General features: G+C 70.1%; 148 protein-coding genes and 3 tRNA genes. 57 read left to right on the top strand and 94 right to left on the bottom strand.

What is annotated here, in order from left to right:
* Window positions 1–49 precede the first annotated feature (49 nt).
* The 7 genes from B2K11_RS01400 to B2K11_RS01430 are packed head-to-tail and all read right to left on the bottom strand — an operon-like array spanning window position 50 to window position 6,682.
* Window positions 50–1,477: a hypothetical protein gene (locus B2K11_RS01400; RefSeq protein WP_163616119.1), complete on the bottom strand. Its 1,428-nt coding sequence runs from the start codon at window positions 1,475–1,477 to the stop codon at window positions 50–52.
* Entirely contained in the window at window positions 1,467–2,354 is an 888-nt protein-coding gene (locus B2K11_RS01405) for a TIGR03943 family protein (RefSeq protein WP_239525577.1), read from the bottom strand. Before B2K11_RS01405 ends, B2K11_RS01400 begins: the two co-directional genes overlap by 11 nt.
* A 10-nt stretch (window positions 2,355–2,364) precedes the next feature.
* Window positions 2,365–3,375, bottom strand: coding sequence for a permease (locus B2K11_RS01410; protein WP_163616369.1), 1,011 nt, complete (start codon window positions 3,373–3,375; stop codon window positions 2,365–2,367).
* Window positions 3,376–3,418: 43 nt separating this feature from the next.
* A complete protein-coding gene (locus tag B2K11_RS01415; RefSeq protein ID WP_163616121.1) occupies window positions 3,419–3,844 on the bottom strand; it encodes a transcriptional repressor in 426 nt (141 codons plus the stop codon).
* Between the two features lie 51 nt (window positions 3,845–3,895).
* Window positions 3,896–4,759 (bottom strand): metal ABC transporter permease, encoded by an 864-nt coding sequence (locus B2K11_RS01420; protein WP_163616123.1) that lies wholly within the window; start codon window positions 4,757–4,759, stop codon window positions 3,896–3,898.
* Between the two features lie 13 nt (window positions 4,760–4,772).
* Complete coding sequence (locus B2K11_RS01425; RefSeq protein WP_163616125.1) at window positions 4,773–5,594, bottom strand: metal ABC transporter ATP-binding protein; 822 nt, start codon at window positions 5,592–5,594, stop codon at window positions 4,773–4,775.
* A 47-nt stretch (window positions 5,595–5,641) separates the two neighbouring features.
* Window positions 5,642–6,682 carry a zinc ABC transporter substrate-binding protein gene (locus B2K11_RS01430; protein WP_204259973.1) on the bottom strand — a complete coding sequence of 347 codons (1,041 nt, stop codon included), beginning with the start codon at window positions 6,680–6,682 and terminating at the stop codon, window positions 5,642–5,644.
* Window positions 6,683–6,786: 104 nt separating this feature from the next.
* Between B2K11_RS01430 and B2K11_RS01435 the strand changes: the two genes are divergently transcribed.
* On the top strand, window positions 6,787–7,416 hold the full coding sequence (locus tag B2K11_RS01435; RefSeq protein ID WP_163616127.1) for a hypothetical protein: 630 nt from the start codon (window positions 6,787–6,789) through the stop codon (window positions 7,414–7,416).
* Window positions 7,417–7,527: 111 nt separating this feature from the next.
* Window positions 7,528–9,039, top strand: coding sequence for a glycosyltransferase (locus tag B2K11_RS01440; RefSeq protein ID WP_163616129.1), 1,512 nt, complete (start codon window positions 7,528–7,530; stop codon window positions 9,037–9,039).
* Here the strand turns inward: B2K11_RS01440 and B2K11_RS01445 are convergent.
* The 4 genes from B2K11_RS01445 to B2K11_RS01460 form a co-directional block, all read right to left on the bottom strand.
* Window positions 8,987–10,369, bottom strand: a complete 1,383-nt coding sequence (locus B2K11_RS01445) for a dihydrolipoamide acetyltransferase family protein (protein ID WP_163616130.1) — start codon at window positions 10,367–10,369, stop codon at window positions 8,987–8,989. The genes B2K11_RS01440 and B2K11_RS01445 overlap by 53 nt on opposite strands.
* A gap of 124 nt (window positions 10,370–10,493) precedes the next feature.
* Window positions 10,494–11,459: a transketolase C-terminal domain-containing protein gene (locus B2K11_RS01450; RefSeq protein WP_163616375.1), complete on the bottom strand. Its 966-nt coding sequence runs from the start codon at window positions 11,457–11,459 to the stop codon at window positions 10,494–10,496.
* A gap of 95 nt (window positions 11,460–11,554) precedes the next feature.
* On the bottom strand, window positions 11,555–12,715 hold the full coding sequence (locus tag B2K11_RS01455; protein WP_163616377.1) for a thiamine pyrophosphate-dependent enzyme: 1,161 nt from the start codon (window positions 12,713–12,715) through the stop codon (window positions 11,555–11,557).
* A 17-nt stretch (window positions 12,716–12,732) separates the two neighbouring features.
* Window positions 12,733–13,854, bottom strand: a complete 1,122-nt coding sequence (locus B2K11_RS01460) for a histidinol-phosphate transaminase (protein ID WP_239525578.1) — start codon at window positions 13,852–13,854, stop codon at window positions 12,733–12,735.
* 81 nt (window positions 13,855–13,935) lie between these two features.
* Here B2K11_RS01460 and B2K11_RS01465 point away from each other — a divergent pair, with 81 nt between their 5' ends.
* From B2K11_RS01465 to B2K11_RS01475, 3 genes are read left to right on the top strand one after another with little or no spacing between them, the layout of a single operon-like run.
* Window positions 13,936–14,142 (top strand): ribbon-helix-helix protein, CopG family, encoded by a 207-nt coding sequence (locus B2K11_RS01465; protein ID WP_163616134.1) that lies wholly within the window; start codon window positions 13,936–13,938, stop codon window positions 14,140–14,142.
* Window positions 14,139–14,504, top strand: coding sequence for a type II toxin-antitoxin system death-on-curing family toxin (locus B2K11_RS01470; RefSeq protein ID WP_239525579.1), 366 nt, complete (start codon window positions 14,139–14,141; stop codon window positions 14,502–14,504). Before B2K11_RS01465 ends, B2K11_RS01470 begins: the two co-directional genes overlap by 4 nt.
* 46 nt (window positions 14,505–14,550) lie before the next feature.
* Window positions 14,551–14,940, top strand: a complete 390-nt coding sequence (locus B2K11_RS01475; protein WP_163616136.1) for a phage holin family protein — start codon at window positions 14,551–14,553, stop codon at window positions 14,938–14,940.
* A gap of 1 nt (window position 14,941) precedes the next feature.
* On the opposite strand, the gene B2K11_RS01480 is transcribed toward B2K11_RS01475, so the two are convergent.
* From B2K11_RS01480 to B2K11_RS01490, 3 genes are all read right to left on the bottom strand, one after another.
* Complete coding sequence (locus B2K11_RS01480) at window positions 14,942–16,519, bottom strand: hypothetical protein (protein ID WP_239525580.1); 1,578 nt, start codon at window positions 16,517–16,519, stop codon at window positions 14,942–14,944.
* The gene (locus B2K11_RS01485) at window positions 16,516–16,818 is read right to left on the bottom strand and encodes a hypothetical protein (RefSeq protein ID WP_163616138.1); all 303 of its coding nucleotides are present in this window, start codon (window positions 16,816–16,818) and stop codon (window positions 16,516–16,518) included. The genes B2K11_RS01480 and B2K11_RS01485 overlap by 4 nt, the downstream gene beginning before the upstream one ends.
* A 179-nt stretch (window positions 16,819–16,997) precedes the next feature.
* Entirely contained in the window at window positions 16,998–20,237 is a 3,240-nt protein-coding gene (locus B2K11_RS01490; protein WP_163616140.1) for an ExeM/NucH family extracellular endonuclease, read from the bottom strand.
* 162 nt (window positions 20,238–20,399) lie between these two features.
* Between B2K11_RS01490 and B2K11_RS01495 the strand changes: the two genes are divergently transcribed.
* Both B2K11_RS01495 and purB read left to right on the top strand, forming a co-directional pair.
* Entirely contained in the window at window positions 20,400–20,906 is a 507-nt protein-coding gene (locus tag B2K11_RS01495; protein ID WP_163616142.1) for a low molecular weight protein-tyrosine-phosphatase, read from the top strand.
* A 78-nt stretch (window positions 20,907–20,984) separates the two neighbouring features.
* Complete coding sequence (purB, locus tag B2K11_RS01500) at window positions 20,985–22,382, top strand: adenylosuccinate lyase (RefSeq protein WP_163616144.1); 1,398 nt, start codon at window positions 20,985–20,987, stop codon at window positions 22,380–22,382.
* A 200-nt stretch (window positions 22,383–22,582) separates the two neighbouring features.
* On the opposite strand, the gene B2K11_RS01505 is transcribed toward purB, so the two are convergent.
* The 3 genes from B2K11_RS01505 to B2K11_RS01515 form a co-directional block, all read right to left on the bottom strand.
* The gene (locus B2K11_RS01505; protein WP_163616146.1) at window positions 22,583–22,927 is read right to left on the bottom strand and encodes an amino acid transporter; all 345 of its coding nucleotides are present in this window, start codon (window positions 22,925–22,927) and stop codon (window positions 22,583–22,585) included.
* Window positions 22,924–23,652: an acyl-CoA synthetase gene (locus B2K11_RS01510; RefSeq protein ID WP_163616147.1), complete on the bottom strand. Its 729-nt coding sequence runs from the start codon at window positions 23,650–23,652 to the stop codon at window positions 22,924–22,926. Before B2K11_RS01510 ends, B2K11_RS01505 begins: the two co-directional genes overlap by 4 nt.
* A gap of 106 nt (window positions 23,653–23,758) precedes the next feature.
* A complete protein-coding gene (locus tag B2K11_RS01515; RefSeq protein ID WP_163616149.1) occupies window positions 23,759–25,141 on the bottom strand; it encodes an aminotransferase class V-fold PLP-dependent enzyme in 1,383 nt (460 codons plus the stop codon).
* Window positions 25,142–25,392: 251 nt separating this feature from the next.
* Between B2K11_RS01515 and B2K11_RS01520 the strand changes: the two genes are divergently transcribed.
* Entirely contained in the window at window positions 25,393–25,839 is a 447-nt protein-coding gene (locus B2K11_RS01520; protein WP_163616151.1) for a hypothetical protein, read from the top strand.
* 3 nt (window positions 25,840–25,842) lie between these two features.
* On the opposite strand, the gene B2K11_RS01525 is transcribed toward B2K11_RS01520, so the two are convergent.
* Together B2K11_RS01525 and B2K11_RS01530 are read right to left on the bottom strand one after the other, a co-directional pair.
* A complete protein-coding gene (locus B2K11_RS01525) occupies window positions 25,843–26,166 on the bottom strand; it encodes a SelT/SelW/SelH family protein (protein WP_163616156.1) in 324 nt (107 codons plus the stop codon).
* Window positions 26,163–26,987 carry an alpha/beta fold hydrolase gene (locus tag B2K11_RS01530; RefSeq protein ID WP_163616158.1) on the bottom strand — a complete coding sequence of 275 codons (825 nt, stop codon included), beginning with the start codon at window positions 26,985–26,987 and terminating at the stop codon, window positions 26,163–26,165. The genes B2K11_RS01525 and B2K11_RS01530 overlap by 4 nt, the downstream gene beginning before the upstream one ends.
* 174 nt (window positions 26,988–27,161) lie before the next feature.
* Between B2K11_RS01530 and B2K11_RS01535 the strand changes: the two genes are divergently transcribed.
* Together B2K11_RS01535 and B2K11_RS01540 are read left to right on the top strand one after the other, a co-directional pair.
* A complete protein-coding gene (locus B2K11_RS01535) occupies window positions 27,162–27,863 on the top strand; it encodes a hypothetical protein (RefSeq protein ID WP_163616161.1) in 702 nt (233 codons plus the stop codon).
* Between the two features lie 38 nt (window positions 27,864–27,901).
* Window positions 27,902–28,081, top strand: a complete 180-nt coding sequence (locus B2K11_RS01540) for a CsbD family protein (RefSeq protein WP_163616163.1) — start codon at window positions 27,902–27,904, stop codon at window positions 28,079–28,081.
* A gap of 76 nt (window positions 28,082–28,157) precedes the next feature.
* Here B2K11_RS01540 and B2K11_RS01545 read toward each other — a convergent pair whose 3' ends face one another.
* A complete protein-coding gene (locus tag B2K11_RS01545) occupies window positions 28,158–29,057 on the bottom strand; it encodes a LysR family transcriptional regulator (RefSeq protein ID WP_163616165.1) in 900 nt (299 codons plus the stop codon).
* A gap of 117 nt (window positions 29,058–29,174) precedes the next feature.
* Here B2K11_RS01545 and B2K11_RS01550 point away from each other — a divergent pair, with 117 nt between their 5' ends.
* Together B2K11_RS01550 and B2K11_RS01555 are read left to right on the top strand one after the other, a co-directional pair.
* The gene (locus B2K11_RS01550) at window positions 29,175–29,858 is read left to right on the top strand and encodes a type 1 glutamine amidotransferase domain-containing protein (RefSeq protein WP_163616167.1); all 684 of its coding nucleotides are present in this window, start codon (window positions 29,175–29,177) and stop codon (window positions 29,856–29,858) included.
* A 179-nt stretch (window positions 29,859–30,037) separates the two neighbouring features.
* The gene (locus tag B2K11_RS01555; RefSeq protein WP_163616168.1) at window positions 30,038–32,323 is read left to right on the top strand and encodes an esterase-like activity of phytase family protein; all 2,286 of its coding nucleotides are present in this window, start codon (window positions 30,038–30,040) and stop codon (window positions 32,321–32,323) included.
* Window positions 32,324–32,589: 266 nt separating this feature from the next.
* Here the strand turns inward: B2K11_RS01555 and B2K11_RS01560 are convergent, their stop codons facing one another.
* From B2K11_RS01560 to B2K11_RS01570, 3 genes are all read right to left on the bottom strand, one after another.
* Entirely contained in the window at window positions 32,590–33,840 is a 1,251-nt protein-coding gene (locus tag B2K11_RS01560) for an alpha/beta fold hydrolase (protein ID WP_163616170.1), read from the bottom strand.
* A 190-nt stretch (window positions 33,841–34,030) separates the two neighbouring features.
* The gene (locus B2K11_RS01565) at window positions 34,031–35,188 is read right to left on the bottom strand and encodes a cation diffusion facilitator family transporter (RefSeq protein WP_239525582.1); all 1,158 of its coding nucleotides are present in this window, start codon (window positions 35,186–35,188) and stop codon (window positions 34,031–34,033) included.
* A complete protein-coding gene (locus B2K11_RS01570; RefSeq protein ID WP_163616172.1) occupies window positions 35,185–35,550 on the bottom strand; it encodes a metalloregulator ArsR/SmtB family transcription factor in 366 nt (121 codons plus the stop codon). Before B2K11_RS01570 ends, B2K11_RS01565 begins: the two co-directional genes overlap by 4 nt.
* An 83-nt stretch (window positions 35,551–35,633) precedes the next feature.
* On the opposite strand from B2K11_RS01570, the gene B2K11_RS01575 reads away from it, so the two are divergent.
* Window positions 35,634–36,212 carry a putative immunity protein gene (locus B2K11_RS01575; RefSeq protein ID WP_163616174.1) on the top strand — a complete coding sequence of 193 codons (579 nt, stop codon included), beginning with the start codon at window positions 35,634–35,636 and terminating at the stop codon, window positions 36,210–36,212.
* Between the two features lie 145 nt (window positions 36,213–36,357).
* Here the strand turns inward: B2K11_RS01575 and B2K11_RS01580 are convergent, their stop codons facing one another.
* Window positions 36,358–37,887 carry an MATE family efflux transporter gene (locus B2K11_RS01580; RefSeq protein WP_163616177.1) on the bottom strand — a complete coding sequence of 510 codons (1,530 nt, stop codon included), beginning with the start codon at window positions 37,885–37,887 and terminating at the stop codon, window positions 36,358–36,360.
* A 100-nt stretch (window positions 37,888–37,987) separates the two neighbouring features.
* On the bottom strand, window positions 37,988–38,908 hold the full coding sequence (locus B2K11_RS01585) for an EamA family transporter (RefSeq protein ID WP_163616180.1): 921 nt from the start codon (window positions 38,906–38,908) through the stop codon (window positions 37,988–37,990).
* 72 nt (window positions 38,909–38,980) lie between these two features.
* On the opposite strand from B2K11_RS01585, the gene B2K11_RS01590 reads away from it, so the two are divergent.
* The gene (locus B2K11_RS01590) at window positions 38,981–39,892 is read left to right on the top strand and encodes a LysR family transcriptional regulator (RefSeq protein ID WP_163616182.1); all 912 of its coding nucleotides are present in this window, start codon (window positions 38,981–38,983) and stop codon (window positions 39,890–39,892) included.
* A 32-nt stretch (window positions 39,893–39,924) separates the two neighbouring features.
* Here the strand turns inward: B2K11_RS01590 and B2K11_RS01595 are convergent, their stop codons facing one another.
* Genes B2K11_RS01595 through B2K11_RS01605 form a run of 3 tightly spaced genes read right to left on the bottom strand, consistent with a single transcriptional unit; the run spans window position 39,925 to window position 43,022 of the window.
* Window positions 39,925–41,172 carry an MFS transporter gene (locus tag B2K11_RS01595; protein ID WP_239525584.1) on the bottom strand — a complete coding sequence of 416 codons (1,248 nt, stop codon included), beginning with the start codon at window positions 41,170–41,172 and terminating at the stop codon, window positions 39,925–39,927.
* A 16-nt stretch (window positions 41,173–41,188) separates the two neighbouring features.
* The gene (locus B2K11_RS01600) at window positions 41,189–42,427 is read right to left on the bottom strand and encodes an amidohydrolase (protein WP_163616186.1); all 1,239 of its coding nucleotides are present in this window, start codon (window positions 42,425–42,427) and stop codon (window positions 41,189–41,191) included.
* A gap of 28 nt (window positions 42,428–42,455) precedes the next feature.
* Entirely contained in the window at window positions 42,456–43,022 is a 567-nt protein-coding gene (locus tag B2K11_RS01605; RefSeq protein WP_163616188.1) for a dihydrofolate reductase family protein, read from the bottom strand.
* Window positions 43,023–43,200: 178 nt separating this feature from the next.
* On the opposite strand from B2K11_RS01605, the gene B2K11_RS01610 reads away from it, so the two are divergent.
* A complete protein-coding gene (locus B2K11_RS01610; RefSeq protein ID WP_163616190.1) occupies window positions 43,201–43,794 on the top strand; it encodes an N-acetyltransferase in 594 nt (197 codons plus the stop codon).
* A 17-nt stretch (window positions 43,795–43,811) separates the two neighbouring features.
* Here B2K11_RS01610 and B2K11_RS01615 read toward each other — a convergent pair whose 3' ends face one another.
* A complete protein-coding gene (locus tag B2K11_RS01615) occupies window positions 43,812–44,603 on the bottom strand; it encodes an SDR family oxidoreductase (protein ID WP_163616192.1) in 792 nt (263 codons plus the stop codon).
* A gap of 117 nt (window positions 44,604–44,720) precedes the next feature.
* On the opposite strand from B2K11_RS01615, the gene B2K11_RS01620 reads away from it, so the two are divergent.
* Both B2K11_RS01620 and B2K11_RS01625 read left to right on the top strand, forming a co-directional pair.
* Complete coding sequence (locus tag B2K11_RS01620) at window positions 44,721–45,224, top strand: MarR family transcriptional regulator (RefSeq protein WP_163616193.1); 504 nt, start codon at window positions 44,721–44,723, stop codon at window positions 45,222–45,224.
* Window positions 45,225–45,454: 230 nt separating this feature from the next.
* Window positions 45,455–46,375, top strand: a complete 921-nt coding sequence (locus B2K11_RS01625; RefSeq protein ID WP_163616195.1) for an arginase family protein — start codon at window positions 45,455–45,457, stop codon at window positions 46,373–46,375.
* A 168-nt stretch (window positions 46,376–46,543) separates the two neighbouring features.
* Here the strand turns inward: B2K11_RS01625 and B2K11_RS01630 are convergent, their stop codons facing one another.
* Genes B2K11_RS01630 through B2K11_RS01640 form a run of 3 tightly spaced genes read right to left on the bottom strand, consistent with a single transcriptional unit; the run spans window position 46,544 to window position 49,433 of the window.
* Complete coding sequence (locus B2K11_RS01630; protein ID WP_163616197.1) at window positions 46,544–47,317, bottom strand: LysM domain-containing protein; 774 nt, start codon at window positions 47,315–47,317, stop codon at window positions 46,544–46,546.
* A 51-nt stretch (window positions 47,318–47,368) separates the two neighbouring features.
* On the bottom strand, window positions 47,369–48,121 hold the full coding sequence (locus B2K11_RS01635) for a GNAT family N-acetyltransferase (RefSeq protein ID WP_163616199.1): 753 nt from the start codon (window positions 48,119–48,121) through the stop codon (window positions 47,369–47,371).
* 58 nt (window positions 48,122–48,179) lie between these two features.
* Window positions 48,180–49,433, bottom strand: coding sequence for an amidohydrolase family protein (locus B2K11_RS01640; RefSeq protein WP_163616201.1), 1,254 nt, complete (start codon window positions 49,431–49,433; stop codon window positions 48,180–48,182).
* Between the two features lie 212 nt (window positions 49,434–49,645).
* Between B2K11_RS01640 and B2K11_RS01645 the strand changes: the two genes are divergently transcribed.
* Window positions 49,646–50,008 (top strand): MarR family transcriptional regulator, encoded by a 363-nt coding sequence (locus tag B2K11_RS01645; RefSeq protein ID WP_163616203.1) that lies wholly within the window; start codon window positions 49,646–49,648, stop codon window positions 50,006–50,008.
* Between the two features lie 21 nt (window positions 50,009–50,029).
* Here the strand turns inward: B2K11_RS01645 and B2K11_RS01650 are convergent, their stop codons facing one another.
* Window positions 50,030–50,614, bottom strand: a complete 585-nt coding sequence (locus tag B2K11_RS01650) for a TetR/AcrR family transcriptional regulator (protein WP_163616205.1) — start codon at window positions 50,612–50,614, stop codon at window positions 50,030–50,032.
* Between the two features lie 23 nt (window positions 50,615–50,637).
* On the opposite strand from B2K11_RS01650, the gene B2K11_RS01655 reads away from it, so the two are divergent.
* On the top strand, window positions 50,638–51,465 hold the full coding sequence (locus tag B2K11_RS01655) for an alpha/beta hydrolase (protein ID WP_163616207.1): 828 nt from the start codon (window positions 50,638–50,640) through the stop codon (window positions 51,463–51,465).
* A 61-nt stretch (window positions 51,466–51,526) separates the two neighbouring features.
* Here B2K11_RS01655 and B2K11_RS20565 read toward each other — a convergent pair whose 3' ends face one another.
* Window positions 51,527–51,751, bottom strand: coding sequence for a hypothetical protein (locus B2K11_RS20565; RefSeq protein ID WP_239525585.1), 225 nt, complete (start codon window positions 51,749–51,751; stop codon window positions 51,527–51,529).
* 93 nt (window positions 51,752–51,844) lie between these two features.
* The gene (locus tag B2K11_RS01665; protein ID WP_163616209.1) at window positions 51,845–52,195 is read right to left on the bottom strand and encodes a hypothetical protein; all 351 of its coding nucleotides are present in this window, start codon (window positions 52,193–52,195) and stop codon (window positions 51,845–51,847) included.
* 192 nt (window positions 52,196–52,387) lie between these two features.
* Between B2K11_RS01665 and B2K11_RS01670 the strand changes: the two genes are divergently transcribed.
* Window positions 52,388–53,542 carry an epoxide hydrolase family protein gene (locus tag B2K11_RS01670; protein WP_163616210.1) on the top strand — a complete coding sequence of 385 codons (1,155 nt, stop codon included), beginning with the start codon at window positions 52,388–52,390 and terminating at the stop codon, window positions 53,540–53,542.
* 216 nt (window positions 53,543–53,758) lie between these two features.
* On the opposite strand, the gene B2K11_RS01675 is transcribed toward B2K11_RS01670, so the two are convergent.
* Together B2K11_RS01675 and dnaB are read right to left on the bottom strand one after the other, a co-directional pair.
* Window positions 53,759–54,223, bottom strand: coding sequence for a nuclear transport factor 2 family protein (locus B2K11_RS01675; RefSeq protein WP_163616212.1), 465 nt, complete (start codon window positions 54,221–54,223; stop codon window positions 53,759–53,761).
* Window positions 54,224–54,347: 124 nt separating this feature from the next.
* A complete protein-coding gene (gene dnaB / locus B2K11_RS01680; protein ID WP_163616214.1) occupies window positions 54,348–55,733 on the bottom strand; it encodes a replicative DNA helicase in 1,386 nt (461 codons plus the stop codon).
* A 609-nt stretch (window positions 55,734–56,342) separates the two neighbouring features.
* On the opposite strand from dnaB, the gene B2K11_RS01685 reads away from it, so the two are divergent.
* The 3 genes from B2K11_RS01685 (at window position 56,343) to B2K11_RS01695 (ending at window position 60,589) form a co-directional block, all read left to right on the top strand.
* Entirely contained in the window at window positions 56,343–57,338 is a 996-nt protein-coding gene (locus tag B2K11_RS01685; RefSeq protein ID WP_239525587.1) for a hypothetical protein, read from the top strand.
* Between the two features lie 134 nt (window positions 57,339–57,472).
* Window positions 57,473–58,975 carry an LPXTG cell wall anchor domain-containing protein gene (locus B2K11_RS01690; protein ID WP_163616215.1) on the top strand — a complete coding sequence of 501 codons (1,503 nt, stop codon included), beginning with the start codon at window positions 57,473–57,475 and terminating at the stop codon, window positions 58,973–58,975.
* A gap of 339 nt (window positions 58,976–59,314) precedes the next feature.
* A complete protein-coding gene (locus B2K11_RS01695) occupies window positions 59,315–60,589 on the top strand; it encodes a GNAT family N-acetyltransferase (RefSeq protein WP_163616218.1) in 1,275 nt (424 codons plus the stop codon).
* A 112-nt stretch (window positions 60,590–60,701) separates the two neighbouring features.
* Here the strand turns inward: B2K11_RS01695 and rplI are convergent, their stop codons facing one another.
* The 5 genes from rplI to B2K11_RS01720 form a co-directional block, all read right to left on the bottom strand.
* Complete coding sequence (gene rplI, locus B2K11_RS01700) at window positions 60,702–61,154, bottom strand: 50S ribosomal protein L9 (RefSeq protein ID WP_163616220.1); 453 nt, start codon at window positions 61,152–61,154, stop codon at window positions 60,702–60,704.
* A gap of 10 nt (window positions 61,155–61,164) precedes the next feature.
* On the bottom strand, window positions 61,165–61,419 hold the full coding sequence (gene rpsR, locus B2K11_RS01705; protein ID WP_045301896.1) for a 30S ribosomal protein S18: 255 nt from the start codon (window positions 61,417–61,419) through the stop codon (window positions 61,165–61,167).
* A 72-nt stretch (window positions 61,420–61,491) separates the two neighbouring features.
* Entirely contained in the window at window positions 61,492–62,028 is a 537-nt protein-coding gene (locus B2K11_RS01710; protein ID WP_163616221.1) for a single-stranded DNA-binding protein, read from the bottom strand.
* Window positions 62,029–62,033: 5 nt separating this feature from the next.
* Entirely contained in the window at window positions 62,034–62,402 is a 369-nt protein-coding gene (rpsF, locus tag B2K11_RS01715) for a 30S ribosomal protein S6 (protein WP_163616223.1), read from the bottom strand.
* Between the two features lie 338 nt (window positions 62,403–62,740).
* Window positions 62,741–63,940: an acyl-CoA dehydrogenase family protein gene (locus B2K11_RS01720; RefSeq protein WP_163616225.1), complete on the bottom strand. Its 1,200-nt coding sequence runs from the start codon at window positions 63,938–63,940 to the stop codon at window positions 62,741–62,743.
* Between the two features lie 439 nt (window positions 63,941–64,379).
* Here B2K11_RS01720 and B2K11_RS01725 point away from each other — a divergent pair, with 439 nt between their 5' ends.
* Window positions 64,380–64,868, top strand: coding sequence for an FBP domain-containing protein (locus B2K11_RS01725; RefSeq protein ID WP_163616227.1), 489 nt, complete (start codon window positions 64,380–64,382; stop codon window positions 64,866–64,868).
* Window positions 64,869–64,885: 17 nt separating this feature from the next.
* Here the strand turns inward: B2K11_RS01725 and B2K11_RS01730 are convergent, their stop codons facing one another.
* From B2K11_RS01730 to B2K11_RS01760, 7 genes are all read right to left on the bottom strand, one after another.
* Window positions 64,886–65,293: a DUF779 domain-containing protein gene (locus B2K11_RS01730; RefSeq protein ID WP_163616229.1), complete on the bottom strand. Its 408-nt coding sequence runs from the start codon at window positions 65,291–65,293 to the stop codon at window positions 64,886–64,888.
* Window positions 65,294–65,486: 193 nt separating this feature from the next.
* Window positions 65,487–67,037, bottom strand: coding sequence for an aldehyde dehydrogenase family protein (locus B2K11_RS01735; protein WP_163616231.1), 1,551 nt, complete (start codon window positions 67,035–67,037; stop codon window positions 65,487–65,489).
* Window positions 67,038–67,265: 228 nt separating this feature from the next.
* Entirely contained in the window at window positions 67,266–67,682 is a 417-nt protein-coding gene (locus B2K11_RS01740; protein WP_163616233.1) for a VOC family protein, read from the bottom strand.
* Between the two features lie 62 nt (window positions 67,683–67,744).
* On the bottom strand, window positions 67,745–69,121 hold the full coding sequence (locus B2K11_RS01745) for a transcriptional regulator (protein ID WP_163616235.1): 1,377 nt from the start codon (window positions 69,119–69,121) through the stop codon (window positions 67,745–67,747).
* A 91-nt stretch (window positions 69,122–69,212) separates the two neighbouring features.
* Window positions 69,213–69,587, bottom strand: coding sequence for a group 1 truncated hemoglobin (locus B2K11_RS01750; RefSeq protein WP_163616237.1), 375 nt, complete (start codon window positions 69,585–69,587; stop codon window positions 69,213–69,215).
* Between the two features lie 52 nt (window positions 69,588–69,639).
* On the bottom strand, window positions 69,640–70,452 hold the full coding sequence (locus tag B2K11_RS01755) for a DivIVA domain-containing protein (protein WP_163616239.1): 813 nt from the start codon (window positions 70,450–70,452) through the stop codon (window positions 69,640–69,642).
* Window positions 70,453–70,466: 14 nt separating this feature from the next.
* Window positions 70,467–71,669: a globin domain-containing protein gene (locus tag B2K11_RS01760; RefSeq protein ID WP_163616241.1), complete on the bottom strand. Its 1,203-nt coding sequence runs from the start codon at window positions 71,667–71,669 to the stop codon at window positions 70,467–70,469.
* A gap of 151 nt (window positions 71,670–71,820) precedes the next feature.
* Between B2K11_RS01760 and B2K11_RS01765 the strand changes: the two genes are divergently transcribed.
* Both B2K11_RS01765 and B2K11_RS01770 read left to right on the top strand, forming a co-directional pair.
* Window positions 71,821–72,261, top strand: coding sequence for a helix-turn-helix domain-containing protein (locus B2K11_RS01765; protein WP_163616243.1), 441 nt, complete (start codon window positions 71,821–71,823; stop codon window positions 72,259–72,261).
* Between the two features lie 23 nt (window positions 72,262–72,284).
* Window positions 72,285–72,821, top strand: coding sequence for a hypothetical protein (locus B2K11_RS01770; RefSeq protein WP_163616245.1), 537 nt, complete (start codon window positions 72,285–72,287; stop codon window positions 72,819–72,821).
* A gap of 33 nt (window positions 72,822–72,854) precedes the next feature.
* Here the strand turns inward: B2K11_RS01770 and B2K11_RS01775 are convergent, their stop codons facing one another.
* Entirely contained in the window at window positions 72,855–74,282 is a 1,428-nt protein-coding gene (locus tag B2K11_RS01775) for a CCA tRNA nucleotidyltransferase (RefSeq protein WP_163616247.1), read from the bottom strand.
* 44 nt (window positions 74,283–74,326) lie between these two features.
* Window positions 74,327–75,907: a methyltransferase gene (locus B2K11_RS01780; protein WP_163616250.1), complete on the bottom strand. Its 1,581-nt coding sequence runs from the start codon at window positions 75,905–75,907 to the stop codon at window positions 74,327–74,329.
* Between the two features lie 161 nt (window positions 75,908–76,068).
* Here B2K11_RS01780 and B2K11_RS01785 point away from each other — a divergent pair, with 161 nt between their 5' ends.
* The 5 genes from B2K11_RS01785 (at window position 76,069) to B2K11_RS01805 (ending at window position 82,313) form a co-directional block, all read left to right on the top strand.
* Window positions 76,069–78,474, top strand: a complete 2,406-nt coding sequence (locus B2K11_RS01785; protein ID WP_163616252.1) for a DUF6049 family protein — start codon at window positions 76,069–76,071, stop codon at window positions 78,472–78,474.
* Window positions 78,471–80,075: a murein biosynthesis integral membrane protein MurJ gene (gene murJ / locus B2K11_RS01790; RefSeq protein ID WP_163616254.1), complete on the top strand. Its 1,605-nt coding sequence runs from the start codon at window positions 78,471–78,473 to the stop codon at window positions 80,073–80,075. The genes B2K11_RS01785 and murJ overlap by 4 nt, the downstream gene beginning before the upstream one ends.
* Before the next feature lie 205 nt (window positions 80,076–80,280).
* The gene (gene trxB, locus B2K11_RS01795) at window positions 80,281–81,267 is read left to right on the top strand and encodes a thioredoxin-disulfide reductase (RefSeq protein ID WP_163616255.1); all 987 of its coding nucleotides are present in this window, start codon (window positions 80,281–80,283) and stop codon (window positions 81,265–81,267) included.
* Window positions 81,264–81,680 carry a thioredoxin gene (gene trxA, locus B2K11_RS01800; RefSeq protein ID WP_275575853.1) on the top strand — a complete coding sequence of 139 codons (417 nt, stop codon included), beginning with the start codon at window positions 81,264–81,266 and terminating at the stop codon, window positions 81,678–81,680. The genes trxB and trxA overlap by 4 nt, the downstream gene beginning before the upstream one ends.
* A 216-nt stretch (window positions 81,681–81,896) precedes the next feature.
* Window positions 81,897–82,313 carry a YciI family protein gene (locus B2K11_RS01805; RefSeq protein ID WP_163616259.1) on the top strand — a complete coding sequence of 139 codons (417 nt, stop codon included), beginning with the start codon at window positions 81,897–81,899 and terminating at the stop codon, window positions 82,311–82,313.
* Window positions 82,314–82,322: 9 nt separating this feature from the next.
* Here the strand turns inward: B2K11_RS01805 and B2K11_RS01810 are convergent, their stop codons facing one another.
* Complete coding sequence (locus B2K11_RS01810; RefSeq protein WP_204259976.1) at window positions 82,323–82,673, bottom strand: tryptophan synthase subunit alpha; 351 nt, start codon at window positions 82,671–82,673, stop codon at window positions 82,323–82,325.
* Window positions 82,674–82,727: 54 nt separating this feature from the next.
* Between B2K11_RS01810 and B2K11_RS01815 the strand changes: the two genes are divergently transcribed.
* The gene (locus B2K11_RS01815) at window positions 82,728–84,056 is read left to right on the top strand and encodes a sigma-70 family RNA polymerase sigma factor (RefSeq protein WP_163616262.1); all 1,329 of its coding nucleotides are present in this window, start codon (window positions 82,728–82,730) and stop codon (window positions 84,054–84,056) included.
* Window positions 84,057–84,240: 184 nt separating this feature from the next.
* On the opposite strand, the gene B2K11_RS01820 is transcribed toward B2K11_RS01815, so the two are convergent.
* The 8 genes from B2K11_RS01820 to rpmH form a co-directional block, all read right to left on the bottom strand.
* Window positions 84,241–85,218: a ParB/RepB/Spo0J family partition protein gene (locus tag B2K11_RS01820; protein WP_163616264.1), complete on the bottom strand. Its 978-nt coding sequence runs from the start codon at window positions 85,216–85,218 to the stop codon at window positions 84,241–84,243.
* Entirely contained in the window at window positions 85,218–86,759 is a 1,542-nt protein-coding gene (locus tag B2K11_RS01825; RefSeq protein WP_163616117.1) for a ParA family protein, read from the bottom strand. Before B2K11_RS01825 ends, B2K11_RS01820 begins: the two co-directional genes overlap by 1 nt.
* A 6,913-nt stretch (window positions 86,760–93,672) precedes the next feature.
* Window positions 93,673–94,296: a 16S rRNA (guanine(527)-N(7))-methyltransferase RsmG gene (gene rsmG / locus B2K11_RS01830; protein ID WP_163616266.1), complete on the bottom strand. Its 624-nt coding sequence runs from the start codon at window positions 94,294–94,296 to the stop codon at window positions 93,673–93,675.
* Between the two features lie 41 nt (window positions 94,297–94,337).
* Window positions 94,338–94,856, bottom strand: a complete 519-nt coding sequence (locus B2K11_RS01835) for a R3H domain-containing nucleic acid-binding protein (RefSeq protein ID WP_163616267.1) — start codon at window positions 94,854–94,856, stop codon at window positions 94,338–94,340.
* 25 nt (window positions 94,857–94,881) lie between these two features.
* Window positions 94,882–96,045: a membrane protein insertase YidC gene (gene yidC / locus B2K11_RS01840; RefSeq protein ID WP_163616269.1), complete on the bottom strand. Its 1,164-nt coding sequence runs from the start codon at window positions 96,043–96,045 to the stop codon at window positions 94,882–94,884.
* Window positions 96,046–96,053: 8 nt separating this feature from the next.
* Entirely contained in the window at window positions 96,054–96,410 is a 357-nt protein-coding gene (gene yidD, locus B2K11_RS01845; RefSeq protein ID WP_163616271.1) for a membrane protein insertion efficiency factor YidD, read from the bottom strand.
* On the bottom strand, window positions 96,407–96,742 hold the full coding sequence (gene rnpA / locus B2K11_RS01850; protein ID WP_163616273.1) for a ribonuclease P protein component: 336 nt from the start codon (window positions 96,740–96,742) through the stop codon (window positions 96,407–96,409). The genes yidD and rnpA overlap by 4 nt, the downstream gene beginning before the upstream one ends.
* A gap of 8 nt (window positions 96,743–96,750) precedes the next feature.
* Window positions 96,751–96,888, bottom strand: coding sequence for a 50S ribosomal protein L34 (gene rpmH, locus B2K11_RS01855; protein ID WP_055952712.1), 138 nt, complete (start codon window positions 96,886–96,888; stop codon window positions 96,751–96,753).
* A gap of 309 nt (window positions 96,889–97,197) precedes the next feature.
* Here rpmH and dnaA point away from each other — a divergent pair, with 309 nt between their 5' ends.
* From dnaA to B2K11_RS01905, 10 genes are all read left to right on the top strand, one after another.
* Window positions 97,198–98,631, top strand: a complete 1,434-nt coding sequence (dnaA, locus tag B2K11_RS01860) for a chromosomal replication initiator protein DnaA (RefSeq protein WP_163616275.1) — start codon at window positions 97,198–97,200, stop codon at window positions 98,629–98,631.
* Between the two features lie 479 nt (window positions 98,632–99,110).
* Window positions 99,111–100,265: a DNA polymerase III subunit beta gene (dnaN, locus tag B2K11_RS01865; RefSeq protein WP_163616277.1), complete on the top strand. Its 1,155-nt coding sequence runs from the start codon at window positions 99,111–99,113 to the stop codon at window positions 100,263–100,265.
* 118 nt (window positions 100,266–100,383) lie between these two features.
* Window positions 100,384–101,592 (top strand): DNA replication/repair protein RecF, encoded by a 1,209-nt coding sequence (recF, locus tag B2K11_RS01870; RefSeq protein ID WP_163616279.1) that lies wholly within the window; start codon window positions 100,384–100,386, stop codon window positions 101,590–101,592.
* A complete protein-coding gene (locus B2K11_RS01875) occupies window positions 101,585–102,121 on the top strand; it encodes a DciA family protein (protein WP_163616281.1) in 537 nt (178 codons plus the stop codon). The genes recF and B2K11_RS01875 overlap by 8 nt, the downstream gene beginning before the upstream one ends.
* A 121-nt stretch (window positions 102,122–102,242) precedes the next feature.
* Window positions 102,243–104,276 (top strand): DNA topoisomerase (ATP-hydrolyzing) subunit B, encoded by a 2,034-nt coding sequence (gene gyrB / locus B2K11_RS01880; protein WP_163616282.1) that lies wholly within the window; start codon window positions 102,243–102,245, stop codon window positions 104,274–104,276.
* Between the two features lie 65 nt (window positions 104,277–104,341).
* A complete protein-coding gene (gene gyrA / locus B2K11_RS01885) occupies window positions 104,342–106,981 on the top strand; it encodes a DNA gyrase subunit A (RefSeq protein WP_163616284.1) in 2,640 nt (879 codons plus the stop codon).
* On the top strand, window positions 106,978–107,382 hold the full coding sequence (locus B2K11_RS01890) for a DUF3566 domain-containing protein (RefSeq protein ID WP_163616286.1): 405 nt from the start codon (window positions 106,978–106,980) through the stop codon (window positions 107,380–107,382). Before gyrA ends, B2K11_RS01890 begins: the two co-directional genes overlap by 4 nt.
* 85 nt (window positions 107,383–107,467) lie before the next feature.
* A tRNA-Ile gene (locus B2K11_RS01895) sits at window positions 107,468–107,541 on the top strand.
* Window positions 107,542–107,552: 11 nt separating this feature from the next.
* Window positions 107,553–107,625 (top strand) — tRNA-Ala (locus B2K11_RS01900).
* 78 nt (window positions 107,626–107,703) lie between these two features.
* Complete coding sequence (locus tag B2K11_RS01905; RefSeq protein ID WP_163616288.1) at window positions 107,704–108,141, top strand: NUDIX hydrolase; 438 nt, start codon at window positions 107,704–107,706, stop codon at window positions 108,139–108,141.
* A 16-nt stretch (window positions 108,142–108,157) separates the two neighbouring features.
* Here B2K11_RS01905 and B2K11_RS01910 read toward each other — a convergent pair whose 3' ends face one another.
* On the bottom strand, window positions 108,158–108,655 hold the full coding sequence (locus tag B2K11_RS01910) for a YbaK/EbsC family protein (protein WP_163616290.1): 498 nt from the start codon (window positions 108,653–108,655) through the stop codon (window positions 108,158–108,160).
* Window positions 108,648–109,214: a DNA helicase gene (locus B2K11_RS01915; protein ID WP_163616292.1), complete on the bottom strand. Its 567-nt coding sequence runs from the start codon at window positions 109,212–109,214 to the stop codon at window positions 108,648–108,650. The genes B2K11_RS01910 and B2K11_RS01915 overlap by 8 nt, the downstream gene beginning before the upstream one ends.
* Window positions 109,215–109,309: 95 nt before the next feature.
* Here B2K11_RS01915 and B2K11_RS01920 point away from each other — a divergent pair, with 95 nt between their 5' ends.
* The gene (locus B2K11_RS01920; protein ID WP_163616294.1) at window positions 109,310–109,882 is read left to right on the top strand and encodes a peptidylprolyl isomerase; all 573 of its coding nucleotides are present in this window, start codon (window positions 109,310–109,312) and stop codon (window positions 109,880–109,882) included.
* Window positions 109,883–110,047: 165 nt separating this feature from the next.
* Entirely contained in the window at window positions 110,048–110,959 is a 912-nt protein-coding gene (locus B2K11_RS01925) for a rhomboid family intramembrane serine protease (protein ID WP_163616296.1), read from the top strand.
* A 205-nt stretch (window positions 110,960–111,164) separates the two neighbouring features.
* Here B2K11_RS01925 and B2K11_RS01930 read toward each other — a convergent pair whose 3' ends face one another.
* Complete coding sequence (locus B2K11_RS01930; RefSeq protein WP_045301992.1) at window positions 111,165–111,404, bottom strand: cell division protein CrgA; 240 nt, start codon at window positions 111,402–111,404, stop codon at window positions 111,165–111,167.
* A gap of 55 nt (window positions 111,405–111,459) precedes the next feature.
* Between B2K11_RS01930 and B2K11_RS01935 the strand changes: the two genes are divergently transcribed.
* Genes B2K11_RS01935 through B2K11_RS01945 form a run of 3 tightly spaced genes read left to right on the top strand, consistent with a single transcriptional unit; the run spans window position 111,460 to window position 113,083 of the window.
* Window positions 111,460–112,251 (top strand): class E sortase, encoded by a 792-nt coding sequence (locus B2K11_RS01935; RefSeq protein ID WP_239525591.1) that lies wholly within the window; start codon window positions 111,460–111,462, stop codon window positions 112,249–112,251.
* Complete coding sequence (locus B2K11_RS01940; RefSeq protein ID WP_163616299.1) at window positions 112,251–112,439, top strand: hypothetical protein; 189 nt, start codon at window positions 112,251–112,253, stop codon at window positions 112,437–112,439. Before B2K11_RS01935 ends, B2K11_RS01940 begins: the two co-directional genes overlap by 1 nt.
* On the top strand, window positions 112,436–113,083 hold the full coding sequence (locus B2K11_RS01945) for a gamma-glutamyl-gamma-aminobutyrate hydrolase family protein (protein WP_163616301.1): 648 nt from the start codon (window positions 112,436–112,438) through the stop codon (window positions 113,081–113,083). Before B2K11_RS01940 ends, B2K11_RS01945 begins: the two co-directional genes overlap by 4 nt.
* A 57-nt stretch (window positions 113,084–113,140) precedes the next feature.
* Here the strand turns inward: B2K11_RS01945 and pknB are convergent, their stop codons facing one another.
* From pknB to B2K11_RS01980, 7 genes are all read right to left on the bottom strand, one after another.
* A complete protein-coding gene (gene pknB, locus B2K11_RS01950; protein WP_163616303.1) occupies window positions 113,141–114,835 on the bottom strand; it encodes a Stk1 family PASTA domain-containing Ser/Thr kinase in 1,695 nt (564 codons plus the stop codon).
* Between the two features lie 94 nt (window positions 114,836–114,929).
* The gene (locus tag B2K11_RS01955; RefSeq protein WP_163616305.1) at window positions 114,930–116,645 is read right to left on the bottom strand and encodes a serine/threonine-protein kinase; all 1,716 of its coding nucleotides are present in this window, start codon (window positions 116,643–116,645) and stop codon (window positions 114,930–114,932) included.
* A complete protein-coding gene (locus B2K11_RS01960) occupies window positions 116,642–118,108 on the bottom strand; it encodes a penicillin-binding transpeptidase domain-containing protein (RefSeq protein WP_163616307.1) in 1,467 nt (488 codons plus the stop codon). The genes B2K11_RS01955 and B2K11_RS01960 overlap by 4 nt, the downstream gene beginning before the upstream one ends.
* Complete coding sequence (locus B2K11_RS01965) at window positions 118,108–119,502, bottom strand: FtsW/RodA/SpoVE family cell cycle protein (protein ID WP_163616309.1); 1,395 nt, start codon at window positions 119,500–119,502, stop codon at window positions 118,108–118,110. The genes B2K11_RS01960 and B2K11_RS01965 overlap by 1 nt, the downstream gene beginning before the upstream one ends.
* The gene (locus B2K11_RS01970) at window positions 119,499–120,737 is read right to left on the bottom strand and encodes a PP2C family serine/threonine-protein phosphatase (protein WP_163616311.1); all 1,239 of its coding nucleotides are present in this window, start codon (window positions 120,735–120,737) and stop codon (window positions 119,499–119,501) included. Before B2K11_RS01970 ends, B2K11_RS01965 begins: the two co-directional genes overlap by 4 nt.
* A gap of 18 nt (window positions 120,738–120,755) precedes the next feature.
* A complete protein-coding gene (locus tag B2K11_RS01975; RefSeq protein ID WP_163616313.1) occupies window positions 120,756–121,298 on the bottom strand; it encodes an FHA domain-containing protein in 543 nt (180 codons plus the stop codon).
* Window positions 121,295–122,047: a DUF3662 and FHA domain-containing protein gene (locus B2K11_RS01980; protein WP_163616315.1), complete on the bottom strand. Its 753-nt coding sequence runs from the start codon at window positions 122,045–122,047 to the stop codon at window positions 121,295–121,297. Before B2K11_RS01980 ends, B2K11_RS01975 begins: the two co-directional genes overlap by 4 nt.
* 158 nt (window positions 122,048–122,205) lie before the next feature.
* Between B2K11_RS01980 and B2K11_RS01985 the strand changes: the two genes are divergently transcribed.
* A tRNA-Leu gene (locus B2K11_RS01985) sits at window positions 122,206–122,289 on the top strand.
* 54 nt (window positions 122,290–122,343) lie between these two features.
* Here B2K11_RS01985 and B2K11_RS01990 read toward each other — a convergent pair.
* The 3 genes from B2K11_RS01990 to B2K11_RS02000 form a co-directional block, all read right to left on the bottom strand.
* Entirely contained in the window at window positions 122,344–125,181 is a 2,838-nt protein-coding gene (locus tag B2K11_RS01990) for an alkaline phosphatase D family protein (RefSeq protein WP_163616317.1), read from the bottom strand.
* 241 nt (window positions 125,182–125,422) lie between these two features.
* Entirely contained in the window at window positions 125,423–125,914 is a 492-nt protein-coding gene (locus B2K11_RS01995; protein ID WP_163616319.1) for a GNAT family N-acetyltransferase, read from the bottom strand.
* Window positions 125,915–125,969: 55 nt separating this feature from the next.
* Complete coding sequence (locus B2K11_RS02000) at window positions 125,970–126,608, bottom strand: GntR family transcriptional regulator (protein ID WP_163616321.1); 639 nt, start codon at window positions 126,606–126,608, stop codon at window positions 125,970–125,972.
* A 356-nt stretch (window positions 126,609–126,964) separates the two neighbouring features.
* Here B2K11_RS02000 and B2K11_RS02005 point away from each other — a divergent pair, with 356 nt between their 5' ends.
* On the top strand, window positions 126,965–127,171 hold the full coding sequence (locus B2K11_RS02005; RefSeq protein WP_137845695.1) for a cold-shock protein: 207 nt from the start codon (window positions 126,965–126,967) through the stop codon (window positions 127,169–127,171).
* 137 nt (window positions 127,172–127,308) lie between these two features.
* On the opposite strand, the gene B2K11_RS02010 is transcribed toward B2K11_RS02005, so the two are convergent.
* The 10 genes from B2K11_RS02010 to B2K11_RS02055 form a co-directional block, all read right to left on the bottom strand.
* The gene (locus B2K11_RS02010) at window positions 127,309–129,384 is read right to left on the bottom strand and encodes a DUF2156 domain-containing protein (RefSeq protein WP_163616322.1); all 2,076 of its coding nucleotides are present in this window, start codon (window positions 129,382–129,384) and stop codon (window positions 127,309–127,311) included.
* A 111-nt stretch (window positions 129,385–129,495) separates the two neighbouring features.
* A complete protein-coding gene (locus B2K11_RS02015; protein WP_163616324.1) occupies window positions 129,496–130,764 on the bottom strand; it encodes a hypothetical protein in 1,269 nt (422 codons plus the stop codon).
* Window positions 130,757–131,476 (bottom strand): HAD hydrolase-like protein, encoded by a 720-nt coding sequence (locus B2K11_RS02020; RefSeq protein WP_163616326.1) that lies wholly within the window; start codon window positions 131,474–131,476, stop codon window positions 130,757–130,759. Before B2K11_RS02020 ends, B2K11_RS02015 begins: the two co-directional genes overlap by 8 nt.
* A 57-nt stretch (window positions 131,477–131,533) precedes the next feature.
* A complete protein-coding gene (locus tag B2K11_RS02025) occupies window positions 131,534–132,031 on the bottom strand; it encodes a MarR family transcriptional regulator (protein WP_163616328.1) in 498 nt (165 codons plus the stop codon).
* Between the two features lie 50 nt (window positions 132,032–132,081).
* Complete coding sequence (locus tag B2K11_RS02030) at window positions 132,082–135,012, bottom strand: glycosyl hydrolase (RefSeq protein WP_163616329.1); 2,931 nt, start codon at window positions 135,010–135,012, stop codon at window positions 132,082–132,084.
* Between the two features lie 114 nt (window positions 135,013–135,126).
* Entirely contained in the window at window positions 135,127–135,822 is a 696-nt protein-coding gene (gene nucS, locus B2K11_RS02035; protein WP_163616331.1) for an endonuclease NucS, read from the bottom strand.
* Window positions 135,823–135,880: 58 nt separating this feature from the next.
* Window positions 135,881–137,008: a hypothetical protein gene (locus tag B2K11_RS02040; protein WP_163616333.1), complete on the bottom strand. Its 1,128-nt coding sequence runs from the start codon at window positions 137,006–137,008 to the stop codon at window positions 135,881–135,883.
* A gap of 76 nt (window positions 137,009–137,084) precedes the next feature.
* Window positions 137,085–137,741, bottom strand: a complete 657-nt coding sequence (locus B2K11_RS02045) for a response regulator transcription factor (RefSeq protein ID WP_204259974.1) — start codon at window positions 137,739–137,741, stop codon at window positions 137,085–137,087.
* Window positions 137,738–138,952 carry a histidine kinase gene (locus tag B2K11_RS02050; RefSeq protein WP_163616335.1) on the bottom strand — a complete coding sequence of 405 codons (1,215 nt, stop codon included), beginning with the start codon at window positions 138,950–138,952 and terminating at the stop codon, window positions 137,738–137,740. The genes B2K11_RS02045 and B2K11_RS02050 overlap by 4 nt, the downstream gene beginning before the upstream one ends.
* A gap of 140 nt (window positions 138,953–139,092) precedes the next feature.
* Window positions 139,093–140,316: an MFS transporter gene (locus B2K11_RS02055; protein WP_163616337.1), complete on the bottom strand. Its 1,224-nt coding sequence runs from the start codon at window positions 140,314–140,316 to the stop codon at window positions 139,093–139,095.
* 82 nt (window positions 140,317–140,398) lie between these two features.
* Here B2K11_RS02055 and B2K11_RS02060 point away from each other — a divergent pair, with 82 nt between their 5' ends.
* Window positions 140,399–141,466 carry a LacI family DNA-binding transcriptional regulator gene (locus tag B2K11_RS02060; RefSeq protein WP_163616339.1) on the top strand — a complete coding sequence of 356 codons (1,068 nt, stop codon included), beginning with the start codon at window positions 140,399–140,401 and terminating at the stop codon, window positions 141,464–141,466.
* Window positions 141,467–141,586: 120 nt separating this feature from the next.
* On the opposite strand, the gene B2K11_RS02065 is transcribed toward B2K11_RS02060, so the two are convergent.
* The gene (locus tag B2K11_RS02065) at window positions 141,587–143,434 is read right to left on the bottom strand and encodes a hypothetical protein (protein WP_239525592.1); all 1,848 of its coding nucleotides are present in this window, start codon (window positions 143,432–143,434) and stop codon (window positions 141,587–141,589) included.
* Between the two features lie 396 nt (window positions 143,435–143,830).
* Here B2K11_RS02065 and B2K11_RS02070 point away from each other — a divergent pair, with 396 nt between their 5' ends.
* The 6 genes from B2K11_RS02070 to mnhG are packed head-to-tail and all read left to right on the top strand — an operon-like array spanning window position 143,831 to window position 150,164.
* Window positions 143,831–146,767, top strand: coding sequence for a Na+/H+ antiporter subunit A (locus B2K11_RS02070; RefSeq protein WP_163616341.1), 2,937 nt, complete (start codon window positions 143,831–143,833; stop codon window positions 146,765–146,767).
* Window positions 146,764–147,327, top strand: coding sequence for a Na(+)/H(+) antiporter subunit C (locus tag B2K11_RS02075; protein ID WP_163616343.1), 564 nt, complete (start codon window positions 146,764–146,766; stop codon window positions 147,325–147,327). The genes B2K11_RS02070 and B2K11_RS02075 overlap by 4 nt, the downstream gene beginning before the upstream one ends.
* A complete protein-coding gene (locus tag B2K11_RS02080; protein ID WP_163616345.1) occupies window positions 147,324–148,907 on the top strand; it encodes a Na+/H+ antiporter subunit D in 1,584 nt (527 codons plus the stop codon). Before B2K11_RS02075 ends, B2K11_RS02080 begins: the two co-directional genes overlap by 4 nt.
* Window positions 148,904–149,527: a Na+/H+ antiporter subunit E gene (locus B2K11_RS02085; RefSeq protein WP_163616347.1), complete on the top strand. Its 624-nt coding sequence runs from the start codon at window positions 148,904–148,906 to the stop codon at window positions 149,525–149,527. Before B2K11_RS02080 ends, B2K11_RS02085 begins: the two co-directional genes overlap by 4 nt.
* The gene (locus tag B2K11_RS02090; protein WP_163616349.1) at window positions 149,524–149,790 is read left to right on the top strand and encodes a monovalent cation/H+ antiporter complex subunit F; all 267 of its coding nucleotides are present in this window, start codon (window positions 149,524–149,526) and stop codon (window positions 149,788–149,790) included. The genes B2K11_RS02085 and B2K11_RS02090 overlap by 4 nt, the downstream gene beginning before the upstream one ends.
* The gene (gene mnhG / locus B2K11_RS02095; RefSeq protein WP_163616350.1) at window positions 149,790–150,164 is read left to right on the top strand and encodes a monovalent cation/H(+) antiporter subunit G; all 375 of its coding nucleotides are present in this window, start codon (window positions 149,790–149,792) and stop codon (window positions 150,162–150,164) included. The genes B2K11_RS02090 and mnhG overlap by 1 nt, the downstream gene beginning before the upstream one ends.
* 33 nt (window positions 150,165–150,197) lie before the next feature.
* On the opposite strand, the gene B2K11_RS02100 is transcribed toward mnhG, so the two are convergent.
* From B2K11_RS02100 to argG, 7 genes are all read right to left on the bottom strand, one after another.
* On the bottom strand, window positions 150,198–151,475 hold the full coding sequence (locus B2K11_RS02100) for an FAD-dependent oxidoreductase (RefSeq protein WP_163616352.1): 1,278 nt from the start codon (window positions 151,473–151,475) through the stop codon (window positions 150,198–150,200).
* A gap of 113 nt (window positions 151,476–151,588) precedes the next feature.
* Window positions 151,589–152,455 (bottom strand): AraC family transcriptional regulator, encoded by an 867-nt coding sequence (locus B2K11_RS02105; RefSeq protein ID WP_163616354.1) that lies wholly within the window; start codon window positions 152,453–152,455, stop codon window positions 151,589–151,591.
* Window positions 152,456–152,872: 417 nt separating this feature from the next.
* Entirely contained in the window at window positions 152,873–155,539 is a 2,667-nt protein-coding gene (locus B2K11_RS02110) for a penicillin acylase family protein (protein ID WP_163616356.1), read from the bottom strand.
* Between the two features lie 204 nt (window positions 155,540–155,743).
* Window positions 155,744–157,597 carry a YhgE/Pip domain-containing protein gene (locus B2K11_RS02115; protein WP_163616358.1) on the bottom strand — a complete coding sequence of 618 codons (1,854 nt, stop codon included), beginning with the start codon at window positions 157,595–157,597 and terminating at the stop codon, window positions 155,744–155,746.
* Complete coding sequence (locus B2K11_RS02120; RefSeq protein WP_239525593.1) at window positions 157,594–158,430, bottom strand: hypothetical protein; 837 nt, start codon at window positions 158,428–158,430, stop codon at window positions 157,594–157,596. The genes B2K11_RS02115 and B2K11_RS02120 overlap by 4 nt, the downstream gene beginning before the upstream one ends.
* Window positions 158,427–159,083 (bottom strand): helix-turn-helix domain-containing protein, encoded by a 657-nt coding sequence (locus B2K11_RS02125; protein ID WP_163616359.1) that lies wholly within the window; start codon window positions 159,081–159,083, stop codon window positions 158,427–158,429. The genes B2K11_RS02120 and B2K11_RS02125 overlap by 4 nt, the downstream gene beginning before the upstream one ends.
* Window positions 159,084–159,381: 298 nt before the next feature.
* Window positions 159,382–160,824: an argininosuccinate synthase gene (argG, locus tag B2K11_RS02130; protein WP_163616361.1), complete on the bottom strand. Its 1,443-nt coding sequence runs from the start codon at window positions 160,822–160,824 to the stop codon at window positions 159,382–159,384.
* A 186-nt stretch (window positions 160,825–161,010) separates the two neighbouring features.
* Between argG and B2K11_RS02135 the strand changes: the two genes are divergently transcribed.
* Window positions 161,011–168,072: a DUF5979 domain-containing protein gene (locus B2K11_RS02135; protein WP_163616363.1), complete on the top strand. Its 7,062-nt coding sequence runs from the start codon at window positions 161,011–161,013 to the stop codon at window positions 168,070–168,072.
* 70 nt (window positions 168,073–168,142) lie between these two features.
* Here the strand turns inward: B2K11_RS02135 and B2K11_RS02140 are convergent, their stop codons facing one another.
* The 3 genes from B2K11_RS02140 to B2K11_RS02150 all read right to left on the bottom strand — a co-directional run bounded on the left by B2K11_RS02140 (window position 168,143) and on the right by B2K11_RS02150 (window position 170,441).
* Window positions 168,143–168,877, bottom strand: a complete 735-nt coding sequence (locus B2K11_RS02140) for a Pr6Pr family membrane protein (protein WP_163616366.1) — start codon at window positions 168,875–168,877, stop codon at window positions 168,143–168,145.
* Window positions 168,878–169,081: 204 nt separating this feature from the next.
* The gene (locus B2K11_RS02145) at window positions 169,082–169,840 is read right to left on the bottom strand and encodes a Pr6Pr family membrane protein (RefSeq protein WP_239525601.1); all 759 of its coding nucleotides are present in this window, start codon (window positions 169,838–169,840) and stop codon (window positions 169,082–169,084) included.
* Window positions 169,841–169,943: 103 nt separating this feature from the next.
* On the bottom strand, window positions 169,944–170,441 hold the full coding sequence (locus B2K11_RS02150) for a hypothetical protein (protein ID WP_163616368.1): 498 nt from the start codon (window positions 170,439–170,441) through the stop codon (window positions 169,944–169,946).
* Window positions 170,442–170,721: the final 280 nt, after the last annotated feature.

The raw sequence follows: 170,721 nt of genomic DNA on the forward strand, positions 1-170,721 counted from the left end.
ACATTCAGCGCAAGTGAACGCCGTCAGCGGAGGGTCGGCGGCAAGGGCGTCAGAGCGGGGGAGCCTGGCACCACGAGATCGACGAGCCGTTGAGGGCGACGACGGGTTCGCCGTCGGCGACCTGGAGGATGCGCGTCTCCGGGCGCTCGGGGAGCGGCAGCTGGTAGGTGTCGTAGCGGTTGCCCACGGCATCCGGCGCCATCAGCACCGCGACATAGCGCGCGCTGGGCGAGACGCAGACCTGGATCACGGCATCCGTTTCGGCGGTCTCGGTGAGCACCGTCGCCGCGCCGTCCGCCGCCACCCGGGCGATCGACGTTCGCCCGGTCGGTATCCCGTCGGCGTCGAGCACCGCGGCCGTGCGGATCGTGGAACCGTCCGGGAGGGGTGTGACCGAGCTCGTGCCCCCCAGGTCGGGGTCGGGCGTCACCAGCGGCTGCTCGCTCGCGTCGGTGAGGTCGATGACCGCAGGCTGGTCGACCCGGTCGACGACGGCCTCGCTCGACCCGCGCGCGATGCCGTTGATGGCGATGGCCGCACCCAGGGCTGTCGCCCCCTCGCCGGCGGATCCGGTCAGCAGCAGCGACCCGTCGAACGACAGCAGCAGGATGCTGTCGGTGTCGGGCACGAACCGCCACTCGGCCACGCGCGGGTCGGCCCCCTCGACCTCGATGGCCACGGCGTCTGCCTCGGGGTCTCCGAGCGAGGCCGTGAACAGGCGGCTCTCACGGCCGGAATCGGCGTCGAGCTGCGCGTCCGAGAACGTGTAGCCGATGCGCTCGCCCCGGTCGGCCGTCTGCAGATTGGAGACGTACCCATCGCCGCCGTCTTCTACCGGCAGCGGCAGATCCTGCGGGTTCTCGCCATCGAGATCGGTGACGATGAGCCCCGCGCGGTCCTCGTCGGTGCGCACCGACATCACCAGGTGATCGGCGGTGGCGCGGAAGTCCTCGATGTGCGGGTGACGGAACACCGGCACGGCATTCTGTCCTGTGAGATCGGTGCGGTAGACCAGGTCACCGTCATTGGCGCCGCGCTGCAGCAGGAAGACGTGCGTCGACGGCGTGCGGAATGTCTCGGTGATCGTCGCGGTGGGGCCCCCGCCGAGCGATCCGACGCCGTCGATGGTGACCGTGTATTCGGTGTCGTCCCACAGCGGCAGCGTGAACCGCACGCCGACGCTGCGGCCCGAGGTGTCGACCACGAACGGCGTCGCCGGCGTGATCGTCACCTGCGACGCGTCGACCTCGGCGAGCGACTGCGTCGTCGTCACGATCAGACGGGACCCGGATGCCACAGCCGCCGCCTCCGGATCCACCGACGTCTCGGTGACCCGCGGCCCCTGCGCGATGCTCGCCGCCGCTCCGGCCAGGCCGAGCACCGCGAGCAGTCCCACGACGATGCCGAACGTGGCGACGAACGCGCGGCTGCGACGGCGCCCCGACCGCGTACGGCGCGTGGCGGCGTCAGTACTCATACGGGTCCTCGGGCTCCGCGATCTCCTCGACGGCGGCCGCGTCGACGACGAGACGCCCGTCCGACGAAGAGCGCACGGTGCCCGTGATCGTCACCCACTGCCCGGTGCCCGGCGACGCGACGGCGCCGACGATGGGCAGGCTCGCCGGCTGCGCGTCGATCACGCAGTGCGTGATGACCAGGCGCGTGAGGTCGAAGGCGCTGTCGGCCGCAGCGGCATCCGCGGGGGTGACGAAGCCGGTCAGCTCGATCGTGTCGCCGTCGAACGCCTCCGGATTGGTCGCCGTCGCGAACACCGTCGCCCAGTCACCGACGCCGAACGACGCGGTGTCGCCGGTCGAGGCCAGCTGCACCGTGTCGGCGCCGCCGAAGAGGGGCGTCGCCCCGACGTCGCGCGACATGGCGAGCTCGGCCGACAGCGACGCCGGCGGCAGCACCAGCGTCAGCACGACCACGCCGGACGCCGCGACCCCGCCGAGCACGGTGGCCGCCACCGCCGCGGGGTGGCGGGCGTCGTGGTCGTGCGTCGGCGCGGGCGTTTCGTCTCGCTCGTTCCTCGCTCGCTCAACGACCGGACCTCCGGTCGTCGAGCGAGCGGAGCGAGACGAAACGTCCCCGCCTCCGGTCGTTGTGCGAGCGAAGCGAGACGAAGCGCCCGGAGCCTCCGCGGAACCGTGGTCGTGGCCGTGGTCGGCCTCGGCGCCCAGCGGCAGCGCGAACGACGCCACGGCGCCGACGAGCACCAGCACGGCCATCGAGACGGCGAACCAGGTGGAGTCGGGGTTGATGTACAGCGCGAGCCGATCGGTGATCGCGAGCGAGATGGTGACCACGGCGAGCGCGGCGGCGAGCCCGACGCCCAGCCACCGCGTGCCCACGAATCCGGCGTTACGCAAGAAGGTTCACCGCCGTCCCGATGACGAAGGCCGACAGCAGCACCACGACGACGATGCCGCCGAGCGTCCGCCACGTGAACGTCGTGCGCATGAGGGCGAGCATCTTGACGTCGACGAGCGGGCCGACGAGCAGGAACGCCACGATCGACCCCGGCGTGAACGTCGAGGCGAACGACAGTGCGAAGAACGCGTCGACGTTCGAGCAGATCGACACCACCATCGCGAGGGCCATCATCGCGACGATCGACAGCGCGGGGTTCGAGCCGATGGCGAGCAGCGCCTCGCGCGGAATCAGCACCTGCACCGCCCCGGCCAGCGCCGAGCCGATGACGAGCGCCGGCATCACCGCGCGCAGCTCGATCACGAACTGCGCCAGCGTGCGGCGCCACTTGCCTCCCGGCTCGTGGGTGACGAGCTCGCACGTGTCGCGGAAGCGGTCGGTGAGCAGGGCGTCGGGAGACGGATGCCGCGAGTACAGCCATCCGATGAGGTTGGCGATCGCGTACCCGCCGAGGATGCGGGCGACGAGGATGCCGTCGCTGAAGCCGAACGCCTGGTGCGTCGTGAGGATCACGATGGGGTTCACGATCGGCGCCGCGATGAGGAACGTCAGCGTCTCGGGCACCGAGAAGCCCCGCATCAGCAGGCCGCGTGCGAACGGCACGTTGCCGCACTCGCAGACCGGCACGATCATGCCGAGCAGCGACAGCACCGCGCGGCGCGCCCACGCGCGGCGCGGCATCCATCGCTCGATGACCCCCGGCGGCACCCACACCTGCACGACGATCGACAGCACGACGCCGAGCGCGACGAACGGGAGCGACTCGATGAGCACGCTGATCGCGAGCGTGAGCCCGTCCTGGGCACGGGTGGGGAGGGATGCCGTGAACAGCGTGGGGGCGAGCCAGTCGATGAGGAACAGGCCGGCCACGAGGGCGAGCCCCACGCCGAGCCACAGCAGCGTGCGCGCCTGTGCGGACGGCCGCGGCGCGGCATCCGTCATCGTCGCGTGATCGTGCCCCGCAGAGCGCGCCCGCGTCGTCGGGTCAGATCGCGTCACGCTCGGCGTCACGCTTGTCGTCGGCGGCCCCCGCACACGACCCGCAGAGCCCGAAGATGTCGACGACGTGCTCGGCGTCGCGGAATCCGTGGCGCTCGGCCGTGTGCTTCGCCCACTGCTCGACGTCGGTCGCCTCGATCTCGACGGTCAGCCCGCAGGAGCGGCAGATCAGGTGGTGATGATGGCCGGTGCTCGTGCATGCGCGGTAGAGCGCCTCGCCCTCGGGGCTCTGCAGCGAATCGGCGTCGCCCTGGGCGGCGAGCCCGGCGAGCGTGCGGTACACGGTCGCCAGCCCGATGCCGGTGTTCTCGTCGCGGAGCGCGGCGTGCAGCGACTGCGCGCTCACGAATCCGCGGGCGTCCGAGAGCGCTTCGCGCACGCGCTCGCGCTGCCACGTGTTGCGCTGGACCATGCCGGCGATTCTACCGACGGGGCCTGGACGTCGGCCGGACGCGGCCCGCGATCACGCGGCCGCCCTCGTCACGCGGTCGCGGCGGGCTCCGATGACCCGGCACACGACGTAGATGGCGAACGAAATCGTCGTGATGTACGGGCTCACGGGGAGCGTCCCCATGATCGCGAGCAGGATGCCGCCCACCGCCGACACGAAGCCGAACAGCGCCGAGAGCAGGGGCACCGACAGCGGTCCCGACGCGATCCGCATGGCCGCCGCGGCAGGGGTCACGAGCAGGGCCATGACGAGCAGCGCGCCGATGATGTGCACCGCGACGGCCACGATGAGCCCCAGCAGCAGCATGAACGCGAGCGAGACGGCCGTGGTCGGCACACCGCGCGCGGCGGCCGACTGCGGGTCGAGCGAGTCGAACCGCAGCGGCCGCCAGATCAGCAGCAGACCCAGCAGCACGACGGCGCCGATGCCGATCAGCCAGCCGAGCTGATCGGACTGCACCGACACGATCTGTCCGGTGAGCAGGCTGAAGCGGTTGGCGCTGCGGCCGTCGTAGAGCGAGAGGAACAGGATGCCGAGCCCCAGCCCGAACGGCATCAGCACGCCGATGATCGAATTGCGGTCGCGGGCCTTCGCCCCGAGCACTCCGATGATCGCCGCGGCGATGAGGGACCCGACGATCGACCCGGTGACGACGTCCCATCCGATGAGGAGCGCCGCGGCGGCGCCCGCGAACGACAGCTCGCTGATGCCGTGGACGGCGAACGCCATGTCGCGCTGCATGACGAACACGCCGACGAGCCCGCCGACGAGCCCCAGCACGGCACCCGCCCACACCGAGTTCGACACCAGTCCGAGGATCTCGCCGTAGAAGGGCAGCCCGCCGAACATCGCGTCCGCGATGTCTTCCCAGTTCATTCGTGCACCCCGCTCACTCGTGCACCGGGCCCTCGTGGTGGTGATGGGATGCCTCGGCATCCGGTGCGCCGACCACCACGAGCCGGTCGCCGGCGCGCAGCACGAAGACGTGCGCGCCGTAGAGCGCGGTGAGCACGTCGGAGCGCAGCACCTCCTGCGGCGTCCCCAGCGTGAAGCGGCCGTTGGCGATGTACAGGATGCGGTCGACCTTGCCGAGCACCGGGTTGATGTCGTGCGTCACGAGCAGGACCGCGGCATCCTTCTCGCGGCGATGGCGGTCGATGAGCCCGATGACGGCCTGCTGGTTGGCGAGGTCGAGGCTCGTGAGCGGCTCGTCGCACAGCAGCAGCGGCGGATCGTCGGCGAGGGCCTGGCCCGCGCGCAGGCGCTGCTGCTCGCCGCCCGAGAGGAGCCCGACCGGCCGGTCGGCGAACTCGCGCGCGCCGACGGCGTCGATGAGCGCCTCGACGCGGGCGCGATCGCCCCGTCGCGGGATCGGAGGGCCGAAGCGGTGGCCGTCGATCCCGAGGGCGATGAGGTCTCGCCCGCGCAGCGAGGTGTCGCGCGGCAGCGGCCGGGCCTGCGGGATGTAGCCGATGCGCCGGTTGCCGCGGCTCGAGACCTTCTCCGGTGGTTGACCCTGTCGAAACCCGACGGTGATCTCGCCGCGCGAGAGCGGCTCGAGTCCCAGGATCGCCCGCAGCAGGGTGGTCTTGCCCGAGCCGCTGGGCCCGAGGACGGCGACCATCTCGCCGGCGTGCACGTCGAGGTCGAGTCCCGACCACAGCTCGCGATCGCCGCGCTGCAGCGCGGCATCCCTGATGCTCAGCACCACCGGGGTACTCGGCGCGACGGGCCGAGCGGGGTGCGCAGAAGCGGGTGTCACGCCTGCAGCGCCGTGTTCAGCGCCTCGATGTTCGCCTGCATCCACGAGATGTAAGTCTCCCCCTCGGGCAGCGTTTCCGAAAACGCGATCACCGGGATGCCGAGCCCATCGGCCTCGTCGACGATCTCCTGTGTCTCGGCGCCGCCGGTCTGCGCGTTCGTGATCACGACGCTGACGTCGCCGCCCCGCACGAGCGCGAGCGATTCGAGCAGAGTCGCGGGCGCGACATCCTGCCCCTCCTCGACGGCCTCGCTGAACGCCTCGGGGGTCGTGTTCTCGAGCCCAGCGGCCTCGATCAGGTACACCGGCACCGGCTCGGTGACGAACACCTTCTCACCGCCGTGCGCGGCGCCGATGTCGCCGAGCGTGGCCTCGAGCGTCTCGACCTCGGTGCCGAACGCCTCGGCGTGGGCGATGAACGTCTCGGCGTCGGCCGGGCTCAGCGCGCCGAGCTCGTCGGCGATCGCGGAGGCGACGTGCGCGATCGTGTGCGGGTCGTACCAGACGTGCTCGTTGAAGCCCTCGACGTGCTCGTGGTCGTGCTCGTCCGCCTCGTGCCCGTCGGCCTCTTCGGTCGCGGCATCCGTCTCGGCCGCGTGCTCGTCCGCTGGGTGGTCATCCGCCTCGCCGGCGGGCGGGTCGGCGTGGCCGGCGTTGTCGGGCCAGTCGTGCGAGTACTCGACGGCGGTGACGACAGGGGCCTCGGTGCCGCTCGACTCGATGAGCGCGTCGATGAACGCGTCGTAGCCGCCGCCGTTCTCGATGATGAGGTCGGCCTTCGACACCGCGAGCTGGTCGCGCGCGCTGGGCTCGAACGAATGCGGGTCCTGCGACTCGTTGGTGACGATCGACGTGACGTCCACGAGGTCGCCGCCGACCTCCGCCGCGATCTGCCCGTAGACGTTCGTCGACGCGACGACCGCGAGCTTTCCATCCGCGTCATCGCCCGCCCCCGCGGTGCCCGCGCATCCGGCCAGGACGAGGGCGGATGCCGCCCCCAGGCCGAGCACGGGCAAGAGGCGTCGCAGCGAAGTCATGTGAGCGACTCTAACGCTAATGAGAATCGTTCTCAAATCAGCCGCGAAGCATCCGGAGGAGCGCGCAACGCAGCCCGCGTCGATGGCGCTGATATCGTCGGGCCGTGAATCTGCAGGCCGTCCGCCGCTCGATGCTGCTCGCCCTCCCGTTCCAGGCGGGAGCCCTCATCGTGGCCCTCGCGCTCTGGGCGGCCGGTCTGCCTGCCCAGGTGCTGCTCACGGTGCTCCTCGCGCTGTCCATGTGGGCGCCCGCGGCCGCCGAGCTCGTCTTCCGCACGACACTGCCCCGCGCGCTGCAGCTGCACTACCTGATCTTCATCACCCTCGGCCCCTACGCGGGGAGCGCGCTGAACGTCTACGTCGCGATCGCCGACTGGGACACCCTCATCCACTTCGACTCGGGGGTCATGCTCGCCTGGCTCGGGATGCTGTGGGTGCGGCGCATCGAGGAGCGATCCAGCATCTCGCTCCCGGCGTGGTTCTCGCTGACAGTCATCCAGCTGACCGCCATGGCGTTCGCCGCCGCATGGGAGATCTGCGAGTTCGCGAGCGACCAGCTCATCGGAACCGTGTCACAGGGCGGTCTGGAAGACACCATGGCCGACATCATGGCGGGCACGATGGGCGGCCTCTTCGCGATCACGCTGCTGCTGATCCTCGGGCGCCCGCGCTCGATCGCGCCCGCCTCGCTCCTGCGCGACGCGCACCGCGCGGCAGTCCGCAACGGCCGCTGACGACTGAGGCACGGGGGTACTCCCTTTCGGGGGATGCCGGAGCGGTAGCTCGCGGCATCCACCGCGTCAACCCCGGCGGCCGCACGAGCGACCGGACCTACGGTGGCCCGCATGTCGGATCCGTCGCTCACGAGCGGTCTGCCCTGCCGACGGCAGCTCGCGGTGACGTGGGGAATCCCCGACCGCTACGGCGGCATGACGGCGGCGCTCCTGCACCGCTCCCGGCTGTTCGCACGCGCGGGCGCGAGAGCCGATGTCGTGACCTTCGAGTCACGGCCCGACTACGACGTCGTCCGCGCCGTCCTCGAGGAGCGCGGCGAGCTCGCCGGCGGGGTCGTGCTGCGCAACATCTACGAGGACTTCCGCGCGGACAGCCGCACCCCGATGCGGGCGCCTTCGCGGCCGTCCCCGCCGCCCGCCGCGCGGCCGCCCGACGACGAGGTCGTCAGCGCCGCGGGCACGGTGCGTCGCTGGAGGACCGGCGACGTGCTGGTGCGGGTCGAGCACCTCCGGGCCGACGGCAGCCTCGCGGTGCTCGAGGAGCTGCCGCACCCGGACGCCCCGACACGCACCGTGACCGCCGTCGACATCCACGGCCGCATCACGGGCCGGTGGTCGTCGCTGCGGCGCTTCCGCCTCGCGTGGCTGGACCAGGTGCTCGCCGGCGAGCCCGCGGTGGCGGTCGTCGACAGCAAAGTCGCGGCCCGCTCGCTGCAGCACTACCGCCGCGCGAACGTCGCTTGCGTCCACCTGGTGCACGGCGCGCATCACGACGCCGCGGGGCGGCTGACGGAATCGCGTCGCGAGCTGTTCGAGCACCTCGACCGGTGGGATGCGGTCTGCTTCCTCACCGAGCGCCAGTGCGCCACGGCGATCGCCGCGCTCGGTGACACCGGCGGACTCCACGTCGTCCACAACCCGGTGACCGTACCGGATCGGATGCCGCCGCTGCCGCCCGACCGGCTGCACGGCGTGATCGTGTCGCGGCTCAGCCGCCTCAAGCGCCTCGACCAGGCCCTGGAGGTGATGGCGCGCGTGCGGGCGCTCGGCGTGCCGGTCACCGCCGAGATCGTCGGTGACGGCCCGGACCGCCGGCGTCTCGAGAAGGAGGCGATGCGGCTCGGGCTCGACGGTGCGGTGCGGTTCACCGGGTATACGCCGGACGCCGCGGAGCGCTTCGCGGACGGCGCGTGGACGCTCCTCACCAGCAGATCGGAGGGCGAGTCGCTGTCGCTCCTCGAGGCGATAGGCGCCGGCTGCGTGCCGGTCGCGTACGACATCCCCTACGGCCCTGCCGAACTGATCCGGCCCGGCCGCACAGGTCACCTCGTGGCGGACGGCGACATCGCCGGCGCGACCGCGGCGCTCGTCGAGCTCTGCACGCTCGACGACGACGCCTTCGCCGAGCTGCGGCGCAGCGCGCGGCGCGTGGCGGAGGTGGGTCACAGCGATGACGCGGCACTCGCCCGGTGGGCCGAGGTCGAGCGCGCCGCGATCCGGCGGCACCACGAGAACCACCGGCGGGCCCGCCGCTCGCTCGTGCGCCGCGCGGTCGGTCGCGCGGTGCGTGTCAGTCGAGGAGCAGTGCGGGCTCTTCGAGGATCGACGCCACATCCGCGATGAAGCGCGACATCCCGTCGCCGTCGACCACCCGGTGGTCGAACGAGCCGGCGACCGTGGTCACCCAGCGCGGACGCACCTCGCCGTCGACGACCCACGGCTTCTGGCGGATCGTGCCCAGCGCCACGATGCCGGCCTCGCCCGGGTTGATGATCGGGGTGCCTGCGTCCATGCCGAAGACGCCGATGTTGGTGATGGTGATCGTGCCGCCGTGCTGGTCGGCCGGGGTCGTCTTCCCCTCGCGCGCGGTCAGCGTGAGCTTCTCCAGCGCCCGGGCGAGTTCGCGCATCGAGAGGTCCTGCGCGTCCTTGATGTTCGGCACCAGGAGCCCGCGCGGGGTCGCCGCGGCGATCCCGAGGTTGACGTAGCGCCGGACGCGGATCTCTGCGCCGCCCTCGGCATCCACCCACGCGGCATTGACCATGGGGGTGCGCCGCGCGGCCCAGATCACGGCGCGCGCCATGATGAGCAGCGGCGAGACCTTGACGTCGGCGAAGTCCGGCGAGGTCTTGAGCCGCTTGACGAGCTCCATCGTGCGACTGGCGTCGACGTCGGTCCACACCGAGACGTGCGGAGCCGAGTACGCCGACTGCACCATCGCCGACGACGTGGCCTTGCGCACGCCCTTGACCGCGATGGTCTCCTCGCGGCCGGCGGCGTCGGGAGCGGGCGTCGACGGCGCGACCTCCGCGGGGCCCGGCGCCGGGCGGGCGGCGGTCGCCGCCGCTGCGACCGAGATGGTCTCTTCGCGCACGTCGCCCCACTCGGGCGTCTCGATGTTGCGGAACACGCTCGCCTGCGACGCGTGGCGCACGACGTCGTCGCGGGTCACCTCGCCGGCCGGGCCGCTCGGCGCGACCGCGGCCAGCTCCACCCCGAGATCGCGGGCGAGCTTGCGGATCGGGGGCTTCGCGATGATGCCGACGGATGCCGCGACCCGCTCGGCCGCCGGCACCGCGGGCCTGCGCCGGCGCGACTGGACGTGACCGCCCGTGCCGTACCCGACGAGCACGGCGCCCGCACCCTCGGCCGCTTCGGCGGGTTCGCCATGCTCGGACTGCCCCACGGTCGCCGGGGATGCGGCATCCGTTGTCGAGGCGATGGTGATGATCGCCGTACCGACGTTCACCGTGTCACCCTCGGCGGCGAGCAGCTCGCCGACGGTGCCGGCGAACGGCGAGGGCAGCTCGACCAGCGACTTCGCGGTCTCGATCTCGACGAGCACGTCGTTGACCGCGACGCTGTCGCCCGGGCCGACCCGCCACTGGACGATCTCGGCCTCGGTGAGGCCTTCGCCGACATCGGGGAGGACGAACGTCTGGGTCGAGCTCATGGAGTGTCCTTTCGAAAGACCCGGTCGTTGAGCGAGCTTGCGAGACGAAACGCGCGTGACGTTCCGGCCGGTCCGAGGCGTTTCGTCTCGCTCGTTCCTCGCTCGCTCAACGACCGGCTCCCTCTCAGTAGGCGAGTGACCGGTCGACGGCCTCGAGGATCCGGTCGGCGTCGGGCAGGAAGACGCCTTCGAGCTTGGCAGGGGGGAACGGGGCGTCGAACGCCGACACGCGCAGCACGGGCGCCTCGAGCGCGTAGAACGCGCGCTCCATCACGGTGGCGGCCACCTCGGAGCCGAGCGACGTGAAGCCCGGCGCCTCCTGCGCGTAGACCATGCGGCCGGTGCGCCGCACCGAGTCGAGGATCGGCCCGTAGTCCACGGGCGACAGCGAGCGCAGGTCGACGACCTCGATGCTGGTGCCCTCGGCCTCGGCGAGCACGGCGGCCTGCAGCATCGTCGTCACCATGGCGCCGTGGCCGACGAGCGTGATGTCGGTGCCGCGGCGGACGATGCGCGACGCGTGCAGTGGCAGCGCGCGGGCCGACGTGTCGACCTCGCCCTTCTGCCAGTACTTGCTCTTGGGCTCGAGGAAGATGACGGGGTCGGCCGAGGCGATCGCGTCCTGGATCATCCAGTAGCCGTCGTTCGGCGTCGACGGGCTCACGACACGCAGGCCCGGGGTGTGCGTGAAGTACGCCTCGGGGCTCTCCTGGTGGTGCTCGATGGCGCCGATGTGCCCGCCGTAGGGGATCCGGATCACGATCGGCATCTGCACCGCGCCCTCGAGGCGGTTGGTCATCTTCGCCAGCTGCGAGGTGATCTGGTCGAACGCGGGGAACACGAACCCGTCGAACTGGATCTCGACCACCGTCCGGAAGCCGGCCAGTGCCAGCCCGATCGCCGTGCCCACGAGGCCGGACTCGGCCAGCGGGCTGTCGATCACGCGCTGCTCGCCGAACTCCGCCTGCAGGCCCTCGGTGATGCGGAAGACCCCGCCGAGCTTGCCGATGTCCTCTCCCATCAGCAGCACGCGGTCGCTGCCGGCGAGGGACGCGCGCAGGCCCGCGTTGATCGCACGGCTGAGCGGCATCGTCTGCACGGCGGATGCTTCGGGCTCGGTGTCCACGGAGGGCTCGGCGCGTTTCGTCTCGCTCGTGCCTCGTTCGCGGGGCGGCCGGGTGTCGGTCACGATGCGCCTCCCTCGAAGGATGCCTCGTACCCGGCGAGCCACTCCCGCTGCTCCGCCATGAGGGGGTGGGGCTCGGAGTACACGTGGGCGAACATCTCGTCGGGCTCGAGTCCCCCCAGCGCGTTGGTGCGGGTGCGGATGTCGTCGGCGAGAGCCGCGCCCTCCGCGTCCACGTCGGCGAAGAACGACTCCGACGCGCCGCGCGCGAGGAGGAAGGCCTTCATGCGCGCGAGGGGATCGCGGCGGCGCCACGCGTCTTCCTCGCTCGAGGGCCGGTACTTCGTGGGATCGTCGCTCGTCGTGTGCGCGCCGAGCCGGTAGGTCATCGCCTCGATCGCCTGCGGCCCGCCACCGGCGCGCGCGTCGTCGAGTGCGGCGCGCGTGACGGCCCAGCTCGCGAGCACGTCGTTGCCGTCGATCAGCGTGCTCGGCATCCCGTAGCCCGCGCCGCGCTTGTACAGCGGCGAGCGCGACTGCGTCGAGACCGGCACGGAGATCGCCCACTGATTGTTCTGCAGGAAGAACACCTCGGGGGTGCGGTAGCTCGCGGCGAAGACCATCGCCTCGTGCACGTCGCCCTGGCTGGAGGCGCCGTCGCCGTAGTAGACGATGACGGCCTCGTCGCGATCGGCGTCGCCGGTGCCGCAGCGGCCGTCGAAGACGAGACCCATGCCGAACCCGGTGGCATGCAGCGTCTGCGACCCGAGCACGAGGGTGTAGATGTGGGTGTTGCCGTTCTTGGGGTCGGTCGGGTCCCACCCGCCGTGCGTCAGTCCGCGCATCACCCGGATGATGTCGATCGGGTCCACGCCGCGGATCTTCGTGACGACGTGCTCGCGGTAGGACGGGAAGATGTGGTCCTGCGTCCGCGCCGCCCGTGCGGAGCCGACCTGTGCGGCCTCCTGGCCGTAGCTCGGCGGCCAGAGGGCGAGCTGTCCCTGGCGCTGCAGGTTCGTCGCCTGCACGTCGAACGCGCGGATGACGGCCATGTCGCGGTAGAACGTCTCGAGGTCGGCGTCGGTCAGCGCATCGACGGCGGCGCGATATCGCTCGGCCGCGGGGGTCGGAGCGAAGGTGCCGTCGGCTTCGAGGAAGCGGACGAGTGCGGGGTCTTCGGGCACGGTGGTCTCCGAAGGTGCCGGGGCGCCAGTCGTCATCAAGTCTTCAGGCGGGGTCACCGTTCTACGCTAGCCCGCACTCCTGGGTGCCCTTCGGGGAGGTTCTTCACAACGGATGCTGCAATCCCTAGGACCTTCTCGACAGATTCCTCTTCGCCGACCGAGATGCGGATGCCGTCACCCACGAATGGGCGGACGATCAGGCCGGCCTCTTCGAAGGCTGCCGCGAAGGTCGCGGTCTCGTCGCCGGCCGGCAGCCACACGAAGTTGCCCTGCGCCTCGGGGACGTTCCAGCCGGTCTGGCGGAGGCCGTCCGCGAGCCGGTCGCGACGGTCGGCGATGACGCCGACCCGCTCGAGCAGCTCGCGCTCGGCGTCGAGGCTCGCCAGCGCCGCCTCCTCGGCGTGGGCGGTGACCGACAGCGGGATGGCGGTGCTGCGGGCCGCGTCGAGGACGCGCGGGTGGCCGACGGCGTAGCCGACGCGGAGCGCCGCCAGCCCGTAGGCCTTGGAGAAGGTGCGGAGCACCACGACGTTGGCGGGGGCGTCGGTCGCCAGCACGCGGGCCCCGTCGACGGCATCGGGGTCGGTGACGAACTCCGAGTACGCCTCGTCGAGGATCACGAGCACGTCGGAGGGCACACGGGCGACGAACCCGTCGAACTCGGCCTGGGTCACGACCGGGCCGGTGGGGTTGTTCGGGCTGCACACGATGATCGCGCGGGTGCGCTCCGTGATCGCAGCGGCCATCGCGTCGAGGTCGTGGCGGGCACCGGGGGCGAGCGGCACCTGCACTGCGGTGGCACCGGCCACGACCGCGAGCCACGGATAGGCCTCGAACGAGCGCCACGCGTAGATGACCTCGTCGCCCGGTCCGGACGTCGCCAGCACGAGCTGCGCAAGGATCGAGACGCTGCCGGCGCCGATGTGGATGCCGTCGGCCCCCACTCCGAAGCGCTCGGCGAGGCGCTCCCGCAGGCGTGCGGCGCTGGCATCCGGGTACCTGTTCAGCGCCGTCGCCGCCTGCACGCGCTCGAGCACGCCGGGCAGCGGGTCGAACGGGTTCTCGTTGCTGGACAGCTTGAACGCCTCTGCGCCGGCCTGCCGGCCCTGCTTGTACGGCGGCAGCGCGGCGACTTCGGGGCGCACGCGGACGGGGATCTCGGGAGCGTCGGTCACGGTCCCGAGTCTACGAGCGGCAGGAGATCCCGCCACCTGTGCGAGCTTGATACCGCTTCGGTACCGAGATACCATTTCGGTATGGCCATGACGGTTCGACTGCCCGAAGAACTGGACGCGCAGCTCGAAGAGCTCGCCCGCGCCCGCCACACGTCGAAGCACGCGCTCATCATCGAGGCGACGTCCCAGCTCGTCAGCGCCGAGAACGCGGTCGAGCGCGCAACGCGGGTGGCAATGGGCGTACGGGAACGCTACGCCGATCTCCTCACCCGCCTCGAGGATGCGTGACCGAGTATCTCCGCCTTCCTGAGGCCGCCGCGATTGCGGCGGACATGGGGCTTCACGTCAGGGATCTCGGACTGCTGTCGTCCGCGCTTGCACGGCCGGAGAGCGCGATGTTCGGTGTGGAGGCATACCCCGACCTGTTCGCCAAGGCGGCTGCCCTCATGTCCTCGCTCGGGCAGAACCACCCCTTCTTCGACGGCAACAAACGGTTCTCCTGGGTGGCGACCTTGACCTTCCTCGAGCTCAACGGCGCCGTGATCGACATGCCTGTCGACGGTGCGTTCGACTTCGTGCTCAATGTGGCTCAGAGCAAGATCGACCTGCCGGAGATCGCGCTCGCCCTGCGCGGAGCGGCGACACCCTAGATCCGCCGTTGGCGGCACCGGGTGCCCGTGGAAGACTGGGCGGACTATGGGCTTCCTCATCCGCGTCGTCATCAACGCCTTCGCCATCTGGGTCGTCACCCTGATCCCGGTGCTCCAGGTCTTCGTCGTCCCCTTCCCTCCGGGGGAGACGCTCCAGATGGTGCTGACGCTGCTCATCGTGGCGGCGATCTTCGCGCTCGTGAACACGATCATCGGCACCGTCATCAAGGTGCTCGCGTTCCCGCTCTACATCCTCACGCTGGGTCTCATCGGCCTCCTCATCAACGCGTTCCTGCTGTGGCTGACGGCCTGGCTCACGCACTGGTGGAACTGGGGTCTGCGCGTCGAGGACTTCTGGTGGGGCATCGTCGCGGCGGTCATCATCACCGTCATCAACTGGGTCTTCGGCATCATCCTGCGCCCTCGCAAGGACTGACTCAGCCGGCGCCGCGCGTCGCGGCGTACTCGGTGACCTCGACGGACTCCGCGCCGGCCAGTTCGTCGAAGACGCCGCGAAGGGCGTCGACGCGCGGATCGGCCGACCCGTCGACGAGGGCCGCCGTCTCGGCGTACACGGTCAGGCGGTGAGCGGGCAGCCGCGTGTCGTCGAGTTCGACCTGGGGGTCCGCCACCCGTTCGACGATGAAGCTGCCGGACGCGCCGACCGGTTCCGCGTGCCCGCCGCCGGCGAGCGCGACGACGGGATCGTCGGTATGGCGCACCGACACACTCAGCGTGCCGGGTCCGACGTCCGCGTCGACGGGCGAGCCCAGCGACACGAGCGTCTGCGTGTCGTACGGGCTTTCCAGCGCCAGGTGCGCTCCGATCATCGCGCCCTGCGAGAACCCGAACACGTGGACGGCGTCGCCGGGCTGCGCCCCGGCCGCGGCGAGCGCCGCCTCGGTCGCGGCGTAGGAGTCCGACATCCTTCCCGCGTACAGGTCGAGGTTCGAGGCGTTGTCCCACGGGTCGTCGCCGCCCATCGAGCCCGATTGCATGCCGGCGATGTAGACGGCGTACCGCTGGGACCCGTCGGCCATGGCGTAGCGCTCGACCCGCACCCGCGCGTCGCCGTCGCTAGGAATCCGCGCGGTCGCCGCGGCCAGGCTCCGCGGCGCCACCGACGACGGCGCCCGCGATGACGGCGTGACCGGCATGCCCCCGGGTCCGGCGGGCGGCGGCGCCACGACCGGTCCGGCGCTGCCCGGTGCCGCCGGTGCGACGGGCGTCAGGGTCACCGGACCGGCGGCACCCCAGAGCCGCGCCTCCCGTGAGAGCCGTCCCGTGCCGGAGAGACCCGCCGCGACCGCGCCGCCGAGCGTGAGCAGGCCGGCGCCGGCGCCGGCCGCGATGGCACCGGCGTCGTGGACCTCGCTGCCCACGCCGACGCCCCACTGCGTCGCCTGCCGCACGAGCTCGGACGGCCACATGACCCCGTACCCGAACTCCGCGCCGAGCGCCGTCCGCCAGGCGTCGGGATGCTGCTCGACCAGCATGCTCAGCCGTGCGTCGAGGCGCTGCGCGCGAGCGCCGTCGCCGGCGAGCACGGCGGCCCGGTGCGCTGCCTGGATCTCGACCATCTCGTAGGCGTACGCCGCCTCGCGCAGCGCGAGGGCGATCGCCTCCGCCTCTGCCTGCACGGCTTCCAGCTTCGCCGCCAGTACGGATGCCGACGCCCGGACGTCGTCGGCATGCACCGGCTGCGTCCGCAGTTCGCTCTGCAGGGCCCGCACGCTCCCGGCCACCTCGGCGAGCGCCTCCCTGGCGGCGTCGAAGCGCACGGCGGCCGCCGACAGGGTCACCGTATCAACCGCCACGGCCCCGCCGCTGCGGATCTGCAGGCCGTCGTCGACGCGGGGCCAGTGGTCCGCGAAGAGGCCGATGATCCCCTCGTTCGGCCCGACCCGCCCCGGTTGCTGGGCGAGGTCGGGAGCCAGCGGGCCGGGTGCGGGCGAGGCGCCGTCCCCCGCGGCGCTTGGCGGGAACTGGTCGTCGCCCGGCCGCATCTCGCTCATCGACCAGCTCCCGGGAGCAGGCTGGTGAGGGACTCCGCGAACGCCGCGCGATCGCGAGCGCGTGCGGTGTCGTGCCGCGCCGTCTCTGCGAGGCACGACAGGCCCGACACGTCGCCCGCCCACGCGGTGGCGCGCTCGTGGAAGGCGCTCGCGGCCTTCGCCTGCCAGTCGACGGCGTCGGCGAGACCGCGGGCGACGTGCGCAGCATCCGTGATCCGCGTGAGGAGTCGTGAGAACTCGCGCTCGATCTGGGACAGCTGGTGGGCCGCCGAGTCGGCGGGCGGGAAAGCGAACGTCACCCGTCGATCGTCGTCCTCGGCGGAGCGCGATCGAGCGCGTCCGTGGGAGTCCGTGGAGACTCGCGCGCACCCGGCCGGCTGTGGAGGAGGGGCGCAGTGATGGAGGAGGGGGCACTGCGACGGAGGAGCGCCGTTCCGCATTCGGAACGACGCTCCTCCAGGTGCCAGCTCGCGGGCGGCTACTTGCCGACGACCACCTCGGCGCTGTCCGTCGCGGTGTTGCCCGCGGCATCCGTCGCCGTCCAGGTGAAGCGGTAGACGGCACCCTTCACGGCCAGGACCCGGAAGGTGTCCTCGTCGATCTGCTCCCAGCGCGCCTTCGAGGAGCCCGTGACACCGACTCCGTCGAACGCGACGGTGACGTCGCCACGGTCATCATCGGCGTCGATCGTGAACTCCACCGTGCGGAGTTTGTTGTTCGGCGGGAAGACGACCGACGGGTCGGCGGTCACCTCGATGGTGGGGTCCGTCGTGTCGGGCGGCGTGAGGTTCAGCCCGACGATCACCGGGTCGTGGTCGCTCGACCGGTAGGGGTCGGGCGCCCACAGCGCGTCCTGTGCCGGCTGCTTGAACGACATGTCGTAGTCGATGAGGCTCGGCTCGTCGGCGTTGATGTGCCACGCCGCCGCGCCCGACACGTCGGCGAGCAGCGCCGGCTGCGCCAGTGCGTAGTCGAGGTAGCCGATCTGCCCGTCGAACACGTACGAGTACGCGTGCTCGCCGTTGAACTTCTTCTCGAGGTCCGTGAAGCCGCCCGCCACGAAGGCGTCGATCGCGTCCTCGTGGTCGTACGCGTTCAGGTCGCCGATCACGATCGCGCGGCCGTCGGGCGCCACGGTGTTGTTCAGCCACGCGGTGAGCGCCGTCGCCGCGGCCGTGCGAGCCGCACTGCAGTTGCCCTGGCCGTCGCCGAGGTCGGGACTCTCGGAGCATGCCGAGCCCTTCGACTTCAGGTGGTTGACCGAAACGACGAACTCCTCGCCGGTCTCGGTCGACGCGAACCGCTGCGTGAGCCCCGGCCGGTGGCGCTGGTCCGACCAGGCCGGGTCGACCGCGCTCGTCATCAGCAGGTGTGCGCCCACCGGGCTGACCGTCGACGGCTTGTAGATGATCGCCGTGGTGATCGCGTCGGTGCCGATGACGCCGGTCATGACGGGCACGTACGTGCCGGCGCCGACGCGCGCGTTCAGCGCGTCGGCGAGCGCCTGCACCGCCGTGCCGTTGTTCTCGATCTCCAGCAGACCGAACACGTCGGCGTCGATCTCGGCGAGCGCGGAGACGATCTTGTCCTGCTGCCGCTGGAACTCCTCCGCGGTGTCGGCACCCCGGTGGTAGTCGTCGTCGTCATCATTCGTCGGGGTCGGGTCGAGCGACGTGAAATAGTTCAGCACGTTGAAGCTCGAGATCTTCAGGTCGCCGCCGACGTCGGGAAGCGCCGGACGCGCGTTCGCGACGGTGAAGTCGGCACCGTCGGTCGGCTGCACGCCCCACGTCGAGAAGCGGTAGTCCAGCACGCCGATCGCGTTCTGCACCAGGTCGCCGCTTCGGAACGAGTGAGCGAGCGTGAACACCTCTCCGTCCGGGTGGATCGCCGGGTCGGGGTTCTGGGTACCTCGCCCGTCGTCGAGCGTGATGCTGTTCTCGAGGTTCGCCGCGGCGAGGGCGTTCGCCGCAGCGCCCGGCTCGACGACCGCGGTCGGCGTGTCGAGGCGCCCGTTCGTCAGGGTGATCGTGCCGAAGCGGCCGTACTCGAACGTCTCGCCGATCGCGAGGTTCTGCGGAAGCGTGACGTACATGCCCTCGAGCGCCTCGCGCTGCGTCTCGGTCGCCGGCAGCGTCAACGGCGCGGCCGGCGGCAGGGGCTGACCCGTCGCGCACACCTCGAGGTCGAGCGCCTTGAGCTCGGTGAGGCCGAAGAACTCGTCCACCTCGCCTGCCACGTTCACCACGTCACCCACCGCGACGTCGGGCCCCGCCGGGTGGTGCACGAAGATGCCGTCGGAGGTGGCGGTGTCGCCGTCGCCGGCATCCTGGAGGTAGAAGCCCTCGAATCCGCCGGTCTGGAAGTCGCCGACCACGGTGCCCTCGAGCCGCAGGAATTCGCCGTCGCGCGGGGATGCCGCGCCCGACCCCTGCACGGAGGAGATGGAAACGACGTCGAAGTCGCAGCCGGCCTCGATCGGCGGGGGCGGCGGGACGGCGCCGTTGACGGCGCCCGGCGTGTTGAACGCCTCGCCGAAGGCCGGCGTACCGGCGGTGCCGTTGTAGCCCGCGAGGTCGAAGTCGTTGCGCACCCAGTCGGCCGCGGCGTTCGTATCGGCGCCGTCCGGAATGCGGGAGGCCCCGCCCGGGTCGAAGGGGAGCCCGTCATACGACACGCCGAGCACGACGCCGCCGTAGGTGAGATCCGTCGCACCGCCGTCGCTGACGGCGACCGCATCCACCACGGTGAAGCCGAGGCCGTCGTCGATGACGCCGTCGTCGTTCGTGTCGATGTCCGTGCCCAGGGAAGGCGCGCTGCCGGTCACCAGGAGGAGGCTGACGGTGCCGTTCTCCAGCGCGCCGTTGCCGAGCGTTGCGAGGGTGCGACCCGACGCGTCAGCCGCGCCGAACGAGATGACCTCGTCCACGGTGCCGGTGACGGTGCCGTTGAAATCGCCCTCGATCTCCAGCACCCGGTAGGCGGACAGGTCGGTGGTGGCAGGGTTCGCGAGCAGCTCGACATACTCGACGTCGGCCGTGCCGACCGTGTCGGCCGAGAACTCGTTGATGACGACGCGCGGCACGGGCGGCTCCCCGCCGCAATCCGCGGTGTGGGTGCCGAGGCCGTCGAAGGTGTTGCTGGCATAGCCGACCCAGCCGGCCGTCGGGTCGAACGCGTCCGCACCGTTCTCATCGCCGACGCACGTGTCCGCAGCGCGGCGGAGCGTGTTGTCCTGGGTGGAGTTGGTCCCGGTGCCCCATTCCGTCCCCGGATCGGTGCCGATCTGTCCGAAGACGTCGACGATCGCGCCGTTCTTCGCCAGTGCGATCGCGTCGTCGCCGTTGAACAGCGACGCCGTCGTCGTCTGATCAGCGACCGCGCCGATCGCGGGATCCACCGGGTTCGAGGCGGTCGGTCCCTGCGCGAAGACGAAGACGTCCCCCGCCGCCACCGTGCCGGTGAGTGGGAACGACGTCGGCGTCGACGAGCCGTTGAAGAACAGCTGCAGTGCGTACCCCGCGGCGGCCAGGTCGACGGTGGTGGCGCTCGGGTTGTAGAGCTCGATCGCCTTGTTGAACGAGCTGCCTTCGACGTACTCGCTGATGAACAGATCACCGGATGCCGCGGCCGCGGGTGCGGCGAACGCCACCACTCCGGTGGCGGCCAGCGCGGCGGCGGCCAGGGCGGCGGTCAGTCTGCGGGGAGAATGGGACACGGAACCTCCACGTGGGATGCGCGGATGGTGTGCCGCGCATGCGAAGGGCAGGCCGGTCGCCTCCCCGTGAGAGCAAAGCTAAGGGAGCAGCATCCGTTCACGGAAGAGTCCAGGCGGAGAGATCCTTAACGTTCGGTGTCGGCTCGGGCCAGAATGGACCCCATGACCGCGAGCGACGTGGCGCCCTTCCGCGTCGTGTTCGTGTGCACCGGGAACATCTGCCGCTCTCCGATGGCGGAGGTGGTGTTTCGGGAGTTCGCGGATGCCTCGGGCCTGGGTGCCCGCGTGGCGTCGACGAGTGCCGGGACCGGCGACTGGCACGTCGGCGAGCAGGCGGATCTGCGCACCATCGCGGCGCTCGAGCGCGCCGGGTACGACGGAGCCCACCACCGGGCGCGCCAGTTCACGCACGCCGACTTCGCCCACAGCGACCTCGTGGTGGCGCTGGACCGCAGCCACGAGCGGATCCTGCGCGGATGGGCCCGCACCGAGGGCGACGCCGACAAGATCGCCCTGCTGCTGTCGTTCGATCCGTCGGCCCAGTCCCTCGACGTCCCTGACCCGTACTATGCCGGGCCCGGAATGTTCGACGAGGTGCTCGGTATGATCGAGAGCGCGAGCCGGGCGCTCTTCCGGCAGCTCGAACCCGCCATCCGCCCGGCGCCATGACCTCCGCCGTCATGTCGCCGATCGACGGTCGCCCCCTGATCGCCGCCACAGGATCCTCCGAGACCGACGGGAGTCACCGTGACCGCTCCTTCCCCTGCTGACCTGCCCTGGCAGCCCCTGAGCCCCCTCGACGGGCGCTACCGCGCCGCCGTGGGCGAGCTGGGCGCGTACCTCTCGGAGGCCGGGCTCAACCGCGCGCGCGTCGAGGTCGAGGTGGAGTGGCTCATCGCCCTCACCGACCACTCGCTGTTCGGCACCGCGCCGTTGGAGGACGCCGACAGGGCCCGCCTGCGCGCGCTGTACCTCGAGTTCGGCCAGGCCGAGATCGACTGGCTCGCCGAGAAGGAGGCGGTCACCCGCCACGACGTCAAGGCCGTCGAGTATCTGGTGCGCGACCGGCTGTCGGCGCTGGGCCTCGACGCCATCGCCGAGCTGACCCACTTCGCCTGCACCAGCGAGGACATCAACTCGACGTCGTACGCCCTCACCGTGCAGCGCGCGGTGCAGCGCATCTGGCTGCCGAAGCTGCGCGCCGTCATCGCCGCCCTCACCGAGCTCGCGGTGGAGCACCGCGACGCCGCGATGCTGTCGCGCACGCACGGGCAGCCCGCGACCCCGTCGACGATGGGCAAGGAGCTGGGCGTGTTCGCGTGGCGCCTCGCCCGCGTCGCCGACCAGATCGAGGGCGGGGAGTACCTCGCGAAGTTCTCGGGCGCGACCGGCACCTGGTCTGCGCACCTCGCAGCCGCTCCGGAGGTCGACTGGCCCGAGGTCTCCCGCGCGTTCATCGAGGGTCTGGGGCTCGACTTCAACATCCTCACGACCCAGATCGAATCCCACGACTGGCAGGTCGAGCTGTACGACCGCGTGCGGCATGCCGGCGGCATCCTTCACAATCTGGCGACCGACATCTGGACGTACATCTCGATCGGCTACTTCACCCAGATCCCGGTCGCCGGGGCGACCGGCTCGTCGACGATGCCGCACAAGATCAACCCCATCCGGTTCGAGAACGCCGAGGCGAACCTCGAGATCGCGGGCGGGCTGCTCGCGACGCTCTCGCAGACGCTGGTCACGAGCCGCATGCAGCGCGATCTGACCGACTCCACGACGCAGCGCAACATCGGCGTCGCGTTCGGGCACGCGCTGCTCGCGCTCGACAACCTGCAGCGCGGGCTGCGCGAGATCTCGCTGGCCGACGACGCGCTGCTCGCCGACCTCGACGCCAACTGGGAGGTGCTCGCCGAGGCGATCCAGACGGTGGTCCGCGCCGAGATCGCCGCCGGCCGCTCGCAGATCAGCGACCCCTACGCGCTGCTCAAGGACCTCACCCGCGGCCGTCGCGTCGGCGCGCCCGAGCTCGCCGAGTTCGTGCGGGGCCTCGACATCGGCGACGACGCGAAGGAGCGCCTGCTCGCGCTCAGCCCCGCGACATACGACGGCCTCGCTTCGAAGCTGGTCGACGAGCTCGGTTAGTCGTTCCGCTCAACGACCGGGAGCCAGGTTCCGGTCGTTGAGCGAGGGAGCGCCAGCGACCGAGACGAAACGCCTCGAGCCGACGTCTGGCGCCGGGTTCGGGGCGTTTCGTCTCTGCGTTTCGACTCGCAAGCTCGCTCAACGACCGCGTTCCTCGCTCGCTCAACGACCGAGTCAAGGGTTCCGGTGCGGAGCCTGGGTCAGGGTTTCGGGTCTCCGGATGCCGCGGCATCCGGATTCTCGCCCGGCTCCGGCTTCTCGGACTCGTCGTCGAAGAGCACCGGCCGGTCGATCTGCTTCGTCACCTGGGCGGGGTCGACCGCGAGCAGCAGCAGCGAAACGATGAGCAGCACCGCGATGAAGCTGACGCCCGCGATGACCAGGGCGGTGATGATCGCACGCTGGGCCTCTTCGGCGGTGCGCTGCTGGAAGAAGCCCATCGACACGAGCGTCACGATTCCCGCGAACAGCGCGGCGCCGAAGGCCATCCCGAGCAGCTGCAGGGGCTTCATCAGATCGCGGCGGGTGGGGCTGTCGTGGCTCACGCGGAGTCCTTCTGCGGGGTGGGGTCGGCGGATGCGGGTGCATCCTCCGTGAAGTTCTCGGCTGTGTCCGGCTCTGCGGGGCGCGGTGAGAAGCCGGCGATGCCGAGGTACACCGCGACGATCGCCGCGTAGCCGCCGAACAGCCCGACGCCGATGGTGATGCCGGTGAGGGTGAACGTCGCGCTCGCCTCTTCGATCGTGTAGTCCAGCGCGTAGGCGGGCTGGACGAAGAGCAGCGCGATGCCGAGCAGCGCCGTGATCGCGCCGATCACCGCGGCGTCGCGGCTCTCGGATCGCGGTCCGACGGGCGCGGCGGGGCGGGCGTCGGGAATGCCGGGTGCGATCTCGCGGCGGGTGCCCCGGCCGGCGAGGCCGCGCCACCCGGCGATGAGCTCGATGACGCCGCTGATGAGGGCCCACGCGATCACGATGGTGAAGTAGCCGGCCACCGTGCGCAGCGGGTGGAGGCCGCTCGCCATGCCCGCGACGACGGTCACGCCGCCGAGTGCGGCGGCCGGCCACCGGCGGCCGGCCGGGTAGACCAGCCACACCGAGAGCAGCAGCACGAGGCCGGTGGCGATGGCGAAGCCGCTGAAGACCGCGCTGCCGACCAGTGCCGAATGGTCCGACGAGAACGTGATCATGATCGCCGCGATCGCCGCGAAGGCGGCGCGCGCGAGTTGCACGTGGCGCACGGCGAACGTGCGGGAATCGGCTGAGGTCACGGTGGTCCTGCGGAGAGGCGGGTTCTCGGGAACGAGAACGGATGCCTCCAGTCTACGTGCGTCATAGGTGACAGCATCCTGAACCCGCTTCCCGGTCAGGCATCCGTCACCCCAGCGTGTCGAGGATGCCGGTGAGGAGTCCGAACGTGGTCAGCGGCGAGATGATCGCGAACCGCAGCACCGGCTCGCCGGCGTGGGAGCTGGGCACGACGAACGCGTGCTGCTCCTCGAGGAGGCGGTCCGACCAGGCCTCGTACTCGGAGAGCGTCCAGCCCTCGCGGCGGAACACCACCACCGACAACTGCGGGTCGCGCACGAGCGACAGCCCCTCGCGCGCCTCGATCTCGTCGGCGATGCGCCGGGCGAGATCGATGCCGTACTCGATCGTTGCCCGGTACGCGTCGGTGCCGTGGGTGGCGAGCGAGAACCACAGCGGCAGACCGCGGGCGCGGCGGGTCAGCTGGATGGCGAGATCCGACGGATTCCAGTCCGGCTTGCCGGTGAGGGTGTCGAGGTACTCGGCCTTCTGCGTGTGCGCCGACAGCGCCAGCGCGGGCTCTCGGTAGATGAGGGCGCACGCGTCGAACGGCGCGAACAGCCACTTGTGCGGATCGACGATGACCGAGTCGGCGAGCTCGACGCCCGCGAACACCGGGCGCATCCGCTCGACGAGCATCGCCGCCAGCCCGTAGGCGCCGTCCACGTGGAACCACACGCCGCGCTCGCGAGCGACGGCGCCGACGCCCGCGATGTCGTCGACGATGCCGAAGTTCGTCGTGCCGGCGGTGGCCACCACCGCGAGCACCGCGTCGCCGTGCTCGTCGAGCGCACGCGCGACGGCATCGCCGTGCAGGCGCCCGTCGGCGTCGACCTCGGCGGTCGCGACGTCCACGTCCATGACGGCCGCCGCCGACGCGATCGACGAGTGCGCCTCGGCGCTGCAGACGACCACCCAGCGCGCGGGAGCAGGGCGCCCCTTTTCCGAGAGCCCCCGGCGGGCGGCATCCCGTGCGGTCACAAGCGCCGAGAGGTTGCCGATCGTGCCGCCCTGCACGAAGACCCCGCCTGCGCCAGGGGGCATCCCGAACTCCGTCGCGAGCCAGTGCAGCACCTCGTTCTCGGCGTAGACGGCGCCGGAGCCCTCCATCCACGAGCCGCCGTAGATGGCGGATGCCGACACCACGACGTCGAACGCCAGCGAGGCCTTGGTGGGGGCCGAGGGGATGAAGGAGAGGTAGCCGGGGTGATCGGTGGATACGCAGGACGGCGCGAGCACGTTCTCGAACAGCGCGATGGCGCGCCGCGAGCCGATGCCGTCGGCGGTGATCGACCCCGACGCCAGCCGCTCGAGATCGCGGGGCGTCATCGGCTTGTCGAGGGGCACGTCCTCGTACAGGGCACGGCGCCGGGCGTATTCGAGCACGTCTTCGACCGTGTGACGCGTGTCGGGCGAGATGGCGTGCATCTCGTGCGGGGATGTCGCGGACATTGCGTCTCCTCGATGGTCGGGCTCCAGATCACGCTAGACCACCGCGATCCCCCCGGAGCGAGCGAGTTCGGGGCGCACCGCGTGCGCCCGGGGCGTGCGGCACGCGCCCCGAACGGACGCGGTGCGCCCCAATCCAGGGAGACGCTCGTTCGGATGATCCAGCAGGAATGGAGAAGCGCGGCCGCCGGCCGCGTCGTAGCGTGAGGATCACAAGCCGCGAGGCTGCCCCACGAACGCAAAGGAGAACGGACATGGCCGGCAAGACGACGTCGGACGGACTGAGTGAGGTCGAGCGCCAGGCCGTCAAGGACCGCGCCCAGGAGCTGCGCGCCCAGGCCAAGGCGGGAAAGAACCGCGAAGCGGGCACGAAGCAGGTGCTCGAGGCGATCGGCAAGCTCGAGGGCACCGACAAGGCGCTCGCCGAGGGCCTGCACAAGGTCGTCTCCGAGACGGCACCCGACCTGGTGCCGAAGACGTTCTACGGCTTTCCCGCCTACGCGAACGGCGACGGCAAGGTCGTCGTGTTCATCCAGCCTTCGTCGAAGTTCAAGACGCGCTACGCCACGATCAACTTCGACGAGCCTTCGCACCTCGACGACGGCGACATGTGGCCGATCGGCTTTGCGGTGCTCGCCTGGACCCCGGAGGTCGAGAAGAAGGTCACGCAGCTGGTGAAGACCGCCGTCGCACCCGCGTGACGTCTAGCTCGTCGCCGCCGCGCCGCCGTCGACCCCCGAGCGGGCGGCGGCGCGGTCGGCGTGACCGAGCTGGCGCCCGGGGGCGATGCGGTCGCGCACCCGGCGCTTGAGCGCGACGATGTCGGGGAAGCCGCCGTCGGCGGCGCGTGACCACACCAGCTCGTCGTCGGCGTAGACCTCGAAGATCCCGCCGGTGCCGGGCTCGAGGGTGGCGCCGCCGCCCATCAGCTCGGCCTGGAAGGTCGTGAGCAGCTCCTGGGCGACCCATGCCGCTCGGAGCATCCATGCGCATTGCGTGCAGTAGACCACGCGCACGTGATGAGTCATGCCGGTCCCCCGTCCGGCGAGAGGTCCGGTGAGAGGAACTCCAGCGCCGCCTCGCGGAACGCGCGCGAGCCCGGTGTGTTGAAGTGGTGTCGTCCCGGGATCTCGAGGAACCTGCCGTCCGGCGCGGTGGCCGCGAGCGTGCGCGAGCGTTCGAGGATCGCGTCCTCCGATCCGGTGGCGAAGAGGACGGGCTGCGTGGGTGGATGCTCCGGGTCCGGGTCCGCGTCGCCGAAGCGCATGCCCTCGGCGAGCGCGATCAGCGCACGCAGGTCGTTGTCGGGCACCCGCTCGGCCAGCCGGACGTAGTTCTGGGTCACCGCGTCGGTGACCGGTATGCCCTCTTCGGCATACGCGCGAGCCTGATCGATCCGCAGACGGCCGAGTGGACGGCCGTCAGGGATGCCGCCCAGCACGGCACGACTGATGTGCTCGGGCGCATCCACCGCGAGCTGCCAGCCCACACGCGCGCCGAGGGAGTATCCGACGTACCGCACGGCGTCGACCAGGTAGGTGTCGAGCACCACGATGAGGTCGGCGACGAAGGCGGCCATGGAGTACGCGAGGGCGTCGTACGGCTTGTCACTGGCGCCATGACCACGCTGATCGACGCCGATGACGCGGTATCCGGCCGCGGTCAGCATCCGCACCCAGCCGGTGTCGACCCAGTTGTCGCGGCAGCTCGAGGCGAATCCGTGCACGCACAGCACGGTCTCGGCGTCGGGCTCGCCCCACGCGTACGTCGCGAGCTGGTACCCCTCTGCCGACATCACATAGCTGGGCGGCGGCATCTCGGTGCGCACGAGGGGGGCGACGGCATCCATACCCGCCATTCTGCTCTTCCACCTACCCGCACGGCCTCACGGCCCCGGATGGTGTCCCATCCTTACAGCGTGGCGGAGCCGGTGACGCCCGGGCGCGAGCGGAGGAGATTACGCCCTTCGGCACGGATTCGCAACGGGCTGAGTCATCGGCGCTGTTCCGCCTAACGTCGCTGCATGAGCACGGACGACACCCGAGGTGCACGCCCGACGGAGCCGCTGGCACCGCGGCGCACCGATACCGACCTCGATCACGATGGCGTGGCCGATCACCGCGAAGCCGTGGCCGATCGCAGCGACGCGTCTCTCCGCGAGACCGTCGTGGCGCGTGAGCGCGAGCGTTTCGGCGGCATCAAGTTCGGCGCAGCCTTCTTCGGCTGGCTCACTGCCCTGGGCGCTCTGGTGGCCCTGACCGCTGTGGTGGCCGCGATCGGCGCGGCGACGGGTCTTGCGTCGCCGGAGACGGTCGAAGACGCCGTCGACGCCGCCGACCAGAACATGACGGCGGCGACCATCATCGGCGCGATCGCCATCGCGGTCGTGCTGTTCGTCGCCTACTTCGCCGGCGGATATGTCGCGGGGCGCATGGCCCGGCTGAGCGGGGCGAAGCAGGGTCTGGCGGTCTGGCTCTGGGCCATCGCCATCGCCATCCTCGTCGCCGTCGTGACGGCGATCGCGGGTTCCCAGTGGGACATCCTGGCAAACGTCGATATCTTCCCGCGCATCCCGGTGACCGTCGAGACCGCCACCTGGACCGGCATCCTGACCGCGATCGGCGCTGCTGTGATCACGCTCATCGCGGCGATCCTCGGCGGCGCGGCCGGCATGCGCTACCACCGCCGCGTGGACCGGGCCGGCTTCGGCGACGACCGGGTCTGAACCTCAACCTCTAACCACCACGAGAAAGGAGATCCACCATGGGTCTTGACGATGACATCAAGCACAACGCTGAAGACATCAAGGGCAAGGCGAAGGAGGCGGTCGGTGACGCGACCGACAACGAGCGCCTGCAGGCCGAGGGCGTGGGCGATCAGGCCAGCGCGAAGATGAAGAAGGCCGGCCAGGACGTGAAGGACGCGCTCACCGACGATCGGTGATCTGCCGCGACGGTGCCCCGGATCCCCGGCGGATCCGGGGCACCGCCGTGTCCGGCCGGCGGCGGCGCGGACGGACTCAGAAGACGTCCCACTCCCGCGCGCGTTCCACGAGCACCTCGATCACCCGCGTCGTCGCGGGCGTCGGGGGCTCGCCGGCGCGGATCGCCAGGTGCAGGGTGTTGATCGGCGCTTCGTCCGCGCGGTGCAGCACCTCCACGGTGCCCGCGCCGATCGCCGGTTCGGCGAGGTAGCGGGGCAGCGCCGAGATGCCGGCGGCGGCCACCACCGCCGCGAGTACGGTCCTCAGGTCGGGCACCGTGATCGCGACCGCGTTGGCCGGGCGGTGCCCGAACTGGCTGCGCCAGTAGCGCCGCACGATCGACAGGTCGGCGTCGTACGCGACGAGCGGCAGATGCTGCAGGGCGCCTGCGGGATCGGCGGCGAGGCGCCCACGGTCGATGGTCCGCGCGAGGGACGGCGCCCCGACGAGCACGAACTCCTCGTCGACGAGGCCGCGATACCGGATGCCGCGCAGCGGCGTCCGCACCGACGACACGACGACGTCGAGGTCGCCGTCCGCGAGCCGGGCGAGCAGGTCGTGCGCGAGACCGAGGCCGAACTCGACGCGGACGCCGGCGCTGGCGAGCGGCGCCAGCGCGGGGACCACGCGGAGTGCGACGACGTCGCTCGCGCCGCCCACCCGCACCGTCTCGACCGGACCCGGCGCCGGCGCCGTCCACACCTCGCGCAGCCGGTCGACCGGCGACGCCACGCGCACGGCGAGCGCGTCGCCGGCAGGGGTCGGCGTGACCCCGCGCACCGATCTCGTGAAGAGCGGCATGCCGAGCTCGCTCTCGAGCCGGGCGATGCGCTCGCTCACCGACGGCTGACTCAGTCCCAGGCGTGCGGCGGCTGCCGTGATCGACCCGGCGCGGTGCACCTCGACGAACGTGTGCAGCAGATCGAGCTCTTGCATGCGGCATCCGTCCATCAGAACATCTATGGCTGCTACCCAGCATAGGAAATGAGGGCGATGGATGCCTCGTTCCCTCCCACAGCGGCTCGCGCGAGTCGTCGAACAGGAGAGACAGACATGGCACACGTACTCATGGCGGTCACCGGCGCGGACGCCATCGTCCTCACGGACGGCACGGCGCACCCCACCGGGTTCTGGGCGGAGGAGCTCGTCGAGCTGCACCGGGGACTGGTGGCGGCCGGACACGACGTCGACATCGCGACTCCGGGTGGCGTGCGCCCGACCGTCGATCCCGGCAGCCTTTCCGGAGACACCGCAGCGCTGACCGACTACCTCGCCTCGATCGAAGAACTCCTGGCGCATCCGCGGGCGCTCGCCGACGTGACAGACGGGGAGTACGACGCGATCGCGCTGCCCGGCGGCCACGGCCCGATGGTGGACCTCGCCGTCGACGCCGATCTGGGTCGGCTGCTCGTGGACGCGCTGGACCGGGACGCGGTCGTGGGCGTGCTGTGCCACGGGCCGGCCGGACTGCTCAGCGCCGTGCGGCCGGACGGGTCGTTCGCGTTCGCCGGGCGCCGGCTGGCCGTCTTCACCGACGAAGAGGAGCGTCAGGGCGGACTCGGCGACGGCTCGCCCTACCTGGTGGAGGCGCGCCTGCGCGAGCTCGGCGCGGTCGTCGAGCCGGGCGAGCCGTGGTCGGTCACGGTCGTGAGCGACGGCTCGTTCGTGAGCGGTCAGAACCCGCAGTCGAGCGTCGCGACCGCAGAACGCCTCGTCGAGGTGCTCGCCGGGCGCTGACGGGCGTCGGAAGAACGGACGACGGATGCCGCGGAGCGTGGCCGGGCGACCGGCATCCGTCACCGGTCACGAGGATGAGGGCGCTCTCACGCGCCGCTCGCCGCCCGTTCACCGAGTCGTCGCACGCTCGTCGCCGGCCGGTCAGCGCGCGGTGCGGCGTCCGCGATTGCGTCGGAGGCATGAGTCGAATCCCCACACGACGCGTCCTGCCGCGCCTTCTCGCCGCGGCAGCAGCGACGGTCACCGCCGTCGCGCTCCTTCCCGCCACCGCCGCCTCCGCCCAGCCGGCCGCGGCCGCCGCTCCCGCGGCGTCGCAGTCGCCGTACGTGCAGACGCACGTGCCGACGCTCGTCGCCCGCGCGACGCTGTCGGCCGATCACCTCGAGCCCGGCCCGGCCTCGGGCGCGCTCGCGAGCCCGGCCAACGGCCGCACCGGACCCTGGGACGGCCAGGTGATCCCCGGATTCTCGGCCGCGATCGACAACGGCGACGGCACGTTCTGGGCGCAGCCCGACAACGGCTTCGGCGCCAAGGGCAACTCCGCCGACTTCCTGCTGCGCAACTATCTCGTTCGTCCGGCCTGGCAGGCCGCCGAAGGCGGCGCAGGCGAGATCCAGATCGAGCGGTTCATCTCGTACAACGACCGCAACGGCGTCCTCGACTTCCCGATCGTGAACGAGGGCACCGCGGAGCGCCTCCTCACCGGCGGCGACTTCGACATCGAGTCGGTCGTGAGGGCCAAGGACGGCACCTTCTGGGTCGGCGAGGAGTTCGGGCCGTTCCTGCTGCACTTCGACACCGACGGCACCCTGCTCGAGAAGCCGTACGCGCTGGAGGGCGCCAAGTCGCCGGCGAACCCCTACCTGCAGCCGGGCGAGACCCCGCGGGTGCGCTCGAGCCGCGGGTTCGAGGCGATGGCCGCCTCTGCCAACGGACGCTACCTCTACCCCGTCGTCGAGGGCTCGTACGCCGACGACCCCGACCTGCGCCGCCGCGAGATCCTCGAGTTCGACACGCGCGCCGGGCAGTACACCGGTCGCACCTGGAGCTACCAGACCGACCAGGAGCCGAACGTCATCGGCGACGCGTTCACCGTGCGGGGCGACGTGCTCATCCTCATCGAGCGCGACGACTTCGAGGGTGAGCAGTCCGTCACCAAGCGCGTCTACGAGGTGGACCTCCGCCGCACCGACGCCGAGGGCTACCTCGAGAAGACGCTCGTGCTCGACGCACTTCGCATCGCCAACCCCCACGGCATCGGCGCCGGCGACGGCTACGGCACGGGCGAGATCTACTCGCTCCCGGTGCAGTCGTTCGAGACCGTCGTGCAGCTGAAGGACGGCAGCCTCCTCATCGGCAACGACAACAACTACCCGGGCAACGACGCGCGCATCCCGGGCACGCCCGACGACACCGAGTTCGCGATCATCGATCTCGACAAGACCAAGCTCGAGCCGTCGACGGTCAGCCTCATCGGCCACCGCGGCGCGAGCGGGTCGCGCCCCGAGCACACGCTCGCGGCGTACGAGACGGCGATCGTGCAGTGCGCCGACTACATCGAGCCCGACGTCGTGTCGACCAAGGACGGCGTGCTCGTCGCGCGACACGAGAACGAGATCAGCGGAACGACGGATGTCGCGACCCGGCCCGAGTTCGCCGCGCGCAAGGCGACGAAGGTCATCGACGGAGCGTCGATCACCGGCTGGTTCACCGAGGACTTCACGTTCGCCGAGCTGCGCACGCTCCGCGCCAAGGAGCGCCTGCCGCAGACGCGTCCGGCCAACACTGCGTTCGACGGGCTGTACGTCATCCCGACGCTCGACGAGGTCATCGACCTCGCCCGCCACTCGGTCAGCTGCGACGGCCGCACGGTCGGCGTGTACCCCGAGACGAAGCATCCGTCGTACTTCGACTCGATCGGGCTCTCGCTCGAGGAGCCGCTGGTCGCGGCGCTGCAGGCGAACGGCGTCGACCGCGCGGACGCGCCCGTCATCGTGCAGAGCTTCGAGACGGCGAACCTGCGCGACCTCGCCGGCCTGACCGACGTCACCCTGGCGCAGCTCGTGAGCAACTCCGGTCGTCCGTACGACTTCACCCTCGCCGGCGACACCCGCACCTACAAGGATCTGGTGACGCCGGCCGGGCTCGCAGAGATCGCGTCCTACGCCGACGGCGTGGGCCTCGAGAAGTCCGTGATGATCCCACGCACCGCCGACGGCCGCCTGGGCACGCCCACCCCGGTCATCGCCGACGCGCACGCGGCGGGACTCTCGGTGCATGGCTGGACGTTCCGCGCCGAGAACCAGTTCCTGCCCGCCGACTTCCGCTCGAGCGCCGACCCGAATGCCTACGGTGACCTCGCCGGCGAGCTCCAGGCCTTCATCGGCGCCGGCATGGACGGGGTCTTCAGTGACCACCCGGGCATCGCCGCGGTGACCATCGACACGGTCACGCTCGCGGGCTGAGCCCTCGGGGCGCCGGACCGGGCGGGGGATGCTGCGGCATCCTCCGCCCGGTCCGGTCGTTGAGCGAGCGAGGAACGTGGTCGTTGAGCGAGCTTGCGAGTCGAGATGCCGAGACGAAACGCCCCCGACACGACGCACACGAGCGGCTCGGCGCGTCTCGTCTCGTTCGCTGGCGGTCCCTCGCTCAACGACCGCGCATCCGGCGCGGGGTGACGAGGAACGAACCCGCGGCCGCACTGGCCCGCGGCATCCGTTCCCGTCCGGTGTCAGCGCACGCGACGCCCGTGCGCGATGTCGATGAGGCGCGAGAGCACCTCGCCGCCCGACCGCAGCCCGTTGTGCTCGTGCTCGCTCGTGATCCAGGGTGTGACGCCCGGGAGGAGACGGGCCGTCTCCATCGAGAACTCGAACGGCACGTACAGGTCGTTGGCGTAGACGGCGGCGGCTCCGCGGGCGCCGCATGCCTCGATCGCGGCCGCGTCGTACAGTCGCGGCCACGCGAACCCGGCGAGCTCGAGCGTCACGTCGCGCCAGGGCTGGAGCCCGGGAACGGTGTCGGCCCACTCGCGGCGCACGTGCTCACCGGTGAAGAGCGTCGGGTCGTCGCGGAAGTCGTCGGGCTCGGTGCGCTCGGCAGACCACTCGGTGGCGTAGCCGTCGGCATAGCTGGACTCGTGGAAGACGTAGTACAGCGGGTTTCGCGCATCGAACGGCATCGCCGAGGCGAGGTCGTGGCGGAAGGCGTTGGTGTGCGGCTCGAGCTCGAGCAGGCTCCAGAGCTTCTGCCACCCCTCGTTGGTGCCGAGCGCGGAGCCCGCCGAGCGCACGCGGGAGACCGAGGCAACCTCGCCGTCGGGCAGCACCAGGGCGCCCGCATCGGCGAGGTCGACGATCCGGCGCATCGCGTCGCGGTGCGCGGGGAAGCGCCGGTAGTAGCGCTCGGACGCCTCGCGCATCTTGTCGTACGTGAGGGAGTAGACATCGTCGGGATGCCGCCCCACGGCGCTCAGGCCGCCGGTGATGTAGACGTGCTCGAGGGAGTCGGCATCCGTCGACAGATAGGCCAGGGTCGTGAACCCGCCGAACGACTGCCCCAGCACGCTCCACCGCTCGGCGCCGAGTTCGGCGCGCACGGCCTCGCAGTCGCGCACGATCGCATCGGCGCGCAGGTGCGTGATGTACTCGGCGAGCTCAGCCGTGCCGCGCTCGAGGTCGCGGTCGCTGACCGGGGTCGAGCGTCCGGTGCCCCGCTGGTCGAGCAGCACGACCCGGTAGTGCTCGAGCGCCTCGTCCAGCCACGACGGCGCTTCCGGTGCGTGGAACGCGCGCGGCGCCTCGTGCCCCGGCCCACCCTGCAGGAACACCAGGTAGGGGAGGCCGCCGCCGCCCTCGCGCGTGACCACGGCGGCGTGGATGTCGATCGTGCGGCCGTCCGCCGGATCGCCCCACACCAGCGGCACGGTGACGGTGTGGTCGTCGATGGTCAGGTCCTGCATCCGGCGCGTCGTCACGGGCATGCGTCCGAGCCTAGGCGCTGCCGCCGACGCGGCGTCGGGCCGCCCTGGGGTCCCCACACGCGGCAAGGTCATGCCCGGTCGTTGAGCGAGCGAGGAACGCGGTCGTTGAGCGAGCGAGGAACGCGGTCGTTGAGCGAGCCTGCGAGTCGAAACGCAGAGACGAAACGCCCCGAGCCGCCGAGCGGACGTCTTACGGCGTGTGCGTTTCGCCCCGGTCGTCGAGCATCCTGAGACCACGTGCAGTGACGACGAAGTCGTCGACGTTGCGGAGGTGCGCGCGCACGCTGCGCTCGGCGTCGAGGGCGCTCGCCTCGGCGTCGGCGTCCGCCTTGACGGCGACGAGAGCGTCGCCCTGGAGGCGGTGCCCGACCCAGCGGAGGCGGACGCGGTCGATCCGCGCGATGCCCTCGACATGTTCGAGGGCGTGCTCGGCGCGGTCGACGAGCTCGGGCTCGACGCCGTCGAGGAGGCGGCGGCCGACGCTGCGCACCGTGCCGATGAGCAGCACGAAGATCGCCGCCGCGATGACCAGGCCCACGATCGGGTCCGCGAGCGGGAAGCCGAGCAGCACGCCGATGCCGCCCAGCACCACCGCGAGCGACGTGAAGCCGTCGGTGCGGGCATGCACGCCGTCCGCCACGAGCGCGGCAGACCCGATGCGCTTGCCCACGCGGATGCGGTACACGGCGACGATCTCGTTGCCGGCGAACCCGATGACGCCCGCGGCGATCACCCACCCGAGGTTGTGGAGCGGCTGCGGGTGCAGCATCCGATCGATCGCCTGCCAGGCCGCCACGATCGCCGAGAGCGCGACGACGAACACGATGAAGAGGCCCGCCAGGTCTTCGGCGCGGCCGAGCCCGTAGGTGTATCGACGGGATGCCGCACGCCGGCCGAGCACGAACGCGATCCACAGTGGCACGGCCGTGAGGGCGTCGGAGAGGTTGTGGACGGTGTCGGCGAGGAGCGCGACCGACCCGCTGAACGCGACGACGATCGCCTGGAGTGCCGTGGTGGCGAGCAGGATCACGAGGCTGATCTTCAGCGCGCGGACGCCGGCTGAGCTGGCCTCCATCGCGTCGTCGATCGCGTCTGCCGCGTCGTGCGAATGCGGCACGAACAGCTCATGAAGGATGCCGCGCAGTCCTGTGGGATGGGAGTGACCGTGGTCGCCGTGGTCGCCGTGGCGGTGGTCACCGTGGTCGTGGTTGGCGTCGTCGGGCGCGTGGTGGTGAGGGTGACCGGCGTCGTCATGCGCATGGTCATGGTCGTGCGGCGCGGCAGGCTCAGGATCGTGCGGATGCGGGTGCTCGTCATGGTCAGGATGCCCCGCGGCCTGCGCGCTCATTCGGCGCCCTTTTCGGCGTGGTGGTGGCGGGGCGTGCCGCCGAGCGAGTGCTCCGCCTGGTAGATCGCATCGGCGACGAGGCGGGAGGCGTGCTCGTTCTCGAGCCGGTAGAACACTCGCTGCCCCTCCTGCCGCGTGGAGACGATGCGCGCGAGCCGGAGCTTCGCGAGGTGCTGCGAGACCGCGGCCGGCGACTTGTCGACGATGTCGGCGAGGTGGTTCACCGACAGCTCGCCGGCGTCCTGCAGGGCGAGGACGATCCGCACGCGCGTCGCGTCGGCCAGCATCGCGAACACCTCCACCGCGAGTTCGACGAAGCTGCTGTCGACCGCGTATCCGCATCCCTGCTTATCTGCACTCATACGCAGATAGTACGTCATTCCTCGGTCGGGGACGCACCCGGCCGTACTGCCGCCGGACCGGCATCGGGTGGGAAGCTGGCGGCATGCCGATCCTTCCCACCGTGCGTGATCCGCGGTTCATCACGATCCGGCGAGGCGGAACCCTCACCGACGAGGACCATCGCCTGCTCGCCGAGTGGGCGGCGCTGTGCGCCGAGCGTGTACTGCCTCTGTTCGAGCGCGAGCAACCCGGTGACAGCCGCCCGCGCGATGCCATCGAGCTCGGTCGCGCATGGATTCGCGGCGAGGTTCCCATGAAGGAGGCTCACCAGCGGGCGTTCGTCGCGAATGCCGCGGGCAAGGGTCTGCCCGATCCTGCGAAGTTCGCCGCACTCGCGGCCGGGCAAGCCGTCGCCGTGGCGCACGTGGCAGCGCATGAGCTCGGCGCCGCGGCGTACGCGATCCGCGCGGTGGCGGCTGGGGCCACGCGCCCGGAGGCTTCGGGCGACGCGCCAGCGGCGCGTGGAGGGGGCGTGGGGACCGATTCAGCCGGCGAAACAGACGCGGCACGGCTGGCCGAACGGGACTGGCAGCGCGCGCAGCTGCCGGCACAGATCCGAGAGCTGGTGCTCGACGACCAGCGCCTCCGCAGCGCGATCTGCTGGAACGTCTTCGACGACTGAACCCAACCGCACCCGCCCCCCACGAGACAGGGGATCCGCGGCGAGATCGAGGGCACCGCCCCCTGGTTCGGCGCGAATCTCCGGGCTCGGCGAAACCCGGTCTCCACGAAACCGGCCACCCCGGCGCAGCGAACCGCGGTCCGGCTCAGCCGCGGGCGCTGCGCCGTTCGCGGTCGGCCGCGCGCAGACGCCGGCGCCGGCGGCGCGGCGGGGTGGGCGTTGCCGTCTGCGCTGCGGTCGGCAGCACGATCGGCTGCGTGACCACCGCGTCGACGACCATCGAGCCGTCGGTCGGACCGATGACCGCGATCGGCGTCGTCGGCGTCATCACCATCGGCGACACGGCCGCCGACGCGAGCTGGCGGTGCGCCACGAGGTAGGCGGGCACGAGCACGACGACAGCGCCGAGCCACGCGAGCGGGTTGCTCGCCGCCACGCCGATGAAGCCGAACATGCTCCCCAGCACGACGGCCGCGCCGACGCGCATGACGAGCTCGATCACACCGGTGACGGTGGGGATGAGGGCGTGGCCGAGTCCCTGCAGCGCACCGCGCAGGACGAAGAGGATGCCGAGGATCCAGTACGTCGCCCCGTTGATCGCGAGCATCTGCGCCGCCATCCCCACGACCTCGCTCGACCCTTCGCCGACGAACAGCTGCACCAGCACCGCACCGAACGCGATGAGCAGTGCCCCGAGCACGATCGCGGCGGCGACCGACATCCAGGTCGCCTGGGTGACGCCACGGCGGATGCGATCGGGCCGCCCGCCGCCGTGGTTCTGCGCGACGAACATCGACACCGCGAGTCCGAGCGACTGCAGCAGCGCGACGGCGAGACCGTCGACGCGGGATGCCGCGGTGTAGGCGGCGACCGCGTCCGCGCCGAGCCCATTCAGTGCGACCTGCACCGACAGCGTCCCGATCGCGATGATCGACGCCTGGAAGCCCATCGGAAGCCCCAGGCGGAGGTGCTCGGCGAGCTCGGCGCGGCGGACACGCCAGTCGGCGCGGCGCACATGGAGCACCGGCATCCGTCGACGGACGAACTCGAGGCACAGCAGCACCGAGATGGCCTGCGAGACGACGGTGGCGAGCGCGGCGCCGCCGACGCCCCAGCCGAGCGGGCCGACCATGAGGATCACCAGGACGACGTTGAGACCGCAGGCCAGCGTGAGGAAGACGAGCGGCGTGCGCGAGTCGCCGATCGCGCGGATGATCGCCGACAGGTAGTTGAAGAACATCATCGCGCCGGCGCCGAGGAAGCTGATCTGGGCGAAGACGACGGCGTCGTCCATGAGTTCGGCGGGCGTCCGCAGCAGCACGAGCAGCGGGCCGGCGAGCAGGGGCGCACCGACCGTGAGCAGCAGCGTGCACGCGCCGGTGAGGATGGTGCCGACCGCGACCGAGCGGCGCACCGCCGCGAAGTCGCGTGCACCGAACGCCTGTGCGGTGGGAATCGCAAACCCCGACGTCAGGCCCCACGCGAACCCCAGCAGCAGGAACAGCATGCTGCCCGTCGCGCCGACCGCGGCCAGCGCGTCGACGCCGAGATGGCGCCCGACGACGATCGCATCGACGAACTGGTACAGCTGCTGCACGACGTTGCCGATGAGCAGGGGGACGGCGAACACGACGATGACGCGCCACGGGCGGCCCGTCGTCAGGGCGGTGGTCATGAAGGCGGCTCTCGAAGGAGAAGGCGAGGAGGGGGACGGATGCCGCGGCAGCGGGTGGAGCGCGAAGGCGAGGGATGCGCGGGTGCGAAGCGACAGTCGCCTAGTGTATCGAATCGATTCGGCCTTTACCTGACGGTGTGCGCTGAATGACACGCCGACCGGGCAAACCGGTGACGAGCACTCCGCCCACGAGCAGGACACCGCCCACGATCTCCGCCGGCGTCGGGATCTGCCCGAGCAGGAGAGCGGCCGACGCCATCGCGACGACCGGCGCGAGCAGCACCCACGGCACGACGGCCGCGGAGCGGTTGCGAGCCAGCAGGCCGTTCCAGATCGAGTAGCCGATGATCGTGCACAGCACCGCGGTGTAGAGCGTCGAGACCAGCGACTGCCAGCCGAAGGCGGTGATCCCGGCGGCGATCGCCTCCGGTCCTTCGACCACGAGCGACAGCGCGAGCGCGGGCACCGGCACGACGAGGGCCGACCATACCGTGAGCGAGAGCGAGCCGAGCCGTCCCGACCCGCTCACCACGCCGGCCCCGCGCGAGATGACGTTGCCGATGCCCCACGAGAACGCCGCGGCGAGTGCCAGTGCCACCGCGAGTGCCGGAGCATCGCCGCCGCGTCCGGTCGCCACGATCGCGAGTCCGACGACGCCGACCGCGACGCCGACGGCCTGCGGGATGGTCGGGCGCTCCCGCAGCACCGAGGCGGCGATGAGGATCGTGAACACCGCCTGCGCCTGCAGCACGAGCGCCGCCAGGCCCGGCTGCAGCCCCAGCGCCATCGACGTGTAGAGCAGGCCGAACTGCCCGAGGCTCATGAAGAGCCCCACGCCGATCACGGTGCGCCAGGAGGTGCGGGGGCGAGGGACCACCACGACGGCGAGCGCGACGACCAGGAAGCGGATCGCGACGAACAGCAGGGGCGGGACCCCGGTCATGCCCCAGTCGATCACGACGAAGTTGAACCCCCAGAAGGATGCCACGGCCGCCGCCAGCACCATGTCGCGTCTGTTCACGCTTCTACCTCAGCGGGTTGGTGGATGAAGAACAAGCGATGCTTTTCTCATGGAACCGTGTAGCTTTGCTTCATGATCGATCTGGAAGCGGTGCTGTCACTGCGCGCGGTGGCCACGCAGGGCAGCGTCGTCGCTGCCGCGACGAGCCTCGGGTACACGCCGTCCGCGGTGTCGCAGCAGGTCAAGCGACTCGAACGCGAGACGGGCATCACTCTGCTCGAGCGCGCCGGGCGCGGGGTCATCCTCACCGAGGCGGGCACACGCCTCGTCGTCGCGTCCACGCCGATCCTCGCCGACCTCGAGCGCCTGCGCGCCGATCTGCAACTCACGGCGGGTGCCGATGACCAGGTCGTGGGTGAGATCAGGCTCGCCGCCTTCTCGACCGTCGTACGCGGCCTCGTCATCCCGGTGCTGAGCGACCTGGCGGTGCGGCATCCCGATCTGGCGCTGCCGCTCCGCGAGAGCGAGCCGTGGGAGTCGATCGCACTCGTCGCGTCAGGCCAGCGCGACCTCGGCATCGTGCATCGCTGGGGCGGCGTCGCCCTGGCGATGCCCGACCATCTCGTCTCGACACCGCTGTTCACCGATGTCGCCGACGTCATCCTGCCGCGCCACCACCCGCTCGCCGGTCGTACCGCCCTGCGCCCGGAAGAGCTCGCGGGCGAGAACTGGGTGGCGACGTTCGAGGCGACGATCTGCCGCCAGTGGCTGCGGCGGCTCTTCGACGGCGTCCCCAACGCACCGCGCATCGTGCACGAGTCGATGGAGTTCCAGAATCACCTGGAACTCGCCCGCGCCGGACGCGCGGTCGCGCTGGTGCCGCGCCTCGGCCGCGGTGACATCGGCCCGGACCTCGTCGCGATCCCGACCGTCGAGCCAGCCTCCACCCGCGACGTCCTCGCGGTGCACCGCCGTTCGCAGGAGGATTCGCCCGCCCTCCGCACCGCGCTGGACGCGTTCGTGGAGCATGCGCGCGTGATGTGATGGTGCGGGGCGACGAGGCGATGACCTGGGACTCAGTCCGAATCGGGAAGGACTCGCATCCCCCGAAGCGGGGCTGAGAGGACCGCCACGAGCGCGGCGATCGCGAAGACGACCATCACGACGACGAGCGTCCACTGATCACCGACGAGACCGACCGCCGCACCGCCCGCGAGCGCGCCGAGGGCCGCCGCGGTCCGGTTGGCCGAGCGGATATTCGCATTCACGCGTCCGAGCAGGGCATCGGGGGTGACCGCCTGTCGGAGGCCCATCTCGTTCGCGTTCTCGACGCCGGCCGCGAGCCCGTGGATCGCGAGCGCTATATAGAGGAGTACCGGCCCCGCCGACAACCACGCCGTCACAGCGACCAGCAGCCACGCGATCGGGTAGGCCGCGCGGGCGACGATGATCGCCGGCCCGGTGCCCAGCCACGACCCGAACCGGGCGGCGAAGGTCGCGCCGAGCAGAGCCGCCGATCCCGAGACGGCCAGCAGCAGCCCGAAGGTGAAGGCGGTGAACCCGAGGGACCGCAGCGCCAGCAGCGAGAGCACCGTGAACGCGATGCCGTTCGCGAAGAACCAGACGTGCGTCGACACCGCGAGCGGGCCGAGCGTCCGGTGCGCGTACGCCCAGCGCAGCCCCTCACGGATCTCGCGGCCGAGATTGCGCTCGAGGCGGCGCTCGCGAGGCTCATCCACGCGGATGCCCGCATTCAGCAGCGCATCGACGAGGTAGCTCCCCGCGTCGACCAGGAGCGCGATCGGCGCGCCGAGCAGGCCGACGAGCCCGCCGCCCAGTGCCGGACCCACCGTCTGGGCTGCGGCATCCGTCTGATCCAGGCGCGCGTTCGCGACCACGAGTCGCGACCGCGGAACGAGCCGGGGCAGGAACGACTGCGTCGCCGCGAACCCGAACACCGAGAACGAGCCGAAGAGCAGCAGGAGCACCACGAGCATCCAGATCTCGAGAGCTCCGGTGAGCCAGAGCACCGGGATCGCACCGAGCGAGAGAGCCCGGCCGATGCTGGACCAGACGAGGATGGGCTTGCGGCGCCAGCGATCCGTGTACGCGCCGGCGATCAGCCCGACGACGGCGTACGGCACGAACTGCGCCGCGTTGACGATGCCCACCTCGAACGGGGTCGCCGCGAGCAGCTGCACCACGAGCACCGGCATCGCGACCGCCGAGACCGCAGTGCCGAACGAGCTGATCGCGGCCGCCGTCCAGTACCGCGCGAACGAGCCGCGCGGCGGGGGCGCGGCGTCAGCGTGGTGCGCGCTCACGACGGTCGTGCCGGGCCTACGCCATCCAGGAAGTGCGACCGAAACGCTCCCAGCGCTCGACGACGCGCGGGGTCTCAGCATCCGAACCAGGCTCGTAGACCGCGCGGCCCTCGATGAACACGCGCTGCACGCGCGAGTCGACGGCGAGCGGATCGCCCGACCACACCACGACGTCGCCGTCGCGCCCGGGCTCGAGCGCGCCGACCCGCTCGTTCAAGCGGAGGATGTCGGCCGGGTTCGTGGTGAGCGCCTCGAGCGCCGTCCCGGCGGCCAAGCCCTCGCGCACCGCAAGGATGGCCTGCAGCCGGAGTTGATCGATCGGGACCACCGGATGGTCCGTGGTGATGGCGACCTTCACGCCCGCCTCGGCGATGAGCGCCAGGTTGCCGATCGCGCGGTCGCGCAGTTCCACCTTCGACCGCGACGTCAGCAGCGGCCCGAAGATCACCGGGACCTGCTTCTCGGCGAGCACGTCGGCGATCTTGTGCGCCTCGGTGCCGTGATTGACGACCAGCGTGTAGCCGAACTCCTCGGCCAGCCGGATGGCCGTGGCGATGTCGTCGTGGCGGTGGCAGTGCTGGTCCCAGAGGAGCTCTCCCGCCAGCACGGCGGCGAGCGTCTCCTTGCCGAGGTCGCGCTCGAACGGCTCGCCCTTGTCGGCGGCCGAGGCGCGCTTGTCGGCGTAGCTGCGGGCGGCGACGAACGCGTCGCGGAGGACGGATGCCACGCCCAGGCGCGTCGACGGCGTCTGCTTCTTCTCGCCGTATACGCGCTTCGGGTTCTCGCCGAGTGCCGACTTGACCGACACGTCGGTGGCGAGGATCTGCTCGTCGACCGTGCGCCCGCCCCACGTCTTGATCGCGACCGTGCGCCCGCCGATGGGGTTGCCGGAGCCAGGCTTGATGACGGCCGTCGTCACGCCGCCGCGAAGCGCATCGCGGAAGCCGACCTCTTCGATGTCGATGCCGTCGAGTGCGCGGAAGCGCGCCCCGTTCGGGTCCGTCATCTCGTTGGTGTCGTTGCCCGACCAGCCCTCGCCGTCCTCGTGCACGCCGAGGTGGCCGTGCGCCTCGACGAATCCGGGAACGACCCAGCTGCCCGAGGCGTCGACCACTTCCGCTCCCTCGGGAACGGCGGTCTCGGGTCCCCCGACGGCCGTGATGACGCCGTCGGTGACGATGACGGTGCCGTTCTGGATGGGGTCGGAGCTGACAGGGACGACGTAGCCGCCGGTCACGGCGAGGATGCGAGCCATGCCCTCCAACCTACGCGGGGCTGCCGGCTCACCCGAGCGGCGGACCCTCCAGCACGGTCGGCACGTACTCGAGCAGCTGGCTGCGCTGATCGAACGTGCGCGCCTCGACGAGGTCGAGTCGCACGTCGGGGTAGCCGTCGAAGATCCGGTCCGCCCCGGTCGCGCCGGTGATGACCGGGAACACGACCACGCGGTAGCGGTCCACCAGGCCGGCCTGGAGGAGCGAGCGACAGAGCGAGACGCTGCCGAGCGTGCGCAGCGGCCGGTCGGACTCCTCCTTCAGGCGCCGCACGAAATCGACCGCGTCCTCGCGGACCAGCACCGAGTTCGCCCAGCCGAGCGGTTCCTCGAGCGTCGACGAGAAGACGTACTTCTGCACGTCGTTGAGCACCTCGGTGCCCTCCTCGCCGCCGGCGGTGAGCTCCGACATCACGCGGTACGTCGTCGCGCCCATGAGGATCGGATGGTCCTGCTCCGGCAGCTGCTCCAGCCAGCCGAGATACTCGGGGCCCTCGAGCCCCCACCATCCCGGCCACCCTTCGGCGGCGCCGTAGCCGTCGAGCGACATGATGAAGTCGACCGTCAAGATCTGCATGCGAGCCTCCTGCGCGTTCCGTCGCCCGCGCGATCGCGCGGGCGTCACTTCTCGGGTGGATGCCTCGGGCACGAGGGTAATCGCGGGTCAGGCCCGACGGAACCCCGGTAGTGCACGGTTGCGATGAACAACACCGGTGCGAGTACCGTGGCGCCAGGCCGGCGAGGAGGAGGCATCCATGTCATTCGTCGATCCGGAAGCGCCCGTGCCCTCGGGACTGCGGACGAGCGAGTTCGTGCTGCGGCCGATCACGGCCGACGACGCCGAGCGCGATCACGCCGCCGTGATGGAGACTCGCGACGACCTGCGGTTGTGGGAGCAGTCGACGTGGCCGGCCGACGACTTCACCGTCGACGACAACCGGGGCGACCTGATCGACCTCGCGCAGCGCCACGAGGCACACCGGGCGTTCACCTACGCCGTTCTCGACCCGGCGGGAGATCAGAGCCTCGGGTGCGTGTACCTCTTCCCGACGACGGCGGCGTTCCTCGCGAGGTCGGCGGTGACTTCCGTCGGCGACGCGGATTGGGCGGCGGTCGACGCGGTGACGTACTTCTGGGTGCGCGGGTCCCGCATCGGGACCGGCATGGATGCCCGCCTGCTCGCGGCACTGCGCACCTGGTTCGCCGAGGAGTGGCGATTCCAGCGGCCGGTGTTCGTGACGAACGAGCAGTTCTCGCAGCAGGCGGCGCTGCTCGACGGCACCGATCTGCGGCTGCAGTTCGAGCTGCGCGAGCCCGACAAGCCCGGCACCTACCTCGTCTACGGCTGACTACCGAACCTCGACGATCAGAGGATCGTGGTCAGCGTCCCGCCGTCCGCGCGGAGCGCCGCGCCGTTCGTCGCCGAGGAGCGAGGGCTTGCCAGGTAGGCCACGAGGTCGGCGATCTCGCGGGGCTCGATGAACCGCTCCAGCAGGGATGTCCGATTCCCCCCGGCGATGGCGCTCTTGAGGTCCTCGGGTGCCATGTCCTGCGCCGCGGCGATCTGCGCCACAGCTTGCGCGACGCCGTCCGAGTACGTGGGTCCGCCGAGGACGGTGTTCACCGTGACACCGGTGCCCCGCGTGAGCTTGGCGAGCCCGTTTCCCAGCGCGAGCATGGCGGCCTTGGTGACGCCGTAGTGGGTCATGTCGGCGGGGACGTTGACGCCCGACTCGCTGGCGACGAAGACGACGCGGCCCCACCCGGCCTCAAGCATGCGTCCGAGCAGCTGCCGCGACAGCCGGACGCCGCTCATCACGTTGACGTCGAAGTAGCGGTGCCACTCGTCGTCGGTGATGTCGCCGAAGTCCTTCACCTCGAACACCCCGACGTTGTTGACGAGGATGTCGACGTCCCCGAGCGAACCCAGCAGACCCCCCACCTGCTCCGGGTCTGCGAAGTCGGCCGCGATGCCGGTGACGTCGGCGCCCGGGACCGTTGCGCGCAACCGCTCCACCGCGGAGTCGACGCGACCCTGGCTGCGCCCGTTGACGATCACCGTTGCGCCCTCACGCAGGAGCGTCTCCGCGATCGCGTAGCCGATCCCCTGCGTCGACCCGCTGACGAAGGCGCGCCTGCCTGCCAGATCCAATTCCATGATGTCCCTTCTCACTCCCCGGCACGAGGATCAATTCACTTGCTCAGTCAAGTCATTGTACTCTGATTTAAGTTTCCTGGGTAAGTGAATCTAACCTTGACGGCTACAGTGTGAGGCATGACGCGAACCGATGCGCCCGCTGCGTTGACGCCAGAAGAGCTCGACACCTGGGCCGGACTGGCGACGGTTCTCGAGTGGCTGCCAGCCGCCCTCGATGCTCAGCTGCAGCGCGACGCGCAGCTGACCCACTTCGAGTACGGCGTGCTGTACGCACTCGCCGATGCTCCCGGCAGAACCCTGCGCATGAGCGTCCTCTCCGGCTATGCGAACAGCTCGCTCTCACGGTTGTCGCGTGCTGCGACGCGACTGGAGTCCAAGGGGTGGATGCGCCGCCGGCCCGACCCAGCGGATGGCCGATACACGTTGGCGATCCTCACCGAGCTCGGTCAGCAGAAGGTCGACGAGGCGGCACCTGGACATGCCGAGCTGGTGCGCGGCCTGGTGTTCGATCGCCTGACGAGTGCGCAACAGCGGCAGCTACGCGAGATCTCGCGTCGCATCACGGGCGCGATCCGGTCTGAGGAAGGCTGGGCGCCCCCCGCGAACACGCCTTCCACCTAGGGGCGCGTCCGCGATGCGCCACGCGCGTCGGAACCTCGACATGCAGGACCACGCTGCTCGCCGACGACATCCGCGCTTCTTCGACGGCCTTCCCTGACGCGGTCCACATCTGAAGGTGATTACCGTCTGGGCATGGACCTCCCAGTCGCCTCCCCCACGGGCCGCCACAGCGACCGCCGCCCCCGACTCCCGGTCATCCGATGTCCCCACTACATGGCAATGTCGACAGCATGGAGCGGTTTGCAGCATCTCCGGCTGAGTGCGCGGGCTCATCCTCACGCTGGGGGATCGTCGGTGTACCGTCGAGCGCCGCAGCACACTGGGCCGGGATCGAAAAGGCGCCAGCCGCGCTGCGAGCGGCCGGACTCGTGGACGCCCTGTCCAACGGATCCGTCGCGGTCAAGGACTTCGGTGACCAGCAGGTCGCCCATTGGGCCACCCACCGAACGGGCGACGGGGCGAACAACGTCGAGGCTGTACGCGCGGTGCTCGATGAGACACGTCAGCGCATCGTCGATGTGCTGACGGACGGTCTTCGCCCGTTCGTCATCGGCGGGGAGTGCACGCTGGCGGTCGCGATGGTGAGTGCGTTCGCCGAATGCGGCCGCGACGTAGGGGTCGTATACGTCGACGGCGGGCAGGACCTGATGACCCCCGTCGACAACCGCGACGAACCCATCCTCGACGGCATGGGTGTCGCGCATATGCTCGACCTTCCCGGCACAGAGGACGTCATTTCCGGCATCGGCCCGCGGCGGCCTCTCTTGCGGGACTCGGACATCGTCTTCCTCGGGTACGCCGACGAGGAGGAGGACATCCACGACGTTGTGCACAGTGGGCGCATCCCGTCGTCGCTCGTCAGCGCAGATCCGGAAGCAGCCGCGTTCCGTGCGCTGGCGGCGCTCAGCGCAGCCAGCATTGTCATCCACATCGATGTCGACGTGCTCGACTTCCTGCAGGTCCCAGCCGCCGACGTCCCGACCTACGGACGAGGACTCTCCATCGAAGACCTCTCCGCCACTCTCCGGATCCTCTTCAGCGACCCGCGCTGTGCCGGTGCGCTTCTTGTGGAGTACAACCCCGATCACGACCGGCTGGGACGCGCTGCAGCACAACTTGTCGAGATGATACGGGCCACCGCAAGCGGCTGACCGAGTTCATGAGGGAATGCTATCCCGGCCCCAGTAACTGATCCATGGAGGGAGTGAGGCGCATACCGGGTCAGCTGGCGTCGATGTGTCGCCCGCCGCGCCGAGCGGTGGAGGCCCGGCTCATCTCACTCGCGAAACGGACATCCTCGCGGCCCCGGTGGTCCTGGGCTACGCGAACATCTGGCGCAGCACGTCGAGGTCGCCGACGTCGAGTGCCCGCGCGATCACCTCGGCCTCAGCCGGGTCGGGGAACAGGCCGGACAGCTCGTTCGCGAAGATGCCGCGCATCCGGTCCAGGTCACCTGCGTGGGCCGCCGCGCTCATCGCCTCGACGGCGAGCTGGTATGGAATCTGCTGGTATCCGTCGGGCGTGGTCACTGGGTTGTAGTACGGCACCCACGGGATCGAACTGTCCGGGTGGAGCAGCAGCACCTCGCCGGGCTGGATCGTGCGCGTGTGGTTGAGGGTCGCGAGCGTCAGCGCGTTGGCGATGCAGAACCGGTCCCCGATCGCGTACAGCGCGTCGCCCGGCGCGACCGTGTACGTGTTGATCCGGCCCTCGTCGTCGAGGCCCACGGTGCCCGCCGCGAACTCGCGCTCCCCACGATCGGTCAGGTCGCCGTTCAGATGCGCGCTCGTCTGCCCCATGTGGAGCCAGATCGGGTTCTCGCAGCCCTCGGGCGTGTTCTTCGGGATCGCGGTGCCGTTCCCGACATACACGTAGCCGTCGCCCAGCTCATCGATCATCTTCGTGCCGATCGGGTCCTCTTCCGCGGACGCCGGCTCCTCGGTCGGCCCCTCGGTCGCGTCCTCAGTCGGCTGGAAGATCGCCCAGGACGACATCTCGGCGTAGGCACCCGATACGGTCGGCACGGCGAGGGCGACGAGGCCGCCGACGACGAGGACGGCGACGCCCGTGGTGATCTTGGCGGCGAGGTTCATGTGTCAGAACCTAATGGGACTGGGCGTCCCGAGGCCATGGTCGCGCCCGGATCAGACATGCCTCCGGACGACGACGTAGCGGTCGTGGTCCTCGGCGGGTGCGAAGCCGCGCGTATCGAACATCGAACGGGGACCGCAGAACGCCCCGGAATCGTCGCCGGATTCCACTCGGCGCGGGTATCCCTCGACGTATCGCGCGCCGCGCGCTTCGCCGTCGGCGATGACGCGATCCAGGAGCGCGGCTGACACGCCGTGGCGCCGGTAGGGCGGGGCGATGATGAAGCAGGAGACGCCCACCACGGTGTCGGGGGCCGGCCCATCCGGATCGACGCCGTCGTACTTCGCGTACGTCGACCGGCGCGACGCATTGACCCAGCCCGCCGGGCTGCCGTCGACGTACGCGAGGTACCCGAGCGTCGCTCCCGCCCGCAGCCGTTCGACCATCTCTGCCCGCACATCACGCCATGGTCGCTCGGGAACGTCCCCGGTATGGGGATGCAGGCAGTAGCAGGATCCCCAGTCGGGATTGTCGGGAAACGCGTCGCGGTCGAAGAACCGCAGCCAGTCGTCGATGCGCTCCTCTGTGACGGCATGCACCTCTATCGAGCCGATCGAGGCAAGTCGCTCGACCGGGCCGTCCTCGCGTGCCGAGGCATCCGCGAAGTTGCGCGCCCACAGCTGCACCTCTTCGTCGGGGTAGGGAACGTCGTGCGCCCCGCGTACGTGTGCGACGAACTGTTCGACGAGCGGCTCGACTTCGGCGCCCTCGAATCGCGCGTCCTTCTCGAAGCACTCGATCCACATGCCTAGGAGTGAACCACGATTTCTGATCCGTGCCTCAAGCGGAATCCGACACCGCGCCTCAGGCAGTTGGCTGACGGATGCCGCGACGCCAGACGTCGCGAATGTTCAGCGTGTCGCTGATCGTCGTCATCGGGTCGCCGTCTACCAGCAGCAGGTCGGCGCGCTGGCCCACCGCGATGGATCCCCGATCCGTGAGGCCGAAACGACGAGCGGTCACCGCCGTGGCAGCGCTCAGCGCCCCGGTCGGCGTCACGCCCGCATCGACGAAGTACTGCAGCTCCTGGTGCACGCTGGCGCCGTGCGCGAGACCGCCGAGGAAGGGCAGCGGCTGCGAGACATCTGTGCCGACGAGCAGGTCGACGCCGGCCGCCTCGAGGGCGCGCACGGTGGCCAGGACGTCGTCGAGCCGACCCTGCGGATAGTGGTTGAAGCTGCTCCGCAGCGTCGAGTCCCATTCCGGTGAGAGCTTCGCGGCGACGCGTGGGTCGTCTGCGAGCGCCGATCCGGTGATGCCCATCATCGAGGCGTCGAGCACCACGCAGGCTACGACGAAAGCACCGGACTGCGCGATGGCGTCGATGATCCGGGACGTGTGCGGTCGGTCCATGAAGAGGTGGGCCAGGCCGTCGATGCCGGCGTCGATGCTCATCTGCGTGGCTTCGATGGTGAGCGCGTGCGCCACCGTCAGCATGCCGAGGCGTTGGGCTTCGGCGACACCCGCGTTCAGCGTTTCCTGGTCGAGCATGGGGAGGCCCGGGTGTCCCTCGACGGACCCATCGTCGACCATGAACTTGATGTAGTCCGAGCCGGCGTCAGCGAGCTGGCCGACCACGTCGACCGCTTCCTGCGGGGTGGTGACCTTCGCGCGCACGATCGGGTCGACACGCTCGGGGCCGGCAGCGCGGCCGCCGGGGCCGCCGCGGCCCCCGCCGCGCTCGGGGTGGAAGTCCTTGGGGAACAGCTCCTCGGGGTGCCCTCCGGGAGGAGTGAGCCCGAATCCGGCGGAACGCACATCGGCGAGGTTGTCGTCCTGCGTGATGTGGTCACGGTCGCGGGCGGTGTTCGCACCCTGCATCTCGAGCTCCGTCGTCACACCGAACTGCAACGCCATCCGAAGGCCGGCGGTATCGGTGTGGACGTGCGCGTCGATGAGACCGGGCAGCAGCGTCGCACCGGGAGCTTCGATCAGCTGTGCGTCCGCGGGAGCCTGATCGCCGATGGACTCGATCAGCCCGTCACAGATCACCACGGTCTTGCGCCCGAGGTTCTTGGTGCCGTCGAACACCCTACCGGCCACAATTGCTGTGCGCATACGACTTTCCGTTCCCTGCGGGAGCGCCACCAAGCGGACGCTCATTTACGTGTAAAATACCACATATGTGCAAGACGCACGCAAATTGAGGAGCAGAGATGAATGATCGCGAACAGCCTCCGCGGACCACCTCGAGCGACGACGATCTGCTCGAGAACGTCGGGACAGCGTTCTCGAGACTGCGGCGCCGCGCGAGCAGCGTCCCCCTCGACATGCAGGTCGCGCGAACCGACGTGCGCCGCGATCTTCTGCTCGCGATGGTGGAAGAGGCCGACGGAGTGCTGAGTGTCAACGCGCTGGCTGCCGCACTCGGGATGGAGCGCACCTCGGTCAGTCGTCTCGCGGCATCCTGCGTGAGCGAAGGCCTCGTCGAACGCGTGGCCTCCCAGACCGACGGGCGCAGCATCACACTCCGCCTGACGTCGCAAGGACGTGAGGTGCTTGCCGACGCGAGACACCAGCAACGCCGAGCGTTCGAATACATCACCCGCCAGTGGGACGACGACGAGCGGCTTGAGTTCGCCAGGCTTCTGCATAAGTACGTGGCCAGCGCGAGCCGCGAAGCATCCGAATGAGCCCTCGCTGCTCGCCATCGCTCAGCGCAGAAGCGGGGTCAGCAGTTCGGTGATCGCCAGCTCGGTCTGCTCCGAGGACAGGTCGCCGTCGAATCGCAGGATGCGCCAGGTGGTCGCATCGCAGATGGACACGATCTGGGCGAGCCGCCTCTGTCGAGATGCATCGTCGGGCTGGGGTGGAAGATATTCCGAGAAGGCGCGGCGGCACCAATCGAGGTGATACGCCCTCCCGCGCGCGACGATCTCCGGCAGCCCCGGCACGAGTGAGGCCTCGGAGTAGGTCTTCAGGATCAGCAGCCCGTATTCGTCGTAGTGCTCCACCAGCGCGCGGATCGTCTCGAGGGAACTGGACCGCAAGGCCGCCTCGCGCTTCGCCGCAATGCGTCCCAGTTCACGTTCGACAGTTGTGGTCATCAGCACCGGTTTGCTGCCAAGACGTCGGATCACGGTCTGCGAGGTCACACCGGCGTCTGCGGCGACGTCGTCGAGCCTGATCCGCTCGTACGGAGTGGTGCGCAGGCGGTCCAGCATGCAATCGATAATCCGCTGACCTGTCGCCTCCGCGGCGTCCGCGCGGGCCGACATCCGGTACTTGCGCTCTTTCATGTTAGTCATGGTAACGTGAAATTATGAGGACCTCTTCAGAACGCGCCGAGCGCGTCGACACCCGCCTCGGCTCTCTCGCCGTTCGTCGCGTCGGCACGGGCGACATGACCGTGTTCTGGTCATCGATGTTCGTCGACAGCCACACCTGGGACAGCGCGTTGCCGCTGCTGCTGGCCGGCGCTCCCGAGCGGGAGTTCGTCCTCATCGACCCGCCAGGGCTGGGACTCAGCGAACCGCTTTCGCGGCGCAGCAGCATCGCCGAAGCTGCGGATGCCGCGCGAGACGCCCTGGCCGGGCTTGGAGCCACCAGCCCTGTCGACTGGGTGGGCAACGCGTTCGGCGGGCACGTCGGCTACCAGCTCGCGACCGACCCTTCCACCATCCGTAGTTTCGTTGCGATCAGCGCGCCCACCGAGCCGGTACCTGCTCACCTCCGGCGCAAGATCGCCGTTCTGCATCCGGTCCTGCGCCTCATGGGAGCAGTCGGACCGGTGCGCGCGGCAGTGATCTCGGCGATGCTGACGGATGCCTCGGCCGCGACTCCCGGCATCCGTGACGTGGTCGTCGACAGCCTCAACCGACCCACGCGCGCCAGCATGAGCCACGCGCTGCGCTCGTTCATCATCGATCGAACCGACGTGACCGATCGCCTCTCGGGCATCGGCGTGCCCAGTCTGTTCATCGCATCCGATGACCGGGGGGACTGGAGCCCGGAGGATGCTCAACGCGCGGCGGCATCCTCGCCGCACGCCACATCGGTCACGATCGCCGGGGCGCGCACACTCGTTCCGCTCGAGCAGCCCCGCGCAGTCGCTCAGGCGATCCTCGCATTCTGGGCAGCCAACGAGTGAGAAGGACCCCGGCTCTCCGACATCCCGGCGTAACGCGGACACGACCGTCGCACCCGGCGGATCAGGGGGTCGACTTCACCTGGGTCGCGGAGTCGTCCGTGTCGAGCACGTTCGCGAGAACCTCAGGCTGTTTCGACACCGCGCGGCGCCGATGTCGGGCGGGCGTCGAGAGCGCGCAGACGAGCGCTTCGGTGAGTCGCAACCAGTTGGCGTGCGTCGCCGTGAGGACCGAGAAGCCAGCCGTCTGCAGACAGGCCTCGACCGCTTCGCGGTGGCTCGGGTGCACCAGTCAGGATCTACCGCAGCCTTCGTTCGTGGTCACACCGATCTCACTCGGTGAGGTCGTGAAATGGTAACGTCCGCATCCCTTCGTCCTGGGCTAAGCCTGCACCGCACTGAAGAATTCGCGTGCCGTCGCCAACTGGGCGAGTGCCATCACGCCGGCCACGGCGACGTAGATCAGCCCGATCGTGTCGACGCCGTAGGCGATCGTGACCGCGGTCGCCAGCACTACCAGCCAGATCGAGGCCCACGCCCAGCGCTGTCTGACGCGGTAGGCGAAGAACAGGACCAGCAGCGCCAACGCGTTGACGACCGCGTAGGCGATGAACATCCGGCCCTCGTCTGCTGACGTGGCCACCAGGAAGATCGCGACCAGGTGATTGAGCAGCATCCCAGTGTTCAGCACGATCAGCACGATCCAGCCGGCCTTTGCCAGTCCAGTTCTCATGCCACGACTGTAGGACCGCGTGTCACACCGGCGAAAGACGCGACGAGCGCCAGGTGTGATGTCCAGGCCGCGGGCCGACCGGCGGGATGCTCAACCGCTCGAGTCGACCCCCTTCGATGCCGGCGAATGCAGGCGAACGAAAGGCGTTCTTCAGGACAGGAACTGACCGGAAGCCTTCGTACTGTCGTGGTCATGGAGACGCAGAGCACCGAAGTCCGACCCTTCCGCATCGACATCCCGCAGTCCGCCTTGGACGACCTGAACGACCGGTTGGCAAGGACCCGTTGGCCCGATGAGCTTCCTGGTGTCGGGTGGGGCTATGGAGCTCCCTCGAGCTACCTGCGGGAGTTGGCGGAGTACTGGCGGACGGCGTACGACTGGCGCCGGCATGAGGCGGAGCTCAACGAGTTCCCCCAGTTCACCACCACGATCGACGGGCAGAGCATCCACTTCCTGCACGTGCGCTCGGCAGAGCCGGACGCCTTGCCGTTGATTCTGACTCATGGGTGGCCGGGGTCGATCGTGGAGTTCATCGACGTCATCGGGCCCCTCACCGATCCGCGTGCCCACGGCGGTGACCCGGCTGACGCGTTCCATGTCGTCATCCCGTCGCTGCCGGGATTCGGGTTCTCAGGACCGACGCACGAGACCGGCTGGGACATGGCACGAATCGCTCGCGCCTGGGCCGAGCTCATGCACCGACTCGGATACGAACGATACGGCGCCCAGGGCACCGACTCCGGATCGGTGATCTCGCCCCTGCTCGGGCGATCCGACGCCGAACGGGTGATCGGCGTGCATGTCAACGGCGCTCTCGGGTTCCCGTCGGGCGATCCGGAGGAGTTCTCGCGCATGACGGAGGCAGAACAGGCCCGCCTCGGCGCCCTGCAGCAGCAAATGGAGGAGGGCGCCGGCTACGCGATCCTCCAGTCCACGAGGCCGCAGACGATCGGTGTCGGGCTCTCGGACTCGCCCGCGGCGCAACTGGCATGGATCGTGGAGCGGTTCAAGGAGTGGACCGATCCTTCGGCTGCATCGCTCGAGGATGCCGTCGACCGCGATGCGCTGCTCACCAACGTCAGCGTGTATTGGCTCACGGGCACCGCCACCTCATCGGCACGCCTCTACCGCGAGGGAAGGGCGAACTGGGGGCAGCCGACAGCGCGGTCGGAAGTACCCTCGGGCGTCGCGGTGTTCCCGGGCGACTTCGGCATCCGAACGATCGCCGAGCGCGACGACAACGTCGTGCACTGGTCTGAGTTCGACCGCGGCGGCCACTTCCCCGCCATGGAGATCCCCGAGCTCCTGGTCGGCGACGTTCGAACCTTCTTCCGCCCGCTGCGGTGACGCGTGGCCACGCCGGGTGCGATGACGAGTGTCGAGCAAGCGCGACTATTCGATCTGGTGACGCTCACCCCTGCCGCGGCGGGTGAGGTGATGACACAGCGGCAGGGGTGCGCGACCGAAGCGCAGATCTACGGCGACCCAAGCCGATCCCACGCGCCGACCATAGACACAGCAGCGGCAATCGTCTGCGCGCCGTGCTTGAGGCTGAGGGCGATCCTAAACGTCGTCGAGTCTCAAGCGGATCTCGCTCTCGTCCGGTATTGGGTCGATGTCCAACCTGGTGCTCGCGTCCCGATGCGCGATGAGCCATCGGGCGCCAATGCGTCGATACTTGTCGCGGTAGGTGCCCCCGGTTCTCACCCAACGGCCGCTGTGCAAGCGCACGTAGGTGGCCACATCGCATTCGCCGCGGGCCTCGTCGCCATCGATCCAGACCGTGTGGTTCGTGGTCCAGTGAACGTACTGCGCGAACGTGCGCCACTGAGCTTGAACCACACTCGCGATCGCCTCGAGGCCTTCGTATCGCACGTCTTCGCTCATCTGCCATACCGCGGTGGGCGCCCACACGGCGAGGAACCGGTCGAGATCGCGCCTATCTGCACCATGGCAGTACTCAGAAGCCAGTCTCTGGATCGCAAGCTCGCTCTCGATTCGGTCCAGACGATCCTCGATATCGGTCACCACCACACTCTTTCACGCACCCCGATGCCGACCGATGAGAGATCGAGCAAGAACGGGCAATGTCCAGGTGGACAACGCGTGGACATTTCGCTTGCGAAATGTACAGCTCGTGCGGAACCTACAGTTACCCGAAGTCGCCCGGGGCCATGTCCGTGAAGCGCGAGAAGTGGCCCTGGAAGGCGACGGTGATCGTGTCGGTCGGGCCGTTGCGGTGCTTGGCGACGATGAGGTCGGCCTCGCCGGCGCGCGGGGAGTCCTTCTCGTAGGCGGCCTCGCGATGCAGGAGCACGACCATGTCGGCGTCCTGCTCGATCGAGCCCGACTCACGAAGGTCGGACAGGGCGGGCTTCTTGTCGGCGCGCTGCTCGGCACCACGGTTCAGCTGCGAGAGGGCGATGACCGGAACAGCGAGCTCCTTGGCGAGAAGCTTGAGGGCTCGCGAGAACTCCGAGACCTCCTGCTGGCGCGACTCGACGCGCTTGCCCGACGTCATGAGCTGCAGGTAGTCGATGACGACGAGCTTCAGGCCCGCGCGCTGCTTGAGCCGCCGGCACTTCGCCCGGATCTCGACGAGCGTCATGTTGGGACTGTCGTCGATGTACAGCGGCGCGTCGTTGATGCGGCCGCGGGTCGCGGCGACGGTCGTCCAGTCGCGCGAGTCGAGCGTGCCCTTGCGCATCGACTGCAGCGGGATGGCACCCTCGGCGCTCAGCAGGCGCATCGCGATCTCACTGCGCCCCATCTCGAGCGAGAAGAAGATCGTGGGCATGTCGTGCTTGACCGCGGCCGAACGGGCGAAGTCGAGCGCGAGCGTCGACTTACCCATGGCGGGTCGCGCCGCGATGATGATCATCTGGCCGGGGTGCAGGCCGTTGGTCAGGGAGTCGAGACCAGAGAAGCCGGTCGGGATGCCGGTCATCTGGCCGTCGCGACCGCGCGCGGCCTCGATCTCTTCCACCGCGGCATCCACCGCGATGGTGAGCGGCACGTAGTCCTCGGCCGCTTCGGCACCCGTCACCGAGTAGATCTCTGCCTGTGCGTTGTTCACGAGGTCGAGCGCCTCGCCCTGACCCGAGTACCCCATCTGCACGATGCGGGTGCCGGCATCGACGAGGCGGCGCAGCAGCGCCCGCTCCGACACGATCGAGGCGTAGTACCCGGCGTTGGCCGCGGTCGGCACGATCGAGGTCAGCGTGTGCAGGTAGTCGGCACCGCCGGCGCGCTGCAGCTCGCCCGTCTTGATGAGCTCGTCGGTGACGGCGACGACGTCGGTCGGCTCGCCGTGCGAGTAGAGGGTGAGGATCGCCTCGAAGATCAGCTCGTGCTTGGGCACGTAGAAGTCGGCGCCCCGGAGCGTCTCGATGACGTCGGCGACGGCATCCTTCGACAGCAGCATGCCGCCGAGCGCACTCTGCTCGGCGAGCTGGTCGTGCGGGGGAGTGCGCTCGAAGTCACGGTGCTCACCACGGGGACCCCCCATGCGCTCATCGGAGATGTCGGCGATCGACATAGGCTGCGAGTCCTCCCTATCGTTCGTTCACATCGTCCGAGTTGTCACGGCGCGGGCCGGTGCGGCTCGCCGGCACGCGTGAGCGTGCACGAGCTGATTGCGGGATGCCGCAGCATCCCGCTCCCCGCCGAACCCCCGTGTGCGATCCCCCTGCCACCGTCACGCCGCTGTGTCCAGCACGGAGACGCGCGCCACGAGTGGGCCGCACCCCACGCTAAGGACGGCCTCCGACACCCGCAACACGACCTGTGGATAACTCTGTGGAGAGACTGCGTGAAACGCCGACACGCCTGTGAACAACCTCTGTGGAGAACTCGCTGCTTTTCTAGCACGGTCTTGTCAGAAACCACTCCTGACCAGCCCTTGCGAATTCCACAGCCTGTGGAGGGGGATGTGATTGAAGTCAGGGTTGAAGGTTTGGGCTGAACTTCGTTCCCTGTGCACAATTCCGGGGACACAGACACACCGTGCGCGCGCGAGGAGTCGTGATCGGATTCGCGCTCAGAGGGTCTGGACAGACCGCTGACCCAGCCGGTATCGTCACAGGTCCAGGCACCCTCACGCACGATCCGTTCGGAACGTGCGGCTCTTTCGTCGTGGGAGGTGAACGTGGAGATCGCAACCTCGCAGCTGCCGAGGATCGTGCGGCTGGCCCTCATCGGGGTCGGAACCGCGTTCGCCTGGATCGTCGTCTCGCTGCTCCTCGGCCTCGGCCACGGGCAGGCGCACGCCGACGAGCCCGATGACGGAGGACTGCTCGGGGGTGCCCTGGGTGCCGTGACCTCGCTGGTCGACACGACCGCGACGACCGTCACCACCACCGTCTCGACCGCGACGACGGGCGTCACCGGCGTCGTCAACGACGTCGTCGCCATCGCTCCGGAGCCCGTCCAGCAGCCGGTGAGCCAGGTCGTCCAGACCGTCGGCACCGTCGTCACCAGCGTGACGCAGCCGGTCTCGAATGTCGTCTCCGGCGGGGTCGTGGGCAACGTGACGCAGCCCGTGGTCGACCTCGTGACCGAGGTTCCGATCGTCGGCGGCATCGTCACCGGCATCGGTCTCGACGATGCCGTGACCGACCTCGGCGGCACGGTCGACGAGACGCTGGGCGGCATCGTCGGCGCCGTCGACGAGACCGGCGCGACGGTCGGATCACCGCCCGCCGGCGGCCCCGGCGCAGTGCCGGCTCTTCCCGGAGCTCCCGCGATTCCCGGCCTCCCCGCACTCCCCGGCCTGACGACGGAAGCCGACGCCTCGGCGGCGGATGGCACGCTCGCTGCGCTGACGGATGCCGCAGCCACCCTCTTCTCGACGACCGCCGGCTCGATCGGCGCGTGGGCCGCGGCATCCGTGTCCCACGCCTCGGCCGTCGTCACCGTCGTCGCCTCGTCCGCCGCGCTGGCCGTGAGCGGACCCCTCGGCTCTGCAGGCGGACTCTGCCTGCCGACATCTTCCGCGGGATCCGGTGGTGCGGGTCCCGGCGTCTGGGCGCTTGCCGCCTTCCTCCCGCTTGCCGCACACCGTGCCTGGGTGCGACGAGCAGGTCCGGAAGACGAGCACGCGCCGCCGGCGCCCGTCGGCTCCACCGACGTCTCCCCCGACTGATCGGCTCCCGGCCGCCTTCGCTCATCCGAGTCCAGGCGGCAGAGCAGCAGCGCGCCCTCACGCGCTGAGCAGCGCCTCCCGCGTTCTCCAGAACGCCTGCGCTGCGAACCGATCAATCCACAAAGGGGAACACCATGCGTACTTTCTACAAGCGCGCCCTCTGGGGCACGCTCCTCGCCGGCGGCATCACGCTGCTCGGCGCGACGGTCGCCAACGCGGCCGAGACGACCGGTGACGACGGGCTGCTCTCGGGCACCCAGGCGATCATCGACGTCAACCTTCCGATCGACATCAGCGGCACCTCGCTCTCTGTGCTGGGCGACTCGTCCAGCACCGGTGCCACCACGGCGGCGCCCGCGCCGGCTCCGGCTCCGGCTCCGGTCGAGGCGACGACGAGCGGCTCCGACGGCATCGGCTCGGGCACGCAGGGCCTCGTGTCGGTGAACGTGCCGATCACGGTGTCGGGCAACGCGATCTCGGTCGTCGGCGACAGTTCGTCGACGGATGCCGCGACCACGGCACCGGCGACGGCACCGGCGACCGCCGAGACCTCGGGCGAGGACGGCCTGCTCTCGGGACTCCAGGGGATCGTCTCGATCGCCGCTCCGGTCACGGTCTCGGGCAACGCGATCTCGGTCGTCGGCGACAGCACGACCGAGGGCGCCACGACGACGCCCGCCGGCTCGGGCGGCGCTGCCGGCGCCGATGCCTGGACGAACGGCGAGGACTCGATCCTCGGCGGCACCCAGGTCGTCGCACCCGTCACCGCCCCGGTCACCGTCGGCGGCAACGCGATCTCCGTCATCGGAGACAGCGCGTCGACGGATGCCACCACCACCACCGGCACGGGTACGCCGTCGGCCGGCGCGCTGGGCACCACGGACGGCGAGGACTCGATCCTCGGCGGCACCCAGGTGCTCGCACCGATCACCGCCCCGATCACCGCGGTCGGCAACGCGATCTCCGTGATCGGAGACAGCACGTCGACGGATGCCGCCACCACGGCACCCGCGACGGGAACGACCGGCGGCGCCGCCAGCGGCATCACCGACGGCACGGACTCGATCCTCGGCGGCACGCAGGTGCTCGCGCCCATCGCGGTTCCGGTCACGGTGGTCGGCAACGCCATCTCGGGGATCGGCGACAGCACCTCCACCGGTGCGGTCGCGGCTCCGGGCACCGGCACGGGCGGCACCACCGCGACCACCGGCGGCCCGGGCTCGATCCTCGGCGGCACGCAGATCCTGGCGCCGATCGCGCTTCCCATCACCATCGGCGGCAACGCCGTCTCGGTGATCGGCGACAGCGTGACCACCGGCCCGGCGGTGCCGACCGATCCGACCGATCCGACCGATCCGACGGACCCGACCGATCCGACCGATCCCACGGACCCGACCGACCCGACGACCCCGACCGACCCCACGGACCCGACGGACCCGACGACTCCCGTCAACCCGGGGACCGGCGGGACCTCCGGTGACGGCTCGGCCACGGTCACGGGCGCGGCGGCCTCGGCCGGAGCGGCCACCCAGCTCGCCACGACAGGAGGAGCGGGCGCGATGCCGTTCCTGCTGCTCGGGCTCTCGCTGCTCGCAGCGGGCGCCATCGCGCGCGTGTCGCGGCGACGCTCCGCGTGAGTCGACGGGGCAAGTCGACGTTCCCCAGGCGCCCCTCGCCCCGACTCCCGTGAGAGCACCGCGGGAGGGCCGTCCCCAGCGGCCCTCCCGCCCTTGAACCGCCCCCGACCGTGATCGCCGGATCTTGCCTGGACCGGTGCCCGCGATCGGGGGTGCCTCACCCATCTCCTCCCGCACCGTCCGGCCATGCCTGGACCGGTGCGATGCGGGGGGAGATGCAACGAGCGGATGCCGCGACCCGGGGGGCTCGCGGCATCCGCTTCGTCTTGCCCCCAAGGCGCAGGTCCAGGGCGCGCCGCTCGCGTTGCGCATCCCCCGCCCGCTCGTCAGAGTAGGGGGGTGCCCGTTCCCGAGCCCTACTTTCTGACCCCCATCGGTCATGACCGCCTCGACGACGTCCTCCGTCTGGACATCTGGGCATTCCCCACCGAGCGCTCCGTCGAGGCGCTGCGCGAACTGCCGAGCCCGCTCAGCTGGCACCGCACGTACGGCGTCGCCCATGTCGACGACGACGAACAGCTCGCCGGCTTCCACGGCGCGTATCCGCTGCGCGCCTACCCCGTCCCCGGGGCCGAGGTGTCGTGCGGCTGGCTGACGTGGGTCGGCGTGCACCCCGGCCACCGTCGCCGCGGCATCCTGCGCGGCATGATCGAGCACCACTTCGCCGACTGCCTCGCGCACGGCGAAACGATCTCGGGGCTGATGGCGGCCGAGACGCCGATCTACGGACGCTTCGGCTACGGCATGGCTTCGACGCAGCTCAGCCTGACGATCCCCCGCGGTGCGGCGCTTCGTCCGGTACCCGGTGCGGCCGAGCTCGAGGTCGCGCTGGAGGACTGGGATGCCGAGGTCCACGGCGACCTCGTGGCCGCCATCCATCGCGACTACGCGCGGCTGCCCGAAGGCCTGGGCCGTCCGGGCTGGGCGACCCGCGAGACCCCCGAGCAGCGCGCGGCGCGCGAGGCCGACCCCGCGGCGCTGCGCGGCGGCAAGGAGGCGCTGCGCCTCCTGCTGGTGCGCGACGACACCGACGCCGTGCTCGCGTACGGGACCTTCCGCCGCACGATGTCGTGGGAGCGCGCCGGCGCCGAGGGCACCGTGCACGTGCGCGAGGCCGTCGCGCTGACAGCCGCCGCCGCGCACCGGATGTGGTCTGTGCTGCTCGACCTCGACCTGACCACCCGCGTGCACATCTCGAACCTGCCCGTCGATGACCCGATCGTGTCGCTCCTCGTCGACGTCAGGGCCGCCGCGCCCGACTATCAGGACAACTCGTGGATCCGCATCGTCGACCTGCCCGCCGCGCTCGCGCAGCGCCGGTACGCCGGCGATGTCGACGTCGTGCTCGAGGTCACCGACGCGATGCTCCCCGCCAACGCCGGTCGCTGGCGGGTGCGCGCCGAGGCGTGGGGCCACGCCGATGTCACCCGCACCGACGACGAAGCGGACCTCACCCTCGACATCCGCGAGCTCGGCGCGGCCCACCTGGGCTCGATCTCGCTGAGCTCCCTGGCGCAGGCAGGCCTCATCGAGGTGCGCTCGCCCGAGGCGCTGCGCACAGCATCCGCCGCCTGGTCGTGGCCGGTCGCCGCCGGGGCGAACTGGGTCTTCTGACCGCCAACGTCGGCAGGCGGCATCCACGCAGCGACGGACGCCGGAAACGACGGATGCCGCGGGCGCAGTGCTCGTGAAGAGCACCGGCCCGCGGCATCCATCCGCGCCAGAGTTACTTGGCGGCGACCACCTGCAGGGTGATCACGGCGGTGAGGTCGTCACGCAGGCGGATCGTCGCCTCGTGCTCGCCCACCGACTTGATCGGGGAGGTGATGTGGATCTTGCGCTTGTCCAGGTCGCCGAGGCCGGCGGCCTTGACCGCGTTCGCGATGTCGACCGTCTTGACCGCGCCGAACAGGCGGCCCTCGGCGCCGGCCTTGACCGACAGCTTGACCTTGTTGGTCTCGAGGGCGTTCTTGAGCGCCACGGCCTCTTCGTGGTCGTGGATCGCGCGGGACTCGCGAGCGGCGCGGATCGACGCCACCTGCTTCTCGCCACCGCGGGTCCAGGCCACAGCGAAGCCCTGGGGGATGAGGTAGTTGCGGGCGAACCCGTTCTTGACCTCGACAACGTCTCCGGCGCTTCCGAGCCCGGCGACCTCATTCGTGAGAATCAGCTTTGCCATTGGGTGCTCCTTAGCGGCCAGCGCCGGCGTAGGGCAGGAGCGCCATTTCGCGCGCGTTCTTGATCGCCTTGGCGATCAGACGCTGCTCCTGCACCGAGACACCGGTGATACGACGGGCGCGGATCTTGCCACGCTCCGAGATGAACTTGCGAAGAGTCGCGACGTCCTTGTAGTCGATGAGACCGACACGGATCGCCTTCGCGGGGGCCGCGTTCTTCGCGCCCTTCCGCGGCTTCCGGCGGTCGCCGGTTGCCTTTCCAGCCATGGTGGTTCCTTACGTTTCCTTGATCGGATGCCTCGCGCCGAGGCATCCGGAATCTGCTTCTGAGATCGACCCTTAGAAGGGGGTGTCGTCGCCGTAGGCGCCGGGAGCTGCCCAGGCGTCGCCGCCGGCGGCGCCGCCGCCGTTCGCCGAACCGGGCGTCGACCACGGCTCGTCGGCGACCTGGGCCGGGCGAGCCTGACCGCCACCGCCACCGCCGCCGAAGCTGCCGCCGCCGCCCGAGCCGCCCGCAGCGCGGGTGACCTGTGCGGTCGCGTAACGCAGCGACGGGCCGATCTCGTCGACCTCGAGCTCGATCGCGGTGCGGTTGTTGCCCTCGCGGTCCTGGTAGCTGCGCTGCTTGAGGCGGCCGGTCGCGATGACCCGCATGCCCTTGGTCAGCGAGCCGGCCACGTGCTCGGCGAACTCGCGCCACACGCTCGCGCGGAGGAACAGCGCTTCGCCGTCCTTCCACTCGTTCGCCTGACGGTCGAAGTTGCGCGGCGTCGACGCGATCGTGAAGTTCGCGACGGGGAGGCCGTTCTGCGTGTACCGCAGTTCGGGATCAGCCGTGAGGTTTCCCACGACGGTGATGATCGTCTCGCCGGCCATCAGCCTTACGCCTTCGCTGCCTTGGCAGACTTGCGGGCGGCACGCTCGTCGGCGCGCTGCTTCTCGGAGGCGATCATCGCGATGGCCTCTTCGGCACGCAGCACCTTGGTGCGCATGATCTGCTCGTTGAGGTTGAGCTGACGGTCGAGTTCCTGCGTGGTCGCGGCGGTCGCCGTGAAGTTGACGACGGCGTAGATGCCCTCGTTCTTCTTCTGGATCTCGTACGCGAGACGGCGCTTGCCCCAGATGTCGATGTTCTCGATGGTGCCGCCGTCGGTCGTGATGACCTTCAGGAACTTGTCGAGGTTGGCGCCGACCTGGCGCTCGTCGATCTCGGGGTTCAGGATGACCATGAGTTCGTACTGGTGCGTCACTAACCCACCTCCTTCGGACTAGAACGGCTGCCGGGCATTTCCCGACAGCAGGAGGGTGTGTGTGCACGTCATCCGGACGGCACGCAGGTGCGCACGCATACGGACAACCCTCCTATGGTACCGGATGCCGCGGTGTGGGCCGAACCACGGGCTCGCTGTCGCCGAGACCGGGCTCGCTGTCGCCGAGACAGGGGATTCGCGCCGAGACCGGGGAGGTGCCGTCGAGACCGGGGATTCGCGCCGAGACCCGGGGGCGTCGCCCTGTGGCTCGCCGGAGATCCCCTGGTTCGGCGAAGCCGGACGAGGCGACGCGGAGCCCGGGGCGAGGCGACGACGAGTCAGCGGAACGCGTCCAGGCCGGTGAGGTGCTGGCCGAGGATCAGGGTGTGCACCTCGTCGGTGCCCTCGTACGTGCGCACGGACTCGAGGTTCGCCGCGTGGCGGATGGGGGAGTGCTCGAGAAGCACGCCGTCGCCCCCCAGGATCGTGCGGGCCTCGCGTGCGATCGCGATCGCCTCTCGCACGTTGTTGAGCTTGCCGAGCGAGATCTGCGTCGGAGTGAGGGTTCCGGCATCCTTCGCGCGTCCGATGTGAAGCGCGAGCAGCGCACCCTTCTGCAGCTCGACCACCATGTCGACGAGCTTGCGCTGCGTCAGCTGGAACCCGGCGATCGGCCGCCCGAACTGCTCACGCCGGAGCGCATGGCGCAGCGCCGCCTCGTAGCTGTCGCGGGCTGCGCCGAGCGCGCCCCACACGATGCCGTAGCGCGCCTCGTTGAGCGCCGAGAACGGTCCGCGGAGGCCCCGTGCCTCGGGCAGGAGAGCGGATGCCGGCAGCCGCACGCCGTCGAAGTGCAGCTCGGTCTGCACCGAGGCCCGCATCGACCCCTTCGGCTCGAGCACGCCGACCTCGAACCCCGGCGTGCCCGTCGGGACGAGGAAGCCGCGGACGCCGTCGTCGGTCTGCGCCCACACGACGGCGAGCTGTGCGACCGAGGCGAGGCCGATCCAGCGCTTCGCGCCGTCGAGGATCCAGTCCGATCCGTCGCGGCGCGCGTGCGTCTTCATGCTCGACGGGTCCGACCCGGCGGTCGGCTCGGTGAGCGCGAAGCTGCCGATCGCCTCGCCCGCGGCCAGGCGCGGCAGCCACTCCAGCTTCTGCTCCTCGCTGCCCCAGCGGTGGATCGAGCCCATCGCGAGCGACCCCTGCACCGAGACGAACGTGCGGATGCCGGAATCACCGGCCTCGAGCTCGAGCGCGGCCAGGCCGTACTCGACGGCGCTGCGGCCGGGGCATCCGTAGCCGTCCAGGGTCATGCCGAGCACGCCGAGGCGTCCGAGGGCCGGCGCGAGCTCGACGGGGAAGTGGCCCCGGTCGAACCAGTCCGCGATATGCGGGCGGATCTCGGCGTCGACGAAGGCGCGCACGCGGTCGCGGACGCCGCGCTCGTCCGCGGTGAGAAGCGCGTCGATGCCGAGGACGTCGGTGGCGGCGCGCAGCGCGTCGAGGTCGTCGGGGTTCCTGCCGGCATCGGTCATGGCGCCTCCTCGCGCAGTGCGGTGGCGCCCGCGATCTCGCACGGGCGCTTCCCCGATTCTGCCCGCTCGGCGGGCGGGCGGGCGCTGGGCGGAAGCGAGCCACAACTCCTTCTGCCTTCGGTGGGATGGGCTGATTCCGGCCGATTGCCACCGCAGCACACCGCCGAGGCGGAGTTGATGCTCTGTATGAGGCGCTCCTGCGCTGGCCGGCTCGGAGCCGGCGGCCAGCGGCGCGAGCGTATGCTGTCGGGCGTGCATTCGACGTTCACGACGCCCGGCGGGCGTGAGGGGGTCCTCGGCGCTTCGTGCGCCGAGCGGAGGTAGCCGCGCGCGTCGCCCGGCCTGAGGCCGAGCATGACGCCCTCGACTCTCCGCAGGCCGCCGGTCTGCGGCATCCGCTCTTCGTCGTCCCGCGACGACCCTCGCTGAACAAGGAATCATGCACGCTCACACCCAGAAGGACATTCGCGCGTCCTTCATCAACGCCTCCCTGCGCGAACGCAACGCCCTCGTCGTCCCCGATCTGGCCCAGGTCGACTGGGCGAACCTCGACTACTTCGGCTGGCGCGACCCGAAGCAGCCGCTCGCCGGCTTCATCGTCGTGCCGGTCGACGACGAGCCGGTCGGCATCCTGCTGCGCCAGACCGAGCAGCGCACCCGCACCCGCCCGCAGTGCTCGTGGTGCGAGGACGTCACGCTCCCGAACGACGTGGTGCTGTTCGGCGCGAAGCGCGCCGGCAAGTCCGGCCGCAATGGCGACACCGTGGGCACCCTGCTGTGCGAGAACTTCGAGTGCTCCGTCAACGCCCGCCGGCCCATGCCGCCCGCGTACCTCGGGTTCGACGTGATGGCCGCACGCCGGCGCCGCATCGAGGCACTCCGCGCGCACGCCGAGGGCTTCGCCCGCGACATCCGCGACAGCCTCTGACGGGGCCGGGCCGCACGTCACCCTGCGGTGGCGTGCGGCCCCATTCCGAAGTGGTCGAGTTCGGCATCCGTCAGCATGCGCGAGCGGATGATGAAGCGGCTGCCCGTCGGCGCCTCGACGCTGAAGCCCGCGCCCCGGCCGGGCACGACGTCGATGGTGAGGTGCGTGTACTTCCAGTATTCGAACTGGGCCTCTGAGATGAAGACCTCGATCGGCTCCGCCAGGCCGACGTCGAGCTCGCCGAGGCGCACGTCCGACGGGCCGGTCTGGAACATGCCGACCGGGAAGCACATCGGCGCGCTGCCGTCGCAGCACCCGCCCGACTGATGGAACATCAGCGGGCCGTGCTCGGCGGTGAGCCGTCGCAGGAGGGATGCCGCGGCATCCGTCACCGCCACGCGTGAGTGGGTGCGGGTCTGGGCCATTGCGATCGCCTCGCCTCTCGATGTGCGTGTCCCGATTTCGGTCGCTCCGAAAGGCGCTGTCGACCGATTTCGGGACATCAGGAGCGAGAAGTGGGACATGGATGGCCCGGGCGGAGCGGCTGGCGACTCGCTCCACCCGGGCGGGGGACGCCGTCGCGCCCGACCCCCGGACGCGACGGCCTGGGAGGCCGGCTTAGAAGAAGCCCATGGCTCCGTCGGCATACGACACCAGCAGGTTCTTCGTCTGCTGGTAGTGGTCGAGCATCTTGAGGTGATTCTCGCGGCCGATGCCGGACTGCTTGTACCCGCCGAACGCCGCGTGCGCGGGGTACTGGTGGTACGTGTTCGTCCAGACGCGACCGGCCTCGATGGCGCGCCCGGCGCGGTACGCGGTGTCGCCCGAGCGGCTCCAGACACCGGCGCCGAGGCCGTACAGCGTGTCGTTGGCGATCGAGACGGCGTCGTCGAAGTCGTCGAACGAGGTCACCGAGACGACCGGGCCGAAGATCTCCTCCTGGAAGATGCGCATGTCGTTCGAGCCCTCGAACACCGTCGGCGCGACGTAGTACCCGCCCGATAGGTCTCCGCCGAGGTCGACGCGCTCACCGCCGGCGAGCAGCTTGGCGCCGCCCGCCTTGCCGATCTCGATGTACGACAGGATCTTCTCGAGCTGGTCGTTCGAGGCCTGTGCGCCGATCATGGTGGCGGGGTCGAGCGGGTTGCCCTGCACGATCTTGGCGACGCGGTCGAGCCCGTCGCCGAGGAAGCGGTCGTAGATCGAGCGCTGGATGAGCGCGCGCGACGGGCAGGTGCACACCTCACCCTGGTTGAGCGCGAAGAGCGTGAAGCCCTCGAGTGCCTTGTCGTAGTAGGCGTCGCCGGTGTCGCGAGCGACGTCCTCGAAGAACACGTTCGCGCTCTTGCCCCCGAGCTCGAGGGTCACCGGGATGAGGTTCTGCGACGCGTACTGCATGATGAGGCGGCCCGTGGTCGTCTCGCCCGTGAACGCCACCTTGCGGATGCGCTTGTGCTGCGCCAGCGGCGCGCCCGCCTCGATGCCGAAGCCGTTGACGATATTCACGACACCGGCCGGCAGCAGGTCGCCGATGAGGTCGAAGAGGAACAGGATCGACGCCGGCGTCTGCTCGGCCGGCTTGAGCACGACGCAGTTACCCGCGGCGAGCGCAGGGGCGAGCTTCCACGTGGCCATCAGGATCGGGAAGTTCCACGGGATGATCTGCCCGACCACACCGAGCGGCTCGTGGAAGTGGTACGCCACGGTGTCTTCGTCGATCTGGCTGAGCGAGCCCTCCTGGCCGCGGAGCACGCCGGCGAAGTACCGGAAGTGGTCGACGGCGAGCGGGATGTCGGCCGCCAGGGTCTCGCGGACGGGCTTGCCGTTCTCCCACGTCTCGGCGACGGCGATCTTCTCGAGGTTCTGCTCGATGCGATCGGCGATCTTGTTGAGGATGACCGAGCGCTCGGCCGGCGTGGTGCGCTTCCAGGACGCGAACGCTTTCCACGCGACATCCACCGCACGGTCGATGTCCTCCGCCGTGCCGCGGCCCACCTCGGTGAAGGGCTTGCCGGTGACAGGGCTGATGTTCTCGAAGTACTGGCCCTTGATCGGCTCGACGAACTCGCCGCCGATGTAGTGACCGTAGCGGGGGCGGTAGTCGGCGATCGAGCCGCGCTGCCCGGGGGCGGCGTAGATGCTCGAGACACCCTCTTCGACGATGGTCATGCTGGTCTCCTTCGACGCGTTCCGCGACGGTCGTCGTCGCGATGGGTCGAAAGTAGACGGCGGGAGGTTGCACAACGTTGCGGCCGATCGTCTGCGCCGAGCGCAGGGCGTTTCGTCTCTGCGTTTCGACTCGCAAGCTCGCTCAACGACCGCGTTCCTCGCTCGCTCAACGACCGGGTCAGGGCCGCTGGCGAGCGGGAGTGAGGCGGGGGCGGGGGCGGGGGCGGGCTACTCGGCCGATGGTGCGCGGCGAGCGCGGTCCCGCTCGACGATCTCGAGGTAATGCGGGTTCTCCATGATGCCGAGGATGTTGCCGAAGGGGTCGACCACGGCCGCGGTGTCGAAGCCGTGGCCCCGCTCGATCACCGGCTGATATTCGGTCGCCCCGAGCTCGAGCAGGCGGGCCAGGCCGGCGTGCACGTCGTCGACCGCCCATTGCATGACCGCGCCGGCCGGCCCGTCGGGCATCGGCGGACGGTACTGCGCATCGATGATGCCGAGCTCGTGCTCGTAGTCCCCGACGCGGAACTCGATGTAGGCGGGAGTGACGAAGTAGGGCTCGATGCCGAGCACCTCGGCGTACCAGCGCGAGGCGGCGTCGAGGTCAGCGGCGTAGTAGCTGATAGTGGCGAATCCGCGGAGCATGTGCGGTTCCTCTCTGTCGTGAATCCAGCTTGCCGCCCAATGCGGTCACAAACAGTCCGCGATCAGGGAGCGGCTTCGAGCTTCTCGATCCGCGCCACCAGCCCCGCGCGGCGCGGCGAGCGCGCGGGCAGCATAGAGAGGCAGAGCCGCAGCAGCTCGACGTCGTCGGCGCCGGCATCCGTCTCGGCGAACGCGAGAAGGACATCGACGGATGCCTCGGCCATGAGCGCCTCGCGGAGCGCCACGCGGACGGTGTCGCGGAACTCCTCGACCCCCGGCGCGACGGAGTCCGGCAGCACATCGCCCCGGTAGGCGGCGAGGGCGACGCGATGCGCGCCGCGGTCGAGGAGCGACAGCACCTGGTGGGCATCGGTCTCGATCTCGACGCCGAGTCGGTAGGGCCGCGACTCGGGTACGAGCGCGGGAGCGGATGCCGCGAGCGCCCGGCGCAGTCGCACCATCTCGGCGCGGAGTGTGACGGACGTCGCACCGGCCGCCGCGCGGACGGCGTCGGCGGGCTCCCCATACACGAGATCACCCAGTCGCTCGGCCGACAGACCCTGGCGATGCACGGCGAGCATGAGCAGCAGCTCGGCGTGGCGCGGACCGAGCTCGGACACCGTCTCGACGCCCTCACCGGCCACTTCCAGCAGCGCTCGGTCGCGACCGAGCACCCGGAGCGTCGCTCGGGTGCGCTCCGGGCGGCGCGTCGAAGGGCGACGACGGGTCGCCGCGCGTCCCACGCCGTTCCCGTCGGCGGCGCGGGCGCGAAGCCGCGCCACCAGGAGCTCTCCCTCGATCGCCCGGGCGGTGGCATCCACCAGCAGCTGCGCCTGCGGGGTCACCGCCTCGAGGCCGCCCGTCACATCGATGACGCCGAGGATGCGACGGGTCTCGGGATCGTGCACCGGCGCCGCGCTGCACGACCACGGCTGAACGAGCCGGTTGAAGTGCTCGGCGCCGGTGATCTGCACCGACCGATCGAGCGCGATGGCCGTGCCCGGGGCGGCGGTGCCCACGGCGTCTTCGGACCAGTTCGCGCCTTCGACGAACCCCATGTCGCCCGTGAGCCGCCGCACGTTGCGGTCCCCCTCGACCCAGAGCAGCCGGCCGGCCGCATCGCCGACCGCGACGACGACGCCGGAGTCGGAGGCCTCGCCCGGCAGCAGCAGGCCGCGCACCATGTCGATCACGCCCGCGAGCGGGTGCGCGCGGCGATACGCCTCGAGCTCCTCAGCGGTGAGGTCGAGGGGTGGCAGCGCCTCGGCGCCGACGAGGCTGTCGAGCGAACGCCGCCAGGACTCGCGGACGAGGCTCCGGACGTCGCTCAGGCGGTGGTCGGCGGCGTTGCCCGCCACCAGCTCTTCGTGCGCGCGCTCGATGAGCAGGCGGGATGTCTCGGGCGACACCTCGCGGCGCTGCGACCAGGGTGATGACACGGCGGCTCCGATCGACGTCGGTGGAGCGTGCGTCCAGTGTAGGACGGCCGCGCGTCGCCCTTGACGGCGTCGTCGATCGAGCCCGGCTCTCTCAGCCTGCCGTGGTGACCTCGGTGCGCAGCGGCATCAGGGCGCCCGCGACCTGGCCGATGGTGGCCTCATCGACACCCGCGTCGGCGAGTGCCGTCGCTGCGTGACCGATGACGCGATCGAAGTCGGCGTCGGTGATGCCGCGACCGGCGTGGGCCGCCTTCATGTCGAGGCCCTTGTAGCCGTCGGGGCCGCCTGCCGCGGCAGCGAGGAAGAGCGCCATGTGGCGCTTCTGGTCGACCATCCGCGTGTCGGCGAAGTACGGGGCCAGGCTCTCGTCGCCCAGGATCAGCCGGTACATGTTGTCGACGACGGCGGCGATGCCGTCGCCTTCGCCCAGCCGCTGGTACAGGGTTGCTTCGGTGGTGTCGGTCATGCGGGTGCTCCGATCGTGAGGGTGGCGGGGTGGCTGGTGTCGGCGGGGAGGGTCAGCGCCCGGCGCTGCCCCGTCGCCACGGGCGGTCGTTCGAGGGCTGGTCGTCGGTCGCGGGCTGCTCCTGCGAGGCCGGCGCCGCGGACGCCGGCGCCGCGGACGCCGGCGCGGCGGGTGCCGGCGGCGCGGGGGTCGGCGGGGCGGGCGGCTGCGCCGGAGTCTGCACTGGCGTCTGCGCCGGGGTCGCGCCAAGCCGGCCGAGTTCGCGTTCGATCGACTCGAGGAGCGAGTGCACCTGGGCGGTGGCCATGCGGGCGAACTGGCGGGCGCGCACGACATCGTCCGGCGATGCCGGCCCCGCGGCCGCGAGATCGTCGGTCGCGAACGCGAACGAGGGGGACCTGTCGGCCCAGGGCTCTGCCGGCCGGACGCCGACGGCGGGTGCCGCGGCCGGTCCGGGCTCGGCGGCGGTGGCGGCGGCGGCCTCGGCGACCGCTCCGGGGTGGGCCGCTGCCTGCTTCTCGATCGAGTGGGCGACGTGCTGCGCCCGCTCGATGATCTCGCGGTACTGCTTGCGAGCGGTCTCGATGAGGTCCTTGGCGTACGACTCGGCCTCCGCGACGGCGTCGTCGGCGATGCGCTGGGCACTGCTGAGCAGCAGCACCGCGCGGCTCGAGATCTCGCCCTCCTCGGTGGTCACGCCGCTGGCGGTCAGCGCCTCGTTGTCGCGCCACGCGACTTCGAGGGCGTCGGCCGCGCCTGCCAGCAGCGCCTGGACCTCGGCGCGGGCGTAGCCGTGGCGCTCCTCCGCGAAGGACACTCCGCGGAGCAGCTCCGGTGTGATGGATACGGATTCGGTCGCGGTCATTTCGCTTCTGCCCTCTACTGGATTCCCCGTGCGATGCCCGGCTGAACGAGTTCGGGGGAGGCTGCCGGATCGCCGGTCGTGCGGGGTTGCTGGGTGAACGGGTCTTCGTACTTCTCGCTGCGGATGCTGTGCTCGTCGAACCCTGCCCGGCGCAGGACGGCGGCGGTGTGATCGACCATGCGCGGCGAGCCGCAGACCATCGCCAGGCGGTCGTCCCACGGACCGTCCGCGGCCGCGATGTCGCCGATCAGTCCGCGGCGTCCCGGGAACGACGGGTCGTCCGACACCGCGTAGGTGACGGTCAGCCACGATGCGTCGGCGTAGCGCTCGAGTTCCGGCTTCGCATAGAACCCCCACGGATGCCGCGCCCCGTGGTAGAGCGCGACACGAGGCCCGCTCCCTCGTGCGGCGTGGCGGCCGGCGACCTGGTCGAGCACCGCGAGCAGCGGGGCCAGGCCCGTGCCGCCCGCGATCAGCAGCAGGTCGGGCCATTCGCTGTCGAAGCGCAGGGTCAGCAGTTCGCCGATCGGCGGGCCGAGCCGCACCCGGTCGCCCGGCTTCACGTCGCGCAGCAGCGCTCCGCTGACCTGGCCGCCGGCGACCAGCTGGACGTGGAAGGTCATCGTGCCGTCGGCGCGCGGTGCATGCGTCGGCGAGAGGTAGCGCCACTGCCGCGGGCGCTGCGGGATCTCCATCGCGAGCGACTGACCCGCCTGGAACCGGTACCTGTTGTCGGGGCGGATCGTGACGGTCCCGACATCCATCCCCCGCCGCTCGGTCGCGACGACCTCGCCGGACCAGGTCGCGGGCTCGGACTCGACCGCCTCGGCCGCCGTGATCATGGTGGTCGCGATCAGGCCGTAGGCCTCGGCCCAGTCGGCCGCGAGCTCAGGGGTCCACGCGGCACCGAGGAAGTGCTTGAGCGTCGCGAGCAGCGAGGCGCCCACGGCCGGATAGTGACCGGCGATGGTGCCGAACTTGCGGTGGTCACGGCCCAGGTCCTCGATGTAGCCGACGACGTCGCCGACACGGTCGACGTTGCTGACCATGTGGCCGAGCGCCTTGACGAGCCGATCTCGCTGGGCCGCCATCGCGACCGGGAACAGATCGCGCGTCTCGGGGTGGGCGAGGAAGAGGTGCGCATAGAAGTATCCGGGTACCGCGTCCCCGTGAGCCGCGACCTGAGCCCAGGTCCGCTTGAGCGCTACCGCATCCACCAGTGTCGTGTCCCATCCATCGGTCCGTCGATATCGGCCGACGCTAGCGCGTTCCAGATGTATCTGCAAAGCATGCAGCTGCAAGTGCAACCGGATATCATGGCGGCGAACAGCGCCCGATCTGACGGCGCGTCACGGGTCGGGGGGCCTTATGACCGTGGTGTTGACGAACGGGACAGTATTCGTCGAGGAGAGCCTGCGCGAGCAGGCCGCCGACCTGGTGCGACGCGCGCACGACCGGGGCGCACGGGAGTTCTCCCTCGCCGCCGATGACGGCGAGCCTGTGGCGGTTCCGCCCGACGTGAGCTCCTTCCTGATCCAGGTGCTCCGCGGTCTGGCCCGTGGCCACTTCGCCGTCAGCGCGCTGCCGGCGGAGCTGACCACCACCGTCGCGGCAGAGCTCGTCGGCGTCTCACGCCCCACGCTGATGAAGCTGGTGCGCAGCGGCGAGCTGCCGTCGCGGCAGGTCGGAACCCATACGCGACTGCGCACCGACGACGTGCTGGCGCTGCGCAAGAGCCGCGCGCAGGATCGACGCGCTGCCCTCGAGGCGCTGCGCGAGCTCGACGACGAATTCGGAGCGGATCGATAACCGCCCCCGGGTAGCCTGACCTGGTGCCGCAACGTGTATTCGTCGACGCCGACGTCCTCGCCGCGCGCACCCCGTACGAGTGGCTGGCGCTGCTGCGCGACGAGACCGACGCCTTCCAGCTGCACTCTTCCCCCGCCGTCGTGGCCGAGGCCGTGCGTCTGTGGCGGAGCGGGGATCCGTCCGCGCGAGCGGCGGCGGCCCCGCGGCGCCTGGCTCTTCTCACGGCCAGCCTCGACGAGGTCGTGGGCGCCGCGGAGACGGATGCCGAGCCCGGCGTCGGCGGCCGGGTCGGCGACTCCGCCGTCGGGGACGCCCTCACCACCGGCGCGCATGTGCTGCTCTCGGCGAGCGCCCGCACGCGCGAGGACGGCGACGGTCTGCCGTTCGAGATCTGCACACCCGACGAGTTCCTCTGCCTCACGGACGACACCGCACCCGCTGCCGTGCGCGACGTGACGAGGCAGCGCGCCGCCCAGCCGCTCGCGGACGCCCTCGCCGGCGCCGGGTGCCCGGCGTTCGCCGAGCGCGTGGCATCGCACCTGCGAGCGATCGCCCGCTGAGCCCCCCGGCCGCGTCCCCGAACCGGTGGTTCCTCAGGAGCGCGCGGTCCACCACTCGCGCAGGCGCTGCTCCGCGGCATCCGGCCCGATCACTCCTTCGTCGAGGCGCAGGTCGAGCAGGAAGCGGTACGCCTCGCCGACCTCGCGGCCCGGCGGGATGCCGAGCACCTGCTGGATGCGGTTGCCGTCGAGCTCGGGCCGCATGGCCTCGAGCTCTTCCTGCGCGGCGAGCTCGGTGATGCGGCGCTCGATGTCGTCGTAGGCGCGGGCGAGGCGCGTGGCCTTCTTGACGTTGCGGGTCGTCACGTCGGCGCGGGTGAGGATGTGGAGGCGGTCGAGCTCGGCATCGGCATCCCGAACGTAGCGGCGCACCGCGGAATCGGTCCACGCGCCCTCGGAGTACCCGAAGAAGCGCAGGTGCAGCTCGATCAGCCGCGTCACGGTCGCGATGGTGGCGGAGTCGAAGCGCAGCTCCTGCAGCCTCTTGCGGGCGAGGCGCGCGCCCTTGATGTCGTGGTGGTAGAACGTCACGCCGCCGCCCGGCTCGAGCCGCCGCGTCGCCGGTTTGCCGATATCGTGCAGCAGCGCCGCGAGCCGCAGCGGCACGTCGGGGGCGGCATCCGGATTGCGCTTCTTCTCGAGATCGATCGCCTGGCGCAGCACGGTGAGCGAGTGCTCGTAGACGTCCTTGTGGTGGTGGTGCTCGTCGACCTCGAGCTGCAGCGCCGGGATCTCGGGAAGGAACTCGCCGATCAGCCCGGTCTCGACGAGCAGACGGATGCCGCGCACCGGGTCGTCCGTCGCCAGCAGCTTGACGAGCTCAGCTTGGATGCGCTCGGGGCTCACGATCTCGAGGGTCTGGCGCAGCTCCGCCATCGCGGCCTCGGTGGCGGAGTCGACGGCGAAGCCGAGCTGCGACGCGAAGCGCGCGGCCCGCAGCATGCGCAGCGGGTCGTCGCCGAAGCTGACCGCCGGGTCGGCAGGAGTGCGGAGGATGCCGTGCACCAGGTCTTCGACGCCGCCGGTCGGGTCGACCAGGGTCTGCCCCGGCACCCGCAGCGCCATGGCGTTGACGGTGAAGTCGCGGCGCGCGAGGTCGCCCTCGATGGTGTCGCCGAACTCGACCGTCGGCTTGCGGGTCACGCCGTCGTAGCTGTCGGCGCGGTACGTCGTGATCTCGACCTGCTCGCCGCGGACACGGGCGCCGATGGTGCCGAACGCCCGCCCGATGTCCCACTGCGCCGAGGAGATGGGCTTCACGATCTTCAGGATGTCGTCGGGGCGGGCATCGGTCGTGAAGTCGAGGTCGTTGGTGCGGCGGCCGAGCAGCGCGTCGCGGACGGGGCCGCCCACGATCGCGAGGTCGAAGCCGGCGTCGGAGAAGGCACGCGCGAGCGTGGCGACGACGGGGGACTCGGCGAGCGCGCCGAGGCGCGCGACGCCCTCGGCCATGTTGAGCATGGGCTCCAGCCTACCGAGGGTCCAGGCTGCGCCAGCCGCGCACGTCACGCCGCGAGCCGCAGGAATCCGGTGAAAGCCAGCTCCCGGACGCGGGGAAGAAGGTCGGCGCGCAGCGCAGCGGGGTCGACTTCCAACAGCTCGGCGATCGCATCGACGAGCGCACCGATCGGCAGATCGCCGTCGCACGCGCCGACGAGCGCTGCGAGCCCGGGGTCGACGCTCAGCGCACGCCCGAACCCGCCACCCTGTCGCAGTTCGATGACGGTCGGGTCCTCGGCCCCGGGCAGGTGGTGCCGGGCTTCGGTGACGTCGTGGGCGACATGGAAGACGGATGCCGCGAGCCCCGCGTCGTCGACCCCCGCCAGGCGGTCGTGGGCGTCGAGGGCCGCCGCCAGGTGGGCGCCGATGCTGTCGCCGGCGAGGGCGGTGTGGAGCGTCTCGTACCGCGCCAAGGTGGGCGCGCCCGACACCGGACGCCGCAGCAGCAGGTAGCCGAACCCGATCTCGGTCACGCCGCGCGCGCCGAAGTCGTCGAGCCACGCGTCGACCAGCCGCGCGAAGCCGGGCCCGCCCGGCAGCGTGCCGCCGTCGCGCACCCACAGCTCGGCGTACGACAGCGGGTCGAGGCTCTCGCGCTCCACCACCCACGCGTCCAGCGGCACCGGCGACGATGCGACCCAGTCCCGCACGCGCTCCAGCCCGGGAACGCCGTCACGGGTCTCCCAGTTGCCGAGCAGCTGCGCGGTTCCGCCGGGGGCGAGATGCGCGCCGACGCCCGTGACGAACGCCGCCACGACGTCGTCGCCGACCATGCCGCCGTCGCGGTACTCGTAGGCCGGCACGTCGGCGACGCGCGGCGTGATCACGAACGGCGGGTTCGACACGATCCGGTCGAACTGCTCGCCGGTGACGGGTTCGAAGAGACTCCCGAGCCGCACCTCGATGCCGTCGATGCCGTTGAGCAGCGCGTTCAGCCGGGTGAAGCCGAGGGCGCGCGGCGAGATGTCGGTGGCCACGACGTGGTCCACCTGCGCGCGGGCGCGGAGCGCCTGGATGCCGCATCCCGCGCCGATGTCGAGCCCGTGGCGGGCGGGCGTCGGCAGCTGCAGCCCGGCGAGCGTCAGCGACGCGCCGCCGACGCCGAGAACGTGGTCCTCGGGCAGCGGCCCGCCGAGCGCGGCCTCGTCGAGGTCGCTCGCGATCCACCACTGTCCGGTTCCGGACGCATCCGTGTACGACTGCGGACGTACCACCGCGAGCGGCCGCACGCTCGTCCCCGTGGTCGCCGCGCTGTCTTCTGCGGCGCTGCCCTCGGCGGCCGCGGCGCCGGCGTCGGCGACGGTCGCCAGGCCCAGGCGCGCGAGTCCCTCCGCGCCGGCGCGGACGAGCGCTTCATCGACGGATGCCGCAGCCTGCGGCATCCCGAGCACGAGAAGCCTGCCCAGCACGGCGAGGGCGTCGCCGCGGTCGCCGAGCGCGCGCGCGGCGGGCGTTCGCAGACCGCGGGCGATGGCGTCGTCGGCAGCCGCGCCCCACGCGTCGCGCAGCGCCTCGGCGGTGAAACCGGCGTCACGGAGATCGTCGGCGAGGTCACGGCAGAGGGCTGGATCCGGTTCGGGAAGCACGGGTCCATTCAACCGCGCCGCGCCCAAACGCGGCGCCAGGCACGTTCGCAGGCGACGCGCGCGGGGCGGCGTCGGGCGGGCTCCGAGGCGCGGACCGTAGAATCGCACTCGATCGTGCGGTCAGGCCATCGCACAGGAGCGAACCCCCCGACAGGATCATCGTGACCCCACCGCGAGCCCCGCAGCGCCCCGTGCGCCGCGCCCCGCGTTTCGTGACCGCCGCCGTCGCGGCCGTTGCGGTGCTTGCGGGGCTCCTCGTGCCCGGCGGCGCCATGGCGGCAAGCCCCCAGCCCTCACCCAGCCCGACCTCGACGATTCCCGCCGGCACCACCGTGTTCACGCTGTCGCCGCTCGCCAACGGCATCGTGCGCCCCGGCGATCCGCTGAGCGTCACCCTCTCGCTGCAGAACGGCACGGACGCCGCCACCGCCCCATTGACCGTGACGCTGTCACTCGGCCGCACCCCGCTCGCCGACCGCGACGCGCTCGGCGACTGGCTCGACCAGGCGGACGCACCGGCGGCGCTCGACCAGGTCGCCACGGAGACCTTGGGCGCGGTGGAGCCGGGTTCGGCCGAACGACAAGGCATGACGATCGCGTCAGCCGACCCGGTCCTCGCGGGTCGCGCGCCCGGGGTGTATCCGCTCGCCGCGTCGTACGAAGGCGACGGCGGTACGGTGACCGCCACGAGCGCGATGATCGTGCCTCCTGACGACGCCGCCGACGTCGGCATCGGGGTGATCGTGCCGATCACCGCGGGCGCGCTGAGCGAAGGGCTGCTCACCTCGGAGGAGCTCGCCGTGCTCACGGCGCCCGACGGCGATCTGACCACCCAGCTCGACGCCGTCGCCGACACCGGCGCGATTCTCGCGGTCGACCCTGCCGTGCCGGCCGCGATCCGGGTGCTCGGCATGTCGGCGCCCACATCGGCGCTCGATTGGCTCGCCCGCCTCGAGAGCCTCCAGAACTCGCGCTTCGCGCTGCAGTTCGGCGATGCAGACGTCACCGCGCAGCTGCAGGCCGGAGCGCCCCAGCCGCTCGCGCCGACGTCGTTCATCGCCTACATGTCGCCGTCGGACTTCACCGCCCCGACGCCCACGCCGACCACGACACCCGTACCCACCGCCTCCGGCACGCCGACACCGACGCCCACACCGACGCCGCAGCCGTCCGACTCGCTGCCGAGCACCGACACGCTCCTCGCGGTCGGCCCGGCCACACGCCCGGCGGTCTTCTGGCCGGCCGACGGCACCGCCGACGCCGACATCGTCTCGCGCCTCGGAGAGCTCGGCACCGAGGGAGCGTCTGCGGCGACGATCGTCCCGTCCTCGACAACGAAGGCCGGAGCCGCCGGCCGCTCCGTCTCAGCCCGCGGTCTCGTCGGTGACGCCGAGGTGCTCGTGTACGACAGCGACGTCTCGTCGGCCCTCGACGAGGCGTCGCGGAGCGACGAGCCCTGGCTCCGCGGTGCGCCGCTCACGACCGCCACCGCGTACCTCGCCTTCGCCGCAGCCGACGCCGACGGCCCGCTCCTCGTGACGGTCGGGCGCGGTGACGGACGCCCGGCGTTCGGACTGGCGGCGGCCATCTCGGCCGCCGTGTCCGCGCCGAACGTCACTCCCCGCGCCCTTCCCGCGATGGCTGCCGGCGAGGCGCGGGAAGTCGAGCTCGCGGGCACCGAGGCCTCTGCGGAGCGGGCGGCGGCGGCATCCGCTCTCATCGGCGGGGAAGGCGAGCTCGCCCGGTTCGCGACGATCCTCGACCAGCCGCCGCTGCTCACCGGCCCCGAGCGTGCCGAGATCCTGCAGTTGCTCGGCGTCGCGTGGATCGGCGACGACACGTGGCCCGCCACGATCGCCGAGCACCGCGCCGAGACCGTCGACGCCCTCGGCTCCGTCGCGCTGCTGCCGACCAGCCCGAGCGACCTGTACGGGTCGAACGCCGCGCTGCGGTTCTGGGTGCGCAACGACCTGCCCTACCCCGTCAACCTCGTGCTCTACACGACCCGCGACAACCTCCGCCTCGACGTCCAGGGCGAGACCCCCGTCGTCGCGACGCCGTCGAGCAACACGCGCGTCGAGGTGCCGGTGCAGGCCAGGGTCGGCCGCGGCGACGTCACCCTCAGCCTCCAGCTGCGCAGCCCCGCCTTCGTGGCGATCGGCGAGCCGGAGTCCGTCGAGATCAACGTGTACGCCGACTGGGAGACCGCCGGCCTCGCGGCCCTCGCCGTGCTCGTCGGCATCCTCCTCGCGATCGGCATCGTGCGCACCGTGCTGCGCATGCGCCGGCGGCGACGGGGGACGGATGCCGCCGGCCCGGGCTCGGGCGAAGGTCCGCGTGCGGGTGATGGCTCGGGCGAGGGTGCGGACTCAGGGTCGGGTGCGGACTCTGGGTCGGGTGCGGGCTCGGACTTGGACTCGGGTTCTGCAGTCGGCGGGGCTGCGGCCGACGGTGAGGCTCCGGTGAACGGTCGGACTGCGGGCGACGAGAGTCCTGCAGACCGCGTGGTTCCAGCCGAGGGGGAAGCCGCTGCCGACCCCGCCTCGAGCGACGAGCGGCACCGATGAGCGGCATCGGGCGCGCGAGCGTTCTCATCGGCGCCGGCACGATCGTCTCCCGACTCACCGGATTCCTGCGCGCCGTCGTGCTCGTCGCGGCCGTGGGCTCGGTGGGCAGCCGCGCCGGCGACGCCTTCAGCACCGCCAACCAGCTCCCCAACAACATCTACGCCATCATCTCCACCGGTCTGCTCACGGCGGTGATCGTGCCGCAGATCGTGAAGGCGAGCTCGCACCAGGATGGCGGTCGCGCCTTCATCTCGAAGGTGTTCACGCTCGGAACCGTCGTGCTCCTGGCGACGACCCTGCTCGCGACGCTCGCCGCGCCGTGGCTGGTGCAGCTGTACGCCCCGGACTACACGCCCGAGCAGCTCGCCCTCACGACGACGTTCGCGTACTGGTGCCTGCCGCAGATCTTCTTCTACGGGCTGTACGCGCTGGTCGGTGAGGCGCTCAACGCGAGGCGTGTCTACGGCCCCTTCACCTGGGCCCCGATCGTCAACAACGTCGTGTCGATCGCCGGCTTCGTCGGCTTCATCCTGCTTTTCGGCGGACCCGTCACCGACCCCGTCGGCTGGACGCCCGACATGATCGCCCTCCTCGCCGGCACGGCGACGCTCGGCATCATCGTGCAGGCCGCGATCCTGCTGTTCTTCTGGCGGCGCACCGGACTGCACGTGCGCCCCGACTTCCGCTGGCGCGGCGTGGGCCTCAACCACATCGCGAAGCTCGCGGGGTGGACGTTCCTCATGGTCGTCGCAGGTCAGCTCGCCGGACTCGTGCAGTCCCGGGTACTCTCCCCGGCGTCCGGCGAGGGGCCTGCGGCTGCCGCCTCGGCGAACGCCTGGCTGCTCTTCATGCTCCCGTACTCGATCATCGTGCTGTCGATCGGAACCCCCTACTTCACGCAGCTGAGCGAGCACGCATCGGCAGGACGCGACGATGACGTCCGTGCCGACATCGGCCGCAGCATCCGCACGCTCGGCGTGTTCATCGTTATCGCGGCCTTCGCTCTGGCCGCAGCGGCCGTTCCGGCCTCGCGCATCTTCACCAACTCCGCATCGGAGGCTGTCGCCGCCGCGTGGGTGCTCCTCGCCTTCCTCGTCGGGCTGATACCGCTGGCCGTGCTGTTCGTGATCCAGCGGAGCTTCTACGCCTACAACGACACCCGCACTCCGTTCTTCTTCACGCTGGTGCAGTGCGCCATCGTCGTGGCGACGGCGCTCGTCGCCCAGGCTCTCCTCACGGCGGACTTCCTCGCCGCGGGCGTCGCGCTCGGCCAGTCGTTGGCGAGCATCGTGCAGGTGATCCTCGCGACGTGGCTGCTCCAACGGCGGCTGGGCAGCCTCGCCATCGGATCATGGATGCTGTCGCTCGCGCGCTTCGTCCTCGCCGCGGTTCCCGCCGCGGCGGCGGGTTGGGCCGTGTTCCTGTGGTTCGGCGGCGCAGACGGCTGGACGGCGTCGACCCCGCTGCTCGGAGCCCTGGGCGCCGCCGTCATCGGCACGGTGGCGATCGCCGTGTACGTCGGGTTCCTGGCGCTCCTGCGCGCGCCGGAGCTCTCGGTGGCGATGGGCCTCGTGCGGCGCTTCCTGCCCGGTCGCCGCTGACGGTCGCTTCTCCGTTGGGCTGGCAGGGTCGACGCCCGCTGGGACCGCCTTACGGGCCGATCGCCGCGCCCGCAAGGGGACGGGGGACGGAATGCCGCGCGGTTACCATGTGTTGAGGCATCCGTAGCCTGCGCGTCTGTCGCGACGCGCTTGGCGAGCTTCACGAGGAGCGCCGCGAGCCTCCCAGGAAAGGAATGGTGCGCACGTGCGTCAGGTCATCATCATCGGATCGGGTCCCGCGGGTTATACGGCGGCGATCTATGCCGCGCGCGCGAACCTGAACCCGCTCGTCGTGGCGAGTTCGGTCGAGGCCGGCGGCGAGCTGATGAACACCACCGAGGTCGAGAACTTCCCCGGGTTCCCCGAGGCGATCATGGGCCCCGACCTGATGGCCAAGATGCAGGAGCAGGCGGAGCGATTCGGCGCCGAGGTGCTCTACGACGACGTCGTCGAGCTCGACATCGACGGCCCGGTCAAGAAGATCACCCTCGGCAGCGGCGGCAGCCACGAGGCCGACGCAGTCATCTTCGCCACCGGTTCCGCACCGCGCAAGATCGGCATCGAGGGCGAATCCCGGCTGTCCGGTCGCGGCGTGTCGTACTGCGCGACCTGCGACGGGTTCTTCTTCCGTGAGCGCGTGATCGCCGTCGTCGGCGGCGGCGACTCGGCGATGGAGGAGGCCACGTTCCTCACCAAGTTCGCGTCGAAGGTGTACGTCATCCACCGCCGCGACGAGCTGCGCGCCTCGAAGATCATGCAGGACCGCGCGTTCAAGAACGAGAAGATCGAGTTCGTCTGGAACAGCGAGGTCGTCGACATCCTCGGCGAGGACGCCGTCACCGGCATCGTGCTGCAGGACACCGTCGACGGCTCGACGCGCGAGCTGCCGCTGGACGGCGTGTTCGTCGCCATCGGCTACGACCCGCGCACGCACCTGGTGCACCACAAGCTCGACCTCACGCCCGAGGGCACGGTCTGGGTCGATGGCCGCTCCTCACGCACCTCGGTGCCCGGCGTGTTCGCCGCGGGTGACGTGATCGACCCCACCTACCGCCAGGCGGTCACCGCCGCCGGCAGCGGTACGGTCGCGGCGCTCGACCTCGAGCACTACCTCGCCGGACTCGGTGAGGCGGGCGAGCCGGATGCCGCAGGTGACCAGATCGCCGGCCTGCCAGAGGTCAGCACGGTCTGACGCCGCGGGCGTGGCTACACGCCCGGGAACAATCGCGCGACCAGCGCTGTTCAACCCAATCGACAGACTTCCATCGAAGGAGAAATCAGATGACCGCCAAGGCGACGACCTCTGCCACGTTCGAGCAGGACGTGCTCCAGGCCGAGGGTCCGGTGCTCGTGGACTTCTGGGCGGAGTGGTGCGGCCCGTGTCGCATGGTCTCGCCCGTCCTCGACCAGATCCAGTCGGAGCACCCCGACAAGATCACCATCCTGAAGCTCAACGTCGACGAGAATCCCGACCTCGCGATGAAGTACCAGATCACCTCCATCCCCGCGATGAAGGTGTTCAACAAGGGTGCGGTCGAGACGACCATCATCGGCGCGAAGCCGAAGTTCGCCCTCGAGAAGGACCTCGCCGCGTACATCGGCTGAGCGCTTCCCGTTCCTCACGAAAACCCCGCCGGCTCTGCCGGTGGGGTTTTCGCCTTCTGATCGGGATTTCTTCAAATATGCCGCTTCGGGCATCGAAGATCTTCTCGGCTGTCTTGCCGCCGGGTGTCGATCTGGGCGAGGCTTGTTCGACGCACAGAGTGAAGGGGCCACTCGGGCCCCGCATCCGGGGACCAGCCCCGACGGAAGGGAAACCTCATGCGTTACATGCTCATCATGCAGGTCGGTGCCGAGGCGGCCGCCGCGTTCGACCCCGAGACCTACGACATGGCGGAGGCCTACGCCGCCATGGGCGCCTACAACGAGGAACTGCAGAAGGCGGGGGTGTTCCTCAGTGCCGAGGGCTTGTCCGATGCCGCGGAAGGGTTCCGCGTCGACTTCGATTCCGCACCGCCGGCCGTGACGGACGGACCGTTCGCCGAAGCGCGGGAGGTGTTCACCGGTTTCTGGATCATCGAGGTCGCCTCGCGCGAGGAGGCCGAGCATTGGGCTCGCAAGTGCCCCCTCGGGCCGGGCACGGCGCTCGAGGTGCGGCGGGTGAACGACCTCAGCGACTTCGACCAGAGCGACGAGTGGGTCGCCAAGGAGCAGGAGTGGCGCGCCGCCAACGCCTGACCTCGAGGCTCAGCTCGCTTCGGCACGCACCGTCGGATCCCACCGGCGGTGCGTGTTCGCGTCGCCGAGCAGCGACCACACGGCACGTGTGAGCGGCGGATATTCGAGCGCGATCTGCCGCAGGACGCGATAGTGACGGCTCGCGCTCGGCCGCGACCCGCCGTCCTCGGCGATGTTCTCGGCGCGGAGGAGGTACACGACCAGTTCATCGACCGTCGGCAGGTCCTCCATGAATTCCCACGGGTCTTCGCCGGCTCGCAGCCGCTCGTGCACGAGCACCGAGAGTTCATCTGCGGCCTCTGCGCGCAGCAGTTCCAGGCTCGCTCTCCGTCGCAGGGTGTGCTCCTCGTTTGCCACCAGTCCAGGGTACGACGCGATTCCGACACCGCGGGTCAGCCCCTTTACGCTGAGAGCATGACCTCCGACGGGCACGCTCAGCGCGCCGTGGAGGCGGTGTGGCGCGAGGAGTCCGCGCGCATCGTCTCGGCACTCACGCGCCACACCGGAGATTTCGCGTGGGCTGAGGACTTGGCCCAGGAAGCGCTGGTCGAAGCCCTGGCGACGTGGCCGGCGGGCGGCATCCCTGACAATCCGGGCGCCTGGCTCATGTCCGTGGCGAAGCGGCGCGCCATCGACGGATGGCGGCGGCGCGAGCGGATGGCTCAGCGCGAGCCGCTGTTCATCTCGGAAGCGCTCCGCGCCGAGTCTGTGGACACCGTGCCCGATGAGGCGGATCCCGACCACATCGACGACGACGTCCTGCGTCTCGTGTTCGTCGCGTGTCACCCGGTGCTTCCCGCACAGGCTCGACTCGCCCTCACGCTGCGAACCGTCGCCGGCCTCACCACCGAGCAGATCGCGCGCGCGCTGCTCATGACCGTGCCGACGGTGCAGCAGCGGATCGTCCGCGCCAAGCGCGCGCTCGCGGCCGAAGGCGTGCCTTTCGAGGTGCCCGATCGCGCCGAGCGGCCGGCTCGGCTCGCGAGCGTCCTGCAGGTGATCTACCTGCTCTTCACCGAGGGCTACTCCGCCACGGAGGGGGAGGGGCTCGTGCGCCCCGACGTCGCACGCGAAGCGGTGCGCCTCGGCCGGCAGCTTGCCTCGCTGATGCCACGGGAAGCCGAGGTCTGGTCGCTGATCGCGCTGATGGAGTTCCAGTCGTCGCGATTCGCCGCGCGCATCGACGCCGAAGGGCTGCCGCTGACGCTCGAGCAGCAGGACCGCCGCCGGTGGGATCGTTCGGCGATCGCCCGCGGCAGCGAGGCAATCGCGCGGGCAGTACCCGTGGCAGGAACCCTCGCGGGATCCGGTGCCGAGCGCCCCTCTGTCGGCCGAGGCATCGGCTACTACGGACTGCAGGCGGCTATCGCACAGTGCCATGCGGTGGCTCCCACCTTCGCCGAGACCGACTGGCAGCGGATACTCGGGCTCTACGACGCGCTCGCCGCGCTCGCTCCTTCCGCCGTGGTCCGCCTCAACCGCGCCGTCGCCCTGTCGATGGCGGAAGGCCCCGCGGAGGCGCTCGTCGAGGTGGAGTCGCTCGAGACGGAGCTGTCGGGCTTCCGACCGCTGCCCGCCGTCCGGGCCGAGCTGCTCGAACGCCTCGGAGACACGGATGCCGCGGCCGCCGCGTTCCTCGAGGCCGCCGCGCTTCCCGGCAACGACGCCGAGACGGCGCTCCTCCGGCGTCGTGCGGCGCAGGCGAAGTCTTCCGCGCCGCGGCGCACCCAGCCCCGCCGCTGACGCACGGTTACCCCGACCGGTCGTCCGGGGCGGGAGCCGTGTCAGCTCCGCGCCGGGCCGATCACGTTCAGCTGCGCCTGCGGAGCGAACTTCGCGAAGGGCGCACGGCCCACCGCGGCGAGCCGGCCGGTGTCAGCGCGGGGAGCCGGAGACGAGTGCCCGGCAGGAGGGAAGGGCCCCGGCATCACGCCGGGCCGTAGCCGGTCTCTCCCAGCTCGCCCAGGATTCGATTGAGATCCTCGATGCTTGCGAAATCGATCGCAACCTGGCCTTTTCTTGCCGTGAGTGAGATCTTCACGCGGGTGTTGAGGCGATCGCCGAGCCTCTCGGCGACCTCGTCGAGGTGAGCGCGGCGCGAGCCCGCCTGTGGTTTCGCGGCACGGGTGGGTGAGGCATCCGGAAGCTTCGCCGCAGCCTCCGCGGCACGCACCGACAGGTCCTCGTTGACGATCTTGTCGGCGAGGCGCTGCATCGCCGTGGCGTCCTCGAGAGAGAGGATCGCGCGGGCGTGGCCGGCCGTCAGCACACCGGCGGCGACGCGCTGCTGCACCGGCACCGGCAGCTTCAGCAGCCGGATCGTGTTGCTGATCTGCGGCCGCGAACGGCCGATGCGCGTCGCGAGCTCTTCCTGGGTGATGCCGAAGTCCTCGAGCAGCTGCTGGTACGCCGACGCCTCTTCGAGCGGGTTGAGCTCGGAGCGATGAAGGTTCTCGAGGAGGGCGTCGCGGAGGAGGTGCTCATCGGCGGTGTCGCGGACGACGGCCGGGATCGAGGTGAGCCCGGCTTCTCGGGCGGCGCGCGTACGGCGCTCACCCATGATGAGCTCGTACTCGCCCTTCTCGTTGGTGCGAACCACGACCGGTTGCAGCACGCCGAATTCGCGCACGCTGTGCACGAGCTCGGCGAAGTGCTCGTGGTCGAAGTTGGAGCGCGGCTGGCGCGGGTTGGGAACGATGTCGTGCGGGTCGATGTGCGCGAGCCGCGCGCCGGGAACCTCGACCAGGTTCTCCTGGACGTCGGCGGTGGCCGCTTCGACCGACGGGGCTTCATCGACCGCGACAGCGCGGGGGAAGAAGACATCGGCCGGGCGGTCGTCAGCCTGCTCGTTCGTCGGGATCAATGCGCCGATTCCGCGGCCGAGCCCTGTGCGCTTCGCAGCCATCAGACGCCCCTTTCATTCGAGGCGCTGTCGCGCCGGATCATCTCGACAGCCGCTTCGCGGTAGGCGATGGCGCCGGCCGACTGTCCATCGTAGGCGAGAACCGACTGGCCGAAGCTCGGCGCCTCAGAGACGCGCACAGACCGGGGAATGATGGTGTCGAGCACCTCCTTGGGGAAGTGCTCGCGCACCTCGTCGGCGACCTGCTGCGCAAGACGCGTGCGACCGTCATACATCGTCAGCATGATGGTCGACAGCTGCAGCCGCGGGTTGAGGTGCTTCTGGATCATGCGCACGGTGCCGAGCAGTTGGCTCAGTCCTTCGAGCGCGTAATACTCGCACTGGATGGGGATCAGCAGTTCGGTGGCAGCGGTGAAGGCGTTGATCGTGAGCAGACCGAGCGAGGGTGGGCAGTCGATCAGGATGAAGTCCAGCTGCCCTTCGTGCTTCGCGAGGTAGTCGTCCACAGCGACGCGCAGCCGGTGCTCGCGCGCGACCTGCGACACCAGCTCGATCTCGGCGCCGGCGAGGTGGATGGTGCTCGGCGCGCACAGCAGGTTGGGGGACTCCGGGCTGACCTGGATGATGTCGGCGAGGGGGAATTCGTCGATGAGTACGTCGTACACACTCGGGATGTCGGAGGTGTGCGGGACCCCGAGAGCCGTCGAGGCGTTGCCCTGCGGATCCAGATCGATCACGAGGACGCGGGCGCCCCGCTCAGTGAGGGCGGCCGCCAGGTTGACCGTCGTGGTCGTCTTCCCGACGCCGCCCTTCTGATTCGAGACCGTCAGCACGCGCGTACGGCCGGTGAGCTGAACCTCGGCTTCTTCGAGCGCCTTACGGCGCGCCGTCAGGTCTGCGAGCTCCCGGGCGATCGGCGAGTCGTCCACTTCCTGCCCGATGGTGACGCCGTGGTGCTGCGCGATGGGGGAGTCCTCTTCCTGCGTGGCGGTAGTGCTCTCGTCCGAGGCGACGACGGGAGTGACGTCGGGTGATGCGTCGGGTGATGCGTCGGGTGCCGGACCAGCGTAATCGTCGGCCGCGACATCGGCGTCGCTGTCCGTCGTGCCCGCCTGCACCTCTGCCGGTGCGATGTCGGCGCTGGGCGTGAGGTCCTCGTTGGGCGTGAGGTCCTCGTTGGGCGTGAGGTCCTCGCTCGGCGTGACGTCCTCGCTCGGCGTGACGTCCTCGCTCGGCGTGACGTCCTCGCTCGGCGTGACGTCCTCGCTCGGCGTGACGTCCTCGCTCGGCGTGACGTCCTCGCTCGGTGCGACCCGCTCGTCAGGTGCGATGCCCTCGTCCTCTTCCTGGATGTGTCCAGCGGACGCGTCGGCGATGTCGGGGGCCCCGTCATCCATATGGGGCGGGGCTGCGTCCGGCGACGCGGTGTCCGCAGGAACTGCCGACTGGGGTGCGCCGGATGCCTCGGGTGGAGCTTCGACGCTGTCGTCCGCGGAAGCTGACGGCGACTCTGTCGCCAGCGCGGTGAGCGGGCGATCGGACGAGAGGGATGCCTGAGCCTCGGTCTCGTCGGGTTGTTTCACGTGAAACTCTCCCCTTTGCGCGAGCCGCTCAACATCGCCTTCCACCTTATCCCGCCTTCCCCCCATCCCCAGCCGTCGGAGCCAGTTATTCATGCGTTCCTTACCGTTGCGGGCGGGCCTGCTATCGCCTCTAGTCAACATCGCCTGACCACGTCGGCGGCGCTAACCCGCCGCTTCAAGGGAAGCCCGAGTGCCGATTGTGGCAGAAGCGGCGACGCCACGACTTCGACGAGGGCACGGAGACCATCAGCGTCTCGAAACTCGCTCCCTCGTGCCGTCTCGACGCCCGTTCTGCTGCGGAGGACGAGGTCGTCTGCAGGGGTTGCGCGTCCCTCGGCCGCGATATTCAAAGCCCGAGGTGCTTGTTGCACACTGCGTTTCACGTGAAACATCGCACTGCCGACCCGGGTGCTCCAGGCTTTGGCCCGTGAGACGGCGGGTGGAGTCCGTCGTCCGTGGCCTGGCCCATGGGAAGGGCATGCAGGGGGCCACGCACGGCTCGGCCCCACGGCCCATTGCAGGTGTGGGCTCGACTTCGCGAGAGCACCGAGGAAGCCCGTTCGACGCTCACTCAGGCAGTCCCCGCCGTCGTGGTAGCAGCCGCATCGCGGCCCACGTGACCTGCGGGCGTCCGATGACCTCAGTCGACCCCCGCGGGTCTGCACACAGATGAGTCTGCGCGACTGTGCCAGGGCTCCAGCACTCGGCGGGGCATCTTCCTCTCCCACCTGGTCCTCCGCGGGAGTCAAGAGAATGCGCGGCGTTGCCTCGAGTTCACGTCGTCCGTACGCCGCCTCCACCGTTCGGCCCACAGGAATGATCGTCTGGCCCTCGAGCCGCCGGTCCAGCCACCCTGCCGCATAGTCACGCTTGCAGCAGAGCGCCCGATGACCCCCAACCCCGTGCGCCTCGCCTTGCGATGATGCTTGCATCAGGTCGCCCATCCACACCGGTGGGGCGGCAACAGGCTCCGATCGTCGGTCGTCCACCGCGTTCCGAAAGCGCCCGACCAACAGCGGCAGCGCTCGCGCACTTCACGGCGCCCCGAACTCACGCCTCCGTGACGGGGTACGACCTCGCTCGGGCATCGCTTCGCACACCGGAGTGGCACTGCCCTTCGGGTGAGCTTCGTTCCCGCACACGGACGCCGGCGCCTCATCTCATGCCGACAGCGGCCGCGGTGGCGGTCCTGCGTTCCGGCGCACCCGTTCGCAACGGCCCGGCGCAGCCATGACACCTACACTGCAACCCCGATCGGTCACCATCGCGGAGTTTGTGTTTCACGTGAAACATGCGACCCACGCGCCGCGTAGTCGGCAACCGCTTCGCCACACCGTTCAAGAAACTGCGGACACTCACCGCGCGCGCCGTCCGTCAAGGCGCCGAGAGCGCACTTCCCGGCTATTCATGCGAGTGTCGGCCAGAGTCACCGAAACCGGCCCCTGCTACAAGAGCGCGCCGCACCCAAGACGATGTCATGGCAACACCCCGGCCGACCTCATCCCCTGGGTGGGGGACACCGATGCTCACGCCGAAGTCGTCGGGTCGCGGGCGACGTCGGCGAACGGTGGCACGGTCGCCCCAGGGAAGGCGGATACCAAGGCGAATGCCACGATCTTTCAGCACTTCTCGGCGAAAACGGAGCGTCGTGAAGCCAGTCGCGGTCAACAACCCCCGGCGCGACCACTGAGTCACCGCGCCACCCGAGTCGCAGCGGCGGACCGTTTGCCCACCGCCACCGTGATGGCGGCACCGGTGCCTCGCTACACTCCAGTCGCCGCCGCACCCGCCCATTCGCCACCCTTCCCACAGTTCCTAAAGCACACCCACGAAGCGACCACGGGCACCCATCAGCCAACTGTCACCGTCGAGCCCGTGTGTTTCACGTGAGACATTGGGCTCGCGGCCCCCATCCCGCCCCTAGCTGCCGGCTAGCACCCGTCGGCAGGGTGCGCCATACGCCCTCCGCGCCAACCACCGCAGCTTGCGTGTCCCGCCAGTCGCGCCCGTCTCGGCACTATCGACCATGTTCCGGGGCGTAATGGTCCAAGCGGGGCCAGAGGACCACCGCACCTGCCACCCACCGGTCTAGTTCCTCGAAGCGCAGTTCACCTGAGAACCTTCAGCCGCAGACGGAGGGCCGGCGCATCACAGCGCCGGCTCGCCGCGGGTCGGCATGGGACCGCCGACCAAACCGCCTCACACGTTCCCTCACCACTCCACTAGTGAGCTTGTTTCACGTGAAACTTTCGGCGGTGGGACGAGGTCCGGCCCCATCCAGCCCTCGTCCCGCCCGCCTACACGTCGAGCCCTGGATAAGCCAAAACATCTTGAAGGCCGCCACCTGTGGTCATACGAACATGTTGACGCGCGTACAGGCGCCGCTCGATCCGCGACTCGCCTGGAGCGCCACCGACGTGCCGCCACCCCTCAGTGCCCCCCGGCGCCCATTTTCACCTCGAGACCGAAACGCGATCGCTGTCCCGCGCTGGCAGCCACCGGCTCCGTCCCCGGAATCTCGGCCAAGATTGCGTCGTCGGGCCTACCGCCATCGCCTGGAGGCGGCGGTGGTGGACCACGGGGCGTCCAGTCATGGCCGCCGCGTAGCCGCCCTGGTTGGCTTTCGTCCAAGGCGCCATCGACCTCACGCGCGCCATCGGATCAGCCCGCCCGCGCGCGCAGGGCGTTTCACGTGAAACATCTCGCAGCGAGGCCTATCGACTATCAGCCCGCAGTTGTGATCGCCAACGAAGTCCGTGCCCAGCGGAACCGCCGGACCAGCCGTCACGGTGCGATCGGTCGGATGCTGTTTCGAGCACCCGTTCGCGTACGCGTGGCGTAGCGGGACCGGCTGGCGGTCGCCGCTGTGGTGCGCGGCAATACCCTCCCACGAGCTCGAGGCGTAGCACGCGACCGCGCTCATCGGGGGAGGATCCTCTCACCCGATCACGGAGCTGCCACGACCGCCCAAGGAAGGCTGCGACCGGCTCCCGCCGTCATCCGGGGGTCGGTGCCTCCCGCCGCGCGCTGCCTGCCGCGCTTGCCCCGAACGGGCTGACGACGCGCCCGCGAGTACTGCGAGCCGCGGCGATTCGCCAACAGACGCTGGTCCGCCGCGACGTCAAGGCCTCGCCGACCCACGGTCGCACCCGCTGGTCCGTCGGTGACCGCTCCCTGTGGCGGACCAGTTTCGTCATATGAGACCCCAGAGCGATTCCCTCAGCCGGCCATCGCGGGCGCCTCGGCCTTCCAAGCAACCCGCCGTTGGCGCACCGTCGACGAATGTGTCGCCTCGCGACAGCCGAGACGGCGTTACGCGCCCCATCGGAGCTGCGCCGCCCCCCGGCAACCGGCCGCCGGCTCGCACCAAACCGCAGAGCCCTCACGCTCAATACTGCAGATACCGCGCACCCATCAGCAGCATGGGCGGGAAGGAGTGTTTCACGTGAAACGCCTAAGCGAATGCCGGAACATGTCTGCCGACTCTCTCAACGGGACACTACAGACGAGCAACGAAGTAGCAGCCAAACCCTCAGTGCTCGAACGATCACCAGGCTGCACACGATCTCGACCGCTCGCCCCCGTCGCGCCGCGCAAACGGCCCTCGATCATGGGTTGCCAGTCAGCGCCGTCTGCCTGTCGCCCGACAGCCGGCTCGGCCGGTGCGCCGCCGCAGAAGGGGACAGTCTCCCACCTGCCCGGTCACGGTCGCTTGCGGCTCGAACCCTTGAGTCGCGTGACGGTAGGGAATGCGCCCGGCCTCCGAACTGCTCACGTCCAGACCGGTGCCACCATCCGCGAGTGCTGCGCCAACACGCGTCCGTCTCCCTCCCATCCGCGCATTCTGAGGCGCTACGTCTCCAAAACCCCGCTGACTGATGAGTCCAACCGTCGCCGCGCAAACTCTGCTCGGTGCCGTCGGTCGCTCAGAGTGTTTCACGTGAAACATCTGTCAATGCGGTCGCCTTCTCGGCCGCGGAGGCAGTTGCGGTTGATGAGACGCCCACAACGCACCCCGGGTGCGTTCCGAGCACGGCGTTCCGGAACAGGTGAGAGGACTGCGGGCGGGTAGGCGACCCAGGACCTCGCCCATGGGGATCACGCGAACCGTCGACGGCAGGGAGCGGCACACAGCATCGAGGCTGGTCTTCCGTTTGTGTGGAGCAGCAGGGCGAGCGTGTGCTCCGGTGGCTCACCAACATCGGCGACCGCGCCGAGGCAGACGGCCGCCGTGCAGGCGCCGTCACCCTTCGCCCGGCAGGAACGAGCCCTGCCACGTCACTTCGGGTGCTGCACCACGTGAACATGCGCCGCGAGCGGGATCCGGTACGTCGACTTGTCGGCCGTTGTCCCGCGACATATTCGTCACGATTCAGCCAGCACGGTCAAGTGTGGTCGAGGACTGTCACCTCGGGCAAGGCGCCGCAGCCGTCCGGCAGGCGCCTCGCCTCCGCGTCCACTCCCGCGAGGACGACTGTTCGCGCCAGCGGGCGCGGGTCAGGTGTTTCACGTGAAACACCTGACTCAATGACGTTGTCGCGCGTGAAATCAGCGGCCGGTGCGATGCTGCGGCCGCAACACACGGAATCGCACCCTTCGTCGTGGTGACGCAGCAGCGGCGGATACGCGAGCACAGTGAACCACCCGTCGCTATCGGTGAGGCGGACAGGGGCGCCGGCGTTTCACGTGAAACATCCGCACCGGGCCCTCCGACCGCCGCCAGACTTCCGGCGTTCTGAGCGGTCCAGCTCGAGCCTCAGCACTAGCGTTCGGCATCCAACCCGCAGAGCTGACCAAAGCACTGCAGTGCAGTGCAGGGGAGTGAAGTGAACACGGGATGCTGCCATTCCACACAGGGCAAATGAGGGTGTCCGGCGGGTGGGGGAACGAGGAATTGGCCAGTCCGCAGCACTTGCGGCCAGAGCCTCTTGGCCTTCCTGATCCCGGATCTACCGGGCGCACATAGGGAGCTCCCCCCTTCGGGCGTCGGAGCTCGCGTTGACGAGCGCCGCGGCGGGATCAGACGCGGTGTACGCCCGGCCTGCGATCGTCGCGCTGTCATCGGCGTCGCCGCGGGCTTGGTCGTGGCAACCGCGGCGTTCATCGTGGAGCCGTCCACCCGTGCCGACGCTGCAACCCACCGGAATCCCGGCGGACGAGCAGATCCTTCGATTGCTCGAGCCTCCCGAGGCAGCCCAGGTGGGGAGAGGCCTCGCCACGCTGCGCGGCTTCGACCCGCACGACGGTGTCGACGTGTGGCCGGCGTCCAACACCTTCGGGTCGTCGTGCCTCATGAGGACGATGGTCGTCATAGTCGCTGCTAGGGCGAGCGGCAGGCGGCCAACTCGCGTCATGAGGCTCCGTTGGCAATGCCCCGGCCACACGGTGCGCACCAACCGACCCACGGTGAATCTGCGCGAGAGCCGATTCACAGGACGTCGCCACGAGAGGCGCGGGCGTTCCACGTGAAACATCGGTCCATGGAGCTTCGTCGCACGCCCGAGTCACGCAGGACGGCAACGCAAAACCTCGGCTCGCACTTGCCAACCCATCGCGACACCGCGATGCGATGCTCGGAACCTACGAACCCAGAGGCGGACGCACCGGATGATGCAGACGTCCGGCGACTCGTCCGACGCGCAACCGGCTCCGCAAACTGCGGTTGTGCGCCCGTGATCCCGCGGCAGACATCAACCGCGACCCTCTGGCTCTCACACGCCCCACCGATCTCGGGAGCCCCCCGCGGCGGACACACGCATCCGCCGACGTTCCGCGGGAAGCGGGTGACGAAACGAGAGTCGTCCTACCAGATTTGCCCCAACTGCTCCTGCAGACGTCGTCGACCCCACGACGGTGCCCGTCACCGCCTCGCCATCCTCCGTCACGCCCGCCAGTTCCCACGGCGCGTGGCTCACTGTGGCGATGGAGCCTCATGTCTCGAGGTGGCCGTCTGCTGCTCGCCCTAGCAGCCGTTATCACGACCATCGCCCTCGTCTACGGCGCCGATTGGCTCATTACGCTCGTCCCGTCGCCGGCTCTGCGGCCGACGGCACCGCGCCGGTCAGAGCCGAACGGACAGGCGCGACCGCTGGGTTGTAATGAGCAGCGAAGAGAGCTGTTCCCTGAGCTGATCATCGATCGGCGTGCGCTCACCCCCTGCGGGCACCCATTCGCGGCGTCGAAGTGTTGGGGCCGCCGTCGATGATCTCGACAAGGCCCCTGCACACCACGCTCCGGCGATCTGAATGCAGACGTCCGCGCATGGCCTCAGCTCGGCGACGATCTCGCGCAGGAACTCGCCGCAGGCAGTGCTTCCGTTGCCAGCAACGTGGAGCCATGATTGACGCCTTCGTCATCGCGACATCCGATGCCCCCTAGCTCCTGGGGGAGTGGTGCATCCTGACCGCACCGTCTCCTGCGCGCGCACCGGAATGTTGTGTCGTCGTCGTGCCCGCGTCGACCGCTCAGGGCCAAACGGCCTGCGACCCCGCCCGCGTGAACCTCGATGTCGTGAAACCAGGAAGTCGAACGTCGCCGGGCAATATCCCCGGCCACGGTGTTGTCGTACCAATCGACCTCACGGCAAACCTGCGCGAGAGCCGATTCACAGAACGTCCCTATCAGAGGCGCGAACGTTTCACGTGAAACATCGCTCCATGGAGTTCCTTTGGAACACCCGAGCCACGAAGGACGGAGTGCACGACCTCAATCGGCGCTGGCCGACCCATTGCGACACCGCGATGCGATGCTCGGACCGGACCCAGAGGCGGACTCACCGACGTTCCACGTGAAACATCGCGGAGATGGAACCAGCCCCGGCCGCATCCCACGGCTGCCCGCCACGGCTACACCCAGGCCACCCCGTCCGTGCGCACGGCCTGCTGGCTCACCGCTCCCCGGCGGCTGATCGGGATCAGCGAACGGTGCCGCGGATGACCCGTGAGGGTTCCTCGAGCAGGTCCTCGCCGACGACCTCGACACGCGCGTTCGTCACCTTGAACTTGCGGAGCTGCTTCTCGGCGGCCTCGATCTCGTTCGTGGCGCTCGTACCCTTCAGCAGGATGAGCTCGCCGCCGGAGCGGACCAGGGGAGCGGTGATCGGCACCAGGGTGCGCAACGCGCTCACCGCGCGGGCGGTGACGACGTCGAGCACCGGACCACGCTTCCAGTCCTCTGCCCGCGCACGAACCACTTCGACGTTGGCGAGCTCAAGCGCGTCGGCCTGCTCCGACAGCCACGCGACGCGGCGCTCCATCGGCTCGATCAGAACCCACTCGACATCGGGCCGCGCAATGGCGAGCACGAGTCCGGGAAGACCGGCTCCCGAGCCCACGTCACCGACGCGACCGGAGAACAGCGGTGCGATGACGGCGCTGTTCAGGATGTGGCGTGACCACAGGCGCGGCGGCTCGAGGGGGCCGATCAGGCCGCGCTCCTCGCCATGCCGTCCGAGTGCGTCTGCGAACGCGCGCGCAACCTCGATCCGGTCGCCGAAGATCTCGGCAGCGGCCGCGGGCTCCTGCTCGATCTCGATCATCGATGCTTCCGAGCTCAGATGTTCCACGTGAAACGCGCGGCTCAGCCGCGACGGATCACGGTGTGGCGGTCGGCGCCTTCGCCGTAGGACTCCGACACGAAGCCACGATCGGCGACGATGTCGTGCACGACCTTGCGCTCGTAGCTCGACATCGAAGGCAGCGAGGCCTGCGAAGCGCCGTCCTCCAGCCGCGCGATCGCGCGGTCGACGAGCGCCTCGAGCTCGTGCTGGCGGGCGTCGCGTGAACCGCCGACGTCGAGGATGAGGCGTGAGAACCGGCCGGTGCGGTTCTGCACGGCGATGCGCGTCAGCTCTTGCAGCGCCTGCACGGTGTCGGGTGCGGCGATGAGCGCCACCGATCCGCCGGACGGCGCAGCGACGGAGACATAGGCACGGCCGGCGCGGACGTCGAGGTCGAGATCGCCGTCGATGTCGGCGATGTCGAGGAGACCCTCGATGAAGTCGGCGGCGATGTCGCCTTCTTCTTCGAGCTGCGCGACGGTGGCGGGAACCCGCTCCTCGCGCGTGTCGACGGGTGCGTACTCAGGGGAGGTGGTCATAGCGTGATCCTCGTAGGACGTCGGGTCAGGAAGCGGAGCCGGTGGAGCCGGGCGCGCCAGGGGAGTCGGTCTCACCGGCGGCACCGGCCGCCGGGCCGGCGGCCTTCTGCCCAGGCTGCTTCTGCTGCGCCTGCTTCTTGGCGCGCTGCTTGCTCACCGGCTGCTGGCGCTTGGGGGTCGCGGCCTTGGCCTTCTCGGCCTCTTCGTACAGACGGCGCTGCTCGGCAAGGTACTTCTCCATCGGCACGACCTTGCCCGATGCATCGAGCGCCTTGCCCTTGCGCGCCAGACGCTCCTCGCGCGCCTTGGCCGCGTCGGAACCGGGGGTCGGCATCTCGCGGATGACCAGGAACTGCTGGCCCATCGTCCACAGGTTCGACACGAACCAGTAGATGACGACGCCGAGCGGGAAGAACACGCCCGAGAAGATGAAGCCCAGCGGGAGGACGTAGAGCATGATGCGCTGCATCTGGTACGCCTGGCCGGTCTTGGCCTCGGGGGAGAGGTTCTTCGAGATGATCTGCAGCTGCGTGAAGAACTGCGACGCGATCATCAGCACCACCAGCGTCAGCAGGATCGCGATGGCCGCGGTGTTGCCGGTGTTGAAGGCGTCGATCAGCGTCTCATGCAGCGACGCGACGCCGAAGAGCTTCGCGTTGTAGAACTCGGCCGTGAGCTCCGCGTTGAGCAGGCCGACGCCGCCGATGCCGGCGGCGTAGTGCTTGGTGACGTCACTCAAGACGCTGTACAGCGCGAAGAAGACCGGCATCTGCACCAGGAGCGGCAGACAGCTCGACACCGGGGTCGTGCCGTGCTTCTTGTACAGCGCCATGGTCTCGCGGCTCATGGCCTCGCGAGACAGCTGATCCTTCTTGCCCTTGTACTTCTCCTGAACTTTCCGCAGTTCAGGAGCAATTTCCATCATCTTGCGCTGGCTCTTGATCTGGCGCACGAAGAGCGGGATGAGCGCCGATCGAACGACAATCACCAGGCCGACGATCGACAGCACCCAGGTGATGCCGTCGGCGGCCGGCAGGCCGATCGCCGTGAAGAACCAGTGCCAGAAGACGAGTACCGCCTCGACGGCCCACTTCAGCGGCCACAGGATGATCCCGAAGAGATCGAAGCCGCCGCTCGGCGCTGCGGGGGACGGCGAGGGCGTCGAAGCCAGGGCTGACAAGAGATCCATGTGGAGGATCAGTCCTTTCCGGTGGGGGCGGGCACGACGAACCCGTGACGGGTCAATTCGTGCCGGAAGTTCTGGTGGGGCGGCACGTCATCGACGCCGCCGACGGCCCACGGGTGGCAGCGGGCGAGGCGCGCTGCGGTGAGCGCCGCACCTCTCACGGCACCGTGCTGCTGCACTGCGCCGACCGCGTAGGCCGAGCACGAGGGGTAGTACTTGCAGACGTCGCCGTAGGTGTGCGAGATCGTGGCGCGGTAGCCGTGCAACAGTGCGAGGACCGCGTTACGGGGGAGAAGCGGGACGCTGCGGAGCGAATCGGATGCCGAGAACTCGGCGTCGCCGAGGGTATACGCGGGAAGGACGCTCATCGGGTCCTCCGTGCCAGGCACTTCTCGACGTCGCTGCGCAGATCGGCGAAGGACGCGGAGGCTGCGCTGGGCAGTGCGCGGATCACGATGTCATCACCGGGCGGGACGGCTGCGAGCGACTCGTAGCAGAGGGCCTTGAGGCGACGGCGGACGGTGTTGCGCACGACCGCGCCACCCACCCGCCGGCTCACGATGAAACCGAACCGCGCCGGACCATCGGTCACAGCGCGGTTCACGTATGTCACGGTGTGCGCTCCGGCGCACCGACGGCCCCGACGGACGACGGCCTTGTACTCCGCTCCGCGGGTGAGTCGGTTCCGCCTCCCGAGCACCGCTCGGCTCAGGCCGAGAGCTCGGTGCGCCCCTTGGCGCGACGAGCCGAAAGGATGCCGCGGCCCGCGCGCGTGCGCATGCGGGCACGGAAGCCGTGCTTCTTGGCACGACGACGGTTGTTGGGCTGGAAGGTGCGCTTGCTCATGGGAACTACTTCCGATCAGGTGTCACCGGGACGCTCGAGACCGGGGACGTGTGTACAGGGGCGACTGCCGCGAGGGCATAAGTCAACCGATTAAGGCTACGTCGTGTTGCCCGAGAACTCAAACCGAGCGCAGAACGTGTCATTATGCACCGGGGATGCATTCCACCCTGGCACCGACACGCAGGGCGGATCTACAGTGGAGTTTGCTCACGCGACGCCTCCTGACTAGCGTGGCTCCGGCAGTTATCCACAGGCCTGGACGGACGTTTCAGCGGCTTCCGGTGGAATCATCGACAACCCGGGGGGGCCATGACACCGCACGAAGTTCCAGACGTTCCGGTCTGGACGGCCGTACTGGACGAACTCGTGCGCGACGATCGCATCACCCCGCAGCTCCACGGCTTCATCAGCCTCGCGGTGCCGCAAGGCGTGATGGGGGGAACGCTGTACCTCGACGTTCCCAATGATCTGACCGCCGCGCAGTTCACCAAGCGCATGCGCGCGCCCATCCTCGAGGCGCTCACCCGCGTCGGGCAGGACGTCCAGGACCCGGCCTCGAACTTCCGTGTGGTCGTCAATCCGGACCTCGCCGACGCCCACTTGACCGCGCCGATCCAGATCCAGTCCACCGCGCCGGTCATTCAGACGTCCGCGCCGATCGCGCGCCCGCACGTCGACGAGCCTGCGGAGCCGGCATCCGTCTCCCGCAGCGATACCCGCCTCAACCCCAAGTACACGTTCGACAACTTCGTCATCGGCCAGTCCAACCGTTTCGCGCATGCCGCGGCGGTCGCGGTCGCCGAGGCGCCGGCCAAGGCGTACAACCCGCTGTTCATCTACGGCGATTCCGGGCTGGGCAAGACCCACCTTCTCCACGCGATCGGCGATTACGCACTGAGCCTGTACGCGGGCATCCGGGTGAGGTACGTGTCGAGCGAGGAGTTCACGAACGACTTCATCAACTCGATCGCCAACAACCGCGGCTCGGCCTTCCAGGCGCGGTACCGGGATGTCGACATCCTGCTGATCGACGACATCCAGTTCCTGCAGGGCCGCGCCGAGACGCAGGAGGCGTTCTTCCACACGTTCAACCAGCTGCACGATCACGACAAGCAGGTCGTGATCACGAGCGACGTGCCGCCCAAGCACCTCACCGGCTTCGAGGACCGCATGCGGAGCCGCTTCGAGTGGGGCCTCATCACCGACGTGCAGGCGCCCGACCTCGAGACGCGCATCGCGATCCTCCGCAAGAAGGCGCAGTCCGAGCGCCTCCACATCCCCGACGAGGTGATGGAGTACATCGCGACGGTGGTGTCATCGAACATCCGCGAGCTCGAGGGCGCGCTCATCCGCGTCTCGGCGTTCGCGAGTCTCAATCGCTCGACGCTCGACATGTCCCTGGCACAGACGGTGCTCCGCGACATCGTCGATCAGGACGACGCCAACGTCGTCTCGCCGACCGACATCATCACGGCGACGGCCGCCTACTTCAAGCTCACCGTCGACGACCTCTACGGGTCCAGCCGCTCGCAGCAGGTCGCGCAGGCCCGCCAGATCGCGATGTACCTGTGCCGCGAGCGCACGAGCCTGTCTCTGCCCAAGATCGGGCAGCTGTTCGGCAATCGCGACCACACGACCGTGATGTACGCGTATAAGAAGATCAGCGAGCTCATGAAGGAGCGCCGGTCGATCTACAACCAGGTGACCGAGATCACCGCTCAGCTCGGCCGCAACGGTCGCTGACGGACGACATACAGCCTGCGAAGGGCCCGCGCGTGAAGACGCGCGGGCCCTTCCGTGCATATGCCTCGAAAAGTTCTTGACACGTGCCGCGAGCAGGGCCATCATTTCGGTTCTGCACAGTGTGGAAAACCTGTGGATAACTCTCCAACCCTGCGGAAACTCCTGTGAACGAGCGGGGGAAGCCTGTGGATGGATTGCGGATGCCGGGGGCCGCGGCATCCGACTTCCCGACATCCCTCCGCAGCCGTTCCACAACTCACACTCTTGTGGTTTCCGTGTCCCGACTGGCGACGCCGGAGTTGTCCACAGTTTCCACAGTCGTTAACACCATGACAAGAAATCTCTTTGATGAACCCGTCCCATCACCTTTGCGGGGGAGAGTCCCTCACGGGACGGACCGGGCTGGCAATCCTCAGGGCTGGCACTAGCATGAGAACCCCGAGCCCGCAGTCGAAGGGCCCGCTGCAGAGGGAGCGTTCGTGAAGTTCCACGTCAACCGCGATGTGTTCAGCGAAGCCGTATCGTTCGTCGTCAAACTCCTGCCGCAGCGCAACCCGCAGCCGATCCTGGCGGGCGTGCTGATCGAGGCATCCGCCGAGGGCCTCTCGCTCGCCGCGTTCGACTACGAGGCGTCGGCGCGCACGACGATCGAGGCGACCGTCGATGACCCGGGCACGATCCTGGTCCACGGCCGGCTGCTCTCGGACATTGCGAGCCGTCTGCCGAACGCGCCCATTCAGATCGAGGTCGACGACGACGGCGGCATTCTGCTGACGTGCGGTTCGGCACGGTTCACCCTCTCGTCCATGCCGGTGCAGGAGTATCCGGCGATCCCCGAGGTCACCGGCGATTCGGGTCTCGTGCCCTCCGAGGATTTCGCCACCGCGATCGCCCAGGTGGCCTTCGCCGCGTCGCGCGACGACGTGACGCCTGTCCTCACGGGTGTGCAGCTCGAGGTGTCGGGAACCACCCTCAGCCTCGTGGCCACCGACCGCTACCGTGTGGCGCTGCGCGAGATCCCCTGGGACGGCGGCGGCACCGCGACCGATGAGTCGACCACGGCGCTCGTTCCAGCACGCACGCTCACCGAGGTCGGCAAGACGTTCGCGCACGGCGGCGACATCTCGATCGCGTTCTCGGGATCGGGCGACCGCGAGATCATCGCGTTCACCGCGGGCAACAAGACGGTGACGTCGCTGCTCATCAAGGGCAACTTCCCGCCCGTGCGGCGACTGTTCCCCGAGGCCACCGAGCACCACGCGGTCGTCAACACCGCCGAGCTCGCCGAGGCGGTGCGACGCGTGTCGCTCGTGCTCGACCGTTCCGCGCCGCTGCGGTTCACCTTCACCGCCGACAGCGTGTCGATGGATGCCTCGGGCACCGAGCAGGCGCGTGCCACCGAGTCCGTCGACGCCACGCTCCTGGGCGGCGACGATGTGACGCTCGGCCTGAACCCGCAGTACCTGCTCGAGTCCCTCGGTGCGGTCAAGAGCGAGTTCGTGCGCATCACGTTCACCTCGAGCGAGAACGCGAACAAGCTGAGCCCCGTGCTCATCACCCCGCAGACCTCGGTCGATCGGGCCGGCTCGGACTCGTTCCGCTACCTGCTGCAGCCGAACCTGCTCCTGCGCTGATCCGACTCGCTTCGACAGCCTCAGCCACCGCAAGCTCAATCGAGCCACCCGCACCGGTCGTTCAGCGAGCGAGGAACGAGCGAGACGAAACGTCGCACACTCGAACTAGGCTGACGCAGTGATCGTGGAGCACCTGAGTCTCGTCGACTTCCGCAACTATGCGGCCGCCGACGTCGAGCTCGGGCCCGGGCCGAACGTGTTCGTCGGCCGCAACGGTCAGGGCAAGACCAACCTCGCCGAAGCCATCGGGTTCTTGGCGACGCTGGGGTCGCATCGCGTCTCGAACGACGCGCCGATGGTCCGCGACGGGGCGGAGGCCGCGATCATCCGGGCACGGCTGGCGCACGGTGAACGCCGGGTGCAGCTCGAGGCGCAGGTCAACCGGCAGGGCTCGAACAAGGCCCGGGTCAACGGTGCGGCGGTGAAGCCGACCGAGCTGCCCCGCTACGCGCAGGTGGTGCTCTTCGCACCGGAGGATCTGCAGATCGTCCGCGGCGACCCGTCCGCCCGCCGACGTTTCGCCGATCAGCTGCTGGTGCAGCGGACGCCGCGCATGGCCGGTGTCATCTCCGACTACGACCGCGTGCTCAAGCAGCGCACCGCACTGCTGAAATCCGCGAAGGCGCGGGGGATCCGCGGCGACGCCCTCTCGACGCTGGACGTGTGGGACGACAAGCTGGTCTCGCTCGGCACGCAGCTCATCTCGGCGCGGCTCGCGCTCGCCACCGACCTGGCGACTCCGCTCGCTGCTGCGTACACCGCGATCGCCGGCGCCGACCACCGTCCCGAGATCGAGTGGGCGCTCTCGGTCGCGGGCGCGGTGACCGATGAGGACGGCGACGGCGGCTCAGCGCCGGCCTCCTCGCCCGATTCCCCCCCCGACTCGGCCGGCACGTCGGCGGAGCGCATCGCGGATCTCTTCCGTCAGGCTCTCGCCGCCAAGCGCACCTCCGAGCTCGAGCGCGGGCTCACCCTTGTCGGGCCGCACCGCGACGACCTGCTGCTGCGGATCCGCGGACTTCCGGTGAAGGGCTATGCGTCCCATGGCGAGTCGTGGTCGGTCGCGCTGTCGCTCCGTCTCGCGTCGGCAGAGCTGCTGCGGGCGGACTCGCGCCTCGGCGATCCGGTGCTCATCCTCGACGACGTGTTCGCCGAGCTCGACACCGACCGCCGCGCCCGGCTCGCGCAGCTCGCCGCCGGCTACGAGCAGGTCGTGGTGACCGCCGCGGTCGAAGGAGATGTGCCCGAGGCGCTGCGCGCGCGGATGGTGCGGGTGGAAGCGGGCCGCATCCTCGATCCGGGCGATGCGGAGCCGACGGATGCCTGACCCCTCGACAGGCGCAGGGACCGGGGCGGGTGCGGAGGGCGTGCCCGACCGGTCCGACATCCCTGAGACGATCGCGACGTACCTGCGGCTTCGCGGACTCGAGCCGTCCGGGCGGTCGTTCCGCAAGCGACGGCGTCGCACGGTGGATGACGAGAACATCCCTTTCGCGCCGGGTCGCGACCCCCGCGGGGTGGGCGACGTGATCGCCGACCTCACGCGGGAGGCAGGGTGGAACGGCCAGCTCGCCCGTGAGGACGTCGTCCGCGCCTGGGCGGAGGTCGCCGGCGAAGACACCGCGCGTCACACCCGTCCGGTCGCCTTCTCGGAGGGGTCGCTGACGGTCCAGGCGGACTCCACGGCGTGGGCGAAGCAGCTCCAGCTGATGCGCGCCCACATCCTCTCCGAGATCGTCCGCCGCTTCCCCGAGGCGAAGGTGGATGCGGTCCGCTTCATCGGGCCGGACGTCCCCTCCTGGAAATGGGGTCCTAGAACGATTCCAGGCCGCGGTCCGCGCGATACCTACGGATGAGTCACGTTCTGAGTCATCCGAGCAACTTTCATGCGCTCAGATGGGCGTAGAGCGCTGTGATCGGGCCGTTACCCGATAGACTGTCAGGGCACCCGTCGAAGCATTTGGAGCCCTCGCGAAGATGACGTCTGACACCCCCGATAACGTTTCCGAGGAACCCGAAACGCCCGAGAAGGCTCCCAACGCATACGGGGCAGACGACATCCAGGTCCTGGAAGGTCTCGAAGCGGTGCGCAAGCGCCCGGGCATGTACATCGGCTCGACCGGTGAGCGCGGCCTGCACCATCTGGTCTACGAGATCGTCGACAACTCCGTCGATGAGGCGCTGGCCGGGTACTGCGACACCATCAACGTCACGATCCTGCCCGACGGCGGCATCCGCTGCGTCGACAACGGCCGCGGCATCCCGGTCGGCATCCACCGCACCGAGGGCAGGTCGACCGTCGAGGTGGTTCTGACCGTGCTGCACGCCGGCGGCAAGTTCGGCGGCGGCGGTTATGCCGTCTCGGGCGGTCTGCACGGCGTCGGCTCGTCGGTCGTCAACGCGCTCTCGACGCGCCTCGAGGTCGAGGTCAAGCGCGAGGGCTACGTCTGGCGGCAGTCCTACCGCGACGGCGGGCAGCCGCAGGCGCCCCTGGCCAAGGGCCAGCCCACCGAAGAGACCGGCACGGTCATCGAGTTCTGGCCCGACGACACGATCTTCGAGTCGGTGCACTACGACTACGACACGCTGCGCACCCGGTTCCAGCAGACGGCCTTCCTCAACAAGGGGCTCCGCATCACGCTGTCGGACGAGCGCCCCGCCTCGGCGTACGTCACCGACGCCGAGGGCGGCGGGTCGGAAGAGCGCCAGCCGTACGACGACTTCTACTACGAGCGTGGTCTCGTCGACTACGTGGAGTACCTGAACAAGGTGCGTCACGCCGACGTCGTCAACGACGAGATCATCGAGATCGAGTCGGAAGACACCACGCGCCACATCTCGCTCGAGCTCGCGATGCAGTGGACCACGAGCTACACCGAGAACGTCTTCACCTTCGCGAACACCATCAACACGCACGAGGGCGGTACGCACGAAGAAGGCTTCCGTGCGGCGCTGACGACGCTCGTCAACAAGTACGCGCGCGACAAGAACCTCCTCAAGGAGAAGGACGACAACCTCACCGGCGACGACATCCGCGAGGGTCTCACCGCCGTCATCTCGGTGAAGCTGTCGGAGCCGCAGTTCGAGGGTCAGACCAAGACGAAGCTGGGCAACACCGAGGCCAAGTCGTTCGTGCAGAAGGTCGTCGGCGACCAGCTCGGCGACTGGCTCGAGCGCAACCCGGTGCAGGCCAAGCGCGTCATCACGAAGGCGATCGATGCGGCCAGCGCGCGCATGGCTGCACGCAAGGCGCGCGAGACCGCGCGTCGCAAGAGCGTCTTCGAGTCGGCGGCGATGCCCGACAAGCTGAAGGACTGCACCAGCAAGGATCCCTCGATCAGCGAGATCTTCCTCGTCGAGGGCGACTCGGCCGGCGGCTCCGCGGTCTCGGGGCGCGACCCGCACACGCAGGCGATCCTGGCCCTGCGCGGCAAGATCCTCAACGTCGAGCGCGCACGCCTCGACAAGGCCCTGGCCAACAAAGAGGTCCAGGCGATGATCCAGGCCTTCGGCACGGGCATCGGCGAGGACTTCGACATCGACAAGGCGCGCTATCACAAGATCGTGCTGATGGCGGATGCCGATGTCGACGGTCAGCACATCACCACGCTGCTGCTCACCATGCTGTTCCGCTACATGCGCGGGCTCATCGAGGCCGGCTTCGTGTACCTCGCGATGCCCCCGCTGTATCGCCTGAAGTGGACCAACGCTGCCCACGAGTACGTCTATTCCGACAAGGAGCGCGACGCGCTCCTTGAGGACGGGCTGGCCAACGGCAAGCGGATCCCCAAGGACTCCGGCATCCAGCGGTACAAGGGCCTCGGCGAGATGAACGCCAAGGAGCTGTGGGAGACCACGATGGATCACACCACCCGGACGCTGCGCCAGGTGACGATCGACGACGCCGCCGCCGCGGACGAGATCTTCTCGGTGCTGATGGGCGAAGACGTCGAGTCCCGCCGCACGTTCATCCAGCGCAACGCCAAGGATGTCCGCTTCCTCGACATCTGACCGGGCGTCGACCCGGTCGTTGAGCGAGCACAGACAGACGAAACGCAGAAGACGAAAGACGAGACATGGCTGAAGACGAACGCCCCGAGCCTGAGCACGATCACGGCCGCATCGACCAGGTCGACCTCCAGCTCGAGATGCAGCGCAGCTATCTCGACTATGCGATGGCCGTCATCATCGGCCGCGCGCTTCCGGATGTGCGCGACGGCCTGAAGCCGGTGCACCGCCGCGTGATCTACGGCATGTACGACGGCGGGTTCCGCCCCGACAAGTCGTTCTCGAAGTGCGCCCGCGTCGTCGGCGAGGTCATGGGTCAGTACCACCCGCACGGCGACACGGCGATCTACGACGCCCTGGTCCGCCTCGTGCAGCCGTGGTCGCTGCGGTACCCGCTGGCGCAGGGCCAGGGCAACTTCGGCTCGCCCGGCAACATGGGCGCAGCCGCCCCGCGGTACACCGAGACGAAGATGGCTCAGCTCGCGCTCGAGATGGTGCGCGACATCGAAGAAGAGACCGTCGACTTCCAGGACAACTACGACGGGCAGACGCAGGAGCCGTCGGTGCTCCCGGCGCGCTTCCCGAACCTGCTGGTGAACGGCTCCGTCGGCATCGCGGTCGGCATGGCGACCAACATCCCGCCCCACAACCTGCGCGAGGTCGCCGCGGGTGCGCTGTGGGCGCTCGAGCACCCGGACGCCTCGCGCGAGGAGCTGCTCGACGCGCTCATGGAGCGTATTCCGGGCCCCGACTTCCCGACCGGCGCGCAGATCCTCGGCACCAAGGGCATCCGCGAGGCGTACCGCACCGGGCGCGGCTCCATCACGATGCGCGCCGTGGTGTCGATCGAAGAGCTCCAGGGTCGCACCTGCCTCGTGATCACCGAGCTGCCGTACCAGGTGAACCCCGACAACCTCGCGGTGAAGATCGGCGACCTCGCGCGCGACGGCAAGATCACCGGCATCGCCGACATCCGCGACGAGACCTCCGACCGCACCGGTCAGCGCCTGGTGGTGGTCCTGAAACGGGATGCCGTCGCCAAGGTCGTGCTGAACAACCTGTACAAGCACACGCAGCTGCAGGAGAACTTCGGCGCGAACATGCTCGCGATCGTCGACAACGTGCCGCGCACGCTCGCGCTCGACGGCTTCATCGCGCTGTGGGTCGACCACCAGATCGACGTCATCGTCCGGCGCACCACCTATCGGCTGCGCAAGGCCGAGGAGCGCATGCACATCCTGCGCGGATACCTCAAGGCGCTCGACGCGCTCGACGAGGTCATCGCGCTCATCCGCCGGTCGCCCACCGTGCAGGAGGCGAACGAGGGCCTGCAGAAGCTCCTCGACATCGACGACGTGCAGGCCGAAGCGATCCTGCAGATGCAGCTGCGTCGCCTGGCCGCACTCGAACGACAGAAGATCATCGACGAGGCCACGGAACTCGAGCGCCAGATCGCCGACTACCAGGACATCCTCGCGAAGCCCGGGCGCCAGCGCACGATCATCCGCGACGAGCTGACGGCGATCGTGGACAAGTTCGGCGACGAGCGTCGCACGCACATCCTCCACGGCTTCGACGGCGACATGTCGATGGAAGACCTCATCCCCGAAGAGGAGATGGTGGTCTCGGTCACTCGCGACGGCTACATCAAGCGCACGCGCAGCGACAACTACCGCCAGCAGCACCGCGGCGGCAAGGGCGTCAAGGGTGCACAGCTGCGTGCGGACGACGTGGTCGAGCACTTCTTCGTCACGACGACCCACCACTGGCTGCTGTTCTTCACGAACAAGGGCCGCGTGTACCGGTCGAAGGCGTACGAGGTTCCGGAGGCGGGGCGCGACGCAAAGGGTCAGCACGTCGCGAACCTCCTGGCGCTCCAGCCCGACGAGGAGATCGCCCAGATCCTCGATATCCGGGACTACTCCGTCGCGACGTACCTGGTGCTCGCCACCCGCAACGGCCTCGTGAAGAAGACCCGCCTGACCGAGTACGACACCAACCGGCAGGGCGGGATCATCGCGATCAAGCTCCGCGGGCAGGTTCCCGAAGAGGGCGACGAGATCGAGGCCGCCGGCCCCGATGACGAGGTCGTCAGCGCCCTCCTGGTCGACGAGGGTGACGACATCCTGCTCATCAGCCGCCACGGCATGTCGCTGCGCTTCTCGGCCACCGATTCGGCGCTGCGTCCGATGGGCCGTTCGACGTCGGGGGTCAAGGGCATGGACTTCCGTGCCGGCGACAGCCTGCTCTCGGCATCGCTCGCGACCGACGAGGGCTACGTCTTCGTGGTGACAGAAGGCGGCTACGCGAAGCGCACCTCAGTGGACCAGTACCGAGTGCAGAACCGCGGCGGACTGGGCATCAAGGTGGCCAAACTGAGCGACGATCGCGGCGATCTGGCGGGCGGTCTGATCGTCTCCGAGGACGACGAGGTCTTGGTGGTTCTTGCCAGCGGCAAGGTGGTACGCTCTGCCGTGGCCGAGGTCCCCGCCAAGGGTCGAGACACGATGGGTGTCGTGTTCGCCCGCTCCGGCGGCGACGACCGCATCCTCGCGATCGCCCGCAACGGGGAACGCGGCCTCGCCGAAGAACCCGAGGACGCCGCTGACGCAGCCCCAGAGGCCGCGTCACCTGAGACCCCGTCATCAGTAGACACCGACGGGTCGGATGCCTCCCCCGAGACCCCCGAAGAGAGCACTGACGCATGAGCACGGTAGCCGACAAGCTCGCCAAGAAATCGAGTCACAAGACCAGCGCCAAGCAGGTGCGCCTGCGCCTGGTGTACGTGGACTTCTGGTCCGCGGTGAAGCTGTCCTTCCTGGCCGCGATCGCGATCGCGGTGGTGACGGTCGTCGCGTTCGTGATGGTGTACCTGGTGGTGTCGACCACCGGTCTCATCGGCAAGGCCGACGAGTTCTTCTCGAGCTTCACCGACGGCAGCATCCTGCTGTCGGACTTCGTGAGCTTCCCGCAGGTCCTGGCCTTCTCGGCCGTCGTGGCAATCCTCAACCTGGTGGTCGTCACGGTGCTCGGCGCCGTGATCGCGGGCATCTACAACCTCGCCGTCAAGGTGACCGGCGGGCTGCTCGTCGGCTTCACCTCGAACTGACGGAAACTCGACGGGCTCGATTCGTGAAATCGGGCTGCGTCGGGTAAAGTCTTGGAGGTTGCGGAACGCAGTTCCGCAGACATTCGGGGCTATAGCTCAGGCGGTTAGAGCGCTTCACTGATAATGAAGAGGTCCCAGGTTCAAGTCCTGGTAGCCCCACACCTTGCCCCGGGGCCTTAGCTCAGTTGGTAGAGCGCCTGCTTTGCAAGCAGGATGTCAGGAGTTCGAATCTCCTAGGCTCCACAACGTGAAGAGAGCCGGCTCCCGCGTGGGGCCGGCTTTCCTCGTTTCCCGAGAGTTCTCCCGTGGGTATGGTGAAGCATGGACCTGCGCGTCGCGGCCTACGCGGTGATCATCGACGAAGACGACCGCATGCTGCTCGCCCACTGGAACGAGGGACGGCGCTCCGCGTGGACGCTGCCCGGAGGCGGACTCGAAGAGGGCGAGGACCCCGAGCGGGCCGCACGCCGCGAGGTCAGGGAAGAGACCGGATACCGGGTGGCGATCGATGCGCTGCTGGGCATCCACTCCCGCGTGATCCCGCCCGGCAGGCGGCTGATTCCCGGCGCCGACCGTCCGCTGCATACCCTGCGCATCGTCTATCGCGCACACATCACCGGGGGACGACTGCGCAACGAGACGAACGGCACGACGGATCGCGCCGAGTGGTTCGCGCTCACAGAGGTGCGCGCGTTGCAGCGCGTGAAGCTGGTCGACATCGCCCTGGAGATGGCCGGACTCGAACTGCCGGTGCGCTGACCGGCGGAGCACGCCGTCAGTCGGTCGGCTGCGAGATGTCGGCGACCGTCGCACCGTAGGCGGCGACGAGGTCATCGGCGTCGACGAACATGCTGTAGCCGTGCGCACCCGCCCCCATCGCGATGCGCTGACCGACGATCTCGCTGTCGGCGTAGATCGGCCAGTCATGAGTGCTCCCGAGGGGCACGATCGTGCCGCGCTCGTATCCCGTCGCGGCCAGGGCGCGCGCCGGATCCGGCAATTGCAGCTTGTTGACCCCGACGACCGCGCGCAGTTTGGGCCATGAGATCGCCCGGTCACCAGGGATCAGCGCGAACAGGTAAGTGTCGTCGCTGCGTTTGACCACGAGGGTCTTCACGATGCCCGAGGCCGGGATGCCGAGGATCGCGGCGGCTTCGGGCAGGCTGTTCGCGGCCGGGCGCTCGCGGATCTCGATCGCCAGGCCGCGAGCGGAGGCCGCCGCGCGGACGCGGTCGACCCCCGTCAGTGTCTCGCCGGTCGTGGGCTCAGGCATCCGGGGCGCGCAGCGGGTCGTCGGCGACCCACAGCTCGTCGTCGGCGCGCAGCGTCTGCCACGCGGCGTAGAGCACGCCGACCGCGGCCGCCACACCCAGGATGATGGCGATCACGCCGCCGGCGCCGATCCCCTTCTTCTGGGGCTCGGCACGCTCGAGGCGAGCCGAGAGGTACCGGGTGGCCTCGCGGGCGTACTTGTCGGCCTTCTTGCTGTACGTCTTCTTGTCGGGCAGTGCGCGACCGCCGGCGAGGTGCGCGCGCGTGTCGTTCGCGGCATCCCACACCGACAGCGCGGAGCCGACCACGGCACCGGCTGCCGGGATGACCGTGCCGCTCACGACCTTCTTACCCTTGTCGACATAGGGTGCGGCGTACTTCTCGTAACCCGCCTGCACCTGCGGCTTGACCTGCTCCCGGCCGAAGTGTCCGAGCTGCCGACTGGCCTCCCGTGCGACGGACGCGGCCTCACCCACCAAAACCTGCTGGGTCTCCCACAGCTGATTGGCCTGCTTCTGAAGCTTCTCGAGTTCCTTCTTGCGCTTGCGGCTGACGCTCACGGTTGCCCTCCCTGTCGTGGGGATGTCGTCTCCCCATCTTGCCAGACCACCGCCGAGACGGGAGGGGTTGCAGCGAACTCTGAGACAATGTAGGAATGCCGCTTCACACCGCTGTCGCAACGATCCACACCAACTACGGCGACATCGTCGTCAACCTGTTCGGAGACCACGCCCCCCGCACCGTGCAGAACTTCGTCGGGCTCTCCGACGGTTCGCAGGCGTGGACGCACCCGGCGACCGGCAAGCCGGGCGAGGGCCCGCTGTACAAGGACGTCATCTTCCACCGCGTGATCTCGGGTTTCATGATCCAGGGCGGCGACCCGCTCGGCCAGGGCGTCGGCGGACCGGGCTACAACTTCAACGACGAGATCAACGGCGAACTCACCTTCACCGCGCCGTACAAGCTCGCCATGGCGAACGCGGGCCTCCGCCGCAACGCGATCACCGGCCAGCCCGAAGGCACCAACGGCTCGCAGTTCTTCATCACCGTCCCCGGCCAGGGCGGCCGCGGACCGGAGTGGCTGCAGGGCAAGCACTCGATCTTCGGCGAGGTCGCCGACGACGCCTCGAAGGCCGTCGTCGACACCATCGCCGAGGTGCCGACGGCCGCCGGCGACCGCCCGGTCGAGCCGGTCGTCATCGAGTCGATCGACATCGCCTCGGTCTGATCCTCCGGGTACTGGGCTTGCGGCGGCGATCGCCGCTGCAAGCCCGGATCCCCGCGGGTCTGCGTTCCGCGCCCGAGCTCACGAGTACCCGGGCCCACCAAACCTGAGTCCACGAAAACCCCTGAGCCCACAAACCCTGAGCCCACAAACAGAGACGGGCGCCGCGTGACCACCGACGACTTCCAGCGCAACCGCGAGAACTTCTGCTACCGGCATCCCGACCGGCAGAGCTTCGTGCTCTGCCAGCGCTGCCTGCGCACCATCTGCCCGGAGTGCCAGACGCCGGCCGCCGTCGGCGTCGTCTGCCCCGAGTGCCTGCGCGATCAGCAGAAGGCGCAGTCGCCCGCTCAGCGCAAGGCGGAGCGCCAGTGGTCGCGTCCGCGCGCGGTGTCGGCGTCGTCGGGGCGACCGATCGTCACGTACGCGCTCATCGGCATCACCGCCTTCGTGTACCTGCTGCAGCTCATCCCCGGGTTCGGTGACACCGTCACCGGTGCCTTGATGTTCACCCCGGCGTACCTCTACCCCGCCTGGTTCGGCGTCTTCGAGCCCTGGCGACTGATCACCGTGCTCTTCGTGCACGATTCCAACGGGATCTGGCACGTCGCGCTCAACATGCTGGCGCTGTGGATGCTCGGGCGCAGCCTCGAGCCACTCCTCGGACGCGGCAGATTCCTCACCCTCTATCTGCTGAGCGGTCTCGGCGGCTCGGTCGCCGTCGTCCTGCTGGGCTTCGACACCTTCGTCGTGGGAGCGTCCGGTGCGATCTACGGATTGTTCGGCGCGCTGCTGATCATCGGACGTCACATCGGTGCGAACATCACCGGCATCGCCGTGGTGCTGGGGATCAACCTCGTCATCACGTTCCTGCCGCTCTTGTACGGCGGCGGCGTGCGGGTGTCGTGGCAGGCGCACCTCGGCGGGCTGCTGACCGGCCTGCTGGTCGCGTTCATCTTCACGCGCACGCGCGCGGTGCGACAGCGCAGGCTGCAGATCGGCCTGCTCGTCGCGGTCGCCGCCGGGCTGGTGGCCCTGCTGTTCGTGCCGGCACTGTTCCCCGCCCTCGTCCTCGGGTAGACCTCTCCCCCGCTCGGGCCGGAGTTATCCACAGGCTCATCCACAGCCTGGGGAGAATGACAGCCGTGTAATTCACAGGTGTTAACAGACTTGTTAACAACTCCGGATGCCGCTCCCGCAGTGCCCCGCGCGCCGCGACTCCCGGCATCCGGGCACGGAAAAACCCCGGTCGTCATAGACCGGGGTTTCTCGTTCGCAGGGTTCGCTATCGCCAGCGCGTGGTCATGAGGAAGCCGATGAAGGCGATTCCGAAGCCGATCACCAGATTCCACGCCCCGATGTCGGGAATCGGGAACGCCATGCCGCTCAGATAGAAGACGAGGATCCAGACCAGGCCGATGAGCATCAGTCCGATCATGATCGGCTTGAACCACACCGGATTGGGTGCGGCTTCGCCTTCTGCGCGCTCGACGAGCGAGTCGTCGTCTTTGCCGGGTCGTGCCATGGTCAAGAGTCTAACTGCCAGCCGGCCCTCACCTGTGCTGTGGGAGAATCGGCCTGTGGATGAAGCCGTGTCCGACCTGGGGCGCGCCGCGCGCAGGGGACGAACGCCGCGCCGGCGCACGTCGGTCGTCGGCGTCATCGGCGAGGTGCTCATCACCGCCGGCGTCATCGTCCTCCTCTATGTGGTCTGGCAGCTCTGGGTCGGCGATCTGATCTACGGCGCCGAGCGCAACGCCGAGGGCACGGAGCTGTCGCAGGAGTGGGCCGAGCAGTTCGAGCAGGAGGCCCCGGTCGCGGCGCCGACCCCCGATGCCGCCGCACCGGCCGAGCCGGTCACGGCACCGCCGCCCCTGCTGTCCGAGCCGGCCGACGCGCAGGAGTTCGCGGTCATGCGCATCCCCCGCTTCGGCGACGACTACGCGGTGCCGATGGCGGGCGGCGTGACGCGTGCCCGCACGCTCGACACGATCGGGATCGGCCATTACCCGGGCACCAGCATGCCCGGCGAGCCGGGCAACTTCGCCCTTGCCGCCCACCGCACGACGTTCGGCGCTCCCTTCAACCGCATCGCAGAGCTGCACGTCGGCGACGCCATCGTGGTGGAGACGCAAGAGGGCTGGTACACGTATCGCTTCCGCACGCTGCAGTACGTCCGCCCGGACGAGGTCGAGGTGCTCCTGCCCGTCCCGCAGGCCATGGACGTCCCCGCGGGCACCGCGTACATCACGCTGACCAGCTGCAGCCCGAAGCTGTCGATGACGGAGCGCATCGTCGCCTACGGCGTGTTCGAGTCGTTCACTCCGCGATCCGCCGGACAGCTGCCGCCGTCCCTCCAGGCGGTGGCCTGATGTACGGGGCACTCTGGCGGGTACTGCCGGGACCCTGGTGGGTGCGGGTGCTCATTCTGCTCGTGCTCGTGGCGGCGCTGCTCTACGGGCTGCTGTTCTTCGCATTCCCGTGGGTGAGCCAGTTCGTGAACCCGCAGGAGGTCACGGTCACCCTTCCGGTCGCGCCGGCCGGTGCGCCGGTGTCGTGAGCGCGGGATCGTCGTCGTCGCGCATCCTCGTCGTCGACAACCATGACAGCTTCGTCCACACCCTGGTCGGGTACCTGCACGAGCTCGGCGCCGAGACCGACCTGGTGGAGGCCGACGCGATCTCCGACGCGGCGCAGGCCATCGAGGGTCGGCCGGGTGTGCTGGTCTCGCCGGGTCCGGGCACGCCGGGTGACGCCGGGGCGTCGATCGCCGTCGTCCGCGCCGCGGCGGCAGGCGGCATCCCCCTCCTGGGGGTGTGCCTCGGCCACCAAGCCATCGGCGAGGCGTTCGGTGCAACGGTCGACCACGCCACCGAGCTCATGCACGGCATGACCTCGCTCGTGCATCACGACGGGTCGCCGCTGTACAGCGGGCTGCCCGACCCGTTCACCGCGACGCGCTACCACTCGCTCGCGATCGTCCCCGAGACTCTTCCCGTCGAGCTCGTGGTGACCAGCCGCACGGCGAGCGGCGTCATCATGGGCGTCGCGCACCGCACCGCCCCGATCGTCGGCGTGCAGTTCCACCCGGAGAGCGTGCTGACCGAGGGCGGACATCGCCTGCTCGGCAACTGGCTCGCCTCGGTGGGATACACGGATGCCGCGGCCCGCGGCGCCACGCTGAGCCCGCGCCGCGATCCCTGAGCCCCCCGCCGCGACGCCTGATCCCTCTCGCCACGGCGGAGCTCCGCCCGCAGCGGGCTAGGACCCGGTGCAGTAGGTGAGCGTGATCTGCGAGTGCACCGGCACGTCGCCCGGGGTGAGGGACTGAGACTGCACGATCCGCGGATCGGCCCCTGGGCAGTTCGGGTCCTCCTGCGCGGTCACGATGAGTCCCACGTCCTCGAGCTCGCGGGTGGCGGCGTCCACGGTATAGCCACGCACGTCGTCGATCGCCACGCGGCCGGACGCCACGACGAGGTTCACCATGGTGCCGGCGGCGACGTTGGCGCCGTCGACCGGGTCGCTCGAGATCACGGTGCCGGCGGCGAGATCCTTGTCGTTCTGCGACGTCACGGTGCCGAGCTGCAGGCCGGCGCCGGTGATCGCCGAGGTCGCGAGATCCTGTCCGAGTCCCATCAGCGGCGGCACGGTCGACATCTGCTGCCCGGTGGAGACGTAGACGCTGATCTGCTGGTCGGCCTCCACCGACGTGCCCTCCCCCGGCTCGGTGCGGATGACATTGCCGGCGGCGACTTCGGCGTTCTCCTCGTCGACGCGGATCGCCCGGAGGTCGGCGTCGGCCAGGGTCTCGTTGGCCCGCTCGTAGGTCATGCCCGACACGTCGGGCACCTCGCGGACATTCGTGGGCAGGTCGTCACGCGGCTGGATGGAGAGCACCCAGAACAGCAGCGAGATGAGGAGCACCGCCAGCAATGCCACGCCCGCCCAGATCCACGCGACGGGCGGGCCGGCCTGGGTGCGCTTCATCGTGGTGTCGGTGCTGAGCTGGCGCAGCGACCGCGCGGTCTCGGCGGCCTGCCGAGGGTTGGGCCCGTACAGCTCGCTGGTGAGCGCGCCCACCTGCCGCTTCGACGGCTGGCGGCCGTCGACGGTCGCGTCGAGCGCCTCGCGGAAGCCCGCGGCATCCTGGTAGCGCTGGAACGGATCCTTGGCGAGGGCGCGCAGCGCCACTGTGTCGAGGGCCCGAGGCACCGTCTCGTTCACCTCGGACGGCGGCACCGGCGCCTCACTCACGTGCTGGTACGCCACCGCAACCGGCGAATCGCCGCGGAACGGCTGGCGGCCGGTGAGCAGCTCGTACAGCACGACGCCCGTCGAGTACACGTCGGCGCGGGCGTCCACGGGCTCGCCCTTCGCCTGCTCCGGCGAGAAGTACGCCGCCGTCCCGAGGATCTGCGTGGTCTCGGCCACGGTCGACGAACTGTCGGACACCGCGCGCGCGATGCCGAAGTCCATGACCTTGACCTGGCCGGCGTCGGTCACCATCACGTTGCCCGGCTTGATGTCGCGGTGCACGACGCCGGCGCGGTGCGAGTACTCGAGAGCCTCGAGGATGCCGTCGACGTAGCGGACGGCATCCGTGACCGGAACCGGGCCCGCCGAGACGATGTCCTTGAGCAGACGCCCCTGGACCAGCTCCATCACGATGAACGGGACGGGGCGCACCGTGCCGTCGGGCGCGGTGCGGGAGTCCTCGCCGGCGTCGTAGACCCGCACGATCGTCGGGTGCGCCATGCGCGAGGCGGCCTGCGCCTCGAGGCGGAACCGGGTGCGGAACGCGTTGTCGTCGGCCAGCTCCCGGTCGAGGATCTTGATCGCGACCTGGCGGCCGAGCGTCAGGTCGTATCCGCGGTAGACGCTCGCCATGCCGCCCCGGCCGATGGGCTCGTCGATGCGATAGCGCCCCGAAAGCACACGCGGCTCAGCTGTCACGGTCACTCCCTGCCTGGAACATCAGCCACCCTAGCCGAGGCCGAGCGGGTCACGCGTGTCGCGCGACCCGCTCGGCGCATTCACTCAGCTCGGCTCACGGGGTCGGCGTCGGCGACGGGTCGGGCGCCGGAGCAGCCTGGATGAGCACAGTGGCCTCACCCGACGTACCCGACGTGCGGTTGCCGGCGGTGCCACCGCTGCACGTCACGTTGTAGGTGACGATGACCGTCTGTCCTGCGGCATCGCCCGCCGTCACCTGCGCGGAGCGCGCGTTCTGCGGGAAGCTCGGGCCGTTCGCGATCGTGCCGTTCTGGACGGTGAAGGTGTAGGCGCTGACCGATCCCGTCCCCGAGGGGCAGGTGTAGCCGTCCCACATCACGGTGAGCGCCCCGCCGGGGGCGACTGAGGCAGGTGAGCCCTGGAAAGTCGGGCTGTTGGGCGCCGGCATCGGCACCTGGCCGGCATACGTCGTCAGCTCGATGACGGTGCCCTTCTGGACGTTCCCCGTGGGGCTCACGTCGTACACCCTGCCCTGGCTGGCCTCGTCCGGCGCGGCGTTGCCCTCGGTGCAGCTGGCGCCGAGACCGAGCGCGTCGAGCGCCGCGGATGCTGTCGCGCAGTCCTGCCCCACATAGTCCGCAGCGACCACGTTCGCCGTGGTGGGCGTCGGAGTCGGCGTGTCGGACGGGGTCACCGACGGCGCAGTCGTGGTCGTGCTCGTCCTGGGGCCCGGCTCGTCCCGGTTCGCGGCGAACACCGCCCAGATCGTGCCGATCAGCACGAGCAGCAGCAGGGCGATGAGGGCGATCAAGGGCCAGGTCCACGGGCTGCGCTTCTTCTTCTCGCCCTCCCCTTCGGCGCCCTCTTCACCAGGTGCCGGCATGATCTGCGTCGCGTCGGACGTGTCGGAGCCCGACGTGAGAAGCTGCGTCGCCGCATCGGCTGCGACGATGCCGGCGATCGCCGGGACGGCGGCGGCGGCCGCAGCCACATCGCCGCGGCGCAGCGCCGTGGCGGCGCGTGCGACGGCGGCAGCCGAAGCCGGGCGCTCGTCGGGCTTCTTCGCGATCATCGCCATCACGAGGTTCTGCACCGGCGTGGCGACCGTGGCGGGCAGCGGCGCGGGCTGCTCGTTGATCTGCGCCATCGCGATCGCGACCTGCGACTCGCCCGTGAACGGGCGCTTGCCCGCGAGGGATTCGTAGGCCACGATCCCGAGCGAGTAGATGTCGGTGGCGGGGGATGCCGGGTGCCCCGAGGCCTGCTCGGGCGACAGGTACTGCACGGTGCCCATCACCTGACCGGTGGCGGTCAGCGGGACCTGGTCGGCGATGCGTGCGATGCCGAAGTCGGTGATCTTCACTCGACCGTCGGGGGTGATGAGCAGGTTGCCCGGCTTGATGTCGCGGTGCACGAGGCCGGCCGCGTGGGCGGCCTGCAGTGCCGCCGACGTCTGCGCGACGATGTCGAGCGTCTTGTCGGTCGAGAGAGAGGTGTCGCGCTCGAGGATCGTCGAAAGCGCCTCACCGGGCACGAGCTCCATGACGAGGAAGGCGCTGCCGGCCTCCTCGCCGTAGTCGAACACGCTCGCTATGCCCTCGTGGTTCACGAGCGCCGCGTGGCGGGCCTCTGCACGGAAGCGCTCCAGGAACCCCGGATCTCCCATGTACTCGTCTTTGAGGATCTTGATGGCGACGGTCCGTCCGATGACGTGGTCGGTCGCTTCCCAGACCTCGCCCATGCCGCCGATCGCTATGCGCGAATCGAGTTCGTATCGGCCGCCGAAGGTCACGCCCTGCGTCGGTCTCATTTGCCCAGCACCGCCTCCATGACCTTCTTCGCGATAGGAGCGGCGATGGTGTTGCCGCTTCCCGATTGTCCTTGCCTGCCGCCGTCCTCCACGACCACTGCGACCGCGACTTCGGGATTCTGGGCCGGGGCGAACCCTGTGAACCAGAGGGTATACGGCTCGTCCCCGGTGTTCTCCGCGGTACCGGTCTTCCCGGCCACGTCGACCCCGTCTATTCTTGCACCCGACGCAGCACCGTCACTGACATTGGCCACCATCATCGTGACCAGCTCGTCTGCGAGGCTGCCGTCGAGCGCACGCCCGAACTCACTGTCGTCGAAGGTCTTCTGAACCGACAGGTCCGGGCCGATCACACGGTCCACCATTCGGGGGTTCATGACCATCCCGCCGTTCGCGATGCCGGCCGACACCATCGCCATCTGCAGCGGCGTCGCCGTCACCTGGCCCTGGCCGAATCCGCTCAGCGCGGTCTGGGCGTCATCCTGGATCGTCCGCGGGTAGCCCGAGGGCGTCGACAGGAGCGGGATCTCGACCGACTGGTTGAATCCGTACTTCTCCGCCTCTTCGCGGATCGCGGTGTCGCCGAGCTCCACCGCGAGTTCGGCGAAGGGGATGTTGCAGCTCAGCCGCAGCGCGTCCGCGAGGGTCACCGTGTCGCCGCCGCCGCACGTGCCGCCGCTGGCGTTGTGGACGATGCTGCTGGACTGCGGCAGCTGGTAGGTCGCGGGGTTCGGCAGCGTCGACTCGGGCGTGTAGTCGCCCGACGCGAGCGCGGCCGAGGCGACCACGAGCTTGAACGTCGAGCCGGGCGGGTTCAGATCCCCGGCGATGGCACGGTTCGACAGCGGCTTGCCGGGATCGGCCACGAGGGCGTCGTACGCCGCATTCACCCCGTCGGTCGCGTGCGACGCGAGCACGTTGGTGTCGAAGCTCGGGCTGGTGACCATCGCGAGGACGCGGCCTGTGGCCGGCTCGATCGCGATGATTCCGCCCTGCAGGTCGCCGAGCGCCTCGTAGGCGGCGCGCTGCACGTCGGCGTCCAGCGACAGCACCACGTTGGAGCCCCGTGGCGGCTGTCCGGTGAAGATCCGCTCGACGCGCGAGAAGAACTGCGATCCCGCCGTGCCGCTGAGCTCCTGGTTCATCGCCTGCTCGATGCCGGTCACGGAACCGGGGCCGAGTGCGGGGTTGATGTAGCCCGTCACGGGCGCCCACATGTCGGCATCCGTGTACACCCGCTGCCAGCTGTAGACGTCGTCCGACGGCACCGACGACGCGATGGCAGAGCCGCTCGCGATGATCGAGCCGCGCTGCACCTCGAACGAGTCGTACAGCGCCCGGCGGTTGGCGGAGTTGGCCGCGAGCTGATCGGTCTGGATGACCTGGATCCAGCTCGTCGACCCGAACAGCGCGAGGAACATGACCAGCATCAGGATGCTGAGCCGCCGCAGTTCCTTCGTCATCAGCCGATCACCACCCTGGGCCGGCTGCGGACGGCGTCCGAGATCCGCAGCAGCAGCGCCACGATGATCCAGTTCGCCACGAGCGACGAACCGCCCGCCGCGAGGAACGGCGTCGTGAGGCCGGTGAGGGGGATCAGGCGGGTGACGCCGCCGACCATGATGAACACCTGCAGCGCGATCGTGAACGACAGGCCGGTGGCGAGCAGCTTGCCGAAGTCGTCCTGTCCGGCCAGGCCGATGCGGATGCCGCGGCTCGTGAAGACCATGTACAGGCAGAGGATGGCGAACACGCCGATGAGGCCGAGCTCCTCGCCGAGGGCCGGCAGGATGTAGTCGCTCTCCGCGACCGGCGTCAGGTACGGCCGCCCCTGCCCGAGCCCGGTGCCCAGCAGGCCGCCGCTGGCCATGCCGAAGATGCCGTTGACGAGCTGGAAGCTGGAGTTGTCCATCAGCGCGGGGTTGAAGGCATCCAGCCAGTTGGTGAACCGCGCGCCCACGTACGGGAGGATCCGGGACGCGAGGAACGCACCCGACACCGCGAGCACCACGCCGATGAGCACCCAGCTGGTCTTGCCCGTCGCGACGTAGAGCATGGCGACGAACATGCCGAAGATGAGCACGCCGGTGCCGAGGTCGCGCTGCAGCACGATGATGCCGAGCGAGATGAGCCAGATGACCAGCAGCGGGCCCAGCTCGCGTGCGCGCGGCCACGTCATGCCGAGGAACCGGGTGCCGGTCGACGTGAGGCTTTCGCGGGTGCGCACGAGGTAACCGGCGAAGAAGATGGCGAGGGCGATCTTGGCGAGCTCGCCCGGCTGGAACGTGAAGATGCCGAGGTCGACCCACACGTCGGCGTTGCCGCCGCCGCTCAGCCCGGGGATCACCGGAAGCACCAGGAGCACGATGCCGACGAACCCGAAGATGTACGTGTAGCGGAACAGCACGCGGTAGTTGTGCAGGAACATCACCACGAGGATCGCCGCGATCAGGGCGATCGCCGCCCACGCGAGCTGCCGCGTCGAGTACGCCTCCCACCCGTGGCGCTCCCACTGGAGGTCGAGCCGGTAGATCATGGCGAGGCCCAGCCCCGTGAGGAGCGTCGCGATGGGCACGACGAACGGATCGGCCGCGCGGGCGCGCAGGCGCAGCAGGATGTGCAGCGCGATCACGAGGGCGGTGAGGCCGCCGCAGTACACCAGGAAGGTCCAGTCGATGGCACCGAGCGCGCCGAGCTGGACGAGCGCGATCGCCGAGCCGTTGATCGCGAACGCGAAGACCAGCAGGGCCAGCTCGCGGTTGCGCTGCGTCTGCGGCACGCGGATGCGGCGCAGCGCCCGCACCACCGCGGTGTCGGTCGAGACGGCGTCCGTCGGCGTGCTCGTGGAGGCGCTCATCCGCCTCCTCCCGACAGGTCGCTGATTCCGGACACGATCTGGCGCGCGTGAGAGAGCGAGTTCGCCGAGATCGTCCCCTCCACGGTCGCACGGGCGAAGTCCGACAGCGAATCGAGGGGGATCTCGGTGTCCTCGTACGGCGTCGACAGCGAGATCGGCCCGATGTTCTGCTGCACGCCCTGATAGATCACGACGGTGTCCTCATCCGCGCCCACGTAGTAGCGCGTCTGCGTCCACTGGTAGCCGAGCCAGGCGGCGCCGGCGAGGATGACGAGCACGAGAGCCAGCCCGACGATCCATCCGATCCGGCGGCGGCGCGCACGTCGGCGGTCTTCCTCGATGAGCTCCTCGAGGAACTCCGCGGCGGGCTCGAAGTGCGTGGGCTCGTTCGCCGCCTGCCGGTTGGGGTGCAGCCAGCTGGTGCGTCCGGGACGCGCCGCGGGCACCTCGACGCCGGTCGGGTTGGAGGCGGACCCCACGATCGTGGGCGTGCCGGAGAAGAGCGGATGCTGCCCGCCGACGTCGACGATGACGATCGTGACGTTGTCGGGGGCGCCGCCGTCGAGGGCCTGCTTCAGGAGGCTGTCGGCGGTGCGGCCGGGGGCGAGCCCGAGACCCATCGCCTTGGCGGTGTGCGGGTCGTCGACGACGCCCGAGAGCCCGTCCGAGCACAGCAGCCACCGGTCGCCCGGCTGCGTCGGCATGATGAATGTGTCGAGCTCTGGATCGGTGTCCATGTCGCCGAGCACGCGCATCAGCACGGAGCGCCGCGGGTGGTACCGGGCCTCTTCGGGCGTGATGCGGCCCGAGTCGACGAGGCGCTGCACGAACGTGTGGTCGGTGGTGATCTGCGTGAGGGCGCCGTCGCGGTACAGGTAGATGCGCGAGTCGCCGATGTGGGCGATGACGGCGTAGTCGTCGACCATGATCAGCGCGCTGACGGTCGTGCCCATGCCGGCGAGCTCGGGACGGAGGTTGACCGTGTCGGCGAGGTCGACCGCGGCATCCGATATCGCGTCGCCCAGCGCCCGCTCGGCATCGGACGTCGAGTCGTAGGGGCGGTCGAGCGCCTGCAGGCGCGTGATGGCGATGCTCGAGGCGACGTCACCGCCGGCGTGGCCGCCCATCCCGTCGGCGACGACGAACAGGTTCGAGCCGGCGTAGCCCGAGTCCTGGTTGTTGGAGCGCACCTTGCCGGTGTGCGAGATGGCGGCGCTCGAGCCCTGAAAGACCATATGCGAGGGGTCCGCCCGCTACTTCCGCAGCTCGAACGTCGTCGCGCCGACCTTGATCGGTGCGCCGATGTTCACGGGGACGGGAGCGGTGACGCGGGCGCCGTCGTGCCAGGTGCCGTTCGTCGAGTCGAGGTCCTGGATCATCCACTGGTCGCCCCACAGCACCAGGCGGGCGTGGTGGCTCGAGGTGTAGTCGTCGCGGATGACGAGCCCCGACTCGCTCGAGCGCCCGATCGTGAGCGGCTCGTTGCCGAGGGGGAGCTCGAGTCCCGTCTTCGGGCCGCTCGTGATGACGATGCGCGACACGGCCGCGGTGGTCGCGGGCCCGCCCGGCTGTGCGGGCGCCGCCGAGCCCGAGGCGGCGGGCCCTGTCAACGAGGCGCCGGCAGCGCCTCCCCCGGTCGCAGAGCCTGTCGAAGCGGCCGCGACTGCGGCATCCGGCATCCGGCGCACCTTCACGCCGAACAGGTCGGCACGCAGCGAATACACGACGGCGAAGACGAACGCCCACAGCAGGACCAGGAATCCGATGCGCAGCAGCAGCAGGGTGAGCTCGCTCATGCCAGCGGCCCCCTCTCCTGCGCGTCGTAGGCGTCGAAGGCCCGTGTGGCGTCGTCGACGGGTGCCGGGGGGCGGGGCGTCGAGGCCTGCGCGACGACCCGGAACACGATGTCGGTGCGGCCGATGCGGACGGTCGAATCCGGCGGCAGCGCGGCCTCTCCGACCTTGCGGCCGTCGAGCAGCGTGCCGTTCGTCGAGCCCAGATCGCGGACCATGGCGCGCTCGCCGTCCCACAGGATCTCGACGTGCTTGCGGCTGGTGCCCGAGTCGGCGACGGTGATGTCGGCGTCGCTGCCGCGGCCGATGACCGTGCGTGATTTGGTGAGCGGGATGCGGCGGCCCTCGACATCCACCACACCGCGCCAGGCGACCCGCCCGCCCTGCGCCGTCGAGGACTCGACCCGCAGCGTGCCGGTGGAGAGGTCGTCGTCGCGTCGCAGCGAGATCGTCACCGGACCGGCGAACGAGTAGCCCTGGGCCTTCGCATGCGCGTGCACGAGCGTGTCGAGCTCGTGCGTGAGCGCGTCGCCGAGCGCCGAGATGCGGTCGTCGTCGGCAGGCGACAGCCGGACGGTGAACGTGTTGGGTGCGAGGATGCGGTCGCGGCTGACCACAGCCGCCTTCTTGTCGAGCTCGCTGCGCAGGGCGGACGCGATCTCGACAGGCTGGATGCCGCTGCGGAAGGTCTTCGCGAACGCGCTGTTCACAGCGCGTTCGAGACCTTTCTCGAAGCTGTCAAGTAGTCCCACGGAGCTCCTCTGGAGGGGGATGCCGGTTGCTACATGCTAATTGCACAGCCTGTGCCGGCGATGGACCACGCTCGCGACCGGGCCGAGTTAGAAGCAGGCCGCGACGCATGATATCCTCGGCAAGTTGAGTTTCGCGGGATCTTCGGATGCCGTGGCTCGCGCGAGTGGCGGAATAGGCAGACGCGCTGGCTTCAGGTGCCAGTGCCCGAAAGGGCGTGGGGGTTCAACTCCCCCCTCGCGCACACAGCGCAAGAAGGGCTCCCCGGAAGGGGAGCCCTTCTCCGTATCCCGATGTGTCAGCGGCGCCCGAAGACCGTCAGCTCGGCTGCTCCGCCCCACACGCCGCCCTGCTGGCTCGACAGGCCGACGAGCTTCACGTAGCGCGCCCGCGTCGCCGCGAAGGGCACGTTGGTCTGGGCGGTGCCGTCGGGGAACGCGCCGGCCGCAACGGCCGAGCCCCAGGTCGCGTTGTCGTTCGAGAGGTAGATCTCGTACCCCTTCATGCGCCCGTTGGTGCCGACCTGGCGTGGCAGGTGACCGAGTCCTTCCACCGAGTGCTCACTGCCAAGGTCGAGCGTGATCCAGTGCGGATACGCCGGCACCTGCGACGACCATCGCGTGTGCCAGAAGGTCGCGGGGTTTCCGTCGATCGCCCTGACCGCGGCATCCCCGGGCGCCTCCTCGCTGCTCACGCCCGCGATCGACAGGCGCGACCGCGGAATCACGCCGGCCGGCAGCACGTTCACGGCGCCGGCGGCCGAGACCGTTCCCTCCGAGCGACGCGGCTTGTACGTGCCTGTGACGGACAGTTCGGCGCTGCCGGCAGCGGCGTCGGCCGGAGCGGTGACGGCCCAGGTCGTGCGGACGAGCTCCCCGTGGGCGAGTTCATCGAACTCTGCCGGCGACGTCGCCTCGACCCTCCATCCGGCCGGAACGCGCAGGTCGACCGCGATCGAGTGCATGCGCTTCGCCGAGTTGTTCGTGAATGCGGTGGTCACGATGGTCGCCTCGCCCGGGACGACCTCGACGGCGCCCTCGAAGGCCACCCACGCGTCCTGGGGTGACAAGCGCTCGCTGTCGGTGGAGACCTCGAAGATGCGCGCGCCGTCGCGGTTGATCCACGTCGCGGTGAGCGTCTCCGGCTTGACCGTCGTGTCGACCTCGAGGCGAACGAACACATGCGGCTCGACCGCGCTGTGCACGAGTGACGGATGCGGCACGTTGAGGCTCGGGATCACCGAGCTGTGCATCGGGCTGACGATGAACTGCCAGAACTCGTCGTAGCCGACGCGGTGCCCGTAGTCGAGTGCGCGCGAGACGTGGATGTCGCCCCCGAGCAGGAACACTCCTCCGATGCGGTTCTCCTTGACGAAGTCGAGGATCATGTCGCGCTCGTGCGCGTACGTTCCCCAGTCGTCCGACTCGCCGTTCTGCTTGTCGTCCCAGATCATGCCCGTGGCCAGGCACTTGAAGGTCGCCGTGCTGGCCAGCAGCTTCTGCTGCAGCCACTCCCACTGGACGCGGCCGATGGCCGTGGTCTTCGCGGAGTCGGCCCAGCTCTGCTCGGTGCGGCTGAACCAGCGGGGGTCGAGCACGAAGAACTCGATCGGGCCCCGGCGGAACGACGTGTAGATCCCCTCGCCGGCCTCGGTGCGCACGGTGAGCGGCATGCCCGCGAGGTCGTGGCCGAACGTCGCGTTGGCGCGGTAGTCGACGAAGGCCGTGCGGTTGTTCCGCTTGCCCGCGAGGTCGCCGTGCACGTCGTTGCCCCCGAAGTCGTGGTCGTCCCACGTCGCCCAGATCGGCATCGAGCGCGTCACCGCGTTCACCTGAGGCACCTGGAGGAAGCCCCGCTGCTTCGACCGCGCCGTCACGAGGTTGGTGCTGTCGATGTAGGGGGTGTCACCCAGCATGACGAACGCCTCGCAGCCTTCGGCACGGATGCGATCCCAGATGTGGTTGGACTCGGTCCACACGCAGGACCCGAGGCCCATGACGAGCTTCGCCGGCTTGTTCTCCGGTGCCGCCGTCACGAAGGAGCCGCTGATGTCGAGCCCGGGGATGGGCTCGCCCGCCGGGGTGATCGAGTATGTGTAGGCGGTCTGCGGTCGGAGGCCCTGCAGGTCGAACAGCACGGTGCTGTCGTTGGCGGCTGACACGGATGCCTGGACCGTGCCCGATTCGCCATGCTCGGGCGTGAAGGCGCACACCCAGAGGCTTCGGTCCAGGAGGTCGTCGCCGGGGCGGAAGAGGATCCGCGAGTGCTCGGTGCCGGTGTCACCGACGAGCGGGCCGGCGATCGGCTGCAGCGTCGGAACGACCTCGGGAGCGGTGCCCGCGATCACGGTCTGCACGTACGAGGCGAGGGCGGTGAAGAACATCTCGCTGTCGGCGACGGCGCCCGCGGGCTGGATGGGCGCGCCGGTCGCGTTGTAGCACTTGTCGATGGTCAGGCTCGTCAGCAGGAAGCGCCCGCGGCCGTGTGCGCCTTCCAGGAGTGCCGGCGGGCGGCCGGTCGCGGTGCACGCGAGCAGCACGCGCATGCGCCGCCAGTCGAGCAGCGATTCCCAGCTGACGCGGATCTGCGTCGACCTGCCGGTGAAGACCTTGCCGTCCGACACGCGCAGGTGCGAGACGAGCGGGTGGTCGAGAGCGACCGGGTGGATCGTGTCGTAGTCGGTGTCGTTCCGGGTGGCGCCGAGCGGCGCCGGCAGATACGACACCGTGGAGTGGTACTGGTCGGACTGCGCCATGTCGAGCACGACGCCGCCCGCCTCGACGAAGGCACGAATCGAGTCGGCGTGCGTGGTGATGTACGCGCCGTACGTCGGAGCGTTGTTGGTGAAGGTGCCGAAGGCGATGAGCTCGACGCCCTGCTCGGTGGCGGACTTCGCCGGGTCCAGGTCGACGACCGTGACCCCCGCCTTGCGCAGGAGTTCGGCGAGGCCGGTGGCGTTGGTCCAGGGGTCCCGGTACTCGAGCACGGCCGCGCGGAGGGACGTCACCGCGAGCGCCGGAGTGCTGGGAAGGACCACGGCGGCCGCCGCTGCTGCCGCGCCTCCCAGGAGGAAGCCGCGGCGGCCCGTGGTGAAGGCGCCGGAGGCGGACGATGTGGGCGGGGGCTTGCGGGTCACGTGTGCTCCTGGGGATGTGCGCGCGTGGGCGCGGGCGTCGGCCTGCGAGGACCGCTGCGACCGGCGGGTACCGGGCGCGCTGCCAGTCTTCGGAGCGTCGGCGGTGCGTTTCAACGCGCCGCGCGAGTTGTCGAGACATGTTCGACCCGTGTTCACGGGCCTGTTCGTGCAGACCGGCGATTATCGGCGCGCGAAGGTGAACAACTCCCTCAGGGTGTCAGTGTCGTGTCAATACAAGTGCTCAGGCACCGTCGAGGGTCGGTGGCAGGGTGAAGACGATCTCCTCGATCTCGCGGCCGACGCCCGGGGCGTAGTCGACGTTGCGCGACACCTCGGTGAACCCGACCTTCTGCAGCACGGCGATCGACGCGGCGTTGTGGGCGGCGGCGCGCGCGAACAGCGGGCGGATCGGCTCGCGCGAGATCAGCAGACGCAGCGCCGCGGTCGCGACGCCGCGGCCCCACGCGTGACGGGCGATCCAGAACGTGACCTCGCGGTCGCCGTCGATGGTGAACGAGGCCGCGGTGCCGGCGAAGCCGCCGTTCTCGGTGACCACGAAGGAGAGGACGTCCCCAGCGGCGCGCTCGCGGGCGATCCACGAATCGAACGCGGCGCGGTCGTCGGGATCCTGAGCGGTGAACGCGGCCATGGCGATGGCCTCGCGATCGCGCATCATCTCGAAGATCGCGTCGAGGTCGTCGTCATCCAGCGCCCGCAGCTCGATGTGGTTCACGAGCCCCACGCTAGCCACGGCATCCGTCACGGAGAAGAGCGCGCGGCATGTGGGCTCAGACGAAGCCGTGGATGCGGCGCAGCACTTCTTCGGCGTGATGCCCGTCACGTCGGATGAAGGCCTCGCGGAACTGCTCGTAGGCCGCCGTCCGGCCCAGCGGGCACTCGATGAACGGCCGCCACCCGGCGATGTTGCGCCGGATCGCGATCTCGTACTCGCGGATGAACTGGATGAGCGCGATGTTGTCGGTCGCCCTCGTGACGACGGCGAAGAACGCGTGGCTGGCGCGTGCGAGGCCGGTGTGGTCATCGGCGCGGGACGCGGCGATCACGTCGTCCAGACGGTCGACGGCACTGGCGAGGGTGTCGTCGCTGCAACGGGCGACCGCCATGCGCACGGCCATCCCCATGTTGTAAGCCACCAGCTCGAACGTGTCGGCCTCGGCTTTGTCGTTCGGCTGCGACACCCGCGTGTAGCGGTGGGGTGACACCTCCACCAGGCCCACGCGCTCGAGCCGCTGCAGCGCTTCGCGCACCGGCGTGCGCGAGACGCCGAGCCATTCGGCCAGCTCCTGGTCGCGCAGTCGCTCGCCCGGCGCGAGGCGGCCGTCGAGGATCGCTTCGCCCAGTCGCACGTACACCTCGTCTCCGAGGGCGGCGCGGCTCGGCTCGAGCGGGAGGAAGGGGGCAGTCATGGGTGGCACAAGTGTACGCCGAAGGATTCACACGCATACACGACTCGAGGCGGCCGCGAATGCCGGCGATCCGCGGTTTCCGAAGCGGCGCATTTCACGGCATCCGACCCTCGCTCTTGCGCTGATATATCGGTACGATGAATCCGTCCACGTTTCGGCGTGGCCTATCCGGGGGGATCCGTCGACGCCCGGGCTTTCGAGCCATGCTCAGCCCGGGCGTACGATGGGAAACGGCTGCCCTCCGGTCTGCAACATTTGTGTCACCTTCCGAGAAGGGTCTCGCCGCGCGCGCGCGTCTTCACTACGTTGGAGTCAATCGCCGCAATCGCGGGGAGATCAACGAAGAACGGCAAGTAATGAGCACGCAGGGCACCGTCAAGTGGTTCAACTCCGAGAAGGGCTTCGGCTTCATCGCTCCCGATGAAGGCGGCGCAGACGTCTTCGCGCACTACAGCGCGATCGAGTCGAGCGGTTACCGCTCGCTCGAAGAGAACCAGCGCGTCGAGTTCGAGATCGCGCAGGGACCCAAGGGTCTCCAGGCCGAGAACATCCGCCCGATCTGATCGGCGGATCGATCGCTTCACGCGGTCGAAGCCGCGGTGTCCCGCTTCTCTGAAGCGGGTGCCGCGGCTTCGTCGCGCCTGCTCACACCGCGTGAGCTGGCGTGCCGTGTGCGGGTCGACTCGGGCGCCGATCGACGCTAGTCGCGGTCGCCCCTCACCAGTTCGATGCCCGCCCCCGCAAACTGTCGCAGCGTCGCGTCCGGCAGGAACGCCCGCGTGAGCGCGCCGCCGATCCGGGTGAGGTCGCTCTCGTCGCGGAACAGCAGGTACATGGTCTCGTACCGGGGATGGAACTTCTGCTTGAACCGGTGCAGCGACCGAAAGCCGTAGACGGGCTCGAGCGCCTCGGCGAGCCTGTCGCTCAGGGCCGCGATCATGCCGGCGTCCGGTGGGTAGTCGTGGGCGAGCGGCGCTCCTGAAAGCGACAAGATCTCGGCGCCCTCTTCGCTGAAGTGCCTCGCGGACGAGCCGATGAGGTACTCCATCACGGGGCCGAAGCCGCCCTCGCGGCGGCGCATGAGGTCGAGCGTCCAGCCCCGCACGGCGCCCGCGGACCCGTACACCGGCAGCCACGACAGGAAGCCGTCGACATCGCCGTTCGGCGCGATGGCCAAGGCCAGGCGCACCTCCGGGTCCTCGGCCTCGACGAGGGTGCCGAGCGTGAACCCCATCTCGGGCAGCCCTTTGTCGCCGACCCACATCTCGGAGATCGCGCGCAGCTGCTGCTGCACGCCCCACGGCTCGTCCTGCAGCCGGGTCATCCGGAAGGTCATCTCCTCGCGCCCCGCGCGGTTGAGCGCGGTGCGCACCGAGTTCCACCGCTTGCCGGTGAACTCGAGGCCCGGCAGGTCCACGATGGTGTCATCGGCCACGACGAGGCTGCGCCACGAGACCGGCACCGCGGCCCGCGTCGCCTCGTCGGCGCTGAAGAAGCAGGGGACGAGCCCTGCGCGCTCGGCATCCTGGATGAACTCCTGAACGGATGCCGCGCGCGACGCGACCGGCCCGAGCGGGTCTGCAAGGGCCAGGGCGACGCCGGCGCGGCGCTGGTAGGCGACGATGCCGTCTGCGGTGCGCGCGTAGCTGTTGCCCTCCCACGTCGTCATCCACGACAGCGTGCCACCGCCGTCGGCGTGCAGCATCTGTTTGACGTCGTCGACCTGCGGCGCGGGCTGCCGGCCCAGCGTCGATCGGCGGCGGGCGCGGAACGCCCGGCGCACCAGGATCAGGTAGACGAGCATCAGCAGCCACATCGCGCCGCTCGCGAGTGCGAGCTCGGTCTCGCCGTCGATCGCCGCCTCGAGCTGCGCCTCGCTTGCCACGATGATCACCACGAGCACGAGCAGGGCGGTCAGCACGTTGACGGCGGCGAGGATCACCGCCACGACCCAGCTCCAGCGGCGGCCTCTGCGCAATCCGTTGGCGACGACCAGGATCACGACGGTGTCGATGGCGAAGTCGATGAAGCCGCCGGACACCGGCTCCGTCGGGCCGAAGGGACCATCGGTGGGCACGAGGATGGTGACGATCTGGACCGCGCCCAGCACGAGTACGGCGATGAAGGAGATGAGGCGCTGCTCGCGGATCGTCGTGCGCTGGATGCGCAGGGACCGGTCGACGAACAGCACGAGCAGCACGGCGAGCAGGTGCTCGAGGTCGGCGAGGGTTCCCCAGAACAGCATCGCGACGAAGACGAAGCCGAGCAGCACCAGCCATGCCCGCACTCGCCAGGGGCTCCGTAACAGGCCGATCGCGGCGGCGACGCACGCCATCGTGCCACCGGATGCGCCGACGTCGAGCGTCGCGGCCTGCGTCTGGGCCCACGCCCACGGCAGCTGCGAGAAGCCCCACAGCAGCAGGGCGGTCGCGAAGATCGCGAAGAGCTGGCCGACCCAGTAATACGCGAGCGCGACGCGCGGCCCGCGGCGGAACTCGAGATACGCCATGCCCGCGAATCCCGAGATCGTGAAGACGTACACCCAGGGCTGGTTCACGAAGAAGGTGCCGGTGATCGGCGTCCACCAGCGACCTGCCTCGAAGGCGGGCAGTCCGTATGCGACGAGGTCATAGAGGTCGGACTCCTCGAAGGGCCGCCACAGCCCCTGCCACACCACGCCGACCACGAGGATCAGCGCGACCATCGTCAGCGTGCCGGGCACGCGTCGCATGCCCGCAAGCACGCGGTTCGGTCGGTGAGTCGCCCCGTCGCTCATGCGATCACGATAGCGGCGGGCCGTCCAGCTCCCGCGTGGTAGGGCGGCTCGGGGCGTTTCGTCTCGGTCGCTGGCGCTCCCTCGCTCAACGACCGGGACCTCTCCCGCTGCTCAGTGTCCGGGCGAGAGATGGGCGTAGTCGGCCAGGGCCCTCGCGTCCTCGGCATCGCGCATCGCGCGCCGCGCCGCGTCGAGGGCGGCGACCGGGTCCTCGGCCTGGCGGGCCTGGGCCAGCTCGCGCTGGGCCGAGAGCAGTCGCGACCTCGCGTCGGCGCCGGCATGAGCACGGGAGACGGATGCCTCGGTCTGTGCGAGTGCGCCGCGCGCGGCGGCGAGGGTTCCGGGCAGCGCCGTGCGCGCGCTCCGCAGGCGCTGCTGCGCGGTGCGGGCGTCCCCGAGGGCGAGGTCGAGGCGACTGCGCAGGCGCGCGATGGCGTCGACCGTGCGGGTCGGGCGGCGCGCGGCATCCGTCTCGATGCCGGTGAGTTCCTGCTCGATGGCGCGGAGCTCACCGCCCAGCCGTTCGGCTTCGGGGGCGGCGAGGTGCTCGCGGGTCACGGACGCCTGGCGCAGGGCGGCGCGCGCCGCCGCGATCTCGCCGGGAGCGGCCTGCGCCGCCTGCAGGACGAGGCGGTGCGTCTCTTCGAGGTTGCGCGCGTCGGCTTCGGCCTGGCGGAGCGCCCGTTCGGCGGCGGCGAGATCGGGCAGCGCACTCAGCGAGGCGTCGGCGGCGCGCGCGGCGGCGGCGTCGAGGTGCCGCTCGGCGACGGCGACCTGCGACAGGGCCGCATGCGCGGAACGCGAGGCGGTGTGCCATTCCTCCTCGGCGAAGCGCGACGACAGCTCTGCGACCAGCGCGGCCGGGTCGCCCATCGACGCACGCAGCTCGGCCAGTCGGCGGCGGGTCGCATCGATCTGGCCCGCGGCCGACACATGCGCGGTGACCCACGCGCCGTGCTCCCGGCGCGCGGCGGCCACCGTGGCGAGGGCTTCGCCGGCACGCTTGTCGATGCGTGCCGAGACGCGGCGCACCTCGGCGGGGGCGACGGCGGGGTCGCTGATCGCGCGGTAATCCTCGAACGCGTCGTCGCGGACGTGCTGCGCGGTGAGGCGCGCCCGCCGGAGCGACGACGGCGCATCCCCGCCGTAGAGCGCTCCCGAGAGCGCGACCTCGAGGTCGAGCTCGCCGACCTCGTCGTCGAGCCGCACGAGGGTGGCACCGGCCTTCGCCCGGGTCTGCTCGGCCGCAGCGCGGGCGCGAGGCGAGCGCCGTGCCCGCCGCACCGCCCACACCAGGACGGCGACGGCGATCGCCGTCACGCCGAACACGACCAGGGCCGGCACGAGCCACCCGACGATCGCGGTGGAGAGCTCAGCCATCGGCGCCCACGACGGCGTCGTCGGCGGTCTCCCGCGCGGTCTCGCCGAACAGCAGCAGTGCGCGAAGCTGATCGACGTCGTCGACGGCGGCCTGCGCACCCTCGGACTCGTGCGGCCAGCTGAAGCCCCATCGCACGAAGATCACCGGCACGCCGTGGGCGGCCCCGCCCTCGACATCGTGGTGCCGGTCGCCCACGAGCACCGGACGGCTGGTGTCGACCCCCGCCGCGGCGAGCCGGCGCAGCGCCTCGGCGACGATGTCGGCCTTGGCGCTGAGGGTCTTCTCGTCCTGCGTGGCGCCGACGATGGCGGTGAGCGACATCGAGAGGTCGAAGTGGTCCATGAGGGCGACGACCTGCACCTCGGGCTTCGAGCTGGCGGTGGCCTGCGGGATGCCGGCGGCTGCGACATCCGTGATCAGCTCACCCATGCCGGGGAAGAGCTTGGCACCCGTCGAGTAGCCGTCGATCTTGTTGAGGCCGCGGTAGAAGGCGACGGCCTCGGTCGCCTGCTCGGGCGTCATGCCGACGTTGACCTGGAACGAGTCGTACATCGGCGGTCCGATCCAGTGCACGAGCTCGGCGCGGGTCGGCGGGCGCCTGCCGAAGTGCTCGAGAGCGATCGTGAGGCGGCGGAGGATGCCTTCGGACGCGTCGACGATCGTTCCGTCCACGTCCCACAGCACACAGGTCCACGGCGATCGTCTCGGCATGCCACCAGCCTATTCGCCAGGCGACCGCCGCTCCGCGCCGGCTCCCGTGGAGAGGTCTCAGCGGTCCCGCCGGTGCACGCGCGCGAGCCGCGCCATCATGCGCCGGAGATCATCCAGCTCGGCGGGCGACCAGTCGGCCAGGAGGGCCTCCATGTTCGTCTCGGCCGTCGCCATGATGCGCTCGCCGATGCGGCGCCCCTCGTCGGTCAGCGCCACCAGCACACCGCGGTCGTCGTCGGGAGCGGCGACGCGCACCGTGAGGCCGGCCTGCACGAGCCGCCCGACGATCTTGCTCATGTTGGTCGGCGTCATGCCCAATGCGAGCGAGAGCTCGACGGGGCGCATCGCGCCGTTGTACGAGAGCTGATTGACGACCAGGAACATGCCCATGTCGTCGATCGGGAACGCGACCTTCGTCATCACGTCGCGGCGGACGGCCGTGCTGTCGGCCCAGTGCACGATCGACGCGAGCGACAGACGCAGGTCGAGCGGGTCGGCGCCGATGACGGGACTCAGGTCGGCGGAGGCGCCCGGGTCAACGTCACCTCGGGCCATCGTTCCTCGTTCCTCTCGGTGCCGGGCCACCCGGGTGGGCGGCGCCGGGATCAGTCCTCGCGCAGCAGCAGCACCGGTCCGACGAGGCCGTACTCGCGCACGACCGCGTTCTGCGTGCGTTCTTCCCCGGTGAGCTGCACCCCGATGTCGGGGACGCGCTCATAGTATCCGCGGGCGCGGAGGCGGTTGTTGAGTGAGCTGCCGACGCGCACGGTGACAGCGTTCTCGCCCGGACGGATGTCGCCGCTCACGTCGATGACCGGGTGCGCGGTGTCGAATCCCCGCGCCGGGCCGTCGCCCACGCGCACCGAGCCCAGTCCCCCGCACGTCGAGCCGAGGTCGAGGACGTAGCGCACGCCGGTCTCCACGTCGGGGACGGAGATCGTCGTGGTGTACTCGCCGACACCCGAGACGTCGGGGCCGACCGCGGGGATCTCGGACCAGGGCGCGAGTTCGGTCTCGCCGGGGTCGAGGCGCGTGACGGCGGTGGTCGGGCGGACCTCGCGCGAGACGTAGCCGAGGCCGCGGTCTTCCGTCAGCACCTCGGGCTCGCCGGCGTCCCAGCTCTCGACGATCAGGCGCCACCGCTCGGCGCGGGCGACCTCGGTGGTCGCCGGCGGGGCGGAGTCCAGGGCATCCGACGCCCTGTCGAGGACGACGACGGCCACCTCTCCCGGCGCGAGCGTGAGCTCGACGACCGTGCGGTGGCCGTCGCGGCGCGCGCCGCGGTGGGGGCGCAGCTCGCCCGTCCACACGTCGAGCCGGTGTGTGGAGCCGGTGCCCTCCAGCGTGATCCCGACCGTCGTCGGCTCCGCGGTCTCGTAGAGGAAGTGGTACGCGTACAGCACCATGAGGTCGCCGTCTCGGCGCAGGTGGGTGAGCACGTGGGGGTCGTCATCGACGAACCGCGCCCGGCCCCCGGCGCCCAGGTCGTCGAGGGCCGCGACGACGTCGGAGGGTGCGGTGACGCGGACCCCCGGCATCCGTCGCAGGTCCGCCATGATCGCGGCGAGCTCGTCGTCCCGCCCGTCGAGACCGGGGGTGGCGGATGCCGCGAGCCCGTGGGTGCGGTGGCGTCCGGCCATGAGCGACTCGAGCTCGCGGGCGCCGTCGACGATCACGAGCCGCAGACCGCGGCGCGCCCAGGTGAGGAGGTGCGCGGCCACGTCGGCGTCGAGGGTGCTCTGGTAGGCGACGAGCGCGCGGTAGCCCGGGCCGCCGGGCTGCACCTCGTCACCGTCGAACGAGACGTCGTCTCGCAGGAGCAGCGAGCCGTCGAAGAACTCGTAGGTGATGCCCGCGTCCTGCATGCCGAGGTCCTGCCACCAGTGGTTCTCGCGGTCGCGCATCCACATCGTGCCGTAGGCGACCTCGTCGGGGATGCGCTCGCCGTTCGGGCCGATCAGCGCCATTCCGATGAGGTTGTCGGTGAAGTGGTCGGTGCGGAGGATGCCGACGTCGATGCGCGGCCGGCCGCGCCGCAGTGCGTACTGCAGGCGCCCGATCGCGGCGGTCCACAGCGGGTAGAACTCCGATCCCGGCTGGCGGGTGTCGAACCGCTCGGAGAACATCGGCCACATGCCCTCGTGGCCCGGCCACTCCGTCACGCCCTCGGCGCCGGCGGGACTCGCCCAGCCGTGCAGGACGGTCTTGGTGATGCCCGCCGCCAGCTGCGTCGCGATGATCTGGTCGTAGAAGCGGTGGTCGAGCATGTGGTTGCGCGTCGTCGCGCCGGTCTCGGACGAGTACTGCTTACGGAACAGATGCGCGGGGCCCGCCATCAGCCGGTACGCGTCGATCTGCGCCCCGAATTCGAGGGACTCGGTCTCGATGCCGTCGACCTCGGGACCGGGGCGGGTCAGCTCGAACGGCAGGCCGTAGCTGATCTCGGCGCGCAGCGTCATGCCGACCTCGTGCAGGAACGCCGCGAACGGGCGCAGCATGTTCTCGATGTAGAGGTCGGTGAGGGTGCGCACGTAGTCGAACCGCACCTTGTCGACGGTGACGCGGTCGGCCTCGTCGGCGGGCTCGTGGTGGTAGACGGTCGAGACCGCCATGAAGGGGGCGTCGCGGGTGAGGAACGGCAGCCACGACGCGATGTCGTAGCCGCGCCGGGCGCGGAACTCGTCGGCGACGGTGAAGCCCCAGAACATGCCGCCGGCGCCGAAGGTCGAGAGCTCGAGCGAGTCCATATACATCTGCGCGCGCGGGTTGCGGGCGACTTCGGCTCGCAGGGCGGGCGTCAGCACCACGTCATCCCAGTAGGCGATGACGGCGTCCACGCCGTCGCGGTCGAGGTAGTTGACGGTGTAGTTGACACTGGCGGAGGGTGAGGCGGTCTGTCCCGTGCCGTGCATCCAGTAGGCGAACAGGCGCCATTCGCCTTCGCCACCTGGCGCGGTCCACTCCAGAGCCTCACCGTCGACCTCCGCGGTGAGATCGATGACGGATGCCGCATCCAGCAGCCCGTCGCCCGCGACGCGCGCCGCCACCACGGCGACGAGGTGCTGCTGCGTGATGGTGCCGCGATGGCCAGGCAGCGTCGTCTCGGCGATCGGAGCCTCGAGGTCGCTCCGCGGGAGCGGCCCGCTGCGCGCCTGACGGGCTGAGAGCGTCTCGTGCACGACGTCGAGCTCCTGCGCGGCAGCCTGCTGGTCGGGGTCGATCGTCGGGAGGTTCGCGTTGGACCAGTTCGTGCCCGACGTGAAGCTCACCGACATGCCGCGGCGCGTGGTCTCCTCGACCACGATCTGCGAGTCGTGCACCCACTCCTCCGAGCCCCAGCCGTAGCGCGCGTGGTCGATCGCGCCCTCATCCATCGCGAGGAACTCCATGCCGCCGAAGCCGAGGCGGTGCGCGTCCTCGATCTCCCGCCGCAGCGTCGCATCGCTGTGGAGCCCTTCCGCGAGCCACCACCGCAGCTCGGGGCGGAAGTCGATGGCGGGTTCGGCGATCGCGCGCCGGAAGTCGTCGAGCGTCATTGCGCGGCATCCGTTCGTCAGGACAAGAACTGTCTGTGCGACAGTATGTACTTTCCTGACGACATCACACAACCCCTCGCCGCTGTCACGCGGTGGGTGCAGGGCGGGCGACGGTCAGAAGAGGCGCGGGGCGCCGGACTCGATGCCCTTCATGCCCTCGTAGTCGAGGGTGACGCAGCGGATGCCGCGGTCCGCGGCCAGCACCTTGGCCTGAGGCTTGATCTCCTGCGCCGCGAAGACCCCGGTCACCGGCGCCAGGTGCGGGTCGCGGCCGAGCAGCTCGAGGTAGCGGGTCAGCTGCTCGACGCCGTCGATGTCGCCGCGGCGCTTGACCTCGACGGCGATCGTGCCGCCCTCGGGGTCGCGGAGCAGGAGGTCGACGGGGCCGATCGCCGTGGGGAACTCCCGCCGCACGAGAGTCAGGCCGTCGCCGATGACGTCGACCTGCTCGGCGAGCAGGCGCTGCAGATCGGCCTCGACGCCGTCCTTCTGCAGGCCGGGGTCGATGCCGAGCTCATGCGACGTGTCGTGCAGCACCTCGTAGATGCGCACGAGCAGTGCGTCGCCGGTCTTCGCGTGCGTGACCCGCCAGTGCTCGAGCACTCCGGCCGCGGCGGAGTCGGCATCCGGAATCTCCACGTCCAACCGGCACGGCGGGCTCATCCAGTTCAGCGGCTTGTACGAGCCGCCGTCGGAGTGCACCAGCAGCGAGCCGTCGCCCTTGTGCACCAGCAGGCGGGTCGCGAGCGGCAGGTGGGCATTGAGCCGGCCCGTGTAGTCCACGGAGCACCGGGCGATGACGAGACGCACCCGACGAGCCTAGCCCGGGCCGCGACGGTCCAGGCTTGGGCAGGGCGGCGGTGCTCGGTCAGGCGGCCTCGGAGATCGTGGATGCCGGCGGCCGCGGCATCCGCTCGCTCGGGGCTGCGGTGGTGTCGGCAGAGGCGGCGCGGTGCAGCGCGTACCCGCGGGTCGCCTGCACGAGGAGCGGGCCCCACAGCCAGAACGGGAAGACGAGCGTCACCTCGAGCACCCCGAGCGAACCGGCGGTCGCGACGACGAGCTCGATGCCGCCGGCCGTGAACAGTACGCCGACCACGCTCGCGGGGATCACGGCCAGCGCGACGGGCACGGCGCGTCCGCCGACCAAGCCGAGCCAGCGCGGGAAGCGATCCGCCCAGGGGAGGGCGAGGAGAAGCGTCAGCAGGCCGCCGGTCAGCATCGCGCAGCCGAGCAGCAGTCCTGTCAGGAGGACGTCGGGGTGCTCGGCGACATCGGCCGGCCCGAAAAGCGGCCACGGCGTGAGCCACGACGCGCGCAGCGCCACGTACGGGAGTGCGCACAGTGCGGCGGCCACCGTGACCGGCCGGCGGTGGCGGAGGGCCCACGCGTCGAACCGGCCCGCGGTCGGCGGAGCGCCGACGGTCCATGCGACCAGGGCGCCGGCGGTGACCAGGTGCGCCAGGGCGATCATGAGGAACGGCATGCGCGGGGCCAGCCCGCCGACCACCATCTGTGCGAACAGCCCGGTCGGCAGGCGCAGCGACACCAGCACGACGCCGCCCGCGACGGCCGCGACGACGACGAGTCCTACGACCGGCCGTCGGATCACCAGGAGAACCAGAGTGGCGACGACTCCCGCGGCCACGACGAGAACGAACGAGTACCCGGCGACGGGGATGGTGCCCCCCGGCGTCAGCGTCGACACGACGAGTGCGACGACGAGGGCCATGAGCGTGAGCATCGTGCGCATCCGACGGGAGGTCACCGACCGCCGTTCCCGAAGCGCGACCGCGGCGACGGCGAGGGCGGCGAGCCCCGCCGCGATCGCGACGGCGCCGGCTGCCGGCATTCCGATCCACGCGGCCAGCAGGCTGGGCGGGACCCCGTCGGCGACGACACCCGGCGCGAGCAGCTGGAGGGCGCCGAGCAGCGCCACGACCAGACCCCCGGCAGCGGCCACGAGCAGCAGGACCAAACGTGTGAGAGGGTTCATGCCTCACACGGTATGGAGGCCGGTGCCCGCCGCGCCTCGCCCCTGTGGGCGGTCTGCCCTCGCCCGTGCGGGTGATTCAGCCGCGCGGCCGCAGCACGCCGTTCTCGTACGCCCAGATGACGACGTGCACGCGATCGGGGAGGCCGAGCTTCGCGAGCACCGACTTCACGTGCGTCTTCACGGTGTTCTCGGACAGGAACAGGGCGCGTGCGATCGCCTCGTTCGACGCGCCAGACGCGAGCGCCCGTGCGACCTCCTGCTCGCGAGCGCTGAGTTGCGACAGGGCCGCCGCCGGATCGGGCGCCGCGACGCCTTCGCGCACGAAGCCGAGCAGGGCGGAGGTCGCCGCGGGCGACATCGCGGCGTCGCCGGCGGCGACCGCCGCCACGGCGTCGCCCAGCCGCTCGGGGGTCGCGTCCTTGGTCAGGAAACCGCTGGCGCCGGCGCGGATCGCGCCCACCACGTACGCGTCGAGGTCGAAGGTCGTGAGCATCAGCACGCGCGTGGAGGGACGCAGCCGCAGCACCTCGCGGGTCGCCTCGATCCCGTCCACCCCGGGCATGCGGATGTCCATGAGCACGACGTCGACGGCATGGGCGCGCACGTGCGCGATCGCCTCCCGGGCTGACGCCGCCGTCGCGACCTCACCGATCCGCCGGTCGTAGCTCAGCATGACGGCCACCGCCTCGCGGAACAGCGCCTGATCGTCCACCAGCAGCACCCGCAGGGTCATCGCCCGACCTCGCCGTCGGCCGGATCGGCTGGCTCCACACCGACCGGCAGCTGCGCCCGGACGGCCCAACCCCGCGGCATCCGCGGTCCGGCGTGGAACGCCCCACCGGCCAGCCGCACCCGCTCGGCGAGTCCGACCAGTCCCGTGCCGCCGCCCAGGTCCGACGCCGCCGGTCCGGCGCCGCCGTCGTCGACGACTTCGACGACGAGCGGTTCGCCCCACGCGAGCGACACGTCGATCCGTATCGGCGCGATCGTGTGCCGCACCGCGTTGGTGATCGCCTCGCGCACCACGTTGTGGAGCGCCAGCGCCACCGGCGCCGACAGCTCTCGCCGGTCACCGGACTCGGTGAGGACCACGTCGCATGAGGGGCTGCGTACAGCCGTGACCAGCTCGTCCAGGGCCTCCGGTGTCGGCAGGGGAGCGAGTGGCGCCCGACCGTCCACTGCCACGATGGTGCGCATGCCGCGCAGCGCGTCACGGCCGGTGCGCGCCACGACCTCGAGCGCCCGCGCACTGTCGGCGGGGCGCGTCGGCATCATGAGGCGCGCGGCCTCGGACTGCGCGATCATCACTGTCATCGCGTGCGCGACGACGTTGTGCAGCTCCCCGCTGATCCGCATGCGCTCGTCGGCGAGCGCCCGCTCCACGCGCGCGCGAGTCTGCTCCTCGAGGCGCGCGGCGCGCACCCTCAGCAGGAGCCCGATCGCCCACGCGGCGGTGACGGCGGCGGCGAGACCGAGGAAGACGCCGAACCGGAGCAGGGCCGTATCGGTGTCGCTGTCGCCCGCTTCCAACGCCGGCTCGAGCACGGCGATCGCACCGGCGCCGATGATCCCCGTAGCCAGCGCCGGGACCGATAAGCGCGCCGGCCGATGCACCGCGACCTGGCCGAGACACAGGAGGTATGCGACCGAGGACGGGTAGAGCGGGCCGGCCGCATCGCGAGCGGCCGGAGCGAGCACGAGGACGAGCATCACCGTGCTCGCGGCCACGAACGCACCGACGGGGAAACGCACCGCGACCAGCGAGGCCGCGTGCAGCGCCACGAAGCACGACCACAGCAGCCCCACCGTCATCGGGTCCAACGGTGGCGGCGCGGTCGCCGCCGCGGCGAGGCTGACCGGCAGCAGCACGATGAGGGCGACGATCGCTGCGATCAGGCCCGCGTCGGCGGAGCGGTGCGGGACGCGGTCCGTGGCCGGCGGCATCCACCCATGCTGGCACGCGACGGCGAAGTCGGCCTCACCCCCGCGGGTGAACTCGGGCGCGCGGAGATCAGAGGGCCAGGCACGCCGCTGGCCGCGCGGTCCGGCTCGGGATGCCCGGCCGGGCGGTCCGCCGGCCGGGATCAGACGTGACCGGCGCCGACCTTCGAACCGGCGATCGGCTTGGCCGCGCCCGACGCGAGGCCCGACATGACGATGAGGCCGACGATGATCCAGAGGGTCGGGAGGATGCCGATCTCGTGACTGATCCAGCCGAGGATCGGCGGGCCGCAGAGGAACGCCAGGTAGCCGATCGTGGCGGCGGCAGAGACGGATGCCGCGGCCTTGGCCGGGTCGTCGGCCGCTGCCGACATGCCGAGCGGGAAGCCCAGGGAGGCACCCGCACCCCAGAGCGCGACGCCGATGAAGGCGATCGGGAGCGACGGCGCGAGGATGAACATCACGAGGCCGATCACGGCCATGACGGCGAGGATCCGCAGCGTCCACACCCGGCCGATGCGGTCGACGAGAGGCCCGCCGAGGATGCGGAAGACGGTCATCGCCACCGAGAAGACGGTGAGCGCGACGGCGCCGACGGCCTCGGTCTGGCCGTGTCCGTCCACCACCGCGATCGCGAGCCAGTCGTTGGCGCTGCCCTCGGCGAACGCCATGCCGAGCATGATCGCGCCGATCGCGTAGGTGCGGGGGTCGCGCCAGACGGAGAGCACCTCGGCGAATCGCTCCCGGCGGGTCGTCGTGGTCGCCGGATCGTCGTGGACGATCTCGCGCGACGGCACCGCCCGCAGCGACAGCAGCCCGGCGGCGAGCACCAGCACCCCGATGCCCCAGAGGTGCCACCCGACGCCGATGTTCCACGCGGCCATCGCCACGCCGATCCCCGCGCCCACCACGGTGCCGATGCTGAAGAACGCATGGAAGAGCGGCATGAGCGTGCGCTCGAAGGCCTGCTCGACGGCCGCCGCCTCGACGTTCATCATGACGTCGGTGGCGCTCATGCCGATGCCCATGAGGCCCAGTCCCACGGCCGTGATCGCATACGACTGGAAGACCTGCACGCCCAGGCCGACGACGATCACGCCGAGCGAGAAGGCGATGATCGTCGCGATCATGCCGCGCCGGGCCCCCCACCGCACGACGATGACGTTCGCGAGCGACAGCCCGACGATGGACGCGGCGCCCGAGACGAACAGCAGCACGCCGATCTCCAGATCGGTGATGCCGAGGTCGTTCTTCACTGCGGGCAGCCGCGATGCCCACGACGCGAAGCCCAGGCCGGTCACGAAGAAGATCGTGAAGATCGCGGTGCGCCAGCCGACCAGTTGCGTCCGGGTGAGCACGGTGTCCATCCGGACACTTTACCGAATCGATTCGACCACGCTTCGCACGGGTAGCTCGGCGTGGCTCGCGACGGGCTACGATCATCACGACATGAGCCGTCAGGACTCCGGCACCCGCCGTGCCACGATCTCGGACGTCGCCCGTGAGGCAGGCGTCTCACCGTCGACCGCTTCCGTGGTGTTCAGCGGCAAGACGCCCGTGTCGGATGCGACCCGGCGCCGCGTGCTCGACGCGGCAGCCGGCCTCGGCTACACCGGTCCGGATCCCCGAGCCGCGTCACTGCGTCGCGGGCGCTCGGGCATCGTCGGCGTGGTCTTCGAGGAGCATCTGCGCACGGCGTTCCTCGACCCCGTGAAGACGCTGATGATGGACGGCCTCGCCGACGCCGTCACGCCGATCGGCGCCGGGCTCCTCCTGCTCCGCGACCACGAGCCGACCGGTGTCGGGCCCTCGCTCACGACTGCGCCCCTCGACGCGGCCGTGCTCATCGGCTGCAGCGGGCTGCTGCGCGAGTCACTCGAGATGGTCAAGGCGCGCGGCATCCCGGTCGTCGTCATCGAGGGCGATGCCGGCGAAGGTGTTCCTCGCATCGGCCTCGACAACCGCGAGGCGCAGCGCCAGGCGGCCAGTCACCTGCGGGCCCTCGGGCACCGCGAGGTCGCCGTCGTCGCGCTGCCGGTGCGTGCGGGGTGGGAGCGCGGCTGGATCGACGACGGCGCGGCGATCGCGGTGGACGTCACGCGCGAGCGGCTCGCCGGTGCTCTGGACGTCTTCCCGGATGCCTCGACCTACGCGGCCGCCGGCAGCTTCATCGACGAGGGGCACGCGGCCGGCCGCGAGATCTTCGCCGACCCGGAGCGTCGGCCCACCGCCGTCATCGCGCAGAGCGATCTGCTCGCCGCCGGCGTGATCCGCGCGGCCGAGGAGGCGGGCCTGCGGGTGCCCGAGGATGTGAGCGTCACCGGCTTCGACGGCATCGTCGTCGACGGCCTCGCCCCTTACGAGCTCACGACCCTCGTGCAGCCGGCGACCGACAAGGGCCGCGCCGCGGGGGAGGCGGTCGCCGCGATGCTCGAGGGCGCCCCAGCTGCCTCGATCCGCTTCACCTGCACGTTCCGCGAGGGCAACACCACGGGTCCGGTCGCTCCCGGGCGCTGACCCGCCGTAAGGGAGCCGCGACGCCCCGATCGGTCGTTGAGCGAGCGAGGGACGAGCGAGACGAAACGCCCTTCACCCGGCGCAGCAGCGAGGCGGGGCGCGATCGGCGTGGCTGGAGGCCTAGGAGCGCTGAGGGCCGAGCCGCAGCGTCGACGACCCGAAGTCGGCGATCGTGTAGCGGCCGCAGGAGATGAGTTCGGCATCCTGGATCGAGGCGCCGCCGGGCAGCTCGAAGGGCGGGGACTGCGCGTCGGTCACCAGGAACGACACCTCCCCGACGGCGAAGTCGTCGCGGTTCACGAGCCAGGCGTAGCCGCGTAGCCGGTGGTCGACCTGCACCAGCGCACGCGGGTCGGCGAGGTGGGTCTTGGGGAGGCGGATCGTCCAGAACTGGCCGGCGCCCGTGCGCCCCGACTGCTCGGTCCAGTCCACGACGCACGCCAGGTCGGTGTCGGGTGCGTGCGCGGCGGCGGAGATGCGTGGCACTCCGATGCCGACGGCGGCCACGAGTGCGACCGCCGCGGCGCCGGCAGCCAGCACAGCTCCCCATCCGCCCGCACGACGGGCTCGGGTCGGCTCCGGTGTCGTCGACGACGCGACAGCATCCGGTGCGGGGCGCCACAGGAGCTCCGGCAGCACGACGAGCCCGAGGAGCGGCGCGAACACCACGGGCTGCAGATAGCGCGCCGCGTGGGTGCCGAGCGCGATGGCCCCCACCACGACGAGCAGCGGCACGACCCAGCCGCACGCCGCCACGAAGGCGGCGCCCACCGCACGCCGCTCGCCGTCGGTGGGTCGAGCGGAGCCTCCGGCGGCATCGGCTCCATCGCGCCGTCGCGCGAGCAGGATGGTTGCGGCGACGCTCCAGCTCCACAGCACCACGACGGCGACGACGGATGCCGCCCCCCACGTCGCGCTCCACCGTTCCGCGAGCAGCGCCCCGTAGTACTGGAGTGACGCGAGCCACTGCGCCGGATCGATGTAGCCGGCGCCGGTGTTCGCGATGAGCTGCGTCTGTCCGAGCACGAGGTCCAGCGGCATCCGTCCGACGTACCCGACGAGGGAGCCGGCGATGAGGGCACCGGCCAGCCACAGCGCCACACGCTCCCGCACGGCGACGACGCCGAGCACGAGCGCCACCGGCACCGTCACCCACGCCGCGAACAGCGGGTTGGTGAGCACGGATGCCGCAGCCACCGCCGCGATGCCCCCCACCGCTGCCCACGGCACTCGCCTCGACGTTCGGGGGTCGCGCGGCGTGGCTTCGGCCGCGGGGTTGCCGCGTGTCGTGACACCCGAAGCGGGGTCGGCGGCGGTGTGCGAGGTTCGGGGGTCGCGCTGCGTGGCTTCGGCCGTGGCGCTACCGCGTGTCGTGACACCCGAAGCCCGCGGTGCGCACGCGGACGTGCCGCGGTCGAGGGCGCGCCGGACGAGGCCGATCGCCAGCACCGCACCGATCACGGTCGCGCTGTAGTACGTCGTGGTCGTGAGGAGAGAGGCGAGCTCGAGCGCATCGCGCGACGGCGACGACTCCGACGCGGCGAAGAGGGCGAAGCCGCCGAGCCCGGTGAGGGCGCCGGCGATCGGCGCGCGTGCTCGGGCGACCGAGCCGGCCGCGACGCGCAGCGCGCCGTAGAGCGCCACCACGTTGACGACGCCGGCGAGGGCGAGCGTGCCGTTCGTGCCGAGCCCGAGCAGCGACAGCAGCCGGAGCATCGCGATCTCGGGTAGGAACAGCACCGACGACATGGCCCAGTCCTGCGGCTGCACGGCGGCGAGCGAGTGGATCACCAGCGTGGTGACGAGCGAGTCGGCGTCGCGGAACAGCAGTTCCGAGCGAGCGGATGCCGCCACCACAGCCACCACCGCGATGGCGACCGCGACCGCCACCGCGACGCCGAGCAGCTCGCGCGCCCAGCCAGGCAGCCCGCGCACTTCCCGCGCATCGGGCACGGTGTTGTCGGCCACCGCCTCACTCTGCCACGCGGGTCGACCGCAGACCGAGCGGCGCGGCATCCCTCCCCGTCCTCAACTGAGGAATGGAGCCGAGGTGAGGAGCAACGCGCCGGACGACCCCCCTCATCTCGGCCCATCTCCTCAAACGAGGACGGCATCCCTCCCCGTCCTCGACTGAGGAATGGAGCCGAGGTGAGGAGCAACGCGCCGGACGACGGCCCTCATCTCGGCGAATCTCCTCAAACGAGGATGCAGCGGCACGCCGACGTGCCGCACGCGCGACGGATGTATGCCGCGGCGGTCAAGCCCCGGAATGCGCCGGGTAGGATGGTTCCGACACCCCGATCGCCTGGGCTTTGTGCTGTCCACCTTCGACAGACGCAGGCCGACGACCACGAGGAGGCCTGAATGCTCCTCATGCTCGGCGCGTTCGCGGTCGTCCCGATCCTGCTGCCCTGGCTCGTGGCCCGCATCGGCGCTCGAGCGTTCTACGTCGCCGCGGTCCTTCCGATCGCAGGCTTCGTGCATGCAGCCGTACTCACGCCGCGCATCGTCGCGGGGGACATTCCGTTCGAGACATACGCCTGGATCCCGCCGCTCGGCATCGACCTGTCGATGCGCATGGACACGCTCTCGTGGCTCATGACGCTGGTGGTCACCGGCGTCGGGGCGCTCGTGATGATCTACTGCCGCTGGTACTTCCGCGGCAAGACCGAGAACCTCGGCCAGTTCGCCGCGGTGCTCCTCGCCTTCGCCGGCGCGATGTACGGGCTCGTCCTCACCGACGACCTCGTCGTGCTCGTGATGTTCTGGGAGGTCACCAGCGTGCTGTCGTACCTGCTCATCGGGTACTACAACAAGCGCGCGGCGAGCCGTCGTGCGGCGCTGCAGGCGCTCCTCGTCACCACGCTCGGCGGACTCGTCATGCTGATCGGCGTGGTGCTGCTCGTGGTCGATGCGGGCACATCGAGCATCTCGACGATCCTGGCCGAGGCGCCCACCGGTCCGGTCGTCGACGCCGCTCTCGTGCTGATCCTCGTCGGCGCCTTGAGTAAGTCGGCGATCTTCCCGTTCCATTTCTGGCTGCCCGGCGCCATGGCCGCGCCGACACCGGTGAGCGCCTACCTGCACGCGGCCGCCATGGTGAAGGCGGGCATCTACCTCATCGCCCGCCTCGCCCCGGTCTTCGCGATCGCCCCCACCTGGCGACCGATCGTGGTGGGGCTCGGCGTCTTCACGATGCTGCTCGGCGGCTTCCAGGCACTCCGCGAGACCGACCTCAAGCGCGTGCTCGCGTTCGGCACGGTGAGTCAGCTCGGCATGCTGACCGTGGTGCTCGGGTACGGGACCAGGGATGCCGCCCTCGCAGGTCTGGCGCTCCTGCTCAGTCATGCGCTCTTCAAGTCGGCGCTGTTCCTCGTGGTCGGCGTCATCGACCGCCAGCTCTCCACCCGCGACCTGACCGAGCTGTCGGGTGTCGGACGCCAGGCGCCGGTGCTCACCACGTTCTCGATCATCGCCGTCGCCTCGATGGTCGGCATCATCCCGACCATCGGGTTCGTCGCCAAGGAGGGTGCGCTTGCGGCGCTCCTGCACGAGGCGCTCGGCGGCGCGGTGTGGGGCATCGTGGCTCTCGTCGGCATCGCGCTGGGCTCGGTGCTCACCGCGGGGTACGGCATCCGTTTCGTGTGGGGCGCGTTCGCGAACAAGCGCAAGCCGGACGGCGACCGTATGCCCGATACGGAATGGCCCGACCCGCCCATCGGGTTCCTCGTGGCGCCGATCGTGCTGGCCGGCCTCACTGCAGTCGCCGGTGTCGCGGCCCCGTGGCTCGACAAGGTCTTCACCCCGTACGCCGATCAGGCCCCCGCCGCGACCGCCGGCGTGACCGCTCCCGAGCACCCCGCGCATCTGCTCGTCTGGCACGGCTTCGAGGCGGCGCTGTGGATCTCGCTGGCCTCCATCGCGCTGGGGGTGCTCGTCTTCTGGGCGACCCGCGGCTGGCGTCCCGTCAAGCGGCTGCTGCCCTTCACCGCCGCCGAGGCCTACAACGGCGCGCTCCGCGGGATCGCGCGCCTCTCGGTCCTGACGACCAGCCTCACCCAGCGTGGTTCGCTGCCCGTGTACGTCGGCACGATCTTCGTCGTCTTCGTCGCGGCCGAGGGCACGGCGCTGATCGCGAGCAACGAGTGGCGCGCACAGCTCGACGCCTTCCATACGCCGACGCAGCTGTTCGTCGCACCGCTCATGATCGCCGCCGGACTCATCGCGATCCGGGCCCGCAAGCGCTACACCGGCGTCGTGCTCGTCTCGGTCACGGGGCTCGGCATGGTGCTCCTCTTCGCGACGAGCGGCGCGCCCGACCTCGCGCTCACGCAGATCCTCGTCGAGACCGTGACGCTCGTCGCCTTCGCGCTCGTGCTGCGCCGGATCCCCTCGCGGCTGGGCGAGCACAACGCCTCGGTCTGGCCCGTCGCCCGCGCCGTGCTCGGTGCGGCCGTCGGCGTCACCATGGCACTCGTCGCGATCGTCGCCACCGGGGCGCGGGTCGAGAAGCCGATCTCGGAGCGCTTCCCCGAGCTGGCCTACGAGCTCGGGCACGGGAAGAACGTCGTCAACGTCGCGCTCGTCGACCTGCGCGGCTGGGACACGATGGGCGAGCTGTCGGTGCTGATCCTGGCGGCGACAGGTGTGGCATCCCTCGTGTTCGTCACCCACCGGGCCGACACGCTGTCGCGGTTCATCCAGCCGCTGCCCTCGGGCGCGACGCGGGCCCGCCGCCCGCTCGTCGAGACGTCGGACGGCCTCAAGCAGCGGGGCGACGAGCGCGGCAGCGGGCGCATGGCGTGGCTGGTCGGCGGCCAGCGGGTGCGGCCCGAGAACCGCTCGATCATGCTCGAGGTGATCGTGCGGATCCTGTTCCACACGATCATCATCGTGTCGCTGTACCTGCTCTTCGCCGGCCACAACCTGCCGGGCGGCGGCTTCGCGGGCGGCCTCGTGGCGGGCATGGCTCTCGTCATGCGGTACGTCGCGGGCGGCCGCTACGAGCTCGGCGCCGCGGCGCCCACCGACGCCGGACGCCTGCTCGGCGCCGGCATGACCATCGCGGTCGCCTGCGCGGTGGTGCCGGTGTTCTTCGGGCTGCCGCCGCTGTCGAGCGTCTTCTTCGAGACCACGCTGCCGGTATTGGGCCATGTCGAGTTCGTGACCTCGACCATCTTCGACGTCGGCGTCTACCTCGTCGTGATCGGTCTGGTGCTCGACGTGCTGCGCAGCCTCGGCGCGGAGGTCGACCGTCAGGCGCAGGAAGCCCGCGAGCAGCAGGGGGTGAGCGTCTCGTGAACGTCTCGCTCATCCTCATCATCGTGATGGCCGTGCTGTTCGCATGCGGCGTGTACGCGATGCTCGAACGCAGTCTCACCCGCGTGCTCATCGGTTTCCTGCTGCTCGGCAACGCGGCGAACCTGCTGCTGCTCATCGTGATGGGGGAGCCGGGTGTCGCGCCGTTCTTCGGCGCGGCATCCGTCGAAGAGATGTCGGACCCGCTGCCGCAGGCCCTCACGCTCACCGCCATCGTCATCACGTTCGCCGTCTCGGCGTTCCTGCTCGCCCTCATCTACCGCTCGTGGCAGCTCGGCCAGGCCGACACGGTGGTCGACGACGTCGCCGACCTCGAGGTGCGCGAGCGCGGCCCCGAGGACGAGGACACGATGGATGAGGAGACCGAGATCGAGCACACGGACGACGACGCCACGACCGACTTCGTGGGCACCGACACCGCTCCGATCATCATCCTCGGCACACGCCACTTCGCCGGGCTCCGCGACGACGCCCCGGTCGACCGCCCCGAGCAGGGCCCTCGCGGTGGCACCGACGAGCGCGAGCGGGGTGATGACGCATGACGCAGATCGCCCCCGCCCTCGTTCCGCTGCTCGTGACGCTGCCGCTGCTCGGCGCCGCCATCGCCCTCATCGCCGGACGCCACCGCAAGACGCAGGTCGCCGTCTCGGTGGTGACCCTCACCGCGGTGCTCGTGATCGCGGCGGTCCTGCTGTACGTCGTCGACGCGGGCGACGAGCCGATCGCGGTCTCGGTCGGCGGCTGGCCCATCCCCTTCGGGATCGTGCTCTACGTCGACCGCCTCTCGGCGCTGCTCGTCGTCGTGTCCAGCATCGTGCTCCTCGCCGTCCTCCTCTTCTCGGTGGGCCAGGGCGCGGCGGACGGCGACGACGACACCCCGGTCTCGATCTTCCACCCGTCATACCTGATCCTGGGTGCGGGCATCTTCAACGCGTTCATCGCGGGCGACCTCTTCAACCTCTACGTCGGGTTCGAGATCCTGCTGGTCGCCTCCTATGTGCTGATCACCCTCGGCTCGACCGAGTCCCGCATCCGCACCGGCGTCGTGTACATCGTGGTGTCGCTGGTGTCGTCGATCCTGTTCCTCGCGGCGATCGCGATGATCTACGGGGCGCTGGGCACCGTGAACATGGTGCAGATCTCCGAGCGGATGGGCGAGCTGCCACAGGAGACGCAGCTGATCCTGCACCTCATGCTGCTGCTGGCTTTCAGCATCAAGGCGGCGGTATTCCCGCTCTCGTTCTGGCTTCCCGACTCGTACCCGACCGCCCCGGCGCCGGTGACCGCCGTGTTCGCGGGCCTGCTGACGAAGGTCGGGGTCTACGCGATCATCCGCACCGAGACCGAGCTGTTCCTGTACAACGACGTGAACCAGCTGCTCATGTGGGTGGCGCTCGCGACCATGATCGTCGGCGTGCTCGGAGCCGTCGCGCAGGCGGAGCTGAAGCGGATCCTCTCGTTCACCCTGGTCAGCCACATCGGCTACATGATCTTCGGGCTCGCGGTCGCGACCCCGGCGGCTATCGGGGCGACGATCTACTACATGATCCACCACATCGTGGTGCAGACGACCCTGTTCCTCGCCGTCGGACTCGTCGAGCGCCGCGCCGGCTCGACGTCGATCCTCCGCGTGAAGGGGCTGATGAAGGCGGCGCCGGTAATCGCCGTGCTCTACTTCATCCCCGCCGTGAACCTGGGCGGGCTGCCGCCGTTCTCCGGCTTCATCGGCAAGTTCGCGCTCTTCGATGCCGCCGCTCAGGTCGGCACGCCGATCATGATCGTGCTGATGGTGGGCGGCATCGTCACGAGCCTGCTGACGCTCTACGCCCTCATGCGCGCGTGGAACCTGTCGTTCTGGCGCGAAGAGGACGACTCGGCCGAGACCGAGGCCCGCATCTCGTACCTCGGCTCGGCGCCGGCGGCCGGCGTCGAGACCGAGCGCCGCGTCATCCCGAAGATCATGACCGCGGCGACGACCGGCATGGTCGCGATCACGGTCGCGCTCACGGTCTTCGCCGGACCGCTCTACGACGTGTGCACGCGCATCGGCGAGTCGCTGCTGCAGCCGGTGTCGCTCACGCAGCTGCAGGACGACCTGCAGGGTACGGAGAAGACGCCGTGAGCCCCGACCTGCCCCGGAACCGCCTGCACCGCGCGACACTGACCGTATGGCGGCAGCTGCCGTTCTTCGTCTGGCTCATCGCGCTCTGGATGCTGCTGTGGGGGCAGTTCACGTGGCTCGCCTTCCTCACCGGACTGATCGCGGCGGTCATCGTGACGCGCATCTTCCGCCTGCCGCCCGTCGAGCTCTCGGGTCGTGTGAACCTCTGGTGGGGTTTCGTCTTCGTGCTCGAGTTCCTCGTGGCGGTGGTGCGCGGCTCGCTCACGGTGGCGTGGCAGGTGCTCGACTTCCGCCGGCAGCCCGGCGCCGCGATCATCGCCGTGCAGCTGCGTACCGACGACGACCTGATCATGACGCACACCGCCGTGACGGCATCCCTCATCCCCGGCTCGCTGATCGTCGAGACCGATCGGGACCGCCGCATCGTGTACCTGCACGTGGTCGGCGTGCGCGACGACGCCGACGTCGAGAAGCAGCGTGCGAGCGTTCACTCCTGGGAGGCGCGCATCGTCCGTGCGGTGGGTTCGCGGGCGCAGCTGCGGGCCATTCGGGCGGATGCCGCAGCCCGGGGCCCTTCGACAAGCTCAGGGCCCCTGAAGAGCGGGGGGAGTGGGCGATGAACGTGCTGATGCTGGCGATCTACGTCGTCTTCGGCGTGGCGGCGCTCCTGACGCTGTGGCGGATCGTGATCGGGCCGTCGATCCTCGACCGGGCCGTGGCATCCGATGTGCTCCTCACCGAGGTGATGTGCGTGCTCGGGGCCGAGATGGCCATCAACCAGCACACGCGGACGCTCCCGGTGCTGCTGATCATCGCCGCCGTCGGCGTGTTCGGGTCGATCTCGATCGCGCGGTTCGTGGCGAGAAGGGATCAGGGACAGTGATGGATGCCGCGACCGCCCTCGACGCCGGGCTGAACGTCGCGTCGCTGATCCTCATCCTCATCGGCGCCGTGCTGTGCCTCACCGCCGCCATCGGACTGCTGCGGTTCCGCGACGTGCCGACCCGCCTGCACGCCGCGACCAAGCCCCAGGTGCTGGGGCTGATCCTCATCTGTCTCGCGGTCGCGCTGTCGCTGCGATCGTGGCCGGTGGTGGCGTTCCTCGTGCCGATCGTGCTCATCCAGCTCGCGACGGCGCCGCTCTCGGCGCACATGGTCGGGCGTCAGGCGTACCGCAACGGCACGATGGACCACACGGCGCTTCACGTCGACGAGCTCGCGGATTCCAAGCAGACTCCGCCCGCCGCCGGCGGCTGAGGCGGGAGCTGAGGCCAGGGACCCGAGGCGCTGTCAGCTCGGGGTGGTCCGGGGGCGGCGAGCCCAGGTGGGCGCCTTCTCGGGCCGGGGGCCGACGCCGATGATGAACGCGGGGATGACGGTCAGTCCGGGCAGGCGACGGAGGAGGCGGATCAGCCGGCGCGGCGGCGTGACACCCCCACCGCTGAGCGCGGGCATGATGAGCCGGGCGTGGATGAAGCGCTGCAGCGCCTGAATCAGGACCGTGGGCGGCGTCCGCCGGCGCTGCACCCGCGCGAGCACGCGCTCGCCGTCGCGAGCCGACACGCGGAACGTGCCGCGACGCAGCGGGTTCGCGAGGATGCGGGCCGTGGCGACGGCATCCTGCACGGCGAGGTTGATGCCGACGCCGCCGACGGGCGACATCGCGTGTGCGGCGTCGCCGATGCAGAGCACACCGGGCGCGTGCCAGCGGCGCAGGCGATCGAGGCGTACGTCGAGGTGCTTGACGTCGTCCATGGATGCGATGCCGCCGACGTCTCCGGCGAGTTCGGGGAGGAGCTGCGCGGTGTCGGCCCGGAATACGTCGACTCCTCGGCGACGGACGGCGGCGTCGGTGCCCTTGTGCCCCAGGGCCGCGACCTGCACGTAGCCCTTGCGGGGGATCGCGATGGCGACGCGACCCTTGCCGATGCGAGGCAGCAGGGACTCGCCGAGCGGCTTCGCGGTGTTCACGCGGTACCACCAGACATCGAAGCCGACCCGGAGCTGCCGCGCCGGCAGGCCGACGGACCGACGGACGACCGACCAGCGGCCGTCGCACGCGACCGTGAGGTCGGCGAGGAGCCGGCCGTCACCCTCCGGTGACGAGTACTCCACGCCGACCACACGATCGCCGTTGCGGATGACACCGGTCACCTCGTGTTCGGTGCGCAGGGTGAACGACGGCTCGGCGGCGGCGGCATCCGCGATGAGGTCGAGCAGGTCCCATTGCGGCACCATCGCGATATACGGATGCCGCACCCGCAGGCGCGAGAAGTCGGCCATCTGCATGTCTTGCCCCGCGGGCCCGGGAAGGACGACCCGGCTGATCCGCGAATGGGGCAGCGCGTCGAACCGGTCGAACAGACCGAGGTCGTCGAGCAGGCCGAGCGTGGTCGGATGGACCGTGTCGCCGCGGAAGTCGCGGAGGAAGTCGGCGTGCTTCTCCAGCACCGTGACCCTCACTCCCGCCCGGGCGAGCAGGAGGCCGAGCACGAGGCCGGCGGGGCCACCTCCCACGATGGCGCACGTCGTCCGCGTCGACCCGTCTGCATCGGGATCGGCGGTCATGTCGGCATCCGTCTCAGCACCGGTCGGGTCTCCACCTTCGACGCCTCCTCGAGTCCGCGTGCTCCGCCGAGCACCATCCGCACCCAGGGTACGACCGCCGCGTCCCCGAACGGCTAGCCGCGTTCGACCGGCAGCCAGAGCTCCGTGGTCGCCGTGCTGAAGTCGTCGGCGCGCTCGAGGATGGCCACGATCGAGGGCCCCGGTCGCAGCCGCCACGGGTTGGACGGGAACCAGTCGGCGGCGGTCGCGGCCCAGGTGGACTGCAGGGCCGCCGGGTACGGGCCGGAGGTGCGGAAGACCGCCCAGCTTCCGGCCGGCACCTCTATCACGTCGAGATCGTCGGGCACGGTGGTCCCCTCGCTGACGGCGACGCCGTGCAGATAGGTCAGGTGGCTGCCCTCGGTGTAGTCCGGGTCGACGTCGGCGCTCACCTGCAGCAGACCGGCCGGCTCGGCGTTGCCCAGCGTCTTGAGGCGGAGATGCTCCTCGGCGGGAATCGAGGCTATGTGCGCCTGGATGTGCGGGTTGACGCCCTCGTGGATGAGCGGCACGCGGGCGGCGTGGCCGACGAGCCGGAGGTCGGGGAGGTCGGCGATACGGGTGTCCATAGGTGTGTTCCCTTCTACGGTCAGGCGGAACCTGAGCTGCGGTTGCGTACGAAGGGGACCGCCGTCCCGGCGCACGTCGCCGGGGCCGACGCCGTGCACCGCCCGGAAGGCTCGACCGAATGCCTCGGTGGAGCTGTAGCCGTAGCGGACCGCGATTCCGAGCAGGTCATCGCCGCCGACGACATCGGCCGCCGCGACGGACATGCGCCGTCGCCGGATGTACTCCGACAGGGGCATCCCGGCCAGCGACGAGAACATCCGACGGACGTGGTACTCGGTCGTGCCGAGCCTCGCCGCCAGGCCGGCGATGTCGATGTCGTCGGCGAGGTGGTCCTCGACGTCCTCGACGATGCGGTTGAGAATCGCGATCACGGTTCCTCCTTCGACATCCAGCCTGGCCGTCGGTGGCAATCCGCACCCTACTATCGCGGTCCGATTCGATCGGCGGCGCACCTCGCGATCGATCCACCCGCGCTCGCCGCGGGCTCAGGCGTTTCGTCTCGCTCGCTAGCGCTCGTCCCTCGACGACCGGGACCTGTCCCTCGGTCGTGGGCGTCGTTCGCTCGACGACCGGGACCTTTACCTCGGTCGTTGGCGTCGCTCGCTCGACGACCGGGACCTGTCCCTCGGTCGTGGGCGTCGCTCGCTCGACGACGGGGACCTTTACCTCGGTCGTGGGCGTCGTTCGCTCGACGACGGGGACCTTTACCTCGGTCGTTGAGCGAGCGAGGAACGAGCGAGACGAAACGTCCTGCACCCCTGCGGGGAAGGGCGGCTCGTCGAGGCGCGTCAGGGCATGAGCACCAGGGTGTCGGTGGCGGCGGCGTCGACCGCCTTCGACGAGAACGCCCACGGCGTCAGCTCGGCCTTCTGCCATGACTCGACCTGGTCGGTGTAGTTCGTGTGGAAGGCGTGGCCGCTCTGGCCGGTGAGCTGGTTCCAGCGCGAGTCGTCGAAGTCCGAGAGGTCGACGATCATGCGCATCGACGGCACGGTGACGGTCTCGAAGCCCTGCCCGAGGTCCCAGCCGGTCGCGTTGACCACTGACGAGCCGCCGCCGACCGGGAAGGGTCCGCGGTTGAAGAGCCATTCGATCGGCGCGATGCCCGACTCGCCGAAGCTCTCGTTGGTCAGGGGCAGCGCGTGCAGCGAGCCCCAGTTCCATCGCGAGTGGTTGTCTCCCTGCTCGTCGACGAGCCGCTCGTACGCGTCGATCGCCGAGCGCTTGAGCATGTCGGCCATGCCCGATACACCCAGTTCCTCGTTGGTCCACCACGGCGATGCGTCGTCCTCGAGCAGCGCGTCCACGACGAGGAACAGCCGGCCCTGGCCGCTCAGCGGCGCCGGGTTCTCGCGTCCGTCGACGAAGATGTTCTCGACCAGGGTGTCCCACAGCACGTTCGCGTAGGCGGCGGCTGCCGAGTCGGCGTTGTTCTGGGCATCCCATTCCTGCAGCAGGTCGAGTGCGGCATCCGTCTCGTCGTCGCCGGTCGTGATCTCGGAGTAGGCCGCCGTCAGACGCATGCCGATGAAGGAATAGTTGTCGGCCTGGATGGCGTTCAGGTCGTCGGCCGTGACCGGCCCCTTCGCGATCGCACGCTGGATCAGCTCGTCGATGCGTGCGGCGCGCCAGCCGTAGTCCCAGTCGGTCGTGAGGCCGTACCGGTAGTCGGCGGCGACGATCGCGTTGTTGGCCGTGACGATGTAGCCCTCGGTGGGGTTGTAAGACACCGGGAGCTCTTCGAACGGGATGAAGCCCTGCCACGCGTACGTCGAGTCCCAGCCGGGCTGCGGCATCGAGCCGTCGCCGGCACCGCGGATCGGCAGCTTTCCGGGCGTCTGGTACCCGATGTTGCCGTCCACGTCGGCGTAGATGAGGTTCTGCGCGGGCACGTCGAACAGGGCGGCAGCGCCGCGGAAGTCGTCGAAGTCCTGCGCGGTGTTGAGCGCGAAGATGGCGGATGCCGTCGTCCCGGGCTCCAGGGCGGTCCAGCGCAGGCTCACCGCATAGTCGCCCGCCGGTGCATCGGTCGGAGCGACGACCGTGCCCCCGGTGCCGATGTAGGGGTTCTCGGCGATGGCGGTGAAGTCGTCGGTGAGGCCTGAGACGATCGGGCCGTTCGCCGTGGAGCGCACCTCGAGCTCGACATCCTCGCCACCGGCGACCTTGAACGTCTCGGTGTGCGTCTCGAGCGGCACGAGCGCGCCGTCGTACCAGTACGAGTCGCCGTCGACCTTCTCGAGGTAGAGGTCGGTGACGTCGGTGGTCAGGTTCGTGAAGCCCCAGGCGATGCGCGCGTTGTGGCCGATGACGACGCCCGGCAGGCCCGAGAAGCCGAAGCCGGCGACGTCGAAGGGGCATTCCTCGGTGACCGTCGAGCACTTCAGCTGGATCTGGTGCCAGACGCTCGGGAGCGAGGCGCCGAGGTGCGGGTCGTTCGCGAGGAGCGGCATCCCGGTCTCGGTCACGCTGCCCGACACGACCCACGAGTTCGAGCCGATGCCCTCGCCGGCGTCGCCGACCAGCTCGCTCACCGCGTCGATGACGGTGTCGGCCCGGGTCCACTCGATGGCGGCGGTGGGGGCATCCGTGTCGCCCGAAGCGTCGCCTGCCGTGTCGCCCTCGGGCTCGCCCTCCGTGCCCTCAGCGCCCTCGCCCTCCGCGGGGAGGTCGGGGGCCGTCCCGACGGCGGGCACGGTCGAGATCTTGGGTACGATGACGGGGTTCCGGTCGAAGGGGTACCCCGGATACAGACCGTCGATCTGCGCCTCGGTGAAGCCCGGGGCGAGGACCGCCCGCTCCGTCTCGTTCTCGATGTTGCTGCGGAGGTCCCAGGCCATCGCCTTCAGCCACGCGACCGAGTCGGCGGGGGTCCACGGCTCGATCACGTAGTCCGGGTTCTGCAGACCCAGCACAGCGTACTCGAAGGAAGCGTCGGCGCCCGGGTTCTCGGCGAGGTAGGCGTTCACGCCGTCGGCGTAGGCGTCGTAATAGGCACGCGCGATCGGGTCGAGCGCTTCGACCTCCTGCTCGGCGGTCGCGTGCCAGCCGAGGGTGCGCAGGAACTTGTCGGTCCCGAGCTGCGATTCGCCGAACAGCTCCGACAGACGGCCGCTCGTCACGTGACGGCGGAAGTCCATCTCCCAGAAGCGGTCCTGCGCCTGGACGTATCCCTGCGCGAAGAAGAGGTCGCGCGAAGAGTCCGCGGTGATGGTCGGGATGCCGAGCACATCGCGCTGCACCGTCACCTGTGCATCGAGGCCCGGCACCTTGACCTCGCCGCTGAGCTGCGGGAACGAGCGCTGCGCGGTGAACGCCACGAAGCCGACGGCGATGAGGGCGAGCACGACGATGCCGGCGACGATGCTGAACAGGGTGATGCCGACCGTCCGCCCGACGGATCGACGGGGAGCGGTGTCGTCGACGGCGTAGGGCGATGGCTGGGGCTTCGGCATTGAAGGGCTTTCCGAGCGAGGGTGGGGGAGAGACGCGGTGCCAGGCACCGCGGGATCGGGTCCCTGCGTTCGGGGGGCACAGGCACCGCTCCGCATGCTAACCCCGACTCGCAGGTTGTGCCGAATCGTGTTCGCTTTTCGGCGCGCGGCCGGCCGCTTGTCGCATCGAGGTGATGCCGGCCTCCGCGGCGTGAGAGCCGAGGGTCAGCCGATGACGCTGGGCTGCAGGTCGCGGAGCGTGCGGAAGTGGGTCATGCGGGTCACTCCGATCGCCGCGACGAGCCCCGCGCCGACGAGCCACGCGAGCAGCACGGCCAGGTCGAGCCATACCCGGTCGGCGTTGCCGCCGTACATGACCTGCCGCATCGCGTCGACGACGTAGCCCATCGGCAGCACGTGGTGCAGCGCCGCCAGCGGCGCCGGCAGCGTCTGCCAGGGGAACGTGCCGCCCGCGGTCACGAGCTGGAGCACCATCAGCACGAGTCCGAGGAACTGCCCGACCGAGCCCAGCCAGACGTTGAGGGCGAGCACGATGGCCGCGTACGCCGCGCTGGCGAGCACGAGGATGCCGAGCGTCGCCAGCGGATGCGCGAACGAGAAGCCTAGCGCGAGGGCGAGCACGCCGAAGAGCCCGAGCATCTGCAGCCCGCCCAGGAGAGCCGGGGTCGCCCACCCGGCGAGCGTGATGCGGATCGGGGAGTGGAGCGCCGTGACGGCACGCTTGGAGACCGGCTTGACGATGAGGAAGAGCGCGTAGATGCCGATCCACCCCGCGAGGGCGGCGAAGAACGGCGCGAGGCCGGCACCGTAGTTCTGCGCCTGCGTGAGCGACGTCCGCTCGATCTGGACCGGAGCCGCCAGCGTGTCGGCCTGCGCCTGGCGGACGCCGGCGTCGAACGAGGGCAGCTGGGCGGCGCCGTCGGCGAGTCCGTCGCGCAGGCGGGTCGCGCCGTCTTCGAGCTGAGTCAGGCCGCCGTCGAGTGCTGCGGCGCCGCCCTGTACCTGCGCCGCGCCGTCCGCGGCGGTCGCCGTGCCGGTGGCGAGGGTGGCAGTACCCGTGGCGACGGTCGCGGCGCCCGCCGACACCTGCTGGGCGCCGTCGTCGAGCCGATCGATCTCCGCCACCGCGCCCTGCACCCGCTCATCGACCGCGGTGAGCCGCGTACCCACGGGGTCGAGCTTGGCGAGCACCTCGTCGATCCGCGTCTGGTCGAGCCCGGCCTCGGTGAGGGCCGTCGAGATGTCGTCGCGCACCTGCGGCAGCGCCGATGCCGCGTCGGCGGAGGCGGTGCCGATCCGATCGGCGATCGCGTCGAGCTGCGCGGTCCCCTCTGCCACCTGGGCGGCGCCGTCGGCCACCTGACCGGCACCCGTCGAGAGCTGCGCGGCGCCGTCGCGCAGCTGCGCGATCCCCTCGGCGAGCTGTGACGCGCCGACGGTGAGCTGTGACGCGCCGTCGCCGGCCTGCGCGAGACCGTCGACCAGCTGCGTGGCGCCGGTGGCGGCATCCGTCAACTGGATGCGGATGGTGTCGAGGGCATCGAGCATCGTGAGACCCGCTTCGGCGACGACCTTCTCGGTGATCGTGGTCTGGATGCGCTCGACCGCCTGCGTGCCGATCGTCGAGGCGAGGTAGTTGTTGGCGTCGCTGGTGTGCAAGACGATGTCGGCGGTGCGTGGCTCGCCGGAGGTGATGGACGCGATGGATGCCGTGAAGTCGGCGGGCAGTTCGATCGCGAAGTCGTAGGCGCCCTCGTCGAGGCCCGCGTCCGCCTCGTCGGCCGTCGCGAGGTGCCAGTCGAACGTGCCGTCCTCGATGAGCTCCTGGGCGACCTCGTCGCCGAGGTTGCGGTCTGTGCCGTTGAGCGGGGCGCCGGTGTCGGCGACGACGAGCGCGACCGGCACCTGGTCGAGCTGGCCGTACGGGTCGCGGTTCGCCCAGAGGTACAGGCCGCCGTAGAGGATCGGCACCACCATCAGCGCGATGAGGGCGATGAGCGACATGCGCGTCGAGGTCAGCCGCCGGAGCTCGGCGAGGATCATCTGCGGGACCTTCATGCCGCGACGACCTTCGTGCGAGTAGTGAGGCGGCGCAGTCGCGGACGACCGTTCACCGGGGTTGTCGGGTGCCGGGGCTTTCCTGTCGTTGAGCGAGGGAGCGCCAGCGACCGAGACGAAACGCCCTGAGTGTGCGGGACGGTCCGAGGCGTTTCGTCTCTGCGTTTCGGCTCGCAAGGTCGCTCAACGACCGCGTTCTTCGCTCGCTCAACGACCGGGGGGAGAAACACCGGGGCTGGAGCGACCGGGGAAGCAACGACGGACTGCGAGGCCTGGCCGGCGATCACGAGCACGGCGAGGTCGCGGGCGGCGAAGTCCTCGGCGATCGCCCACCACGCGGCGGGCTCGCCGCCGTGGCGGTCGGGTGAGACGAGCACGAAGCCTTCGACGCCCTTGCGCAGCACGGCGAGCTCGCAGAGCGCGCGCACGCGGTCGGCGGGCTCGACGTTCGAGACGGGGAGGGATGCCGCATCTCCGAGTCCCTGCTCCTCCAGCCAGCGCCGCACGGCGAGAGGGTCCGAGCGGCGGCCCGCGAACATGAGCTCCTCTGCGGCCACGCCGGCGAGCGTGACGTTCGGCTCGGGCTCCGAGATCCCGGGGGCGTCGACCAGGGCGACCCGGCGGCGGAGGGCCGAGGAGTCCGTCCGCCCGTCGACGGCGACGCGTCCGGTGTCGGGCCGCATGCGCCCCGAGGCGATGAGCCCGAGCACCGTGGGCCGCTGCTCGGTCTCGGCAGCGACCAGGGCGGCGCGGCCGGACTCGAAGACGGCGGACGTCAGCGGCAGTGCGTGCTCGCGACGGCCTTTGCCGACCGCGTCGAGTTCGACCTTCACGCGCCCGGAGCCTCGGGGGTCGCCGCGGTGGCGGGGACCAGCACGTCGGGGTGGGCCTCGAGCAGCGCCGCCGCCTCGCGCCAAGAGAGGCCGGCGATGCTGAGCACCGACCGCACCGCGAGGTCGCGGGCGGCGGGGGACGAGGCATCCATCCGGGTGATCACGGTGCGCGCGGTCTCTTCGACGAGCCGCGCGAGCGTCGGGGCGGCGACGTCGGTACGCAGCACCTCGGCCTCCTGGCCCTCGCGGACCATGCGCACCACCGTGCGGCGCAGCGGGGCCAGAGCGGTCGCCGTCTCTTCGAGGTGGGCCTCGTCGAGGGCGATCGCCGCGAGCACCTGGACGTGCGACGCCTCGGTCCAGAGGGCCGCGGCCAGCCGTGCCAGTGCCACGCGCGGGTCTGCGTCGTCGACCGTCGCGGCAATGGCGTTGAACCGCTGCGCACCCTGCGTCACGAGCTCGCGGACCAGTGCGTCGCGGTCGTCGAAGTGCCCGTACAGCGCTCGCCGCGACAGTCCCGCCTGCCGGGCGATCGCGTCGACCGACGCACGCGGGTCGTGGGCGAGAGCGACGAGTGCCGCAGCCAGGATGCCGGCGCGGTTCTCCAGGGCGTCGCGCCGCGGCCGGCGCGCGGCATCGATCCGTGAATCCATGCCTATAGGTTAGATATCTTGCACAGAGCTGTGCAAGTTATCAAACAAACGCACGGCCAAGGTCCAGGTATCGCAGCTTTTCGAGGCCTGGAACCGGCGATGTCCGGACCGCGGACCGGGCGGAAGCGTCGTCGCGTGCGGGAAGGCTGGACCGACCGCATACCGCGGGTTCGGGTGCTCTGCGGTCCAGGTATCGCGGCTTTTCAACGCGCGAAACCGGCGATGTCCGGACCGAGGGGTCCCCGCAACCCCTGTCTGCTGTGGTCGCCGGAGAGAACGGGCCGCTCAGGTGCGCGGTTCAGTCCGTGCCGGAGTCGAACGCGGATGCCTCGTTCGCGGCATCCGTCGCCTCTGCGAGCTCTTCCTGCTCGGCGCTGAAATCCTCGGCGCGCTCGGTGATCTCGCCCGCCTCACCCTGCGTGAGGTGGCCGACGAGCTCGCCGGTCGTGCCGCCGATGATGCCGGCCGCGGCGTAGTGCTCGAGGCGCACGCGCGAGTCGGCGATGTCGAGGTTGCGCATGGTGAGCTGGCCGATGCGGTCGGTGGGGCCGAACGCGGCGTCTCCGACGCGCTCCATCGACAGCTTGTCGGGGTGGTACGACAGGCGCGGGGCGGAGGTGTCGAGGATGGTGTAGTCCTCGCCGCGGCGCAGGCGCAGGGTCACCGTGCCGGTGATCGTCGATCCCACCCACTTCTGGATGGACTCGCGCAGCATGAGCGACTGCGGCTCGAGCCAGCGACCCTCGTACATCAGGCGGCCGAGGCGGCGGCCCTGCTCGTGGTAGGTCGCGAGGGTGTCCTCGTTCAGGATGCCGTTGACCAGGCGCTCGTACGCGGTGAAGAGCAGCGCCATGCCGGGGGCCTCGTAGATGCCGCGCGACTTGGCCTCGATGATGCGGTTCTCGATCTGGTCGCTCATGCCGAGGCCGTGGCGGCCGCCGATGCGGTTCGCCTCGAACACGAGCGCGACCGGATCGGGGTACTCGACGCCGTTCAGCGCGACCGGCCGGCCGGCCTCGAAGGTGACCGTGACGTCCTCGGTCTCGATCTCGACCGACGGGTCCCAGAACCGCACGCCCATGATCGGCTCGACGATCTCGAGCGACACGTTCAGGTGCTCGAGGGTCTTGGCCTCGTGCGTGGCGCCCCAGATGTTCGCGTCGGTCGAATACGCCTTCTCGGCGGAGTCGCGGTAGGGGAACCCGTGCTCGACGAGCCACTCGCTCATCTCCTGGCGGCCGCCGAGCTCGGTCACGAAGTCGGCGTCGAGCCACGGCTTGTAGATGCGCAGGGCGGGGTTGGCCAGCAGGCCGTAGCGGTAGAACCGCTCGATGTCGTTGCCCTTGTAGGTGGAGCCGTCGCCCCAGATGTCGACGCCGTCCTCCTTCATGGCGCGCACGAGCAGGGTGCCGGTGACGGCGCGGCCGATCGGCGTCGTGTTGAAGTAGGTGCGCCCGCCGGAGCGGATGTGGAACGCGCCGCACGCGAGGGCGCCGAAGCCCTCCTCGACGAGCGCGGGCTTGCAGTCGACCAGACGCGCGACCTCTGCGCCGTACTCGAGTGCGCGGCTGGGGATCGCGTCGATGTCGTCTTCGTCGGGCTGACCGAGGTCACCGGTGTAGGTGCAGGGGATCGCCCCCTTGTCGCGCATCCACGCGACCGCGACGGAGGTGTCAAGGCCCCCTGAGAAGGCGATGCCGACGCGCTCGCCGACGGGCAGGGACTGAAGGACCTTCGACATGGTCCCTAAGTCTAGTTTGGGATGCGGCGCAGCCCCGGCTCGGCATTCTCCTGTCACACCGGTACCACCAGCAACACTGGCGGGCCGGCTTCGCGCCTGGCTAGGCTGACCACGAGCAATGTCTCGGGCGCGCATTTTCGCAGCACGACCGGGGATTCGATCAGCGGCACCGGACCGGGGGGTCACGTGTTCTCGAAAGCGCGGTCACGCATCGCAGCTGCCATCGCGGTTCTGGCGGTCGCCACGGCGACGCTGGTGGCACCGGCGGCTGCGGCCGCGCCCATCCTGCCCGATCCGGAGCCCACCGCCATCACGGCGGCGGCGACGCTCGACAAGACCGCCTCGGTGACCGAGGTCGGGCCGGGCGAGACGTTCACCTACACGCTGACTGTCGGCTGCTCGGCCATCACCGACCTCGGCTGTCGTGGCGCCGTGGTCAACGACGTCGTGCCCGCACCGTTCGTCGTGGTCGATGCCGTCGTGGGCGCGGGCGACAACACCGCGGCAGAGCCCGCCATCGACGGCAACTCGGTCACCGTCACGTGGGCGACACCCCTCGGCGACGGCACGGTCGGCATCCTCGACTCCACGACCGGCATCATCGAGATCACCGCGCAGCTGCCGGCGGACGCATCCGCCGACGTCGACGGCGTGCCCGTCGTCAACGATGCCACGATCGAGGGCGTCAACTTCGTGGATCAGGATGCCGAGGTCGAGGTGACTCCGGTCATTCCGCTGGAGCTCGCCACGACGGCCAGCAAGTCGTTCGCCCCCACCGAGGCGATCGCGACGCCCGGAACGCCGGTGTCGGCGGCGCTCGGCGCCACGAACACGTCGAACGCCACCGTGGACTCGCTGTCGATCCAGGATCCCGTCGATCCGGATGCCGTCCCCAACCCCTTCGACTCGCTCGCCTTCGCCGGGTTCGGCACGGTGACGCCGCCGTCCGGTGCCGACCCGGCACTCACCACCTACGAGGTGTACGTCGGCGGCGCGTGGATCCCCGCACCCGGCGGGACCCTGCCCGCCGACATCACGCCCGACGAGGTGAAGGGCACCCGCGTCACCTTCAACGGAGCCATCCCCGAGGGCGCCACCGGGTCTGTCCCCCTGAACCTGACGGTGACGGATGCCGCGGCAGCCGAGCCTGACGGCACCACGGTCGCCAACGGCGTGGTATCAACCGTCGCTGTCGGCGACCAGACCGCGACCGCAACGGCGGGTGCGGACTTCACCCTGCGCCAGAACGCCGTGGCCGTCGGGGCGAGCAAGTCGTTCGATCCCACCCTCGTCGTCGCCGGGGAGTCCACCGCGGTGACCATCGGCGGACGCAACACCTCCGCGATTCCCATCGACACGCTCACGATCACCGAGCCCGAGGCCGGCTCCTTCCCGGCGGCGTACGCGTTCGGCGGGTTCACCGGTCCGGTGGACTGGCCGGCGGGTGCGACCTCCGGCGAAGTCGTCTACACGCTCGAGGGCGGCGGGACCGAGACGGTCGCATTCGCGGACGGCACGACGCCGGCGCTTCCCGCCGGCGTCGATGCCGCCGACGTCGCGTCGTTGCAGCTCGTCTTCACCGGAGAGATCGTCCCGGGCGGCGAGACCTCGGTCCCGTTCACCGTCGACACCGACCCCGACCTGGGAGGGCTTCCGCTCACGGTGACGAATGTCGTCGGTGTCGCCGGAGAGAACGACGGAGCGACAGCCGCCGCCGAGGCGCCCGCCGACCTCTACATCTACGACGAGGTGATCGAGCCCTACATCTCGAAGCAGATCCGCCCGACGCCGATCCTCGCCGTACCCGGCGAGGTCGTGACGGTCACTCTCAACGGCGGGCTCACCGAGCGGCCCTCTCCGCCCGACGACCCCACAGGCACCACCGGACGCGCTCAGCAGGTCGTGATCCAGGATCCCGAGGACCCGGTCGAGGGAGACCCCTGGTGGAATGCGTTCGACCTCACCGCGATCACGCAGACCGCGGTGCCCGGGGACTCCACGCTGACCGTCGAGTACTACGACACGACGACCGGGACGTGGGAGATCCTCGCGGGACCGATCGACGGCCCCACCATCTACTCGGAGCAGGTGCCTGCCGACATCAGCGAGGTCGCCGGCGGAGTGCGGTTCGTCTACGACTACACCGGTGACGCGGGCGGGTTCGCCCCCGGCACGGACTTCTCACCCAACTTCACGTCGTCCCTGCGGGCGGACGGACGCTACGAAGCGGGTCCGCCGTACGACGACGAGACGAACACGCTCATCCCCAACTGCGCGCAGACCTCCGCCTCGAGCGCCAACCCCGCAGTGCCGGACGGCCAGGCGGTCCTTCCGCCCGACGACTGCCCCGTGCTCGAGCTGATCCCGCCGGACCCGGGCAACGCCGACCTCATCGACAAGTCGTTCGGCACCTCGAGCTCGGGCGGCATCAAGTCGGTCATCGCTCGTTCGGGCGACACGATCCCGTCGACGCTGACCTGGTCGACCGGCGGCTACTCGAACCTCGAGCATGTCGACATCATGGATTCAGCCGATCCGCCGCGCACGCTCGTGGTCGACAGTGTGTACGACGCATTCGACCTCGTCCGCGTCCAGCCGATCACTCCCGCCACCGATCCGCTCATCGCATACGACGCCGTGCGCAGCGTCGAGTTGTGGACCGGGACGACATGGGTGGATGCCGCGAACGACCCCTGCCCCAGCGCCTGCGTCGGACAGTTCCCAGGCGTGACTCTGACGGCGGCCGAGAGGGCGGCAGCCATCGGGGTTCGACTGATCTTCGAGGAGAGCCCCGACCGAGCCGCGGCATCCGTCGGCGACCCGACCGCGCCACCGGTCGGGTCGGGAGTCGCCCGGAGTTTCACGAACGATCGCCCTGTCACCCTCACCTGGCAGGTCCGCGACACTCGACGGTCGGATGGAACACCGGTTCTCGGTGACGAGCTGTACAACATGCCGACTCCAGGTGTTGTCCGCAACACTGCGAGCGCTACGGGCTATCCGTTCGACAGCGGTTCCCTCACCGCCAGCGACGAAGACGACGTCGTCATCGTCGATGTGCCGCTGACGACGACCACCGACAAGAACTGGGCGGGTGGACCGATCGCGGCGCCGACCGACCCCACCATCCCGGCCAGTCAGTTCCCGCTCAGCCGGGTCACCGTGACGACACGCAACACGACTCCCGCCAAGGTCGACATGCTGCAGATCACCGACCTGGCGCCCGGCACGCCGACGCCGCCCCAGACGAATCCGTTCGAGGCATTCACGCTCAACAGCTTCGCGCGCATCGACGTGCCGACAGGTGCGACCGCCACACTCGTCACCCTGTCGTGCTTCGACGGAGCACCGGTCGAGCTCACCCGTGACGAGGCGCTCGCACTGACCCCGGCGACCGTGCCGTGCGAGGTGTCGGGGGTCCAGGTGACGTACACCGGGCGCATCGCGTCCAATGCCGCCGGCGTCGTCGCGTTCGATCTCCGGCTGCGGCCGTATTGGCGCGGCACCACGGAGCGGGTCTCGCCGGCGAACTCGCCGATCGCGAACACCGCCGAGGGTGTCGTCGCGGACGTCGATCCATTCACGACCTGCCCGCCCCCCGAGGGAGCGCGCTGGGCCTGCGACGACGGCGCGGCATCCATCGCGATCGAGGAACCCACGTTCTCGGTGAGGGCAGGCAAGACGATCGCGCCCCCGCAGCAGAAAGAGGACGACTTCTCACCGGTCACGGTGACGCTCTCGGGCCAGCCCGCCGGCTCGACGCGCGCCTACACGATGACGATGAACGACGACGATCCGACCTTCTGGAACGCCATGGACTTCGTCGGCCCCGATCCCGGGTGGCAGCTTCCGCCGCCCGTCGCGAAGGTCCAGGTCTGCTACCTCGACGGCGGCGACTTCACCGACGCGAACGTGATCGCCGGAGACGTCGGCGGAACCTGGACGTGCATGCCGCGTCTGGGGGATCTCTCGGTCGCGGCGGCCAAGACGTTCCTCGAGAACGCGCCGAGCACGCTGCACGGCCTGAGCTTCCAGTTCTGGTCCGCCGCCGAGCTCGGGTGGCTGAACCCTGTCAACCCGATCATCAACGTCCCGTTCTTCGTCGAGCGGCGAGCCGACCTGCGCACCGGTGAGCCGACGCCCACGACCCGCAGCGACCAGATTCCGGCGCCCGGCGAGGAGGATGCCGGCGTCTTCGTCGACACGATCACCGTCTCGGGCCTGTCCGCGTTCATCGCGCCCGGTGTGCGGCTCGACGACGAACAGACGGCCGAGGCCGAGTACCGGAACGTCCACCTCCAGGCATCGGTCAGCGTGGCGAAGTCGCCGACCGGCGATGTGCGGCCCGGCGTCGAGATCCCGTTCACCCTCGCGTACACGAACACCGGCGAGCGGGCGCTGACAGACGTCGTCTTCACCGATGATCTGCCACTCACGGCCACGGGTGAGCCGCAGCTCATCTTCGACCCGGACCGCGACCCGAGCGTGCCACCGTGGTCGTTCGCGCTCACCGGCGCCGCACCCACTCCGCCGAACGGAGATCCCCTGCCTGTCGACCCCGAAGAGGTCGACGTGCAGGAACTTGGTACGAGCATCGTCTTCACGATGCCGGAGGGGTCCGTGCTCGAGCCGGGGCAGACTTACACGATCACCTTGCGCATGATGCTGCGGCCGGGGCTCACGCCGAACGATTCCGTCACCAACACCGCGACGATCGACATCGCCGAGCCGCTCGACGAGTGCGTGCCCAGCTATGACCCTGCCACCGGACTCTGCGCCGACACCGCCACGGTGCGCCCACTCGCGGTTCCGGCGCTCAGCACGGTGAAGTACGTGCGCGCCGACAGCCCTCCGAACCTTCCCGGCATCCCGAACGTCCGCAGTGACGACACCAACTTCGAGTGCGATGGCATGGCCACTGTCGACGGCTTCTATCGGTACCCGTGCGTCCCGATGACGCTGCCGGGAGACACCGAGTCCTGGCGGCTGCGCATCACCAACGCCGGCACGGTGCCGATCACCCAGCTCGTGTCGATCGACAACCTTCCGACGCCGGGCGACCAGGGACTCATCGTCACGATCCCGCGCGGCAGCCAGTGGGAGCCGACCTATGTGGGCAACCCGTTGCTGCTCGTCGGGCCGACGACACCCTCCAACGCGCAGATCACCCTGTACTACTCGACGTCCTCGACGCCGTGCACCGCCGATCTCAATCCTCTCGGCACGCCCTGCGCGCCGGGGGCGTGGCTGCCGCTCGACGACACCGTCGATCCGGCGATCGTGCGGAGCCTGAAGATCACCGTGGGCTTCCCCGGCGAGGAGAAGTTCGAGCCCGGCGACTCGCTGACGCTGCAGTTCCAGACCCGCACGACACCGAACGCGGTCGTCGACGCGGACCAGCCGACCGCCTACAACACCATCGCGACCGGTGGCGCCGCCCTCAGCGGCCAGACGAGCGTGCTGGTGCCGGCAACCGAGGGCCGTCGCGTCGGCGTCGCATATCCCACGGGATCGATCGCGCTGGAGAAGATCGTGTCGGGTCCGGCATCCGACTTCGCACCGGACTCGTTCCCGGTGCAGCTCACATGCACCATCGACGGCGTGCCCGTCGAAGGGCTGGCCGAGGTCGACTTGGTGCCCGGGGCGGAGCCCGTCGTCTTCGACGGGCTGCCTCTCGGAGCGGAGTGCACGGCGACCGAGGGGCAGTGGGGCCAGACCGAGCAGGACATCGGCACCGCAACGGTCGCCCTCGACACCGAAGAGATCGGCCTCGTGACCGTTGAGAACGTGTACGACGTCGCCAGTCTGGTCGTCCGCAAGGCGGTCGACACGGACGCCGTCGACAGCGGTGGCGATCCGGTGCCCTACGGACCCTTCGCCTTCGAGGCGACGTGTGAACTGAATGGCCAGCCGGCATACGCCGACGGGTACGGGCCGGATGACCCGATGATGGCCGAGCTCACCCCCCAGCAGTCGTGGGCGTTGGGCGGGCTTCCCGTGAACGCTACGTGCACCATCGAAGAGACGGACGACCTGGATGCCGCGGGCACCACGATGCGGGTGACCGTCGGCGGCGAGCCCGCAGAGCCCGTCGAGGGCACGTCGGTCGATGTCGTGATCCAGCAGGACACCGCCGTCGAGGTTCTTGCGACGAACTTCTTCGGTGTCGGCTCGTTCCACGTCGTGAAGGAGCGTGTCGGCGATGCGGCAGACGACTTCGGCGCCGGCCCGTTCGAGTTCGCCGTCGTCTGCACGCTCGACACGGGCAGCGGCAGTCGCATCGTCTGGGCGGGCTTCCTCACCCTCGATGAGGGCAACGGCTACGAGGGCCGGGTCGACGACGTCGCCGCAGGCGCGGACTGCTCCATCCGCGAGAGTGACGACGCGGGCGCCACATCCGTCGAGATCACGCCGTCGGCGTTCACCGTCGTCTCGGGAGAGACCGTGGAGATCGCGGCCGTCAACACGTTCGGTGCCGGCGCGCTGACGGTCACGAAGGTGATCGACGGCGACGGAGCGGAGCTGTGGGGCGCGGGACCCTTCACCGTCGTGCTGGACTGCCTCGACGAGTCGGGCGAACCCGTCGCCATCCCGGGCGGCGCCGAGCAGACGCTCAACGAGGAGAACGACTACGCGTACACCTATGAACCGCTGCTGGTCGGTCTCGAGTGCACGCTGACCGAGACCGACGCCGGCGGTGCCCACGCGTCGACGATCACGGATGCCGAGGGCGAGCCCGTCGAGACGATCGAGATCGTCGAGGCCGACACCGAGGTCACCGTCACGAACACGTTCGACGTCGGGCAGATCGAGGTCGTCAAGACCGTTTCGGGCGGTGACGCCGCCCTCCACCGGGGCGACACGTTCGAAGTCACCGCCACGTGCGTGTGGAACGGCGCCGACATCCAGGTGCCCGGTGGCGCGCTGCGGGAGCTCACTACGGCGGGCCCTGTCGTCTACGAGGATCTGCCGGTGGGTGCGGAGTGCGCGGTGCTCGAGACCGGGAACGGCGGAGCGGATGCCGTCACCTACACACCCGCGGATCCGGATGCCGCGAACCAGGCCCGAGTCACCGTCGGCGCTGACGAAGTGGCATCCCTCGCCATCGACAACCGGTTCGACACCGCGCTGCCGGCGACGGGAGCGGACGGGGCTCGTATGGCGGGTCTCGGTGCGATCGGCATCCTGGCGATCCTCGCGGGCGCGCTCGCGACGGTGGTGGTGCGCCGCCGCAACCGCACGGTGTGACGTCGATGGGCGGGGGCATCATGCCCCCGCCCACATGTTCGGCGGCTGTTGCCGCGGCTCCGCCGCTCGTTCAGGCCGGCAGAGCTCCGCGGGTCGCCGGTGCGCCGTGGCGCGTCACCCGCCGCTCACGGTAGCGGCCGATCACGATGATCGCGGTGCCGATCGCCAGGAAGCCCGCCAGGATCGCGCCGATGTAGAGCAGTGCCGACGGGTATCCGCCCGCACCGTGCGGGTCGAGGAACGGGTACGGGTACCACCACGCCGTGGTCCCGTCGGGATTGCCGACGCGCTCGCCGCGGACCATCGTGTACGCCGTCCACCCGAGCGGGTAGCCCACCAGCACGGCGAGCGACCACCACGGCAGTCCGCGCCGGTGCGGTGCCAGCAGCAGGTCGAGCACGAAGTAGATCGGCAGCACGACGTGCAGCACCTCAGCGGCGTAGCTGTCGAGCATCCCTATGCCGACCGAGTCGCCGAGGGCGACCGGAGCCGGCAGGCCTCGCAGCAGCGCGTTGTAGACGAGGCCGAGCAGCAGCACCGGCCCCGTGACGGCGGCCAGGGCGAGCGCGATGCCGAGCGGCTCGCGCTCCGTGCCCGTGTGCCGCATCCCCCATGATGCGGCGACGAGCAGCGTGAGGACAGCGAGCAGAGTCGACACGATCGTGAACAGACTGAAATAGTTCGCGAGCACCTCGTCGAGTCCGTGCCCCTGACGCGCCGCGCGATCCACGTTGACGATGAATCCGGCGACGACCCCGGAGAACCCGGTGATCGCCGCGACGATTCGAAACCATGACCAATGCATGTTCCCCCCTTTCTCGACACCACGCGGATGCGTGTCGTCTTCCCCGAGCACAGATGTACTCCTGCCGATACCGTCGCGGCGGAAACATGTGTGCCGGCAGGGGAGGGAAAGCCCCTGCAAACTCGGGCTCGTTGTGCGGAATCTACAACGCGTCCACCGTTCGGGGGACAGAACTCACAAACGGCCGTTCGTGGCCATTTCGCGTCAGTCCGACAGGGCGGAGGAGGGGACCCATGCCGCCGCCGGCGCTGCGGCCGGGGCATCCGTGTCCGTCGTGCCGGACCGGCGACCCCACCACAGGACGAAGGCTCCCACGGCGACGATCGCGACCGCGATGCCGATGACGTAGACGAGCACAGAGGGCCACCCGCCCGGGTTGTTCGGGTTCAGGAAGGGGTACGGATACCAGAAGGGATCGCCCGACACCGGGTTGGTGATGAGGGGTCCGCGGATCATCGTGTAGGCGACCCAGAGGATCGGGAAGGCGACCACCGCCCACAGGCTCCGCCAGGGCAGCGCGCGGCGCAGGGGGCCGACGAAGACGTCCGCCAGGAGGAACAGCGGGCCGATGAGATGCAGCACCTCGTTCGACCACGGGATGGGTTCGCTTCCCTGCGGCAGTGTGATGCCGCGCAGCAAGGCGTTGTAGACGATGCCGGTGATGATCATGTAGGTGCTCACACAGGCGAGCGCGAGGGCCAGAACGGGGGGTTCCGCGACCGCCCTGCGTCCGCGGGTGAAGTACCAGACCGCCGCCCAGATCAGCACGATCGCCGCCAGGGCGTTCGAGAGGATCGTGAAGAAGCTGAAGAAGTTGACGACCGTCGTGGTGACGTCGCGGCCGAGCTCGGTCGCGGTGCCGATCGACTTCGCCATCTGCGTCGTGATGGCCGTGACGGTGACAGCTGCCATCGCCAGTCGCAGCACCGTCCACACCGTCGCCCATGCCCGAGAACGCGTCATGGCCACACCATAGCGATCCGCGTGTGTGGTGTCGCGGCGCGGTGCGACCCGGCGTGGCGCGGGACTCGTCGCCGCGTGCTGCGACCCGTGCGCCAGAGGCTGATCAGCTGCCGAAGCGATCAACCTGCATCCGCAGGGCGGCGGTGGCGGCATCCTCATCCCAGATGCGCGGCTGAGCGCCCTCGAGCACGCGGGCGAGGGGCACCCAGCCGACCCAGCGCAGGGGCTCCCAGCCCGGCGCGGGTGGCAGCGCCTCGAGGTCGCGGTAGTCGTCGACGCGCACTCGATCCCAGGCGTGGACCACGCGGTGGTCGCCGAGACTCAGGCCGACGTGGCCCCAGTCGCGGCGATCACCGAAGAGCTCGCCGACGCCCTCGTAGAACACCAGTGCGTGGGTAGGGGGCGCACCGGTGTTCAGCGACGCGCCGTACAGCTGCGCCGATTCGGCCGCATAGTCGCCGCCGAAGATCTCGAGGTCGTTCGAGTGCTCGATCGCGTCCTCGACGAACGCGAGGCAACGGGTCGCGTACGCGGTCGAGCCCGCGTGCGCGAGAGCCCAGGTCACGGCGTTCGCGCCGCACGTATTCCCATCGAAGCTCATCGACAGCAGGTTAGCGACACACGGACCGTCTCTGCGCTCCGCCGGCATCGGACACAGGAGGTCGCGCCGTCGGATTCGCGAGGAAGCCGCGCGAATGTCGCACCGTCGGACGTGTCGTGCGGTGAGATGCACGTGTCGTGCGATCAGAAGGACGTGTCGTGCGGTGAGATGCACGTGTCGTGCGGTCAGAAGGGGGCGCCGACGCTTTCGGTGGAGCGGAACACGGGAACTGCGCGCTCCGGCTCGACGAGGTAGCGACGACCGGAGGGTGATGTCCAGA

Origin of the sequence: Microbacterium sp. B35-30, assembly GCF_010634855.1 — a bacterium.
In the GTDB taxonomy this organism is placed as follows: Bacteria; Actinomycetota; Actinomycetes; order Actinomycetales; family Microbacteriaceae; genus Microbacterium.

Excerpts from the sequence above, each read along its gene's own strand:
- B2K11_RS01400 (WP_163616119.1), bottom strand. The coding sequence starts at position 1,477 with ATGAGTACTGACGCCGCCACGCGCCGTACGCGGTCGGGGCGCCGTCGC.
- B2K11_RS01410 (WP_163616369.1), bottom strand. The coding sequence starts at position 3,375 with ATGACGGATGCCGCGCCGCGGCCGTCCGCACAGGCGCGCACGCTGCTG.
- B2K11_RS01415 (WP_163616121.1), bottom strand. The coding sequence starts at position 3,844 with ATGGTCCAGCGCAACACGTGGCAGCGCGAGCGCGTGCGCGAAGCGCTC.
- B2K11_RS01420 (WP_163616123.1), bottom strand. The coding sequence starts at position 4,759 with ATGAACTGGGAAGACATCGCGGACGCGATGTTCGGCGGGCTGCCCTTC.
- B2K11_RS01430 (WP_204259973.1), bottom strand. The coding sequence starts at position 6,682 with ATGACTTCGCTGCGACGCCTCTTGCCCGTGCTCGGCCTGGGGGCGGCA.
- B2K11_RS01440 (WP_163616129.1), top strand. The coding sequence starts at position 7,528 with ATGTCGGATCCGTCGCTCACGAGCGGTCTGCCCTGCCGACGGCAGCTC.
- B2K11_RS01445 (WP_163616130.1), bottom strand. The coding sequence starts at position 10,369 with ATGAGCTCGACCCAGACGTTCGTCCTCCCCGATGTCGGCGAAGGCCTC.
- B2K11_RS01450 (WP_163616375.1), bottom strand. The coding sequence starts at position 11,459 with ATGCCGCTCAGCCGTGCGATCAACGCGGGCCTGCGCGCGTCCCTCGCC.
- B2K11_RS01455 (WP_163616377.1), bottom strand. The coding sequence starts at position 12,715 with ATGACGACTGGCGCCCCGGCACCTTCGGAGACCACCGTGCCCGAAGAC.
- B2K11_RS01465 (WP_163616134.1), top strand. The coding sequence starts at position 13,936 with ATGGCCATGACGGTTCGACTGCCCGAAGAACTGGACGCGCAGCTCGAA.
- B2K11_RS01475 (WP_163616136.1), top strand. The coding sequence starts at position 14,551 with ATGGGCTTCCTCATCCGCGTCGTCATCAACGCCTTCGCCATCTGGGTC.
- B2K11_RS01480 (WP_239525580.1), bottom strand. The coding sequence starts at position 16,519 with ATGAGCGAGATGCGGCCGGGCGACGACCAGTTCCCGCCAAGCGCCGCG.
- B2K11_RS01495 (WP_163616142.1), top strand. The coding sequence starts at position 20,400 with ATGACCGCGAGCGACGTGGCGCCCTTCCGCGTCGTGTTCGTGTGCACC.
- B2K11_RS01515 (WP_163616149.1), bottom strand. The coding sequence starts at position 25,141 with ATGTCCGCGACATCCCCGCACGAGATGCACGCCATCTCGCCCGACACG.
- B2K11_RS01520 (WP_163616151.1), top strand. The coding sequence starts at position 25,393 with ATGGCCGGCAAGACGACGTCGGACGGACTGAGTGAGGTCGAGCGCCAG.
- B2K11_RS01525 (WP_163616156.1), bottom strand. The coding sequence starts at position 26,166 with ATGACTCATCACGTGCGCGTGGTCTACTGCACGCAATGCGCATGGATG.
- B2K11_RS01530 (WP_163616158.1), bottom strand. The coding sequence starts at position 26,987 with ATGGATGCCGTCGCCCCCCTCGTGCGCACCGAGATGCCGCCGCCCAGC.
- B2K11_RS01535 (WP_163616161.1), top strand. The coding sequence starts at position 27,162 with ATGAGCACGGACGACACCCGAGGTGCACGCCCGACGGAGCCGCTGGCA.
- B2K11_RS01540 (WP_163616163.1), top strand. The coding sequence starts at position 27,902 with ATGGGTCTTGACGATGACATCAAGCACAACGCTGAAGACATCAAGGGC.
- B2K11_RS01545 (WP_163616165.1), bottom strand. The coding sequence starts at position 29,057 with ATGCAAGAGCTCGATCTGCTGCACACGTTCGTCGAGGTGCACCGCGCC.
- B2K11_RS01550 (WP_163616167.1), top strand. The coding sequence starts at position 29,175 with ATGGCACACGTACTCATGGCGGTCACCGGCGCGGACGCCATCGTCCTC.
- B2K11_RS01555 (WP_163616168.1), top strand. The coding sequence starts at position 30,038 with ATGAGTCGAATCCCCACACGACGCGTCCTGCCGCGCCTTCTCGCCGCG.
- B2K11_RS01560 (WP_163616170.1), bottom strand. The coding sequence starts at position 33,840 with ATGCCCGTGACGACGCGCCGGATGCAGGACCTGACCATCGACGACCAC.
- B2K11_RS01565 (WP_239525582.1), bottom strand. The coding sequence starts at position 35,188 with ATGAGCGCGCAGGCCGCGGGGCATCCTGACCATGACGAGCACCCGCAT.
- B2K11_RS01570 (WP_163616172.1), bottom strand. The coding sequence starts at position 35,550 with ATGAGTGCAGATAAGCAGGGATGCGGATACGCGGTCGACAGCAGCTTC.
- B2K11_RS01575 (WP_163616174.1), top strand. The coding sequence starts at position 35,634 with ATGCCGATCCTTCCCACCGTGCGTGATCCGCGGTTCATCACGATCCGG.
- B2K11_RS01580 (WP_163616177.1), bottom strand. The coding sequence starts at position 37,887 with ATGACCACCGCCCTGACGACGGGCCGCCCGTGGCGCGTCATCGTCGTG.
- B2K11_RS01590 (WP_163616182.1), top strand. The coding sequence starts at position 38,981 with ATGATCGATCTGGAAGCGGTGCTGTCACTGCGCGCGGTGGCCACGCAG.
- B2K11_RS01600 (WP_163616186.1), bottom strand. The coding sequence starts at position 42,427 with ATGGCTCGCATCCTCGCCGTGACCGGCGGCTACGTCGTCCCTGTCAGC.
- B2K11_RS01605 (WP_163616188.1), bottom strand. The coding sequence starts at position 43,022 with ATGCAGATCTTGACGGTCGACTTCATCATGTCGCTCGACGGCTACGGC.
- B2K11_RS01610 (WP_163616190.1), top strand. The coding sequence starts at position 43,201 with ATGTCATTCGTCGATCCGGAAGCGCCCGTGCCCTCGGGACTGCGGACG.
- B2K11_RS01615 (WP_163616192.1), bottom strand. The coding sequence starts at position 44,603 with ATGGAATTGGATCTGGCAGGCAGGCGCGCCTTCGTCAGCGGGTCGACG.
- B2K11_RS01620 (WP_163616193.1), top strand. The coding sequence starts at position 44,721 with ATGACGCGAACCGATGCGCCCGCTGCGTTGACGCCAGAAGAGCTCGAC.
- B2K11_RS01625 (WP_163616195.1), top strand. The coding sequence starts at position 45,455 with ATGGAGCGGTTTGCAGCATCTCCGGCTGAGTGCGCGGGCTCATCCTCA.
- B2K11_RS01630 (WP_163616197.1), bottom strand. The coding sequence starts at position 47,317 with ATGAACCTCGCCGCCAAGATCACCACGGGCGTCGCCGTCCTCGTCGTC.
- B2K11_RS01635 (WP_163616199.1), bottom strand. The coding sequence starts at position 48,121 with ATGTGGATCGAGTGCTTCGAGAAGGACGCGCGATTCGAGGGCGCCGAA.
- B2K11_RS01640 (WP_163616201.1), bottom strand. The coding sequence starts at position 49,433 with ATGCGCACAGCAATTGTGGCCGGTAGGGTGTTCGACGGCACCAAGAAC.
- B2K11_RS01645 (WP_163616203.1), top strand. The coding sequence starts at position 49,646 with ATGCAGGTCGCGCGAACCGACGTGCGCCGCGATCTTCTGCTCGCGATG.
- B2K11_RS01650 (WP_163616205.1), bottom strand. The coding sequence starts at position 50,614 with ATGAAAGAGCGCAAGTACCGGATGTCGGCCCGCGCGGACGCCGCGGAG.
- B2K11_RS01655 (WP_163616207.1), top strand. The coding sequence starts at position 50,638 with ATGAGGACCTCTTCAGAACGCGCCGAGCGCGTCGACACCCGCCTCGGC.
- B2K11_RS01665 (WP_163616209.1), bottom strand. The coding sequence starts at position 52,195 with ATGAGAACTGGACTGGCAAAGGCCGGCTGGATCGTGCTGATCGTGCTG.
- B2K11_RS01670 (WP_163616210.1), top strand. The coding sequence starts at position 52,388 with ATGGAGACGCAGAGCACCGAAGTCCGACCCTTCCGCATCGACATCCCG.
- dnaB (WP_163616214.1), bottom strand. The coding sequence starts at position 55,733 with ATGTCGATCGCCGACATCTCCGATGAGCGCATGGGGGGTCCCCGTGGT.
- B2K11_RS01690 (WP_163616215.1), top strand. The coding sequence starts at position 57,473 with ATGCGTACTTTCTACAAGCGCGCCCTCTGGGGCACGCTCCTCGCCGGC.
- rplI (WP_163616220.1), bottom strand. The coding sequence starts at position 61,154 with ATGGCAAAGCTGATTCTCACGAATGAGGTCGCCGGGCTCGGAAGCGCC.
- rpsR (WP_045301896.1), bottom strand. The coding sequence starts at position 61,419 with ATGGCTGGAAAGGCAACCGGCGACCGCCGGAAGCCGCGGAAGGGCGCG.
- B2K11_RS01710 (WP_163616221.1), bottom strand. The coding sequence starts at position 62,028 with ATGGCCGGCGAGACGATCATCACCGTCGTGGGAAACCTCACGGCTGAT.
- B2K11_RS01720 (WP_163616225.1), bottom strand. The coding sequence starts at position 63,940 with ATGACCGATGCCGGCAGGAACCCCGACGACCTCGACGCGCTGCGCGCC.
- B2K11_RS01725 (WP_163616227.1), top strand. The coding sequence starts at position 64,380 with ATGCACGCTCACACCCAGAAGGACATTCGCGCGTCCTTCATCAACGCC.
- B2K11_RS01730 (WP_163616229.1), bottom strand. The coding sequence starts at position 65,293 with ATGGCCCAGACCCGCACCCACTCACGCGTGGCGGTGACGGATGCCGCG.
- B2K11_RS01735 (WP_163616231.1), bottom strand. The coding sequence starts at position 67,037 with ATGACCATCGTCGAAGAGGGTGTCTCGAGCATCTACGCCGCCCCCGGG.
- B2K11_RS01740 (WP_163616233.1), bottom strand. The coding sequence starts at position 67,682 with ATGCTCCGCGGATTCGCCACTATCAGCTACTACGCCGCTGACCTCGAC.
- B2K11_RS01750 (WP_163616237.1), bottom strand. The coding sequence starts at position 69,587 with ATGACCGACACCACCGAAGCAACCCTGTACCAGCGGCTGGGCGAAGGC.
- B2K11_RS01755 (WP_163616239.1), bottom strand. The coding sequence starts at position 70,452 with ATGACCGCGACCGAATCCGTATCCATCACACCGGAGCTGCTCCGCGGA.
- B2K11_RS01765 (WP_163616243.1), top strand. The coding sequence starts at position 71,821 with ATGACCGTGGTGTTGACGAACGGGACAGTATTCGTCGAGGAGAGCCTG.
- B2K11_RS01775 (WP_163616247.1), bottom strand. The coding sequence starts at position 74,282 with ATGCTCAACATGGCCGAGGGCGTCGCGCGCCTCGGCGCGCTCGCCGAG.
- murJ (WP_163616254.1), top strand. The coding sequence starts at position 78,471 with ATGAGCGGCATCGGGCGCGCGAGCGTTCTCATCGGCGCCGGCACGATC.
- B2K11_RS01805 (WP_163616259.1), top strand. The coding sequence starts at position 81,897 with ATGCGTTACATGCTCATCATGCAGGTCGGTGCCGAGGCGGCCGCCGCG.
- B2K11_RS01815 (WP_163616262.1), top strand. The coding sequence starts at position 82,728 with ATGACCTCCGACGGGCACGCTCAGCGCGCCGTGGAGGCGGTGTGGCGC.
- B2K11_RS01820 (WP_163616264.1), bottom strand. The coding sequence starts at position 85,218 with ATGGCTGCGAAGCGCACAGGGCTCGGCCGCGGAATCGGCGCATTGATC.
- rsmG (WP_163616266.1), bottom strand. The coding sequence starts at position 94,296 with ATGATCGAGATCGAGCAGGAGCCCGCGGCCGCTGCCGAGATCTTCGGC.
- B2K11_RS01835 (WP_163616267.1), bottom strand. The coding sequence starts at position 94,856 with ATGACCACCTCCCCTGAGTACGCACCCGTCGACACGCGCGAGGAGCGG.
- yidC (WP_163616269.1), bottom strand. The coding sequence starts at position 96,045 with ATGGATCTCTTGTCAGCCCTGGCTTCGACGCCCTCGCCGTCCCCCGCA.
- yidD (WP_163616271.1), bottom strand. The coding sequence starts at position 96,410 with ATGAGCGTCCTTCCCGCGTATACCCTCGGCGACGCCGAGTTCTCGGCA.
- rpmH (WP_055952712.1), bottom strand. The coding sequence starts at position 96,888 with ATGAGCAAGCGCACCTTCCAGCCCAACAACCGTCGTCGTGCCAAGAAG.
- dnaA (WP_163616275.1), top strand. The coding sequence starts at position 97,198 with ATGACACCGCACGAAGTTCCAGACGTTCCGGTCTGGACGGCCGTACTG.
- B2K11_RS01875 (WP_163616281.1), top strand. The coding sequence starts at position 101,585 with ATGCCTGACCCCTCGACAGGCGCAGGGACCGGGGCGGGTGCGGAGGGC.
- gyrB (WP_163616282.1), top strand. The coding sequence starts at position 102,243 with ATGACGTCTGACACCCCCGATAACGTTTCCGAGGAACCCGAAACGCCC.
- gyrA (WP_163616284.1), top strand. The coding sequence starts at position 104,342 with ATGGCTGAAGACGAACGCCCCGAGCCTGAGCACGATCACGGCCGCATC.
- B2K11_RS01890 (WP_163616286.1), top strand. The coding sequence starts at position 106,978 with ATGAGCACGGTAGCCGACAAGCTCGCCAAGAAATCGAGTCACAAGACC.
- B2K11_RS01905 (WP_163616288.1), top strand. The coding sequence starts at position 107,704 with ATGGACCTGCGCGTCGCGGCCTACGCGGTGATCATCGACGAAGACGAC.
- B2K11_RS01910 (WP_163616290.1), bottom strand. The coding sequence starts at position 108,655 with ATGCCTGAGCCCACGACCGGCGAGACACTGACGGGGGTCGACCGCGTC.
- B2K11_RS01920 (WP_163616294.1), top strand. The coding sequence starts at position 109,310 with ATGCCGCTTCACACCGCTGTCGCAACGATCCACACCAACTACGGCGAC.
- B2K11_RS01930 (WP_045301992.1), bottom strand. The coding sequence starts at position 111,404 with ATGGCACGACCCGGCAAAGACGACGACTCGCTCGTCGAGCGCGCAGAA.
- B2K11_RS01940 (WP_163616299.1), top strand. The coding sequence starts at position 112,251 with ATGTACGGGGCACTCTGGCGGGTACTGCCGGGACCCTGGTGGGTGCGG.
- B2K11_RS01955 (WP_163616305.1), bottom strand. The coding sequence starts at position 116,645 with ATGAGACCGACGCAGGGCGTGACCTTCGGCGGCCGATACGAACTCGAT.
- B2K11_RS01960 (WP_163616307.1), bottom strand. The coding sequence starts at position 118,108 with ATGACGAAGGAACTGCGGCGGCTCAGCATCCTGATGCTGGTCATGTTC.
- B2K11_RS01965 (WP_163616309.1), bottom strand. The coding sequence starts at position 119,502 with ATGAGCGCCTCCACGAGCACGCCGACGGACGCCGTCTCGACCGACACC.
- B2K11_RS01970 (WP_163616311.1), bottom strand. The coding sequence starts at position 120,737 with ATGGTCTTTCAGGGCTCGAGCGCCGCCATCTCGCACACCGGCAAGGTG.
- B2K11_RS01975 (WP_163616313.1), bottom strand. The coding sequence starts at position 121,298 with ATGAGCGAGCTCACCCTGCTGCTGCTGCGCATCGGATTCCTGGTCCTG.
- B2K11_RS02000 (WP_163616321.1), bottom strand. The coding sequence starts at position 126,608 with ATGACTGCCCCCTTCCTCCCGCTCGAGCCGAGCCGCGCCGCCCTCGGA.
- B2K11_RS02005 (WP_137845695.1), top strand. The coding sequence starts at position 126,965 with ATGAGCACGCAGGGCACCGTCAAGTGGTTCAACTCCGAGAAGGGCTTC.
- B2K11_RS02010 (WP_163616322.1), bottom strand. The coding sequence starts at position 129,384 with ATGAGCGACGGGGCGACTCACCGACCGAACCGCGTGCTTGCGGGCATG.
- B2K11_RS02015 (WP_163616324.1), bottom strand. The coding sequence starts at position 130,764 with ATGGCTGAGCTCTCCACCGCGATCGTCGGGTGGCTCGTGCCGGCCCTG.
- B2K11_RS02020 (WP_163616326.1), bottom strand. The coding sequence starts at position 131,476 with ATGCCGAGACGATCGCCGTGGACCTGTGTGCTGTGGGACGTGGACGGA.
- B2K11_RS02025 (WP_163616328.1), bottom strand. The coding sequence starts at position 132,031 with ATGGCCCGAGGTGACGTTGACCCGGGCGCCTCCGCCGACCTGAGTCCC.
- B2K11_RS02030 (WP_163616329.1), bottom strand. The coding sequence starts at position 135,012 with ATGACGCTCGACGACTTCCGGCGCGCGATCGCCGAACCCGCCATCGAC.
- B2K11_RS02040 (WP_163616333.1), bottom strand. The coding sequence starts at position 137,008 with ATGAACCCTCTCACACGTTTGGTCCTGCTGCTCGTGGCCGCTGCCGGG.
- B2K11_RS02045 (WP_204259974.1), bottom strand. The coding sequence starts at position 137,741 with ATGACCCTGCGGGTGCTGCTGGTGGACGATCAGGCGCTGTTCCGCGAG.
- B2K11_RS02050 (WP_163616335.1), bottom strand. The coding sequence starts at position 138,952 with ATGCCGCCGGCCACGGACCGCGTCCCGCACCGCTCCGCCGACGCGGGC.
- B2K11_RS02055 (WP_163616337.1), bottom strand. The coding sequence starts at position 140,316 with ATGGACACCGTGCTCACCCGGACGCAACTGGTCGGCTGGCGCACCGCG.
- B2K11_RS02060 (WP_163616339.1), top strand. The coding sequence starts at position 140,399 with ATGAGCCGTCAGGACTCCGGCACCCGCCGTGCCACGATCTCGGACGTC.
- B2K11_RS02070 (WP_163616341.1), top strand. The coding sequence starts at position 143,831 with ATGCTCCTCATGCTCGGCGCGTTCGCGGTCGTCCCGATCCTGCTGCCC.
- B2K11_RS02080 (WP_163616345.1), top strand. The coding sequence starts at position 147,324 with ATGACGCAGATCGCCCCCGCCCTCGTTCCGCTGCTCGTGACGCTGCCG.
- B2K11_RS02090 (WP_163616349.1), top strand. The coding sequence starts at position 149,524 with ATGAACGTGCTGATGCTGGCGATCTACGTCGTCTTCGGCGTGGCGGCG.
- mnhG (WP_163616350.1), top strand. The coding sequence starts at position 149,790 with ATGGATGCCGCGACCGCCCTCGACGCCGGGCTGAACGTCGCGTCGCTG.
- B2K11_RS02100 (WP_163616352.1), bottom strand. The coding sequence starts at position 151,475 with ATGACCGCCGATCCCGATGCAGACGGGTCGACGCGGACGACGTGCGCC.
- B2K11_RS02110 (WP_163616356.1), bottom strand. The coding sequence starts at position 155,539 with ATGCCGAAGCCCCAGCCATCGCCCTACGCCGTCGACGACACCGCTCCC.
- B2K11_RS02115 (WP_163616358.1), bottom strand. The coding sequence starts at position 157,597 with ATGAAGGTCCCGCAGATGATCCTCGCCGAGCTCCGGCGGCTGACCTCG.
- B2K11_RS02125 (WP_163616359.1), bottom strand. The coding sequence starts at position 159,083 with ATGGATTCACGGATCGATGCCGCGCGCCGGCCGCGGCGCGACGCCCTG.
- argG (WP_163616361.1), bottom strand. The coding sequence starts at position 160,824 with ATGTCGAAGGTCCTTCAGTCCCTGCCCGTCGGCGAGCGCGTCGGCATC.
- B2K11_RS02140 (WP_163616366.1), bottom strand. The coding sequence starts at position 168,877 with ATGCATTGGTCATGGTTTCGAATCGTCGCGGCGATCACCGGGTTCTCC.
- B2K11_RS02145 (WP_239525601.1), bottom strand. The coding sequence starts at position 169,840 with ATGACGCGTTCTCGGGCATGGGCGACGGTGTGGACGGTGCTGCGACTG.
- B2K11_RS02150 (WP_163616368.1), bottom strand. The coding sequence starts at position 170,441 with ATGAGCTTCGATGGGAATACGTGCGGCGCGAACGCCGTGACCTGGGCT.